Here is a 230,686-nt window from a genome sequence, read left to right on the forward strand (position 1 = left end):
TTTATTTTTTCTAATTGATAAAGCGGAGTTCTTTCTTCATATCTGTCTGGATACTTAGAAGGAGTTCCCCCGATCACTCGTTTCATCATCCTACGTAAATCTTTCCGTTCTTCGTATGTTAAGAACATATCGCTTACACCGCCCCATGTAACAATTGATTTTACAGGGCAGTATATACCTACAAATAGAGCCATTACCCCTCCTCTTGAAAACCCAAATACATGAACATCCTGCACATTCGATAAATTCTTAAGGAGTGTAAATGCTGCTATAGCATCATTTCTATCTTCTCCTGCAAAATCTTCATTTCCATCACCACCCTGATTGCCTCTATAAAAGGGAGCAAACACTACAAAGCCTTCGGAAGCAAATTGAATAATTCTTCCAGGACGGACTTTGCCTACATTTTTTATGCCTCCTCTTAGATAAAGAAAGCCATCATACGTTTTCCCATCATTTGGAGAAGCGAGCATTCCTTTTACTCTTAGACCATCGACATAATAAGTAACTAAAAATAAATCTATGGAAGGATTAGGAGATGGAAATCGAATTTTCTCTATCATATCGCCATTTTGCATACTATTTGCTCCTTTCCTTTTTTCTCCTATATTACCCCTTCTATTTGCTTAATAATTCATTTTCAATATAAGCTATACAAAATTGGATGACCTCATCCTTCATAATAAAACTAAAGGATTCATTCCATCGCTTTGTTATTATATTGCCGGTAATCAAAACAGGTCCATCTGTCTCAAGATAATCCTCTTTGGAGGTTAAGTGACTGATTCTTGCAAAAAATACATCCTTCAAAAAAGGAACCTCCCCAAAAACCTGATAGGTCGCAATCCATTTCATACTTTTTATAATGCCACCTGTTTCCTCCATCACTTCTCTGTGTGCTGCTTGAATTGTAGTTTCGCCCATTTCTCTCTTTCCACCTGGAAACTCCAATCCACGTTCCTTATGTTTTGTTAATAACCATTGATCTTTATACTGGCAGATAACTAATACATGTCTTGATTCTTCATTCCATTCATTTTTTACGAATGAAAGTTTCACTAAATTGTTATTTTGATCATAAAATATTTCCATACCTACTCCATTATTATGTATTATTAATATAAGTAGCTTGCATACTAAAGCAAACAGCTGTCATTAACCTGATTTACTGTCTATTATTATCATAGCAAATACTACCATTGAAACTGGAGTTTTTTCCACTAAAATAGGGTATATTTTTTATAGAAGACAGTTTTCTTAATGATATTTATTTTTCAGGATGAATTTTCACGTAATGTAATTAGAAAGGCTTATGAATTTTTGTATCATTCTTTAACATAATGTTCACATAATAACTAGTAATAATAGGATGTTATCATATATAATACGGTTAAATAAAACGGTTACATTTAAAACTGGCTGAAAACTAGGAGGAAACAATAATGAAAATTGTAGATGAACTATATAACTTATATAAAAATAAATTAACTGGTGATGAAGAAGATATCGATATGCTTGCCTTTGCTTTTTTAGAGGAAATGAGTAGAGAAGATTTATTACATATCATCCAAGAATTAAATGAACAAGAATTATATGATTTAATGGGTCTTTATTTAATTGAAAGTTTAAAGGGTAAATTCGCAAGTGAAGATTATCGAAAACCGAATAACCCAATCTTTACCCATCGAAATCTCCATTAATTTTCTATAAAAAGGCTGTTTGACATCCCAAACACAAAAGTTTAGGATAGCAAACAGCCTTTTTTATTATGGATTTGTTATATAATCAAATATGTTTTTCCCAATCAAAGTAGCTGAGACCAAGACAAATAATATTTTTACATATTTAGACCCTTTTGCAATAGCTACTTTAGAGCCAATGTATGCTCCAAAAATCATAGCAATCCCCATCACTATTCCATATAAATAATACACAGAATCATAACATAAAAAAACAATAAGTGCTGTAAGATTACTTCCAAAGTTAAGAACTTTAGCATTTCCCGCAGATTCGACAAAATCAAATCCCATCAGGAGAAAGGAAAATAAAAAGAACGAACCAGTTCCTCCTCCTAAAAAACCATCATAGAATCCTATTAATGGTACAATAAATAGAGCAAACAAGAGTTTCTTTTTCGTCATCCCGTTATATGTAGAATGTAATCCCCATTCTTTTTTCGTAAGAGTATAAATGGTCACCATAATTAAAACAGCAAGAATCAGCGGCTTTAGTGATTCTGATGGGATTTTTTGTACTACATAAACTCCAATTGCAGAACCAATAATGGAAAGAGGTAAGAGTTTTGATAGTAACTTTTTATCTGTTTTTCCATTCCTTATAAAAGAGAGCGAGCTTGTTAATGAGCCCATAGTGGAAGCAAGTTTATTTGTTCCTAACGCAATCTGTGGCGGAAGTCCTGTGAATAATAGTGCAGGCAATGAGATTAGTCCACCGCCGCCAACTACGGAATCAATAAATGCTGCAATAAATCCAGCACCAATTAAAAAGAGTAGCATACCAAGATGTAATTCTTCCATAAAAGCTCCTTACTTTAATTCGTTTTCCATTCCAACATAAAGCATAAATCTTTGGTGAAATTTAAATCAGCAGTCTTGAGGTAAAAATAATATATCTTGCACAAACAACTTTGTTAATTATTTATTAAGTAAATACTTCTTGTTTTATCTTTACATTATCACATTAAAGAAAAAAGGGAAATTCTTCTTATTTAAAATAAATACAAAATAGTACAAAGTTTTACCCTTTTACCCTATAATTATACAGGATATTAGTTTTAGAGCAGTCATATACACATTCTATCTTATTTTATCGCACATATTATTGCTTTTTTTGTGAGAAAGGACAAAATTCGATGCACATCTATTCAATTGTTTTAAGTGTAATTATTATACTTAATATCATTTTTGCTTTTCTTGTTATCTTCTTCGAAAGAAAAGACCCTATTGCAACATGGGCATGGCTAATGGTGCTGACCTTTATCCCTATTCTTGGGTTTATCTTATATTTACTTTTCGGACAAAATCTAAGAAATAGAAAACTATTTCAATGGGATGGACGAAAAAAACTTGGCATAGAGCCAATATTAGCTTCTCAACTGTTGCAAATAAGTTCAAATCAATTGCGGACAACAAATGAAGTCATTAGAAAAAACCAAGATCTTATTTATATGAATTTATTTAATAATGATGCCGTACTTACGGAGAATAATGCTGTTCAGATATTTACAGATGGTCATAAAAAATTCGATCAATTATTTGAAGATATCAGAAATGCTAAAAAATCTATTCATTTACAATACTATATTCTGAAGAATGATGGGATCGGCTCAGATCTTATTAGCTTACTTGTTGAAAAGGCAAAAGAAGGAGTAGAAGTACGCTTATTATATGATGAGCTAGGCTCAAGAACGTTACGTAAAAAAGTTTTTAAAGAGCTGCGGGCAGCTGGTGGTTTTGTTGAGGTTTTTTTCCCAAGTAAATTTCATCTCATCAATTTACGACTAAATTATCGCAATCATAGAAAGTTAGGAATTATTGACGGGAAAATCGGCTATATCGGCGGCTTTAATGTTGGCGATGAATACTTAGGACTCCACCCGAAATTTGGATATTGGAGAGATACCCACTTACGGATTGTTGGTACAGCTGTCTATGCCATTCAAACACGATTTATTCTTGATTGGAATCAAGCTTCTCATCTCCACGAAATTCAATATTCTCCTGAATATTTTCCTGGTAAGATCGAAGAAATTATTGGTAATATCGGCATGCAAATCGTTTCAAGCGGACCTGATTCAGAGTGGGAACAAATTAAAAATGGTTATATAAAAATGATCACATCGGCAAAAGAAAGTGTTTATATCCAAACACCTTATTTTATTCCTGATGCCAGTTTGCTGGATACCTTGAGAATTGCAGCTCTTTCAGGGATAGACGTTAAAATTATGATTCCTAATAAACCGGATCATATGTTTGTTTATTGGGCCACTTATTCTTATATTGGAGAAATGTTAAAAGCAGGGGCAAAGATTTATATATATGAAAATGGATTCATCCATGCAAAAACTATTTTAGTCGATCGGAAAATCGCTTCAGTCGGAACGGCTAATATCGATATGAGAAGCTTTCGACTTAACTTTGAAGTAAATGCCTTTATTTATAGTGAACAGATTGCTAATGAACTAACAGAGGATTTCTTAAAGGACATGGACTTATCCACAAATTTAACTGCCGACCAATATTCAAAAAGGTCCTTATGGATTCGTTTCAAAGAATCATTTTCAAGGCTTCTTAGTCCACTTTTATAGAGCTTAAAATTTGGTTATGATGTTTTAAAGATAAATTTATTTTATGAATAAAAAACCCAAACAATATACGGAATTTTTCATTAACGTTTCCGTACAATTGTTTGGGTTTCTATTTGGTTGGAATATTTATTTCTTTATTATTAAGCAAAAACCTGTTTTAATTCTTCTTTATCTTTGCTTAACCAGAAATTCATCAGCTTTTTTGCACCTTCTAAATCATGAAGTTTTGCTTGACCGCATTGTGTTTCATTAGCTGCTGGAATTTCAGTAATTTCAATTGCTGTTTTCATCGTTGCCTCTAATAAATCGATAATTTCTTCAACGGTTGGTTCCCCACTTACAACTAAATAGTAGCCAGTCTGGCAGCCCATTGGTGAAATATCAATAATATCAAAATGATTGTACTTCTCTACATGTGCGCGTAAATTAAAGGCAAGTAGATGCTCTAACGTATGAATAACATCTGGCTTCATTGCCTGCTTATTTGGCTGGCAGAAACGAATATCGTATTTATTAACTACTCCATCACTACCAACTTTGTGTACACCACAATGTCTTACATATGGGGCTTTTACGGCAGTATGATCTAATTCAAAACTTTCAACTGAAGGCATAAAGTCATCTCCCTTTCTTCTTCTATCTCTATTATATCTAAAAAACCGAGTAATTTCATCAACTTAATATATATAATATTTTCCCAGTGGGAATTTTGTGTTAGATAGTGACTACTTTTACTCCTCTCTCCACCCATGTTATACTACATGCAAAGAAGGAGAGGACATAGCATAATGAAACACATCTTTTTATTTATTATCCAATTTTACCGCAAAGTAATTTCTCCTATAAAGCCGCCAACTTGCCGTTTTTATCCAACTTGCTCTAGTTATGGCTTAGAAGCGATTCAAAGATTTGGCGCTTTTAAAGGAGGATACTTAACCATTAAACGAATTCTTAAATGTCATCCCTTTCATCCAGGTGGTCTGGATCCAGTACCAGAAGATTGGCACTGTAGAAATCATCATCATTCATCAAAAGAAAAACATTAATAACCGTCTATTACCAAGTCTAATTTTCCAGTCTTTGGATCAATCACTAACCCATGAACTGGAACACCACTTGGCAATAGCGGATGCCTTTTAATCATTTCTACACTATGGGTAACACTATCTGATACAGAATCAAAACCTGTTAACCATTTTTCTAGATTAATACCAGAATGTTGTAAAGTTGCAAATGTTTCGTCTGAAATGCCTCTTTCTTTCATTTTTTCCACCATGCTATCTGAATGCAAAGCACTCATTCCACAGTCATGATGACCTATTACCATTACTTCATCAGCTTGCAGCTCATACACTGCAACCAAAATACTTCGCATAATACTTCCAAATGGATGCACAACTACAGCACCTGCATTTTTTATAATTTTCACATCTCCGTTAGAAAGATTCAATGCTTGTGGCAAAAGTTCTAACAATCTTGTATCCATACAAGTTAGAATCACCATTTTTTTATTGGGAAATTTACCTGTAATAAATTTTTCATATTTTTGTTCCCTTACAAATTCCTCATTATAGACTAACATATCTTGTAATAGGCTCATTTTTGCACTCCTTAAAAAATTCAATTCATAAAATACAAATAATTTCTGTTTTAAAGAAAGAGTCTCCTTATTAATAGTAATGAAAATTTGCATAATATACAAATTTGAAATACATGATACTTTCCAACATTGGTACTTCTTTTCATTCGCCCTGTGTATGTAATTCCTCCAACCTTCTAATACTAAGGTACAATGGGACTGTTATCAGTTTCATTGCATCCTATGTGCAAATCGAAGACATCTTCTAAAAAGACTTTTGATAAATAACTTAAGAAAAGGAGTGGTATTCTATGGCAAAAGACGTTCTTTGTGAAGTAAGGAATTGTACTTTTTGGGAAAAAGGAAACCGTTGCGGAGCCGACCAAATTTATGTTGTAAGTAATGTGGGAAAACATGCGGATACGAGTTATGAAACAGATTGTAAAACATTTGAACCTGAAAATAGCTTAAGCTAAAATTTATGGAAATGAAAAAGGAATCCCACTCAAAACTACTAGGGATTCCCTTCCTTTTTTATCTATCCAATTGTACCAAATCAGCATCAGGGTGCTTCCCCTTTATTATTAAATCCTTTAGTATGTTCGAACCGAAAGCACTGTAAACAGTACCATTTCCTCCAAATCCTAAACAATAATATAAATTCTTATGTTGCGGATGTTCACCAATAAAAGGAATTCCATCTTTTGATTCCCCAAATGTTGCGCCATATACATAGTCAGCTTTTAGTTGCAAATGGGGAAAATGCTCTTTAATACGAACTAATAATCTATCCGCATATAGTTGCAAAATCTGTTCATCTCTTGGCGCTTCCCTTGCTTCTTCGTCTAAACCACCCGCTATTATCCTTCCATTCGGAGTTGTTCGCATATAGAAATACGGACGCTTTGTTTCCCAAATTAAACATCGATCCTCCCAATGTGGAAAAGAGGAGACCGGATTCGTTACGATTGCAAACGTTCTATTTATTTTTGTAGGTATGTCTATTGCAAAGTTATCCAAATCGTACCCAGTTGCATACACGACATGCTTGGCCTGTATACTTGAATCGCCGTTGTTAAACAACCAGCAGCCATCTTTATTCTGAGGCTTTGAAACTTCTGTGTTTTCAAAAACTTGAACATTGCTCTTTTGTGCAGCCTCTTTTATTAAGGAAATTACAAACCTTTCTGGGTTCACTTCTGCGTCCCCACTTGTTTTTATTGCAGCATGTTTATTAAATCCATATACTTTATAAATCATATCCTTTTCTAAAAATTCTACTGGGAATTTATACTTTTGAAGCATCTCATATTCTTTTCTTAGAGAAAGTACGTCAGCATCTGTACTTGCGTAATATAAGCTTTGTCTATTTACAAATTGGACATCTTCGTGTAAGGAACTTGCGATACTTTTCAATTCCTCCATCCCATTAAAACATAATTTGTAAAATCGAACTGCGTCTTCTTCCCCAATACTTTCTGCAAAGGAATGCAGCATTTTATCATTAGAATACTGCAATAGCCCTGTGTTGGCAGCAGAGCTTCCATTGCCAACACTACCTTTATCCACAAGAATCACCTGAAGCGATTCCTTTGCAAGCATATAGGTTAATAAGGCCCCTGACATTCCAGCTCCTATTATAAGCACATCACAAGTAACATGATTATTCAACTTTGGATAAACGGGTCTTTCCTGAACCGTTGTTGGCCAATATAATGATCCATGATATAAGCTCATACGTACACTTCTTTCATTGAATTTTTTCACTAGTAGCCACAACATCATGAACTAGCTAAAATTACAAAGAAAAGTCCGATTTTTCCTCTATCCATTTTCTTAATTCTCTTCTGACTATTTTTCCTGAGGCATTGCGTGGGATTTCTGATATAAAAAATACTCTTTTGGGGATTTTATATTTCGCTAGAACATTTGTGCATTTTTCGATAATTGTATTCTCTTGTATTCTTTCATCTGTTACGATAAACGCAATCGGTACTTGCCCCCATTTTTCATCTGGAACTCCAATCACTGCCGCTTCTTTTATCCCGTTCATTTCAGTCAGTACAGCTTCGATTTCTGCTGGATAAACATTTTCACCACCCGAAATAATTAAGTCAGACCGTCTATCTAACACATAGAGAAATCCTTCAGAATCTATATACCCTATATCTCCTGTAAAAAACCAGCCATCTTGTAAATGATTCTCTTTATTTAAATAGCCTTTTGATACATTTGGCCCACACACTTTAATTTCGCCTACCTCATTTGATCCTAAACAATGTCCTGCTTGATTAACAATTTGTAATTGGGCGGGAAACAGTGGCTTTCCGGCTGAACCTATTTTTCTAATACTGTCCTCTGGCGAGAGGGTGACAATTTGTGAGGCAGTTTCCGTCATTCCATATGAATAATAAACAGAAATCCCTTTATTCATACATCGAGTCAGCAGTTCTACTGAGGCTGGTCCCCCACCTAAAAGCATATACCGGAAATAGGGTGGAAACTTATCATGAGCTGCCTTTTCAATTCGCTCTAGCATCGTGGTGACAACCGATATAATCGTTACTTTTTCTTTCCATAAATCCTCTAATACCCTCTTTACATCAAAGGAATCATGTAAAACGACTTTCATCCCATAAATGATACTTCTCATTAAAATCGAATATCCGCTGATATGAAATAATGGGACTGTACATAACCAGGTATCCTTTTCATATAGGCCTGCATTCAACGTATTTCCCACGGCACTCCACCAGTGATTACCGTAAGATTGAATAACTCCCTTGGGAAGTCCGGTTGTTCCTGATGTATACATTATCGTACAAGTGTCCTCTAATGACACTTGATCCTTTTCTATTGGCTCTATGTAGGTACTTTCTGTTATATTTTCTTTATAAAATACAGTCAATTCTTTCTCTTCTTCAAGCACAGCTACCTTCTCTTTAAACGCTTCTTCTGAGATTAAATAGGAAACTTTCGCATCGTTTATTTGATAAGCCATTTCTTTCGCTGTTAAGCGATTATTAAGAAGGACTGCCTTTGCTCCAATAATTTGCATAGCAAATAAGTGCAGTACAGTTTCTAAATCACTTTTAACAAGAAACCCCACATAATCTGTGTCCTTTACTCCAATGGCCGACCAAATCCCTGCACGGTAATAAGCCTTTTCATATAATTCTTTAAATGTTAGTCTTTCTTCTTTAAATACAATTGCCTCTCTATCTGGTGTTAAATGCGCTCTATTTTTAATAAAATTCGGAAGTATTTCTGTCATAATTTATTATCCCTCTTTTCTATACAAACAAAGGTGACACTATTATTAGCATGTCCATTAAAACACCATTGCTAAAAACGAGTGTCACCCTTGTATCTATTAATTAATATGAATGAATTGCGATTCCATCTCTTGGATAGCTAACTTTTCATTCATCCTTTTCCATTAAGGAAAACGCGGGAATTGTCCAAAATCAGGTTTGCGTTTTTCCTTAAAGGAATCTCTTCCTTCTTTTGCTTCATCTGTTGTATAGTAAAGCAAAGTTGCATCACCAGCAAATTGCTGTATACCAGCTAAACCATCTGTATCTGCATTAAAGGCAGCTTTTAGGAAACGAAGAGCAGTTGGACTTTTCTCTAAAATCTCCTCACACCATTTAATCGTCTCTTCTTCTACCTTTTCTAACGGTACTACCGTATTTACTAATCCCATATCTAGTGCTTCTTGGGCATTATATTGACGGCATAAGAACCAAATTTCCCTAGCTTTTTTATGGCCAACGATTCTTGCTAAATAACCAGAACCGTAACCAGCATCAAAGCTACCTACCTTTGGACCAGTTTGTCCAAAAATAGCATTATCTGCAGCAATCGTTAAATCACAGACAATATGCAGCACATGTCCTCCACCAATGGCATATCCTTTTACCATCGCAATGACAGGCTTAGGAATAACTCTGATTAAACGTTGTAAATCAAGGACATTTAGGCGGGGAATTTGATCTTCTCCTACATATCCACCATGACCTCTAACTTTTTGATCTCCACCAGAACAGAATGCTTTATCGCCTGCACCAGTTAAAATGATAACTCCTACATTACTGTCATCTCTTGCCATTGCAAACGCATCAATTAATTCACTAACGGTTCTTGGCGTGAATGCATTATGTACATGAGGTCTATTAATTGTAATCTTGGCAATACCATTATATGTTTCATAAATGATTTCTTCATATTGTCTGCCAGCTACCCATTCCACTGTCATTCTTTTTCCTCCTTATTAATAGGGCTGAACATCTATGTTCAGCTCCTTAAAAACTCCAATACTATTGTACCAAAAATTTCTGGTTTCTCCACATGAATTGCATGACCAGCATCATTTATAGTTAAATGCTTTATTTTTTTATTACAGTCAACCATTTCTTCAGCGATTTGACAAAACTTTTGATCAAGTTCTCCTGTAATTAACAATGTTTCTATTGATAAGCGAGAAAGAGAGGACCAATACGAATTTTGTGCACCTGTCCCCATCCCTCTTAAACTATTTGCCAATCCAACTGGGTTATTAGCCAGCCGTTGCTTCCTTATTGCTTGCTTTGCATCTTCACTCAGTATCTTTTGGCTTTTAAACAATGGGATTTCCTCCCATTTGTTCACGAAGTTTATTATTCCTTGTTCAAGGATAGAGTCTCCCAATTTCTCATCTTGTATTCGTCTTTGTTTTCTCTCTATATCCGTTCTCAAGCCGGGAGAGGAACTTTCCAAAATAAGTTTTTTCACTGTCTCAGGATAATTCATACAGTATGCTAACGCTAACCTACCACCCATCGAATAACCTAATAAATGAACAGTAGCCAATTGAAGATGATCAATGAGCGCTTTTAAATGAGTGACACTTTCTTGCATAGTATACTTTTCTATTTCTTCCGGCGAATCTGTCTTTCCATGACCGATAATATCGACCGTAATAACCGTATACTTCTTCTTCCATAAAGGAATAAATGGAATCCAAGTACCACTATCCCCAGTAAAACCATGTAATAATAAAAGAGGTTCTCCTTCTCCTTCAACCGTTACATGATAGCTTATATCCTTTAGTTTGATAAACATAGGCTTCACCTTTTTAATCTAATTGATCTAACACCTTTAGAATCCGATTCGTCATTTGCCGATGTTCTAATAGATTATTTTCCCGATTGGTTTGTATTTCCCATACTCGTAAGCCTTTCGTGAAATCACTATCTTGGAATAATGTTTGTAAATTGTCCCAGCTGTTAACAAGCTTATATTGTCCCTTGTACATTTCCACTGCATGCTTAAAGTCAATATTTAGAGGCGTTCCAAATAATAATTCAAAATGTCTCGGCAGTTCTACTTGAGGAAGAAATGAAAAGATTCCGCCCCCATTATTATTTATTAATATGACAGTGATTGGAAGCTGATATAGCTCAGAAAGAATTAAACCATTTAAATCATGGAAAAAGGTTAAATCCCCTACAATTAAAAAGAGCGGCTGCTTAATAACCCCTACTCCGAGAGCAGTAGATATCGTCCCATCAATGCCATTTGCTCCTCTATTTGCAATAATAGTTACCTTTTTATTTTGTTTATGAAAAAAAGTATCCAAATCGCGAATGGGCATACTATTACCTACAAATAAAACGGCATCATTCGGAATCATTTCACCCAAGCAATGAAAAAGCTTCGCTTCACTCATTTCTTGAATTTCTGCTGTTTTTGTTAATTCCTTTTTGGTTATCTCATTGATTTCTATCCATTTATTTAAATAGTGATTTATTGAGCAAGGAGAAACAAACGATGTAAGCTTCTCACAAAAATAACCTTCTTCACAATAAACCATTTCTGTTGTCAGCTGATTAGGATCACGGTAGCCGCTTCCCCCGTCTATTACAATCTGTTTTGCTCTTTCATTTTCTCGTAAGAAAATAGTTAATGGTTTAGAAATCGGCATACTGCCAAACCGAATAACAATATCCGGTTTTAATAGTGATTTAATCCTTTCATTTCGCAAAAACGTATCATATGTGTCGATGACAACTTCCATGTCCGCACTCTTACTTCGTAGTTGGGAAAGTGGATCAGCTATAATCGGAAAACCTGTTTTTTCTGCCAATTGCAGTATTTTCAAAGAAAAGTTCTCTTTATCCATCTCTCCGCAGATGATAATTCCCTTTCTTTCCCCTTTAGCTTCCAAACTTGCTGCTAAATCATGAAAATAGGAATCATCAATCGTAAACTCCCCATTTTTAATCTGAATAGACCTTGATTCTTGATCCTCTCGACGATAGTGTTCTAAATTATCTAAATCAGGGATTAATGGCTCTCTCAATGGAATATTCACATGCACTGGACCGCTAGGATGCTGTTTTGCCATCGCCACCGCTCTAGCCCCCACCGTTTTAGCATATCTTATCATACCTGAACTATTATCAGGTGTAGACATTTCCATAAACCATTTAACATGCTTTCCATAAAGATCTAATTGATCAATCGCCTGCGGTGCTCCCACATCTCGAAGTTCATGGGGCCGATCTGCCGTCAGTACGATTAATGGTATGCGAGAAATCTTCGCCTCTACAATTGCCGGAAAATAGTTTGCAGCGGCAGTACCAGATGTACATACTAATACAGTTGGTTTTTTAGACGCCTTCGCTATTCCTAAAGCAAAAAAGGCAGCTGATCTTTCATCAATATGAACATGAAGCTTTATATCCTCTTCTTCTGCAAGCAATAAACTGATGGGGGTTGATCTTGATCCTGGACTGATAACAGCATGTTCAACCCCGTTTTTTACCAACTCGGATATTAGCGCATCCAAATAGGCAGTTAACTGTTGCTGATGACTCATTTTATTTTCCTCCTAACGCAGTTAGCATTGGCTTAAATTTAATTGCAGTTTCTATATACTCAGATTCTGGATCAGAGTCAGCAACAATACCGCATCCTGCAATAATTGTTGCAACATTGCCATCTATTAAGCCAGAACGGATGCTTACTGCAAATTCTCCATTGCCCTGGTAATCAAGCCAACCGATAGGAGCACCATACATCCCTCTATCTAATCCTTCTACCTCTCTAATAACCTTTAAGGCTTCCTCTCGAGGAAATCCACCAAGAGCTGGAGTTGGATGCAATAAGCGTATGAAGGAAATTAGGGATTCTGTTTCTTTTACCTTCCCGCTAACTGGAGTATAAAGATGTTGAATATCTCTCATCTTCAAGATTTGTGGGTTTAATGGCATTTCTACCGTACTACAGACTTCCTCCATAGCATTCTTTATCATTTTAACAACATAATTATGTTCTTCTCTATTTTTGGAATCCGAAAGCAAGGCTTGCGCAAGCGCATCGTCTTCTTCTTTGTTTTTTCCTCTCGCAATTGACCCGGCCAGACAGGTAGAAAAAACAGTTGGACCTTCTTTTTTTACCAATCTTTCTGGAGATGCTCCGATGAAACATTTATTCTTTGCTTCCAAGGCAAATATATAACCATTGCTTTGTTGTTGTATTAAATTTTTTAGCACAAACTCTGTCTCGACGTCATTAGAAAAATGCACTTGACTAGCACGTGCTAACACTACTTTTTTTAAATCTTCATTTAACTCATTTATTACTTTATTAACTTTATTCTTCCATGTTTCTTGATCGATCTCAGTAATCATTTCAATTAAAGGTAAAGAAGGAGGAGATGCTTCTGCTCTTCGATACACAATAGAATGCTTTTTTAACTCCGCTTTTGCATGATCCTGTTTATCTGATGGAATCATTATATTTGTAGTAATAAATTGACTTCCATTTATTTCACTTAACATAAATTGAGGTACGTAAAAATGGGCTTCCCCGAAGCCATCCCAGACATGCGTTTTCTCTTTTAATGGATCAAAGGAGAAACCACCTAAAAGGACTGGTCCGATCCCTATTTCATTGTATTTGTTAAATACTATTGCATCATCTAACAGCTGCCTCCATTTTTTTTCTACAAATGAATAAGAGTTTTCCCCTAATGAATACTCAATCCCTTCACAAATGCCTATTCCTACAAGCATGTTTTTTTCAGAAGGATCCTTCCAAAAAAAACGTTTTCCTTTATAGGAGCTGTAATTGGAAAAGAACTCTAGAATATCTATTTTCTTTTCTAGCTTCTTCACTTCACTAACTAAGACAGTAGGAGAATCACTTTCCTTTATTATTGTTTGTACCATTATTCCTTTGCTATCATTCATCCCTTTGTAAATCCCCCTAAAACTAATCAAGAATATAAGCCTTGATTATATTGGTTCAAAGATATACGCCACTTATTATTTTAGCATATTTTACGATACACCTGTCTTTAATATTATGTCAATCATAGTGAATTCTTAATGCACTTTTCAACTATTTATTTTTCTTAAGAAAAGGCTGCACAAATGGAAAACTAGGTTTGATAACCATAAAACAGGGAAATTTATGAACAGGTTGTCTATATATACTAATAGTAGGAACAGATAAGGATGTGTTTACCTTGTTATCAACAGAACAAATAAATCATTTAAAAAAAGAATTAGAAGACAGAAAAGCAACTTTACTAGATAGAACAAACGGATACGCAAGTGAAGAAAATGCCTTGGAATCAGTTGGAGAATTATCCAGTTATGATAACCATCCAGCAGATCTAGGAACAGAATTATATGAAAGAGAAAAAGATTCTGCCTTAGAACAACATGACCAATCTGAATTACAAAAAATTAATAGCGCCTTAAAGGCAATAGAAGACGGTTCTTATGGAATTTGTAAGGTTTCAGGTAAAGAAATTCCTTACGAAAGATTAGAAGCAATTCCGACAGCTCTTACGCTAAAAGAATATAGTGATGAACAAACTATTCCAAATGATCAACCTATAGAGGAAGATATTCTAGAATTAGCTCATGGCAATGAATTTCGTCATTATGATACTGGCGATGTTAGAGACTACGATGATAGTTTTCAAGAGGTAGCTCGCTATGGAACTTCGGAAACGCCCTCAGATTTACGAGGTGATTTCGAAGATTATGACAGTCTCTACGATAGAGAGAACGACGATGATACTTTCCCGGAAGATTATGAAAACTTTACAGCTACAAATATTGATGGAACAGAAAGAGCAGTATATCCATCTAAAGATCAAGAAAAATATGAACAAGCATTAGATGAGGAAGGAATTGAAGCTCCCTTTGGTGATGTTCCATACCATAAATCAGATGGATATATAGAGGAGGATACAGAAGACGAGGAGGAATAAGAGACTTTTAGATAAAACTAAAGGTTCAATAAGTGAAGGTGAATATTTTTGGTTTAATTTTCGTTGGGAACTTTATTGGATAATAAAGGAGTCGGAAAATAAACCAGCCTGTATGCTCGAAGAATTCTATGGGAATGGCGTGAGAACGGTGTGGTCTAACAGGAGAACTCACCGCTCGCCCCATAGAAAACAAGGTGTCTCAGACATGGATGAAACCACAAACCTTCTTTATTTAAATGAATTAAAAAACCAAACAATTATACGAAACTTATTAGCATCTCCGTAAAATTGCTCGGTTTTATATCGGTTGGATTCCTTTCCTCCGACCTGCTCCTAAACAATTAACTATAAGGTTTTATACGCCAAATATCCTCTGCATATTCCTTTATTGTTCGATCGCTTGAAAAATGTCCCGACATCGCAATATTTACAATGCTTTTTCGCAGCCAGCCTCGTTTATTCTTAAATGTCTGGTTCACCTTTTCGTGAATGCTTGCATAAGAATTAAAATCTTTTAATACAAAGAACTGATCATTCTCTATTAGTAAAGAATCAAAAATAGGATCAAATTCACCCACTGGATGATCATAAAAACCATTTTTTAATTGATTCACTACTTCATGAATTCTATCATCATGATAAAAATACTCTCGAGAACTATAGCCACCATTTTGATAAAGCTCTAATACTTGATCTGCGTTCATCCCAAAGATGAAAATATTATCATCTCCCACTAATTCATGCATTTCAATGTTTGCTCCATCCATTGTTCCAAGTGTCAATGCACCGTTCATCATAAATTTCATATTACCAGTGCCTGACGCTTCTTTACTTGCGGTAGATATTTGCTCACTTACATCAGCAGCTGGAAAAATATGTTCCGCTAAGGAAACTCGATAATTTTCTATAAAAACAACCTTTAATTTATTTTGTATTCTTTTATCATTGTTAAGTTTATGGGCAACTGTATTAATTAATTTAATTATCTTTTTTGCATAATAATATCCCGGTGATGCCTTTGCTCCGAAAATAAACGTTCTAGGCTCCATATCAATGGATGGATCTTCTCTTAATTTATTATAAAGAGACATAATGTGCAAAATATTTAATAATTGTCTTTTATATGCATGCAGTCTCTTTACTTGAACATCAAAAATAGAGGAAGGGTCTACAAGAATTCCATTCTTCTCCTTAATTATCTTTGCAAGTCTTTCCTTATTACTTTGCTTAATTACTGCGAGATTTTCTTGTAAATTAGCATCTTCTTGATAATTTAATAATTCCCTTAATAATTCTGGCTGATCGACCCATTTATCACCAATTGTATTAGAAATTAAGTTTGTAAGCTTAGGATTAGCCTTTATTAGCCACCTTCTATGTGTAATTCCATTCGTTTTATTATTAAACTTTTCTGGATAGAAGGTAAAAAAATCAGCCATTTCTCTTTTCTTCAAAATCTCAGTATGGATTTCCGCTACTCCATTTACACTATAGCTACCAACTAATGCTAAATGAGCCATCTTAATCATGCCGTGGGCAATTATCGCCATTTTTTCAATTTTCAAAAAATCTCCAGGGTACTTTTTCCATAATTCCATACAGAAACGTTCATTTATTTCATCGATTATCATATAAATTCGGGGTAACAGGGGTTGGAAGATATAGATTGGCCATTGTTCTAATGCTTCAGATAACGTGGTATGATTGGTGTAAGAAATAGTATTTGTAGTAATTTTCCAGGCTTCATCCCAGCCTAATCCTTCCTCATCCATTAATATTCTCATTAGCTCCGGGATTGCCAAAACGGGATGTGTATCATTTACATGGATGCTTATATAGTGATGCATTTCACTAATATTTTTATATTGTTGCTTATAATTTCGAATAATGGATTGCAAGCTTGCAGAAACTAAAAAGTATTGTTGTTTTAACCGTAAGATCTTTCCCTCATCATTGGAATCATCTGGATATAAAAAGCCAGATATCGATTCTGTTTCTCTTTTGTAACGCATTATATCCTTTACATCTTTTGCGACTAAGGACGATGGTTCAGCATTCCATAGCCTTAATGTATTAACAGTCGTTGTATGATAGCCGATGACCGGTACATCATGGGGAACTGCTGTTACAGTTTCGGCATTTAGATGCCGAAACTGTAACTTTCCATTCTTCTCATACATATCAATATTTCCCCAGAAATAAATATCAACAGCTAAGTCTTCCTTTCGAACTTCCCAAACCTGGCCTTGCTTTAGCCATTGTTCTGGCAATTCAAGTTGGTATCCATCAACAATTCGTTGTTCAAATAAACCATGTTTATAACGAATCCCCATACCATGCCCTGGTAAGTCTAATGTAGCTAAAGAATCCAAAAAGCATGCTGCTAACCTTCCTAATCCACCATTGCCTAATCCCGCATCGTGTTCCATATCTTCCACTTCAAAAAAGTTAATTCCAATATCTCCCAGACCTTCGATAACAACTTGATCAATACCTAAGTTAATTAAATTATTATGAAGCAATCTTCCTAATAAAAATTCAATAGAAAGATAATATACCTGTTTCCCATTATTGTTACGACTTTGTTCATTCGTCTGAATCCAATTTGAGCTTACATATTCTCTAATCATATGCCCTAACGTTTGAAAATGATCACTACTTGTTGTATCTTCAAAGGTCTTTCCATAAGTCATTTCAAGCCTTTGTAAAAAATATCTTTTAAAGCGTTCTTTATTAGAAAACATGGGATTCACTCCTCGAAATAAGCTCTGCATATAACTGATTATATTTAAATGCAGATTGAGCCCAGCTATTATCCATCGACATGGCATTCTTCATTAACTTATGCCATACCTCTTTTTCCTCTTTATAAAAGTGAATGCCTCTCCTAATCGTGTATAGCATATCATGGGCATTGAAATTGGTGAAACTGAATCCATTTCCTTCCTCTGTCCATTCGTTATAAGAGAAAACAGTGTCATTCAGCCCTCCTGTCTCTCTCACAATAGGGATATTCCCGTATCGTAAAGCAATTAGCTGCCCTAATCCACAAGGCTCAAATTTGGAAGGCATTAAAAACAAGTCTGCACCTGCGTACAGCTGATGGGCTAAATTTTCATCAAAGCCAATATAAGCTTTACATTTGTCAGAATACGTATATTCCATCTCACGGAAAAAGTTCTCAAATTCAGGATCTCCTGTTCCTAATACGAGAAACTGTACATCTTCTTCCATTATTTCATGAAATATATGTCTAACTAATTCTAATCCCTTTTGACTAGTTAATCTAGTAATCATACAAATGATTGGAATTTCTAGATCTTCCTTCAATCCAAATTTTTGTTGGATGAATCGCTTATTTTCTTGCTTTTTATCTAAAGAAGTAACTGTATAATTTGCTGCAATTACCGGATCTGTTTCTGGATTATATGTTTCTTCATCAATCCCATTTATAATTCCATATAAATCCGGCTCTCTCTGCTTTAATACATTATTCAGCTTCTCACCATAATATTCTGTTTGAATTTCGTTTTTATAGGTAGGACTTACTGTCGTTATCTTGTCAGCAGCGATAAGTCCCCCTTTCATCAAATTAACATTTCCGTAGAATTCAAGATTATTTGTTGTGAAGTAATAATCGTTTAGATTGAATAAATCACCAAGAACCTCTCTTGGCAATATTCCTTGAAACTGAAGATTATGTATGGTGAATACAGTCTTAATATTGCTATATTCTTTTTTCCACTTATAGTCTACATCCAATAAGAAAGGAATCATAGCTGTATGCCAATCATGGCAATGAATAATATCAGGATAGTCAGCTAAATAGGGTAAACTCTCTAGTACGGCTCGATTAAAGAATGCAAAGCGTTCTCCATCATCACCATAACCATATAAACCACTTCTCTTAAAATACCATTCATTATCAATGAAATAAAAAGTAATTCCATCTACTTCTAATTCTTCAATTCCACAGTATTGATTTCGCCAACCTACTTGCACAAAGAAATAGCATCTTTTCTTAACATTAGCAAGTAAATGGGCTGGAATATCTTGATACTTTGGCATAATTACTGCTACATCCGTACCTTGCTTCTTTAACTCTTTAGGAAGAGAACCAGCTACATCTGCCAGTCCCCCTGATTTTATAAATGGTACACATTCTGAAACTGCAAATAATACTCTCACGAATTCATCAACGCTCCTTGCACTGTTCCTTTTCTAACTACAAAGGGAGAACTAGCAGTACCAATCATCACAGTACCACTTTCTACAACCACATCTTTATCTAAAATAACCGAGTCTAGGTCACAATTTTCCCCAATTGTACACTTTTGCATAATAATACAATTTTTCAAGCTTGAACCTTTTCCAACCTTAACCGCTCGAGAAATAACACTATTTGTAATATCGCCTTCAATAAAACATCCATTTGCTATCATGGAGTTTTTCACTTCACCTGTACTTGTATATCGTGTAGGTGGTTCATCTTTAACTTTTGTAAATATTGGTCTTTCTTTTATAAAAAGCTGATTCCAGACTTTGGCTTTTAATATATCTTTACTTACATGAAAATAACTAGATATTGAATCTATTTTTTCGGCATAGCCGTTATATTCATATTCACATATTTTTAGCTGATTATTCATATCTAACACAACATCATTCATACATGTATAACCTGTAACTGCTCTTGTTTCTATTAAATCAATTAGCTTTGATTTCTTAATTAGATATATTTCTAATGAACTTCCATTATTCGTAATCTCCGTTATATCACAGCCAGAAGAGAGATGCCGCTCTAATACAGGATTAAAATTCATATTAAACACAGTAAAACAATTTGCAACTAGAGCATATTCTTGCTTGCTTCTCTGAAAATAATCCATATTTGCCGCAAAATGATTAAAAGAACCTATTCCATCTGTATTTGTTTCGGTCAAAGATGCCGGGAAAAAGAACAATCCATCTCTCTTTCTATCTAAATCCCAGTTTTTTCCCGATCCTAAATGATCCATTAACGAGCGATACTGATACTTTGGAAAAATTGCAACACTACCTATTCCAGAGTTCACCATATTGGAAAGGACAAAATCTATTAAACGGTACCGTCCGCCTATCGGAAGTGCAGCAAGTGTGCGATGTGAAGTTAATTCTTCTAAATCTTCCTTATGTGTTGTTGCATCAATAATGCCCAGCATAGATCTTATCATCTTAATCCCTCCTATCTAGTTTGTTAGGAAATCACTTCATTAACCATTTCTTCTGTTACAAGGACTACTTCATTTGAGTCTTTTCTTGGTTTAATGACCATTCCATCTGGTATGGTTATGTCAGAAGGGACAATAGCCTTTTCAATATAAACATTATTACCAATCTTCGCATCTGGCATGATAACTGAACTCCGAATAATCGTCCCTTCTCCTACAGTAACACCTTGAAAAACAATTGTTTTCTCTAAATTGCCACTAATAATACACCCTTCATTCACCATCGACTCTTTCACATGTGCATCACTAGAAATATACTGTGGTGGATGATTGGGATTTACTGTATAAATTCTCCAATTATAATCAGATATATTTAATTCACAATTATCATCCAATAAATCCATATTTGCTTCCCATAGACTTTGAACAGTTCCAACATCTTTCCAATACCCTTTAAATGGATAAGCAACCACCTTTTTCTGTTTTTCTATGAGTAAAGGAATAATATCCTTTCCAAAATCATGGGAAGAATTTTTATTTAAATTATCTTCTACAAGTAATTCCTTCAAAACACGCCATTTAAAAATATAGATTCCCATCGAAGCTAAATTATTTTTTGGATGTTTAGGCTTCTCTTCGAATTCTACAATGTTCATCTCTTTATTTGTATTCATAATTCCAAATCTACTCGCTTCTTCCCATGGTACTTGAATCACAGAGATAGAAGCGTCTGCTTTTTTATCTATATGATATTCAAGCATCTCTTCATAATTCATTTTATAAATATGGTCTCCTGACAAAATAAGAACATATTCAGGATCATATTGAGACAAGTAGTTCTGATTTTGATAAATAGCACTTGCTGTTCCTGTATACCATTTCACTTCTGATGACTCACTATATGGAGGTAATACGGTTACTCCTCCATTAACACGGTCTAAATCCCATGCACTTCCTATTCCAATGTATGAGTTTAAAACAAGCGGCTGATATTGCGTTAAGACGCCAACAGTTTCTATTCCCGAATTGGAACAATTACTTAAAGTGAAATCGATAATTCGATATTTACCTCCAAAAGGGATTGCTGGCTTTGCTAGACTTTTTGTTAAGGAATAAAGTCTACTCCCCTTTCCTCCTGCTAATAGCATTGCGACGCACCGTTTCTTTCCCATTTCCCTTTCTCCCCTTCCGGTGTTGAACTGGACGTAAAATGATTATACTGAAAGCTGGTATCGTTAGTTGAACAGAATAAGGTTTTCCATGAAACTCTACTTTTTCTGCTTTTATTACCTTTTTATTTATATAATTAGCTCCACCAAATCTATCAGTGTCACTATTTAATATTTCTCGGAAAGAGTTATTTAAAGGAACGCCGACTCTGTAATTTTCATATGTATGATAAGTGAAATTACAAATGACGACTAAATAATCTTCTTCTTTTTCTGCCTTGCGTATAAACGAGAAGATAGACTGTTCTCTATTATTTACATCAATCCAATCAAAGCCATCATTGATATGATCCAACTGATACAAAGGTTTGGACCTTTTATAGATTTTTAGTAATTCCTTCATATACTCATTTGCTTTTTGATGCATCTCATAATCTAGCAGCATCCAATCTAACTGTTCTTTATCCTTCCATTCAGCAAAATGTGCGAATTCATTTCCCATAAATAATAATTTTTTTCCTGGATGTGCCATCATATATCCTAAGAGGAGTCGGAATTGAGCAAACTTTTGCCAATAATCTCCTGGCATCTTATCTACTAACGATTTCTTTCCATGAACAACTTCATCATGTGAAAATGGTAAAACAAAATTTTCGGAAAAGGCATAATGTAGGGAAAAGGAGACTTTATCATGTACTTGCTTTCGATTAACTGAATCAGTTTCCATATAGGTTAAAATATCATTCATCCAGCCCATATTCCATTTGTAGTGAAATCCAATGCCACCATAATGAACTGGTGCAGTTACTTGAGGCCAATCAGTAGAATCCTCTGCAAACATTAGAACCGTTGGATCGTATTGACAAACTGTTTGATTCAGTTTTTGGAGGAAATCGATTCCAAATTGGTTCACGCTATTTTCATTTGAATTTGGCCAATAAATAATATTAGAAACAGCATCAACTCTAAATCCATCTACATGGAAATATTCCATCCAAAAAATTGCATTTGAAATTAAAAAGCTTTGGACTTCATTTTTTCCTAAATCAAAATTGGCTGTTCCCCAAACATAATTTTCTCTATCCACAGGATTCTTATAATCATATTGACTAGTTCCATCAAATTGATAAAGACCATGCTCATCTTTACAAAAATGTCCAGGTACCCAATCTAATATCACGCCGAGCCCATGTTGATGACATTGATCAATGAAATACATCAAATCCTTTGGCTCTCCAAATCTACTTGTTGCAGAATAGTATCCTGTACCTTGATATCCCCAGGAGATATCGAGTGGATGTTCTACTAAGGGCAGCACTTCCAAGTGAGTAAATCCTTGTTCCACAACATATGGAATTAATTCATCAGCAAGTTCTCTATAGGTATAAAGATCTCCATCCTCATGGATTTTCCATGATCCTAAATGGACTTCATATATAGCAAGGGGTTCATTTAAATAGTTCTTTTTTGTCTTTTTTTGTTTCCATTTTGTATCGTTCCACTTATAACCTTCCAAGGAATAAACAATGGAAGCTGTATTAGGTCTTACCTCGGAAAGAAAAGCATAAGGATCAGCCTTAAGAAATACTCTTCCATCAGGTGCAGTTATTTTATATTTATACATAACACCCGTTAAATCCCTCTCTACATTTAGAAGCCACACACCTTCCTTATTAATTTTTTCAAGGGAATAACCTTCACCATTCCAATTATTAAAATCCCCAACCAATTGAATACTTAGAGCATTTGGAGCCCAAACACAAAAACTGGTATAAATCTCTCCATTTTTATGATGAATATGAGATCCAAATAATCTATAGCTCTCAAATAAGTTTCCTTCGTGAAATAAATGTAGTTGAAATTCTGTTGGATATACTGTCTCCACTGTCATCCTACTTTCTATTACAAATAATATTAAGTGTGTAAATTTTACACTTTGTACATTGCAATTCCCTTTTTTTTTGCTTCTAAAACAATTTACGGTATTCCTTGCTAAAAAATTAGTCATTTAATTTAATTTGATTAATTTTAATATTCTATCAATAGAAGGGAAATCCTTTTTTGTTTTTAAAATTTTATGATACTATAAATCTTTTTATGTTTAATTGACTCATTTAGATTGTGAACTTTTAACATAGTTTTTTTATGAAGAGAATTCTAAAATAAATGGCTAACATAAGGAAGGATAAGGATAATAAGTAAAAGGGAAGAAGAATATTTAAAAGAACAAATAGGGAAAGAAATCAACCTTTTTTTTGAAGCACCAGATAAAAAAATCTAGCAACTGATCTGTTTAGAGGTCCCGATACTGGATTTCTTTCTGACTTTGATTTAAAGAATCCAGGGAATAGATTATTTACAAGTGAGGATAAATGGGAAGAAAATCTAAGGAGCGGAAAATTTTAATTGATACAAACTTATAAGGTCTCCTTAACTATAGAGAATTTATCAAAAAGAACCTTATCTTATAAGAAATAAAAAAACTGATAGCAAATGCTATCAGTTTTTTATGACCCGTACGGGATTCGAACCCGTGTTACCGCCGTGAAAGGGCGGTGTCTTAACCACTTGACCAACGGGCCAATGGCGGAGAAGGAGGGATTTGAACCCTCGCGCCGCTTACGCGACCTACACCCTTAGCAGGGGCGCCTCTTCAGCCTCTTGAGTACTTCCCCAAAAAAAATGGCTCCGCAGGTAGGACTCGAACCTACGACCGTTCGGTTAACAGCCGAATGCTCTACCACTGAGCTACTGCGGAATATTTTTATGGTGGGCCTAAATGGACTCGAACCATCGACCTCACGCTTATCAGGCGTGCGCTCTAACCAGCTGAGCTATAGGCCCATATATGGAGCGGGTGATGGGAATCGAACCCACGACATCAGCTTGGAAGGCTGAGGTTTTACCATTAAACTACACCCGCATATTTTATTTTAATGGGGCGACTAGTGGGAATCGAACCCACGAGTGTCGGAGCCACAATCCGATGCGTTAACCACTTCGCCATAGCCGCCATTATACATATTATTTATTTTAGATTGCACTAAAATGGTGGCTCAGGACGGAATCGAACCGCCGACACAAGGATTTTCAGTCCTTTGCTCTACCGACTGAGCTACTGAGCCAATTTATATGGCGGTCCGGACGGGACTCGAACCCGCGACCTCCTGCGTGACAGGCAGGCATTCTAACCAACTGAACTACCGGACCAGATTGCGGGGACAGGATTTGAACCTGCGACCTTCGGGTTATGAGCCCGACGAGCTACCAGACTGCTCCACCCCGCGATAATATTATAATTTAATTTTTATGGAGGAGGAAGGGGGATTCGAACCCCCGCGCGGTTTGACCCGCCTGTCGGTTTTCAAGACCGATCCCTTCAGCCGGACTTGGGTATTCCTCCTCAATAATATGGTGGACCTTGTAGGACTCGAACCTACGACCGGACGGTTATGAGCCGTCTGCTCTAACCAACTGAGCTAAAGGTCCATGGTAATATGTATGGTAGCGGCAGAGGGGATCGAACCCCCGACCTCACGGGTATGAACCGTACGCTCTAGCCAGCTGAGCTACGCCGCCATCATATTAAGAATTATAAAATTGGTGGAGCCTAGCGGGATCGAACCGCTGACCTCCTGCGTGCAAGGCAGGCGCTCTCCCAGCTGAGCTAAGGCCCCATGTAATGAGAATAGTGGTCGGGAAGACAGGATTCGAACCTGCGACCCCTTGGTCCCAAACCAAGTGCTCTACCAAGCTGAGCTACTTCCCGAAATATAATGGCGCGCCCGAAAGGAGTCGAACCCATAACCTTCTGATCCGTAGTCAGACGCTCTATCCAATTGAGCTACGGGCGCATTAATATAAAAACAATGGTGCCGAGGACCGGAATCGAACCGGTACGGTAGTCACCTACCGCAGGATTTTAAGTCCTGTGCGTCTGCCAGTTCCGCCACCCCGGCATTGTTTTATGGAGCGGAAGACGGGATTCGAACCCGCGACCCCCACCTTGGCAAGGTGGTGTTCTACCACTGAACTACTTCCGCATGTATTTAACTGATAATAAATTGGTGCGGGTGAAGGGAGTCGAACCCCCACGCCTTGCGGCGCTAGATCCTAAGTCTAGTGCGTCTGCCAATTCCGCCACACCCGCTTAATACTATTTTAAGTTTACTAATGGTGAGCCATGGAGGATTCGAACCTCCGACCCTCTGATTAAAAGTCAGATGCTCTACCGACTGAGCTAATGGCTCATTAGATGGTGCCGGCTAGAGGACTTGAACCCCCAACCTACTGATTACAAGTCAGTTGCTCTACCAATTGAGCTAAACCGGCATATAATAATCGTCAAAATAATGGTGGAGGATGACGGGATCGAACCGCCGACCCTCTGCTTGTAAGGCAGATGCTCTCCCAGCTGAGCTAATCCTCCATATATAACGCCTGGCGACGTCCTACTCTCACAGGGGGAGAACCCCCAACTACCATTGGCGCTGAGAAGCTTAACTTCCGTGTTCGGTATGGGAACGGGTGTGACCTTCTCGCTATCGCCACCAGACTTTTCTCAAGACACATTTTATTATACATGTTTTTGAGACTTTTTCAAGTATAATTTTAGAAAATTATTCCCTGAAAACTAGATTATGGTAAGAAGAAAGAAACAAGTAATCATTTTGTTCAGCTCTAATGCCCATAAACAGGCATTTCCGCTTTTCATTTTAGTTAAGTCCTCGATCTATTAGTATCAGTCAGCTCCACATGTCGCCACGCTTCCACCTCTGACCTATCAACCTGATCATCTTTCAGGGATCTTACTAGCTTGCGCTATGGGAAATCTCATCTTGAGGGGGGCTTCATGCTTAGATGCTTTCAGCACTTATCCCTTCCGCACATAGCTACCCAGCGATGCCTTTGGCAAGACAACTGGTACACCAGCGGTGCGTCCATCCCGGTCCTCTCGTACTAAGGACAGCTCCTCTCAAATTTCCTACGCCCACGACGGATAGGGACCGAACTGTCTCACGACGTTCTGAACCCAGCTCGCGTACCGCTTTAATGGGCGAACAGCCCAACCCTTGGGACCGACTACAGCCCCAGGATGCGATGAGCCGACATCGAGGTGCCAAACCTCCCCGTCGATGTGGACTCTTGGGGGAGATAAGCCTGTTATCCCCGGGGTAGCTTTTATCCGTTGAGCGATGGCCCTTCCATGCGGAACCACCGGATCACTAAGCCCGACTTTCGTCCCTGCTCGACTTGTAGGTCTCGCAGTCAAGCTCCCTTGTGCCTTTACACTCTACGAATGATTTCCAACCATTCTGAGGGAACCTTTGGGCGCCTCCGTTACTTTTTAGGAGGCGACCGCCCCAGTCAAACTGCCCACCTGACACTGTCTCCCACCCCGATCAGGGGTGCGGGTTAGAATGTCAATACAGCCAGGGTAGTATCCCACCAATGCCTCCACCGAAGCTAGCGCTCCGGCTTCCAAGGCTCCTACCTATCCTGTACAAGCTGTACCAAAATTCAATATCAGGCTGCAGTAAAGCTCCACGGGGTCTTTCCGTCCTGTCGCGGGTAACCTGCATCTTCACAGGTACTATAATTTCACCGAGTCTCTCGTTGAGACAGTGCCCAGATCGTTACACCTTTCGTGCGGGTCGGAACTTACCCGACAAGGAATTTCGCTACCTTAGGACCGTTATAGTTACGGCCGCCGTTTACTGGGGCTTCAATTCAGAGCTTCGCACTAACGTGCTAACCCCTCCTCTTAACCTTCCAGCACCGGGCAGGTGTCAGCCCCTATACTTCGCCTTGCGGCTTCGCAGAGACCTGTGTTTTTGCTAAACAGTCGCCTGGGCCTATTCACTGCGGCTCTCGCAGGCTTGCACCCGCAAGAGCACCCCTTCTCCCGAAGTTACGGGGTCATTTTGCCGAGTTCCTTAACGAGAGTTCTCTCGCTCACCTTAGGATTCTCTCCTCGCCTACCTGTGTCGGTTTGCGGTACGGGCACCCTAAATCTCGCTAGAGGCTTTTCTTGGCAGTGTGGAATCAGGAACTTCGGTACTATATTTCCCTCGCCGTCACAGCTCCGCTTATGTGGTAATGGGATTTGCCTCATTACCAGCCTAACTGCTTGGACGTGCTAATCCAACAGCACGCTTACCCTATCCTCCTGCGTCCCCCCATTGCTCAAACGATTTAAAGGTGGTACAGGAATATCAACCTGTTGTCCATCGCCTACGCTTTTCAGCCTCGGCTTAGGTCCCGACTAACCCTGAGCGGACGAGCCTTCCTCAGGAAACCTTAGGCATTCGGTGGATGAGATTCTCACTCATCTTTCGCTACTCATACCGGCATTCTCACTTCTAAGCGCTCCACCAGTCCTTACGGTCTAGCTTCAACGCCCTTAGAACGCTCTCCTACCACTGACATCAAAGATGTCAATCCACAGCTTCGGTGATACGTTTAGCCCCGGTACATTTTCGGCGCAGAGTCACTCGACCAGTGAGCTATTACGCACTCTTTAAATGGTGGCTGCTTCTAAGCCAACATCCTGGTTGTCTAAGCAACTCCACATCCTTTTCCACTTAACGTATACTTTGGGACCTTAGCTGGTGGTCTGGGCTGTTTCCCTCTTGACCACGGATCTTATCACTCGTAGTCTGACTCCCAAGAATAAGTATTTGGCATTCGGAGTTTGTCTGAATTCGGTAACCCGATGGGGGCCCCTAGTCCAAACAGTGCTCTACCTCCAATACTCTAAATCTTGAGGCTAGCCCTAAAGCTATTTCGGAGAGAACCAGCTATCTCCAAGTTCGATTGGAATTTCTCCGCTACCCACACCTCATCCCCGCACTTTTCAACGTGCGTGGGTTCGGGCCTCCATCCAGTGTTACCTGGACTTCACCCTGGACATGGGTAGATCACCTGGTTTCGGGTCTACAACCACATACTATTTCGCCCTATTCAGACTCGCTTTCGCTGCGGCTCCGTCTCTTCAACTTAACCTCGCATGTAATCGTAACTCGCCGGTTCATTCTACAAAAGGCACGCTATCACCCATAAAAGGGCTCTAACTACTTGTAGGCACACGGTTTCAGGATCTATTTCACTCCCCTTCCGGGGTGCTTTTCACCTTTCCCTCACGGTACTGGTTCACTATCGGTCACTAGGGAGTATTTAGCCTTGGGAGATGGTCCTCCCTGCTTCCGACGGGATTTCTCGTGTCCCGCCGTACTCAGGATACACTCAAGAGGGAACGAAGTTTCGACTACAGGGTTTTTACCTTCTACGACTGACCTTTCCAGATCGATTCGTCTACCCCGTTCCTTTGTAACTCCATATAGAGTGTCCTACAACCCCAAGAGGCAAGCCTCTTGGTTTGGGCTAATCCCGTTTCGCTCGCCGCTACTCAGGGAATCGCGTTTGCTTTCTCTTCCTCCGGGTACTTAGATGTTTCAGTTCCCCGGGTCTGCCTTCAGTACCCTATGTATTCAGGTAAAGATTCTATCCCATTACGGATAGAGGGTTTCCCCATTCGGAAATCTCTGGATCAAAGCTTACTTACAGCTCCCCAAAGCATATCGGTGTTAATCCCGTCCTTCATCGGCTCCTAGTGCCAAGGCATCCACCGTGCGCCCTTTCTAACTTAACTTAGTTTCGACCAAAGATAAGCGGCGTATCTCTTCGTCAGCTTCTTCACTCTGCTCCTCACGTACTGTCGTACGCTCTGGTGCTCGTTCGGTCGCTTCCTTGACCTACTTGCTTCTCTTTGCTCTCCAATCTTTGAAGGAGTATTCGTTTAATACGACTACTTTCCAAAGAAGTAATTCTCTAAAATAGAGAATCTAAGATGGCGATTACTCGGTTTCTTTCTTGGTTCTTACATAATCTAGTTTTCAAGGAACAATCAGGCTTATTAAGCCTTTCATTTTGAGGAATTGCTCCCTCAAAACTGAACAATCAAATCGTCAACAATCTTTGATGGAATGTAAATTCCATTTTCCTTAGAAAGGAGGTGATCCAGCCGCACCTTCCGATACGGCTACCTTGTTACGACTTCACCCCAATCATCTATCCCACCTTAGGCGGCTGGCTCCAAAAGGTTACCCCACCGACTTCGGGTGTTACAAACTCTCGTGGTGTGACGGGCGGTGTGTACAAGGCCCGGGAACGTATTCACCGCGGCATGCTGATCCGCGATTACTAGCGATTCCAGCTTCATGTAGGCGAGTTGCAGCCTACAATCCGAACTGAGAATGGTTTTATGGGATTTGCTCGACCTCGCGGTTTTGCTGCCCTTTGTACCATCCATTGTAGCACGTGTGTAGCCCAGGTCATAAGGGGCATGATGATTTGACGTCATCCCCACCTTCCTCCGGTTTGTCACCGGCAGTCACCTTAGAGTGCCCAACTGAATGCTGGCAACTAAGATCAAGGGTTGCGCTCGTTGCGGGACTTAACCCAACATCTCACGACACGAGCTGACGACAACCATGCACCACCTGTCACTCTGTCCCCCGAAGGGGAACGTCCTATCTCTAGGAGTGTCAGAGGATGTCAAGACCTGGTAAGGTTCTTCGCGTTGCTTCGAATTAAACCACATGCTCCACCGCTTGTGCGGGCCCCCGTCAATTCCTTTGAGTTTCAGCCTTGCGGCCGTACTCCCCAGGCGGAGTGCTTAATGCGTTTGCTGCAGCACTAAAGGGCGGAAACCCTCTAACACTTAGCACTCATCGTTTACGGCGTGGACTACCAGGGTATCTAATCCTGTTTGCTCCCCACGCTTTCGCGCCTCAGCGTCAGTTACAGACCAAAGAGTCGCCTTCGCCACTGGTGTTCCTCCACATCTCTACGCATTTCACCGCTACACGTGGAATTCCACTCTTCTCTTCTGCACTCAAGTCCCCCAGTTTCCAATGACCCTCCACGGTTGAGCCGTGGGCTTTCACATCAGACTTAAAGGACCGCCTGCGCGCGCTTTACGCCCAATAATTCCGGACAACGCTTGCCACCTACGTATTACCGCGGCTGCTGGCACGTAGTTAGCCGTGGCTTTCTGGTTAGGTACCGTCAAGGTACAAGCAGTTACTCTTGTACTTGTTCTTCCCTAACAACAGAGTTTTACGATCCGAAAACCTTCATCACTCACGCGGCGTTGCTCCGTCAGACTTTCGTCCATTGCGGAAGATTCCCTACTGCTGCCTCCCGTAGGAGTCTGGGCCGTGTCTCAGTCCCAGTGTGGCCGATCACCCTCTCAGGTCGGCTACGCATCGTCGCCTTGGTGAGCCGTTACCTCACCAACTAGCTAATGCGCCGCGGGCCCATCTGTAAGTGACAGCGTAAACCGTCTTTCAGCTTTTCCTCATGAGAGGAAAAGGATTATCCGGTATTAGCTCCGGTTTCCCGAAGTTATCCCAGTCTTACAGGCAGGTTGCCCACGTGTTACTCACCCGTCCGCCGCTAACTTTAAAAGCAAGCTTTTAAAGTCCGCTCGACTTGCATGTATTAGGCACGCCGCCAGCGTTCGTCCTGAGCCAGGATCAAACTCTCCAATAAAGAGTTGATTAGCTCATTGCTAAACTCTAGCTTTTTGTTACTTGTTGTCATTCTATAACGTTAGTTATAAAACGATTATTATCGACGTTTGTTTGTTCAGTTTTCAAAGAGCAATTTAGTTAGTCACTCAAGAAGCGACTTTTCTAATATAACATCTATCAACTTTCATTGTCAATAGTTTTTCAAAAATCTTTTTCGTCATTTACTTTAACATTTCATGTTGTTTCAGCGACGGATATTAATATAACATTGTTTAAAGTTAACCGTCAATACTTTTTTTAAAAATATTTCATTATTAAAAAGAAGTATCATTTCTATAAGAAGAATGTTTTTCTTCAAATAACATACACTTAATTAATATTTAGTGTTTACAATAAACCATTATAGGATATTATACTTTAGGTTTTTAAAAATCGTAAGATTGTATTTCGATTATTTTCCCTTGCACATTGTAGCCTTGTTTAATTTCCTGTTCTTTATATAGTGAGAATTAATAATCAACCACGACACTAGACTACAATAAATAAATACAGGAGAGGAAACATAGATGGATATCAATATAGATTTTTTATTAAAAATAGGTATTTCAGCTGGTCTCGGATTGATCATAGGATTAGAGCGAGAAATTAAACGTAAACCTGTTGGTCTAAAAACCAGTCTTGTAATAAGTATTGTTAGCTGCTTATTAACTATTATTTCAATTGAAGCAGCCTATAAATTCCCTGGTAGTGATCAAGTTAACATCCAAATGGATCCCTTGCGTTTACCGGCTCAAATTGTTTCTGGGATCGGTTTTTTAGGTGCTGGAGTTATACTTAGAAGAGGAAATGATAGTATTTCTGGATTAACTACAGCAGCTTTAATATGGGGAGCAGGAGGCATAGGTATTGCCGTTGGAGCTGGTTATTATGTAGAAGCTTTAATTGGTGTTGCCCTTCTATTAATTAGTGTTAAATTCATACCAATTTTTATGAGTATGATTGGTCCTCGTCAGCTGAGAGAAAAAGAAATTAAAGTAAAACTAAAAGCTGATCAAAAAGAAAACGTCTCAACTATTATTAAAGCGATACGTAATTTAAGAACAGGAATAAAACATATACGAATTAAAGACTTAGAAACGGGAGAACATTCAATTTACCTTATTATCATAGTTGATCAAAAAAGAGAAATAACTGATGTTTATAGAGATATTTCTGAAATTCATGGTGTGAAGGAAATTGAAATAGAGAGTTTAAATTGATTTCAATCATTAAAAAGAAGAAGGTTCATTTACTCCTCATTTGAACCATCTTCTTTTATACTTCCTATATAGTAGGTAATAGACATACCCTTACATATATTCCTTCATTATATTGAAATTTTTCAGCTCTATAATTCTAAATACATCTAAGCTAATCGATTAGATTAATATAGTGTTCTATTCATTCCAATTCAATAATTCATTCAACCACTTGAAGTTTTTATTAAATTTTGTATAATGTATATAGATATTATTATGGGGGCTTAGCTCAGCTGGGAGAGCGCTTGCATGGCATGCAAGAGGTCGTCGGTTCGATCCCGATAGTCTCCACCATATTTTTCATAATCTAACGACGATAATAGTCGTTTTTTTATTTTCTTTTCACAAAAAGGAAAAAGTATCCTCTTGTTCCCACAATAAATCATTTGCTACAGCCCTTCTATTCTCTCCTAATTTTACAACTGGATTTCCAGTCTATAAATTTTCATTAAATTTTTTTTATATTTTACTGGATTATATAGATTATTTGACGCACATTATGTATAATCAGCCTTATTGAAATTTTTTAGGTAGTATTAAAGGAGGTTATTCATGTTGGGAAAAGCATTAATTATTGGTGCTGGCGGAGTGGCAAGTGTTGTCGCACATAAATGCTGTCAAGTACCGGATGTATTCGAAGAAATTTGCATTGCAAGCAGAACACTTTCAAAGTGTGAAGCAATTAAAGATAAAATTGATGGTGGCAAAACAAAGGTTTCTGTTGCCCAAGTAGATGCCGATAAAACGGAAGAAGTAATTGAGTTAATCAATAGCTTTAAACCAGAAATCGTAATCAACGTTGCCTTACCATACCAAGATTTAACTATAATGGATGCGTGTCTAGCTACAGGGGTACATTACTTAGATACTGCAAACTATGAACCACCTGAAACAGCTAAATTTGAATATAAATGGCAATGGGAATATAAGCAAAAATTTGAAGAAGCTGGCTTAACTGCTCTTCTTGGAAGTGGGTTTGATCCAGGAGTAACAGGTGTTTTCACGGCTTATGCACAAAAACATCATTTTGATGAAATTAATTATATTGATATTGTTGATGCTAATGGTGGAGACCATGGCTATCCATTTGCTACAAACTTTAATCCAGAAATCAACATTCGTGAAATTACAGCGAACGGAAGATATTGGGAAAACGGCAAATGGATTGAAACACCACCGCTTTCTGAAAAAAGAGAATATGATTTAGATCAAATTGGTCCTAAAAATATTTATCTTTTATACCATGAGGAACTAGAATCATTAGCAGTAAATATTAAAGGACTTAAGAGAATCCGTTTTTGGATGACTTTCTCTGATAATTATCTAAACCACTTAAAGGTTCTTGAAAATGTTGGAATGACATCTATTGAACCAATCAATTATGAAGGAAAAGAGATTATCCCATTACAGTTTTTAAAAGAAATTCTTCCTGATCCTGCATCACTTGGACCAAGAACAAAAGGGAAAACTAATATTGGCTGTATCATTCAAGGTACAAAAGATGGAAAGCCTAAAACTTATTATGTATATAATATTTGTGATCACCAAGAGTGTTATCGCGAGGTAGGATCTCAAGCAATTTCATATACAACTGGTGTTCCAGCGATGATTGGTGCCATGCTTATCATGAAAGGTCAATGGAAGCGTCCAGGCGTTTACAATGTAGAGGAATTTGATCCAGATCCATTCATGGATGCTTTAAATAAATATGGATTACCATGGCAGGAGAACTTCTCTCCAACTCTTATAGATTGAGAGGAATGAAATGAAAAAGATTGATTTTACACAAGCTCCATCACCAAGTTACGTAGTGGACGAGCGTCTTTTAACAAGAAACTTAGAAATTTTACAGTCTGTACAGGAACGTACAGGAGCAAAAATTCTACTTGCATTAAAGGGTTTTTCCATGCATTCTGTATTTCCTCTAGTAGGTAAATACTTAGCAGGAGTAACATCCAGTTCGTTATTCGAAGCTAGACTTGGCTATGAGAAAATGGGAAAAGAAGTACATGCGTATGCACCTGCATATGCCGAAAGCGAGTTTGATGAATTACTTCAATATACTGACCATATCGTCTTTAATTCGCATAGTCAGTGGAATCGGTTTAAAGATAAGGTGCAAAATGCTGATAAGAAAATTGATGTAGGTCTTCGAATCAATCCTGAATACTCAGAAATTGAGACACAGCTTTATAACCCATGTGCTCCATACTCTCGATTCGGTATTACCTTGGATAACTTTAATCCAGAAGAATTAGACGGAATAGATGGACTTCATTTTCATACAATGTGTGAGCAAAATTCGGATACTTTAAAACGCACGATAAAAGTAGTCGATGAGAAGTTCGGCGAATATATAAAAAAAATGAAGTGGATTAATTTTGGTGGAGGACATCATATTACTCGTCCAGATTATGATATTGAAACTTTAGTTGAATCCATATTATTTATAAAAGAAAAATATAATGTAGATGTTTATTTAGAACCAGGTGAAGCTATTGCTTTGAATACAGGTTACTTAGTATCCACTGTCCTTGATATTGTTCATAATGGAATGGATATTGCTATACTTGATACATCAGCAACCTGTCATATGCCAGATGTACTTGAAATGCCATATCGACCTAATATTATTGATGCTGGAGAGCCTGGCGAAAATGAATATACCTATAGACTTGGCGGCATGACCTGCTTAGCCGGAGATGTTATTGGGGATTACTCTTTCAAAGAGCCACTAAAGCCTGGCGATAAAATTGTCTTCTGTGACATGGCCCACTATACAATGGTTAAAAACCATATGTTTAACGGTGTTAATTTACCTTCTATTGCTTCTTATAATGAAGAAGAAGGCTTAAAAGTTGTTCGCCAGTTTGTCTTCGAAGATTACAGTAATCGCTTATCTTAATTGAAACGATTCTAAAAGCGGATGTTTAAAAGAGGTTTTCTCCTTAAACATCCGCTTTTTATTTGTTACTGCAACTCTCTATACCACTTTAAAGAAAACAAGGTAAGACAATGGTAACTGCAGTTCCCCATCCTTCTTTACTTTTCACTACCATATCTCCCTTATTTTGCTTGAGAAGCTTTAGACATATCGTTAAGCCTATTCCAGTTCCTTTTTCTTTGCTTGTATAATATGGTTCTCCAATCCTAGCTAGCCTTTCTTTACTTATTCCGTCTCCATTATCAATTATTCTAATTCTACAAAAATCATCTTTTTGGTCGAGTATCGCTTTCACTTTCCCTGTTTGAGGTGCAACTGCCTCTATACTATTTTTCAATATATTTAATAAAACTTGTTTAAATTGAGAATTATCAATAGAAGCTATTAATTCTTTATTCTCCCTATTTTCTAAGATGATCTCTTTATTTTGTTCATTAGCCAGAGCATGAAATAGGACTTTTAGATTTTTTAATTCTAAAAATACTTTTGTACTCGGAAGAGCATTATTATCATTTGCTTTCGCCTCAGGCTTACTAAGTATAAGCAACTCTTTTAAGACTTCATTAATCCGATCAATTTCATCTAGTAATATCGTTTCATAACCCGATGCATCGTTTTTTTCCTTCAAAAGCTGGATAAACCCTCTAATAGTTGTCAACGGATTTCGAATTTCATGGGCAACACTAGCAGCCATCTCTCCTACCACTTTTAATTTTTCAGAAGAAATCATTAGTTGTTCATTATGCTTCTGATCCGTAATATCATGTCCAAAATAAATATGATATTCTTCTCCAGTACTATGTATAAGTTCTTTTTTCCCCCAAGTAATAAAATAGTTCTTCCCGCTGCTATCGACAAATCGATGTGGTTCGTCTGTCTCCATATTAATACGTTTTTCTATATAAGAAAATGGACGCCCTAACCAATTATTGTTTTCAAGCGATAATAGTTCTAAGAAGGACGGATTCATTTTTACTATTTGTTCCTTCTTATTTTTAACTAATAAATAATTCGGGTTTATATCCATAATAGCTTCGAGTAACTCACTTTGCCTCGATAACTCTGCATTCATATTATTCAAGTGTGTCGATTGCATTTGAAAAAAGCTTAAAAATAAAATAACGGCCGCGATCAAAGAGTTAAAACTAGAGAAAAATAATGGAATAAAAATAAAACCACTAAATACACCATTAATATAGATGATTAAAACAGCGATTACAAATTTGATATAAAAGCTTTTATAAATGGGATCCCTAATTTTAAAGGAAATCACCAATAAAATGATAGTGTTCAAATATAATAAAACAATATTTAAGATGAATAATACATTCCACTTTCCGTAAATCGGGAGAATATACTTAGATGAAAGTAAATTTCCATCCATTATAATAAAATCCTTCACACCAAGGCTAGTAAAATTAATAAAATAGGCAAATAAACTATATAAAATTAAAACGTATAAAAATGGTTTATTAAACAATACTCTAAATCGTTTAAACTCTTTATGTTCACTTACTAAATAATATGAAAAATAATACATAACTGGCATTATACAAATGGTTCCTAGCCGGAATATTTTAAATAAGAGTTCGATTGTCCCCTGACTTAAGAAATCTCCTGCATATAAAACTGCGATATCCATTTGCCAGAAGGAGAGCATACATAAGAAAAGAGATAAGGCTTTTGTTAATTGAGACTGTGAATAAAAAATAATAGTCACAGAAATAATGAGTGGAACTAACGAAACCATCAATAATAATATAGCTTCCACTTTATGCTCCTCCTTTTGTTATCATCGCGCACCCATTATTTCCTCCATATCCATGTGCTGTTACTAAAACGCGATCAACATCTTCTGTAATTAGCTGTGTCACTATTGGATAATCTCGATAATAATCATTTATTTCCTGACTTATGGTTGCAGGAATAAAGCTTTTTTTGATACTTATTAAAGAAGCTATTATTTGAAAAAGCGGCGAAACTCCCATAGCATGCCCGACCGTTCCCTTAATGGATGTAATAGGAATCTTAGATCCTTCAAAAAACCTCTTATATACACCGATTTCAATATGATCATTTTCCATTATTCCTAAAGCCTGACTATTTATGTAGGTTGGCATATTCTCCTGTAAACATTCAGCAACTGCTTTTTCCATAAGCAAACCTGTTGAGTCTGACTGAAAAGGAGAGATAGCGTCCTGTGTTACACTTGTAGCTTCTACTTTTCCTAATATGGATGCATGACGCTGAATGGCGACTTGCTCATTTTCAACAATTAAAACACCTGCTCCTTCCGAAATCGAAAATCCTTTCCCACCTGAAAATGGCCCAAAAGAGGGTTGAGGTTTATTTCCAGCTTGTAAAACACGATGTGGAAGGAACCCTTTTATTATAGGATCACAAATTGATTCATCACTAGCACCAACTATGCAAACATCAATTTGGTTTGACTCAATTAATATTCTCGCTAAATTTAATGCATCTATACCCGATGTACAACTATTTGCCAATGATAATGCTATACCATTTAACTGCAAATAAGCACTAATACTAGAAGATAGAGAATTAGCATTCATATTTCCAATAGTATAAGGAGAAAGCCTCTTGCCTTTTTCCAAAGAAAAAGTAGCTTTACTGATTTCTGCTAAGCCACCAGCCGAAGAACCGACAATGACTGCTGTTCGATAGTCTCTAACGCTTATATTGGCCTGTTCTATTGCTTCTTTACATGCATGGAGAATCATTCGAACAGGTTTAGACATTTTTTCTTGCCTTTTATGTACCTTGTTTATTTGCTCTTCCTTCACTCTACCTGTGTATATGTATTTCCCTTCATATTTCTCCTGTTTCAACATACTTTTATTACTTTGAAGCACTGTCATAAACTCTACTATATTGGAAAATCCTGCTCCTATTATTCCCATTCCAGTAATAACTGCTTTCATCTTAATTCTCCTATAAAAGTATTCATATATATATTACTATGAAAATCGTTTTACAGCAGTAAATTCCGAGAAATTTCTAAATTGCCACAAAACAAATAAAAAACTGCACGAAAGCATTTCCACCTTATAAGATAAATTGGCTAATTTCTTCAAGTACAAAATAATTAGCTTTATTCTATCTTATAAAGTTAAAATCTAACGTGCAGCCTATTCTAATCCTTTTTACTTACTGATACCCATTTTCTCTATCAGATGCTTCATCTTGGATTTCTTCTCTAAACGACTGAACTGCAGCTTCTCTTCTTTTATTCTTTTGTTGAATCATTTCTTTTTCATCAGAACTAGCATTTACCAGCGTTTCTTCCGCTTTATCAATATTTTCTAACGTGTTTTGTACCATGTCCTGTAATTTTTCTACATTATCAGAACGATTATCAGGGTTGGGCTTTTGATAACTCATGATGATTCCTCCTTCCTAATACACTACGTATGTATTTTGGTTATCTACGGAATTTTTTATACAAAGCTTCTCAACAAATGTAGCCTACCATTTATTTACAAGCACTACTTTTCCGACAGCATTGCCTGATTCTAGATATTCATGCGCTTTACTTATTTCCTCGAAAGAAAATGTTTTTTTATCAAGGAAGGGCTTTAACTTATTTTCTTCTACTATCTTCGTAATATTGCGTAAAATATTCCCATGCTCTATTCGCGAATCCTCATTAAGCATCTTGAGAAGCATAAATGTTACATGTAACGAAAGCCCTTTCGAATGTAAAGGAGTTAAATCATGTGTGGATCTAGCAGCAATTGTTAGAACACTTCCATTTAAAGCAGCTGCTTCAAATGAATGGTCTAGATTTCTACCGCCGACAGTATCAAAGATCAGCGGATAGCCTTTTCCAGCTGTATATTTATCAACATATTCTTTCACTGATACTTCTCGATAATTAATAATATGGTCTGCACCTATTTTTTTAACAATCGCTTGTTTTTCCATGGTTGAAACGGTTGTAGAGACAACGGCTCCAACCCATTTAGCGAGCTGAATGGCGATATGACCTACTCCGCCTGCTCCACCGTGAACAAGGATTTTATCTCCTTTCTTTAAACAACCTTTAGTAAATAAAGATTCCCATGCTGTTATCCCAACAAGGGGGATTGCAGCTGCTTCTTCCATGGTGATATTTCTTGGTTTATGTGCTATGAGTCGATAATCAGCAATCATATATTCAGCCAATGCACCTTGCATTCCCTTAAAACCGCCAGCACATCCATATACTTCATCGCCAATTTGAAAGGATGGTACTGCCTCTCCTACTTCTTCAATAACACCCGCTACATCTCCGTGTAAAATAGCGGGAAAAGCCGGAGAAACTCCCGGTACTGCTCCACCTCTCACTTTAAGATCAATAGGATTGACACTGGTAGCTTTTACCTTTATACGTACTTGATCTGGCAATAAATCAAGTGTTTCTATTTCCTTCAGCTTAAATACCGTAGAATCACCAAATGCTTCAATTATCATCGCTTTCAATGAAAATCATCTCCTTTCTCTCCATATTACCGAACCCAATCAATTTTTTCGAAAATTTAGTATTAAAATTTTTATTATTTACTTACCAACTCATAAAACGTTTCTATTTCATTAAAAATGGATATTAGTATCTTATATCTATCATAATAACAATATCATTAGCGATATTGATCGAGGAGGATACTAAAATGAATGACCTTGAAAATAAAGTAGCAATAATTACCGGCGCAGCTTCGGGGATTGGAAAAGCAGCAGCCATCTCACTTGCAAATAAAGGAATGAAAGTAGCGCTAGTGGACTTAAATGCTGATAATCTAGAAGAAGTGAAAGCAACAATTAATAAAAAAGGTCAAGAAGCGATCTCCTTAGAAGCGAATGTCGCAGAGCCTCCTTCCATTCAACAAGCTATTGAGGAAACCGTAAAAAAGTGGAATAGAATAGATACGGTTTTTATTAATGCGGGAATTAACGGAGCTGTGTCTTCTATCGAAGATCTTACACCCTCTGAATGGGATACAACCATTGAAACAAATTTGAAAAGTACTTTTTTAACTGTTAAATATAGCATTCCCCATATGAAAACCCATGGGGGCAGTATTATTATAACAAGCAGTATTAATGGAAATCGCATTTTTAAAAACTTCGGAATGTCTGCTTATAGTACATCGAAAGCTGGTCAAGTCGCATTTGGAAAAATGGCAGCATTAGAATTAGCTCAATACAAAATAAGAGTAAATATGATATGCCCTGGAGCAATTGATACAAATATAGAAAAGAATACTTTTAAAGATGAAGAACACTTAAAGGAAATAACCATCCCTGTTGAATATCCAGACGGGAACCAACCATTGGCCCAGCAATCCGGAAGCGCTCAGCAAGTAGCTGATCTAGTTTATTTCTTAAGTTCTGATTTATCTAATCATATTACTGGAACAGAAGTATATATAGATGGAGCTGAATCTCTCTTATAAAATTCCTAAAACCTACCTATTATCTGGTAGGTTTTTTTATAGGTTAAAAGCTATTTATCCATCTCATATGTATATATCATGACTCTACCGAACTCAAAGAGACATTTTTTCTTTATGCTATGCTAGAATAAAGAAAATGCAAAAAAAGGGAGAATTAATAGATGAATGAAATCATACAACATTTAAAAAAACATCGATCTTATCGTAAATATCAGGATAAAGAAATAAGTATAGAAACACTGCATTCAATTATAGAAGCAGTACAAAGTGCCCCTTCTTGGACTAATGGACAGCATGTTACAGCTATCTTGGTTCGTGATGAGGATAGAAAGAGACATTTAGCTGAATTATGTGGGAATCAAAAGCATGTTGAAAATGCTCCAGTCTTTCTTATATTTTGTGCTGATTTCTATCGAGCAAAGCTAGCTAGTGAAATGGAAGGAAAAGCATTTAAAGCAATCGAAGATGTTGATACACTCTTAATTGGGGCGACAGATGTTGGCCTGGCTATGCAAAATGCCATTACTGCTGCCGAATCACTCGGGCTAGGAACAGTTCCCATAGGTGGTATTCGACGAAACTCTTTGCAGGTAATTGACTTCTTGCAATTACCTAGCTATGTCATTCCAATTGCCGGACTTTGCCTTGGATACCCTGATGGAGATCCAGGATTAAAACCTCGATTACCTTTGGAAGCTGTTCTTCATGAAGAAAAGTATGATAGAAATCAACAGGAACTGCTTGAAAAATATAATGAAACATATAGCGAGTATTTAAAGAACAGAGGGGAAACTCCAGCGGGATGGACCAATCGCATTGCAAACTTCTATGATAAATCCTACTACCCAAGTAATGCTAAAATGATTAAACAACAAGGATTCCTAGCGAAAGATATGCAAGATAACAATTAAAATGAAAGTAGCTATTATTAAAATGACCTCATATACCCGTTTTGTAATAGCTATTTTCTTTATTTTATTTAGGAAAACTTATTTCAAAAGTAGCCCTTTTTCTAACATACGCACCATCCATTTCGCGATATAGAGTCAAAAACTTCTTAATTTATCCTTGAGATACTATCCTTTCTTCCATCTAAAAAAAGCAGTTATTCCTCTCCCTCCCTAAAGGAAGAGGAATAACTGCTTCTCTTTTTTTGTATCAGCTTAGATTACTTCTGGAAGAATAAAATAATTCGCTAGTTTAGCATTTACATGTGTCTGCCAATGATGTAACGGCACTGCATTCTTCTCTAATATTTTATAGGCATGAACCCATGCACTCATCTCTGCATTTACACGATAAGACCAATCATGCAACCACTTATCATGATCGAGGTCGCCATTCACATAATCAATAACATGGCCAATTTCATGTGCAAGTGCATAGATATTTTCCAATGTAAATTGATAAGGAACCGTTATATACATATTTGTATTAAAACTAATTTTTTTTGTCGAATCATATACAACCTTGCACCCTAATTCTTCCGCAGCCTTTACTACGTTCATAAATTTTTCTCTCGTAACTTTCATTCACATTTATCCCCTTTACCAAAATTTTCTACACTAAAAAATATATATTTATGTTTATTATGTTCAAATTCGGCTATATAACCAATGTAACGTTAATTAAAAATCTTTAATAGGAGTGATAGAAATGGCAGACAACAAAATGAGCAGAGAAGAAGCAGGTAGAAAAGGCGGAGAAGCTACTTCTAAAAATCACGATAAGGATTTTTATCAAGAAATCGGACAAAAAGGTGGACAAGCTACTTCTGAAAACCACGACAAAGAATTCTACCAAGAAATCGGTAAAAAAGGTGGAGAAACCACTGCTGAAAACCACGACAAGGAATTCTACCAAGAAATTGGTAAAAAGGGTGGAGAAACCACTGCTGAAAACCACGACAAGGAATTCTACCAAGAAATTGGTAAAAAGGGTGGAGAAGCTACTTCTGAAAACCACGATAAAGAATTCTACCAAGAAATTGGTCGAAAAGGTGGAAATTCACGTAACGACAATAACTAATGGATACAGTAATATCCACTCACCCATAGTAGGATATGGGTAACAATCAAATAGAAACTCCACCAAAACTAGTTAATTAACTAAAGTAATGAAGGATAAAAACTGAGAAACAACCATTTAAGGGGCTGACCTGTACAAGATTAAATCTTTGTATTAGGTCAGTCCTTTTACATTATTATATTATATCATATTTTATTCAGAAAAGTTATTCAAAAGATTTGATTTTGATATTTGTTAGCACTTAATACATATCAAAATCCACTTTTCCCATCCTTTTCTTTTCCATATTATATCTTTGTTCGGGAAATTTGTAATTTAATGCTATTATTTCCATACAACATTTGATAAAATATTTTTGTTAAGTTTTACAAAATTCGTTGATCACTCTCTTTAACACGATAAATATAATATAATATAATATACCTATTAAAATAACATAATTTATGATTTAAAATAACTATAATTGAGATTTTTTATAGATTATATTAATCTATTTTTATTGTAAATAGAGAGAGGGAGTAAAATCGTGGGCATCATTAATGCAGGTGAGTTTATAGAAACCGTTTATTTTAAAGGCCTCCAAATTTCGTTAATGGCTGCTGGAGATGGGACCGAAGTAATCTATCATAGATTACAACCTGGTTCTAGTTGGGCAATGACTCCTGAAGATAACTGGGATGGTTTTGAGTATTTTTATATACTTTCTGGTAAACTATCCCATCGGACTGATGAAAATATTATGGAAATGAAAGCAGGTCAAGCATTTTTTGAGAGCCCAATTCAAAAATATAGTATTTTTACCGCTGAGGAAATTACTGAATTTATATATATAACAAGTCAACCAGTTTTTCATTATTATAGTCAATGTTCCAAAGATTTAATGGAACTTGCTATTTCCATAGAAGAAAAAGATGGTTATACAGTAGATCATTGTGAAAGAATTAAACGCTATTCAATGTTAGTAGGAGAGGCATTAAACCTTAATCGAAAACAGATAACAAGATTAAACTTAGCATCTTTTTTTCATGATGTAGGTAAAGTTAGAGTTCCTTTAGAGATTTTACAAAAACCTACTAAACTAACAGAAGAAGAATGGGAAATTATGAAGAAACATACCATATTTGGTAGAGATTTATTAGAAGAAACAAAGATACCTGTTCTTTGTGAGGTTGGATTAATTGTGGAACAACACCACGAAAGATATGATGGAAAAGGTTATCCGAAAGGTCTGAAAGAAGATGAGATTACCATCGAATCTGCAATTATATCGGTTGTTGATTCCTTTGATGCAATGACTACAGACAGAGTATATAAAAAAGGTAAATCTGCCGAAGAAGCTTTTCAAGAAATTTTAAATAACCGGGGTACTATGTATCACCCCAAAGTGGTCGATACTTTTATAGCATTAAAAGAAAAGATATTAAACGAAAAGGGAGAGAGTTTATGAAAAAATTAGTATGGAGTTTATTAGCTGTTGTATTAATTGTATCCTTTCAAGTAAAGCCTGCTCAAGCTGCTTACTTACCTGAGTATGACAAATACATCGAAGTCTCTTATGATCAAGCAAGACAAATTGCAGATGCACTTGGACTTAAAAATGTACCACTAGGTGAACAGACTGCCCAGATTTCTTTTGACGTTCAAGAAAAAGTAATCGCAAAAATCGAAAAAATCCTTGGTAAAGAAATTGACCGTTACTATATATGGTTAACTGTTGACGGTGAAAAAGTGCTAGGAATTGACCCTCCACTTCCACAAGCTTAATACAAAAAAGCATCGAAAGCATAATTGGTTTTCGATGCTTTTTTATTCATTTCTTATCCTTATATCCTAATAGCCTTTACCTAGACTTCCATATTTACGTAAAATTAATAAGTAACTTTAGCCATCCAAAAAATGAAACCCATAATGGGATACTAATAATGACTCCCCATTTAAGTCCATTAAAAAAGTTTGTTTGTTCTTCCATCGTTATCCACTCCTTATTAGTAAGTAGATCTATACATTTATTATATCAGAAAACGCTTTCATTATTACTGATTTTCTTATAAGTTCCTTGCTTATATTATTAATTTGTATACCTTTATAAAATTATTCTCTTTTTTTAGCAATTTTAAACATGCAATTTATAATTACTCATGGAAAGTATCGTAATTTTTACCCCGAGTTAAATTTAAGTATGAAAAAAACCCGAAATCTCTTTCGGGTAAAATATATTTTAAGAGGGGAAACTCTTAACCTGTTTATAGAATACCGAATAATTATGAACAAATAATGAACAAAAGATTAAAAAATAAAAAAACTATTATAGATTAAGAGATACATCTTTATAGGAAAATGATTGAAAGTCAAATAATCCTTTATCCGTTAATTTCAAGGCAGGAATTACAGTTAATGATAAAAAGGATAAGGTCAAGAATGGATTGAAAGTAGCATACCCTTGCAGAATTTGGACCTTATGATTTAATATTTTTAGTTGTTCGTACACGGTTAAATAATCTTGATCAGAAATCAATCCAGCTATTGGTAAGGGAAGTGCCGCAACTACTTTACCTTCTGATACTACAACTATTCCTCCCTTTATTTCTTGTAACTCATGAATAGCAGAAAGTAAATCCTGATCATTTGTGCCAACTGCAACAATATTATGGGAATCGTGAGAAATGGTCGTGGCAATTGCACCTCTTTTAAAGCCAAACCCTTTCACAATCGCTTTTCCAATATTCCCCGTTTGATGATGTCTCTCTACTACTACAAGTTTTAGTTGATCCTTTTCCAATGATGGCTGAAAATAGCCATCTACCATTTGTACCTTTTCGATTACTTCCTTCGTTACAATACTATTAGGAATAATTTCAATTATATGGCAGCTTTCAGAAGTTAATGGCAGCTTTAAGTCAGCTGATGACAATTTTGCACAATTTATCGTCGGTAAATTCGTATCCAAATAGGATGACTTAAAGTGTTGAACTTTTCTTCTTAATTTTCCCTTTTCCACTACACATTGACCGTTTCTATATACACTATGAATGGAAAACTCCTCAAGATTATCTAAAAGTAGAAAATCTGCGCGGTAACCTGGAGAAACTGCCCCAATTGAATCTAACTGAAAACATTCGGCAGCGTTAATGGTGGCCATTTGAATAGCAATAATCGGATCTAATCCTTCTTCTATCGCTAATCTTACGCTATAATTCACACTCCCCTCTTCTACTAAATCATCTACCAATTTATCATCTGTTACAAACAAACATCTTCGTGAATTTCTAAGGGTTATCGCAGGTAATAAAGCCTTCAAATCTTTCGCAACCGTTCCCTCTCTTATCATTAGGTACATCCCTAAATCTAGCCGATCTTTTGCTTCTTGTAGTGTCGTTGCTTCATGATCATTTCGAATTTCAGCTGCGCTATATACATTTAATTTCTCTCGCTCAATTCCAGCAGCATGACCATCCATTAAACGATTATGTTTTTTTGTCAGAATAAATTTATCTATCATATCTGACTGCGTTTCATATACAGAGGGAAAATCCATTATTTCTGCTAATCCAAGTACTCTATCATGTGAATAAAATGGTGCTAAATCCTTTGCATATAACGTCGCTCCATTTGAGTCCTCTGGAACTGCAGGAACACAAGATGGTAACATGACGCGAATATCTATTGGAAGATCTTCCGAGGCATCCAACATATATTGAATCCCAGCTGCCCCTGCCACATTTGCAATTTCATGTGGATCTGTTATAACAGTCGTTACACCATGCAATAATAATATTTTGGTAAATTCCTGCGGTGTAAGCATACTACTTTCTATATGTACATGGCCATCAATGAGGCCCGGAACGATATATTTACCTTCGGCATCAATTATTTGTTTCCCTTGATAGCTCCCAATTCCTGCTATTCTGTCATCTGCAATTGCTACATCCCCGTCCATTAGTTCACCTGTAAAAACATTAACAATTTTACCATTCGTAATTACTATATCAGCTGGCTCTTTTTTGGCAGCAATTCTAATTCTTTTTTCCAATTTAGCTCTCAAGTCTGAATCCCCCCTCATTTTTATTCTGAATATTCAAATTTTTAATATTAATACATTACTTCTTAAAAAGAGATGAAACTATTTTATATTTTCTTAAAAACTCTTTCACAAAATTACTTTAAAAGAACTTTAATTCCTGAAGTAAATCAAAGAATAACCAAAATAGAAAGGGTATAATGAAGAATTATTTACGAAAGCTAGATGATAATAACTTAAATATATTTTTATTATTTTAATATATGTTGGTTTAATTTTCAATGAGTAAGAGTAATAAAACATATACATGCTTTCTATATTCCTTAAACAAAATATAAAATTAGTGGTAAGATAATTACGTGTCGTTACTATCGCTAGAGTTGTTAAGAAAGGAGATATATCTTTATGTATAAAGATTTAATTCTAGGCATGCTTCGGGCTGGCATTTTCGGCTTTGGTGGTGGTCCTTCTGTTATTCCTCTGTTTCGTCACGAAGCAGTAACAAAATATAAGTGGATGGCTAATGATGAATTTGGGGATGCTTTAGCAATTGCGAATACACTTCCTGGACCTATTGCCACAAAATTAGCTGCCTACATAGGTTATCATCAAAAAGGGATAATTGGAGCAATTGTAAGCGTAATTGCCCATATACTACCGACTTGTTTAGCAATGGTATTCTTATTTTCCTTTATATCTATCCTCAGTCATTCACCAATAATAACAAGTATGATTGGAGCAGTCGTTCCAGTTATTGCTGTTATGCTTGGCTTAATGGCATATGAGTTTGGGGAAAAAGCGGTCAAAGGCTTAGGAATCTATGCTGGAATTGGATTAACACTTGTCTGTCTTCTTTTGCTACAAGTATTTGCCATACATCCAGGTATTGTTGTACTTATTTTTCTTATCTATGGAGCATTTCATTTTAAATTAAAAGATAAACTTCTACATAAAAAAGAAAGAGGCATATAAGATGATTTTTGTAAGTATTTTCCTCAGTTTTCTTGTGGCAAATTTATTAGGTTATGGCGGTGGTCCAGCTTCCATTCCTTTAATGTATGAGGAGATAGTTAATCGATATAATTGGTTATCCAACATTGAATTTTCCAATATGCTCGCTTTTGCTAATGCTCTGCCTGGACCAATTGCTACCAAAATAGCTGCATATGTAGGCTTTGGAGTTGGAGGATGGGCTGGGTTTATTGTTGCTTTATTGGCCACTATTCTCCCTTCGGCAGTTGCTCTTATTTTCTTATTAAAATTAATGAAAAAACATCAAAATTCGAAGATTGTCAAAGGCATGACGCTTCTTGTACAGCCTGTAATAACAGCATTAATGCTAGTTTTAACCTATGAAATGTTTCAAGATTCCTATCATTCCATCGGTATCATTCAATCTGTTTGCATTGCTGTCATTGCCTTTTTATTACTGCAGAAGTGGAAGGTGCATCCTGCCCTAGTTATAATAATAGCCTTTCTATACGGAGGATTTATTGCTCCTCACATAAGCTAAAGGGTAGGGAATTTACCAAAATTACCAAAAGCAAAAAACTCTTTAAAAGAACCATATGATAGAATAAATAAGCTATGAAAGATAAATTAATATACGAAATAGCCTGAATGAGGCACTCAGGCTATTTCTTTCCTATTTACTTTCATACAAAGCTCGTAACTGTTTCCAGTCCTTTATTCTATTCAACTCTAAATGTTGATTATAGGGATGATCCTTCACATAAAGCCGTGTGGTAGACCCTTGAAGAGTTTCTAGAACAGCGGGTTTGTCATCAAAATAGTAGTCTAATTGAAGCTCCTGGATGATACAAATTTTCTCGTGATCTTCCATTCCACAAAAAAAATGACTATCAATCACCGGAAACCCTGCTTGCTTCATCCAATCTTTCGTCTTTTCGGCAAATTGTTTTTTTCGTGCTGTAATATAATAAACCTCATGACCATTACTAACAAGTTCATTTAGCGCTTCAATGGCATCTGGAAAAGGAGGACAATTTGTAAAATAAATTTCTTCCCTTAGAGTGTTCCAAAGCTGCTTTCCTTCAGTAGCATTTAATCCAAATGGTTCGTGAATTTCAACCGTTTTTAATGCATGGAAGTTTTCTAATGCAATATTTTTCTGTAACTTATGATTATAAAGTTCAAAAGCATGTTGTCTTAAATTGATAAGTGTATCGTCTATATCAAAACCAAACTTCATTATTTCCTCCACAGAAATACTAATTAATTATATCGGGATAAGCTGTTATTTTCATATCCTTGCCCACCCATTCCGTCTTTTCAAATCTTAAGGGAACTGCTTCATCTACTGTATCAATATCTTCTCCTTTAAATGGTGTATAGGAATTGGCACCGCCTACTATTTTAGGAGCAATATATACTAAATACTTCTGAATAAGCCGTTGACGCATAAAGCTTGCATTTACTTCACTTCCGCCTTCCAGAAGAATATCTGTAATTCCACGTTTATATATTTCCTTTAAAACTATCTCCAAGTCTAATTTTCCCTGAATAGAAGGAACTGTGAATAATTCTACACCCTTTTCTTTTAAAGCAACTGCTTTCTCTGATTGAAGGGTAGCACTTGTAGCAATGATTGTTTTTGCTTCCCTACAATCAGTAATATTAGCCTCTAGAGGTGTTTTTAAATTGGCGTCCAAAATAATCCGAATTGGATTCTTTGCTGGTCCCTCTAATCGAGTTGTCAATTTAGGATTATCAGCGAGCACAGTACCAACACCAACTAAGATTGCATCTACTTCATTTCTTAAAAAGTGCACTTCTTTTCTTGCTTCTTCTCCTGTAATCCATTGACTATGTCCTGTATGGGTAGCAATTTTGCCGTCTAATGTCATTGCTACCTTAGATATAACAAAAGGTTTTTCATGTATCATATTATGAATAAAACGTTCGTTTAATTGCTGGGCTTCTTTTTTTAGAACACCAACTTCAACTTCAATTCCTGCTTCCCTCAAGATGTTAATACCTCGTCCTGCAACTTGCGGATTGGGATCTTCTGTCGCTACTACCACTCTTTTGACTCCAGAGTCTTTCACTAAAAGTGCACAAGGTGGTGTTTTCCCATAGTGTGAGCATGGTTCTAGCGTCACATAAAGAGTTGCATCTTTTGCGTGGTCTCCAGCCATTTTAAAAGCATGGACCTCAGCGTGTGGCTCTCCTGCTTTGCGATGGAGACCAGTTCCGACAATTACGCCGTCCTTTACAATGACAGCTCCGACAACTGGATTGGGATTTGTCTTACCAAGTGCAGATGCTGCAAGGTCTAATGCGAGTCTCATGTAATCTTGATCATGTTTCATACCTTATTCTCCTTAAATGGTCACTGTATTTTTCAAGGGAATATGACCAGATTTATTCACTTTCGTGTTTAAATAATTCTCATTATAGGATGAGACATCCCCCCATAAGGGAATATTTTCTTCTGCTGTAAGACCAAGTTTTTTTAGTGCATCAAGCTTCTTTGGATTGTTAGTTATTAATTTAACTGGTTTTTGTCGTAGTGCTTGAAGAACTTTAATTGGTGCTTCATAACTTCTTAAATCATCTGGGAAATCTAATGCGAGATTTGCCTCCACAGTATCTAGACCATTTTCTTGTAAAAGGTAAGCAAGGGATTTAGTAAATAGCCCAATACCTCTTCCTTCATGATTAGCTAAATAAAAGAGAGCTCCATTTCCATTCTCTACAATCATACGCATCGATTCTTTTAATTGATATCCGCAATCACAACGTTTACTACCAAAAATGTCGCCAGTATGACATATACTATGCATACGTATTAATGCATTTTCTGCATTTTTGAAGTCACCGTATACTAAAACAGAGGATTGTTGATAATCTGCTAAATGTAAATTCGGTAAAGAGCGAAGCACTTCCTCTTTCGTTTCATCCTTCTTTATCGGTAACCATGTGTACCATTGGAATGTCACAACTTGATCGTCCAATTGAACTGGCAATTTTACTGGTCCGACTAAACTTAAATTCTGTTCTTCATTAAATGCGATTATTTCCATCTTATTTTGAAGAAGATCGATAACATTTTGATCCATTACAAAATCTCCTTTATCTTCTGTTATATTCTTAATTATATTTCTTATTGGTATAAAATTTTAGATTATAAAACGATAGACAAACCTCTAGATATAAGAAATAGCTGTTTATTTATGATCTATTTATTTAATCTCTTCGAATCTAATATTGCTTTCCGTGGGGCTCACGGTAATCCCACAGGAGTCTCCCCCTTTTCACTTCAAGCAACGCATAAAAATGTACCTTTCCTTTTTAAATATCTTTTTGACAATAAACTGATACTTACGATACGTAAGTAAGTTTATTATCATAAGATACGCTCGTCAAGAAATCAGCTCGATTTAATTAACATAAACCAATTGGATTACTCAACTTTTAACCTTCATCTTTTTATGATTATAATCATATAGCAAATCCCTTTTTCGCACAATTCGCAACTACTCTCTTCAGTCAAGAAGAAGCAAGCTCTATACATTGATTTTTCCCTTCATTTACTATATAATTTGACTGATTAGTCATATATATTAGAAAAAGATGACCAATAAGTCAAGGTGTACTCCCTATACGTCCAGGAGGAAATTACGTGAAAGAAAAAGAAAAAATAATTATAGATTCTGCCATAAAATTTTTTGCTCAAAAGGGATTTTCTTATACCTCAGTGCAAGAAATTGCCAGTGATTGCGGTATATCAAAAGGAGCCTTTTATTTATACTTTAAATCGAAAGACTCTCTTCTTTATACAATTATGCAATATTACTACGATGAATTGATTACAGCTATGGAAGAAATAAGTCAAAAGCGAATCCCTGCTCGAGAAAAATACATGGATCAGCTTACCTTCATGTTTAATCATGCTTTAAAACACAAAGAATTTATTATTATGCAATCAAAAGAACAAGCTATTCCCTTAAATAATTCTATCAAAGATCTGTTAGTAAAAATGCAGTCAGAGCTTCAAAGTTATAATCTCAAAGGACTCCATTCTATTTACGGGGAAGAGAAAAAGCAATACCTTTTAGATTTGCTTATGATCCAAGATGGTCTTATTCATTCTTTTTTAAAACTTGTGATTTTAGAGCCTATAAATGTCTCAACAAGGGATATTTCCATCTACTTATTAAAAAGATTAGATTCCATCATAACGGATATGGACAAAAATAATGAGAATCCACTCTTTTCTACTTCTTTTCTAAAATATATCATTAAAAAGCCTAAAATTAACTTTATGGAACATGGTCATCAAGATATACTAGATGCTATCGCCTCTATCCAACGTAAGAGTGAGCATGTAGCGAATAAACATGAGATAGAAATAACACTAGAAGTATTAATGACAGAGATTCATGCTGATGAACCAAGATTACCCATAATTAAAGGCATGCTCTCTAACTTGAACGACTATAAAAACTTTGAAGAAGAACAAAAAACAATTGCTTCTTTTTATCATATCCAACTTTAAAAATATCCTGTTAAAAAACTTTCATTGATTATGAAAGTTTTTTTATTGGTCAATAATGCAAAGGATAACAACTAATAGGAGGTGTTTACTTTGCCTAATTCTATCCTTTCAAGATTTTTAAGATTACCATTAAGTATTCGTGTTTTATCGATTTCCCTAACTATTATTATCCTATTCGGTTGCTTTATCACATTAGTTGAACCAGAAACATTTCCCACTTTATTTGAAGGAATTTGGTGGGCTATTATTACTACCTCTACCGTTGGATACGGGGATTATGCTCCTATTACCGTTATTGGGAGAATAACCGGCATGCTATTAATCTTAACAGGAGTAGGATTTCTCTCTACTTATTTAGTAACATTGGCAACAGCAGCAGTAGCTAAACAAAACGCATATTTGGAAGGGAAAACCACTTATAGAGGACTAAACCACTTGATAATTGTCGGCTGGAATGAACGGTCCAAACTAATCATTCATTCCATCATTAAAGATCGCGAAAAGATTCCGATCACTTTAATCGATGAGTCCTTAGCAACAAATCCAGTTCCAGAAACTATTCATTTCGTAAAAGGAAATTCTAATTTAGATCATGTCCTGTTGAAAGCGAATATCATGACTGCTAGTAAGGTCATCTTAACAGCTGATCAAACCAAAGAAGAATTACAAGCAGATATGCACTCTATTTTGACTTTACTTGCTATTAAAGGACTAAACGCAAAAGTACCGTGCATCGTTGAAATACTTACTGCTGAACAAATACAAAATGCTAAAAGAGCTGGTGCCGATGAGATAATTGAAACAAACAGCCTTACGAGCTTTGTTATGCACAACAGCTTAAATTCACAAGATACGATGATTGCATTTTTAGAACTTTTGCATCAATTGAAGGATAAAAAGCTTCAGTTTATTCCTTTGAAAAATATTCAGGAAGAATTAGTTGATTATCTGGCTTTAAACAATTTTTTATTAGCAGAGGGTAAATTACTATTAGGAGTCAAACGTGGGGGCACTAGTTATCTAAATCCAAAGCCTTCATTTAAGTTTGAAGAAAAGGATGAGTTAATAATTATTACTTAGAAACCTAGTTAGCTAATGAGTACAGAAAGTAGTCATGAAAGCGGAGAAGAAAAATTCTTCTTTTAAAATTATGGTTTTTCGAGGCGGTCGCTCGCATAAGTTTATTTCGAGCTGCCCCCTCGAAAAACCAATTTTTTCTCTCTTCAAACAAGCCTTTATAACAACCTACTATGATTCTAAAAATGTTTTACATGCTTCTATACATTCCTTACAAATTTCTGCACAATAATGACAATGACGATGGTCGTGTTTCTTACATTCATTTGCGCAATCCTCACAAACAGAAAGGCAAATTTCTGCAAATTCCTTTGCATATGGAGATTTTCTAATGATTGCCTGCTCTAAGTAACTACAAAATTGAATACATTCCCTATTCATATGAATACAATCAAGCATTGGTGCTACCCGCTCTTCCGCTAAGCATTCATTTAAGCAATGATTACAAACAATCATGCATTCCTGTAATGATTTAATCAATAATTGTTCTTTTTCAACAAGCATTCCTATTTCCTCCTTCTATTACCCCTTTCTCTTTATTTAACCTCTCTCAAAACCTTTAAACATCTTGGATTAAAAATGAATAGAGTTGTATATTTTCCTAAAATTCAAAGAAAAATAAAAAAGCTGTCGAATACTCAAATACGAGTATATCGACAGCTCAATCTATTCTAACTTATAGACGACTTTCTAACTCTGCTTTTTTCTCTTCAAAGCCAGGTTTACCTAGTAAAGCAAACATATTTACTTTATATGCTTCAACCCCTGGTTGATCAAATGGATTTACGCCTAATAAATATCCACTTATCGCACAAGCTTTTTCGAAGAAATACACAAGATATCCAAATGTATATTCATTCATTTCTGGTATTGTTACAACTAGATTTGGCACACCGCCATCTGTATGTGCAAGTAACGTACCTTCAAATGCTTTATTATTAACAAAATCAACAGTTTGTCCAGCTAAGTAATTTAGCCCGTCTAAGTCATTTTCTTCTGCTTCGATAACTAATTCATGACGCGGTTTGTCAACTTTAACAATTGTTTCAAAAATATCGCGACGGCCTTCCTGCACATATTGTCCTAAGGAGTGAAGGTCTGTTGAGAAGTTAGCTGAAGAAGGATAAATACCTTTTTGGTCTTTTCCTTCACTTTCGCCAAACAATTGCTTCCACCACTCAGAGAAGTATTGCAATCCTGGCTCATAGTTAATTAACATTTCAATTGTTTTTCCTTTGTTATAAAGAACGTTACGAACTGCAGCATATTGATAGGCAATGTTATTTTTTAATTCAGATGTACCGAAATCTGTTCTAGCTGCTGCTGCCCCTTCCATCATTGCTGTAATATCAGCGCCGCTGACAGCGATTGGTAATAAACCAACTGGTGTTAAAACAGAATAGCGTCCACCAACATCATCTGGGATAATAAATGATTCATAGCCCTCTTCTGTAGCTAGAGTTTTTAAAGCTCCTCTTGCTTTATCAGTAGTAGCATAAATTCTCTTTCTCGCTTCTTCTACTCCGTACTTTTGTTCCAGTAATTTACGGAAAATACGGAAAGCAATCGCCGGCTCTGTAGTTGTTCCAGACTTAGAAATAACATTAATAGAGAAATCTTTATCTCCAAGGAAGTCAATTACATCACTCATATAAGTGGAACTAATATCTTTTCCAATAAAGATAATTTGTGGTGTTTGTCTCTTTTCTTTTGATAAAGAATTATAGAAGCTATGATTTAACATTTCAATTGCAGCACGTGCTCCTAGGTAAGAACCACCAATACCGATTACAAGTAAAACCTCTGAGTCGCTTTTAATTTTTTCTGCTGCTTTTTGAATTCGCGCAAATTCTTCTTTATCATAATCTACAGGTAGATCAATCCATCCTAAAAAATCACTTCCTTGTCCAGTTTTTTCATGCAAGGAATGATGGGCAACTTTAACTGCATCTTCTAAATATGTAATTTCGTGCTCTCCAAAGAAACTTAATGCCTTTGAGTAATCAAAACGAACGTGTGTCATAAATGATCCTCCAATATATTTAATTTATACTCATCTTCCACTTTATCGGAAGTAGAAAAAGTAATCAAGAAAGAACTTGGTATGAAAACGGATACAAACTATTTTTTTTAAATTTATTCACCAATTATTCCATTTCTTCTCTATTGCAGAAAGACGAACAAACAATTCATACGAACTGTTTGCTCGTCTTTCTGCATTTTTATAATGATGCTTTATAAATTGCTAAAACATCCTCTGCATCTAACATTTTAAATTGGCCAAATCCACCATTCGTCATTGCTTTTTCAACCATTAACTCCAGTTTACTATCATCAATGTCGTAATCAGCTAAACGAGAAGGTGCACCTAGCTCATTCCAGAATGCACGTAATTTCTCAATTCCTTCTAGACCAGCTTCTTCCGCTGTTTTTCCTTCTGGATCTACTCCAAATACGCGAACAGCTAATTGCTTAAAGCGTTCTGGTTTTACAGCTAAATTATGCTTCATCCAATTAGGGAAAAGAATAGCAAGTCCTCCACCATGGGGAATATCATATACTGCAGAAACTGCATGTTCAATGTTGTGGGTAGCCCAATCACCACGATATCCCATATTGAGCATACCATTAAGAGCCATCGTTCCACAATATAATATCGCAGCACGATATTCATAATTTTCTAAGTCATTTACAAGTTTAGGACCAAACTCTATGACCGTTTTCAATACAGATTCACACATATAATCTTGTAATTCTGTGTGTTCTTCTAAATGGAAATAATGTTCAAACACATGTGACATCATATCCACGATTCCATATATTGTTTGATCTTTAGGAACTGTATATGTATTTTCGGGATCTAAAATAGAAAATACCGGAAATGTAAATGGACTACCCCAGCCAACTTTCTCTTGTGTTTCCCAATTAGTAATAACAGAGCCAGAGTTCATTTCAGAACCAGTTGCCGCAAGTGTTAAAACTGTTCCAAACGGTAACGCTGCTTTAGGCGCTGCTTTTTTCGTGATGAATTCCCAAGGGTTCCCATCAAATTTAGCTCCTGCGGCAATGGCCTTGGTACAGTCAATAACACTTCCTCCACCAACTGCTAAAATGAAATCAATTCCTTCTGTCTTGCATATATCAACTCCACGTTGTACAGTAGTTAATCGAGGATTTGGCTCTACACCAGATAGTTCAAATACTTCTTTTCCATTTTCCTTTAAGATGGTCATTACATTATCATATAGACCGTTTCTTTTAATACTTCCTCCTCCGTACACTAAGAGGATTTTTTTGCCATAGGAAGCTAATTGATCTTTTAATTGTGCCAATTGCCCTTTACCAAAAATAAGTTTTGTCGGGTTATAAAAAATAAAGTTTTCCAAATGAATGCCTCCCATTCTGTTTTTACATTAGTAAAAAAAATACTAATTGTACGATTATTATTAATCAAACTTACAAGAAAATCAAAGGATTGAGCTTAGTGCTGGCAAATAGTATATGTTTTCTCCATCATTCATTATTCGTTTATTTTTCTAAATGTATACTTTCGTGAATTCTACTAAAAATAAGAAAGATTTCCACTATATTTTTAAGGAGGACATAAAATGAGCGTAATCCAAAGAATTGCATTAATATTAACGATTATAGGAGCAATAAATTGGGGATTAATAGGCTTCTTTCAATTTGATTTAGTGGCAACACTATTTGGCGGCCAAGGATCCGTTATTTCTCGTATTATTTACGGTTTAGTCGGAATTGCAGGTTTAATAAACCTTGGTTTATTATTTAAACCCTTTTCCGCTGCTGAAAGGGAGTCTATGCCAAAGACAGCTAGATAGATAAAAATGGATAAACAAAAATAAAGCCGAACAATTCCACTTGCTGATTGTTTGGCTTTTTTGTAAGGAATGATTTTTTTTAGAGTTATTTATTTAGTTTAGCCCTGGGCTATCCTCATTTAATACTTGCTTTATACGCTCTATCGCCCAATCTAACTCTTCCTTCGTAATCGTTAATGGTGGAGCAAAGCGAATGACAGAATCATGGGTTTCTTTGCATAACAATCCTACTTCTTTTAATTTTTCACAATAAGCTCTAGCCTCAACCTTTAATTCAACCCCTATAAACAATCCTCTTCCCCGTATTTCTTTTATAATTGGATTTGTTATTTCCGATAACTTTTGAAGAAAGTATTCGCCTAATTGCGCCGAACGATTGGTCAAATCCTCTTCTATGATTACATCTATAGCTGCAATTGATACAGCGCACGCCATTGGATTTCCTCCAAAGGTTGATCCATGAGAGCCTGGATTAAAAACACCTAATACATCTTTATCTGCCACAACACCTGAAATAGGAAAGACTCCTCCTCCAAGCGCTTTTCCTAAAATATACATATCTGGCACAATACCGTACCACTCACTCGCAAATAATTTACCTGTTCTTGACAGTCCTGTTTGAATTTCATCGGCAATAAACAAAACATTATTAGCCTTACATAGTTGATAGGCTTCTTCCATAAAACCTTGAGGTGGAATGATAATACCAGCCTCCCCCTGAATTGGTTCTACAATAAATGCCGCTGTATTTACTGTAATTGCTTCTTGTAATTGATCAATATCTCCATAGGGAATCGTTTTAACCCCCGGTAACAATGGTCCAAATCCGCGTTTATATTCTTCATCAGAGGAAAGAGAAACGGCTCCCAATGTTCTTCCATGAAAATTCCCCTCACACACAATGAGTTCTGCTTTGTCCTTTTCTATTCCTTTACGGTCATATCCCCATCTTCTTGCTGCTTTGATAGCAGTTTCTACGGCTTCAGCACCTGTATTCATCGGGAGGATCATCTCTTTTTTGGTTAGGGAGCTAATCTTTTCATACCAGGGACCTAATTGATCATGATGAAAAGCTCGAGAAGTCAAGGTTACACGATCCGCTTGTCTCTTCAATGCTTGAATTATTTTAGGATGGCGATGACCTTGGTTTAATGCTGAATAAGCACTTAGCATATCCATATATTTATTTCCTTCAGGATCAGTAATCCAGACACCTTCTGCTTCTGAAATGACAATTGGCAGTGGATTATAGTTTTTTGCTCCATATTTCTCCGACTGCTCCATTAGTGAGATAGATTTATTAACTTCATGTACCATTCAATCATCCTTTCCAATTTAATGTATAATGTAAGTAAATATCTATACTATTCACTTTAGCTGATTTTTCTACGGATGGATAGAATTTTATTTGTATTTTCTAAAAATTCATTCTTGGCATAATAAACCCTAACTTAGCCAAATTAGTTCTCCCTATGAAAACGCAAAAAAGGCTGCCCTATGTGTAATTCACATCGGACAGCCCTTTATAAAAAATTATTTTTTAATTAAATCGTCGCGGTTAGATTGATCAATCCACTCTTGTAATTTATCTTTTAACGTATTAAATCCTTGTACGTTTTCTGTTTCAACTACAGCAGCTGTTTGACGTTTAGGACGAGGTTTTTTTGCTTTAGCAGCTTCTGGTTGTGCTGGTGCTTCTTCTGTTGCACGGATAGAAAGACCAATTTTACCAGCATTTTCGTCAATGGAAAGAACTTTAACGTTCACTTCATCGCCAACTTTTAAAAACTCATTAATATCTTTTACATAACCATGGGTTACTTCTGAAATATGAACTAAACCTTGTGTATTTTCGTCTAAAGAAACAAACGCACCGTAAGGTTGAATACCTGTTACCTTTCCTTTAATAACACTTCCAACTTCAATTTTATCTGACATGAGAACACTCCTAATTGTTTATATTAATTTTCCTTTTATATGCATTATAAGATTATATCACAATATCGCCATATTTACAAAAGGATTTATTTCACTGTTATAATTCCCGTTAATCTTTTGCTTAAACTATGACTTTTACGAACCTGCTTAAATAAGAAAGAGGCATTTGAAAGGATGGGATTCCCATCTATTCGAAACACCTCTTTTAGCCTCTATTTAGAATATTTTTCGACAAAACGCTTCATTCGTTTCATAGCTTCTTGTAATTGTTGCAATGATGTAGCATAGGAACAACGAACGTGTCCTTCGCCACTTTCACCAAATACACTTCCTGGAACAACTGCTACTTTTTCTTCCATCAGCAGTCTTTCTGCGAATGTCTCAGCATTCATTTTTGTTGCTGTTATATTAGGAAACGCATAAAAAGCTCCACCAGGAATATGACAAGTTAACCCCATATCATTTAAAGATTGAACGATAAAATTCCTTCTGCGCCGGTAGCTTTTCTTCATTTCTTCCACATCGTTTTCACCACTTCTCAATGCTTCTAGTCCCGCATATTGAGCCATCGTTGGTGCACACATTAAACTATATTGATGAATCTTGAGCATTGCTTGAATTAATTCCTCTGGTCCACAAACAAACCCTAGTCTCCAGCCAGTCATGGCAAATCCTTTTGAAAAACCAGAAAGGAGAATAGTACGTTTCCACGCTCCCTCTATTGCTGCTGTACTTGTATATTCATCATCATAGCAAAGCTCTGCGTATATTTCATCGGAAAGAATAAGCAAGTCATGCTTTTCTGCTACTGCCACAATTGCTGCAAGCTCTTCTTGAGAAAGTGTGGATCCCGTAGGATTATTCGGCGAACAAATCATAATGGCTTTTGTTCGTTCCGTAATTACTTCTTCTAATTGAAAAGGCTTGATTTTAAAATCATTCTCCTTTAAGCTTTGAACCGCAATTGGAACCCCTCCTGCAAGCGTTACTAACGGTGCATAAGAAACGAAGCATGGTTCAACAACAATAACCTCTTCTCCTTGGTTCAGAATGGCTCGTAAAGCGATATCGATTGCCTGACTAGCTCCAACAGTTACAATGATTTCTGAAGATGGCTTATAGGATACCGCAAATCTTTTTTGCATATAATGACTAATTTCCTCTCGAAGCTCGATTAAGCCTGGATTCGCCGTATAAGAGGTATACCCTTGCTCTAGTGATAAAATCGCTGCCTCTCTTGTTGACCAAGAGGTAACAAAATCTGGCTCTCCTACCCCAAGGGAAATAACTCCTTCCATACCGGATGCTAAATCAAAAAATCTGCGTATTCCAGATGGTTTCATTTCCTCAACCTTTTGTGCAATATAACTTTTTGTTTGTTTCATTACGGTGACACCACAATTCTTTTGTCTTCATCCGATGGTTCAAATATTGTTCCATCATGCTTATATTGTTTTAAAATAAAATGAGTCGTTGTTGAGATAACTGAATCCAATGTAGAAAGTTTTTCCGAAACAAATCTCGCTACTTCATTCATCGATTTGCCTTCAATAATAACTGATAAATCATATGCTCCGGACATTAAATATAATGATTTAACTTCTTTAAAGCGATAAATTCTTTGAGCAACCTCGTCAAAGCCTACCCCTCTTTTAGGTGTTACTTTAACGTCAATCATTGCAGTTACGCCTTCATGACCTTCCACTTTTGACCAATCTACTATAGATGTATAACGTACCACTACATTTACTTCTTCTAATTTGGCAATCAATTCTTTTGTCTTTTCTAAATCTTCCCCAATCATCTTAGCTATATCTTCATCAGAAATCCTTGCATCTTTTTCTAGAATTTCTGCAATTTCAATTTCTTTATTTGTTAATTTCATGTCCATCCTCCTGCTCGCCTTTTAAATATTCTCATTATATCAAATTATCACTAAATTTAATGTACTAATTTCATTTTTCAACAGCAAATTTGTATGCAATTTATTTGCTGTATTTTCTATATAAAGAAAAAATTTATTTGACTCTCTAAAAAGAGCAAGAACTGTTTCGTTTTAGCGATAAAAGTTTACGCGAGATTGCCATGCAATCCTCTAAAGGGAGTTTTTCTTCAAAAGAAAATTCAAAGATAGCTTGGATAGAAGCTGCCAGATCATCTTCCAAATCAACATCATGCATCGCTTGAAGAATATCCGCAATTTCAGTATCGTAATTGCCCTCTCCTATTGAAAATGGGTCCCATTCATTTAATAAACGCACACATTCAAAATTAATTTCCTGACTATTCATCCGTTGTCACCTTTCGTTCCATTTGTTCAAAAACCATTCTATCATATTTCCTTCTGAAGAAGATAACAGAAATAAAGAGCACCCCCTCCATTCTCACCATTTAAAAAGGTAAATTTTTATTGACAATTCAGTATTTTAGCTTTATTATTCATTTAGTGAAAATTCCATAATTACTTATCAAGAGAGATTGAGGGAACAGGCCCGATGACATCCAGCAACCTCCTTTCCTAAAGGAAGGTGCTAACTCCTGCAGAATGACTTATTCTGAAAGATAAGATCGGTATAATTAATACGATACTTCTTTCAAAATGAAAGAAGTTTTTTTTATTTCCCAGACTTAACGAAAGGAATTTTCGCCAATCTTAACTGATAAAGGTTTTAAAATAATGTTACAAAATATTGCGTTTTTAGCAAAGGGGGATAGTATTTTCTAATGATACAAGTAAATGATTTGGTCAAAATATATAAAACAAAAAAAGAACAAGTTATTGGTGTTGACCATGTTTCTTTATCAATTAAAAAAGGCGAAATATTTGGAATTGTCGGCTATAGCGGAGCTGGTAAAAGCTCTCTGCTTCGCTGTCTAAATTTATTAGAAAAGCCCACCAGTGGAGAAATTATCATCGATAATATTTCTTTAACAAAGTTAAATCAAAAGCAATTAAGAGCCGCTCGCTTAAAAATCGGCATGATTTTTCAACATTTTTACCTTGTTAGTAGTAAAACGGTATATGAAAATATTGCTTTTGCTCTTAAAGCAGCTAATTTACCTTCTAAGAAAATACATAAACGGGTATTAGAGTTGCTTGATATGGTGGGGCTGGCAGATAAGAAAGATGTCTTTCCTGCCCAATTAAGTGGAGGACAAAAGCAAAGAGTGGGAATCGCTAGAGCCCTTGCAAATAATCCAACCGTGCTTCTTTGTGATGAAGCAACGTCTGCACTTGATCCAACTACAACAAAATCCATTCTTGCGTTATTAAAAAAAATTAATAAGGAACTTGGTTTAACCATCGTTCTAATCACCCATGAAATGGAGGTTGTAAAAGATATTTGTGATCGAATGGCTGTCATGGAAGCAGGGAAGGTAGTGGAAGAAGGTTCAGTTTACGATATGTTTGCAAACCCAAAACAGGAGCTTACTAAAAACTTTGTAAATAGCATTCTTCAATTTGAATTACCTAACCACCTATTAGAAGAAAGAAAAGGGAAAATCATTAAGGTTACCTTTCAAGGTGCCATCGCGGAAGAGGGAATTATCTCGGACGCCTTTCAGCACTATCAGGTGAAGGGAAATATACTTCATGGAAAAATCGAATATATTCAAAATAATCCCCTTGGTATTTTTATCATGGAATTAACAGGGGAAGAAAATGAAATTGTAAAAGCGATACAGTATATTAAAGATCGCACCCAAAATGTGGAGGTGATATATCATGCCTCTTAGTCTGGATTGGAATTATTTGATCGAGTTACTTCCTGACTTAAATTCAGCGTTTTTTGAAACCTTATATATGGTTGGCATTTCTATTGTTGTGGCTATTATTGTGGGTTTACCGATCGGAATCCTCTTATTTGTAACAGATAAAGGATTGTTTCTCGAAAACACACTATTAAAAAACACGGTAGGCTTTGTTGTAAACATGGTGCGGTCTATCCCTTTCATTATCTTACTAATCGCCCTTTTACCATTGGCAAAATGGATTACTAACACAACGATTGGTCCTACTGCTGCTTCTGTTTCCCTATCTGTTGCTGCGATTCCTTTTTTTGCGAGAATAGTGGAACAAGCATTTCGCGAAATTGATAAAGGAGTTATTGAAGCTTCTGTCGCTATCGGTGCATCCCCATGGATGATTATCTGGCAAGTCTTGATACCAGAAGCAAGACCTGGAATTATTCAAGGAATCACTATTACCATTATCAATTTAATTGCCTATTCTGCTATGGCTGGAATAGTCGGCGGCGGCGGTGTAGGTGATCTTGCCATTCAATATGGCTATTATCGCTATGATAATACTGTCATGATTACGACTGTCGTTGTTCTCATTTGCTTGGTTCAAATCATTCAATTCTTTGGGGATAAAATATCCAAGACATTGGATAAGCGTTAATAATCACTTTAAGTTAATAGGAGGAAAAGACAATGAAAAAAATACTTATAGGAATTCTATTATTATTATCATTTACTGTACTTAGTGCTTGCGGACAAGACAAAAACAATGCAGATACAGGAGAGAAAAAGGAAATTAATATTGGTGCAACTTCTGGTCCCTATGCAGACATGGTTAAAAAGGCTATTAAACCTATTTTGGAAGAGAAAGGCTATAAAGTAGAAGTTACAGAGTTTACAGATTATGTGCAGCCAAATAAAGCACTAGCCGACGGTAGTATTGATGCGAATCTATTCCAACATAAAATTTATATGGAATCTTTTGCTCAACAAAATAACATAAAGTTATCTGAACTAATTTCTGTTCCAACTGCACCAATGGGTATTTATTCCAATAAATTTAAAAGTTTAGAAGAAATTGCAGATGGATCAACAATTGCTATCCCTAACGATCCGACCAATGCGGCGCGTGCTTTCTTAATTTTAGAAGAAGCAGGTTTAATTGAAATTGATCAAGCTGCTGATCCACTTACTGTATCTGAAAAAAATGTGACAAAGAATATAAAAAATCTAAAATTTGAAACAATTGAAGCGGCTCAATTACCTCGTGCAGTTGACAGTGTAGATTTATCCGCTGTACCAGGCAACTTCGCCCTAGCAGCAAAAATGAACTTATTAGACGCACTAAAACTAGAAAATATGCTTGATCAATATCGTAACCGTGTTGTTGTTAATACGAAAGATATCGACGCTCCTTTCGCTAAAGATATAAAAGCTGCTGTTGAGTCAGCAGAATTCGAAAAAGTAATTGATAAGGAATTCAAAGGCTTCGGTAAACCAGAGTGGATGAATTAAGAAACTGATTTGCAGTTAGCGAGGTTTGTTGGGAATTTCCCCCCAACAAACCTCGCTCTTTTTTTATGCAAAACGAGTAACTAATGGAAGAAAAGGTCCTTTGTTAATTTTCTGATTATTAAAATAAAGTCACATATTCACCATATTTCTTTCACAAATTAGTCACACCTCTCCCCTCTACAACAGTGAACTGTGTGTTAATATAATGTTGTATTGTGAATCCATTCACAATACAACATAAAGAAGATTATAGGGGGAACTGATCATGAAAATTACACCAAAAGTTTTACTAGCTTCCATCTTAGCAGGAGCACTTTTAACTGCTTGTGGAAATACAGACACAGAACCAAAGAAAGAAGAGAAAAAAGCAGAGCAATCAGCTGATGTAGTAACAACAGCTTCCATCGTAAATGAAGCAGATCCACTAGTGAAAGCATTAAGTGCTGATGGAACTTGGATTGTTGCAACACTTCAAGATTTAAAAGTAGACAGTGATATCTTAGTAGCTGGTGAATTCCACGATAAAAATGATGCTGCTAATCCAATCTATCGTAAACTTGCTCTTTATACACAAGATGAAGACCATAATATTATTGATTCCTTCACTTTAACAGCTCCTAAAATGACTGTCCAAAGTGAAAATTTCAAAATCCAAGGTGGTACATTTGTTGGTGATGTTTATGTAGAAGCTAATGGGTTTACTGTTGATGCTACTGCAAAAGTTGACGGTAATGTTTATTACAAAAGTGATGCATTTAAATCTTCTGCTGTAATAGATGGCGAAGTAACTGGTGCACAAGAAGTAAAATAATAGCTTATAATACCTAGCTGGTGACTCAGCTAGGTATTTTTATATACTTTCTTCTACACTCCCATTCTTCCTCAACTAATGCTCTAATCAAATTGACAAAATTCCCTATAAATTAATTAACACAAATAGATTGACAATTTTCTAATTTAGGAATATCTTTTATATAAAAGTTGCATTAACGAAACTTTTTAAACCAAAGCAAAATTAGGTGAGAAAAATGGACAGAAATCGATCTTTAGAAAAAAATCATTCTAAATCAGCAAAAAGTGTGTTTAGCGAGGAAGTTAAAGGCTGGAAAAGAATCCTTCCTTTTTTAGGACCAGCATTCATTGCGGCAATTGCCTACATTGATCCAGGAAACTTCGCAACAAATATTGCTGCTGGATCAAAATATGGGTACTTATTATTATGGGTTATTCTTTTTTCAAATATAATGGCGTTAATTATTCAATCCTTATCAGCAAAATTAGGTATTGCTACTGGTAAAAATTTAGCAGAGGTAGCTCGAGAGGAATTTCCCAAGCCTGTGTCTATCGGTTTGTGGATACAAGGTGAGCTTGTCATTATGGCAACAGATTTAGCAGAGTTTATTGGTGCAGCACTTGGTATTTATCTTCTTTTTGGTATTCCTTTACTGGAAGCTAGTCTGATTGCTGCTGTTGGATCTTTTGCCATTCTTGAATTACAAAGACGGGGATACCGTTCTCTAGAAGCAGGAATTACTGGGATGCTTTTTATTGTTGTCCTTTCTTTTATTGTACAAATGTTCTTTGCGAAGCCAGATGTTCCATCTTTATTACACGGGTTATTCACTCCACAATTTGATGGATTAGATAGCGTAATTTTAGCTGCTGGTATCCTTGGAGCTACAGTAATGCCACATGCAATTTACTTACACTCTGCATTAACACAAAATAGAATTGTTGGGGAAACGGATAAAGAAAAAAAGCAAATTTTTCGCTTTGAATTTATCGATATCCTTATTGCCATGTTGATTGCAGGATTTATTAATGGAGCAATGCTTATCGTCTCTAGTGCATTATTCCATAAAAATGGATTATTTGTGGAAGATTTAGATGTAGCTTTTAACTATTTCGGACAGTTAGTAAATCCGATTTCAGCTACTTTATTTGGCCTAGGTTTATTAATTGCTGGATTATCCAGTTCATCTGTTGGAACGATGTCTGGAGATGTGATTATGCAGGGATTTATTCATTTTCGCATTCCATTATACGTAAGAAGATTTATTACAATGGTGCCCCCTATTGCTGTCATTGCATTAGGTATTAATCCAACAACTGCACTAGTAATAAGTCAAGTAATCTTATCATTTGGAATTGGTTTTGCTCTTATTCCATTAATAATGTTTACTAGTTCAAAACGTATTATGGGAAACCTGGTCAATACAAAATGGATTACAGTTATTTCTTGGGTTATGGCTATTTTAATTGTCGCTTTGAATATTTTTATTCTCGTACAAACATTTCAGTAAGACAAGGCGACTAAGATTCTTTTTCGTAAAAAAATAAACATTCAATCTCAAAAAGCCCAGAACAATTTTTCGTTTTTTTCCAGCACCTGAAAAATGAATCAATGAAAAAAAACAGGAGACTCCAAAAGTCGCCTGTTTTTTTCTAGTATTATTTCTTTTTAATCGGTCCACATGCGATTCTTTCGCCTGAATCCCCTGCAGGTTGAGTCATTCCGTCATCTTGTTGTTCGGTAATAACGATTGAAGTCCCTTTTTTGCTGAATAATGAATTTTTTCCATCTCTAAGGGTTACTTGTGGTGCCATTAGCTCAGCTTTTGCAGTTCCATCTTCCTTTACCAAGATATTAGGTAAATCACCCGCATGGGCACCTTCTGGGTGAAGTAAACCATGTTCTTTATTATCTGGATTAAAGTGATTGCCTGCCGATTGAAAATCTGGAGCATCACATTTATTTGTTTCATGTATATGAATACCATGGATTCCTGGAGTTAGACCTTTTAAGTTTAAAGATAATTTTACTCCGTCAGCCTGCTCCTGCAATTTAATTGTTCCTAAAGAGTCTCCCACATCATTAAACATTTCTACCTCTGCTTTTGTCACTTCCCCCTCCGCACAGCCGGTTAGGAAAATGGTTATCAGCACTAATAAACTCAGTTTTTTCATCTTTTTTCCTCCATGGACGGTTTGGTATTAATATTTGAAAAAAGACTCCTTATTATGCAGTTATTCTCGTTTATCAAACTATAGCCTTTATGATACTATAAAAGGAAAGAAAATCTGGAGGGATTAGATTGTCAGAACTAGCTATCGGTTCCATCGTCACCGCCTTTTATAAAACTGGAAAATACATCGGGGAAATTACAGAGATTCGTCCTCAAAGTTATTTAGTACGGGTTCTTGCGGTCTTAAAGCATCCGATGCAAGGAGATTTGCATCAGCCAAAAGAGGCCATAGTTGATATTTTCCATGAAAGAAAAGCCCTTTCTTACCGAGAACAGATGAATGCTCCAAAGAAAATGGTCAAGCTATATAAAGAAGACTCCATTCCTTCTTATAATGATTCTCTAAAAACTGCTATCGAAAAAATGCGTAAAGAGCTTCAAGAAGATGATTCTGCTTTCGCTATTCAAAGTTTAAAAAACTTGGAAATACTTAATGCAGAATACTATAAAATCGTTTAGATGAAAATAACAAAAAAGACGAGGAATGTATTCTTCGTCTTTTTTATGCAAACTTATTAAATAATTTAGACATATCAATTAAGTCTCCAATGGTTGGTTGATTAGATTTCCCCAAGTACTTCTTATCTTGCTCAACGAGTTTAAAAATATGATAAGTGGTTAAGGCATCATCTAAAGCACGATGATGTTTCCCAGTTCCCTCTCTGCCATATTCCCTAACTGCTTTCCATAAGCCTGTTTGGTTTTTATCACCAAAAAACCGCTTATATTCCATCGATAAATCAACTTCTTTACAAGATAGTATAAAGGGAAGTTGTGCTTTATGACAATTATCCTTTAGCACTTTCATATCCATGTTTCCCCATGTAACAATAATATTTTGGTATCCGTTACAAATTGCCTCAAGCTTTTTCATTAGATCGTATAAAGATATCCCGTTATTTACTTGTTCTTGTGAAATATGTAGAAAAGATTTGCATCTCCTTGAAAGGGTTGAAAACTTACGGGGTACTACATATGAAGAAAACTGTTCCCTTATGGTATCACCAACAACGGCTACTATACCAACCTCAATAATTTCTGGATAAAACCCCTTAAACTTACTACTTTTCTCTGGCATGGTGAATTCAAAGTCAATAAATAAATACTGTTGCTTTTCCATTCTTTCACCTTCTTTTTTATCGATATTTCACATGAATCATCCTGTCTAAACCGTTCTTCCTTCTATTCATCTCGATAAGCTAGCTGTTTTATATATATCTATATTATAACAGAATATCACTTAACCTTTTTAATTTTCTGTATTTTATCTTTATTTTTTTTCATTAATTTATCAGATCCATTTATTGATTCTATGCAGAAATGCAACGTAAAAAACTACAGGATGGCTCTCCTTTTTAAATATAGTTTGGGAATACGAAAGACTGCTTCCATTTGGATATTTACGAAATAAACAAGTTTTCCCCTTACACATATTTTTCCTTCTACTGCAGAACATAAAAAAAGAACAACCATTAATAAACGGCTGTCCCTTTTCGCTGCATTATTCTTCTGCGATTATCCTGATATATTCTCTTGGTTGAAAAGGAATCATCGTTTCATCAAAAAAAGGAGAGTTTGCCTCTTCTATGAAAAGAAGTTCCTCCAGTGAATAAAACTCTCTTTTTTGGAAGTTGTCCAATAAAATTCCAACAAAAAGACCTAGAGAAAATAGACATATGGAAATATAGACCTTTGTTTTTAAATGCATGTATATACCACCTCACCATTAGTTTGAGCAAAAAGGTGGGTGTTTTACACAAAAAAATAAAAAAATTTTTCCTATTTTAGACCATGTTTCTACCTATTTAATAGAAAGGTTGATCCTTAACTTAATTTCTTGTTTCCTGTATGCAGAGCGTTTTTTTTTGCGTTATACTTTAACATGTTCAGTCATTTTCAAGCGTTTATTTAGAAAAGATTAAGGAGGGGTTAAATTGTCTATACTTCACTGGGTTGTACTTGCACCATTTTTATACACCCTATTAATACCTATCACATTTAAATTTATGAAAAAAATACATACTGGATGGTTTGTTCTTCCACTTCCTTTGCTATTGTTTATTTATTTTTGCCGAAACATTGGGACAACCTCAAATTTACATACAAAAGTAGAATCAATCCCATGGATTCCATCACTAGGAATTGATTTTGCCGTAAAATTAGACGGTCTCGGCATGCTATTTGCATTATTAATAACTGGAATCGGTTCTCTTGTTATTCTCTATTCCATTTATTATTTGGATAAAAACAAAGAGAAGGTCAATCATTTCTATGTATATCTTCTATTATTCATGGGAGCAATGCTCGGTGTTGTCTTATCTGATAATCTCATTGTGCTTTATATGTTCTGGGAAATTACCAGTATTTCTTCGTTTCTTTTAATAGGTTTTTGGAATAATCGAAGTAACTCGCGATATGGCGCAATCAAATCAATGGTTGTTACCGTATTTGGTGGTCTTTCCTTATTAGCAGGAATTGTTCTACTTTACCTAATGACCGGATCCTTTACTATTTCAGAAATAATTACTTCTGTTCAACAAGATTCTATTATGTCTCATCCATTATTTATTTTAGGGATGATTTGTATCTTACTTGGTGCATTTACAAAATCTGCCCAATTTCCATTCCATATTTGGCTGCCTGATGCAATGGAAGCTCCAACACCTGTCAGCAGTTATTTGCATTCCGCTACAATGGTTAAAGCTGGTATATATCTTGTGGCCCGTTTAAGTCCTGTCTTTGCAGTGTCTGGTTATTGGCTGTGGATTGTATCACTTGTCGGGATTGTTACTCTAATATATGGATCTTTTATGGCAATAAAACAAGTAGACTTAAAAGGTCTTCTAGCATACTCAACAATCAGTCAGCTCGGAATGATTATGTCTTTACTAGGGATTGGAGCTGCTGGTGTCCACTATGACAATGAAAGTGTTTATTACATTGCCACAGCTGCTGCAATCTTCCATCTTGTCAACCATGCAACCTTTAAAGGAAGTTTGTTTATGATGGTTGGAATTGTTGATCATGAAACTGGGACAAGAGATATTCGTCGTTTAGGCGGCCTGATGAAGATTATGCCAATCACATTTGCTATCGCATTAATTGGCTCGCTGTCTATGGCTGGTATCCCGCCATTTAATGGATTTCTGAGCAAAGAGATGTTCTTTGCAAGTATGTTAAATATTCTTGACTTCCAAATGTTTAACCTAAATACGTGGGGAGTTCTATTACCTGTCATTGCATGGGTCGGCAGTATCTTTACATTTGTTTATTGCATGATTCTTGTATTTAAGACTTTCACTGGAAAATACCAACCAGAAAAATTATCGGCTAAACCACATGAAGCACCAATGGGTATGCTTATTTCACCCATTATCTTAGTATCCCTTGTTGTCATATTTGGATTATTTCCTGGGCTTCTAACCAATACCATTCTTTCTCCTGCTATTACATCTATTTATGGCGGAGGCGTTTATGATCTGCATATCTATCACTGGCATGGATTTGAACCTGAGTTATTTATGACGATTGGGGTCATTGTGTTTGGAATAATTCTCTATTTAACTGTAGGAAAATGGTCTGTTATCTATCAAGCCATTCCTGTTATTTGGAATCGAATATATGATTGGTTATTTGGCGAAACAGAAAATGGATTTAACAAGCTGACAAACAGATATATGACAGGTTCCTTGCGTACCTATCTGATTTATATCTTTTCTTTCTTTATTCTAATCCTTTCTTACACTCTATTTATAAAGGATGGCTTTACAATAAACACTTCCCGACTAGCACCAATTGGTGGATATGAAGTCGTGCTGTCGCTTGTTCTGGTGATTTCCACCATCGCTATATTATTCGCTAAATCTCGTTTGACTTCTATTATTCTTTTAGGAGCAGTCGGATATACCGTATCATTATTTTACGTAGTATTTCGCGCACCTGATCTTGCTTTAACACAATTAGTTATTGAAACAGTTTCCGTTGCTTTATTCTTATTGTGTTTTTACCATTTACCTAGAAATGCTAGAAAAAAGGAAAGTATTCCTTTCAAATTATCCAATGCAATCATTTCTGTACTAGTTGGACTCGTAGTGATGATCATTGCGATTGCCTCCTATAGCACGAAACTATTCGATTCCATTTCTCAATTTTATGTGGAGAATACGTATACAAAAGCGGCAGGAGAAAACATGGTAAATGTTATCTTAGTGGATTTCAGGGGTTTTGATACACTTTTTGAAATTACAGTACTAGCTATTGCTGCTATTGGTATTTATTCGATGATCACTTTGAGAATGGGAGGAAAGAAAAATGAAAATAAATAATTTAGTTTTACAAACCATTACAAAAGTCATTGTTTTTTTAATACTCCTCTATGCAGTTGATCTCTTTTTTGCTGGTCACTATACGCCAGGCGGAGGCTTTATCGGTGGATTAATGGCAAGTGGAGCAATAGTTCTATTGCTGATAGCTTATGATTTAAAATTAGTAAAGAAAATCTTTCCGGTTAATTTTATCTATGTTACTGCAATAGGATTGCTGATAAGCACTTTAACAGGAATGATTGGCGTATTAAATGACAAACCATTTTTAACGCACTTTTTTAATAAACATGCTCACTTGCCTTTATTAGGAGAAACGTCCCTTCACACTGCTGCACTGTTTGATCTTGGGGTTTTCTTAGTAGTAGTGGGAGTTACAATGACCATTATTCAAACGATTGGAGAGGATGACTAATGGAATTCTTAATGGCATTCATTATCGGCATTTTATTTATGTGTGCGACGTATTTAATTCTTTCTAAGAGTCTATTGCGCATTATTATCGGAACTGGCCTTCTTAGCCATGGGGTTCATTTACTAATATTAACGATGGGTGGCTTAAAGAAAGGTGCTGCGCCACTCTTAGGGCAGCATGCTGACAGTTATTCTGACCCGTTACCCCAAGCATTAATATTAACTGCGATTGTTATTAGCTTTGGTGTCACTTCCTTCTTATTAGTACTTGCCTACAGAACTTATCAAGAATTAGGGACTGATAATCTGGAGAAATTGAGAGGGAAAAAGCATGAGTAACTTAATTCTATTTCCAATTTTAATTCCTTTACTCACTGGAATCATTTTGATTTTCTTTTATAAGAAGACCATCTTACAACGGATTATTTCCTTATTGAGCACTAGTGTTTCGATTATAATTGTGCTATTTATGATAGATAAAATCAAAAATGAGGGAATTCAAACAGTAAATTTAAGTAATTGGGATGCTCCGTTTGGGATAACGATTGTAGCAGATATGGTATCAGCACTTCTTGTGTTAACAACAAATATAATCGCCTTTTGTTGTATCCTCTACTCCTTTAAGGGAATCGATAGAGAAAGAGAAAATTACTTTTATTACGCTATGATTCAATTTCTCTTAGTTGGTGTTATTGGTGCGTTTTCAACTGGCGATATCTTTAACTTGTTTGTATTTTTTGAAGTAATGTTAATGGCTTCCTATGTACTACTTGTTCTTGGAAATACAAAAATTCAATTAAGAGAAACAGTAAAATATATTATTGTAAATGTTGTCGCTTCCGCACTCTTCGTTATTGCCGTTGCCTATTTTTATTCTGTTGTTGGAACTTTAAACATGGCGTCTATTTCAGAGCGAATCAGTGAAGTGGGTGGATCAGGCATATTAACGGTCATAGCTGTCCTGTTCTTAATCGTCTTTGGATTAAAAGGGGCTCTCTTCCCGTTATTTTTCTGGCTTCCAGGATCTTATTATGCCGCTCCCATACCGATACTTGCATTATTTGGAGCGTTATTAACAAAAGTTGGAGTTTATTCGATTGCCCGGACGTACTCCCTCTTCTTCTATGAGGATTCTTATGTCTTTACATTATTAGGCATCCTGTCTCTTCTAACCATTATTTTAGGAGCAATTGGAGCAATTGCCTATAATGATGTCAAAAAAATTATTATTTATAATATCGTTACGGCAATTGGTGTTATCTTGTATGGATTCTCTATTTTTAATAGCACTTCCTTAAATGGAGCGATTTTCTACCTTTTACATGACATGATTATTAAAGGAGCGCTGTTTCTATTAATTGGAATCATGATTTATATTACTGGAACTAGCAATTTAAAATATATGAGTGGCTTGATGAAGAAATACCCTTTACTGACTTGGACCTTCTTTCTTGCCGCACTTAGCCTTGCAGGTATTCCGCCATTAAGTGGATTTATTGGTAAATTACTCATTATTCAAGGAGCCTTTGAAGAAAGGAATTATATGGGAAGTTTTATTGTTGTGCTATCGAGTCTCCTCGTATTACTATCTGTTATCAAGATATTTGTTAAAGGTTTTTGGGGAGAGGAATCAGATAATATTACTATAAAGTCTATAAAAACACTTTTACTACCCGGGTGTATACTAGTCCTTCTTTCCTGTCTAATCGGAATTGGCACAGAGATGATCTCACCATATATTTCACTCGCTGTTGAAAGTTTATTGCAACCGGAAAACTATATCCATGCCGTATTAAAGGAGTGATGACAATGGCATTTCAATTATTATTAAATTTTGTAATCAGTTTTATTTGGATGTTTCTGAAAGGCTCCTTCGCTCCAGATACGTTTCTAATCGGGTTTATTATCGGATTGATTCTTATATTTATTACAAGAAGATTTTTCTCCGATAAGTTTTATTTATATCGAGTTGTTTCTATATTAAAACTTTTAGGTATTTTTCTAAGAGAATTAGTACTTTCCAATATCGCTGTGTTAAAAATCATTCTTCGACCAAGGTTAAAAGTAACGCCGGGTATTTTTGCCCTAGAAACCGATTTAAGGAAAGACTGGGAAATAACGATACTTTGTAATCTTATCACGCTCACACCTGGAACGCTTGTAGTGGATATTTCAGAAGATAATAAAATCCTATATATTCATGCAATGGATATTAGCGATAAAGAGGCCGCTATCAGCAGTATTAAAAATAGCTTTGAAAAAGCTATACAAGAGGTGAGTATTTGATGTTCCAGACCATTATGCATATATCTTTATTTATTGTTTCTATCTCGACGATTTTATTTATTTATCGAGTCGTAAAGGGACCTTCTACTCCCGATAGAGTAGTCGCTCTAGATGCTATCGGAATCAACCTTGTTGCGATTACTGCTATTTTATCAATAGTGTTAAAAACTTCGGCCTTTTTGGAAGTTATTCTTCTCATTGGTATTTTAGCCTTTATTGGTACGGTAGCTTTTTCTAAGTATCTGGAGAAAGGAGTAATAATCGAAAATGACCGAGACAATCATTAGCATTATTATAGCCATTCTTATTCTCTTAGGATCCTTATTAAGTCTAGTTGCAAGCATTGGCGTATTAAGATTACCAGATGTGTATACAAGAAGTCACGCAGCGTCTAAATCCGCAACGCTAGGAGTCATGTTTATCCTTCTTGGTGCTTGTCTCTATTTTTTTCAGTCGGAACAAATTTTTAATTCTCGTTTAATTCTTGCAATCGCCTTTATTTTCTTAACATCTCCAGTTGCGGGACAACTTATTATTCGCTCTGCTTATAACAGAAAAATACCAATGGCAGATGAAACGATAAGAGATGATTTAAAAGAAGCGAGAGACGCTGCTGCGAAAAGCAAATAAAACCATCATTTCCCTGCAGACCCAATGTAATGCAGGATAAGCTTTCAAACAAAAGCAAATAATATTCCTGTCCTGTCATTGGACTAATACAGAACAGGAGTACAATAAAATGAAAAATATACGTGAAGGATTAATCCCTACTGTTCTTGGAACAGCCGTTACAACTGCCGGCATTGCCATGAAGAAAAATCGTAAAGTCGATTCCATGATTTCCAATACAGTCTTTGGATTTGGACTAGCACATGTCGTCTTAGGAACAATTGATCTAATCGAACACCGTAATAAGTTTTAGTATTAAACAAAACATCTTAAAGTTCTGCACACTTTAAAGACTTGATATCCAAACAGGATCTTTTTTCCTTTTGTGATTTCAAGTCTTTTTCTTATTCATAAATTCCCTTGATAAGGAATAGTATATAAGAAATAAGATTATGCATGAAAGGAATGGCTACTATGTACCACGCTCGATATTATCATCGTAAAATCCCTACTTTAGCAGCATTCCACCCATATCTTCATTATCCTCTCTATTTTCGAGAACTCCCAGAAGCGAATCCTTCTAAACTCATCGACTCTGCTAAGGATACCCTATCTTTATTGCCTGATGTAGAAACCTGTTTAAAAAAGTTAGCTAACTCTCCTGACTTTTCCAAAAATCTCATGAATGCCGCTCAATTATCTAAAACGGAAACAGTAGAGCAATTAATTAAGTCAATTGGTGTAAAAGAAACCCCTACAGTAGCCTATACTCCTGATGGGATCACATTAAATTTCGACCATAAAAATAAACCACCCTATTGCTGCTTCTTATCTGTTCAATTGAGATGGCGTTAGCATTTTTAAATTGTTCATAAAAGATTATTTCAGGCGGTATATCATACTGCCTGAAATAATCCGATAAAGAATAAGTGAATTTTATTTTTCTTAAATGCTTTGTGTCAAGATTATAATCCTTGCAAGCATTGCTATATAATGAATTGTACCTTTTGCCAAAAACAGCTATTCTTTCATCCAGCTGATGAATTTTTTAGTAATAAGGATACGGTCCATATGGTCCCGGAACAAACGGAGCTGGACCATATGGAACAGGGCCGTATGGGACAGGACCATAAAATGGTCTTGGTCTAACTAAAGCTCCTCCTATTACTCCTCCTAATAAACCACCCACAAAGGGTGCTGCAAACCAGGCTCTTGAATCTTGTTGTGGATATTGATACTGATAAGGGTATCCATACATTCTTCAACATTACCTCCACTCTCATTTTAGACTTATTTCTCTTCTCTATTTTCTATGCGAATGTCCCTCTTTTGGACTGGGCTATCGCCTTATATAGCTAAATTTTTAGAAATAATAGAATAAATGCTTTTTTGTTGATAAAAAAAGCAGGATAGGCATAGGTAATTCCATTAATTTATTCACGCTTAGGTCATTGCTTGTCTATACTATATGGAATAGATGTCGCAGGAGGAATGGTAAAGAAAATGAATTCACTTTTTGATTTCACGAATAAGACGGCAATTATCTCAGGGGGAAGTCGAGGGTTAGGAGAACAAATGGCTAAAACACTAGGTGAAGCTGGAGCTAATATTGTCATTTGTTCCAGAAACTTAGAACAGTGTACAAAAACTGCTGCTAAATTACAAGATAAAGGGATAAAGGTATTAGCCCTTCCATGCGATGTATCCAAAAAAGAGGATATAGACCATGTTATTAGTCAAACAATCGCCAAATTCCAAACAATAGATATCTTAATTAATAACAGCGGAACTTCCTGGATGGCACCTTTTCTTGATTATCCCGAAGAGAAATGGGATAAAGTACTGGATGTTAATCTCAAAGGCTCATTTTTATTTTCACAGGCAGCTGCAAAAAAAATGGTAGAACAAAAAAAGGGAAAAATAATTAATATTTCTTCTGTTACTGCATTTAACGGAACTCCGCCACACTTATTAGATGCAATCGCGTATAACACTAGTAAAGGGGCACTCATTACATTAACCAAAGAATTAGCTATTAAGTTAGCTCGATATAATATCCAAGTAAATGCGATTGCGCCAGGATTTTTCCCTACAAGTATTACGACTAGCTTAGAAGATTATAAAAAACAAATTACTGCTGGAATTCCAGCAAGGCGCTTAGGGGAATTAAGTGATTTAGATGGAATTATTCTGCTCTTGGCTGGAGAATCTTCCAATTATATCACTGGACAGACAATTGCCATTGATGGTGGACTTTCCTCCAGTTTATAAAAAAGTGAGTCTTTAAATAGACTTTAGGATGTTCACTAAAAAAGAAAAGAAAGAGGGATAGGAAAATGGCACACGTTACAATCGATTTTTATGAGTTATTAAAGAAAGGTGGAACATTATTACAATATCAGTTAAATAACCGTATTAAAAAAAGCTTAAATCAAATGTCCATCATTGATTTCACGACTTCAAAAACAAATCCATTAACAAACAAAATAGATCGAATTCAAACCTATACAGAGCAATTAAGTAATTATATGAATCTACCTACTAAAACAGACCTTGCAAATGCAACCCAATTAATTCTTCAATCAGAAGAAAAAATCGATAATCTTGATGATCAGTTATTTGAATTAACGACAATGATGAAAGAAGTCAAACAATTAATAGAACAACTAAACATGAATCCTTCTGATGATTACTCTAATCAATTAACAACTATTATTACTGAACAAGAACAACGTATTTCCACACTTCAAAATGAATTGACACAAGCAAAACAACAATTGGATTCACAAAAAGACGAACTCAGCTTTTCTACTTTTTCCAATCAGGCGATATAATATGGCAAAAAAAAGTATAGCTAAATTTATTCATACCTTATCGTACGATCCTGCCGTTGGACAGTCAGAAAAATATGCCATCTGGAAAAAAAACAAAGCAACTTTATGGTATTACCCTTCTAAAGAAAGAAAATATAAAGAGTCGATTTTCCTTATTTATTCGATCGTAAATAAACCATATATTCTTGATTTAGGTCCCTCCATGAGTTTAATTGAGGCATTTAATAACGCAGGGTATGATACGTATTTAATTGATTTTGGAATCCCTGCATATGAAGATCGTCATTTAACCATTGATGATTATATAACAAAGTATATTCAACCAGGTTTTAAACGAGCGATGCGACATGCTAATTCCGATTCCTTTACTGTCATTGGTTTTTGTTTAGGAGGAACACTTGCCAGCATATTTGCCGCATTAGATAATCGTTATATTAAAAACTTAATTCTTGCCGTGTCTCCAATTAATTTTTCCGATTTTCCGGACTATGATAAGTGGCTGAATGCCCTTCGCGAAAATGAACTGCACCTTGAGGAATTAATCGATAAAATGGGAATTGTTCCTCCTGAATCGGTTAAATATGGCACTAGGTTACTTGTTGCTCCCCTGTCATTCAGTCATTATTTAGCACTTTTGAATCGTTCTGGCGAAGATAAATACTCGGAAAAATGGGCAAGAATGAACAAATGGACACTTGATCATATCCCTGTAGCTGGTGCAACATTTAAACAACTTATGAATGACTATGTCAGGGACAATAAGATGATTGAGGGTGGATTAACAATCAACGGGGAAGAGGTTGATTTGGCGAACATTCACTCTAATTTACTCGTATTTTCCACCAAGAATGATCCACTTGTTCCAAGTTCTCTCTGCGAACCAATTATGGATCTTGTTTCAAGTCAAGATAAATCCTTTGTTTTATTTGAGGGCGGGCATGCTGGTCTCGTTGCGAGTTCCCATATGCCAGAACCAATGGAAAAGTGGCTGCAAGCTCACAGCACCCCCTTATAAAAAATTACAGACCCCATCAAATTAATAAAATGGGGTCTGTAATTTTTTATATTATATTTTAATAAAACTTTCTACTTTGTACTTTCAAATCTTTCCACAAACAATGCTAAAGTTCTAGTCATAGCACCTGTTCCACCTGGCTGACCTAAATCAGTAGGATTACTTTGTGTAGATGTTCCAGCAATATCTAAATGTACCCACGGCGTTTCCTCTGCAAATTCGCCGATAAAGGCACCACCCATAATTGCATGACCAGCGGCACCTGGTGAATTATTTAAATCTGCAATCGGACTATTGCGCACTAATTTCTTATGACTCTCGAAAATAGGTAGTCTCCACATTTGTTCCCCTGCTTCATAGGAAGCTTCTAACACCTGTTCAAATAAAGATTCATTATTTGTCATTGCACCAGTCGTTTCCATTCCTAAAGCGGTAATTACTCCACCTGTAAGGGTTGCGACATCTACAAGGTAGTCAGCGCCATGATGTTTTGCGTAAGTTATTGCATCTGCTAAAACTAAGCGACCTTCTGCATCTGTATTTAATACCTCAATTGTTTTTCCACTCATCGATGTGATAACATCATCTGGTTTAAACGCATTACCACTTATCATATTATCAGTAGATGGAATAACAGCAACGACATTTTGTTCTGGTCTCAATTCTCCAATAATCTCCATTGCTCCAAGAACTGCTGCCGCACCGCCCATATCCGTTTTCATACCGACAATACCTGTTTTTGGCTTAATAGAATAGCCACCTGTATCAAACGTAATCCCTTTTCCGACTAAGCCGATGACATCTTCCCAGTTATCTTTTCCTTGGTATTTCAGCACAATCATTTTAGGAGGCTCTGTAGAACCTTGGTTCACAGCAAGCAATGCACCCATACCAAGCTTTAACATATCTTCTCTCTCTAATATTTCTGCCTCAAAGCCATATTTTTCTGCTAATTCTAGTGCATAATTAGCTAGATCTGCCGCTTTTAACATATTTCCTGGCAGATTAACTAGCGTACGTGCAGAATTTGTCGCCTGACCGTATACATACCCTACTGTTAACGATGACATAACTTCCTCTTCCTCTGTATGGCTATAAACCGTAATTTCTGTAATCTTTTTTTCTGGTTCATTTGATTTTTGTTTATAACCGGGAAACTCATAGGTAGCAAGACCAAACGCTTCACTGCATGCATGGGCAACATCTTGTGCATCATTTTCCTCTGATATAAAGGAATCTAAGTATACAGCTGTTTCCACCCACTTTTCACTAGTAATACGTTTGAAAGTTGCTCCAAAGATTGCTTTTAACTCATCAAAGGAAAGTTCTTTCTTTTTTCCTAATCCAACAAAAATAATTCTTTTTGCTCCAATTTTTCCAAAAGTATGTATCACCGTAACTGACTTTTTCTTTGCTGAAATATCTCCATCTTTTACTAAACTGGTTAATTCTCCTTCAAACTGTTCGTCTAGTAATTGCAGCTGACCTTCTAATTTAATAGACTTATCAAATAATCCAATAATAATACTTTCATGATTATTTTGAAAATCCCATTCTTTCTGATATGAAAACATAATCAATTCCTCCATTCTATTTCTTCTTCTATTATAACGAATTTATTTATCATTTCGTATATCTAATTAAATTTACATCATTCAATTCTAAATGATAAAGCTGCATTCCTAAAGATGAGCTATAATTTATTTTGAAAAACAACTTTCTTATAATAGATACCAAAATATAAAAAGTTTTTTCGAATTTAAGTAGAAAGCTCGATATTTGGTTATGTTATAATAAGATAAGTGGAAAAGCAAAGTGAGCATTGAAAATTGCTCTCGCCCATTTAAAAATGAATCGCATTTTGTTTTTCCATGGCTTTGAAAGCAAATAACACAGAATAAAATTCATTTTTACCCTATATCTAACTCCACTGTCTACCTCCTTATTTCCATTAATTCTCCTTATATGAAAGATTAATAATGCGTTAAATAAGGTATACATACTAAAAGTACATATTTTTCACAGAATGATGAGGTGTTTTTATGGAACTACTAGCTAACTTTCCTTTACTTGCAAGTTTGGCTGCAATCTTTTTTGCGCAATTTGTCAAAGTGCCAATCACTTATTTTGTTACGAAAAAAATTGACTGGTCTTTGTTAACAAGTACAGGAGGAATGCCAAGTTCTCACTCAGCAGCTGTAACTGCTCTGTCTACTGGTGTGGCTCTGCAAACAGGCTTTGATTCACCGATCTTTGCGGTTGCTGCTATTTTTGCGATAATCACAATGTTTGATGCTACAGGTGTTAGAAGACAGGCAGGAGAACAAGCAATTGTTTTAAATCGCTTAGTAAACGATTTTAATAAGTTTTTAAATGATGCAAAAGGGTGGCAAAACAAACCAGAACAGGAAAAAAGAAAAGAATTAAAGGAATTGTTAGGACATAAACCGATAGAAGTATTTTTTGGTGGACTAACCGGAATTGTATTGACGCTTGTTTTACATATGCTAATTTATTAACCTTCCCTTTATGAATAAATCCAAATAAAAACTGCTTAAGCTATTCAAAAGCAGTTATATTTATTCTAAAAAAAGAAGGATATCCTAAAAATCAACTAACAGTTTTTTGTTAGGACTTTGATTTTAGGATATCCTTTTTACTTGTTAATTAAGTATGTAATTATTTGTTTTCTGCTTTTGTATACTGTTGACGGAATACTTGCATAGATTCTTCTTCATTTAATGCACTTAACGTTTCTTCTGTTAGTTTGCCTTTACCCATTTCCACTATGTATACATCTATTGTTTTCTTGCCCCATTGACTATATACATCTTGTACGGTTTCATAGTATAAATCTAATCTATTGCCATTAATGGCTGAACCAGTATCGGCGACAACCCCAAATCCATAATCAGGGATAAAAAGAATAGTTCCAATTGGAAATACACTAGTATCAGCAGCAATGGTACTATATAAATCTCTTTTTACTTTTACGCCTGAATAGGTAATACCGAATTGTGGATGGCCTGGGTTCTTGCCAGTTGACTCATATCCAGCTGTATAGCCTGTTGCGATCACTCGTTTTGTCGGATATTGTGACCAATCTTTCATATTTTCTAGTGAAGGTGGTTTACCTGCAACCTCTTTACTGGATGAAATTTGTGTTTTTTCCACCAATGCCTTTTTAAAGCTTTTTAATGCTACACTCATTTGCTTTATTGTATGATCAATATGATCTGGATTCTTACTTACCTGAGCATGTTCGTTAGTACCTAAATTTATCGAACTCGCCTTAACACCTGAAATCGATTGGAACGTGGTTAGTAGTGCTGCCATAAAAAGTAGAACCATTCCTACTCTTCTAAAAAACTTTTTATAAAAATTCATATTTTTCACTCCTCCCAAAACTATTCATTTCCCATATTCAAAGAATTTATTCATAAAAAGGTAAAAACCAGAACTTTCCCCCTAGTAAAATACCAAAAAAATGCAAAAAAACATCGATTAAAAGCTTCTAATCGATAATTTTTACATTATTTTCCGAATTATACTATTACCAATAAAAGTTAAAAATTGAAAATTTTATATTTTTTAAAATTTATGAGTAGGATGGTGGCCTAGATATCTTTCAAAATTGGAAGATTTAAAAAGTGAGAAATCATAATCATTATGATATGATAGCTTGTAGAATTGATCTTTATTAGGAGGGTTTAGGAAAATTGGAAGAAAATCAAACCATTTATGATATTACTGTTATCGGTGGTGGACCTGTAGGCATGTTCACTGCTTTTTATGGAGGGATGAGACAAGCAACCGTTAAAATTATTGAGAGTCTCCCTACCCTTGGCGGTCAGCTTACAGCACTTTATCCCGAAAAATATATATATGACATTGCTGGATTTCCAAAAATTCGTGCTCAAGAGTTAGTCGATAATTTAGAAGAGCAAATGAAAAAATTTGAACAGTCTATCGTACTAGAACAAGCTGTTCAAACAGTGGAGAAACAAGGTGATGGTATATTCAAAATTACTACTGATAAAGAAGTCCATTACTCCAAAACTATTATTATTACAGCTGGAAACGGAGCTTTCCAACCTCGTCAATTAGAGTTGGAGCAAGCGAAAGAATATGAAGGAAAAAATCTTCATTACTTTATCAATGACTTAAATCAGTTTGCAGGGAAAAGGGTAATGGTATTTGGTGGTGGAGATTCTGCTGTTGACTGGGCATTAATGCTAGAGCCTATTGCGGATACTGTTTATTTAGCACATAGACGTGATAAATTCCGTGCCCATGAGCATAGTGTAGAAAACCTTAAAAATTCAAAAGTAAACATCAAAACTCCTTATATTCCTTCAGAGTTAGTAGGAGATGAGGAAATCAAACAAGTGATTCTTGAAAATGTAACAACACAAGAAAAAGAAATTATTGATGTAGATGCAGTTATTGTAAACTATGGATTTGTTTCTTCTTTAGGCCCAATTAAAGAATGGGGCTTTGAGATTCAAAAGAACTCTATTGTTGTTAACAGCAAAATGGAGACAAATATTCCAGGTATCTATGCAGCTGGAGACATATGCACATATGATGGAAAAGTGAAATTAATAGCGACAGGATTCGGAGAAGCCCCTACAGCTGTCAATAATGCTAAAACATATATGGATCCAAAAGCTCGCGTACAGCCTCTTCACAGTACTTCTTTGTTTAAATAGACGTTTCTAAAGACTAATGATAATCTTTTGTTTTCTTTAAATGTTTTGAAAAACAACTGATTACATTCAGTCTTTTTTTAATGAAACAAAAACACCGCTGCGTCAGGAAGACCAATAAGGTGTTCATGACGCAGCGGTATTCAAATTTTAAACCTTGTTCTTAACACTCTTCTGGTGTTCCAGCCACTTTCGCTGTACGGAAAGAAGACCCGCAGCCACATGAGGCAATCGCATTAGGATTGTCGATGGTGAATCCGCCGCCCATTAGGGATTGCTTGTAATCAATTTTTGTTCCTTTTAAAATAGGACCATCGTTTTGATCAACTAACACACGAATGCCATATTGCTCAAAAAGTTGATCGTTTTCTTCTTTATCTGGTGAGAAGCCCATTCCATAAGATAAACCACTGCAGCCTCCACCTTTTACGGCAACTCTTAAATAGGAACCTTCTTCATCGTTCGCCTTCATCATTTCTTTTATTTGAAGAGCAGCGGCTTCTGTTATGTGTACAATTTCTTCTGTCACTGTTCATTCTCCTTTCGTCCTATTATTACTTCTTATTATATTATATACCGCTAATCAAAACTACTCAACTAAAGGGATCTGTGTAAAAGATGGGAACAAAACAGGTCTATTTGACAATCTGTACTAACATTCTTCAAGTATTTTTCGATTAGAACATTACTATCGTTTGCTGTTCCCACTTTAAAGAGATTTCTTAACATAATATAGACTTTTCACCTATCTGTAAAATTTTTATAGGGAATATTACTCACAATAAGGTATAATAAAATATATAAACATCTAGCCTTTTTACCTAACAACAAAGGGAGTGAGAAATTTGAACAAAATCGAACCGTTATTTGATAAGCAATGTACCTGTTTGCTTTGTCAAACTAAATTTACAACAAAAAAATTACGTTCAAGATTTGTCAAATTGAAACATTTAGATACAGATTTCTTTCCTGTCTATGCTGAGCATAATCCACTCCTTTATTATATAAATGTCTGCCCTGCTTGCGGGTTTTCTTTTAGTGATGATACGGTTTCTTATTTTTCTCCAGAAAGTAAAAAGATACTAATCGAAAAAGTATGTTCCCACTGGATTCCACATTCCTTTGGAGAAGAACGTAACATAGAGGATAGTATTAAAACGTATAAATTAGCTGCTTATTGCGCTTCTTTACGGAAGGATAAGCATATTATCCTTGCAGGACTCCACCTACGGATTGCATGGCATTATCGTATGTTAAATAATCAAGAACAAGAGAAGCGTTTTATATCCCTTGCATTAGCAGAATATGAAACTTCCTATTCTGTTGGTGACTATCAGGGAACTCCTGTTTCAGAATTAAGAACCATTTATTTAATAGCAGATCTTTCCAAGCGGACTGATAATCTTGAAAAAGCTACAAAATTTTATTCAAAAGTAATTGAGCAGCAGAGTAGAACAGTGGAAACACAAATTGTAAAGCTAGCTAAAGAAAGCTGGCAGGAATTAAGAGACAGTCAAAAAACCTTCATCTAAAAACCGCTTATATCAGTGAATAAAATTTTTTATCACACTGATATAAGCGGTTTTATGATGGATTCTCCTTCAAATGCTGATAGATATTTTCAACAAGCTCTTTTGTATCTTTCCCTTTTACTACTTCACCATCTATCAACGCAAATAACGAATCCCCGCATTGCCCACAATAACTCAAACAACCATAGTCAATCACATCTAAAGAATCATCCTGTTCAAGGCATTCTTTCGCTTCATATGCGCCTGATGCTAGGTTACTCGCACAAAATTCAATTAGCGGTTTAAACAAACACCTCACCTCCCTCTGAATTATACAGGTTTTTCTTGGTGGTGAACGCAAAAATTGTCTAATCTCATACTTCCTTTCTTATCTGTAAAGGGGAAAGTCATTTTCCTTCTATAATGAAGAATAAACAATCCTAACCTTTTAATATACTCTAAAAGGAGAAGATCCAAATTTACGAACTAATTTTTAAAGAATAGATATTCTCATGAGTACACTAAGGGGGAAAAAATGAAAAAATTAATAATATTAGGCGGCGGTTATGGTGGTATGCGTGTTTTATCCTCTATCATACCTCATTTACCATATAACTTTATGGTCATATTAATAGATAAGGTCCCATTTCATTTTCTAAAAACCGAATATTATGCTCTTGCAGCTGGCACTGTACTGGATAAAAGCCTACAAATCCCTTTTCCTAAACACCCTCAAGTAAGCATGATACAAGCAGAAGTGGAAAAAATTGATTTGGAAAACAATAAAGTTTGGTTGGCGGGGAGAAATCCGATCGATTATGATGATTTGATTATTGGACTTGGCTGTGAGGATAATTATCACCAAGTCGAGGGAGCTAAAGAAAACACTCATAGTATTCAAACCATCAATAAATCTAAACGAACACATAAGCATCTCCATAGCTTGCCTCAAGGGGCAAAGGTAGCGATTATTGGCGGCGGCTTAAGCGGTGTTGAATTAGCAGCAGAATTAGCTGAAAGTAGCAGCCTGCAAATAACACTATTGGATCGTGGAAATACCATATTATCTTCTTATCCTAAAAAAGTAAGAAACTATGTAGAACGATGGTTTACAGATAAAAAGGTTAATCTTATCAAAAATAGCAACATTATTTGTATAAAAAAAAATACAGTTTATAATCATGGAAGCCCCCACCATTATGACTGTATTATTTGGACAGCTGGCATTCAACCAAATAAAATTGTGCGAGAACTTGACGTGGAAAAAGATAAAAAAGGACGCATTATCTTATCCAAGCATCACCATCTTCCTGATAATGAGCATGTTTTCGTAGTTGGTGATTGCGCAAGCCTTTCTCATCCCCCCAGTGCACAGCTTGCAGAAGGACAGGCAGAACAAATTGCTTTTGTTTTAATATCTCGATGGCAAGGAAAAGTACTACCCAATTATATGCCGCCAATCAAGCTGAAAGGAGTCTTAGGATCATTAGGGAAAAAAGCCGGTTTCGGCCTTATTGCCAAGACTGCTTTAACAGGAAGAATTCCACGCTTAATTAAACATGGAGTGTTATGGAAAGATAAAAATAATAAAAATAAAATTAATCACTAGTAAAAGAAAATGAGCATGTCATAAATATTCCAGCTTTAGATAACGCCGGACAACAGAAAACTACCAATAACATTTCCTATTGATTTTGTATGGATAACAAGAGTTATAGTTATCCTTCTAGACTGAATATACTTCCTATTCGATCGATAGTGATGTGTATTCAGTCTACTCCCTTATTACTTAAGGAATGAATACACTTTAACCATTAAGCACTAGTATAGCCGTATTTCTCAAATTCCGCATAAATTTTCTTCAACTTCGGATTACCTTCGCCTACAATCTCTCCCTCAATTACTACTACTGGATAGAATAAATCTTCCTCTATAATTTTCTGACAGAATTTATTTTTATCTTCCGTATACTTTGCTTGAAAAATATCATAATATTTAATCTGAAAAGTCTGCTCTGGAAATTTTCTACTTAATGCAGCTTGGAGCCATTCATATGTGTCCTTAGAAGATGGCAGGTTAACACAGCTTGCACAAATTTGTTCTGCACCATAAATACTAACTTCAATTTCCTTTTTCAAATAAACTCTCCTCCATTGGATAGACAAGCTTGCCTATCCTTTATTTTTCCATAATTATAGGGTTTTTATTATATATCCATTTTTTGTTTATTTAATTCGTGTTTCTTGATTATAGATTTTTCATCCTAATGTGATTATAATAAATAATAGGAAAGGAGTCGATATGTATGCAAGAAGTGGAAATGAAAGAACAAGTACAAGAAGTACTAGATAAATTACGTCCATTCCTTTTAAGAGATGGTGGAGACTGTGAATTAGTGGATGTAGAGGATGGCATTGTAAAACTACGCTTGTTAGGTGCTTGCGGAAGCTGCCCAAGTTCTACTATTACTTTAAAAGCTGGTATTGAACGTGCGTTATTAGAGGAAGTACCAGGCGTTTATGAAGTGGAACAAGTATTTTAATTTTTTATGAGAAAATACAGAAAGAGGATGCAATCGCATCCTCTTTCTTTTTTATTTAACTTCTGTTGCAAGTGCTCCGGAGCAAGTACTCCCTTTCTTGTCTATTTCCAAGGGGAGGAAACGCATATCAGGTAATTTCACTGCTAATCCATCTATTAACGTATTCATTTTTCCAGGTTCTACAAAACATAACACTGTCGGTCCCGCTCCACTTAAAGCCACTCCATAAGCACCTAGATCGCAAGCATGTTCTTCCATGAGCTCTAAGTGCGGTACTAACTCTTTCCGATATGGCTGATGATACTTGTCTTTTTTCATCATTTTTCCTGCAAGTTTCCTATTGCCTGTAAGCAGTGCTGCAACTAATAGATTAGATACTGCACCTGCTGAAACAGCTTCAGCAAAAGAAAGAGAGTTCGGTAAAACTCCTCGTGAAGACTTTGTTAATAGCTCTTCTTCTGGAATCACTGCTAGTACTTCCAAGTCTATCGAATGAATAATTTCTGCATCTACTTCTTCTCCTAATTGACAACCAACAACTAATCCTCCAAAAATACTCGCCCCAACATTATCTGGATGCCCCTCCATTTTGGAGGCAATTGCAAATTTCTGTTGTTTAGTCAGTTGTAAATTACCGACTTGATCTGCTAGTTCAATTCCTGCCACAATAGCGGAGGCACTAGATCCTAGTCCTCTTGCTAAAGGAATATTACTATCCACTTTTATTTGACATGGAGGAAGAATAGTATGAAATGATTCCGCCACCTCGATCGCTGTTTTAATAATGAAATTACTTTCATCACTAGGAAATTCCTTCAATTCCTCTGTTAACGGAATAACCTCCCAACAGTCACTTTGAACAACTTCCAATGATAAATATAAATTTAATGCTAGTCCTATACTATCAAAGCCTGGCCCGAGATTAGCAGTACTCGCTGGGACTTTAATTAGCAGCATCTCTCCTTCGTTCATATATGAACGACTCCCTTAATGTGATTAGCTACTGCTTTTTCATCATTAGGCAGTACTACTGGCTTAATTGGACTTACATCGATCGCTGTATTCGGATCTTTCAAGCCATTTCCTGTAAGAATCGCTACTATTCTACTTCCTTTAGGAATTTTTCCATTTTGAATATGCTTATAAACACCGGCAATCGATGCACAAGAGCCTGGCTCAGCAAATACCCCTTCTTTTGCAGCAATTGTACGATATGCAGCAATAATCTCTTCATCTGTTACTTCATCAATAATTCCCTTGGACTCTTCTTGTGCTTGAACAGCCAGCTTCCAGCTAGCAGGGTTACCAATTCGAATGGCAGTAGCAATTGTTTCTGGATTCTCAAATACGCGATTATGAACAATCGCTGCTGCTCCAGCTGCCTCAAAGCCGTGGATTTTTGGTAGTCCAGTCTGCTTTTTTTCGTGATATTCTTTAAAGCCTTTCCAATATGCACTAATATTTCCGGCATTACCAACAGGAATTGCCAATATATCTGGCGCTTCTCCTAATTGGTCACAGACTTCAAAAGCAGCTGTTTTTTGTCCTTCTAAACGATACGGATTCACTGAATTAACCAGTGCAACGGGTTCTGTTTCACTAATTTTTCGTACCATTTGTAATGCTTGATCGAAATTCCCTTCAATCGCAATAATCTCAGCACCATACATAACGGCTTGTGCCAATTTTCCCATCGCAATTTTTCCTTCTGGTATAACGACAATACAGCGCATCCCTGCACGTGTAGCATAGGCAGCAGCTGCAGCTGACGTATTTCCTGTAGAGGCACAAATAACGGTTGAGTTTCCCTCTTCCTTTGCTTTAGCTACAGCCATGACCATTCCTCTATCTTTAAAGGAGCCAGTTGGATTAGTTCCTTCCGTTTTGACAAATAGCTCGACGCCCCATTCCTCAGACAACTTTTCCAGCTTAATTAAAGGAGTGTTTCCTTCATTTAGTGTTAACATTGGTGTCGATTCATTTATTGGTAAATATTCTTTATATTCTTCTAAAAGACCCTTCCATCTCATTACTTTGTTCCTCCTTCAACTCGATAAGAACTTTTAACTGTTCGAACAGATGATAAGTCCCTTAATTCTAATAAAATATTCTCATAGTTTAATAAAGACGCATGGTGTGTTACTAAAACTATTTCTGCCAATCCTTTTTCCTTTACTGGTAACTGGAGGATTTTCTCAAAGCTGACTCCATGCTGGGAGAAGATGGATGTAATTTCTGCAAATACTCCAACCTCATCCACTACTTGCAGACGTAAGAAATATTTAGAAAACATTTCGTCTGGCTCTTTTAGCTTCTTTTTAAATTGTGGAGCAATTGCACCTTTTCCATTAACGCCCAAGCGCATATTTTTCAGAACATTAACTAGATCCGATACAACGGCTGTTGCAGTTGGTAAGCTTCCGGCACCAGGACCATAAAACATCGTTTCTCCTACCGCTTCTCCATATACATACACAGCATTATACTCATTATTAACAGCTGCCAATGGATGGCTGTCGACAATAAAAGTAGGCTGGACACTAACTTCTACTTTTTCTTCCTGCCTTTGAGCAATGCCAATGAGTTTCATTGTATATCCTAACTGCTTTCCATACTGTATATCGTCATCTGTTACATTCGTTATGCCTTGTACCTTTACATCTTCCAAGCCAATATTCATTGAAAAGCCTAATGTTGCCAAAATAGTCATTTTTCTTGCTGCATCCAGCCCTTCGACATCAGAAGTGGGATCACTTTCCGCAAAACCTAATGCTTGCGCTTCTAATAGAACATCCTCATACGTTCTTTGCTGTTGACTCATCTTTGTTAAAATAAAATTAGTTGTCCCGTTCACAATTCCCATTAATTTAATGATACGGTCAGAAGCTAACCCGTCTACTAAACCTCTTAGAATAGGAATTCCTCCAGCAACACTTGCCTCATAAAATAAATCACAATTATTTTGGGAAGCAGCTTGCAATAGCTCTGCTCCATGTACTGCCATTAAATCCTTGTTTGCCGTTACTACTTGTTTTTTATTTTTTAAGGCTTTTAGCAGGATGTTCCTTGTCTCTTCAATCCCACCCATTACTTCTATTACCACATCTATTTCAGGATCATCTAATATATCATTAGCCTCAACTGTTAAATGAATATCATCTGTAATCTCTACTTCTCGTTCTTTCTTTACATTCTTGACGAGAATTTTTTTTACCTTCACTGGACAGCCGACTTGATGCATAATTTTATCTTGATGATTGTCAATAATTTTTACAACGCCCGATCCAACAGTTCCTAATCCGAGTAGTCCAATTGAGATTGCCTCCATCTGTTTACCTCCCGCTGATGTTCTTTTTACGAGAACAACTGTCTTTATATAGTAGACATTATAGTGTTTGATTCCTTTTTTTACAAGGGGTGTTTAAACATTCTTTTAAAATTTTTATGAATAAGAATGCTTCTCCCTTTTAAAAAGAATAACTGTGCTCGTTTACTTAATGAATCCATTATATAGGAAGAAGCTATAATTCCAAAAGGAAAATTATAAATTTTATGTATATTTAGATTTTTCAAGAAGTGAATCAACAAAGCGCTCGTCGCTCACTCCATGGAAAACATACTGTATTCAATAAAAAAACCTAACAATATACGAAATTCCCATGAATATCTCCATATAATTGTTAGGATTTTTCTTTGTTTTGAACACTTATATCCTGACTATTTATGCTTTCCGCTCTAAACCAATTATTCACAACCAGGAAACAATTGGGATTTTCAATGTTTTAACTGCCACTTCTGTGTTGTCAAAAAATTCTTTCAAAAATATTTCTAAATCTCTCGATTGACTAAGCATTTTCTTTAACCGTTCTTCTAGAAATAGACGGTCTGCCTCCTGTATAGCAGAATAATAATTTTCGATACATTCCACATAATGAATGGGAAATAACAGCCTTGCATATATTAATCTCCATGCAAAAGAACTTAGAGGCATAACGCTTTGATACTCCTCATAAAACGTCTTCACTTCTCGATGATATGTTTTGATATTTCGAAAATATCGATCTCTTGTCCATTCAGCAAGATCTCTTCCACAATGATCAAATACCCAATCAAATGGATTTTTAATATAATATTCCCCTGCCCATGTGTCTTTTGTAAAACGGTTATAACAAATCGTTCCGCTATCTACAGCAGTTGGATCATCATCTAGCTCTGTATCGACAAGATACTGAATGGCATTTTCAGCAATTCCCATATAATATGGAAAAGATTCTAAAAATAATTGATCGAATTCACTTTCTGGCTGTTTATATAACATACTGTTCCAAAAACCCTCCAATTGTCCCAACCTTTGTTCCCACATGCTCTTCCACTGCCCCATTCTACTTATTTTTTGGACACCAAATGGTACAGTTCTGCCTCTAAAATGAAACTTCCCCAGTTTCCTCCCTAATTTCCGAGACTGAAAGGGACGTAGTCGATCATTCAAAAGCACACAATAAAGTTGCTCATTCATTTCAGTATGTTTGTTTCCTTCTTTTGACTCTAATAACATGCTGACATGTTTATCTCCAATCTGATAGATATGTGCAGCAATTTGATCTCTTTCTGTTAGCTCTTCTTCCTCTATATTACCAACTGGAACAATGGTATAAAGTTTTCCTTTGCTTATACAAGCTTCATAATGACCGACTCTTGTTTCTTCTTCTACATCAATTCCATACTTTGTCGATAAAATTTTCTTAATCAATGACTTTTTCCTCCTCGTTTTTCTCTCTGTTAGAAGTATATGAGAAGGAATGTTAAAACTTGTTAAGAGGATTCAATTAATGAATTGCCCCAATTATGGAAACAATAGCTGTTAGGAACATTTAGCAGCCATCATGCATATAATAATAAACACTGTGAATACATAGTGAATAATTAAAGAAAAGGTGAAGTTCATGTCATTAAAGGACCTAACAGAAAAAACAGCCAGAAAGTGGTTACATGAACGTGGAGTCGATATAGAAGACATAGCGAAGCTTGTTTATCTCTTACAAGAGAAATATCATAAAGATTTACAAATGGAGGACTGTATTCATAATGTTGAACGTGTTCTTTCGAAAAGAGAGGTTCAAAATGCCGTTATCACAGGGATACAATTAGATGTACTCGCCGAAAAAAAACTACTGGAATCTCCCCTTCAAGAAATTGTCGAAACAGATGAAGGGCTTTATGGGGTAGATGAAGTGCTTGCTTTTTCGATTGTAAACGTGTATGGTTCCATCGGATTTACTAATTATGGCTATGTAGATAAATTGAAACCAGGCATTTTACAAAGGTTAAATGATAAGAGTACTGGTGAATGTCATACCTTTTTAGATGATATTGTCGGTGCTATTGCAGCAGCAGCTTCAAGTAGACTAGCTCACCGTGCTAAAGGGGAAGAATAAGTCACCATGTAAAAAAGGACCTTTCCCACGCTTTAAACAGTGGTGAATCGTCCTCTTTTTATGTCCTTATTTTTTATTTTTTTATATCCCAGTCACTTAAGCTGTCGACCGTATAGGTTGGCTTGACAGAATAGCCGCTTAGTTGCTCTTTCGTTGTAACTCCTGTATGCACGAGAAGCGTATCCATCTTTGCATTAATGCCTGCCATAATATCCGTTTGATAATTATCGCCAACCATCAAAACATCCTCCTTCGGCAAGTCCAATAATTTGATTGCTTGATTCACAATAATTGATTCTGGTTTACCAACAACAACAGGCTGCTGCTGAGTACTTACCGAAATGACAGAAGTTAAGGCACCATTTCCAGGTAATAATCCTCGCTCACTTGGCAAAGCCGTATCTCCATTTGTAATGACAAATTGTGAGCCATTTCGGACTGCTAAGCATGCTACTGTAAGTTTTTCATAGGTAATCTGTTGATCAAGTCCAGCGACTACATAATCAACATTTTCTGAATCCTCAGCTAACTTCAAGTCTTTTTCTTCTAGTGCTTGCTGAAGTCCTTTTTCCCCAATCATAAACACATTTGCTCCAGGGGATTTTTCAGCAATATAATTGGCAGAAGCCATAGCGGAAGTAAATACTTCACTCGCTTTTGCCGGTATTTGAAACTCCCGTAGCTTTTGTGCCACTTGTTCTGGTGTTTTTGTTGAATTATTGGTCACATATAAATAGGGAATTTGTGCAGCAATCAATCGCTTAACAAATTCAGCTGCCTCTTCAATTACCTCTGTTCCCCGATACATGGTTCCATCTAAATCTATTAAATATCCTTTATACGCTTTCATTTAGAAAAATCCTTTCCATGCTATGTATTAATTCAGGAACTATTTTAAAAAGCACGTTGTTTTTTCTAAGTATGAAACTTATTCATTATTTGATCAAAAACAATTCCTTTAAAAATCATCTAATTTCTAAATGCAGAAACAGGTCCTAACTCATGAATTAAATATTCTTTTACAGATGGGGCAAAGGCTTTTATAGAGAGCAGCTTCGCTTCAAATACTGCAATCAATCCCTTATGATCAATATTGGTATACTGATGTACAAGCTGTTTGCGCCAAAGAATGAGTTCCTTTATGTCATTTCCTATTTCCATAGTAATCACTTTTTCATCAATAAGTATATCAACAATATCGTCATAACTGCCCGGATCTCTCATAATAAAACCATCAATCATACTATTTCCAACATCCAAGATGACTTCAATCATCATATGTGTCAATCTTTCAAGTGCCACTTTCTCAAGAAATGTATTCCACGTTTCTTGCGTTTCAAACTGATTAATGAGCTCGTGGTAATAGTTTAACTGTTCTTCTATTTTTTCTCGGTCCACAAAATACATATTCCCTAACTCCTTCCGCATACTATGAGATTTGTAAATGATTACTAAGACTAGTAGGCTTGGCGTAAAAATATCCTTGAGCTAAATCCACTTTATTTTTTGATAAAATAGAGGCTTCCTCTGCATTTTCAATCCCTTCTGCCACCACAACGGATCCCACTTCTTTTGCAATAAGAAGAAGTCCTTGTAGCATCGATTCCTTTACGGAATTTTTATCAATATTCTGGATTACAGAACGGTCAATCTTAATAATATCTGGCATGATTTCACTGATGGAATTCAGACTAGCATAACCCGCGCCAGTATCATCAACTGCAATTAAAAAACCAAGCATTCTTAATACTTTTAGATTATTAGCAAAATGCTCTAACCCTTCAAATGAATCTCTTTCGGTAATTTCAATTGTTATTTTTTTCGGGGAAATTTCTTTATACCTACGAATTACGCTCTTTATATCTTTAATAAATCTTTGGTTGCCGATTGTGACAGGTGTAAAGTTAATAAAGATATTGTGCCTCCATTTTGTTTGCTGAATTTGTTCAAAGGCCTTTTCAAGAACAATCATTTCAAGATCATACAAAAACTTCGTTTGCCTTGCTAAAGAGAAAAGTTGAAGCGGGTTTTCTAACGGTGTTCCTTCAGGTCCTCTTGTCAGCATTTCACAAGCGTGAATTTTATTTGTCTCTACATCCATAATTGGTTGTGCCAGTAATCGGATGCTTTTGTTTGCCACTATATTCCCCAAAGTATAGACTAATTTATTGAATTCCGGATCAGATCTTTTATGTGCCATTGCAAGGGCTAATTCATATGCAGTTTGAATAGCATCAGAAAGATAGGTATATTTATTCTCAATAAACATGTATCCTGTGCTGAATACAGGCGGAATGCTCCCAATTTTACGAAAGTCATTTTCTACATTATGTATAATATCTTTAATTAATCCATCTAGCACTGGTAAACATTCGGATCCTTGTTCCCATTTCATAAACATAGTTAAACCGTTCGGATTATAATCATGAATCGCAATGATTTCATTAGAAGCTTTTAATTGTATCGTTTTGCCAAATGATTTTTTTAGCAATCGAATATATTGCAAAAAATCATTTGCTTCTAATTGCTGCTTTATTCTATGTAAATTCGATATATCCAATACAATAACAGCTACCTCATATCCTCTTATCATCGCTTTTTGGACTTGATGAATAATAGGGTCTCGTATTACAAATGATGGAGGAAAATACTTAATAAGTTCTGTCGGAAGAAGTAACTTTCCCCAATTAAATAACCTTGAACAGATATTCTCTTGATATTTCATAGCCCCATTCCTCTCAAAATGCCAACTTTTTCTGTCATTAAAGCAAATTAATTCTCTATAGATGGCCTTTTCCTTACTTCTATTGCTACAAGACTTACAATTAGATGCAAAAAGCGCATTGGGAATTCAAATGGTAAAGAAAAACATTCATGGCTTTGCTTAAGAAACTGAGTTAAATGGCTTACTTATACATATTAAAGACAAGTAAATTAACAAAACAGTTTCTCCATTCGCCAAGCCAGTCCATTTCTTGTTTTCTTTCTGAATGGAAGCTCCTTCTTCAAGATCAAACTAAAGGATAACCTTATTATTTTGTTTTTTTTACGACAAAATAGGCACAGCCAAAATTACAATATTCATATAAATATTCCGTTAATGTGCTTATTTTCGTATCAAAACTTGATTTTTGATTATGATCATCAAAAAAGCCACGTAATCTTAATTGTCCATAACCCCAATCTCCGACAATATAATCGTATTTCGTTAATATGTCACTATATCTATTTTTAAATGCTTCTTCATTAAAACCTGATTTTCTTTCTTCAATCAGTTCATAACAATGGTTATTAATACAAACCAATCGTATCACCTCAAAACCTGTATATATTTCCTTAATGTAAAACTTCCATCCGTGCAGCTTGCATTTTAACTTCACTGATGATTAGTTGAATTATTTGGATCTTAGATAAATAGTCCAATTATAACATTACTCACTATCATTATAACCTTAGCAAAGATATTTACATAGCACTAACAATAAAATCTTCCTATAAAATACAGAATTTTTATTTTATACTGTTAAATCCCTTTTGAATACGGGCTAATATTCTTAATTAATTCTGCATGAATAAAAAAACTCAAACCATTATACGAAATATTTTTAGTATTTCCGTATAATAGTCTGAGCTTACCTTCAGTGGAAAACTTATCCCTTTAGCCTTATTCTTATTTATGCTTCTTTTGCATGTTCAGCCATTTGCTGATTTTTTTTCGCTTCGTTTACTTGCTCATCTGCGTGATATGAAGAACGAACTAATGGACCTGCTTCACAATGGCTAAATCCTTTACTTAAAGCGATCTCCTTTAGCTCTTTAAATTCATCTGGATGATAATATTTTTGTACTTTTAAATGTTTGACAGTTGGTTGTAAATATTGGCCAATAGTCATAATATCCACATTATTTGCTCTAAGATCATCCATTGTGGCGATAATTTCTTCTTTCGTTTCGCCTAAGCCAACCATAATACTAGACTTAGTAGGAATATTAGGCTGCATCTCTTTTGCTCTTCGTAAAAACTCAAGAGAACGATGATATTTTGCTCTTGCACGGACTCTAGGGGTCAATCTTTCTACAGTTTCAATATTATGGTTCAAGATATCTGGTTTAGCATCCATTAATAATCGTAGGTTTTCTTCTACTCCTCCCATATCGGATGGTAATACTTCAATGCTGGTAAATGGATTTTTTCTGCGAATAGCACGAACAGTTTCTGCAAATACAGCTGCTCCGCCGTCTTTTAAGTCATCTCTTGCAACAGCAGTAATAACCACATGCTTTAAGTTCATTGCAAACACAGAATCAGCAACTCTTTCTGGCTCTTGCCAATCTAATTCAGTCGGTAATCCTGTTTTAACTGCACAAAAACGACAGGCTCTTGTACAAATAGCTCCTAAAATCATAAATGTAGCTGTTCTTCTAACTGCCCAACATTCATGAATATTTGGACATTTTGCTTCCTCACAGACTGTATGGAGCTGCTTTTCCTTCATCATTTTTTTCAAACCTGTATAATTTTCATTCGTATTCAATTTAATTTTTAACCATTCAGGTTTGCGCAAATATTCTTGTTTTTTTTCTGACACCACATTCATCTCCTAGTAAAATAATTTTCATCATTTTTACTTAAAAAACAGTATTGTATAACAGCTATTCCTCAAATTTTTTTGTATGTTATACACAGTAAAAGGATTGTCTCTTCTTCATTTGTCACTTTAACATAATGGAAATGCCTCTACAAGTTATTCATTTAAAATGATTACCATTAATTGATAATTATTTTTTTTGATATAAGTCACAAAATATAACGACAGAATAAGAAGGGAGGGACTAATCTTTTGCACAGGTTAATATTTATAATCATTATTCTTATGTTTTTACTACCTAACACTGTCACATTTGCTAATGAAAAAATGACTGACCCATACACAAAAAGGATGGAACTTTATAAAAAAATAGAAGCATTATATCAAATTCCTTGGTATTATATAGCTGCTGTCGATCAATATGAGCGTAACATTCGCTCCTCAAGAAAAGATATCCCTAAGGCAAAGGGATACACTGGGATTTATTTTACGAAGGAAGAATGGGCTGGTATTATTAATCCCAATCCAGAGGATAATAACCCTTTAACCATTCCTTTATTTGGAGGCCTTGGTGCTGACGGTGATGGAGATGGAAAAGCAGATAGATTTAATGATGAAGATATCCTTTCCGCATTCTCCAATTATATAAGTCAATATGGCATTGATGAGGATAACTTTAAAATCGGATTATGGAACTACTATAAAAGGGATAAAACTGTTAGTATCATAATGGGAAAAGCAGCCATTTACAACCACTTTGGTAGATTAAATTTAGATGATCATGCCTTTCCTCTGCCCTTAAGAAGTGATCATAGCTATCGCAGTACTTGGGGGGACGCCCGTGGCTGGGGAGGAAAAAGAATTCATGAAGGCACAGATATTTTTGCGGACTATGGAGTCCCTGTAAAAGCGACTTCCTATGGGATTGTAGAAATGAAAGGCTGGAATAATTACGGCGGATGGCGAATCGGAATAAGAGATATTAATAATAATTATCATTATTTTGCTCATTTAAATGGATTCTCAAAAGAGATTCAGGCTGGAATGGTCGTAGAGCCAGGGATGATTATTGGTGGAGTTGGAAGTTCAGGGTATGGACCACCAGGAACTTCTGGAAAATTCCCTCCTCATCTACATTATGGTATCTATAAAGATAACGGCTATACAGAATGGTCCTATGATCCGTACGCACACTTACGATTATGGGAAAGACAAGAAAAGATAAAATCAAGAAAGAAAAAATAAATTACTTACTTGGCGATAAGGATATATAGCTCCATTCTTATCGCCTATATGTTCACAAAGGATTTTGGAGGGAATCACATTGCGTTATGACAATTGAGAGATCTTCCTTTAAATTCAAGTCATATGGAGGAATTTCTTTCCCCTCTCTTTCCACAATTCGTACAATTGGTCTTTCATTCATTCCCTTATTTTGTTTACATACAATCCCTTTTTCTCCATTGCTTAGCATAACACTTAATCCATTAGGATAAAGGACTATCGCTCTTCTAAATGCTTCGACAATTTTCGCATCATATAGATAGCCTGAACCCGTATATAAAATCTCTAATGCTTCATGTGGTAATAATGCATCATGGTAGACGCGATTGGATGTAATGGCATCAAAAACATCTGCTACAGCAATAATTTTTCCAAACAAATGAATATCTTTTGCTTCTATGCCTCTCGGATAACCAGACCCATTTAAGCGCTCATGATGCTGGTAGGCACAATGACTAACAAGTAAAGGCAGTGTCTCCACTTTTCTTAGCATCTCAAAGCCTGCTTCTGCATGACTTTTTATAATTTCAAATTCTTCTGCCGTTAACGATCCTGGTTTGAGGAGAATTTCTAACGGAACCTTCATTTTACCAATATCATGTAAAATAGCCCCAAGCCCTAGGATTTCCATCTGCTTCGGCGGAAGTTTTAACTCTAAACCTAATGCTAACGTATAAATAGTCACATTTAAGCTATGCGAAAAAATATAATTATCATATAGATAAACATCCGACATAACGGAAGAAAGATGTTCATGATTTTTTAATTCCAATAGTACTTTTTCAACCAATTTCTTAAAAATAGGTGTATTCTTCTCCATCACCATCGAAATATCATCAGCATCTGCACTTTTTATCATATCAAAACTTTTCTCAATAGTTTGCATCGCTTCCATCTTAACTTGCTCAGATATGGCATCATTCACTTTAATATCCTTTGTATGTTTATCTTCTAAATAAACATAGCTAATACCAAAGTCAAGCAGCCTTTTAATCATCTTTTTCTCTAATCTTATCCCACTATTTATTAACACTCTTCCGCGATCATTTAATATAGGCTTAGCTAAGATTGCACCTTCTTTTATATTCTTTGTCCCAACTAGTCTCATGCTTTAATAGCTCCTAATAATTTATATAGTATCTATTATATCGTACTTTTGCTTTTGTTTCTTTATACCTATAAAAGAAAAGTTAAATTTTAAAAAATAGTCCAAATGCAGGGATATTTATTTCCTTCACTTCCAAAAAAGAAGGTTTAACGAAAAGGGGCAATACCCCTCTAATTCGTTAAACCTTCTTTATCTCTTTATCCTTTATACCATTTTCAATAATGCTTCTCTTCCAATCATCCCTTTATGAATTCCATATGCTTCTGCTTCCATTGTCACAGACTCTAATGGTGCATTTAGCAGTTGTTCAATCGTTTTCACACCAACAGCTCTGCCTGCGATGATTTTCCGGTCTTTCAGCTTATCATTTAACAATGCCACATCTAAGGCACCGCACATGATATAGCCTTTATCATTTTTCACAGCAAGCAAAGTAGTTTTAGGCAATAATACCGAGACCGCAATAAAAGTATGTCCATTGATATCAACAGGATACACATCAATCATAATACTCTGTGCTCACTCCTCTCTGTCCCTTCCTAATAAGTATATTCAAGAGAGGAGAAATCGGTGTTTTCTTCTTTATTTAAGAAATGAAAAAATTGCCTCTTACGCTTTTATCCTATTTTGTAAAGTGTCAGCAAGAATATTACGCATAAATTCAGGAAGAAAATAGTCTTTCTTTGTTGCACGATAAATAGCTGGAAAAAAATTACCGAATGTAAACATATCAGGTACTGTGACAACATAATTCTGATCTGCCTGTATTTCCTTTGCATTTATATAGTACTGCTCTCTTTCTCCGATTATCTCATGCGTAATTCCTGCTGCAATCATTTTCCCCATTAAAGTTCCCCGGAATCCAAGGCCCTTGACAGGCATTGTCTCCCACTTGTCGGATCTCATTTCAAGTATTATTTCTTTCAATTCCGCTCCAGTTAATGTCACATTACATGGATTAATCGGATGTGGACAAATCGATAATAAATCAAAGAAAGTGATATCCCCTGCTTGCAATCCATCTAAAATTAAGCCCTCATTTACTATTGCGCAATCCGATTGACACCACGAAATTAATTTTTCGCAGAGCATTTCTGCTAGCGCTTCTCTAGATAAATACTCATCAATCATCGCTGCCTTTTCTGATAAAGCTAATTTCCCTTGCTGGTAATAATTTTCCACAATGGCTTCTTCTTTATTTGCAATCGGCAACTTACTTGTTTCATATAATATGGCTTTTTTATCAATTATTTTTTTGGAAGCATTGACCTTTAATTCAATATGACCTAGATAATAACCATACTTACCAGCAGCACCTTGAAGATTATTATTAATTATTTTTCCTTGATGGAAAATATGATGGGTATGTGCACCAAGAATCACATCTATTTCTGGATAATTAGCTGCAATCATCTCATCGTCATTTATCCCTAAATGGGAAAGCAATACAATAATATCAACTTTTCCTCTGACTTTTTCTAATTGCTTAGATAATTCTTCTATTGGATCTGTCAATTTCCATCCTAAAAGCTCATATAACTTTTCAAAATAGGCCGTAATACCGATAACACCAATTTTTGTTCCTTTAGCTGTCTTAAATATTTGAAGAGGAATTGCCCAATCAGGACGTTCCCCATTATGTTTGTAGAGATTAGCAACAATTACATCGAATTTTGCTTCATCATATAAATGATCTAATCCTTCATAAGACAATGTAATTCCTTCATTATTCCCAATTGTCACTGCATCATAGTGTTCTTCATTTAACAGCTGTGTGTTAATTCTACCTTTAGTTGCTTCCGTATAAGGATGAGACAAATCTAAATGGTCACCTATATCAAATAAATAAACAGCTTCGCCAGCCTCTTTATGCCATTTTTTTCTTTCACGCAGCAATTCATAAATTCTTGGCCAATTTTCAAAATGGCTATGTAAATCATTAGTATGATATATATGGATGACTTCCATCTTCTCGCCTTCCTTATTTGTATTTTCTCTTTTTTAGACAATTATCTATTCTATAGCAGAAATATTCTTCTTCACTCTTCTGCCAGTTAAAATAAATCCAATTGTCTTGGAGCTAAATCCGTATATTCTATTTTTAATAAATCAATCATTTCTCTTGCGTTGTCAGCCGCATCTCCACCAGAATTATTATTAAAGAGCACATAAATATTTTTACATTGCTTTTCAAGCAGGCGAATATTTTCAGCCCACTCACTTAATTCTGCTGTATTATACCGATATAAATAGCGAACTTCTCGCCAATTTGGATTATTATTTTGCTGCCACCCGTAATAATTTCTTCCATGAAGCCGAATGAGCACTTTATCTTCGCCAACCGCTTCTAGAACTGTAGGAATTGAAACCGGCATTACTTGAGGCTCATCACAAATACTATGTATCCAATTCTCTTCCTTCATAAACTGAAGGGTACTTGCTCGATATTTGGAATCAAACCATGATTGATGTCTAAATTCAAGTGCACAAGGAATATCTTCCATCCTTTTTCTACATGCTCTTAAGTATTGGACATTATCCTTTGTACAATCAAACCAAGGAGGAAATTGGAATAAAACCATCGCTAATTTGCCACTTTTTCTATACGGAACTAAGGAATCGATAAATGCAGCAAACATTTCACCATTCGAGGAAAAAGGAATATCTCCACGGTTATGTCCTGTCATTCCTTGAAATGCCTTTACGATAAATTGAAAAGAGTCAGGTGTTTTCTTTACCCAAGACTCCGCGTTCCGGACTGGCTGCACAGCATAAAAAGAAGCATCCACTTCCACAGTAGGAAAATAACCGGCATATTCCATTAACTTATTTTGTGATGAAGTATTTTTTCCATAAAGACTCGGATGGTCTCCCCAGCCTGTTAATCCAATATGAATCAATAAAATCACCTCTATTACATTGTTTTTCTCAAAGCAATACTTACATAGAGAAAAACACTAACTTCATTTCCAAGAATATAACTGTTTTTTTATTTCTTATATTAAATATCATATCATAATCACCATAAATAACTAAGTTAAAAGAAAAAGAGGTTCCACTAAATCAGTCACCCGATTTAGTGGAACCTCTAAGATAAATTTAAAACATGTACAGATACTTTCAGCTATTGAACTAGTAAAAATATCATTTCTTTATTGATTGAAATAGCACGATTGCTTATCCTTCTTAAGGCTGTTTACCAATATATGCCAGTATACCACCATCTACATAGAGAATATGACCATTCACGAAGTTCGATGCTTCAGATGCTAAAAATACAGCTGAACCAGCTAGGTCTTCAGGATTTCCCCAACGGGCTGCAGGCGTTTTCCCTATAATAAACTGATCAAATGGATGACGGGATCCGTCTGCTTGCTTTTCGCGTAATGGGGCAGTTTGTGGTGTAGCGATATAACCTGGCCCGATTCCATTACATTGAATATTGTACTCTCCATATTCAGAAGCGATATTTTTTGTCAGCATCTTTAGCCCACCTTTAGCAGCAGCATATGCACTGACTGTTTCCCTGCCTAATTCACTCATCATGGAGCAGATATTGATGATCTTACCGCCGCCATTCTGAATCATACCAGGTATAACTGCTTTGGAAACAATAAATGGTCCATTCAAATCTACATCTACTACCTGACGGAAATCTTCTGCAGACATTTCTACCATTGGTACACGCTTGATAATCCCAGCATTGTTAACTAAAATATCAATGGGACCAACCTCTTCTTTAATTTGTACAACCGCAGCTTGCACGGCCTGTTCGTCTGTAACATCAAATACATAGCCTTTTGCTTCGATTCCTGCTTCTTGATAGGTTTGAAGTGCTTGGTCGACAGATTCTTGGTTTAAGGAATTAAACACGATTTTCGCACCTGCTTTTGATAAAGCGCTTGCGATTTCAAAACCAATTCCATATATTGCACCTGTAACTAAGGCTACTTTTCCATCAATGCGGAATTTATCCATCGTGAATGCCATTGCTTTCTCTCCTCTTATTTCAATTTATCCATTGGAATCATATCCATATCGGTATAAGTGATATTTTCGCCACACATTGCCCAGATAAAAGAATAATTGCTGGTACCAACCCCAGAATGAATAGACCAGCTCGGTGAAATAGCAGCTTGTTCGCTGCTCATAACTAGATGCTTTGTTTCATCAGGTTTCCCCATCATATGGAAAATACGTGTATCTTCTTCCATATCAAAGTAAACATATGCTTCCATGCGTCTTTCATGTGTATGAGAAGGCATTGTATTCCATGCACTTCCAGGCTCTAAGATAGTATAGCCCATTTGCAATTGGCAGCTTTCACATACATTTGGATGTATGTATTGATAAATTTTACGCTGATTTAATGTTAAGGCTTCTCCAGTTTCCATTGGTTTAATGTGATCAATACTAATTTTTACATTTGGATATTTATGATGTGCTGGTACGGAGCTAATATAAAATTTAGCCGGATTGTTTGGATCCTCGGAAGAAAAAACAACATGACGTGTTTCTTTGCCAATATAGTATCCATCTTGTTTTTTCATTTCTTCTTTTTCTCCGTCGATTTCGATATAACCCGGACCACCGATATTAATAACTCCCAGCTCACGGCGTTCCAAGAAATATTCCACACCCAATTGCTTATCCAAAATGATTTCTAAGGATTTATCGGTCGGCGTAACTCCGCCAAAAATCATACGGTCGTTATGTGTATACGTTAAACTAATTTCCCCTGGCACAAACACCTTTTCTACTAAAAATTCTTTTCTCAATTGTTCTGTAGAGTAATGACGAATATCCTCTGGGCTATGTGTATAACGAGTTTCCATGTTTTGCATTTTTCTACACTCCTATCGATTTATTTTTCCAGAGCCAGCTAGTAAAAAGCTGTTGACTTCTGGTTCGCTAAATTGATTACAATCACCATGAATTGTATGTTTCAAAGCGGATGCAGCTGTCGCAAAGTCAATCATTTTCTGTGGACTTTTTTGGGCTAGTATTCCATGCAGAACTCCACCGGAAAAAGCATCACCTGCTCCTACCCTATCAACGATTGGATTAATTACATGATTTTGAGATTCATAGTAGTGATCATCCATCCATAATGTTCCTATTAATTCATTGCAACTAGCAGATACCACCGTTCTTTTTGTGGAATATAAAACAGAGATAGCAGGAAATTTCTTCTGTATTTCTTGATAGTAGTAAACTAATTCATTCTCCTGTTCAGTTGCCTCCGGAATTCCTAACAAATAGAGAGCATCAAGCTTGCCAGCTGAACAGTAATCTACCAGTGGCAATATTTCAGAAATTGTCTCACCTGCTTCTTTCTGAGACCATAATTTTCCTCGATAATTAATATCAAAACTGATTTTACAGCCAGCCTCTTTTGCGGCTTCTATGAGTGAAATGGTTGTTTTTTTCCAACTTGAGGATAACGCAGGTGTAATTCCTGAAATATGAAAGATATCTACGTTATTAAACAGTTCTTCTTTTTGCCATTCACTTTCTGTCATTTCGGCAAAGCTTGAACCTGCACGATCATAAATGACATTGGCTGCTCGTTCACCAATTCCAGCCTCCACATAATAAGTGCCTAACCTAGATCCTCCCTTTAAGAGAAAGTTAGTATGAACACCATAACGATTTAAATGCTTTACTACACCTTCTCCTAAGCCATTGTCTGGAATTTTACTAGCAAAGTAGACATCGTGACCAAAATTGGCAAGTGAAATAGCGACATTGGCTTCACCCCCGCCATAATGTGCACAAAAATTATCAGCCTGGGCAATTCGTACACCAGAATCAGTGGATAGACGAAGCATGATTTCACCTAAAGTAACTACCCTTCCCATATTTATGCTCCTTTTATTTGATGAAATTTCTCCATATATTGACTAGCAATCTCTGTAACTTTCGTAAAATCTCCCTTTGCTACAGGCGCTAATAGATTTCCTCCTACGCCAACTGCTACTACTCCTGCTTTAAACCAGTCTTCCATATTTTCTAAGCTTACTCCACCTGTCGGCATAATATTAACTTGAGGCATTGGCGCTTTAAAAGCGGATACAATACTTGGCCCATAGGCGCTGCCTGGGAACAGTTTGATAATATCTACTCCTGCCTTTAATGCCTCTTTCATTTCTGTTATCGTTAAGCATCCTGGAAGATAGGGAGTTTGATAAAGATTACATAGTTCTGCTGTCTCTCTATCAAAGTTTGGGCTGACAATATACTCTGCCCCAGCCATGATAGCTAAACGAGCAGTTACTACATCTAACACCGTACCTGCACCTATTACAATATTAGAATCATTCTGATACAACTCTACTAATTCACTAATGGCTTTATCAGCATTAGGAACCGTAAAAGTTAATTCGATTCCCTTCATGCCACCTTGAACCACTGCATTACTAGCCTTTACTGCCTCTTCCTTGCTGTTCCCGCGGACTACTGCAATCACGCCAGCACTCTTTAAGCGCCGTAACGTTTCAACTCGTTTCATCTCTACCACTCTTTTCTTATTTAGAAATACAATTTTATTATTAAGAAACTTATCTTGATTATACATACTTTTTCGAAAAATGTAAACGCTAATCATTAAATAAAAAAAATCGCCGAAACGATTTAATGAGTCACAACTTGCATTATCTCATTTTTCGTTTCGACGATAGCCTTTATTATTTGTTTTTTAAATTCTTCTGTAAGCCGATATTTCGGCATGCTTACACTAAATGCTCCAATGATTTTTCCATCTTTTTTTAAAGATGCTCCAATACAGAAGATATCCTTCTCCATTTCTTCGTCATCAAAAGCAATACCAGTCTCTCCCACTTTCTGTAATTCTGATGCAAGCTTTAAAGAGTTGGTTATTGTATGCTCTGTAAATGGAACTAAAGGAGTTGTTTTTAGGTAATTTAAATATTCTTCTTCTTCCAGCTCTGCAAGAACCGCCTTCCCCATTGCTGAACTGTACAAGGGCCTTGTTATCCCAACCCTTGAAGACATTCTTATTGTCTGATGTTTAGCCTCTAGCTTGTTTACATATAAAATTTCATTATCAACAAGTACACCTAAATGAATGGTTTCATCAATTAACTTTTGCAGTTTTTCTAAATAAGGCAATGTCAGCTCTACTAAGTCCAGCTGATCCACACCTTGATTGGCATATCGAATAAGTTTAGATCCTAATCGATAATTTTTATTTTTATCTCTACTAACAAAGCCAATTAACAATAAAGTGTCCAATATTTTCAAAGTAGTTGAAGTTGTCATCTCTGTGTTTTGAGCAATGTTCTGCAATGTTTGATTAGGATTTTCTGAGAGATAATCCATAATTTTTGCAGCTCTTAATAGAACAGTCCCATAAGGTTTTGTTTTCTCCATTATACACCCTCTTTTCCAATAAAGAAATTATATACGAAAAGAGGAGAAATGAAAAGTCTTCTCTTCCTAAAATCATATTTAGAATTCACTTCTTGTCATTTTTTATCAAAACAGATTGGTTCTATCTCCCATCTATAAAAGAGATAACAGTTGAATGATTGTTCTCATTACACCATCTTCTTCATTTGAGCGAGTGATGAAATTAGCTGTCTCTTTTAATTCCTTTACGGCATTCCGAACAGCAAAACTATATATACTGCGACTCATAAGTTCTATGTCATTATAGCTATCGCCAAATGCCATTGTTTCTTCAGGGGTAACATTTAATAATTGTTGCAAATGCTCGACTGTTGTCCCTTTATGAACATTTACATTGGCTATATCAATCCAAGCTGCCTCAGATGCTACAATATAAGCAGATTCGAAAAAGGATGATAATTTTTCTCTTGTTTCAAAACATTTAAGCTCTGAATCATGAATTGTTATCTTCACGAAATCTTCTGTTATTTCTTTAAAGTCTGATACTTTTCTCACTTGTGTATAAGATTTTCTTACAATAGCAACTTCTTCTGGGATAACGCTATCCTTTATAACTGCACCACTTCTCGTACAAGCAATAATAGTATGATTTAGACTGATTTCCTCTAGCAACTGAATAATCGCTTGACCCAATTCATTGCTTATCAGCGATTCATAAACAAATTTACCATTATGCTTGATGCGGGTGGCGCTATCCCCTAGAATCCACATATCTTTCGCATCTTCACCAAATAATTCTTCAACCCGTTCACATTGCTTACCAGTAACAGGTGCAAAAGCTACACCCTTTTCTTTCATTAGATTCTTTACTTCTTTGAACAATTCTCGGTCAAAATCCCCATTATTATTTAAAAATGTTCCATCCATGTCTGTCAGCACTAATTTAATCATTCGCTTTCCTCCAACTCTCCTATTCTACTCAACTATTTTTTTTAAAATTCTTGCTGGATTTCCACCAATAACAACATTATCTGGTACGTCCTTTGTTACAACTGCACCAGATGCAACCACCACATTATTTCCAATGCTTACCCCTGGATTGATAACTGCTCTTCCTCCCATCCAGACATTATTTCCGATATTCACCGGTTTTCCGTACTCAATTCCTGCTATTCTTTCTTGAGCATTTAAAGGATGTGTCGCTGTATAAATATGTACTCCCGGGGCGATGAAGCAATTATCCCCAATTCTAATCTCACAAACATCCAAAAACACACAATCAAAATTAGCAAAGAAGTTTTCCCCTACATGGATGTTATATCCATAGTCACAACGAAAGGTTGGTTCTATGAATATATTAGTTCCTGTGGAACCAAATAATTGTTTTAATAGGACGGACCGTATATTGTCTTCTGTTTCAATGGATTCGTTAAATATTCTTGTTAGCTTTCGCGCATTATTTCGATCCTTCATTAATTCTGGATCTGCTGGATTATAGAAGTCTCCATTTACCATTTTTTCTTTTTCTGTTTTCACTTTTTTGTTCCCTTCTATCCGCATTAGACCGTCAACTCTATAAGATTTCCTTCTGGATCTTCTATCACACTTTCATAATAGCCGTCCCCTGTTAGACGAGGCCCATTAACTAGCAGAAAGCCATCCTTTTGTAATCGTTCCGTCAGTTGATTAACTGCTTCTTTGCTTCCTAATGAAATAGCAATATGCGCCCAGCCAACTCTATCATCTGAATCAGACTTATCTATCCCCGCTTTCCGCATAAGTTCTAAGCGAGCTCCCTCCTTGAACGATATAAAATAGGATTCAAATTTCTTTTCTATATTTTGATACTTCGAATTTGCTGTCCCTTCAAAATAGGTCGTATAAAATGTCTTCATTCCTTCTAAATCTTTCACCCAGATTGCAACATGTTCTATTTTCATGTTCCTGTCACTCCTTCTTTAATTAACTTAACTCACACTCGCGGTATCCTTTTTTATCTCTCTTATATGCAATACTCCATTTAACCTTTCCGATCCCCATAGCATCATGGCAATAAAACCTGCAATAACAAAAGGGAAAATTCCTATTGTTGATTTTGCTGCAGCATATCCGAGAATGGGAGGAAGAAAGGTACTGCCTGTATAGGCAATAGCCATTTGATACCCCATTATGGTTTGGGAATGCTTCTGTCCAAAACGTAGTGGTGTTTCATGCAGCATACATGGAAATATCGGTGCTAAACCTAAACCAATCATAATAAAGCCTGCCAGTGAAAAAAGAACAGGGAATGGCAAAAATAATAGAATGGCCCCAACTAACGCAATTATTTGTCCCCATCTTATCAATCTTTGATTACTCATTTTTAATGTAATAAAGCCTGTAATAAATCTTCCAATGGTTATTCCTGCATAAAACACGGAAACCCATTTGGCTGCTACATCTATCGATAAATTTTTAACATTTACGAGGAAGCTGCTTCCCCAAAGCCCAACTGCTGCTTCCGCCCCGCAGTAAAATAAAAATGCAAGTAAAGCTAGCTTAACCCCTCTTATTTGCCAAGGTTTTTGATTTTCCAAATATGCTTCATCCAATGTACTAGTGGACTCTTCTATTTTATTTTCGTGCACCTGTTTAGGGACTTTTTCTATCTTTTTCCATAAGGGAAGTGTGAAAAGCAAAATGACAACTAGAATAAATTGAATGCTTGCGATGGCAAAATAACCACTTCGCCAAGAATTATCTCTAGATATAAACTGAGCCACAATAATTGGTCCAAGCGTAGCTCCAACTCCCCAAAAACAATGAAGCCAACTCATATGATGCGCCTTGTAATGGCTTGCTACATAGTTGTTTAAACCTGTATCTACAGCACCTGCACCTAAGCCCAGCGGGATGGCAAAAATGAACAGCCATACAATCGATGGTGCGAAATGAAACCCTAATAGAGCTCCCGCTGTCATAAAGCAGCTTACAAATGTAACCATTCCAGTTCCAAATTTTTTCAGCACCGTACCGCTAATAAAGCTGGATATGATCGTCCCCCCTGCAATTGTCATAAAAAGTACTCCTGCAGTTTCAAGGGGTGCCTTAAATTCCACTTGCATTAAAGACCATGACACTCCCAATAAAGAATCTGGCAAACCTAAACTGATAAAAGCCAAATAGATGATTACTAAAAAAAATGTCGCCAATAGTTAACCCCCACTCTGTAAGCATTTTGCAAACTATTCATTTGTTTTACTACTTATTCCTGTAATGATTAAATCGAGTCCAAGTCGTTGTAATCCATATAAATAATCTTGCTTCCAGTCACTCATTCTAAATTCAGGAAGATGTTCTGCCGGAATATAGGTGGAGCTTTGTTGTTTGATATGGTTGATTGTGGTTTGAGTGACTTCATCATCACAGAAAATAACCGCATGCGGGTTAATAATTGCCACAAAGGAAGCAATTAGTCTACTTATGGCATCAACTTCATCTTCCTTTGAAAAGAATACTTTTCCATTTGTAAAGGTCTGTCCAAAGTTTCGGTTATTATATTGCGGAACAAAGGATACTTCCCCTGCAAAATTAGTACTCCCTCGTACAATCTTTCCATTTACGATAATTCCAGCTCCTGGACCATTTTGGCCAGAATAGAGATAAACAAGTGATTTATCGTTCTTTTTCTCCTGCTGATCTTGATAACCTAATACTGCTGCATTCATATCATTTTCAATGACCACGGGGATCGAAAAATAATTTTCTAAGTATCCCTTTAAATCAAAATCATGAAGATATTCATAATCAGGACTGTAAATGATTCGTCCATTATCAACCGAACCAGGCACACCAATAGAAATAGAGCTAATCTTTGGATATTGCATTTGTAACGCTTCCACATACTCGATCAGTAATTTTACATTGTCATCCTTTAACGCACTGGAAATTTTACCAGTCTCCTTCTCTTCTCCCAGGCAGTTAAACACAATATAATTGGTTTCGGTCTTCTCTAAAAAAATGGCTAACCCTAACATATATTCAGGATTATATGTATACCGCTTTGCTCGTCTGCCGCCACTCGAATCATCTAAACCCGCTGACAGTAATTCTCCATCCTCTTCCATCTGTGCCGTAAATTTGCTAATAGTAGGAAAACTAATTCCTAATTTATCACTCAGCTCCACCTTCGTAGCACTTCCATTGGCTAAAAGAAATTGACGAATATTTTGCTGGATAATAATTTTCATAGATTTGGGAGTTGCATCCACTTTACTCCCCTCCTTTCGATCCAACTTATTAAAGATATTTAATAAGTGAACAAAATAAAACTTATTAAACTACTTTAATAAGTGCTTGAGGCTAATATAACACACTACTTTTGGGAATGCAATATAGTTTTTATGCAGCTAAAAACGTTTTCTTCCTGACAAAAATAAAAAAAGACGAACCTCAATGGTTCGCCTTCTTAACTGGATATATTAACCGATAGAGCCTTCCATTTCGAACTTGATCAAACGGTTCATCTCTACTGCATATTCCATTGGTAATTCTTTTGTAAATGGCTCGATAAAGCCCATTACGATCATTTCTGTTGCTTCTTCTTCTGAAATACCTCTACTCATTAAGTAGAATAATTGTTCTTCTGATACTTTTGAAACTTTTGCTTCGTGCTCTAATGAAATATTATCATTTAAAATTTCATTATAAGGAATTGTATCAGAAGTAGATTTATTATCCATAATTAATGTATCGCATTCGATATTAGAACGAGCACCGTCTGCTTTACGTCCAAAGTGAACGATACCGCGGTATGTTACTTTTCCGCCTTGTTTCGAAATAGACTTAGAAACAATTGTAGAAGATGTATTTGGAGCTAAGTGAAGCATTTTTGCTCCTGCATCTTGGTGTTGTCCCTTACCAGCAAGAGCGATAGATAACGTCATTCCTCTTGCTCCCTCACCTCTTAAGATGACAGCAGGGTATTTCATTGTTAATTTAGAACCAATATTTCCATCGATCCATTCCATGGTAGCATTCGCATCACAAACTGCACGCTTTGTTACTAGATTGTATACATTGTTTGCCCAGTTTTGAATCGTTGTATAACGGCAATATGCATCTTTTTTTATAATGATTTCAACAACCGCACTATGAAGAGAGTTCGTAGTATAAACTGGTGCTGTACAACCTTCTACATAATGTACACTTGCGCCCTCATCCACGATGATTAACGTTCTTTCAAATTGTCCCATATTTTCAGAGTTAATACGGAAATATGCTTGTAATGGTGTGTCTACTTTAATTCCTTTTGGAACATAAATGAAAGATCCACCAGACCATACAGCTGAGTTTAAAGCAGCAAACTTATTATCCGTAGGTGGAATAACAGTTGCCCAATGCTCACGGAAAATATCTTCATTTTCTCTTAATGCAGAGTCTGTATCTTTGAAGACAATTCCCATTTTCTCAAGATCTTCCTGCATATTATGATAAACAACCTCAGATTCATACTGAGCAGATACACCTGCTAAGTATTTTTGCTCAGCTTCTGGAATACCAAGCTTATCAAATGTTTGTTTGATTTCATCTGGAACTTCATCCCAAGATCTTTCAGTTTTCTCTGATGGCTTTACATAATACGTAATTTCATCAAAGTTTAAAGCAGACAGATCGCCGCCCCATTGTGGCATTGGCATTTTATAAAAATGCTCTAACGCTTTCAAACGGAAGTCTAGCATCCATTGTGGTTCAGCCTTCATTTTTGAAATTTCTTCAACGATTTCTTTCGTTAATCCACGTTTAGAACGAAAGATAGAAACGTCTTTATCTGAAAATCCATATTTATAATCCCCAATTTCGGGCATCTTTTTTGCCATTTCATTTTCCTCCATTCTACATGCAACCTTGGTAGTAAATTATGAATCTAATCCTTCATTTACGCCTTTTTCCATAGCCTTCCAAGCTAATGTTGCACATTTAATTCTTGCTGGGAATTTACTAACACCTTGAAGTGCCTCAATATCCCCCAAGTCCATATCATCTGGGTAGTCTTTGCCTTGAATCATTTCAGAGAATGACTCAGACATTTTTAACGCTTGTTCGACTGTTTTCCCTTTAATCGCTTGTGTCATCATGGATGCAGAAGACATGCTTATGGAACAACCTTCTCCATCGAATTTTGTGTCTGCGACAATTCCATCTTCAATTTTCATTGTAAGAAGGATGCGGTCCCCGCAAGTAGGGTTATTCATGTTGACAGTCAAACTGCCTTCAAGAACTCCTTTGTTCCGAGGGTTTTTATAGTGATCCATAATTACACTTCTATAAAGTGAATCTAAGTTATTAAAAGACATCGCTAAAATACTCCTTTGTCTTGCCAATCCCTTCCACAAGCTTATCTACATCTTCTTCTGAATTATAAAGATAAAAGCTTGCTCGAGCGGTTGCAGAAACATTTAGCCATTTCATTAATGGTTGTGCACAGTGATGTCCTGCACGTACGGCAATTCCTTCAGCATCTAATACTGTTGCAACATCATGTGGATGAACATCTTCAATATTAAAGGTGATCACGCCAGCGCGGTTATTTGCGTTTTGCGGTCCATAAATAGTTAAACCATTAATAGAAGACATTTTCTTCATCGCATATGCTGCCAATTTATGCTCATGTTCGGTTATATTCTCCAAGCCAATTTCTTCGAGAAAATCAATGGCTGCACCTAAACCGATGGCCCCTGCAATGATTGGTGTTCCAGCTTCAAACTTCCATGGGAGTTCTTTCCAAGTTGACTCATATAATCCGACGAAATCAATCATTTCTCCACCAAATTCAATTGGCTCCATATTTTCTAAAAGTTGTTTCTTTCCATAAAGTACCCCAATTCCTGTTGGACCACACATTTTATGTCCAGAGAATCCAAGGAAATCACAATCCAAATCTTGCACATCGATTTTTACATGTGGAGCTCCTTGTGCAGCATCTACAACGAGCACAGCTCCATTTTTATGAGCAATAGCTGCTATTTCCTTTATTGGATTGATAACCCCTAGAACATTTGAAACATAGGCAATGGAAACTACTTTTGTAGCTGGGGTGATTGTATTTTCAACATCACCAAGGGCAATTGTTCCATCTGCTTGCAGTGGCAAATATTTAAGTGTTGCTCCTGTTTTTTTGGCAACTTGCTGCCAAGGAATAATATTACTATGATGCTCCATCGGGGTAATGACTATTTCATCCCCCTCTTTTACATTTTCCATCGCATAGCTTTGTGCAACTGTATTCAGCGCCGTTGTCGTACCACGAGTAAAAATAATTTCCTCGATGGAAGAAGCAGAGATAAACTTTCTCACCTTTTCCCTTGCTCCTTCATAAGCATCTGTCGCTCTAGTGCCTAAGGTATGAACACCACGATGAACATTGGAATTATATTCTCGATAGTAGTTCTCGATTGTTTCAATTACCTGAACTGGCTTTTGAGAGGTAGCTGCACTATCAAGATAAACCAATGGATGTCCGTTGACTTCTTGGTTTAAAATTGGGAAGTAAGAACGAATATGTTTGCTATCCATTATCTTACTTTCCTTTCAATTACCTCAACTAATTGCTTTTTCACACCTTCAATTGGCAATTGTTCTACCACAGGAGCTAAGAAACCATGAATAACTAATCTTTCTGCTTCATGTTGTGGAATACCACGGCTCATTAAGTAATACAATTGTAAAGGATCTACTCTACCAACTGATGCTGCATGTCCTGCCGTTACATCATCTTCATCAATTAATAGAATTGGGTTCGCATCGCCTCTAGCCTTTTCGCTTAACATTAGAACACGAGATTCTTGCTCCGCGTTTGCTTTCGTTGCACCATGCTCAATTTTACCAATTCCGTTAAAGATGGAAGAAGCTTTATCCTTCATTACACCATGCTTTAAGATATAACCTTCAGAGCTCTTACCATAATGAACTACTTTCGTAGTGAAGTTTTGTTTTTGATCGCCTCGTCCAACTACTACAGACTTCGTATCGCCATATGAGCCATCACCCATCAAGTATGTTGTATTATCAGAAATCGTATTACCGTCATTCATGAAGCCTAATGCCCATTCAATTTTAGCATCACGACCTGCAACACCACGGCGATTTACATACGTAGTAACACCATGCGCTAGATTATCAACAGCACCATATTGAACTTTTGCATTGGCATTGGCAATTACTTCTGTCACAATATTGAATACTGCTTCTTCAGGATCCACAGTAGAAACATAGTTTTCTACATAAACAACAGAGCTATTATCTTCAGCCACTACAATAACATGGTTAAAAAGGTTCGCTTCTTTGTCATCATGTAAGAAAATGGATTGAATTGGTTCTTCCACTACTACGTTCTTAGGAACATATAAGAATACTCCACCATTTAAAAGAGCCGCATGTAAAGCCGTTAATTTATGCTCATCTATCTTTACAGCATCTTTCATAAAGTATTTTTGCAGTAAGTCACTATATTCTCTTGCAGCTGTAAAAATATCAGTGAAAATAACGCCGCTTTCTTTTAATTCATTAGAAACAGCTAAGAAAGTTGGACGGTTATTTCTTTGGATATAAAGTGTTTTATTTTTTTCTAAATCGATTAGTGCTTTTACTTGTTCCGGTAAATCACTTACATCTGAAAAATCTTCACTGCTTACAATATGCTTTTCAAATTGGGTAAAGTTCCAGTTTTTAATATTGGTTTTGTCCGGTCTTGGCATTGGAAGAGCGTCTGCTTGTTGTAAAGCATTTACACGCAGCTCTGTCAGCCAAGAAGGTTCATTCATATCTTTCGAAAAAGAGGAAAGATACTCTTGGTCAAATGGTAATTTAATATCCGTTGTCATTGGTCAATCCTCCTAACAATTACGCTTCTTGTTCAACAGTTTCGTCTTCAATACCTAGTTCTTTTTTAATCCAGTCATATCCTTCTGCTTCTAAGCGTTGAGCAAGCTCAGGACCACCAGATTTAACAATACGACCTTGCATCATTACATGAACGTAGTCAGGAGTGATGTAGTTTAATAAACGTTGGTAGTGAGTGATAATTAAGCATCCGAACTCTTCTTTACGCTCTTCACGCATTTTGTTAATTCCTTTAGAAACAACTTTCAATGCATCGATATCCAAACCAGAATCGATTTCATCTAAAATCGCAATTTTTGGATTCAACATCATTAATTGAAGAATTTCATTACGTTTTTTCTCCCCGCCAGAGAACCCTTCATTTAGGTAACGTTGTGCCATATCTGGATCCATTTCTAGGTACTCCATGTTATCATCCATTTTACGGATAAATTTCATTAAGGAAATTTCATTCCCTTCACCTAGACGGCTGTTTAAAGCAGAACGTAAGAAGTCAGCATTTGTTACACCGCTAATTTCGCTCGGGTATTGCATAGCTAAAAATAGACCTGCACGAGCGCGCTCATCTACTTCCATTTCTAATACATCTTCGTCATCAAGACTTACATCACCGCTTGTTACTTCATACTTTGGGTGACCCATGATTGCAGAAGATAATGTTGATTTACCAGTTCCGTTTGGCCCCATGATTGCGTGAATTTCTCCACCCTTTATTTCTAAGTTAAGACCTTTAATAATTTCTTTTTCTTCGATTGAAACATGTAAATCATTAATGACTAATTTAGGTTGACTCATATTATATACCTCCATAGTAAAAAGAAGTTTTGTTCACAAAATTGTCGAAACTTCATTATCAATTTATTATCATTCTAATCTTATAACAAATAAAATCTGATAGCAACCTATTGCTTCCCGTTCCATAAGGAAAATTCGCATGAAACAAATAAATACGCTTGATTCCTCATAAATTCGCATGAGTTTGCTTTCTTTAAAATAATTTTTCTCCTTATTACGGTAGCGAACAATTCACTGGCAAAAACGATACCGATAGCTCTAAAGTATATCACTTGAACAGTTTCGTTTTAGTATTTATACACGAAATAAATTTAGCCCTAGTACTTATTGGAAGAGGCTTCCGTTAAATACTATTTGATTATACAAAGATAAAAAATGTTCCTATAAAGACATCTACACACGCTATATCCATTATTAATAGAATCAATTTAATTCTCAATTGGATATATACTGTATGTTTGATCTTTTATAGGAACATCTTCTTACTTATTATTTACTAACCGGTACAACTGCACCTTTATACTCTTTATTAATGAAATCTTGAATTTCTTTAGAATGCAGTACTTCTACTAAAGTTTTAATATCTTCACGCTTTTCGTCTCCTTTACGAACAGTAATGATATTCGCATATGGAGATTCGCTTCCTTCGATTTCAATAGAATCTTTCACAGGGTTTAAGCCAGCATCTAATGCATAGTTGGCATTAATAACAACTGCATCCCCTTCATTATTATTAAAAATTTGTGGAAGTAACGCTGGCTCATAATCTGCTTTTAATTTAACATTTTTCGGATTTTCCGCAATATCTTTAATCTTTGCATTTACTTTATCAATTCCATCTTTAAGCTTAATTAATCCACCTTTTTCTAAAAGAGACAGTACACGGCCATGTTCAGCAACAGAGTTACTAAAAATAATGGTTGCTCCATCCGGAAGCTCATCTAAACTCTTATATTTCTTAGAGAAAACAGCCATCGGCTCAATATGAATTCCACCAGCATTTACAAAATCATAACCATTTTCTTTAATTTGTTGGTTCAAGTATGGAATATGCTGAAAATAGTTTGCGTCAATTTCTTTTGATTCTAAAGCTTTATTTGGCAATACATAATCTTGGAACGTTTTGATCTCTAAATCAATTCCCTTTTCTTTCAAAATTGGTTTTGCTTTTTCCAAAATTTCAGCATGTGGTACATTGGAAGCACCTACTACTAATTTAGTTGATCCTTTGTCAGTGTTAGAACCGCCGTTTTCCTTGCTATCATCATTAGAGCTGCCGCATGCCGCAAGAACAAATATAAATGTTAATGCAATCAGTAAAGACCATAATTTTTTCATGTGTTTTTCTCCTTATCTTTTGTCTATTTTTTTTGTTATAAAATCACCAATAAATTGGATAATAAAAACAATGATTAAAATAAAAACAGTTGAAATAAGCGTCACATCACCATTACCCCGTTGAAATCCTTGTAAATAAGCTAAATTCCCAAGCCCTCCGGCACCAATTATTCCAGCCATTGCGGTTGATCCTACTAGTGCAATGGTAGTTACCGTAATTCCTGAAACAAGTGCTGGCATAGATTCAGGCAAAAGAACTTTAAAGATAATAGTGGTTGGTTTTGCTCCCATTGACTTTGCCGCTTCAATAACACCTTTATCCACTTCTCGAAGACCAATTTCCACAAGTCTTGCATAAAACGGAGCAGCACCTATGATTAAGGAAGGCAACGCCGCTTTCGGTCCAATCATTGTCCCGATTAGCAAAGTCGTTAGCGGGATTAATAGAACTAATAAAATAATAAAAGGAATGGATCGGAAAATATTCACGACTGCACTGATGATTCTATTAAAAAATACATTATTCCACATATTCCCTTTATCTGTTAAAAACAGCGTAATTCCAAGTATAATTCCAAGTATAAAAGTAAAAATAATCGAGAATCCAGTCATAAATAAGGTCTCTTTCGTGGCATTCCACATTATTTCCCAATCTACATTTGGCAATAATCTTTCCATCATCCTTCAATCACCTCCACACTAATCTCTTGCGCATGAAGATATTGAATAGCTTTTTCTATTTCTTGTTTCTCTCCATCTAAATGAATATATAATGTTCCATAGGATCCATGCTGTGTCGGCGAAATTTTCCCTTGAATGATATTCACCGAAACCGCAAAAGTCCGAATGAGATTAGTGATTACAGGCTGCTCAGCACTTTCGCCGACAAATCCCAGCATGACAATGCTGCCTGTTTTATATTGCGCTATTAAGTGTTCAATCGTATCTTTCGCCTCTTCTGGTTCAATTACTTGTTGAACAAACCGTTTCGTAATTTCTTTCTTTGGCTGCTTAAAGACATCAATCACCGGTCCTGTTTCTACTACTTTCCCGTCTTCCATCACTGCCACTCGATGACAAATCTTGCGAATAACGTGCATTTCATGGGTAATCAATACAATTGTTAGACCAAGACGTTTATTAATGTCTACTAATAAATCTAAGATGGCATCTGTTGTTTGTGGATCCAATGCTGAGGTTGCTTCATCACAGAGAAGTACTTTCGGATCACTAGCAAGTGCTCTTGCTATCCCAACCCGCTGTTTCTGCCCACCACTTAATTGAGAAGGATAAGCATCTTCTCGTCCTTCTAATCCAACCAGCTTGATGAGCTCTAATACCTTCTTATCTCTTGCTGATTTTTTTACGCCTGCTATTTCTAAAGGAAAAGCAATATTTTCTTTTACGGTTCTTGACCATAGCAGATTAAAATGTTGAAATATCATACTGATTTCTTGTCTCGCCTTACGAAGTTTACTTCCTTTTATTGTAGAAACTTCATGACCTGCAACCGACACACTTCCAGCAGTAGGAATCTCCAATCCGTTCAACATTCTGATTAATGTACTTTTACCTGCACCACTATATCCGATTATCCCAAATATCTCTCCTGAATCGATGGTTAAATCCACGTGATCAACCGCAGTGACCTTCCCACTTCTTGAGGAGTATATCTTTTTTACTGAGTTTACATTAATCAATGTGTTCACCTACTTCTTTTTTAAAATCACTCTATCGTTCACTATATTAAAATAGCTTTTAACAAAGCATATCATATCATTCCAGATAACAAAAAAACCTTTCTGCAAGAAGAGCAGAAAGGTTTTTATTATGAATAATATCCCTTTCTCTCATCTATCAAAGCCTAACGCTTTGTGTGAATTGGCACCGTTTCAGTATACTGACGGTTGCCGGGTTTCATAGGGCACATCCCTCCACCTCTCTTGATAAGAGTTCATTATTTATATGAAATGTAAAAATCGTTAATATGATAGATGTAATTTACCACTTCCCGAAATGACTGTCAACACCTTTTTTAACATAATTTCTTTTCTGAATTTTCAATTAAAAAAGGAAGATTTTCTGACATAATTAATTAAATGAGAAAACTTGGATTTAAATCGAATTTGGGGCAAATCCCTTCAAAAAAATAACCCGAAATACACTTCACTTTTTGTTAGCAAAGGCGGATTCCAGGTAAACAACAAAACTATTCCCTTCCTTTTATCCAGTGTGGGGAACTGAACGTGAATGGCTTAAGAAAAACACAGATTCAAGTAAGAGGATTTTCCTTAAGGAGCCTTCTAATTGAATAGATCCATTCTTTTTCGCTTCTCTAAGAAGAACCTCGCCTTCCATAACGAGGCTAATACTAGTCATATCCCCCGTTAACCATATATCTGGATTATCCTCACCCTTCATCCTTCTCCATGAAAAGCGATTGTTCTTAAGCTCCATATAATAGGACTCATTTTGACATGTTAACACTAAGGAAAGCGAAGCGTTTCGTAATAATGGTTTTAACGATTCTTTCCGATTCAGCTTTTCTACAAAACATTTCATCCAATCCTGCAAAAGCATCTCCTACTTTCTGCCGAACAATCTTATATTACTTATTCTTGCAGCAGCAGAAAAAAACCTTTTTTAAAAGTAATCTTTATAAAAAAGGCGATTGATGCTTTTAACCATGCTAGCTTTTTAAGGGCAGCATCCGTTTATGGAATTGGCACACTAATATAGCCCTTTCATGAAAATGGTCCTGCCTATTTTATATAGTTTTGGATAACTTCTACTAAATGAGGGACTGATTCAAAGCGATATACTTTTTCTTTTAACTCCCCCTTTTCCATAATAACTAGACAGGGAACACTTTCTACCTCATATTTTGCTGCTAAACCGGGGGCATAATTTAAATCCATTTTTCCTAAATTCAACTCTGGCTTCATTGTATGCAATACTGTCAACATTTTTGATGCAACCATACACGTACCGCAAAGAGGAGTATACAAGTAAAGAAAGGCAGCGTCTGTATCCTTTACTTGCTTCTCCCATTGATCGAGGTTCCAATCTATCATAATCCATTCATCCTTGTATCTAAATATTTTGCTTCAATCTCAATATCAGCTTGTAATAATAGGGTTGCTAAGTGACATTCAGGAGAGGCAGCAACTTCTTTATATTTGCGATCTATATAAAGGAATTCTGCTTCCGGAAGTTCTCGTTTAAACTGTTTTCTTATCTTATCTCCTGACTTATCAGCATCCACTAAGATATACACATCTTTATCCATTAGCTCGTCTAGTAATTCATCCAGCTTTGAAACTCCAATTGTTCCATTCGTGCAAATAATATCGACTGGTTCACGCACAATCTTCTCTACTTTTTGTTTGTCTGATTTACCTTCCACAATGATTACTTTTTTCATATTGATCACCTAAAGGAGTTATTTCATTTACTTTAACATATTCAAACAGGAAGAGAAAGAAGTAGGTTTTCTGGTATATATCGGTGATAGGAAAGACATATTGCCCTATATATTCTCCTAACAATAAAAAAACCAAACAAGTATACGGAAATTTTTTTTAACATCTCCATATACCTGTTTGGATTTATAAATGGTTGGAATATCTATATCCCATCCTATACTATTCAATTAGCCTTCATTTGTCATTTCTTCATATTGCTCTGCTGACATAAGCTCCTCAATATCTGCTTTATCACTTGGCTCAATAACAACCATCCATGCTTTTCCGTAAGGAGATTCGTTCACAAATTCCGGATTGTCACTAAGCTCTTCGTTAACTTCAACAACTTTTCCGCTGATAGGAGCATATAATTCAGAAACTGTCTTAACAGATTCCACACTTCCAAAAGGTTCATTTGCTGTTACTTCATCGCCTACTTCTGGTAGTTCAACAAATACGATATCGCCTAATTCAGATTGTGCAAAATATGTAATACCTACACGTGCGTTATCTCCTTCAACTTTTACCCATTCATGTTCTTTTGAATATCGCAAATCCTTTGGTACTGCCATTATAACCCCTCCGTATTTATCATTTTTACTCTGTTAAACAGAGTTACTATTAAAAAAAGCAGGTCGCTTAAGCCCAACTTTCTTTAAACATCTCTTCTTTAAAGCCTAATGTTACTTTATTTCCATCTGTAGTTAAAGGGCGTTTAATTAACATGCCATCAGAAGCAAGCAAATCTAATAATTCCTCATCCGACGCTTCCTTTATTTTATCCTTTAATCCAAGATCTCTGTATTTCTGACCTGAAGTATTGAAGAATTTCTTTATTTCAAGGCCACTTTTTTTATACAAATCCTCTAATAACGCACGAGAAGGAGGATTGTCCACAATATGTACTTCTTCATATGACACATGATTTTCATCCAGCCACTTTTTCGCCTTGCGACAAGTTGAGCATTTTGGATACCAATAAAAAGTAACTTTCATTCCATCACCCATAATCTATGTATTTTGAAACATTCAACTAAATATTATCACAATTTGATATAAAGTAAAACTTCAATCAGTGCCCACTTGTGCCAACTGTTATTTCCTTTCTTGCATTTTTCAGCAATTTCTTTAAGTAGGATAGATTACGACAGAATCAAACTAGGTGAATCCCTCATTCGATTGACTAAAAAGAAGGTTCTTCTGATTCGTTTATTTCAGAAGAACCTGTTTGACTATTTATGATTACGCCTTACCCAAGATACTCTCCAGCTGTTAATAAATGTTTGGCAGCCTCTCTTTTCCTTGCAATGATTGGCTTTGGTGTGTATCTAGTATATTTCTTTAATACAGATAGTGCTAATCTTAGTTCATCACCGCTTAGCATATAGGCTAACGTATCTATCGCCTCTGTGATTACTTGCTGAAAAGCCTCTTGGCAATATATTTCAGTATATAATATTTTTTGTTTTTCTTCTTGCTCATTTTTCCCCATTGCCTTTTCCGTTCTTAGAATACAAGAATCCATCGCAAATACCGCATTAAAAATATTTGCTAGATTAACCATTATCTCTTGCTGCTCTTCCAATTTTTCTTTATATTTTTTCAGCATCATTCCAAATAGTAAGTAACTGATTTTTCTAGTATTGGAAAGAAGCAGCTTTTCTTGGGATAATAACTTATCATCTGGCTCTTCCGGTAGAAAGGAGAGCATTTCCTTTTCCGTCATTTTTGCTAGTGCCAATAACGGGATTTCTCCTTTGACACTCTTTTTAGCCAAGGTAGGAGGGATTAATAAGCGATTAATCTCATTTGTTCCTTCAAAAATGCGGTTGATACGTGAATCACGATACATTCTAGCGATATCAAAATCTTCCATAAATCCATTGCCACCATGTAGCTGCACACATTCATCTACTACCATATCTAATACTTCCGATGCAAAAATTTTATTTAAGCTACACTCTATAACATATTCATTTATGATTTTCGCCATTATCGTCCATTCTATATCTGCATCTACTTCATCCATTGCTGTAGACAGTAATCCTGCTGTACGATAGACAGTGCTTTCTGCCGCATAAATATAGGAGGCCATTGTTGCATACTTTTCAAGCGTAAGCGGAAAATGAGATAATGGAACAGAAAACTGCACTCGCTTATCCGTGTAAGCAATCGTCTTTTTTAATGCTTCTTTACTAGCACCAATTGCTCCCAGACCAAGCTTATAGCGACCAATATTTAAAATATTTAATGCGATTAAATGACCTTTTCCAATCTCTCCTAACACATTTTCCACTGGTACTTCTACTTGATCAAAACGAACGGCGCAGGTGGAAGAACTCTTGATTCCTAATTTATTTTCTTCTTTCCCTATTGAAATACCTGGAAAGTCTTTTTCTACAATAAATGCAGTAAAATGTTCTGTGTTTACTTTTGCATAGACGATAAAGATATCGGCAATTCCTGAATTGGTAATCCACTGTTTTTCGCCAGTAAGTGAATAGTGTGTCCCTTCCTTATTTAAAACTGCTGTTGTTTTTATACTAAGAGCATCGGATCCCGCTGAAGGCTCCGTTAACGCATAGGAGGCGATTTTTTTACCAACGGCTAAATCCGGTAAATATTTTTCCTTCTGCTTCTTATTACCAAATAAAACAATTGGTAATGAACCAATCCCTATATGAGCCCCATGGGTTACAGAAAATCCGCCTGCAACAGCCATTTTTTCTGAAATAATGGCTGTACTGATTTTATCTAAACCCAAACCACCATATGGTTCTGGGATATCTGAACTTAACAGACCCAGTTCCCCTGCCTCTTCCATCAGCTGTTTTGTTATTGTAAATTGATGATTTTCCATCTCTGCCAAATGAGGTAGTACTTTTTTCTGAACAAACTCACTTGTCATTTCTGCAATCATCTCATGCTCTTCTGTAAAATCCTCTGGGGTAAAAATTGCGTCTGCGGTGACCTGTTCCGTTAAAAAACTCCCACCCTTTTGCATAGTAATCCTATCCTTCCTTTCTCCACCACTTAATTTTTATGATAAAAATGTTATTCCTTTTTCGTCGTTAATGGTTTTCCTGTTTGCAATAGATAGAGCATTCTTTTTTGCGTCTCCTGCTGTTGTATTAATTGGATAAACGCTTCTCTCTCTAAATTTAATAAATAGTCCTCTTCCACTAATGCACCAAATTCTACACTGCCACCAGTAAGAACTATAGCAAGATTGCTGGCAATCTCGGCATCATATTCGGAGATAAAACCTATTTTTTTGAGCTTATCAACTTCTTGCATTAAGAAGTCATAACCCATTTTACCTGTAACCATAATCTTTTCTTTTTTAGCCGCTTGAAACTTTTCATCCGCTAATTGTAGAACCGCTTTTTTAGCATCTCTTAATAAAAATCGATCATTATTAGTTATCCCATCTCTCTCTGTTAAGAAGCCTAGTTCTTTCGCTTGAACGGCAGAGGTAGCTACCTTAGCAGTCAAAATGGTCTGAAATACTTCTGCAGTAAGCTGCAGCATTTCTTCTGGTAAAAGTTGTTGATTTTCCTTCCATTTATTGCAATATAAGGCTGTTGTTCCTCCACCGCCAGGGATAAGGCCTACCCCTGTTTCTACTAGTCCAAGATACGTTTCTAACGATGCTTGCACCTTATTTGCCGCCAGACAAATTTCTGCTCCTCCTCCTAATGTTCTTTGATAAGGGGCAGCTACAACTGGCTTCTGGCAATATTTTATGCGCTTCATTGCTTGCTGAAAACGGCGGACGGCTATCTGCAGCTCTACATTATCCTCATTTTGAGCTTCTAATAGCATTAAAGCTAAATTAGCCCCAAGACTAAAGTTCTTTTTTTCACTGCCAATAACCAGTCCTTTATATGCTTCTAACTCTACTTTTTCGATCGCCTTATCAATCATCACAAGAATGTCCATTCCAATGCTCATATTGGAGCTGTGTAATTCCAGTAATAATACTCCGTCTCCAATATCCATTAAACTTGCTCCATCATTGGAAAGAAGCACGCCTCTTTGCTTCTTCCATTCTTGTATGCATATTTGGTCCACGCTTTTTGGAATTGGCAGATATTTTCCTTGATGGTAATAATGTTCTACTCCATTAATCACTTTATAAAAAGATTCAAATCCTTGATCCAACATTTCTTTAATCCATCCAGGTATCTCCCGTGAATCTTTTTCCATTCGTTCTACTGTAGCTTTTAGTGCTAGTTCATCCCATAAACGAAACGGCCCATTCCTCCAATTAAATCCAGACTGAACAGCTTGATCTATCTCATAAATAGAATCGGAAATCTCCCCAACCATTTTGGCTGAATATAGTAAAAATGGGGCTATTCCTTTCCAGAGAAATTGTGCTTTTGGATTTTTTTCTTCTAAGAATAGAGGAAGCGATCGATGATCTGCTTTCTTTTTTGTTCCAGTCAAATTTTTGTATGTCCACGTATGATAATCAAGAACTTGCAGCCCTTCTTCCGTTTTTCGGTAAAATCCCTTTTGCACCTTTCTGCCCAACATTTTTTTCTTGAGCATTTCTTCTAATAAAGCAGGAATTTGATACATCTCTATTTCTTCTGTATCATTCATTTTCCCTTGCATATTATGAATTACTTGATAAAAAGTATCTAAACCAACCATATCTAATGTATGAAAGGTGGCACTTTTCGGACGACCAATTAGTGGACCTGTTAATTGATCAACTTCTTCGATTGTTAAATCTTCCTTTATCATTTCTTTCACAATATTTAAAAAAGCAAAGGAGCCAATCCTATTTGCAATGAAGTTAGGAGTATCATTCGCTTTTACTACTACCTTTCCTAATTCTTCTTCCGCAAATTGACTGATGGTTTTTACAACATTTGGGGCGGTAACTTTAGTAGGAATGATTTCAAGTAATTTAATATAACGGGGTGGATTAAAAAAGTGTGTACCTAAAAAATGTGCTTGAAAATCTGGAGAAAGATTTTCTTTCATCTGGTTAATCGATATACCAGAAGTATTGCTACTGATAATAGATCCTTTTTTACGGTATTGATCTATCTTTTTAAAGAGCTCCTTCTTTATTTGCATATCTTCAATAATTGCTTCTACAATCCAATCCGATTCTCTTAATAAGTCAAAATCATCTTCTAGATTCCCAATTGTTAGTTGCGCTAAATTATTTAAAGATGTAAGCGGGCTTGGGGATTCTAACTTCATTCTTTCAATAGCAAGCCTACCAAATCGATTCCTCACAACCTCATCTTTTAATGTCAGTCCTGCTTCTATTTCTTCGGATAGTAACTTAGTTGGTACAATATCCAGCAGAACCGTAGAAATTCCTGCATTAAGAAATTGTGCTGCAATCGCTGCCCCCATAACTCCAGAACCAATAACCGCAGCTGATTTTATCTCTTTCACCATGCATCCTCCTTGAAAAAATGTATTAAAATTTGATGGAATTCAAATGGCTCTAAAACACACCATTACTCTTTGTACGTCCAAGTGACGTAATTTTTAACAAAAATTGTGGCAAATTATTCGTTTTTTCTCCATGCTGTGTACTCATTAAATAAAAAAAATAGGAAATGCTAGTAAGGAATGAGTAAAGGGAGGTGTATAAATAAATGGCTCGTCTTAAGAAGAACCCTTCTAAAGCAGGAGTTAGTGCGGCAAGTGTAAAAGGCAACGGTGGTCCAACAGTTGAAACAGATGGTGGCGGAAAAGTTAACAGTCAAAATAATCAATATAAAAAGCAATAGTTTAACAGGAGGTAGATTTTGATGCAGCAACAACAAAATAATATGACTCAACCTAACGGGATGATGATGAAACCACCTGTTATGGTAACAGTCAAAGATTCCCTTTACTTAACAGATATGCTTTCTTGGAATTTACTAGCAATGAAAAAAGCGCATTTTTTTGCTCAACATGCCCAAGATCCAACGATTAAATCACAGCTTGAAAAATGTGGACAAATGCATCAGCATCACTATGAAAGAATACTTAGTCACTTAGATGCTAACAGTCAGCCAATGGCACAGCAACAGCAATAGATTGTAACGAAAAAATTAGTGATTGTTTATTCAATTTGCTCATTCTGCTAAAGAGATTGCCAAACCTTTTTAAGTTGACTCTGCCTTTTGTAGAATGAGCACCTATTCTTCTTAAAGGACTTTGAATAAGCAATCATCTTACTAAAACAATGATTTTATGAGGGAGGAAAAAGAAAATGGATCAACAAAAACCAATTCAAAATCCTGAGTCACAGGTTCCAAAAACACCGCAAATGAATGATCGCGATTTTACCAACGACATGCTTTCAACAGAAAAATACATGACGGATGCTTATTCAACAGCTTTAAATGAAGCCAGTAATGAAACATTTTATCAAGATTTATTATCCATTTTTACCGAAACACAAAATATGCAAAGAGAATTGTATGATTTAATGTTTCAAAAAGGATGGTATAAGCTTGAAGCTGCTGAGCAACAAAAAATCCAGCAATCTTATCAACAATTCAAAGGATACAGTAACCAATTTCCATATGGAAACACCACTATTCAGTAAAACCCTCATTTTATCCACCCAAAACGACATCGTTATGGGTGGTATTTTTACGCTTTGTCCAGCTTTCTTTATAGCATATGTTTTATTTTTGATTTTGTTTTCTTATCTCATTCATTTTTTTAATTTCTGATACAATTTGAACAATTGTTTGTTTCCCATCAGGGAATTTAGCATTCCAATGCTTTACTAAGCCTGGCATATTTTTGGACATATAAGTATAGAGCATCCATACTTGCACTTTTTCCTTTAATTCCTCATTTTCTTCTCCAAGAAGTAATTCCGTATAATTACTCAACAAGGAGTCAAATTCCTCTTGAAATTTCTCGTCCAATTTTCTTCTCTCCCTTCTATTTTCATTGACAACATGATGGAATTGTTTTATTATAAGAGTACACCTAATGATAATGATTATCAATATCATTAACTTCCCATAATTAATATTCTTTCCTTTTCTTTCCCCCTCATTTAAAGAATCGAGAAAGAATACACAAAAAGAGGCTGCTCCCCTGTCAGCCTCTTTTTGTCGTTACATAAAAACCGTTATTCATCACTAGAAAACATATATTTTTTATAATGATATCGAATGGAAAAAATCAATCCCATCGAAAGCATATTTCCCATCAAAGAACTACCTCCATAGCTTATAAAAGGAAGTGGTATCCCGGTAATAGGAAGAATCCCTACCGTCATCCCAATATTTTGGAAAACATGGAAACAAAGCATACTAATAATCCCTACACTCATACATGTATAAAAAGTATTTTTTGTTTCTAAGGCCACTTTTGTTATGTGATAAATAAGCAAGAAAAATAAACTAATGATAATACTTGCTCCAATGAAGCCAAATTCCTCGCCGACTACACTAAAAATAAAATCAGTGTGATTTTCTGGAAGCACTACTTCACTTGTGCCAACACCCTTTCCTGTTGTCTGGCCCGAACCAATTGCAAGCAAAGACTGGGTTAAGTGGTAACCCGTTGTACTTTGGTATGTATAGGGATCTAACCAGGAATAAATTCTTCCCATCTGATACTCCTTCACTCCAAAATACATGGTGATCCAATCTGGATGCCAAATAACAAGGTATAGGACAGCTGTTGCAATCACAGCAAAACTAGAAAAAATCGGCGTCAAGATCTTCCACGAAATACCAGATATAAAAATCATCCCCAGCATAATAGCAAGAAAAACTAAGGAGGTTCCCAAATCAGGCTGCTTCATGACAAGAAGAAGCGGAAGTGCTGTTACAGCTCCAATTTTAAATAAGAGAAAAAAGTCACTTTGTATCGTCTTTACTATATACTTTTCCTGATGATCTACAATGATTCTCGATAGTGCCAGTACTAAAAATACCTTTACAAACTCAGAAGGCTGCAGAGAAAAACCAGGTAAAGTGAACCAACTTTTTGCACCATTAATTTCTCGGGCAATACTGGGCGGTGCTAATATAAGCAATACCAATAAGAAAAGACCAAAAGCATACAGATACCAGGTCAGTTTCTTCAACTGATCCGAATCTAAACGAATTACTCCAATAATAATACCTATACCAACTACATAATACATAACTTGCTTTAACACATAGGATGAGTTTGCTCCATATATAGCAATAAGGCTAGTTAAACATAGAAGCATTAATATTAGAACAAGTGTATAATCTATTTTCGATGAATTTTTTGGGGACATATTGTCATTGCTCCTTGTTCAGTAAAACTTTTAACAGGTTATCATTCTTCAATTCATAAATAATCATTTTTTACCATTTTATATTTACCCCCAAATGAATAGGGTCACACACACACATTTACAATTCTCCATTATATTTGTATTTGCATGAAATAACAACTTTCGACAATCATTTTTATAAAATTATTTATTTTGATTTCTAACTTTAACCAAATTAATAAAAAACTGTTTAAAATGTCATATAACTTACTCTTTTTATTTTTCCCCAAAAAAAGAGAATGATCAAAATAGCTCCACTCCTAGAAAAATATTCTGGGATGTTAACTACTACTTTGACCACTCTCTTATTTAAGCTTCTACATGTATCGTTTTCGTCAACTCCACTAAATCGTCTGCGATTTTAGCTAATGATTTAGTAGAAGAAGTAATTTCTTCCATTGCAGCCAATTGTTCCTGAGAGGCTTCTGACACGTTCATTGAATTTTGACTGTTTTCCTTAGCAATGCCACTAACTTGATCCACCGAACCTGCAACCTCAACTATATTCGTAGAAATATTATGTGCAGCCTCTAAAATACTTTCCATTTGCTGACTCATGGATAACATTGATTCCGAAATTATCGTAAACTTTTCTTTAGTATCATTGGTAATATTAATGCCGTCTTTTACTTCCTCTGTCACTCGTTTCATTGTTTTAACAGAAGATAGAGTATCTTTTTGAATTTCATTCACTAGAACTGCGATTTGCTTAGCGGACTGATTGGACTGTTCTGCCAATTTCCTTACTTCTTCTGCTACTACTGCAAAGCCTTTTCCTGCTTCACCAGCCCTAGCAGCTTCGATGGCTGCATTTAATGCCAATAAATTTGTCTGATCAGCAATTTCTGTTATAACATTTAAGAATTGACCAATCTCCTGGGAACGCTCTTGCAATAATACAATAGAGTCATTCGATTCTTGCACTGAATTTTGAATTAAACTCATTTGCGTTACAGTATTATCAACAACTGCTTGTCCTTCTTTAGCTTTCAATACAGTATTATGGGTGCTTTTCACCATATCTTCTGTATTCTTCGCAATATCTTTAATTTCATTATTCACAACAGCAACCGAATCAACAATGAAATCCATTCCTTTTGTCTGCTCTTCAGAACCAGCAGCAACACTTTGAATGGCAGCTGAAATCTGCTCTGATACATGGTTTGTTTCTACTGTATTAGCAGTCAGCTTTTCGGCAGAAGCATTTATGTGTTCAGATGTTTCATTCACTTTTTGTACTAAGTTGCGAATAAACTCTTTCATCAAAATAAACGCATCTGTTAGTTGGCCAATTTCATCATTAGAAGTTTTATGAATTTCAATCTCTAATTCGCCTTCTGTAATTTTCTTTATTGAATACAATAATTTCTTAAGAGGAGAAATTATGATTCTTCGTGTAAATAATGCAACAATCACTGTTACAAAAATTAAATTAATGATAGTATTAACAAAAATACTGAATTCTTGTGGGAAGACGCCGGCTTCCAGAATCATCTCATTAAGCTTAAAGGATATCATGGTGCTAAATAATGTAGCAAAAAAGATAATGACAATCATTTTTGTACGTAAACTGCGAAAAATACTTCGTTTCTTCATATGAGTTCCCCTTCTAATTTAATAGTTATATATACCTGTTCTTATATCGCGTAAAACCCTATAAATTATGTAATAAGATCTATATACATAGATATCACAAACAAAAAATAGTTGTTTATACCCATTTTACAAAAAATAGTGTATTTAAGCAATTTTTATCCTTTTCTAAAAAAAAAGGAGTATAGCCAAACGTACGGCTATACCCAAAGTGAGAGGAGGTTATGGGGTTACGGTATAAAGAATATGCTGTGCATTCAGCTTCTAAGAAGGTGATACAAGCTATTCTTTATACTTATTAGATATGCTTTTTTATAAAATCAGTGAGGGCTTATCCCCTTTATCGATAAAAAAGGGCAATCATCCTTTTGCGTTTTTAGCGGTAGTATATTTCATCATTCGGACATATACTACATTATAAAGATTAGCGGAAAGAAGGTTCTAAATGAAAAACACCTTATATGTAAACTCCATCATCCATTGTTGTTTGTTGACTGTCTTTGCGACGACTCTTTTTTATATACTGACTGGTTTATCCGTTTTTACTATTGCCTCCTTGATTTCAGGGGTGTTAGTAGCCTTCATTAGTTTATTAGAAGAAGAGGTCATCCATAAGAAAATCCATGATGAACATTGACTTTATTTTTTTAAAAATAATTTACTCTTTTATGTATAAAAAAAGAAAAAGGGGTCCACAATGATACTACAAAGTGTAATTCCCCCTTTTGTTTAGAGCTGTTTCAGATTAATTCTCGCTTTTGAGATATTCCTGATCAGCTCTTTTTTTTATTGAATTAATTGAAGAAATTGTCGCGTCCTTGCTTCTTTTGGCTCAGAAAAGATTTCATGCGGGCTACCTTTCTCTACAATATAGCCACCATCCATGAAAATCACTTCGTCCGCAACTTCTTTCGCAAATTTCATTTCATGTGTAACGATAATCATCGTCATGCCTTCATTTGCAAGTTGTTTTATTACTTTTAAAACTTCTCCAACAAGCTCTGGATCCAACGCAGATGTTGGTTCATCGAATAACATTACTTTTGGTTCCATCGCAAGCGCTCTGGCAATGCCAACTCGCTGCTGCTGCCCGCCTGACAGTTGAAATGGGTAAAAGTCGATTTTATCCCCCAGTCCTACTTTATTTAGTAAATCTGCCGCTTTCATTCTTGTCTTTTCTTTTGATTGCTTTTTCACCGTGATGGGACCTTCCATCACATTCTCAATGGCAGTTTTATGGGGAAAAAGATTGTAGCTTTGAAAAACCATACCTGTTAATTTCCGAAAATCTGTTATAGCCTTTTTCGTTACTTTCGTCGAGAAATCCAATTGCTTATTCTCTATTGTAATATGACCACTAGTTGGTATTTCTAATATGTTTAAACATCGAAGCATCGTCGTTTTTCCTGATCCTGAAGGACCAATAACAACAATGACTTTCCCTTTTTCCACTTCTAAATTTATGTCCTTTAATACTTGTAAATCGCCAAAGTGCTTGGACAACCCTTTAATTGAAATCATGATGCTCGCTCCTTCTTCTATCGATTATTTTAGTCTTCCTGCCTAATAGAAGCTTTTTTATTTACTCAAGTGACGGCCGAATCGATTTTCCAGTCCTTGCTGGATAATAGAAAGAGGGAAACAAATAAGCCAATACAATAGGGCTACCTCTGAATATAGCAATAAGAACTCATAATTCGTACTTGCGATTTCCTGTGCCTTTCGAAACATTTCTGTTACTAGAATTAAGGCTGCTAGAGACGAATCTTTAATTAAACTGATAAATGTATTAGATAATGGTGGAATCGAAACACGTGCAGCCTGTGGCAAAATAATTCTTTTTAAATTTTGAACATAGCTCATCCCAATGGAATAGCCAGCTTCCCATTGCCCATTAGGGATACTCAAAATGGATCCTCTCACAATTTCCGATCCATACGCTCCAACACTTAATGAAAAACCTATAATAGCTGCTACAAAAGGTTCGAGCGTAATACCAACATTGGGCAACCCATAAAAAATAATGAAAAGCTGTACGAGTAATGGTGTTCCGCGAATGATGGAAACATAGATTCCAGCAATCACTTTAAAAATTTTTATACTGGATAATCTAGCTAAAGCGGTTAATACAGCTAAAATTATCCCAATAATAAAGGATATAATGGATAGTGGTATCGTATATAAAATAGCCCCCTTCACCAAAGGGAGAAGGGAACTAACTGCTATATCATAATATCGTTGGAATGCTTCTGGGTCAGTAAAAATGCTATTTAAGTACATCTTCTCCGAACCATTTCTCAGATATTGATTTATACGTACCATCATCAACCATTTCTTTAAGTGCTTTATTTACCGCTTCAACTAACGTATCATTTCCTTGTCTAAACATTAAACCACTATGCGCTACATCATCAGCAGTATCGACAATTTTAACTTTTACATCAGGTTTTTGCTTTTTAAAATCTAAGAAAGATAATTTATCATTAACGGTAACATCTACTCGTTTGGCATTAAGAAGTTCAATCGCTTGATTAAACCCATCCACTCCAACTAGCTCTGCGCCATTCGTTTTGGCGATTTCCGCATAATTACTTGTTAATGATTGTGCTGACTTTAATCCCTTCATATCTTTAAAACTTTTCACATCTGAATCTTCTCTTGTGATAAGAACAGCAGCAGAAGAAATATAAGGATCAGAAAATGCATACTTTGCTTTTCTTTCATCATTAATCCCTACTTGGTTCGCAATCATATCAAAACGCTTTGCATCAAGGCCTGCAAACATAGCATCCCATTGTGTTTCCTTAAATTCTGCTTTCACGCCTAAACGTTTTGCCACTTCTTGTGAAATTTCCACATCAAATCCAGTTAACTTCCCAGAATTATCATGAAAAGTAAAGGGAGGGTATGTACCTTCCGTACCAACTATTAATGTGCCCTTATCTTTAATTTGTGCCAATAAATCAGTGTTGTTATCAGCTTTTTTATCTGCAGAATCTTTTGATCCCTTATCTGAATTGCTACCACAAGCAGCTAATACAATGGTAAGACTTACTAATAAACTTAACAATATACTAAATTTTCTCATATTATTCCTCCTTATTCCGATAAGACTTGTCAGCAATAGCTATCATAGTATAGGGGATTACCATTTGTCAAAGCATTGATTCTCCTTTTTATTTTCACCAAAAGTTCTGACATTAACCATGTGGATTATATCCATTTGATACCAAAAAAAGTGACCTTTTAAACGGTCACTTTTTTCCAATTATATAAAAATAAATAAATGCATTATGCTGCCGGCTTTCTAAAAACAAGTGGATGATATCGATGTAATTTCCCTTCATAGACTTTTTGCATTTTGTATTCATCTAATAAATCATAAGGGGTCATTAAACATGGAGGCTTATTAAAAAATAGGACACCACTGTCATGCAAAATCGATGCAACAAATTGCGAACAAAAATAAGCATTTTTACGATTATATGGGATTTTTAGTAAAATAAATAAAAGCCCAAGTAAATTGTAGCGATAATTTCTTTGTTCATTCTCCATCTGCTCAATTTTATTCTTCATTTTTTCATATTGTGTTTGCGTCACAGAAATGGAATAAATAATACACCTACTGTTTCGAAAAAAACTATGCTGCACATTTTCCTTCACAAATCCCCCGATAAATGGATTGCTTGGCTTTCTTCTTCCAAAACTATAAACTTCATTTAATTGCGGATCAAAAGAAATAGATGCATGATTATGGGGCTTTCTTGTAAAAAATTTAATACAACGTGTAAATAAAGTGCCTGTATCCGTTAAAATAATATATACATTTCTTTCAGTCACACAAACACCCCTCCTTCACATTATAATTTTCTTATCGAAATAGCTGCTTCCCTTGTAAACACTTTTAAGCAAAAGTTATAATCTTTAAGACTCCTCTTTGTTATCATATAGAGTTAATCGCCGACTGGAAACAAACTCTTGTATTATTTTTATCTACGTCTTTAGACTTAAAAAAGTTACATAAAAAGCATACTTACTTAGAAATATAATAATTCTCTATAAGTAAGTGTGCTTTATTTAAAAAATCATGCTTTCTTTGCCAGTTTTCAACTCTGGCACAGTATCTGTGTAACCACAATTTCCCTATACTTCGTTCTCATTGAGTAATGGTGATTCAGCTCTTCCCATAATCATTTGGTAATCTGGAAGAATCGGTAAGGAACCAACCTTTGTTGCTACTATTGCCCCCAACCTATTGGCTTGATCTATATAAGACTCCATCTCTTTTTTACAAGCTGGAAATCCCTTTTCATAAATACAAGCAAGAATCGTTGCCATAAACGCATCGCCTGAACCATTCGTATCTATTGCCTTTATCACCTTTCCAGCCATTTGGACTTTTTCCTCGTATAATTGTCCAATTGCCCCTTTCTCACCTAAAGTAATTAACTTGAAAGGTATTTGGAACTTCTCCAAATTTTCTAAGCCTTTCTCTACCGATTGAATCTCTAATAAAAAGAGAAGTTCTTCTTTTGACATTTTTAGGATATCTACAAAAGACAAAAATTCCATGATCACTTGTCTACATTCCTCTTCATTATTCCATCTTTTAATCCGAATATTTGCATCAAAAGCAATGATTAAGCCTTTTTTCTTTGCGATTTCAATCGCCTTCTTTGTTGCTACTCTTGCACTTGGATGAAAGAGTGTCCCAGAACCAAAATAAAAGATCGATTTATTTTCAAAAGATGATTCCTTAAGATCTGATTCTAATACCACTTCATTCGGCGTTTCATTTTCATATTTATGAAAATTTCTCTCTCCAGATGCATCTAAATGAACATATACTTTCGATATTTGCTTGGTTGGTGTACGAACGCTGTCTTTAAGATTTATTTTTTCTTTTAACATTTCCTTTTCGACAAATTGGCTATCTTCTCCACTTCCTAGTTTCGTAAGATAAAAACTAGGAATAGCAAATCTACTGATATGTACTGCAACATTCACAGAAGCTCCCCCTAAACTTCTTTCAAAACAATTATTATCACTCGATTGTGAAACATAATCGATAAACGCATCGCCAAGAGACAGGATTCCTTTTCGTTCCATTTCGTGATTCTTCCTCTCTATCTTTTTCTATCTTTCTAGTATATCTTCTTTTATTTCTTTCGCTAATATTAATTAATGAAACTTCTGTATTTCTTTCTACGTTATACTTTATGTATTTTTCCATCAAAAAAATGGAATTTACAACTAAGTCTAATTTTATATTCAATATATCATTCAGCTTTTGCTAAAATTTTGATATGATAGATAGGCGTATGTTTTCGAGTAAGAATATAATTTGGGAATGAATGGATAAAATAGGAGTGAAAAAATGTTGGATAATTTATGGGATTTAATAGTTGCCTTTATTTTGGGCATAGTAGAAGGTTTGACGGAATTTGCACCTGTATCATCAACTGGACATATGATACTAGTCGATGATTTATGGTTAAAGTCAGGGGAAATTTTTTCACCTGAAGTAGCTAATACCTTTAAAGTTGTTATTCAATTAGGATCGATTTTGGCAGTAGTAATCATCTTTAAAGATCGTTTCTTAAATATTCTTGGTTTGAAAAAAACAATTAATGGTGAAAAAGTAGTCGGACATAAATTAAGCTTAGTACAAGTTATTATTGGGTTAATTCCAGCTGCTGTTTTAGGACTTCTTTTTAATGATTACATAGATGAACATCTATTTAATTTTAAAACGGTTATATATGCTTTAATTGTGGGTGCAATCCTAATGATTATCGCAGACTTTACGCAAAAGAAGAAGAAACCAACCACGACTTCGTTGGATCAAATTACAAATAAGCAAGCATTTTTTATTGGTTTATTTCAATGTATCGCCCTATGGCCAGGCTTTTCAAGATCTGGATCAACGATATCTGGCGGTGTACTGATGGGGCTAAGCCACCGGGTAGCAGCTGACTTTACCTTTATCATGGCAGTACCGATTATGGCTGGTGCAAGCTTTATCTCTTTACTAAAAAATTGGGAATACATCACATCTGCTGCTCTCCCATTCTTTATCGTTGGATTTATCAGTGCGTTTATTTTCGCATTAATTTCTATACGATTCTTCTTAAAGCTAATCGATCGAATTAAATTAACACCATTTGCGATTTATCGTATTGTGCTTGCTATCATTATCATTGTTGTGTTTATTTAATAATATTTATAAACAAAAAGTCATCTCCTCTGAGATGACTTTTTGTTTATGTCCACCTATTTTTCTTTATGGATTCTTTTCGTTGTTTTTCACTCTTCACTTCTAATATATCTAACAAGAATATAAAAATCGGAATGCCTACAATTAATCCCCATACTCCAAAGAAGTGTTCGGAAAATATTAAAACAATAAATGTGAAAAAAACTGGTAAATCGGTCTTAGAAGACATTAATTTAGGATTTAATATATATGCTTCAAGCGCATGAATTACCACAATTAAGATAACAATTGAAATGACATGTGATATTCCTCCGACCGTGTAACCGATAATACATAATGGGATAAAGGAAATAATAACCCCGGCAACTGGTATTAGACCTAGTAAGAAAATCATAATACCTAATCCAAATAATTGAGGAAAGCCTAAGAAATACAAAGCAGTGGTCGTTAACACACAATTAATAAGAGCGATTATAAATTGTGCTTCTATTACTTTTCCAAAGGTTGCCACAAATTTCTTACAGAAATATTTACATTCAAAATAAATGGATGCTATTTTACTTGTATGAAAACGAGTAGCAAACACCCGTAATCTTTCTTTTTCTAACAAAAAGAATAGGCTTAATACTATCGCCATAAACACTTGAAGCAGATTTCCCCATATATTTGTAAAATACTTAAATATAAAGGTAAAGCCCTGATGTAAATAGGTCGTTACACTAAGATTATTTATTGTATTAACTATAAAATTCAAGACTGCATTGTCATGTGGCTGCATATAAAAGTCTGTGATTTGGATAACCAAAATCGAGATTTGCTGGATGACAACAGGTAAATAGGTGGAAATCCCATATATGAGCAAAAATAACACAGTAAAATATAGCAAAATAACTGCAATCGTTCGTTTTATCGCAAATTTGCTTGTAAAAAACTGAACAAGTCGATCCATTAAGTAAGAAAATATAAAAGTAAATAAAATGAGATTTACCATACTACGTACAAAGTAAAGGATCAAACCAATTAAAAACAAAATTAAAAATCTTTTTACTGCTTTTTTTTGAAAAAAATGAAGCAACATCTCCATGCATAAGACTCCTGACGATTTAAAATACCTAACTACAATAAAATTTCCTTTCTTTATCCTTTATTATTAATCCAAAAATGAAAAATAACAAGAAAAAATGTTTGTTTTTTCACAGATTAATTTCAATTCCATTATCTAAAGAAAAATTTCCATTTAATCCATTCTGCTTTATCCAATTTCCAATTGCAACAAAATCACAGTCCATATGAAAAGAAAGGCTTTAAGGTTATCCCCTAAATGCCTTCCTCTTGCTTATTAATCCTTTACTCGTTTAAATGGCCACCAGTTTGCTTCTCCAAAATTCTTTACAAGAACAGGTATAAGCAATGGCAAGATGATAAATGCATATAGGAATAATCCAACTAATACAATGCTCGCTATCTGTAATAAAGATAACATTCCTGATGGCATCATCGCTGCAAATGTTCCCCCTAAGATGATAGCCGCAGAAATGATGACCGTTCCCATCTTCTTCATTGCTTCTAACATCGCATCTTTTATCGTTAAATTCTTATATTCATTAAATCGATCCATAAGGAAAATACTATAATCCACACCTAAAGCTACTAAAATAACAAATCCAAAGAATGGTACTGCCCAACTGATCCCAGAATAACCAAGCAGATTCACGTAGATTGCCTCATTTATTCCAAGTGTTGTATAGAATGTTAAAATTAACGATCCAATAATATAAGCTGGCATAATGATAGACCGGAATAAAAAGATTAAAACAATCGAAATCCCAATCATCATCCAAATAACAGTATTTGTATAATCAGCATTGGACATAGTGCGAAGATCTGCATTGGTACTAGTAATCCCGGAAACAGCAATTTCCGCATTTTCAAGCTTGGTTCCTTTTGTTATTTGATCAACTCTATCTTTTATCCTATCAATTTGATCAATTGCTTCATTTGAATATGGATTGTCTGAGAATACAACGTCAAATGTCATGATTTTGCGATTTGGAGATAGGTACGTATCTAATGCCCCTTTAAATTCATCACTCGCTAATACTTCATCTGGAATATAGAAACTGTTTGTTTCGTTTTTAGATAATCCAGATAAATAATCCGTAGCAGAACCTAAACCATCTGATACTTGATCTAATCCTTCAGCACTTTGTGTTAATCCGTCCGTTAATTGGCCAAGCTGACCACCTATATCACTAAACCCATCTAGTAATTGCTTCTGTCCCTCATTAATACTACTTAATCCATTCGTTAATTTAGGCATATTGTTCACAATCTGCCCTTGGCCATCTGCTAATTGGTCTAATCCTTTTTGCTGTTGATCGATACCAGCAATTAATTGTTGCAGTCCAGCCGAAATATTTGCTTGATTTTTTAATATTTCTGCATAGCCTGCATTCGCTTTACTCATTCCTGTTTGTAATTTAGCTAACCCTGTATTTAATTGATCGATACCAGCACTAATTACGGGTAATTGTTGTTGTGCTCCTAAAAATCCTGCTTTAATTCCTTTATATGCTGGGTTATCAGCTATTCCAGCATAAGTTCCTTCTAAGGAACTAAATGATTCTTTTGGGACTTTATTTAGGCCTTGTGCTAATTGCTCTAAACCTGAACTGATTTTTTGATATTCCCCTAGAATAGCGGATAGACCCTTCTCTGCCTCTTTATATCCAGCTTGTAATTTATTATGCTCATTCAACAGTGCTTCTGCCCCTGTTTTTGCCTGTTGTAATCCTGACTTTATTTGATCAGAACCAGCAGACCCTTGGCGAATGCCTTGTTCAATTTTTTCTAAATTAGTTTGAATTTCTCCCAAACCAGATTTCACATCATTTGTGCCTTTAATGAGCCCATTAATCCCATCTGCTGCATCATTCAACTGTGGTCCTGACTTTTGCAGTTCATCTCCGGCACTGTGAAGCCCCTTACTTATTTGATCAATTCCTTCTTTTCCTTGGCCCAAACCTTCTTCCAAGGATTTCGCTTGATTAGAAATATAAAGATCTTCAATGGAGTCTCCCATTGGTCTCGTTACAGACCGAACTTTATCGACTAAATCTACTTTAGCTAATTCATTTGTAATCGTATCTGCTAAAGATAAATACTCTATTGTATCTAATTCGTCATCATTTTTTAAAATAACCGTTGTTGTCATGGACTCTCCTGGTCCAAAGCTGTCCGCAATTGCATTAAATGCTTTTATCGAAGAATAATCATCCCCAATTTCTTCTAAAGAATTAAAAGAAATATCACCATCATAAGTAACAAGGAATGGAATACAAATACATGCTACAACCAATAAGGATAGCAGCGGTCTTTTTATAGAGAAATTACCTGCTATTTCCCAAATTTTGCTATCTCCATGCTCTGCCGACCCTTTAGATGGCCAAAATAATTTCTTCCCTAATAACAGCATAAAAATTGGTACAACCGTAAATAAGGCGATGAGTAAAATAGCTACCCCTACTGCTACGGCTGAGGCAGATTGGTAAAGCACAAATTTAGAAAATCCTATCGCGGCAAAACCAATCATTACTGCAACACCGCTAAAAAAGACCGTTCTTCCTGCATTTTTGTATGTTTCTACTATCGATTCCCAAATACTTTCCCGACGCATCATTTCCTCTTTAAACCTACTTAATAGTAGAATACAATAATCCGTCCCTATTCCAAAGAGAACAGCAACCAAGAAAATTTGAGTATACGTAGAAAGTGGGAAATTAAATTTATCTACTAGAATAGATACAATAGATTGGGACGCTAAGTATGTAAGTCCTACTGTAATTAAAGGAATAAATGGCGCAACTACCGATCTAAAAACAATTAACAATACAGCCAGAATGAAGACAACCGTGATTCCTTCTGTCTTCTTTAATCCCTCTTGAGAACTATTTACTAAATCCTGATCAATCATCCAGTTGCTGGTATAATAGTGATCCACATCATATTTTTCAATTGTTTTATATAATGCGTCGCTAACCTCTTCCGCTTCTCTATCATTCCAACTAATAGTCAATGATGTGAGGATGGTTTTTCCATCATCTGAAACCAATTGGTCCTTTAATTCCTCCTTTTCAAACGAGGAAAGTATATCTGTAATTCCTAACTTTTTCTTATTGGCTTCTAATGCATCCACTGCTTTTTTCGCTTCCGCAATATCTTTTTCCGTCAACTTCTTATCATTATGAAAAACTAATGCCACTGTTGACTGTTCTCCTGCATTTTTCTGATTCTGAATCTCATCAAGAATTTTTCCAGCTTCAGAAGAAGAATACTCATCAGGAATGGTAATCTGCCCTTTTTCCTTCACTAAATCTCCCATATTTGGAGCTATTATAAATAAGCCGACTATAGCGATAATCCACGCTCCAAGGATAAACCATTTTCCTTTTAAAATAGCATTCAACTTTATTCCCCTCCAGCTTCTATTCTTTATTTCTCTTCAATTAATCTATCTAGCTTGGCATACGTGTCTATAAAGTTTTGAATTTCAGCTTGATCAAATTGTGAAATAACAGACACAATCACACTTTGAATTTTTTTCTCCATCTCGCCAAATATCACTTTTCCTGCTGGAGTTAAAGTTAAATAAATCACACGCCTATCCTTTTCATCTCTTGTTCTCTCAACCCATCCCTTTTCAACTAAGCGGTTAATGATCGGAGTAATGGCACTTTTTTTCACCCCAAATACAATCGCAAGCTCTGTAGATGTACATACTTCCACATTGTTGATATGGCGCATTGTAAAATGCTGTTCTGTTGTTAGAACATCTCCTATTTCTTGTCTAATTAACTGATCAAATTTACGATTAACAGAAAAATTTATACTTACATATCGATCAATAATCTGATTTATCTCTGCTCGATTAATAATATTCACCCCACATCTATTTAGTTAAAGGGTTTAACTATTAAACATTTTAACTTTATTTTTATTTTTATGTCAATACAAAATTTTCATGCCAAAAAAGAAATAACAATAGCACTAAGAATGCAATACTTCCTCCATTAATTGATTATGCTATAATAAGTAAAAAATTAATGGAGAATAAGAATATGTTTACAAATATCTCAATGAAAAATACACTTATGGAAAGTCTAGGAATCAATATTGTTGAAGTAAAAAATGGGGTATGCATTGCGACGATGCCAGTAGATGAACGAACAAAACAACCTTTCGGCTATCTACACGGCGGAGCTTCCGTAGCTTTAGCAGAAACTGCTGCAAGCATTGGGGCAGCTAGTCTAATTGATCCCAAAAAACAAGCGGTGTTTGGCCAAGAAATAAACGCAAACCATATTCGCTCGGTAAAAGAAGGTCTTGTAACCGCAACTGCTACAGTTATTCATCAAGGAAAATCCAGTATGGTTTACGAAATTAAATTAGCGAATGATAAAAAGGAATTAATATGCATCTCACGGTGTACGCTGGCAGTAATTTCTTTAGAGAAATAGGAGGAATTGGGAGGTGAAATTTCATTTTAGTTGATATTTGTGGGCGGTTGGCTGATTTCTCCTTGCCTTTGGCTGATATTTCGGCTCTTTGGCTGATTCCTCCCTCTCTTTGGCTGATATTTCGGGAGTTTGGCTGATTCCTCCCTCCTTTTGACTGATATTTCGGGAGTTTGGCTGATTCTCTCTTCCTTTTGGCTGATATTTCGGCTCTTTGGCTGATTCTCTCTTCCTTTTGGCTGATATTTCGGCTCTTTGGCTGATTCCTCCCTCCTTTTGACTGATATTTCGGGAGTTTGGCTGATTCTCTCTTCCTTTTGGCTGATATTTCGGGAGTTTAGCTGATTCCTCCCTCCTTTTGGCTGATATTTCGGGCGGTTGGCTGATTCTCTCTTCCTTTTGGCTGATATTTCGGCTCTTTGGCTGATTCCTCCCTCCTTTTGGCTGATATTTCGGCTCTTTGGCTGATTCCCCACTCCCTTTGGCTGATATTTCAGGAGTTTGGCTGATTCCTCCCTCCTTTTGGCTGATATTTCGGCTCTTTGGCTGATTCTCTCTTCCTTTTGGCTGATATTTCGGCTCTTTGGCTGATTCTCTCTTCCTTTTGGCTGATATTTCGAGAGCGTCTATAATTTTGTGTAAATGGTTATACTTACCAATTAAGGAGATGATCATTTATGCAAGATCTACGGAATATGACAATTAGAGAGTTGGCCAGTCAATGTGAAACAGTGGATGATATCCACATGATGTTAAAAGAACTTTTTAAGGAAACTCTTCAACAAGTATTTGAAGCTGAAATCGAGGAACACTTAGGTTACTCTAAACACAATGTTAATGGTATTAACTCGGGAAATAGTCGAAACGGATATAGTAAAAAAACCATTAAATCTAAGTTGGGTGAAACTAAATTAAATATCCCTAGGGATCGTAAAGGAGAATATGAGCCTCAGATTATTAAAAAGTATGAGACCTCCATCAATGGCTTAGAGGATCAAATTATCGCCCTTTATTCCAAGGGAATGTCTACTAGAGACATAGAAAGTCATATGAGAGACATATATGGAATTAGCGTTTCTCCGACTTTAGTTAGTAAGGTAACGGATAAGGTTTTGCCGCTTGTTTATGAATGGCAATCCCGTCTACTAGAACCTGTTTATCCCATTGTATTTTTAGATGCTATTCATTTTAAGGTAAAGCATGAAAATAGGATTGTGAGTAAAGCTGCTTATACCGTTCTTGGTATTAATACTGATGGGATAAAAGATATTTTAGGTATTTGGATTGGCGAAGAAGAAAGTGCTAGTTTTTGGTTAAATGTATGTCAAGATTTAAAAAGTCGCGGGGTCGAAGACATCCTAATAGCCTGTAAAGATGGGCTTTCTGGTTTTACTGAAGCCATTAACGCTACTTTTCCTAAGACTGATGTTCAATCTTGTATTATTCATCAACTACGGAATAATTCCAAGACTGTTCCCAATAAAAATCGTAAAGAATTTATGAACGATTTAAAGAATGTCTATAAGGCTTTTACCATTGAACAGGCGGAAATGGCCTTTGAAGAATTTAAAGCAAAATGGGAAAAGAAGCATCCATCTGTTATTAAGTCATGGGAAAATAATTGGTTAGAACTTACCACTTATTTCTCTTATCCAGTGGAAATTAGAAAATTAATTTATACAACAAATACTATTGAAGCCTTTCACCGACAACTAAGAAAAGTCACCAAAACGAAAACGGCTTATCCTACGGATAATGCTTTAAGAAAAATTGTTTATCTAGCGACTATAGGTGTAACGGATAAATGGACTATTCCTGTGCCTGGATGGTTAGAATGTAAACAACAGTTTGAAATAATGTTTGAGGGGCGATTTGGGAAATAATCATTTTTTATTATTTTCTTACGCTTTAGGGCTATGCCCTAAGGGTTTATCGCTTTGGTTCTCCCAAAAGAAAAAGAGAGGATAACTCCTCTCCACTTTTGTACAGAACCCTACTAGGTGCTCGGGGTGCTCCCCAGCATTGCCCTATCCCCCTAGTAGGTAAGAATCTTATAGTTATAGTATTAACCATTTATTGTAATTCAATCATTTACACAAAATATTTTACATTCCCGATATTTCGGCTCTTTGGCTGATTCTCTCTTCCTTTTGGCTGATTCCCCACTCACTTTGGCTGATTCCTCCCTCTCTTTGGCTGATTTCTTCAATTTTCTCCCCCCATTCAGCGCTTATTTTTCCAATCAACACAAAAAGTGCACGTAAAAATCAGCAAATTGATTTTTACGTGCACTTTTCTCTTATCTATATCTTATTTACAAGTATACAATCTTGCTTCATACGGTTTCAATGAAATAGAAGTAGTTGGCTCATGTTCTTCAACTGGGTAATTTGCTAACAGTAGATTTTCATGCTCCAATTCGACGACACGATTTTCAAACACTGCCTCTTCTGCTGATAAATTAGAAATGATCACCATCTTCTTATCATCTAGGGTCCGAGTATAAGCAAAAACCTGTTTATTCTCTTCATCCACTAAATCAAAAGTTCCATATGTTAAAATTGGACCTGATTTTTTCAACTCTATCATCTTCTTATAAAAATGATAGATAGAATCTGGATCTTGCTTTTGACTTTCCACATTGATATCTAAATAGTTTGGATTCATTCCCATCCAAGGTGTATGATCAGAAAAACCAGCATATTCATCACTTGACCATTGCATTGGAGTTCTGGAATTATCACGGCTAGTAGACCAAATAATCTCCATTACTTCCTTATGACTAAATCCTTCTTCCCGTTTCAATTTATACAGGTTTTTCGTTGCCACGTCATCATATTCCTCTATCGTAGGAAATTGAACATTTGTCATTCCTATTTCTTGACCTTGATAAATGAATGGAGTTCCTTGCATAAAGAAATACATCATTCCTAACGCCTTGGCGCTTTCTTTCCAATATTCCTTATCATTTCCCCATGTAGAAACAGATCTTGCTTTGTCATGGTTTTCAATAAACAAAGCATTCCATCCCTTGTTTTCTAAACCCTTTTGCCATTTATTTAAAACCTGTTTCAATTCCATAACATCGACGCCATAATTTTTTTCGTTATCCCATAAATCTAAATGTTCAAATTGGAAAACCATATTAAATTTCCCCTTTGTTTCTCCAACCCATAGCTCTGCTTCTTCCACCTTTACACCATTGGCTTCTCCGACCGTCATAATATCATATTTAGCAAATGTCTCATTCTTTAACTCTTCTAAAAATGGTTGAATTCCTTCTACATTCATATGCTTATCAAAAGATGGGACATAGTCTAAGCCTAGTGGATTATCCATATCTTTTAATCCTTCTTCTTTTTTAATATGACTGATGGCGTCAATTCGGAAACCGTCTATACCTTTGTCAAGCCACCAATTAATCATATTGTATAGAGCTTTTCTTACTTCTTCATTTTCCCAATTTAAATCTGGCTGTCTTGTTGAAAAAATATGCATAAAATATTGTCCAGTTGCCTCATCCAGTTTCCAAGCAGAGCCTCCAAATATACTTTCCCAGTTGTTCGGCTCCTTCCCATCTACTCCATCTCTCCAAATATACCAGTCTCTTTTCGGATTATTTAAGGAAGACCGAGATTCTACAAACCATTCATGCTCATCACTTGTATGATTAATTACTAAATCAATAATTAACTTCATGCCACGTTGATGTACTTCATATAGAAGCAAGTCAAAATCATCCATTGTTCCAAACTCATCCATAATATCTTGATAATCACTAATATCATAGCCATTATCATCATTTGGCGATTTATACATTGGACAAATCCAAATACAATCAATCCCAAGTTCTTTTAAATAATCTAATTTAGTTATAATTCCCTTTAAATCCCCTATTCCATCTCCATTTGAATCCATGAAACTTCTAGGATAAATCTGATAAGCTACTGCCTCTTTCCACCACTTTTGAGTCACTATAATTTCTCCCTTTCTACATCTAATTTCTGTTTTATTACCACATTAAAGGTTGTTTTATTCCGCTACTCGACAACAAGAGTTTCTTTCCACCATTTTCGCAGGTACGGTAATTCGCTTAGTTACAGCATTAGGATATTTAATATCATCTAGTAAGCATTTGGTTGCTTCAACACCAAGCTGAAAAATATTAATATCGACACTTGTTAAGGAAGGCTTCATATACTTACCAGTTGAAATATTATTAAATGCGACAATGGATAAATCTTCTGGAATAGATATGGAAAGTTCCTCTGCATAGCTAATTAATTCAATGGCAATAAAATCATCTGAGACAACAAACGCTGTCGGTCGACTCTCCAAATTCAAAATCTCCATAAGCTTCTCTTTTGTTCGACCCACTAATTCCTTATCATAAATAATTAATTCTTTTTGATAAGCAATTCCATTTTCCTTTAATGCTTGTTTAAAACCTTTCAAACGATCAATCGTAAAAACCATTTCCATATTGGCTCCAATAAAGGCAATTTTCTGGTGACCTAATTGAATTAAGTACTCGGTAATTTGTTTCGTAATAAACACATTATCATTATCCACAAATGTAATTCTTTCAGCATTTTGATAAGGTCTCCCAATAACAGTAAACGGAAATTTATTTAGTAAAAGATAATCCATAATTTTGTCATTCGTTTTACTATATAATAGAATAATGCCATCTACCCTTTTTCCCTGTACCATCTCGATTACTTCCTGCAATATTTCCTCTTCTGATGCCCCAGTTGTTAAATAAATGCCAAACTGACTTTTTCTTGCTTCCAAGCTGATACCTCTTAAAACTTCTGGAAAAAATGGATTTTCTAGCACTCTCTCTGTCGAGTGTGGCATGACAATTCCGATTGTTTTCGTACTCTTAACTACTAAGCTTCTTGCTTGAAGGTTCGGATGATATCCTAATTCCTCCATTGCTTCCCGGACTTTGCGCTTCGTTTCATCACTTATTTTCGGATGATTCGCCAGTACCCTTGAAACAGTGGATGGAGAAACATTTGCTAATTTACCAACATCTTTAATGGTTACTGCCATACTTTCCCCTCCGTTATTTTCAGCACTACAATGGTAAACGCTATCATTTTATATTAAAAAAATTGTTTTATCATTCACCTTTTTGTGCAAACGATTGCACTAACATATGTAGAATATACCATAGGAAGAGCTTTATATCAATAAAAAATATTTAGATGACAGGATTTATATTCCCTTTTTTACAGTATAGGCACAGAGAATCACTCTCTGTGCCTATGTTGTCACATATATTCTCATTCATTATTGACTCTCTAGAAAAAAATCAGTCAATTTATTATCCTAACATTATTTGTCTATCGATTCTAATTCCTTTATCATCGGAGGATTTTCAAGTACCGTATCCATATAATTTCGTCCCCAGCTATACATAGCATCTAAAATGGGCATAAGCGATTTCCCTTCATCTGTTAAGGAATATTCTACTTTTGGAGGGACAACTGGATAGACAACTCGTTTTACTATATAGTCATTTTCTAACTCACGCAATTGGTTGACAAGCATACGCTGTGTAATTCCGGGAATTAAAGCTTTTAGTTCGCCAAATCGCTTTGTTCCTTCTTTACCCAAATGCCAAAGGATTAGCATTTTCCATTTTCCGCCTATTATGCTTAAGGTTAGTTCTTTCTCACAATTAAATTCTTTGCCTGCCATTCGTTCCATCATCATTCCTCTTTCCTTAAATGATACTTAGTATACTTTTAGACACTATATAAAAAAAAAGTGCGTACTTACTTAAATGGATTATAAAACGTATAATAACGGTTGTACAGAAATTAGACATATTTCAGTCTTCTTTGTGCAAGATAAAACGAAAAAAAGAAAAGGAGCTAATCAAAATGAAATTACAATTAGCATTAGATTTAGTTAATATACCACAAGCAATCGAGGTTGTTTCTCAGGTTGAACAATATGTTGATATCGTTGAGATTGGTACACCTGTAGTAATAAATGAAGGTCTTCACGCTGTTAAGCAATTAAAAGAAGCTTTTCCTAATTTGTCTGTATTAGCGGACTTGAAAATTATGGATGCAGCTGGTTATGAAGTAAGCCAAGCGGTTAATGCTGGTGCTGACCTTGTCACTATTTTAGCTGTTGCTGAAGACGAATCCATTAAAGGTGCTGTTGCTGAAGCGAAAAAGCTTGGTAAAGAAATTCTTGTCGATATGATCGCTGTTAAAGATATTAAAACACGCGCACAACAACTTGATGAGTTTGGTGTTGATTACATTTGTGTTCATACTGGATATGACTTACAAGCAGTTGGTAAAAACTCTTTTGAAGATTTAAAAGCAATTAAGAGTGTTGTCAAAAATGCTAAAACTGCAGTTGCAGGTGGCATTAAACTAGAAACATTGCCAGAAGTGATTGCTGCTCAACCAGATTTAGTTATAGTTGGCGGAGGAATTACTAGCCAAGAGAACTTAAGTGAAGCTGCATCTAAATTTAAAGAACTAATTGCTCAAGGATAAGTAAATGAAAACAAGCGATTATCTTGACCAAGTCATTCAAGAATTAACGGAGGCAGGAGCACTTATTGCAAATGAGGACTTAGAAAAGCTTGTCGAACGTATTCTTCAATCAAAAAAAGTTTTCGTTTATGGAGCTGGCCGTTCTGGGTTTATGCTTAAATCATTTGCGATGCGAATGATGCACATGGGAATTGATGCTTACGTTGTTGGAGAAACGGTTACTGCTACTTATGAAAAGGATGATCTTCTCATTGTAGGAACCGGTTCTGGTGAAACAAAAAGTATTATAACCATCGTAGAAAAAGCAAAAAGTATTGGTGGAAATATTACAGCCCTAACTATTTCTCCTGATTCTACTATTGGGAAGCTGGTTGATCAAGTTATTAAAATGCCTGGTTCACCAAAAGATCGAGGAAATAATGAAGCGAAAAGTATTCAGCCAATGGGTTCCTTATTCGAACAGTTACTCCTTATCGTCTTGGATAGTGTAATTTTAAAATACATGGAAATAAAAGAATTAGATTCCAGTAAAATGTATGGGAAGCATGCTAATTTAGAATAGATTTTTCCTAAAAAAGAAAAGGATAGATAAAGCATCCTTCATATGCTAAATCTATCCTTTTTCTTTTACTAATCAGAACCTCCACCACAGCTTGAACAGGAGCTATCAGAGGAGCAAGAGCTGTCTGATGAACAGAATACCGATCCAGTTCCACAGCTTGTGCAGCTTGCGGAACTATCACTACTCATTTTCATATAACTGGAAAATTCTGCGTAATGAAAATAAGATACAGATAAATAAGGAACAAGCATGGAATTGAATTTTTGTTCCCTTTTACTTTTTTTCATTTTGTCATAGATGGTACTTTTTTGATAATCTCTAACCTTCTTTACCGATTTTTTCATAGCGGTAATCAGCGCATAAATAGTAGTATGATATTTCGTATCCGTTTTAAAATATCGATTAAATAATTCGTCTTCAGATAAGTTTTTAAAGTCTTCGATAATAGTTGGATGAACAGGATATCGAAAAAATCCCTTATATAAATAGATATTCTCTTTTCTTATAAGAAAAAGTTCTGCATAAACCCAATCAAAAAATCCTCGTAAATCAGGATTAGATTTCCCTTTTACATTAGGACTGTGATGGAGAGTTGAGCCTAAGTATTTATGGGAGAAATCCTTATATTCTCGGGTAAACATGAGCATCTGATGCCATAATTCATCAACTTTCACACTAAACATAGGAGATTCTTTTAAAAGAGAGGTTAAAACAAAATATCGTTTTAAATCAAGTAAGCGCCATTCATACTCATTTTCTCTTAACTTGTTCTCTCTCCTTACTCGTTCTTCTACATTTTCCATATAACTTCTAGTAAGAGATTGTTCTAGGTCATCACTTAGTTTTTTTAATCCTTTAATTGGCTGAATCTCTAATACTTTAGGAGATGCGCCAAATTTAAAGGTGAGTCTTGTGCGCAAAAATAGAATAATCCAAATCATAATAACGGTAAGTAGAAGCAGCCATGCCATCTCATCTCTCCCCTTCCAATTAACGGCATTATCTAATTTATAAAGATTAAATTAGAGATTAATAATACGAACTTTATTATGTAAAGTTCCGCCTTTACATTTTTTTAATATTTTATTAATATTAAAACATTTAACTAGAAGCTTATAAAAAATACACCACTAATGGCTAAGTGGTGTACGCATAAAATAATATGTGTAAATTCTTAATTCCCTTGTTATGGGAATTAAGAATTGGTATAATCACTCTATTCTTTTAGCATAAATAATATAACGCTGCGGTGCATTGCCAACAAAGCGAAATGGATAGCATGTTGTCAGGATAAGTTCTTCTTGTGTATCATCTAGTGTAATAATTGATTGATCATCGGCCTCGACTATTTTAGTGGCAGTGATTTGATAAGAGAATTCTCCATATGGTAAAACAATTTTAAGCTCGTCGCCTATTTCTAATTCTCCTGCTCTCCTAAAGACCGTATCACGATGGCCCGATAAGACGATTTGTCCATTTTCATCTGGATAGAAGCTGCCTTTATAATGTCCAACCCCTTTTTCCAAATCATCTGGATCTGTTCCTTCTACAATTGGTAATTCCCCATCAATTTTGTCGATCTTTAATAGTCCAACAGCATCTCCAATAGATGGGACAAAACGTTTACTTTCTTTATCCACCCACTTTTCATTCCCTTTGTTAATGGCTGCCTTAGCTTCGGATAAAGAATTCTTAGTTTGCGCTTTCGTATCCATAATATTCCAAACGCCATATCCAATAAAAAGTACTCCACCTAATATAAGCAGGAGGGATAACCATCTAGTCCACTTCATATCATCCTATGCCTTTCTTTTATAGTTTATTAAAACAACTATTTCTTATTACGAACAATACTATTGCTACTTTGATTAAATTGTAAGCTATTGTTACAGTATCTGGCAATAGCTTTCCTTCTCTACTATTGTATAAATGGTAATTACTTATACTAAAGATAACTTAATCATGTGAAATTTATATTAGTCAATTGTAAATTTATCAATTGAAATAGAGAATTTCGTAATCTATTAATGTCTATTAAAAAAAGGACCACATGTAAATGAACGATGTGATCCAATACTATCTTTATTTAGAAACAGCTATCGCTTCTGCTATATTTGCAGCGTGATCTCCTACTCTTTCTAGATTGCTAATGATATCGACAAAAACAATTCCTGCATCCCCACTACATTTTCGTTCATTCAAGCGACTGATATGCTTTTTTCGATATCTTTTCTCCATTTTATCAATCTCTTCTTCATTCGTAATAGCTTTTTTAGCAAGCTCCTTATCATTTGCAAAAAAGCTTTCATATGAAGTTTTTAGCGTTTCCACTGTAAAATCATACATTTCTTCTAATTCTACTTTTGCATCTGCTGAAAATTCTACTTTTTTATTGATTTTATACTCTACAAGCTCTACGATATTTTCCATATGATCCCCGATTCTTTCAATATCTCTAATAGAATCAACTAAAATAGAAAATTCTTCACTTTCATGAGGTGTAAGAGCTTTAGATGAAAGTTCGACTAAATATTTGGTAATTTCTTTATCTAAATTATTTATCCCTTGTTCGTATTGCAGTGCTTTTTCTTTATATTTCTTTTCTCCAGTCTGCAAATATTTAAATGTTTCTTCTAAACCTTTTATCGAGAATTCCTTCATTCTCTCTAGCTCTTCCTTTGCTTGTCCTAAAGCAATCGAAGGAGAATGCTCAATAAATGTTGTATTTAAGTGCTGAGGCTTCGTAATAATTGCTCCATCGTCTCCAGGAATTAACTTTGTCACAAGCCAAGCTAGTGCAAAGATAAAAGGAAATTGAATAATTGTATTGGATACATTGAATATCCCATGCGCAAAGGCAATTGTCATTGGTTCATTTAATCCAAGAACACCCTGTAAATACGAAATAAAATGCGTAAATGGCACCAAAATTATTACAAATATCACTGTTCCAATAATGTTAAAGAGTACATGCACCATCGCAGCTCTTTTTGCAGCTACAGAAGCACCAATGGCAGCAAGAATTGCTGTAATTGTTGTTCCGATATTATCTCCAAATAATACTGGTAAAGAGGCTTTCAGCGATATAGCATCGGTTGCAAATAACTCTTGTAAAATTCCAATAGTGGCACTAGAACTTTGAACAATTAATGTTAATACTGTTCCAACTACTACTCCTAAAATTGGATTGTTACTCATATTTACTGTTAATTCATGAAATGCTTCTAAAGAACGTAACGGCTTCATGCCTGTACTCATTAATTCTAATCCATAAAACAATGCTCCAAAACCAAATACAACTTGTCCTAATGAAGTAATTTTTGTATTTTTAAAGAAGAATAAAAGAACAGCACCCGCTGCAATAATTGGTAAGGCATATGCTCCAATATCAATTCCAATAATAAAAGCCGTAACCGTCGTACCTATATTTGCCCCCATAATAACCCCAATGGCTTGGCGTAAGGTCATGAAGCCAGCACTTACTAATCCTACCGTTATGGCTGTTGTTCCTGAGCTGGACTGAATTAAGACCGTTACAAAAATCCCAGCCAATACTCCCATAAACGGGTTTGTCGTAAACCGGTCTAAAATTTCTTGAAGACGATCACCTGCAGCATTCTGCAAACCATCTCCCATATATTTAATACCAAAAAGAAATACCCCTAACCCTCCAAGAAACTGGAAGATCATCTCTTGATAATTTATTTCCAAATGTTTGTCCCCCCTAAATCCTTATACTGTTAAGACAGATACCAAGTTATCATAACAACACTCGACAAGAATTTACACTATCCTTGAATATTATTTACATGAAATTAATATCGTTTACGAAAAATTTACATTTTATTTTTAAAAGAATAATTGACATTTTTTACTTTGTTTAAAACACAGAGAAAGCGTTTAATATATAAATCCATAAAAAATTCGGTTTTTATCCAATTCCTCTTGAAATGTTTTATGTTAAGATAGTAATGTTTTTCCTTATAGATTTCAGGAAAGAATTATCTTGCAAGGAGCGTAATACCATGATTGATAAATTAAAACCAATTCCCTCTTTATCTTCTAATTCCGTATTCTTAGCCGCTTTATTGGGAATGGTTGGCGGCTTTTTAGATGCGTATACTTTTATTAGCAGGGACGGCGTATTCGCCAATGCGCAAACAGGGAATATTGTTTTGTTTGCAGTGAACGCAGCAACTGGCGAATGGAGAGAATCCCTTCATTATATTCCCCCATTAATAGCTTTTGTTTTAGGAGTGCTAGTCTCAGAAATTGTGAAGATTCCTTCTTTAAGAGAGATCTTATACAGCTATAGACGGTCGATTCTAATATTGGAATGTATTGTTTTAATTATCGTCGGCTTCTTGCCGGCATCTGTACCAAACATTATTGTGACAACAAGTATTTCCTTTGTATCATCCTTACAAATATCTACTTTTAATAAACTCGATAAATGGGCCTATAATTCTACAATGACTACAGGTAATTTACGAACTGCGACGCAAGCGGCTTATGCTGCTTTTATCAAGCAAAGTCAAGAGGCAAGAACCCAATTTAAAGAGTTTTCCCTTATAATCGGCTCTTTTATTTTCGGAGCGTTACTAGGAACGTTTACAACCTCTCAATTTGGCACTAAAGCTATCTGGATATCTGCCATCATTTTAATTATTGCATTAGTTCTCTATCATAAAGATAAAGGATATATTCGTAAGCGTTGTGCAAAATAATTAATGTGAAATAAAAGGAGAAAGGCTGATTATTGGCAGCCTTTCTCCTTTTTATTTGCTATTCATAAGGCTATATAGTTCTTCCCATCTTCTTTCCAGCCCTTCCTTTTCCGATAAAAATTGTGCTAAGCTCTCCCATTCCGTCTCTGTTTCTATTCTTCTCTCTACTTCTGATATCTCCTTCTCCAATTCTTCCAGTTCATTTGCCAAATCCACTAGATTAACGGCTGATTCGGTTCTTTGGCTTTTCTTAATCGGCTGCATCTTTTTTTTCGATGTTATTGTTTCGTCTATATGCACTTGTGTCCTTTTCCTTTCCTGTGACTTTTCTCGTGCATACGTATAATTTCCTTCATAGCATTGAATCTCTTGTGACTCAATCCAATAAATCTTCTGAAAAAGCTTATTTAAAAAATAGCGATCATGGGAAACAGCCAGTATAGTACCATCAAAATTCTCAAGAGCGTCTTCCAATACTTCACGAGAATCAATATCTAAATGATTCGTTGGTTCATCTAAAACAAGCAGATTAATTTCTTGATGCATCAGCTGGGCTAATCGTAGCCTCATTCTTTCTCCGCCACTTAAATTGGCAGTCTTTCGAAAAACAGAATATCCATAAAAGAGAAATTGCGCTAAAATATGTCGTGCCTCCCCTTCTGTCACAGATACTGCATTTCGAAAAGCCTCGATAACTGTTTCTCCTTCCATTTCTGTTAAGGTATGCTGAGAAAGATAACCGATTTTAACATTACTTCCAATCTTGATTTCTCCTTCATCTGCCTTGATTTGCTGAAGAATCATTTTTAATAAAGTTGATTTCCCTGTACCATTCTCTCCAATAATAGCTGCCCTATCCTTGTAGTTAATCTTTATCTGTACATCTTTAAATAGGATTTGCCCTCCAAAACTTTTTGAAACATTGCGAAGTTGAATTACGTCCTTCCCACTTCGATCACTTGATTCCATTTCAAAATTCATTTTCTTTCTATTAATAATTGGACGGGCTAATTTTTCCATCCTCTCTAAAGCCCGTTCCATGTTTCGCGCACGCTTATGAAGTCCTTCATTAGGCGGGTTGGCACGATTGGCCCATTCGCGCAAGCGTTTAATCGCTTCCCTCATTTTCTTGATTTTCTTTTGCTGTTCCTCGTATGCTTGAAATTCTCTTAAAAGCCTTTCTTCCTTTTCCTTCGTAAAATTAGTGAAATTAGTATGATAGGTCGTTACTTCTCCATCCTCTAAATCGATAACTTTTTGAATTACTTCATCTAAAAAGTAGCGATCATGTGAAATAAGTAAAATGGTTCCACTATAATCTTGAAGAAACCTTCCTAGCCACTCCACTGCCATTAAATCTAAATGGTTTGTCGGCTCATCTAATAAAAGGAAATCTGGTTCTTCCAGAAGAATCATGGCTAAACCAATTTTAGTTCGTTCTCCTCCACTTAAATCTCCATATTTTTTGTTTACTAAATGCTGAATATTTAACCCGTTTACAATCTTTTCAATCTTGGCATCCATCTCATACCCGCCAGCATTTGTAAAAAATTCTTGCAGTTTTCCATACTCCTCGATTAAAAGCTGTAATTGGCTTGGAGAGTTGTCCTTCGCCATTTCCTGCTCCATCTGTTTCATCTTCTCTTCGATGATAACTAGATTTGAAAATGCTTGCTTTAAAACATCTTTTGCCATCCATTCTGGTTTAAATTCTGGTATTTGTTCTAAATACCCAATTTTCATGCCTTTTTTCCAATGTATTTGCCCAGCATCTGGTGTTTCCTTCCCAGCTAGAAGCCTAAACAAGGTTGTCTTGCCACTTCCGTTTCTGCCAACAAGACCTACTTTTTCCTTATCCTTGATCTCTATAGAAATATCTTCAAATATCGTGTTTCCTCCATACATTTTCGCTATCTTATTTACGCTGCAAATAATCATTTTACCGCTCTCCTTTGTTATGATTATCTCTTTTCCCAACCTCTAAACGGACGATTCCAGTCCATTTAAAGCAACACAAAAAGCCATGGAAAAACAATTTCTCCATGACTTATCTGCTATAGAAAAGACCTATCCTCTTTTCTATCCATATAACCTGCTACATCTATGGCTATAAAAAATTTCCATGTACTTTTCTAAAGACTTCTGATTTTCGAAAATCCATGCAAAAAGGAGCGCATGAAAATGCACTCCTTTTACCGTCCATATAGATGTGGGTAAGAGATGTTTTCACCGTTTTAATTTGCTATTTAGTTGTTTAAAAAAGGGCACACTTATCCCGTTAACAACTACAATCGCAAATTTCGCACGGTTAATATAGAGACTTTCCATCATATAACCTTGCACTAAAACGGTTGAACTTAACATCCTTTCCCACCTCTTTTCTTTGTATGATAAATTTATTATACCTTTATCAGACATACTTCACAAGAAAAATCAGTAAACTTCGAATCAAAATAATATTCACTAATTTATCAAGTATCTTTCTATCGAAGATGCCTTCTTGTTAAAAGGCAAGGCAGTCGATATAATAATATGAAAACAACGTTGTTATTTTTATTTATGAATGAATCGGAGGGGTGAAGATGAGTGTCACCATTAAAGATATAGCTAAAAGCGCGGGAGTAAGCTATTCCACTGTTTCAAAGGCACTTCGCGATAGTCCATTAGTAAAAAAACCTACGAAGGATCTCATTATGGCAGTTGCTAAGGAATTAGGTTACCAACCCAATATTGCAGCAAGAAGCCTCGTTTCCAAAAAATCTTTTACTATTGGTGTTGTTTGGCCTACCATTGAACAAACCGTTCTCTCAAAGCTTATTACAACTATTAACAAGGAATTGGAGGAGCTTTCTTATACAACATTGATATCTATAAATGAAGTAGAGTCTGCTTTAAAAATCTTCAGCCGCTATCAAGTAGATGCCATACTAGCATTTGATACTAGTCAATCCATTGTTTCTTCTCATTCAGCTGTTCCTATTGTTATGCATGGACTAGCAAATAAGCAAACGCCTTATCCTGTTATTGATGTAAATCGCCAAAAAGCAACTTATCATGCGGTACAATATCTTCATAAGATTGGTCATCATTATATTAGCTATATTGGAGATGTAGAAAGTGATGAACTGCAAAAAGAAAAGGTCAAGGGTTTTGAAGAGGCGATTTTAGAGTTAGAATTACCGACTTTTTCTTTTCAAAAAATACGAGTGAATAATTTTGATCAATATGACGGTTATGAGGCTGCTAAGCAATTACTTACTTTACCTAAACGGCCAACTGCCATTCTTACAGGAAGTTATGATCTTGCGCGCGGTGCTCTTCAAGCTATTTCTGAATCTAAACTATCCATACCAAATGATATTTCTATTATTAGTTATGATAACTTTCCAGCACTAGAGCATTTTGATATGCCCTTATCGACAGTCGGAGTTCCATTAGACAAAATTAGTAAAAAAACGATTGAAATATTGATGAAAGTGATTAATGACGAAGAAGTAGAAACTAAAATTTTTATGGAACCAGAATTAAAAATTACAAATTCCTGCACAAATTATCCTAGATAAAAAGAGGAGACTTCTATGAAATTAGAAATTTCCTCTTACAAACTATCACTTTATCTAAAATCTCACCAATGAATCTAGTTTTACCGGCATGCCAGTTTTTATAGAAATATTTCCGGCAATTCCTGTTAAGATAGATTTCACGCCGTCAATATGGGTGGCGGCACGATGAAACCGATCCTCGATTGGTTCCCCAAAAATGTCTCGAAGTAAAACAGGATCTCCACCGCCATGCCCCCCTTCCCCCTCATTAATCTCTACCTCATAAGGCTTTCCTAGCATTGGATGAACAGTTATACTCATGGAGGATAGCGCCCCTTCCTCCTCTTTATTCCCACCAGAATTAACATACGATTTTTCGATTACTTTCATTTCAATTCTTCCTTTTGTTCCATTAAAGGCAACATTAAACCCTTCCCACGGTGCATAAGCATGTAAAGAGTACGTAAGAATTGCTTTGTTTTTAAACTTAGCTATTAATCCTAATGTGTCTTCGGTGCTAATGCCATCTCCAAACACACTTTGATCTCGCTGATACCCATCTTCTTTTTCGGCATTCAGATACATTTCCTTTAAGTGTTCATTTTTTTCTAAGTGTAAGGCAAAATGATCCGATATTGCATATTTACTGCCATAAGCTCTTTGATAAAACTTAGTTTCCCCACGTTTCTCCGCATTTTCTCTTCCATAAAACATCAAGTCCCCCATTGCTAAAACAGTATCTGGATAGGACTGCAGCCAGAAATTAACAAGATCAAAATGATGGGTTGATTTATGAACAAGCAAGCCGCCACTATTCCGTTTATCTCGATGCCATCTTCTAAAATAATCTGCTCCATGCTCTGTATTCAGTAGCCATTCAAAATGTACAGCATGCACATCTCCAATTACTCCATCTTCAATTAATTCTCTAATTTTGGTATTATGGGGAGCATAGCGATAGTTAAAAGTTACTCGTAGTTTTCTATTTGTACGTTTCACTGCATCTAAAATAGACTGTGCCTTTTCTTCATCAATCGTCAATGGCTTTTCTGTAATAACGTCACATCCCAATTCCATCGCCTTTATAATATATGTATGATGGGTGCGATCCATTGTTGTAACAATGCAGTAATCTGGGGTTTGGTCTTTCAGCATTTGTTCAAATTGATCTGCTGTATATGTTGGTACCTTTTTATAATTATACTTTGATTCTAATAGATGGTTGGCATAAGCCATTCTCGTTTGATTTAAATCACAAAAACCTACTAAATCGGCCGTATCTCGAAAATCCCGCGCTATTGCTCCATAAAAAAATTCTGCCCGTCCACCTGTACCAACTAATGCATATGTTTTCTTCTTCATGATTTTTCCTCCTTATTGTTTAACCATTTTGCTTATTGCCTAACATAAACTAAATGAACTCTTTTTTGTTTTTAGCCACATCAATAATCATCAGAAACTTTGCATATACGGAACACACACAAAGAAAACGATTACATTTTATAGATAAATAATGAAGCTATCTGATGTGCACCATCTACAATTGAGGATATCAAAAAATAGAGAGAATAACCAAAATAACAACGTTGTTATTTTGATTATAAAGGAACTATCCCTAAATATCAATCTTCTAAAAGTATCCTTTTGTCATATCCTTAAAAAAAAATACAACATAGTTAAATTGCTAGCTCCTAATACTACTTGGTTATTAGGAGCTATAATCATCATATTTAGGACTTTATTATTTTGTAGCTATATGCCGGAATTTTATATGTTCCCTCCTCTAACTTTTTCTTACTTTCCCATTCCCAACTATTTTCTGGTACGGTTATTTCACCAGTTCCTCCATCCATATTTATCGCAAACCAGTAGGTGGCATTCCCTCCAACTCTCGGGATAAGAACCGTTCCAGGAGTGGCTTTTATTTCCCTTTTAATAGCTGCTGTTTCTGCATAATGTTGAATTAATGCCTCAAGCATTTCTTCTCCTGATTTGCCAAGTGGCAAACTGCCAAGCATGACTATTTTCCCTTTGCCCCTTTTAGTCTCTTTGATAAATGCCCTTCCAGCACCAAGTCCTTCTTTGATTAAGCCAATATTTCCTCCTTTATCAGTATTAAAAATTGAGCTCCATAAGCCTAACTCTGCCGTGATTCCAAACGCTTCCCCTATTGTATTCGTTCCATCTAATGGATTTGTAAATAAAGCCTCCGTCCCTGCTGCCTTTTCGAGCTCGCCAAGTGCACAATTCGTATGGATAGTATGTTCACCCGTACGTCCTCCGGTAAGGGGGCCGACAATCCATATTCCTCCTTTTTCAACAAATGTTTCAGCTCTTTTTATATATTCTGTTGAAAGATAAGGAATAAATGGGGTAAACAATATTTTATAATCGTCTAAGTCTGTTTTTTCCATAATCAAGTCACGTTGAATCCCTAAAGAAAGGAAGCGTTCATAAAAACTCGTTAACATCTGTTTATATTGAACTCCATTAAATGGCTCTGTTTGAAAATAGGCTTTAGCCCGGTCCGAATAGCAAATCGCCACCTCTGCTTGCTTTGGCTTCGTCCGAAGCAGAAGCGGTTCTAATTCTTTTCGAATTCGTTCTACTTCTAATACATTTTTATAACCAATTGTTGGTTTTCCCCAAGCACTAATAACAGAACTATGAGAAATCTCACAACCGCTTCGCTGTTGCCTCCAAAGCCAGTAGCAAAAACCTTCAGCTCCTGCAGCATAAGCATATGCTGCTTCTGCCTGCAAATAACCATCTAAATGTGGGTTTGCATATCTTTCCAGTGAGGCACTAAAAGAAGTACTTGTTTCCATCAGCCAAAATGGTCTATCTTTCTTTATATTTCTATACAAATCACACAGCATCATAAAGGAACTAGCATTTTCCTGGACCGCATATGTATCAAAAGAGGCAAAATCTAGAGTTTCAAACAACAATGCTTGATCCAGATCAAAAAAGACTGTTGCATTATGTGTAATAGGCGCATTTGAATGTTGACGAATAATAGCTGCTTGCTCTGTTGCAAACTCTGCTATTTTCTCATGTGTGAATAATTTATACATTGTTGATAAAGATGCGTTATGCAAGAAAGGTGTTTGTTTAGGCTGTGGAATTTGTTCAAATGTTTGATAGTATTGGCTCCATATTTGTGTGCCCCATGCTACATTTAAATTTTCAATCGTTTCATACTTTTGTTTTAGCCAACGATGCCATTCAGATTTACAAGTATCACAAAAGCACTCTCCAACATGACATTTAAATTCGTTATCTAACTGCCAGGCAATGATACCAGGCAACTCTCCTAACTCCTTTGCCAGTGTCTCCGTAATAATGGCTGCCTTTTCACGAAAATAGCCATTATTTGTACAAACGTGCTGCCTTGCTCCATGGCTCATAATAGTACCATTTTTATCTACATGCATACGTTCTGGATGTTGATAGGACATCCAAATTGGTGGTGTTGCAGTCGGTGTGCAGAGGATAGTATCAATACCATTATCTTTCAATTTCTTAATCACTTCTTTCAAAAAAGATACATTCATATTTCCTTCTTCTTTCTCGATAAAGGACCAAATAAATTCACCTATACGCACCACATTAATTCCTACTTCTTTCATTAGTTGGATGTCTTCTTCTATAATTTTTTGATCCCATAGCTCAGGATAGAAAGCCGCACCATGATATAGCTTTTGCAAATTTATTTCCTCCTCTTTATAACTGTCTGCTAACAATAAGTGTATAAAAATTCGGATAGACATAAAATAGCTAATGACTGTCCATATGGCATCGTAGTCATCGGAATTTGGCGATAAAATTCCAGTGTTTCTCCCATTCCAGTTCCTACTGATACTTTTTGTAAAGCACCTTGTTCATTTATTTCTTGGATAATTGCCTGTACTGCCTTTAAAGCAATCTCTTTATATTCCGAGCCAATGTACCTTTTGTGAACTGCTTTCAATATTCCGTACGCAAAGCCAGCCGTGGCGGATGCCTCTAAATAGGAGGATCGGTCGGTAATCAAGGTATGCCATATACCTGTTTCATGTTGATATTCTTTTAATGTCTCTATCTGCCTAGTTAGTGTCTCTAATAAATATTCACGAAAGAAATCTCCCTTTGGCAGTTCAAGCAAATCGATTATTTCAGGAATAGCAATGGTAATCCAGCAATTACCTCGTGCCCATAGAGCCTCTGCAAAATGGTGATCCCCCTCAAACGTCCAGCCATGGAACCATAATCCTGTTTTTCGATCACAAAGATATTTTGTATGAATAAGAAACTGCTTTTTCGCTTCTTCTATATACATTTGGTTACGAAGCAATTTTCCAATTTTTGCAAGAGGTAAAACAGTCATCATTAGTGTATCATCCCATAGCTGATTTTTATTTTCAGGTCCATAGGTCATGTGCTGAAGTCCATCTTCTTTTGTCCTTGGCATTTCATATAGCACCCAGTCAGCCCACTTCTCTAAATAAGGTAAATACGTTTGATCCCTTGTATCTTCATAGAGGTATGCCAAGGTAAGCAGAGGCGCCATCGTATTGACATTTTTTGGTGGAACTCCCTCTTTTAATCTTCGGTAATACCATTCTGTGATTATTTGCTTTGCCTTTTGATCATTCGATATTTTCCAATAATTATAGATTCCATATAAGCCTACACCCTGTGGCCAATTCCATACTTCCCAGCTTTTATCATCCACCACAACTCCATCAAAATGTAGTAAGTACTCACCTGTTTGATCTTTAATACTCGCTAAATTCTCCATCAACTTTTCTATCGAACCAACCACTTTTTGTTTTTCTAACAAAAGTCCTGTATCAACCATCTCTTTCCCTCCATGTAAAGAATAAAGAAAATGTTCAGTTATAAAGATTTCTTTTCCCAGTGCTATTTCAAGCCACTTGTACTGATACCTTCCACAATATACTTTTGGAATAAGAAAAATATCAAAATAACTGGTAATAATGAGACAACAGACATGGCAAACATTGCTCCCCAATTTGATGCTGATTCTGTATCTAAAAATAATTTTAAAGCTAGGGAAACTGGATATAATTCTGCTTTATTTAAATATAAAACCGGATTGATTAAATCTTCCCATTTCCAATAAAACGAAAAAATAGCAGAGGTAGCTAACGCCGGTGTTATCAAAGGTAATATGATGCGAAAGAAGATACTAAAGCGGCCGCATCCATCTATTCTAGCTGCTTCATCTAACTCTACAGGGATGGTACGAATAAACTGGACAATTAAAAAGATGAAAAAGGCATGCCCAAAAAACTGTGGAACAACGATTGGTTTAAAACTATTTATCCAGCCTATTTTGGCAAAGATGATATATTGAGGAATCATTAATACTTCATGTGGAAGCATCATCGTCACCATCATGCATGCAAACCAAAAGCTTTTGCCTTTAAACTGAATTCTCGCGAATCCATAAGCGATTAGCGCAGACGAAACTACCGCGCCAATGGTGGAAAGTCCAACAATAATCAAAGAGTTTTTAATAAAAGTACCAAAGGACTGTCCAGCAATTCCCTGCCATCCATCTGCATAGTTGGTCCAAATAAATTTTTCCGGAATAAGCGAATGAGCAGTAACAAAGATAGAAGAACTTTCTTTAAAGGAGCTCACAATTAACCATATGACAGGATAGAGCATGATAATAGCAATGATGCTAGTAATCAGATGAAAAAGTATTTTTTTCGGTCTGATTTTTTTCCTTTTCTTTTCTATTGTTGGCCTGATGTCTGGTTCGATAACATTATTTGTTGCTTGTTTAATTGTCTCCACCTTTATTAATCCTCCTTTGACTCGTAATAAACCCATAAGGATGATGTTTTAAATAGAATGAGTGTGGTGAGACCTACGATAATCAACATTACCCAGGCCATGGCAGATGCATATCCCATTTGGAAAAAGTTAAATGCTTTTTGGAATAAATAAAGCGGGTATAGTAAAGTACCATCTAAAGGACCACCCTCCCCTTTTGAAATAATATAAGCTGGTGTAAAAGTCATAAAGGCAGATATTGTTTGCATGACTAAATTAAAGAAAATAATGGGGCTTAAGAGTGGTAATGTGATTTTGAAAAATTTGCGAATGGCATTTGCGCCATCTACACTTGCCGCTTCATAGTATGTTGGCGGAATATTTTTTAGCCCTGCCAGGAAGATAAGCATGGAAGAACCAAACTGCCATACAGCAAGTAGAATCAATGTCCATAACGCGCTTGTAGGATCTTGATACCACAGAATTTTCTTATCAATCCCCATAAAGAACAATAACGCATTGATTACTCCTTCGTTTCCAAAAATATTACGCCACATAATCGCAACTGCCACACTACCTCCGATAATCGATGGAAGATAAAAAAGTACGCGGTAAATCCCTATTCCTTTCATGTTTTGGTTTAAAAGCATCGCTACAAATAAAGCAAACATTAAACGAAGAGGAACGCCTGCAAGTACATAATAAAAAGTAACACTTAATGATTTCCAAAACTTTTCATCTCCAAAGAACATTTCTTTATAATTACCAAGCCCTATCCATGTCGGGGTTGTAAATAAATCATAATTAGTAAAGGATAAGTATAAGGAAATAAGCATCGGCACAACGGTAAATGTCGTAAATCCAATAATAAATGGTGATATAAAAGCGTATCCGGATAAATTATCTTTTAATGCACGTGATTTCATTTCGAATCCAACTCCTTTCTAATCAGAAATAAAGCACGAATCATTCAAAATAGAACTTTTCGTGCATATGTTTTTTGCCTAGTTCAAGTTTTACATATTATGATTTAACGAAATTATGTGCTTCAATAGTGTGGTTAAGCAGCTCCCTATTTATTTCTTCCTAGAATTTCATTTGCTTGTTCTCTAAATTTCTTTGCCCCTTCTGCTGGCTTAATTTGTTTAAATAATATTTGATCAGAAACATCTTTCAGTGATTTAATTACTTCTGCGCTTCCAATTGGATCTGGCGGATCTGCCTCGGTTGCATGCTGTGCCGCAGCTTCCACATATTCGACAATTTTTGTTTCTGACTCGCTTAACTCTGGCTTGATTGCCTCAGATACTTCAGTAGAAACTGGTACCCCTCTTTCTCCTTTAATCAATTTATTTGCTTCCACATTATTCACAAAGTAATCAATAAATTTTGCTGCCTCTTCTTTTACCTTCGAACTTTTCGGAATAGAGAATAACATACTTGGTTTTAAGAATAAGGCACTTTCTTGTGCTGGAGGGAAGTTAATAGTAAGTGAATCATCGGTTAATTGAGAAAATGCTAAGTATTGATTAGAGTAATTCCATGTAAATCCAGTAGCACCTTTTACAATAAAGTCATCTTCCATCCCTTTTATTTGTGCTTGTTCATCTGGAGTTGGCGATGCATCTGCCTCGATTAAGCGCAATTGTCTTTCAAAGTAATCAATAAATAATTGATCATCCTTGTAAGCTAACCCTGTACCATCTTCCTTATAAAAACGCTCCCCTTGTGTTCTTAAATAATATGGGAAGAATACATCTGGGGGATGCATCCCATTCGAACCATAGATTCCTAGTTTTTCTTGTAGCTGCAAGGCTGTTTTTTCGTAGTCATCCCATGACCAAGTTTGGCTGTCAAACTCAATTCCAGCCTCTTTTAATAAGCGATCATTTGAAATAACAGATAATACGTTCACACCTGCAGGTAACCCATAAAGGCTATCATCAATTTTTCCTCCTGAAATATTATTTTCAGGAATATTTGCTGTATCTATTGTTCCATTTTCAAGATAAGGTGTTAAATCTTCCAATTGTCCTTTTTCTCCATACTGAGATAAATAGGCCATATCCATTTGAATTACATCAGGTAATTGGTTTGCTGCAGCCTGCGGAGCTAGCTTTTTCCAATAATCATCCCAGTTAGCAAACTCTGGCTCGATGTTCACGTTAGGATTTTCCTTCTCATACATCTCAATAACTTTTGTTGTGTAATCATGACGAGGCTGTCCACCCCACCACGCAAACCGGATGGTAATCTTGTCGCTGCCATTTTTTCCATCTGATTCGTTACTGCTAGATGCACTACAACCGCTAAATGCTGTTACCACAAACAGACTTAAGGCTAAAATGAGAATCTTCCTCACCAAATCCCCCTCTTCCTTCTTTATTGTAAGTGCTTTCATTATGATTCTAATTGTTATTATCACATGATGGAATATAAAAAATAGAGAAATCCTGTTTAAAAAACAGAGGTATTCATTTTAGAAAATCCATCAGTAAAAAAGCTCCTCATCTCTTCTTTCTCAAAGAGATGAGGAGCTTTTCTACCGTGCGTTCTTATATTCAGAAGGAGTATAGCCAGTATGTTTTTTAAATACCTGGCTAAAGTATTGCGGATTATCGCCGAATCCAATCATTTCTGCCAGTGTTAGTATTTTTACATCATCCGTCTTCTGAATTTCTTCCATTGCCTTATTCACTCTCATTTTCGTCACATATGTCGAAAACTTTTCCCCTGTTTCTTGCTTAAATAATTTGCCTAAATAATCTGCATTCATATAAACCTGTTTGGCAACCCACTTTAAGGAAAGGGCTGGATTGCTTAATTCACTATTAATTATTTCTTTCATTTGCTCGATTATATGCGACTGAGAAGATTTATGTTTTTCATAATAGATAAAGGTGATTTCCTTTGTATGATGGAGTAGAAACTCCTTCATGGCCTGAATACTATCCACTTCTAGTAAATAGGTGATTTTCCCCATATAGTCAGACAGGCTTTTTGCACAGCATGCTTGGATCATGGTGAGAAAAAGTTGAATAACATAGGTTCTTGTCAAATGAATTGGATCTCTTTTAACCGCAATTTGCTGGAATATATCGTCCATCTCTTGCTTTACTTTGTTCCAATTTCCTGATTTTATTTCTAAAAACAATGGTAAATCCCCAAATTCCAAGTTATTTATTTCCTGTTCCTGCTGAATATCTTTTTTTGTTATTATGCTTCCCTCTCCTAAATAAAAACGATGACTTAGACATTCAAGCGCTTCTTGATAAAGTTTTCGCGTTAATGTAATAGGACCTGCTCCACTCACGGCAACCGTCATATCCATTTCGTAGACAGCATAGAAATTTTTACGGATCTCTTCAATTCTCTCTTGTAATTCTTCCTGTCCATTATTTTCATCTACTAGAAACAATATATATTCTCCGATATTAGACGAAAAAATGGGTGATCCAAAAATGTCGCTTCCAACATTCTCTAACATAAATAAATGTTCATAGTTAAAATCTCCTTCGAGATGAAACAGCACAACACAAACTTTCTTATCTTCTAATCTAGTATGAAAAATTCTCTGATAATAGGCTAAAACGTTTTTTTCTGATTTTTTACTAGTAACAAGCTCTGTCAGCAATTGCTTTTTTACAAAAGGCTGCACAGTATCCATTTTCTTTTTCATTTCTAGCAAGTAACGCTTTCTTTTTTCTTTAATCCGAATTTCACTAATCGTCTGTTGGATCGCTTCCATAATTTTCTTTTCGTTACAAGGCTTTAATAAATAATGTTTAACTCCATACTCCATTGCTTTTTTCGCAAAATGAAATTCGGAAAATCCAGATAGAAGGATAAAATGGATAGAAGGATATTCCTTTTTAATTTTAGAAACTAACTCAATGCCATTTAATCCCGGCATCTTTATATCACTAATAACAATATGAGGCTGTAAATTTTTAATTAATTGATAGGCTTCTATCCCATTGGCAGCCTTACCCACGAGCCTTGTATGTAACATATCCCAGTCAATAATACTAGAAATGCCATCTAAAATGATTTTTTCATCATCTACTAGAATTACCCTATACATGTTCTCACCGCCATTTATTTGGAATAATTAGATGTACTTGTGTTCCTGTTCCTCGTTTACTTTTAATTATTAAACCAAATTCCTCACCGTATAGAAGCTTTATCCGTGAATCAATATTATAGAGGCCGATTCCAGTTCCTCTTGTTCTTACTTCCTGCTTTCTAACTTTTGCTAATAATTCCTCCTCCATTCCTGGTCCATTATCCTCTACTGTAATATGCAAATTATTTTCTCTAAGAACAGCATGGACCGTTATTTTGCAAGGCTCTATCATCTGTTCGAGTGCATAATGAATAGCATTTTCTACGAGCGGCTGAATCATCAATTTAGGTATATAGCAATTCTTCGTCTCTGGAGGTATCATTTTATGAAAAATTAAGCGGTCACCATATCGATATTTTTGTATTCTTATATAATGATCTACAATAAATATCTCCTCTTCTAACAGAACTGCATCATTTTTTGCACTAATGGCATTCCGCAATAAGTAACCCAATGACTCCACCATACTGGAAATATCAGTTTGCCGATTCATCTTTGCCTGCCAATTAATCGATTCCAATGTGTTGTATAAAAAATGGGGGTTTATTTGTGCCTGTAATGCTTTAAATTCTGTATCCTTAATTAATAATTGTTTCTCATAGTTTTCTTTGATTAATGTATTAATACGTTCAATCATCAAGATAAAATGATCAGTAAGAATGCCGATCTCATCTTTCGCTTGCATAGGCTGCAATGTATTTTTTATGGATAAATCTCCTTTTTGGACATTTTTCATCGCAGACACTAACTGTTCTATCGGCTTTGTCAGTTTACTAGAAAAAACGATTGCCATAAATAAAACAACTAAGTTCAGCAAAAAGAAAATCGCCAGCATAGTGTATTTTGTTGTTTGCACTTTTGCAATAATCGAATCAAATGACACAATATTCCAATAAACCCAGTTAACATAGGAGGAAGAAGTATGGGTAATAAAGTATTTCTGACCGCCTATTGACTGAATTTCATAGCCGACCTTCTGATTCGGCAAATAGGGGATATTTTCTATTTCTTTGAATATTCCTTTATAAAAGAATTGATTATCTTCTCCGCTAATCATCATATTACTTGTCACTTTATTATTTTCTGATACACTGTCTTCTACAATTTTATCTACATTGACTTGAATAAGGAGTGTGCCTAAATTATCTAAACTCAAGTTCTGATGGGTTCTGATTTTGCGAATAGCAAAGATCTTATTGCTGTCTGTCTCTGTTACCCACTGATTAGCTCCTTTTTTTCTTTCTCCTATCTCGATCCATTTCTCCTTTTTGTTCGAAATAATGGATGATGTATACCCGCCAGCTCGATATTCCCTCCCATTAGCATCAAATATATGAATCGAATGTATATATTTTGAAGATCCTACATACTCTGTCAGCAGATCCCAAAGCTGATTATCCAGCTGATATCGCTGATATGGATTGGAATCCAGCTTTATTTCCGATAATATGGTTTGAATTTTATTATCTGTCATAAGGGAAAAGGAAACTTCCTCAATACTTTTTAATTCCTTTTCTAGTTGCTTGGATGACATATGCAATGCTTCTGTTGTCTTTTGATAATATAATTGATCATATACATGAAAGGCATATTGAAATCCAATTAATAAAAAGGATAGAGAACCAACCATTATGAATAAAATGGTTAACGTCAGCTTTTTCTTTATTTTTAACTGTCGGTATTTATTTAAAATAGATAAAATGAAATGTTTCATCGTTAACCCCTTTTCCTTTTAACCAATCCTTTGTTGGGTCACTTTCTTTAAACGATGATCAATACTGCCAAAAGCTTTGCACGCCAGCCAGGTAATAACAAATGCAAGGGTACTAATACTAAAGAATAGAAGAAGCGTTATATGAAGTGATGCCAGAAAAGCTATACTAAATACAGCCATAAAGATTCCTACTGTATGGGCAGGCCGTAGAAATCCGATAACAAATGCATATTTTATGCACTGTAACAACTTGAGATCGTAGTATGTATAAACTGGTAGAAGATATAAAAAAGTCGTACTAAAAAAAAGAAATAATCCAAAAATAAAAAAAAGAAGAAGTGTTGTGGGGCCATCCAATATACCAATAATCCGAAAATCCAAATAAAGCAACAAAAAAATAAGCATGAAAATCATCCCAAGAATATTACCTTTCCACCAATCTTGTTTATAGCTGGCCCAAAATAGAGGAAAAATGCGGATATCATTTTCCCCATTCACCCATTTTTTTGTAATGGAAAACAGAGCAATACTTGCTGGCATCCATCCAAAAAATCCCAATCCTAAAACTGTAAAGAAGATCCATAGTAAATTTACATAAGCTAGTCGCGTTACCCATTCACAAAACTTATAGACACCATTTGTTAAACTGTGTACCAATCTCCCATCTCCCTTATTATATTTTTAACTATTGTACACTAATTTTGTAAGCCTTTACATATACTAGTGTAAAGATAAGGAAAATCAATCGAAAAATTTCTATAATATCCCAATTCTAGAAATAATTAACCGGCTCATTTCACTCCTATCGGATACGCAATTGGTTTAAATCTATCCAATTGCGGCTATATCAAGTACAGAAAAGACAAGTCCAACAGGAGGAGAAAGAGGAAACATGGCTTCTACTAAATTAGCAATACATGAAACGTTAGAATTACATGAAGTACTGACGTTAAAACAGAGTTGTCTAGTAAAATCCTATGCATTACAATCCCTGGTTGAAGATGATACTTTAAAAGCAATTCTAGATAATGATGTATCCAGTTCAGAGAAAGCAATCAAAGAACTGCAGCAAATTCTAAAACAATAAAGGGAAGGTGATTAGAATGAGTTTCATGGATAAATTAAAGGCCACTGGAAAAATGAGTGATGAGTTAATTGCTACGGAGCTACTGGTTTCTGCTAAAGCAACGGTAAGAACGTACGCCGTTGCCTTAACAGAGACAGCTTCTCCACAAGTAAGAGAAATCCTTAAGAAACAACTCAATGAAGCGATTGACAATCATGCTAAAATCGCCAACTATATGATTAAAAATAATATGTACTATGCCTATGATGTGGATAAACAATTAGAGCATGATAAAGAAAAATTAGACCAATCATTAGAATTAGTAAAATAAATAAAAAAAGGAGATAAGTGATATAGTCAGCTTATCTCCTTCTTTTTTAAACTTTAAATCAATATTTTAATATTTGAGGTTTAAATATGTTTATAATAGGGTAAAGATGTTTTATTAAAGACTATTATTTGTGTAGTTTAGTATTTTTCATACTTAAATTGAATCCATGGGAGTAACGAAAATGAACACAATAATGTACATAAAGGACGAATTAAAAAATTTCATTAATGAGAATGGGAACACCTTCAATCAAAAATTACTGACAGAAGCAACAAACGTATCGATAAAAATTACTGATATATTAAATAAAGGCAATATTGATTTATTAAAAAACGCCAAAAAATTGATATTTTACACAGTAGATCAACAAGAGGCAGATTTAATTTCTTTTGCCAAAGTAGAAGGAATTGCATGGGCTAAACACTCTTTGACCTTAGAGTTAAAGCTAGAATGGGTTCAAGCCATCAGAAGAACATTATGGCATTTTATCAGAATGATTGATGAGGATAAGGATATCATTCATAATCGCGAGGATTATTATGGCATGGAAAAATTATTTAATGAAAAGATAGATCAATTTTTAAATAATTTTTTCCTTAGCTATACGCATTATAAAGATGAGATGCTGAATAAACAAAGAAAAATGGTTGAACATTTATCTGTTCCCATTATTCCTATTAAACAATCTATTTCCGTCTTACCATTAATCGGTACCATTGACTCGTATAGAATTAAAGTAATTGAGGAGAAAGTTTTAAACGATATATCAGATTCAAAAATCCAAACATTAGTAATAGATCTTTCAGGTACAGCAAAAATGGAAATGGATGTAATTGATTATTTTGAAAAAGTATTAGCTGGTATATCTATGATGGGTTGTAATGCCATCCTTACTGGACTAAGACCAGAGTTAGTAAAAAAAATGGTGCATGCCGGTATTCATTTTGAAAAAAATGCTGAAACTAGAGGCACCCTCCAAGAAACCTTAAAGAATATTCTTTAAGGTTTCTATTGAAAATACTGTAGATAGTAATCATCTGTAAATAGTGATCTGAATATAAGTTGAAATTCAACTCTTCAACCTGAATACACCTTGCTTCCTAAGAGGCGAAGGCTCGTTCGCTTCATACTGAAAGGATTCGGACATTCTAACAGCTTCTATGGAGGGCGACCGTGTATTTAGGTTTCTTTATTTTTGAATGGTATTTCCCCATGCAAATTTTTTAATTCTACTCCTATACTGCTAGGTTATATTTATCTCACCTGGCTGAATAGGATATAATACTCCATCCAATGTAAACGATATTCTCCCAGTTTCCTCTGATACAACAATCACTAATGCATCTGATATTTCACTTAACCCAATGGCTGCTCTATGTCTTGTTCCTAATTTATCCTTGCCGTTAAATTTACTTGCAGTTGGAAATATATTGCCTGCAGAAATAATCGAATCCTCTTCGATTAACACTCCCCCATCGTGCAATGGGTTTCCAGGATAAAAAATTGCTTCTAGTAAAGAAGCAGATAATTTTGCGTGTAAGGGGATTCCAGAATGAATCAATCTGTCTAAAGAATCCTTACGCTTAATAGCTATTAACGCTCCATGTCGTTTATCAGAAAGAGCTTGGGCGCTAGCAGTAAGGATTTCTAAATTCTTAGTATATGGCTTTAAATATAATTGTAAATAAAATGTAGCTGCACGATGATGAATACTTTTAAATAACTTATTTACTTCCTCAAAATCGTTTAAAATACAGCAATCTTTTTCATCCAGCGTATTTTTTAGTTCGCTAAGTTCCGCCTCTAAATCCTCCAATAATTGATGCATCTCCTGATTAAACTCATTAGGTAAATGGTTGTCTCCTTCCATACCAACACTCCCTTTTTTTGTTACCTTGTCCAGCTTTAATGAATTTATACAAGCAAGATAATCATTCAAAGGGTTTTGCATGATTGTATTCCCTTTTCGCAAATGATAGACTGATAGTTGAATATTACTTAGGGAGGCAAAATTTTACATATGAAATTTTGGACTTGGACTATTATAATTTTACTATCTGTTACCGCAATAGGAGTTTCTTCCTATTTTATTTTCCAATCATTATTTGACAGCAAATCCCCCATGCAGAAAGAAAACGACCGTCCAGTTGTAAAACAAGCTTCATCGGAGACAGAAGAAAGCTTTGATAAAGAACAGGTCAATACACCAGTCAATGAGGAAGTGGTTGTTCTGGCAGATGGCACAAGTGGACACACCTTTATTTCTAAATGGCATAATTTTTATAATGAAACATTAGGTTGGGGCAGACTGGAAACAACAAACTATGATAAACAAAAAGAAGCAGCTTTATCCATCCTTGAGGCTATAAAGAATATAAAGGTTAACAATGAGCAAATTAAGCAGGATATTAGTGATATTAGCACAAATGCTCAAATAGTGGCAGAGAAAGATGATCGTGTCGCCATGCGGAATCTGCATCGCTACTTCCACGATTTAGATATTTATTTTAATGGCTATAATTATGAGCAGACTTTTGGAATTACTGAATTTAGAGGGAACTAATCTTTAAGAAGTTCCACTCTCTTTCAGTTTTTTATATACATGTCATTGGGGTTCTTCACTTCATTATTATTTAAGTACTTTGCGAATTACCTTCTCTTTCCTTTTCGTGTATGGTGGAAAAAGAAACGGAATATCTACTTTAGTACTTTTCCTAAGGATACTTTTTTGATGAGAGAATGTTTTAAAACTGTATTTACCGTGATAAGCTCCCATTCCCGAGGCGCCTACACCGCCAAAAGGCAGACTAGGCGGGACAATGTGGGTTAACACATCATTAATACAAACACCTCCTGATGATAGGCAACGAATCACTTTTGCTTCTGTTTCCTTATTGTTTGTAAAAAGGTAGAGTGCTAACGGTTTATCCAGCTTCCTAATCGACTTCATTGCTTCATCTAGATTTGTATAAGTTAAAATAGGCAAAAGCGGTCCAAAGATTTCTTCTTGCATTGTTGCGGAATCCCACGTAGCATCCAGTAGCGTGGGTTCAATAAAACGTGTATCTCGATTGTTCTTCCCGCCAAAAAGGATGGTCTTCCGATCAGCTTCTAGCATTGCTATTAAACGCTGAAAATGTCGATCACTCACAATTCGGCCAAAGTCTTCTTTATCTTCAATCTCTTCTCCAAAATAGTTCCCTAGTGTCTTTTTCATTTCAGCAATCAAGGGTTCTTTAACTGACTCATGTACCATAATATAATCTGGTGCTACACATGTTTGTCCGGCATTTAACGTTTTTCCCCAAATAATACGTTTGGCCGCTATATTTAAATTTGCAGTCTCATCGATGATTACTGGACTTTTCCCACCTAATTCAAGCGTTACAGGTGTTAAGTGCTGAGACGCTGCTTCCATCACAATTTTCCCTACCTTCGTACTGCCTGTAAAGAAAATATAATCAAAATTAGCCTGTATCAATGCTTGATTCGTTTCTATCCCCCCTTCTACCGCACTAATATAGGCAGGCTCAAAGATATTATTTATCATGTCTGTTACAACAGCTGAAACTGTTGGTACAAGCTCTGAAGGCTTTAAGATCGCACAATTTCCTGCGGCGATGGCCCCAATTAAAGGCTCGATTAATAATTGAAAAGGATAGTTAAATGGACCGATAATAAGCACCGTTCCATATGGCTCATATACAGTTTTCCCCCTTGAAGGAAATAGACTCCATGTACTTTTTGCTTTTTGGGGCTTCATCCATCTCTTTAAGTGTCTCTTTGTATGACGAATACTCTGAAGTACAAAGCCAATTTCAGAGGCATAGGATTCAAAAGGATGCTTTCCCAAGTCTTTCTGCAATGCCTTTATAAGAAGAGGTTCTTTTTCTAAAATAGCATTTTTTAATTTTTCCAGCTGTTCTATTCGAAAAGCAAGGGGCAATGTTGCTTGCGTCGAAAAGAATGAATTTGTTTGTTCTAATCTTTGATTTACTTCCATTTTCTATTTACGCTCCCTTAATGGGTATTATTTTAATGATGAGTGTATCAAGTAATTCTTCCTATAAGCAAGTTTAAAAAAACACAGTTAAAAAATAACAACAAGGATTTCGTATAAGAATGATGTTTCTTACACGAAATCCTTGTTATAAGCTTTTATGTAGAACATTTAAAATAGTTCTCAACTCTTCTAATGGAATTTGTCCTGGTGCAGATGCCTTATTTGCTGCAGCAAATGTAATTGCAGACCCAAATACTTCTCCTGCCATCCTGCTCACAGCTCCTTTTCCTCCCATTGACATCGTGACAATCGGTTGATTGGGGGCTTCTTCCTTCATCGTAACAGTCGCATCTAATAATGCTATAACATCCTTAACTGATTTTGGCATGACCGCAATTTTGGGAATATCAGCACCTAGCTGGCGCGCCATTTGTAGGCGTGAAACAATTTCTTCCTTAGATGGTGTTTTGTCAAAATCATGATTAGATACGACAACGGCAATTTGTTTAGAATGGGCCATATTTACAACTTCTTTAATGGCTTCCGCCTCCATGAATAACTCTATGTCTAGTAAATCAATCAGTCCTGTTTCTAGCACACTTTTGTATAACGAGAAATATTCTTGCTCCTCTATTTGTCTTTCGCCCCCCTCTTTTGCTGTACGAAATGTAAATAGTAAAGGAATATTGCCAATTATTTCTCTTACTTGCTGCAGCATTTCTATTACCCTTTTTTTATTATTTATTTCTGTGAAATAATCTGCACGCCATTCAAGGATATCTATCCTCAGCTCCTTTAAGGCTGCTGCTTCTTCCCTTAGCTCTTCTTTTGTTCTACCAATAAGAGAAACACAAATTTTGGGGATTCCTTCTCCAATAATAACCTCTCTTACCTTTATGCTTTTACTCACCATTTTCCCCTCCAACAGCTTTCTTCTAAGTAATATCCAAAGAATCTATAATAGTATCAACAGTTTCCTCTACCTTGTTTCCATCGGTTGTGACTTTCAGATGGTGGTTCCTATAAATTTCTTTTCTCGCATTAAACAATACCTTTATTTCATCTTCAGTCTTTCCTTGCAGTACAGGTCTACTATCAATAATAAATGGGATTCTTTTTTTCCATGCCTCAAAGGACATATCGATATATATAACAATCCCCTTTTCTAGACAAACATTGCGAATATCTTCTTGTAGAAAAGCTCCTCCTCCAAGCGAAATCACTTTCCCCTTCTGTTCCGATAACGCCTTAATTAGTTCTTTTTCTTTTTTTCGAAAAAAAGCTTCTCCATAATGGCTAAAAATTTCTGGAATGGTCATGTTATACTTTTCTTCTATCTGATGATCAACATCCGCAAATTCGCGCTGAAGCTTTTTCGCTAATTCTTTTCCGATCGTCGTTTTTCCGACTCCCATAAACCCTATTAAAAAAATACTTTTCTCTTTCATTGATTCATTCTGCAGCATGAAATGAAGCCCCCTATAACTATATCCGGCAAAATCTTTCTTTTCATTATAAGGGAAATCGAGTCTATATCCTAGCAGATTATCGGAATAAATCTGTTTCATCTCACATATAATGCAGTGGATAAAGGCTAGCTTCTTTCGAAAAATCCGTTCTTCTTCTAACCTATATTCTCATTCATACACCTCTTTTCTCTATTAGCTATTTTTTCAATTTTCTAATCCTATCAAGTATTACATAGTTTTAATGGTTAAACGCAATTTGTAAATTACTATTTTAGAACTTATTTATAATTATTATAAAATTATATTGATTTTTTAATTATAGATGATATTATAATATACATATGCTAAAGAACTAAATTATGAGGTGATTTTTTATATGTCAAATAATCGATTAACGACTAGCTGGGGAGCACCAGTTGGGGACAACCAAAATTCTATTACTGCTGGCCATCGTGGACCAACATTAATCCAAGATGTACATTTACTTGAAAAATTAGCTCATTTTAATAGAGAACGTGTACCTGAGCGAGTTGTTCATGCTAAAGGGGCTGGAGCTCATGGATACTTCGAAGTGACAAATGACTTAACGAAATACACAAAAGCTAACTTCTTATCTGAAGTAGGAAAAAGAACTCCAATGTTTATCCGTTTTTCAACAGTTGCAGGGGAGCTAGGTTCTGCGGATACTGTTCGTGATCCACGTGGATTTGCGGTGAAGTTTTATACAGAAGAGGGAAATTATGATATCGTTGGTAATAATACACCTGTATTCTTTATTCGTGATGCCATTAAATTCCCTGATTTCATCCATACACAAAAAAGAGATCCAAAAACACATTTAAAAAACCCAACAGCTGTATGGGATTTCTGGTCTCATTCACCTGAATCTTTACATCAAGTAACTATCCTGATGTCAGATCGTGGTATTCCAGCAACATTACGTCATATGCATGGTTTCGGAAGCCATACTTTTAAATGGGTAAATGAAGAGGGAGAAGGCGTTTGGGTTAAATATCATTTTAAAACAGAACAAGGGGTTAAAAACCTGGATGTTAATTTAGCTGCTAAACTTGCTGGAGAGAATCCTGATTATCATACAGAAGATTTATTTAATGCAATAGAAAAAGGAGATTTTCCTGCTTGGACACTTTATGTGCAAATTATGCCATTAGAGGATGCCGATACGTATCGTTTTGATCCATTCGATGTAACAAAAGTATGGTCACAAAAAGATTATCCGTTAATCGAAGTTGGTCGTATGGTACTTGATCGCAACCCAGAAAACTATTTTGCAGAAGTGGAGCAAGCTACATTCTCTCCTGGAACATTAGTACCTGGTGTAGAAGTGTCACCAGACAAAATGCTACAAGGCCGTTTATTTGCTTACAGTGACGCACATCGCTACCGTGTAGGTGCAAACCATAATGCCCTTCCAATTAACCGTCCTCGCAACGAAGTAAATAACTATCAGCGTGATGGTCAAATGCGCTTTGATGGCAATGGCGGCGGTTCTGTTTATTATGAGCCAAATAGCTTTAGTGGTCCAAAAGAAACACCTGAAAACAAAACAACGCCATTTGCAGTATCTGGAGTAGCCGAAAGTGCAGCATATGATCATAATGATCACTACACACAAGCAGGAGATTTATATCGTCTAATGACTACAGAAGAACGCGAAAGATTAGTCGCAAACATTGTTGGTGCAATGAAGCCTGTAGCATTAGAAGAAATCAAGCTTCGTCAAATCGGTCACTTCTACAAAGCAGATCCTGAATACGGCACAAAAGTTGCTGAAGGCTTGGGTCTAAGTGTTCCCGAAACAGTAAAATAATAATAATTGGCGAAAAACCCTCTTTTTTGAGGGTTTTTCTTTTCTATTTGGAGGAGGTTGTAACACTAAAAAGATTACAACCTGTTGTTTGTTGATACAGTACCCCTTTTGAATTAGACACAAACGTATTTTTATGATAAATCTGTAGCAGTTATTTTGTCGGAATTATTTTCATTGCGGCATTTGCCTTAATGCTTGCTGCTTTTGGCATATAATTGCGAGTTTCGGCATTTTGCTTGTGATTCCGAACTCTTGCTTGCGACTTTCCGCTTTTTACTTGCGATTCCGAACTTCTTGCTTGCGACTTTCCGCTTTTTGCTTGCGACTCCGAACCTTTTGCTTGCGACTTTCCGCTTTTTGCTTGCGACTTCCCATCGTACAATCGATCCATTTCATCTCAATTATTTGATAATCCTTCAAGAAAGCGCTACTCTTAAAATAGAAAAACTATATTCTAACGAGGTGAAAAGATGGAATTATCAATCAATTCAACAAAGAAACTAAGCAATGGCGTAGAAATTCCGTATTTAGGTTTTGGCGTTTTCTTAGTAAAAGATCCAAAAGAATGTGAAGAAAGTGTCCTTACTGCCATAAAAAATGGTTATCGTTCCATTGATACCGCTACAAGATATGAAAACGAAGAATTTGTAGGCAATGCGATAAAAGCTGCTGGTGTCTCTCGTGAGGAATTGTTTATCACCACAAAAGTGTGGGTAACAGATTTTGGTTATGAAGAAACTAAGAAGGCATTTCATGAATCTTTAAAGAAGCTTCAGTTAGATTATTTAGATCTTTATCTTATTCACTGGGCTGCACCAGGATTTGAAGAAACATGGAGAGCAATGGAAGATCTTTATGAAGAAGGGTTAGTTCGCGCAATTGGTGTATGCAACTTCCAAATCCATCATTTAGAAAAATTAGCTGAAACAGCAAGAATTACCCCTATGCTAAATCAAGTTGAGACACATCCTCTTTTCCAACAGGTGGAACTAAGAAATTACTTAGCACAACACAATATTGCACATGAAGCTTGGGCTCCGCTTGGACAAGGTAAGAATGGATTATTCAATTTACCAGCTTTAACGGAGATTGCTAAAAAACACAATAAAACAGTTGCTCAAGTAATTCTAAGATGGCATTTAGAACGTGATACCATCATTATTCCTAAATCTGTTCATGAGCATCGTATTATAGAAAATGCTGATTTATTTGGTTTTGCACTTGATTCAGAAGATATAAAAACCATTACTTCCCTCGATACAAACGAACGGAGCTTTGGGAATCCTGATGATATCGAACGGTTTAAAGCAATGCAGGAAGCTGCTTCAAAATAATGTCCCTATATTTAGTCTATTATAGAATGGTAGGAGGCGTATAACCTCCTACCACTCTACCAAACACAATATAGTTCTGTGCATTTATCAGCAGAAGATTTTACAGGAGCTTAAGATATATTAAAACAAACAATCAAATTATTAACCCCATATACTTATCCCTTCATGCCTGTTATGGATATTCCTTCAATAATATGACGCTGTGCAATAATATACACAATTAATACTGGAATAATAGATATGACTGTACCTGCCATCATTAACGACCAGTCAGCTGTATATAACCCTTTGAAAGAATTTAATAATAAAGGCACAGTAAAGTTCTCAGGAGAATTCAGATATATCAAAGGATCAAGAAAGTTATTCCAAGATTGCATAAAAGTAAAAATACCAATGGCAGCTAAAGCAGGTCGAAGTAATGGCAATATGATATTCCAATATATTCGAACATATCCTGCACCGTCCATAATAGCTGCCTCTTCTAACTCTTTTGGAATCCCCATAACAAATTGTCTTAATAAAAATACTGCAAAAGCATTAAATAGTGCTCCTGGTACAATTAATGTTAAATGAGTATCTAACCAACCTAATTTATCCATTACCAAATATAAAGGAATCATTGTAACCTGCTTTGGTATCATCATCGTAGCCAGAAATAAAATAAAAAGAAGATTGGCACCTTTAAAATTAATTTTTGCAAAGGCATAAGCTGCCATTGAAGCAGTGAATAATGTAAAGCCCACGATAATAACAGTAATATAAAAGCTATTAAAATACGCTAAATTAAAGGGCATTGCCTGTAAAGAATTAAGAAAATTACTCCAAACAAAAGGGTCAGGAATCCATTTTGGCGGAATAACAAATATTTGGGACATATCCTTTAAGGAACTAAGGATCGTCCAAATAAACGGGAATATCATCACTAGTGCACCAAATCCTAATACAAAATGCAGAACTAATTTTGGCATAAATGTTCGTCTCTTACGTGCTTTTGGGATGTCAAAGTTAGTACCAGTATTTAATTCATATTTATTCTCCATAAAACACCCACCTTTTTTGAAATTTAAATTGGATAAGTGTAAAGATTAAAATAATATCGAATAATATCATGGAAGCAGCGGCACTCTTTCCCATCGTAAAATCAACAAATGCCTGATCATAAATGTGGAAGACAATGGTATAACTTGCCTTTGCAGGTCCACCATTTGTCATAACAAATGCTTGGTCAAATACTTGGAAGGAAGAAATGATGGTCATGATTGTTACAAAAAAGGTAGTTGGTGTTAGTAATGGTAACGTTATGTGCCTAAATTTCTGAATAGCATTTGCCCCATCCATTTCTGCAGCTTCATAATAGCTCCTTGATATGCCTTGTAGTCCTGCCAAGAAAATTACCATGTTATATCCAAGTCCCCACCATATACTTAATAATGCAATGGAAGGTATTACCCACTTAGTATCAGTTAACCAATGAGGTCCAGTTATCCCAATATAGGATAACAATTCGTTTAAAATACCGAAATCCCCATTTAGAATCCACATAAATATTATCCCTACAGAAACTGAACTTGTTACTACAGGCATAAAGAAAAAGACACGGTAGATTGCTTTACCTTTTACTTTATTAAGGGCAACAGCTAAAATTAGCGCTAACGCAATTCCAATAGGTACAACTAAAAACATATAATAGATTGTATTAACCATTGCCTTCCAAAAATCAGGGTTATTTATTTGATTAATATAATTAGATATTCCAATAAAGCTGCTACTCCCAAATCCACTCCAGTCTGTAAAGCTTAAATAAAAGGCATAGATTAATGGAACTAACGAAAAAAACAGCAACCCTAATAACTGAGGACTAATAAAAAGAAAACCCCATAAATTCGCATTTTTTCTAGCCAACTGCCCCACACCCCTTTAGGAAAATATACCAAGAAGGTTTATCTTCTTGGTATATTCTCTCTTTTTAGAAAGATAGAATTATTTATCCACATACTGATTAATTATCTTAATTACCTTATCAATAGTAGTATCAGCGTCTTCTTTACCAAGGAACATTAAGTCAATTGTCTCCGATATTTCAGTCGTTAATCCTGCAAATTGGGCATCACGTGCAAAGTTTGAACCATGTGTAAAACCATTATTCCGCCCATCAAATAAATACTCCATATGTTTTTCACTATTACCTTCTAATGCATTTTCATCTGCGGCAGGAAGAGATGGGAGTGCATTTCCGCCTTTACCAGTTCTTGCTTCTTGCCCTTCTTTACCAACATAATAAGATACAAATTTCATCGCTTCTTCCAAATGTTCACTTTTCTTATTTACTGACATATATGCCACTGGTACACTTACCATTTCTTGTTTTTCTTTGGTGTTACTCGGAAAATAGATATAATCGTAATCTAAACTAGGATTTTGATCGAATTGGGGAGTAAACCAGCGACCACCTGCTACCATACCTACTTGATTAGACATAAACATGGCATCAACCCCTTGACCTTGTGGTAGCGAACCTGCATATACTGCATTTCCATTGGAAACTAAATCATGTAAAAAATGAAAGGTTTCCTTCGCTTTCTCATTTTCTGGTAATACAAAATTACCTTTTTGATCAAAGATTCTTCCTCCATTTGACCAAATCCAGCTATACCAATGCCCCTGCCAGTTTTCCATAATCAATCCTTCTTTTCCGGATTCCTTAATCTTACTAGTAACTTCAATAAATGTATCCCAGTTCCAATTGCCCTCCTCATAATATTCTTGTGGCGTTTTTAGACCAGCCTCTTTAAAAATGGTCTTATTATAATAGATAACCATCGGGTTTGCATCTGGAGCAACTCCATAGGTAATTCCGTCTTGTCTTGCTGGACCAAATAATCCTTCAGGAAACTCCTTTAAGTTCACATAACTTGCTTCACTATTAAAAAAATCATCCAATGGTTGTACCACATCTGCCTCTATCATTTGCGGCATAGTTGGCTCATGTGCATAAAACACATCTGGCCCCTTACTCCCTTGTAAAGAAGTCATTAGCTTTTGATCATACTGATCACTTGAAACTGGAACTAGTTTCACCTTAATATTAGGGTTTTTATCCATAAACCCATCAATTGCTTTCTGATAAACTTTTAATTCTGCAGGATTTCCCCATGCTTGCATCGTTAATTGAATTGATTTTCCATTTCCTGAACTGGTTTTACCACTGGAAGTACTATTATTGCTGCAACCGATTACAATAAACATAACTAAAAGTATCCAAATCCCACTTTTAATTGGATTACTAATTTTCATCTAGTTACCTCCCAACTTATAGTTACCGTTAACTAAACTATAACTCCTTTATCTGCTTACTTACGGGGCGTTCTTTTGCTTTATCTGCTTCCCCTGCATTTTTATTTGCAGCTTCCCTATCCTTCTCCATTTCTTCAATTGTTTTTACTTTTAATCTTGCGGCTCCTCGATATTCTTTTGTTGGTAAAAGATTACCAGATTTTAATCTAATTTTCGCTTCTGCAATTGCTTCTGAATATTGAGAAAGCCATTCTTCTTGCGCAACTAATAATTCATCAACCATCTGCCATATTTCTTTCGGATTACAAACCGCGCCAATAAGTGGATCCATCATCATCGCTTGACGTAATAATTGATCATCCCCACTCACTGCAGCTTCCACTGCCAATCGTTGTACCGAAATACTCACATTACATACTGCTGCACATCCGAGTGGTAATTCTCCAACTAGAGGCATATTAATACCATTTCTATCTACATAGCCTGGTGCTTCGATAATTGCGTCATCTGGAAGGTTTGAAATAACTCCATTGTTAACCATATTAAAGTGGCCCCGATACACTCTCCCTGTTTCAAGTCCTTCTAAAATATAGGAACCATGCTCTTCACTTCTATTCTCTTGTTTATATTCAAGAGCAGGATCCTTTAACCAATTAGGAAAATCAGTTTTAAACCAAGTGCGCCCTTCTGTACAAACCCTTAAATACCCTCCAGTTTCTCCGTTAATCCATGACCCTAAATCAATCCATTCCCTTATTTCTTCTGGTCTTTTTCGATACCATGGAACATACTCACTGAGATGCCCATTGGACTCTGTACTGTAATAACCGAATCTGCGTAGCATATCAATCCTTACTTTTTCTGTTTGGCTGTATTCTGGATGATTTTCAAAAGCAGTCAATAGTTTACTAGTTTGATCCTGTCCCTTATAGCTCACCTTGATATACCAAGTTTGATGATTAATACCAGCACAAATAATATCAAGGTCATTTTTGTCTATTCCCAATACATTGGCGATTTGTCTATGCCCGCCTTGTACACCATGACATAAGCCAATAGTTCGGATACCACCATATTTATTACAAGCCCATGTTATCATCGCCATCGGATTTGCATAGTTTAATAGAAGACAATCCTCTTCTGCCACCTCTTTAATATCTTTGCAAATTTCTAACATTTCAGCTATTCCTCGTTGACCATACATAATTCCGCCAGCACTTAATGTATCACCAACGCATTGATCTATTCCGTATTTCAATGGTATCTCAATATCTTTTTGAAATGCAGACAGTCCTCCAATACGAACCACATTAAAAATATACTTTGCACCCAACAACGCTTCTCTGCGATTAGTGGTAGAATGAATAGTGATTTTCAAACCATTTTCATTAATGTCACGTTGGCATAGTTGCGTTACCATAGCCAAATTATCTTGATTTATGTCAGTAAAAGATACTTCCATGTTTCTAAACTCTGGTACAGAGAGTAAATCTCTTAATAGACCTCTAGTAAAACCAATGCTTCCAGCGCCTATAAATGTAACTTTAAATGCCATTTTAACCCTCCTTTTCGTTATATTTATGTTAACATCGGCAAAATGTAAACGCTTTAAAAAATCTCATCTCTTCTTTAGATTTTTGTGTACTATTCTAACCTGTTAAAATTTAGTCTATGATCCCCTTCTTTCTTAGCGCTGAAGGAGTTATACCAATATGCTTTTTAAATACCTTGCTAAAATATTGACTACTATTCATCCCAATAAAACTAGCAACTTTCGTGATCGGTATATCCGTTTGTGTAATAAGCATTTTTGCTTTCTCTATTCTAATCTTGGTTAAGTAATCAATGATGGTACATCCCATTGCCTTCTTAAAAATTCGATGGATATAGTTAGGGTGAAGGTGAGTAATAGCAGACAGCTGCTCTATTCTTATATCATAATCATAATTCTCATGAAGATATTCAATTACCTTTTTTAAATATGGATTCGATAGCTGTGTGGATTCATTTTTAGCTTGTACTACATTTCTTGCAATAAGTAATAATAACTGGGTAAAAAGTATATGAACCATTAAATAATTGTCGCTTGTATCATTCATCTGACTGTCTAACTCCAACACTAGATTTCTTAATGAGTGAAAAACACCGTTTCTATCTTTCAAAAAATGATAGGCCTCTTTCATTACTAGTAATTCTTGTAATTCTTTGCTTTCTTCTGCAAGCTCATTAATAGGAGGAAATGTACGATTCATTTCAGTTAATGCGAATTCCAAATTCAACATTCTACAAGGCTTATTTTTTTCAACAATCAAACGGTGGGGTACATCACTATCAATAAATATAAATTGGTGCTTTTTCATTTGAAAATCTTGCCTTTCTACCTCCACCCGGCATTCACCAGATATAACATACATAATTTCCATAGAAGAATGCGTATGATAGGCCATATAAAATCCATCCCACTCTTTGAAGTAATAAGCAGTAACCTTAGGATGGTAACCTTTACTGCTACTAATTTGATATAAACTACCTGAGTTTATCATTATGTATTCCTCCCTCATTATTTTTTAAATAAAGAAGACAGACAGTTACCTTTTGAAGCTGTTTTTCTATGCTTATTAATTCTTTTAAATTTAAATCGCTAATTATTTCTAGAAAATTTTAAATTTTCCCTTTATCCTTATTTTTATCCTAACTTAAAAAAGAAAAGGGAATCATAAGCTAATAGTGAATAAAAAATGGGAAGAACAAAAAGAATATACTAAACGGATAGGTTCCAGAAGTAGCTACAAAGTATTTGAATAATTATCTTTATCAAGCTATTTTTCTCGTTATTTCCTAAACGTCTAAAGACGGAATTTACCTGAATATGAACGAAATTCGTCTTAATCAAAAAAATAAATGGTAAATAGAATCAATGACTGGAAGATAGTTAGTTATTTTACATTGGAATCTATGAATCAATTTATAAGACAAAATATATCTTTAAAGCAGATGTGAAAGTCATAAAAAGACTCCAATTGTATAGGAAGCACATATGCCCTTCTTAACAATTGGAGTTCTATTTATTTCTTACGGAAATATCCCCCAAAAAAACTACCTGTTCTTTAGATAAAATGATATTTCTATTTATTCACTCATAATCTCTACGTACAATAGAATCTCTCTAATCGTTTTATCAATGTATTACTCCATTTTATAGTTACTTTTTATCCTTTAAATGCCCTCCACTAAATTTAATAACTATTAATAATGCTGAGAAAGCAAAAGCTATGAATATAAGGATAATTGAAAAAACATTATCCCTTGGTAATAATTTCAAAAACCATATTGAAAGAATTAATGTAGCCCAAATTAAACGATCTTCTAATGTTTCTTTATCTAACTTTTTTAAATTTAAATATATAAAAGTGGTGGAAATATCAAGCCAAAAAATATGGACCAACCACTTCTTAAATACCAAGGTAGTTGTCGATCAATTTCTTTTAATTTTTGTTTTTTTTCTTCATCTGGGTTTAACATCATTAAAACTATACCTCTCCTTTACCTAAAAGTGCATTTAAAAACAATTTTTTCTATAAATTCACCACTAAAAATCTTAATCATGTAAATTTTTTATTATTTCAAAAAAATTTATATCTAAGATATGGAAAAATAGGAAGTTTTAAGATTAGATAAATTATTTAATGAGACGAATCTAAAAAATTTTCTTCGCTTGATCTATATCCATTCTTCATAGGATCATTCTTCAATATTATACCAGATAAGAGTTTATTCTCTCTTTACTTAATGCAATTACTTGTTTACGAAAAGATATTAAAAATAAAACTGATCTAACCTTTAATAGCTGCGTGCTATTCATTAAGAGGTAATATTTTGCAAAAAATTCTTAGAGTAAGTAAAAAAAGTGAAATCACACCCGGCGACTTCACTTTTTTTACTTAAAGAGACTTGTTCCAACCTCTTTATTTTCATCAAATTTTATTGCTTTTTATTAGTTGAAGCCCACTGGTTATCTGTTGCTGTTTTATGCTGCTTTTTATTTGTAACTTCTGTATTAGCAGTTGCCCATTGGTTATTTACTTCAGACTTTTTTTGCTTCGCCATTATTCATTACCTCCCGCTAGAAATAATTACGTACTATTCTAGTATGAGATAAAGTGGCAAAGATTATGAAGCAAATAGAAAATTGTTTTACTCTTACAGTTTTAAACGCTGCAAGCGAAGAGCATTTAGCACAACAGATACGGAACTAAAAGCCATTGCAGCACCAGCCAGCCATGGCGCAAGCAAACCAATTGCCGCAATTGGTATGCCAAGCGTATTGTAGCCAAAAGCCCAGAATAAATTTTGTTTAATATTTGTTATCGTTTTTCTACTGATTAAGATACTGTCTGCAATAGCTTGTAAATCTCCACGGATAAGTGTAATATCAGCTGCCTCCATGGCAATATCAGTTCCTGTTCCAATTGCCATCCCGATATCCGCTAATGCTAGTGCAGGAGCATCATTGATTCCATCTCCAACCATTGCCACTTTTTTTCCTTGTTGCTGTAGTTTTTTCACAGCTTCTGCTTTTCCATCTGGCAATACCTCTGCAATAATATCGTCAATTCCTGCCTGTCGTCCGATGGCTTCCGCTGTTTGCTGGTTATCTCCTGTAATCATCATGACATCAATGTTCATCTGTTTTAATCGTTTAATGGCATTTTTAGAAGTTTGTTTAATCGTATCGGCTACAGCCAGAAGTCCAGCATATTTGCCATTAACACTTACAAGCATCGCTGTTTTCCCTTGGGATTCCAGGTCTTTCATCATCGGAAGAATTTTCCCGACATTTATCCGGTAACGATCCATTAATCGGCGTGTTCCGATTAATAGTTCACGGCCATCCACATTTGCACGGATTCCGTAGCCTGGGATTGCTTCAAAGTCTGCAGTTTCTCGCAGAACAATCCCTCGCTCTGTAATTCCTTTGACTATCGCCTCTGCAAGGGGATGTTCGGATTTGCTTTCCGCCGCTCCCACTAACGAAAGTAATTCTTCTTCTTGCCATTCCGTTACTATATCTGTTAAGATTGGCTTTCCATTTGTTACAGTTCCTGTCTTATCTAATAAAATCGTATCAATTTTATGGGTCATTTCTAGGTGTTCCCCACCTTTAAATAATATCCCATATTCTGCCGCTCTTCCTGATCCAGCCATAATAGATGTTGGAGTCGCAAGCCCTAATGCACAAGGGCAAGCAATAACTAAAACGGCGATTAGCTTTTCGAGACTTTCCGCAAAATCACCAGGTGTAATGATAAAATACCAGAAAAGAAAAGTAATCAGCGCAAGACTCACAACAATAGGCACAAAAATACCAGAAATATGATCGGCCAAACGCTGAATGGGCGCTTTAGAACCTTGTGCTTCTTCAACCACTTTAATGATTTGTGCAAGCGCGGTTTCTTTGCCAACCTTTGTTGCTTTTATTTTAAAAAAGCCATTTTTATTTATGGTGGCACCAATAACGTTGTCCCCCGCCTGTTTATCAACTGGAATGCTCTCTCCCGTTAACATGGATTCATCAATGGCTGACTGCCCTTCAATAATTTCTCCATCAACAGGGATTTTTTCACCTGGTTTTACAAGTAGCATCTCACCAGCCACGACTTCTTCAAGCGGTATTTCCATTTGTTCCCCATTGCGAATAACAACCGCTGTTTTCGCTTGAAGCCCCATTAGTTTTTTTATTGCCTCAGAAGATCTTCCTTTTGCTTTGGTTTCAAATAATTTACCTAATAGAATTAAGGTAATCAAAATCGCACTTGTTTCAAAATAAAGCCCTACAGGGTGACCAGAATGTCCAAGTGTCTCAAAGGATAAATAAACGCTATAAAAATAGGCTGCGGAAGTTCCTAGTGCAACTAGAACATCCATATTAGCACTCTTATTTTTCAATGCTTTATATGCCCCTACATAAAACTGCTTCCCGACAAAAAATTGAATAGGAGTTGCCAGCGCCATTTGGACCCATGGATTCATTAATAAATCTGGAACATACAGAAACGAAGTAAAGGAAAAGTGGCCCACCATTGTCCATAAAAGAGGCAGTGATAAAATCATCGAGAAGATAAATTTTCGTTTTTGTCTCTTAAATTCTGCTTCTTTTTGATTGATGGATGCTTGTTTGGATTCTTTCTTCGTTGCCCCATAACCAAGCTTTGTTACTTTACCAATTAGTTCATCAGGTACAACAGTTGCTGGGTTATATTCTATCGTGGCATTTTCTAAAGCCAGATTAACGGTTGCTTTATTCACCCCGGCCATTTTATTAAGTCCTTTTTCAATTCTTGTTGCACATGCTGCGCAGGTCATTCCTGAAATGTCTAATTCAATTTTTTCCGTAACAATTCCATAACCTAACCCTTCCACTTTTTCTTTAATTTCACTTGGGGAGAGTTCATCCTCCCTATATTTAACTGTCGCTTTTTCCAGCGCCAAATTTACAGTAGCATTCTCTACACCTTGCATTTTATTTAATCCTTTTTCAATACGAGTTGCACAAGCAGCACAAGTCATTCCCGTAATTTCAAAGGTTTGTTCCTTTACTTGCTCTTTACTTTTCATGACACTTTGTTCCGCCATATCACAAAACTCCTTATACCTATATAGGGTATATTTTATTGAAAATAAAAATGTGCAAAAAACAGCACATTTCCTCTTTAAATTACTTTACATCATAACCTTGCTCATCAATTGTTTCTTTAATCGTGTCGAGAGTTACTTCATTTTCATTGTATGAAACATCAACTAGACCTTCTTTTAAATGAACTTTGACAGCAGAAACTCCACTAAGCTCTCCTACGCTTCCTTCTACCGCTTTAACACAATGATTACAAGACATGCCCTCTACTGTTAATGTTACATTTTCCATTTAAAACACTCCTTATTTTTTCATTAATTTCTGAATAGTTGTTAACACCTCGTCGACTACTTCCATGTCGCCTTCTTGGATACGTTCCACAACACAGTTTTTTAAATGTCCTTCTAATAAAATCTTTGCTACACTATTTAAAGCAGATTGAGTCGCAGAAATTTGCGTAATAACATCATCACAATACGTATCTTTTTCAATTAACCCTTTTATGCCTCTGATCTGGCCTTCAATCCTGTTTAGCCTAGTGACTAAATTTTGCTTGACTTTATCTGAATGATGACTTTTTCGGTCACTCGTAATATGGCAATTGTCCATTCCTTGTTCATTCTTCTCCAATAAGTCTACCCCCTTCCTCCATATTTCATCCTATATTTATATCATACCCCCGTATAGTATAAATGTAAACGAAAAAGTATGACAAATTAGTGAAAAATACTCTTTTTCTCTAATATAACCAAATTATGATATATTATTGCTATGAAAAGTATTAGGCAAATCCCACGTCAATCATTAAGAGATCAAGTATACGAACAGTTAAAATCAGCAATCATTCATCTTGAATTAACACCAGGGGAAAAAATTAACGATAAGGCACTGGCTGAACAATTTGGTGTAAGCAGGACCCCTGTACGAGAAGCAATCAAAAAATTGGAGGATGAAGGATTAATTGTAACTTCTCCAGGATCAGAAACCATTGTCAGCCTAATAGAAGTAGACCAAGCAATGCATGCCTTAACAGTCGTTGCCGCCCTCCATGCATTAGCAGCTAAATTAGCTTCTATTACTTTGTCTTCTACCGAGGTCGAAAAAATGAAGGCCATTAATAACGAATTTAGTGAGGCACTCAAATCTGAGGATAAGTATAAAGCTATCCAAAAAGACGACCAATTTCATGCCGTTATTTTAGAGGCATCTCAAAATCCAGAAATAGTTATCGCTCTAGAACGACTTCTTCCTAAAATTCGGCGATTAGAATTATTAAAGTTTAATACTATTGATGGGAAAAAATCGATCGAACAGCATCAAGAGATTATTGCATGTATAGAAAAGGGAAATACCTCCCTGCTTCCAACCTTAATCGAGAATAATTGGCTAAGCTTGGTCGAATATTTAGCAGAACAATGAAAGTAGCTGGGGAATTTTTTATTCCCCCTCTTTTTCCACATTTTTTTCTTTCTTCGTCGTCACCAAATTACTCATTAATTCTGGGTAAATCTTCATTAATAAGGAAAGTAATTGCTGTTCCTCTTCTTCCGTTAAATTTTTCGTCATCTCTTTATTTAATCTTTCCAACACTTTTTGTATCTCGGGAAAAATGTTCATTGCTTTTGTAGTTGGATATAAATTGTTGAATCGTCGATCGTTATCATCTGTATGTCTTTCAATATATCCCACGCTTTCTAGATGTTTTACCGCTCTAGCTGTTGTTGCTTTATCAAATTTTAAAAGAGAGGAAAGTTCGTCTTGATTAATTCCTGGTTTCGCAATAATCGTTTTCAAAAAGGCTTGCTGCCCACCATTTCCTAATTCATAAGGTTTTAATTCCTTTGAAAGGAATTTCTGATTCTGCCTGTGAATCATCGATACAATCCTTCCAATTGGTATATCGCTCATTATGGTCGTCCCTCCTTCGGATAGTTTCGCTTCGGAAAGCAAACACTAAATTCACTGATTGTAGCATACAAAATAATAGTTGCCTATGCAACTAACTTATTTTAAAATAGAGCAATAATAGTTGCTTATGCAACTAAATAAATGAGGTGATTATTTGCATGCTTTTGTAACTGAAAATAAAAACGAAGGTCATCAGCGCCGATGGCTCATTTTTATTGTTTTAAATATATTTACATTTATGGGGACGCTCGATGCGAGTATTGTCAATATTGCGCTTCCGACTATATCTAAAGAATTAGGTCTTGCTTTTGCTAACTCTCAATGGATTGTGATTAGTTATTTACTAACCATTTGTACCGTTATCCTTTTTTTCGGAAAAATGGGAGACATCTTTGGGAAAATCAAAGTTTTTAAATGGGGATCTGTTCTGTTTATCATTGGTTCTTTTCTTTGTGGCCTGAGTGGGTCCCTTGCTTTTTTAGTCTTTTCTCGAATTATCCAAGCAATTGGTTCAGCTATGACGATGGCAAATAGCCAAGGGATTGTGACGGAAATTTTTCCAGTTAAAGAAAGGGGAAAAGCCCTAGGTCTTATTGGTACCTTTGTCTCTCTAGGAAGTATTACCGGACCAAGCTTAGGGGGAATTATTATTTCGAGTTTAGGATGGGAATACATATTCTGGATTAACATCCCAATTGGCGTAATTGCTATATCGCTAGCATGGAGGACCTTGCCTAAGGATATAACACTAACTAAGACAAAAATCGATGTAGCGGGAAGTTTATTATTCAGCCTAGCTATTATTCTTCTTATCGGCGGCTTACTACTTGGTCAGCAATATGGCTACAACAACTGGATGATTATTGCTTCTATCATGATCGGGGTGATTGCATTCATCAGTTTTGTCATGGTGGAATATCGAAGAGAAAGCCCAATGCTAGAGCTCTCGATCTTTAAAAACCCACTTTTTTCTATTAGTATTTTTTGTGCCTTTATTGTTTTTATTGCTAACTTCTGTTTTAATATCCTATCACCATTTTACACACAGGACATTCTTGAGATGTCTGCATTACATTCAGGATATATTCTGATGCTCTTTCCGATTACAATGGCCATTGTGGCTCCAATCAGCGGCTCGTTATCGGACAAAATTAGTGGGCAGGCCATTACTTTTGCTGGATTATTAGTAATGATTGTTGCACAAATTGGCCTAACATTCCTTCATGAAGGAAGTTCTATAACTAACCTTGCCTTGTGGATCATTATGCTTGGAGCAAGTTCGGGTCTCTTCCAATCCCCTAACAATTCGCTAATTATGTCAACCGTAGAGCGAAAGCAGTTAGGAATAGCTGGAAGCATTAATTCACTTGTTCGAAACTTAGGAATGGTTGTCGGTATCTCTCTTGCCACAAGCATATTATTCTCAGTTATGAGCATGAAAGCAGGATACCGAGTAACCGCCCTGATTCCTGGTAGACCTGATATTTTTCTTAGCGGTATGCATGTCGTATTTCTTGTATCCAGCAGCCTTTGCTTCATTGGTTTGCTTCTCACCGGCTGGAGATATACTGCATCGCGCAAAGCGGATGAAAAAAAAGTTCGAAACGCTTCTTAATCGATAACTTGGTAAAAAAGCTCCTTGATTTTTTCAAGGAGCTTTTTTCATTAACTAGCTATTAATCAAAAGCCATACCGGTATAAATTAAAATAGCTTCACGTAAAAACGCTGTCGCACCTACTTGCACTTTATCGTAATATGCCGTAAATCGTTCATCAGCAATATACATATCAGCAAGTCCCGCATGTGCCTCTTTCTTGTATTCTGGCCAATTGAAGGTTAGCCATTGGCGATGTAAATCAGCAGCATTCTGAGCATTTTTCCCAGCAGGATTTCCTTCTTTTAGCGCTTCTTTAAGAGTGGAAAAAAGCTTATTTTCTATCTCTATCATATGGCGGTAATCTTCCTCAGTCATATTCATGAGTTTCGCATTAGATTGGTCGATAATTTCATCGCCATACTTTTCTCGTATTTCTGTCCCATACTTTGCTTCATTATCAGAAACCAGCTTACTCTTAAAGCCCTCGAACTTTTCTTTATCAGACATTGTCATTCTCCCTTCCAGTGTTTTCATCGTTTTCTCGACATTTCCAATCAATTGTATTAACTGTTTTTGCTTTGCCAGAAGTTTTTCGTGATGCTCCTTTAACGCTTCTTTGACGTCAAAAGAAGGGGAAGCCATCATTTTTTTTATTGTTTCTAATGGAACATCTAATTCGCGATAAAAAAGAATTTGCTGTAATCTATCTACTTCTTTTTGCCCATAAATTCGATATCCTGATGAATTGATTCTCGCCGGCTTGAGAAGATCAATTTCATCATAATATCGTAATGTTCTTGTGCTTACTCCCGCTAACTTTCCTAATGCCTGTACGGTATATTCCATCTTTTCATCTCCTGACGATTCCATCATAAAAGATTAACGTAACGTTAATGCAAATAGTTTTTTTCATACTTAAACAAAAAAGTAGTTATCACATAGAAGGATAACTACTTTTTTTGATTAAAGACAATCAATCTTTCATTTAATTAGTTAGAGAAAAGGATTTCGTCATTCCCCTTGTTTGTATCCAATGATATTAAAACGGATTAAATAAATTTCCCCCTATAGTGTTAGCCATCAATTTATCTTTTTAAATTTACAGTTGTTACTTCAAATTTATCATAACGGTGACGGGAAAAGGAATACTCAAATGGTACACCATTGTTTAAATAACCTACATGCTCTACTTCCAGAATTGGATCATTTAATTCACATTCCAGATGTTCATGATCTAATTCTATTGATTTACATGCTCTTATTTTGCGATGTGACCCTGCTATTGTTAACCCTAATCTTTTAGTAATATGCTCATAAACCGATCCATATAACACATCATCATTTAATCCCGTAATAACTGTCGTTGGCATATAAGTAATTTCTAAAACATATGGTTCATTATTTACAGATCTTAATCTGATTATATAATATACAGGTGTTTTAATATCTATCGCTAAATGGGCTGCAACCTCCTCTGAAGGAAAATGGACTTCAAATTTAATAATTTTACTATCGATCTTTTCGCCATCCAATAGCTTGGAGAGGCCAGTTATTTCATTTGTTAACACATTTACTCTGCTAGTATGCAAAGCCGATTGCACAATAAAGGTTCCATGCCCTCTTTTTCGATAGAGCAGCCCTTCCATCACTAGTTTATCCAATGCCCTTTTCATTGTCATTCTACTGCAAGAAAACTCTTTAGATAATGATATTTCATCCGGTATTGGATGATCTAATGGGTAATAATTTTCTTTAATTCGACGTTTTACTTCGACTGCAATTGCTTCATACTTGTTCATACACGAGCCACCTTAATTAAGAAGAAATAATTCTAAATATGTTATTCGCCATTTTAATTATAAACATTTATATTTAAAAGTCTATACTTTTAAAACTAACCCTTAGTATATCTATTTATAGTATAGTACATTTTTTATAAAACGTATACTTATTTTCAAAATGCCTTCAAAAACAGCAAAAAGAGATAGCCGTCTCTTATACGACTATCCCTTGCTCTTCTCTATTTTTATTCTTATCGAATATCGGTTATTTCTTCGGAATTTCGCAACCGTCATCTGTACAAATAGCACCTTCAGCATCTGTTCCTGAAAGCTCTTGAAATTTAGGGACTGGATGGTCTTCCTGCCACACTTGTTCAAGCACTCGTTCGAAAGTCTCTGTAGGCTGCGCACCAGAAACAGAGTATTTTTGATTGATTACAAAGAACGGGACCCCGGATACTCCGATTTGGCTAGCAAGCGCTTCGTCTATTCTAACATCATTAGCAAAGCTTGTGGAATCAGCCAATACTTGTCTTTGAGCTTCCTCTTCCAATCCTACTGATTTCCCTATTTCCACCAATGTATCTGGATCACTAATTAGTTTTCCTTCTGTAAAGTAGGCATGCAATAACTGCTCGGTTAGCTCTTTATCTTTTCCAAGCGTTTTCGCATACTTTGTTAGTCGATGGGCATCAAATGTATTGGTTGGTTTCATATTATCAAAGTCATATTTCAAGCCTGTGCTTGCAGCTTGACTTCCAACATTGTTATTAGCATTTTTGGCTTCTTCGATACTCATTCTGTATTTACCAGCAAGTGCTTCATGAATACTTTTACCAGTGTAGACTTCAGCATTTGGATCTAATTCAAAGCTCTTAAATTCAACTTCTACTTGATCTTTATAAGGAAATTGCTCTAAAGCAATCTCTAAACGGCGTTTTCCTATATAACAAAATGGACACACAAAGTCTGACCATACTTCGATTTTCATCTTTTCACCTTCTTCATAATGATCCTATAATCCTATCACACCAATAGAAATATTACTTCTATTTTGCTTTAGGTCACACAGCCCATCTCTTACCAATAGAAAAACTCCTGTTACAGGAGTCCTTCAGGCTTATTTATATATTTTCACACGATCCTCTAATGGCTTGAATTCTTTTTCTCCTGGTTCTGCTAATGGCTTGCCAAATGGCATTTGGGCGACAAGCTTCCAAGAAGGCGGTATCGACCATTCCCCTTGTACTGCCTCATCAATAAGTGGATTGTAGTGCTGTAAAGAAGCTCCGAATCCCACTTCCTCCAGAGCTGTCCAAATGACTAATTGGTGCATGGCATTTGTTTGATTAGCCCAAACGGGAAAATTCTCAGCATATAGGGCAAATTGTTTTTGTAGTCCTTCTATCACTTCCTGATCTTCGAAGAACAAAATCGTTCCATATCCTGCTTTAAAAGAATTTATTTTTTCTTTTGTAGAAGAGAAATTCTCGGCAGGAACAATTTTTTCTAACTCACTTGCTGTCATATCCCATAGTTTATCATGCTGTTCCTGTAATAAAATCACCACTCTTGAACTTTGAGAATTAAAGGAAGAAGGCGTATGTAGCACAGCTTCATTTACTATTTCTTGGATTTTTTCATCCGACACAACAGCTTCTTTGCTTATACCATAATAGGAACGACGATTTTTTATTGCTTCTAAAAATGCACTCATTTTTTCCTCCAGTAAAAAATTTTTTTCTTCTATATATTACCCATTTGTCTTATTCTTAAAATGACTTCTAAAAAATTTTACAAGGCTTTACCTCTTCGATATTTCTCGAAAAAGAGAGTAGTCTTTAAAAGGCTTACTCTCTGTACTGCATTATCCACGAATGGTTTTTAATGCAGTGCTCCAAGCGACTACTTGGTCAAGCATCGCATTCATATTTTCTAAATGTAGAGGTGCTGGTTTAAAGGTTGTAAAGTTCTCAAAATCTGTAAATAGTGAAAGGGTAGGATGAACGCGAACATCTGCAATATGTAATTCGCCCAGAATTCCTCTTAAATGTTCTGCTGCACGTGCACCACCTGTGGATCCATAACTTACGATTCCTGCTGCTTTATTATTCCAAGCTTCTCTTGCAGAATCTAATGCATTTTTTAATGCGCCAGAAATACTGTGATTATATTCCGCTACAACAAATACGAAACCATCAAGGCTTGCTAATTTTTCATTCCATGCTGCAACATTCTCTTGTCCTTCAGCTGCACCTAAAAACGGTAAGTTAAATTCGGCAATATCAACGATTTCATATTCGGCATCGCCACGCTTGTCAGCAATTTCCTTTACCCATGCCCCAACTTGTGGACTTACTCTTCCTTGACGAGTGCTGCCTAAGATAATTCCAATTTTCATCATCCAACCTCCAAATTTTTAAAATATTATTACATTTTTTATCCTAATACTGAGATTATTTAATTGCAAGCAAAAACACTTACTATTATTCAAAAAGTTATTAAAAGTAACTAACTTGTACCTTATGTTAATTAAAAGTTCTAGCAAATGCCCCTGACTATTTCCCCCAAATTTGTAATTCCCTTTATAATCTTTTCTTCTGACATATAAGAATAATTTATTCGGCAATGATTTTTCTCTTGCTTATTAGGGAAAAAGCTCTCTCCAGGAACATAGGCCACTTTAGCGATTGGTAAACTGTGTTCCTGCATGAGTATTTTTGTATCGATATGCTCTGGAAAAGTAAGCCATGTAAACAATCCTCCTTGTGGATTCGTATAGATGATACTAGGAGGAAAAGTTTCATGTAATGTTTGGAACATTACTTCTTTTTTCTGTTTATACGTTTCACGAATATGGGCAATATGTTCATCTAAATCATACATATCCATAAATCGGTTCACTGCATACATATTTAAGGTTGAATTTTGTGTATCGGAAGCCATTTTCAATAGGCTTAGTTTTTCCGCTAAATCACGATTAGCAATTAACCAACCAAGACGGAGACCTGGACTAAGAATTTTTGAGAAGCTGCCAATATGAATCACTCTTCCTTCTGTATCAAAACTTTTAATCGCTGGCAAATCCTTCCCTTCATAACGTAATTCCCGATATGGACTATCCTCTACGATAACCACATTATATTTATTTGCTAAGCTTACTAGGGCCTTTCTTCTCTCTAAGCTCATTGTCACACCTGTAGGATTCTGAAATTCAGGAACCGTATAAATAAGCTTTGCATTGGGATGCTTCTGTAATGCTGCTTCAAGCTCATCCATGCGCATCCCATTTTCATCCATCGAAACACCTACATATTCCGGTTCATATGGATTAAACGCAGCAAGTGCTCCTAGAAAAGTCGGATTCTCTGTAATTATGATATCTCCTCTATCGATAAATGCTTTAGCTGCAAGATCTAAACCTTGCTGACCTCCTTGAATAATAAAAAGATTATCAACACTACAGCTTATCCCAATCTTTTTTACTCGACTTACGAGCTTTTCTCTTAATGACGTCAGCCCCTCTGTTTCTGTGTATTGAAGCGCTAATTTTCCATCTTCTTGCAAAACCTGATCATATACCTTTCTTAATTTTTCAATAGGAAAAATTTCTGGGTCCGGATATCCGCCCCCAAATGAAATAATTGCTGGATCTCCCCCTAATCTCAATAATTCGCGAATAGCTGATGGCTTTACTCTTTCTATTCGATTAGCAAATTTATAATTCATTTTATCCTCCTTATGTCTATTCCCCTCTTCCTATTAGGCGGAATTTTCAGTATATTCATTTATTATAGAGTAATGTTCTACTCTTGAATATATTGTTTTTTAAGATAATAGTGATTAATGGCAAAATAAAAGCCATTCTCTTCTATAGAGAATAGCCTTATAAAGAAAATTATATTTTGGATGCAGTGATCTTTGTTATCCTTTTTTCCATCGTTACCGCTTTGACTGACAGCCCATTAGGATTAGGAGCTGTCTCTTCTTTTGTTATAACAAATCCTATTTTTTCGTATAATTGGATATTTTTCAGGACATTCGCTCTTACTTTGCATACTACTTTCTGCTTGCCATTTTGGATGGCATATTCTTCTATCCAAGCTAGCAGTTTTTTAGCTATTCCTTTCCCTCTTGCTGACGGAATGACAGAAAGTCTGGAAAAATAGAGAGAATCATCTTGAAGCTGCAGACGAGAAGAACCAAGGGGAACATCATCTATCCAACATATGATTGCTTGCTCTGTTCCATTTTTAAGAGCATAAAGAAATTTGTCAGCTGGTTCCGTTAGTGCACTAGAAGGTACCTCGCTATAACGATAATCTTCAAATGCTTCTAGCATTAGTCTATGAACAATCGGAGCATCTTCTTCTGTCACAAGCCTTATCCGCTCTTTTCGCTTCCTATCTATTAAGATACCCTTTAAGGAAGAAATACTTCCTGCAATAAATGTTGCCTGTACTTTGTTCAGCTCGTCATAGGACCCATAGCCGTAAGTAACACCGATTGAATCTATTCCTGCATTGTTCGCTCCAATAATATCATGTTCCCGATCTCCTATCATCACAAACTCTTCAGGCTTATACGCAGGATACAAATCTAATATGTATTGAATTATTTCTGTTTTCGAAGATCTAGTACCATCCAGATTACTTCCGATTATGTGGGTAAAGTACGTTTCTATTTGAAAATACTTCAAAATCTTTTCTGCGAATATAGTTGGTTTTGAAGTTGCCACAATCATAATACAGCCTTTTGCTCTTAAGCTTTCAAGTAATGGAATAATTTCAGGATATAGATCATTTTCATACATTCCTAACTGCGTAAACCTCTCTCTATAATAGGAAATGGCTTGATCCGTTATCGTTTGAGTATAACCATAATATTCCATAAATGATTCTTGTAGAGGTGGTCCAATAAATCTTTCTAGTTTACGTAAATCAGATTCTTCTTTTCCAAGCTTTTGTAGGGCATATTGAATAGATTTTGTTATTCCTTCTTTAGGATCTGAAATCGTACCATCTAAGTCAAATAATATTATTTGATAATCCCCCATTAAGACACCTCTTTTTCTATACTGAAAAAACTCAAAATTCTCAATCTTCTCATCCTTTTGTCCTATTATAACGAATGGTTCCACTCGCCTCAATAGAAATTTTGCCATACAAAAAAATACGATTGTTTATTTTAATTCCTTCTTAACCACTATGAATAGTCGATTATTTGTTATATAATAAAAGAAAGTTTCGGCAAACTTAATAATTATTATTCTAGTGCACTCAAATTCACTTATTAATAGGAGGATGTAAAATGGTTTACTATGATAAATCGAAAACCGTTAAAAATATATTGATCCAAAAGATTGTTTGCAGTAGCGGTCTCTCCTCTGAAATGCTACAAAATCTCTCTATTCCTGAATTAAAAGAAACATTAAACAAAGTTTATCCCAGCACACATCCTCATAATGGCTGCGGTTCTCTTAAGTGGAAAAAAGTACGATAATTTTGTCAAACTGTGAGATGTTCATCTTATCCATTTATTTAACTATTTTTCCTATTTAATCAGTATCTTTCCATGAAAATCCTCTATAATGGAATTATTCTTTAATAAAGAGGTGCATAATTGGAAAATAAAAAGAAGCAATTTCTTGAAGGGAAGGAAAGATTACATGTTTTATTCCTTTATACAAGCATGCGAAACTATATGGAAGAAGTCCTTCCCTTTATTTATGCTGGTATCGAAGCAAGAGAATATGTAATCCTTATCGATAATGATCGAAATTTCAAAAGGATATTCGAACAATTAAAAACCAAACTTACATCCACGCAATTAAAACAGGTTCATTATGTAAATAGCTTAGATTTTTACTTTTCAAGTGGAAGTTATCATCCATCAGCTATTACAGATTATTTTAATAAAATGGTTCAGCCTTATCTGGATCAAAGTATTCCCTTTCGCTCATGGGCACATGTAGAATGGGCAACGATGGAAGAGCCTTTTCATTTAATCGGAAATTTTGAGAAAATAGTTGATAACGCTTTCAATCATATTTCCTTTCCATTAATTTGTGCGTATGAAGAATGGAAAATTCCAAATGCCTTAGAAACTATCTTACATGAGACTCATCCTTATATTTTAAAAGGTGATAAGCTTATGTCATCAAAAAAATACATAACAGATACACCCTTTTATAAAAAACCGACAATTGAACTTGATTGATACGTAATCAATCGTTTAGCGGAGTAGGAGCCATTACAGTCTTTATTAATTGCTCCTACTCCTTCATATTCTCCATTCCTCTTCCTGCAATCTTTTACTTCTATTAAACTTTAAATCTGATCTCTATAATTCCCATTAGACTCCAAAAGCTCGTACGAACTTTTTACATATTTCACCACGAAATCCTTTACTCTACTAATATGTTAAATTATTTTATTGACAACCTCTTTTTTGGTATGGTAAATTTTATACATTAGTTTATCACTCTAATATATTATCGAACTAAAGAATTTTTTTAGTTTTATAGATTTATTGTACTGAAAACATAATTTATAAAGGTGGCTTTCGCAAGATGAAACGTTTAGCAATTAATTTAGTTATTTTGGCATCTGTATTTTTCGTTTTTACAGCATGTTCCAACAATTCTAAAGATAAAAAGGAAGATACATTAGTTATTGGTATTGATGATAAATTTGCTCCAATGGGGTATAGAGATGACAATAATGAAATTGTCGGCTTTGATATTGATTATGCAAAAGCTGCAGCAAAAAAAATGAATATGTCAGTTGAATTTCAACCAATTGATTGGAAAACAAAGGAGTCAGAATTAAGCAGCGGTCGGATTGACTTAATTTGGAATGGCTATACTATTACTGATGAACGGAAAGAAAAAGTTCTTTTCACAAAGCCCTATTTAAAAAATACACAAGTTGTTGTAACATTAGCGGACTCAAAAATAACCAAATTAGATGATTTAAAAGGAAAAGTTGTTGGTCTCCAATCTCTTTCTTCTGCATCCGATGCATTAAATAGTAGTCCTATTAAATCAAAAATTAAGGAAGTTACCGAGTTTTCCGATAACGTATTAGCATTAAATGATCTGAAGTCAGGTCGTTTAGATGCAGTTGTCATTGATGAAGTTGTTATTGATTACTATATGACAAAAGAACAAGATTCCTTTAAAATCCTTGATGAATCACTTGCTCCAGAAGAGTACGGAATTGGGGTTAAAAAAGGAAACGAAGCATTATTAGAGAAGCTTCAAAAAGCACTTGATGAGATGAATGAAGATGGCACAGCCGCTGAAGTTTCCGAAAAATGGTTTGGTGAAAATAAAGTATTAAATTAAGATCGCAAATGAATCGTAAACAAAACAGGATTTCTTTCCGAAACCCTGTTTTGTTTTGTTGGAGGAATAGAAATGTCAGTTGATTATATTATATCCATACTAAAACCAATGTTAGAAGGAGCCCAAGCCACCGTTCTATTATTTCTTATTGCTATTGTAGTGTCCATTCCACTAGGTTTCCTGTTAACACTCGCCATCCGATCTAGCATCAAGCCAATCGCATGGCTGGCAAGCTGTTATATTTACATCATGCGCGGTACCCCGCTATTGCTGCAATTATTGTTTATATGCTTTGGGTTACCAATGATTCCAGGAATTGGAGAATATTTAGTCCTAGATCGTTTTGTCGCTGCCTCTTTAGGATTTATTTTGAATTATGCAGCCTATTTTGCCGAAATTTTCCGTGGAGGTTTACTTGCAATTGATAAAGGTCAGTATGAAGCATCTCAAGTGCTTGGTTTAAGTAAATGGCAAACCACCACACGCGTTGTTTTACCACAAATGTTTCGAATTGCCCTTCCTGCTGTAGCAAATGAATCTGTCACACTAGTGAAGGATACAGCCTTGCTTTATGCTGTTGCTGTACCTGAGTTACTGCACTTTGCCCAAACGGCAGTAAACCGTGATTTTACGATTATGCCCTTTTTCATTGCTGGAATTATTTATCTCATCATGACCCTGCTATTAACAGCATTATTTAAATGGCTGGAGCGCAGATCTAAATTTGAATAAGAAGGACGGATACTTATGGCAATCATTGAAATAGAGAATATAAAAAAATCATACGATAAGGTCGAAGTGTTGAAGGAGATTACCTTTAATGTCAATAACAATGATGTTGTGGCTGTTATTGGTCCCTCTGGTTCTGGAAAAAGCACAATGCTCCGATGTCTTGTCGATTTAGAGAAAATCGATGGAGGAACGATTCGTGTTTCTGGAGACGAATTAGTGAAAGATGGAATATATGCTCCGCAGCAAAAAGTCAAACAAATTACAGCAAGAATGGGAATGGTTTTTCAGCATTTTAATCTATTCCCACATCTTACTGTAAAAGACAATATTCAGCTTGCACCAAAATTAGTGAAGAAAGAAGCTGCTTCTTCCCTTCAAGAAAGAAGTATGACGATCCTCGAAAAAATTGGTCTATCTAATTTTGCTAATGTCTATCCTGCTAAACTATCTGGAGGACAAAAGCAACGTGTGGCAATTGCTCGAGCATTAATGATGGAACCAGAAATTTTACTGTTTGACGAGCCGACATCTGCATTAGATCCTGAACTAACTGGAGAAGTATTGGAGGTTATGAAAGACTTAGCCAAAGAAAAAATGACGATGGTTGTTGTTACCCACGAAATGGGGTTTGCCAAAGAAGTAGCAAATAAAGTCATCTTTATGGACAACGGTGTCATTGAAGAGTCTGGTCCGCCAATCAACCTATTTACAAACCCACAATCGCCTCGAACAAAAGCTTTTTTGAGTCGAAATTTGAAGTAATAATAACATCGCTCTCCCTTGGAAAGCGATGTTTCTTCTGTCTAAGGCTGATTACCACAACTTTATTTTTTAAAAATTCTAAATTTCCTGCCTTTTTTACTACTTCCTTCCCAACCGAATAACATTCCAAGACATTTTTGGCAGAATGAGTATTAAATTGCCATTTTCCATATAAGATTCTTGAAAAGCAACAGGTTTAACTGCTTCCTGGTGAAGTGTATTAATTGCTTTAGGATCATCGTTTGCAAGAACTATATGCTCCACAATGGAATATCCTTCAAACGACCTAATATCTACCTCTACATTTAATTGATTATCTAAGCTTCTATTAACAGCAAAGATGACAAGCTCCTCTTTCTCCTCATTATAGACAATAGACTGATCTAAATATGGTACATCTGTAAAATCTGTCGAATCATATTTTGGTGAGTCTACAATCGCTTGGATTGCTGTTCCACGCCCATAAACAGATGTGTAATAGTATGGATAGAAAATAGTCTGCTTCCAAGACCCTCCACCTGTTTCCGTCATTATTGGCGCAATAACATTAACTAATTGGGCAAGGCAAGCAATTTTAACTCTATCTGAGTGGTTAATTAAAGAATTCAATAAACTGCCTACAAGCAATGCATCTTCAAAATTATAAACATCTTCTAAAAGTGGTGGCGCTACACTCCAAGGTTCTATTTGCTTATCTTGATCATTTGAGTGAAACCATACATTCCATTCATCAAAGCTTAAATGAAGTTTTTTCTTACTTCTCTTCTTCGCTTTAATATAATCACAGGTTGCAATAACTGTTTTAATAAAATCATCCATATCTAATGATTTTGCGAGGAAATTCGCTGTATCATTGTCTCTATTACCATAATACGTATGCAGTGATACATACTCAACGTAATCATATGTCTGATCCAATGAGGTGGCTTCCCATTCAGGGAATGTTGGCATCGCTGTATTGGAGCTTCCGCAACTTACAAGTTCAATGCTTGGATCTACAATTTTCATTGCTTTTGCTGTTTCGGCAGCTAGTCTTCCATATTCATAGGCAGTTTTATGACCAATTTGCCATGGACCATCCATTTCGTTACCTAAACACCAAACTTTAATATTATGCGGGTCTTTATAGCCATGTTCTTTTCTCAAATCGCTCCAATAGGTCCCTCCTGGTAGATTGCAATATTCTAAAAGGTTACGGGCTGCATCAATGCCGCGCGTTCCAAGATTTACAGCCATCATTACTTCCGAATTCACTTGTTTTGCCCATTCAAAAAATTCATTTGTACCTACTTCATTGGTTTCGATAGAATTCCACGCTAGTTCCAATTTTCGCGGGCGTTTTTCCTTTGGTCCTACTCCATCTTCCCAATTATAAGCAGATACCATATTCCCTCCCGGATATCGCACAATAGGAACTTGTAATTGCTTAACTAACTCGATTACATCTTGACGAAAACCATTCTTATCCGCAGAAGGGTGTCCAGGCTCATAAATACCTCCATAAACCGCCCGTCCTAAATGCTCTATAAACGAACCATAAATACGGGAATCTATTTCCGATATTTTAAAAGATTTATCGATTACCATTTTTGCAGTTTTGATATTTTCAGTCATACTTCTCTCATTCCTTTTCCGATGTATTTTGATTTACATAAATGAATTTTTTCAGAAATAAACAAGTGCTATTGATATCATCAAAAATTATCTTCATCAATAACTAAATTATTATCAATTTTTCTCCAATAAATATGGCTGTTGATAAACACGATTAGGGAAACTCCGATTAAGGCTAATGGAATCAACATTTGGCAAAAATAAATGATTAAGCAGGCTACTACTACCATCAAGATGCTCATTGGTAAATTTTTAATTGCTATAAAAAATGCGGTTCGTAATAGCTCTAAAACCGTCCCATCAAATGTTAATAAAACTGGAAAGACAGTAACAAAGAACAAACCAAAAAGAAAAACTAAGAGAATATAAAAGTAGTAAATGGTTAGTGATGTATTTGCTGCCATTTCAAAATAAAAATTACGTACAGATAGTAACAGCATTCCAAAACCAACAACAATCAATCCAGCCATCATATTTCTAACAAAATTCGTCTTAAATGATTGGTAAAATTCTGTAAAAACATTCGTTTCTTTTCCAGTAATTAGAGAAAACATACACCGATGGAGTGCGACAGTGGATGGACCAATTGTAATTAATGGAAGACTAAACAATATCCAGAAGAAGTTTAAAGCAATAATAGAATAGAGCTTTCCCATCCGTTCCCAAAAAGGTGAATCATATTTAATTTTCATCGCTCTCGCCTCCTTATCTCCGCTCCTTTATCCTTTTACTGCGCCTGCTGTCATACCTTCTACAAAGTACTTATTAAATATCAAGTACAAAATAAATAAAGGCAGAATAGAGAAAATAGATCCAGCCACTAGGACATCATAATTATTTCCATAAGGAGTTAATAATGTATTTAACCCGATAGGTAATGTAAATTTTTCTGCTGACCGTAAAACAATTAATGGCCATAACATACTATTCCATGCCCCCATAGAACTCAGAATTGCCATTGCTGAAAAAGCAGGTTTTGAAATTGGCATAACAATGCGCACACAAATTCCATACTCGCTACTGCCATCGATTCTTCCTGCATCTAATAATTCTTTTGGGATGCCTGAAAGATATTGTCTAAAGAAAAAAATGGTTGAAGCATGTACTAATCCAGGAAGGATAACGCCAGCATAGGTGTCTATTAGTCCAAAACTGATCATTTGCTTATATAATGGCAGCATCAATATTTCAAAGGGAACCATCATTGTTGCTATAACGAGGAAAAACAATAAGTTTTTAAACTTAAAATGGTACATCGCAAAGCCATAGGCAACAAAATAACAGATAATTAATGTTAAAACTACCGAAACAATGGTAATAATCAAACTGTTCTTATACCAGTCCAAGTACCCAGTACTTCCATCAAACAGATAGCTATAGTTGATAAATGACCAATTTTCAAAATCTAAGTTTAGATTTAAGCCGTTTCTAATTAACATTTGGCCTGGGCGAAAGGATGCAAACAGTCCTGAGATAAAGGGGATGGCAACACTAGCACACATAATAATAAAAAAGCCGTTAATTAAAACTTTTACTAGAGGATTTTTGCCTTCTTTCTTCCCTTTTTTAATTTCTAATGAGGAGCTTGCTAAATGATTATTCTTACCCATACTTATTTGGCCTCCTTTTTAAACATGCCGCTTGAAAGCAAGTACACCATGCTAATGGATAAAGCAACAATTAATAATACTAAGCCAACAGCAGAGGCATATCCTAAATCATTCTTTTCAATTCCCCTTCTATACAAATAACCAACAATCGTTAACCCAATATTTTTGGGAGAATTATTGCTTCCATATATCATAAAGCTTTCAAGAAACATGGCTAATCCGGCATATATACTGATGGTTGTCACATAAATTCTTGTCGGCTTAAGTAACGGCAGAGTGATATGCCAAAATCTTTGCCAAGCATTTGCGCCATCTACTTTTGCCGATTCATAAAGAACCTCATCAATTGAGCTTAGTCCCGCCTCAAAATATAGAGTATTTACTCCCATCCATCTCCATGTTGCTAATAAAAGGAGTGCAAACATGCCCGTACCCCAATTTTTCAGCCATTGTTTTGACTCCAGTCCAAAAAAATGAAGGATTTGGTTCATGAGACCAGAATCCATTTCACTAAACATATAGCGAAATAAAATACCTGCTACTACGACTGAAACTAATGCTGGCAAATAGATAATCGATTTATAGACTCTTTTCCCTACTACACTTTTTGAATTTAATAAAAATGCGCAGAGCATAGGGATCGGAATTAAAATGATTAACGTTAATATTGTATAGATAACACTATTTCTAACAGCGATATGAAATACCTTATCGCCTAACAACTTTTCATAATTTGCAAGTCCAACAAATTCGCTATATCCGTTCCCAATATTATGAAAACTCATCTCTATAGTCGAATACATTGGATATATCCAGAAGAATGACAAGCTAACAATAAACGGCAATATAAACACATAGGGTGCTATTTTCTGAGAGAATAAAAAAGCCTGGATCTTCTTCAAATTCATTCCTCTCCTTTTCGTCAGTGTCTTTAAGACTACCTCGTAAAGGTAATCTTAAAGACGTCACTTATTCTTGCTCAAAGTCGACCTCCGCTTGTGCATCTTCAAGAGCTTGCTTTACATTTGCACCATTCTCTAGAACCTCATTTAAAGTGGTTAAATTAAATACTTCATTGATAGTAGTCGTAATTGGCACCGTTTTAATCAAATTTACTTCATCTTGAATTTCCAATAATGTATCAAATGGATTATTAACAAAGTACTTTACATACTCATTGTCTGGATTATGAGTGATATCTTTATTAGTCCAAACCTTTGTATTAACCGGATCAAAACCAAGAATATTCCAGATTTGTTCCCCGCCTTCTTCCGTTAACTTTGCCCAAGTCATAAATTCAGCTGCTAGCTCAGCATTTTCAGAGTCTTTATATACGACTGTACCTGTACCACCTGCACCATTTGAACGTTTTTGACCTTCCTCAAACACAGGTGCTGGGGCAATAGCAAATTTGCCAGACATCTCTGGCATATAATCTGTAAAACGAGACATATACCAAATAGCTTTAGGGAAGGCAGCCACTTCACCTTTTGCCACTGTCGCATAGCCTTGTTCTGTATCAATTTGTCCCCCTGGAGTTACTTCGGCAATCCCGCTTTCTAACCAGCCTTGCTGCATTGTTAGCATATTGTTTAATGAATCCAGCTTCACATTTGCATTGGATGGATCTTTTACCCAAGATTCTCCGTGTTCCGACATTGCTAATGTCAGCCAATCCGCACCGCCAGTATCAACAGAGGTCATATAAACTTCTCCATTAGTAGCCTCTTTTAACTTCTCACCAGCTGCTGCAAAGTCATCCCATGTTTTAATTTTGGTATAATCAATTCCATGTTTTTCGAGAATCTCTGTATTGTAGTACATGACAGTAGCCCCAACATGTGTCGGTACTCCATAATAGTTGCCATCTTTTTCATAAGCATCTAATCGAGATGTCACCAAATCAGCCTTATACGGTTCTACATAACTGTTTAATGCCAGCCATGGAACTTCTCCATCTAAATAGTTAGGAAATTGGCCAATTTCTACATCTGCTAAATCAGGAATCCCTTCTCCTGATTGGACGGATAAAGTTAGTTTCGTATGCATATCTGCATATGGATAGACAGTAAATTTAATTTGAATTTGCTTATCTGGATTCGTTTCATTCCATTTATTCAACATTTCCGTGTAAAATTTTTGGTGTAAATCCACGAATAACCACATATCCAACTTCGCACCATCTTCTGGTCCAACTGTCGTAACCTCTGCTTCTACCTCTTTCTTGTCACTTCCCTTTCCCCCAGAGGAATTCGAACAACCAACAACTAAAACAGCCATCAGAAGAATTACAAAATAGGAAAAGCCTTTTTTGGGTAACCCCATAATCTCTGCCCCCATTCGATTTTTTGTATTTTTGAATTTACGTATTTCAAAGATCACCTCCTGATAGTTAAAACGCTTTCACAAATAGGTATATTACCATCCTCAAATTTTTATGTGTAATTCTTATACGCACTTTTTTATTTTTTCCAAAAAAATGTACGGATGTAATAAGCGTTTTTTTTCAACCCATCAGAAGTGATGAATTTGGATGTGTGTATATTAGTTCACAAAAATTAATCACTAAAAAAAATGTTTATCCCTGTCTCTTCTAGGCTTATCTAACAAATATTTGACCATACATCTTTTGGAACTACTAAGTCAAATCGAAAAGTTCCAAAATTGTATGAGTAATTTTGGTCAATATAGAAGAAAATACATCTGTAGGAGCTATTTACAAAAAAGGAGGATTTCTGTTGAATAAAAAGAATAATGATCAAACTACAAAAGTTGCAGGACGCATGTTTGATCCAAGTGATTATGAAAAAAAAGACCAACTTTCTTCTGGCTTGGCAACTACTCATGAACAAGCTACTGATACTTATACAGAAGGAGAAATTGGTGCTGTAATTGATGATGTGGATGGCGAGGATATAGAGATAGGGAAGAAAAGAACTAAATAACAAATAGAAAAAGGATGCATTCTTTTGAGAGAAAGCATCCTTTTTCTATTTTTCATGCCTATGCTATGCTTGCTAAGAAATTGTTACTCTGGAATATATGGTAATTCAAGTGTTTTCGGGATATTAATTACATGGGTCTCCACATAAGATTTTAATCCTTCTTCTCCATACTCTCTTCCAACTCCAGATTGTTTCACCCCGCCAAATGGGAATCGCACATCCAAGCCTTGAACAGCTGCAGTATTAATCATTGTTGTGCCTGCCTCAATGCGACGGGCAACTTTAATTGCATGTTCTTCTTCGCCCCAAACAGAACTTGTTAGACCATAAATGCTCTCATTGTGTAACTCAATTACTTGCTCTTCATCATCAAAAGGCAAAATTGGCACAGTCGGTCCAAATTGCTCTTCTACAACAATTGGATCATGAAAATCAGCGCCTAATACTAATGTAGGCTGCAGAAAATATCCATTATCCATTAATTCGGGATTGAGAATTTCCCCTAATGGAATCACTTTAGCCCCTTTACTTTTTGCATCTTCTACAAGACTTTTAACATATTTCACCTGATTTTTATTATTTACTGGGCCTACCGTCACATCAGGATGAAAAGGATCGCCAACGCGAATCCACTTATTCGCCGCTTCGATATATTTCTCTACGAAAGCATCATAGATTGATCGATGAACATAAATGCGTTTCGCTATCATACAAATTTGTCCTGCGGTAAGGAAGTTTGAAATAACCATTCTTCGCATCGCTTTTTCATCATTTACATCAAAGTCTTCTAGCACAATTGCGGCATCATTTCCTCCTAACTCAAGCGTCATCTTTTTAATCGTTTCAGAAGCAGCCTTCATAATACTCTTAGCTGTCTTCGTTCCACCCGTGAAGGCAATCTTTGCAACTTTTGGATTCGATGTAAGCTCTACCCCTACCTCTGCATCCCCATGGACAAGATTGAGCACACCTGGAGGAAATTCTTCTGCGATAATTTCTACTACTTTACTGACAGCTAAAGGAGCAAATGGACTTGGTTTTACAACCATTGTATTTCCAGTTAATAAGGCTGGTGCTATTTTAATAGTGGATAAAGAAATAGGATAATTCCATGGAGAAATAGCGGAAACCACACCTACTGGATCAAATGTAATGATTGTTCTCCCATTTTCATGCTCTTTTTCTTGGGGAGCAACAACTTTCTTTACATTCTTGCATGCAAATTCCATCCACATGATAGAGATTGCTATTTCACCTTTGGAATCATATAAAGCTTTCCCATGTTCCCGAGATAACAAAGTAGCTATTTCAGGTGTTGCATCCTTTAATTTTTGAATAGCTCGTTCCATTCTTTCGATCCGCTCATCTACATCCGTCCAAGCCCAGCCTTTTAACGCATCATAAGCTGCATCAATCGCTAGTACCGTTTCTTCTTGCGTATTAAGAGGTGCATATCCTACAATCTCATCCGGATGTGTTGGATTTTCACGTGGAGCTTGCTTTTCAGTTGGTACTTTCTCTCCATTGATAATGGCATGTATAGTAATTGGTCCTGTTTGCATATTCCGACTCCTCCTTGTAGGAATTATTTACTTCATTAGTATGAATTAGGTTGTTAAGGTATATACAGTGAGAACGATAAAAACAATTAGATTTTCTTGAGCGACTTATTAACCACCATAACTTACCGTTACACTATATTAACTTATACACTTTTTAATAGGAGTTTAATCTAGAAAAGCTACTTTTTTTGTGAAAAGAGGATGGAACTGGACAACGGAATTTTCTATAACGGAAAATATCTCCTCTTTCAACTATTTCTCTAATTAATTTTGAAAACTAGTTCGCACGAATATTTGGAGAGGGAGTTTCGACACTCACACTATGAAAAAAGGTATATTCAGTTTGTAGGAGTACTAAATGCACAAACATTTTTATACTTAATAAAAGGGTGGGACAAAACAAAATATATATTGGATAAAGACGAACAATCTCTAATTCAGTGGTGAAACCAATTCGTTCCATTGCACTACAGACACACGATGCGCCGGGGAGCAACCTAAGTCTCCTCGGCTAAAGCCAGTGGGGTCTTAGGCTTTGCTCTGCTTCCCGCAGGAGTCGAGTATCCTCCGTTCCATTTCACTCCTTTTTTAAAGCTTATTTAGTTTTTAAGCAAATTAAAATTACTAGGAAAAAACAGAGCAGACTGAATACACGTAGACTCCTATGGGAGCTGCGAGAAAGTCCAAGACCCCGCAGTTCAAGATGAACGAGGAGGCTTGGCGCTCGCCCCATGGAAAGCGAAGTGTATTCAGTCTGCGGGTGATTACCACAAACCTTTTTTCTTAAAATAAATAAAAACCCCCAAACAATTATACGAATATTCTCTAATATGTACGTATAATTGTTCGGAATTATATTGGGTTGAAATACTTATGTCTCACCCCCATATCCTCGAATAGAAGCTTTTCTCTTTATAAGTTAATTTTGACCATAGTAAGCATATGCTCCGTGTTTTCTAAGATAGTGCTTATCTAATAAATGCTGATCCATAGAAGAAATAGTCGGATTTAGATTAAGTGTATGATAAGCCATTTTGCATACTTCCTCTAAAATAACGGCATGATGAAGTGCCTCTTTTGCATTCTTTCCCCAAGCAAACGGACCATGACTAGATACTAAAACTGATGGAATTTCATTGGGATTTATTCCGTTTTTATAAAATGTTTCTACAATGACATTTCCTGTCTCTCGCTCATAGTCCCCTTTGATTTCTTCTTCTGTTAAACTTCTAGTACATGGAACAGAACCATAAAATGTATCTGCTTGTGTAGTACCTAAAGCAGGCAATTCCTTAGTTGCTTGAGACCAGATAGTGGCCCATGGGGAATGTGTATGAACAATTCCGCCGATATCTTTAAAGTTTTTATACAACACTATGTGAGTACTAGTGTCCGATGAAGGTTTTAAATGACCCTCAACTACTTTCCCTTCAAGGTCAACTACAACTAAGTCACCTACCTTCAAGTCCTCATATTCTACTCCACTTGGTTTAATAACAACTAGTCCCGAATCACGATCAATACCACTTACATTTCCCCAAGTGAATGTCACTAAATGATGTTGAGGTAAACCTAGATTTGCTTCTAAGACTTGTTCTTTTAATTTTTCAAGCATAGTTTTTTTCACCTCTCCTTAATGATTCCCTATTTTTTATACTTTGCGAAAATTTATCTATCAACTACTAGTTATCACCAAAAGATACTAAAACCTTATTGTATTTCAATGTTCGATCTGCCATTTTTTTTAAATAGGCACCAACTTCATCAACAGTAATCTTATGAGAAATCATTGGTTTAAATTTCAGAGTGCCTTTTGTCATGAAATCTAAAGTTGCTTTCCAAGCAATCCCCGGATAGGGGGCTGTATATGAATTCCATGTACCTTGAATTTTTATCTCACCTCGAAGAACATGCTCTATTGCCTCTTCTTCTAATGGAAGATTTGAATGTGCAATACCCAAAAAAACTACACGTCCTTTTTTCTTGGCTGCTAATATGGATTGTTGCTGAGTAATTTTACTTCCGGCTGTTTCAGCAACAACATCTGCTCCTCCATCAGTAAACTTGCGGATTTGTTGAATAACATCAGATACTTTAGCATTTATTACAATATCTGCTCCTAAATCCCTAGCTAGTTCAAGTTTTTCTTCAAATATATCTACCGCAATAACAGTAGATGCCCCAAAGATTTTTGCCCATTGTATTGTTAACTGTCCAATGGGTCCACACCCCATTACGACTACCGTTTCACCTGGTTGAATTTGTGCTTTTTGTAAGCCATGGTAACCAATTGTAGCAGGTTCAACTCCTGCAGCCGTTTCATAATTTAGTCGATCATCAATTTGCAGAACATGCCTTTGGGGTACTTTTACATATTCAGCAAACGCTCCATTACTTCCCGTTCCAATAATGTTATAATTTTCACATAGTGCATAATCACTTGCCTGACAAAATTTACATTCCCCACACGGTACAAGTGGCGCAACTACCACTCTATCTCCCTGTTTTACATTCGTTACATTTCTCCCAATTTCAGCGACTTTTCCAGTAAACTCGTGTCCTAAAATAAGTGGATATGTCCGAGCTCCACTTATCATAGAACGCGGTACATCAGAACCGCAAATACCACAATAAACTACCTTGATTAAAACTTCATCTTCATTGATTTGCGGTATGTCTATTAACTCTGTTTGAATATTTCCCAATGAGTATAAAACTGCTGCTTGCATTTTTTGTTGCATTTTCAAACTCCTTTCTCTATTTTTATGGACACTTTCTGCAATTATATAAAATTGTAATTTCCACCCATTTATCCGGTATCCTAGCCAACTCGAAATCATTTGAGAACTTTCATGTCCTCTTATTCTTCCGTGCTGACTAGCCACCAATACAGTGCAGAACTCTCTATCTATGCTGCGGAAGAGGTTTCTTTGTCTTGAGAATTTTTCTCAGCTTGACGATCTAAATAATCGTAAATTGCCATTTTATTTTTTCTAAAAAAGAACCATAGAATGAAATAAGCGACAATCGTTAATCCAATAAATATAGGATTCTGACTTAAAAATGCTAAAAAAATTAATCCCATTAATGGCTTTCCCAGTATATTAAAACTTGTTATTAACAATGCTCCAGCTGGTAAAGCAATGCCGACGTCTTTGGCAATTTCGGTAAATAAGGGTGCTGTATACGTACACATGTATAATCCAAGACCAAACCAGATAGCTCCATTGACCATAATCTTAGCGATATTACCATTTGAAATAGCCACCAGGCCTTGGACCATAAAGGGAATAGCTAATAAGTCAACAACTGGTAGCACTTTATTTCCTGGAAGAACCATCGCTAGAAATACCATCACTGGAATTAATAATACTCCTGTCATTAATGTTGCTTGTTCTCCAAAACCTGCTGCATCATTGACAGCCAAATACCATTCTCGATTAGATCCTTTTTCTTTTTTGACCGTATTTTTTCTAGCTGCCTCTGTAATTGGACTAAATGCTTGAGCAAAAAGCCCCGCAACGCGCGGGAAAATTGCCATTACCGCACTTGTTGCAATTCCAACTAAAGCAATGGATCCCCATGCATCCAAACTATTTAATGTTGTTAAATTACCTAATACTCCAATGAATATTCCTAGAAACAACCCCAAAGTAATAGGTTCACCTAAAAATCCTAACCGCTTTTGCAAGGTTGCTGGATTTAATTTGATTTTATGGAATCCCAGTTTATTTAAAAGGGGATCCATTAAAACTCCAAATATAGTAGGTTCAATATTATGCATCGCAATAATTGTTGCATTTGGATAATTGTAATATTTTGACCATCTTCTTGCCATCAGCTCTGCATTCAATAAGCTATAAAGGTTAAGAACAATCATACATCCAATCGATAAAATCATATTATCTGTGACCAGATAAACCATTGATCCCCAAATCACATAGGAATAATTATTCCATAAGTCTGATGGCTGGAAAACATCTGTCCACTTCACAAGGAATAGTACCGTTTGCAAAATTAGTCCAACAGCTAGGAATATCATCCCCGGTTCGGTAGAAAAGCCTACTATTGCTGTGGCTTGCCATCCCACATCAAAACCTGTTAATTCCATTCCAGTAATATCAACCATGTTTTGAATTACAGGTGAAATAATTGGTGTAAAGGCGCCTAGAACCATTGTAAATCCTTGTAATCCAATACCGGCATAGAGAGCGGAAATAAATGCTTTCTTCATCGATACTTTAAGTAATAATGCAATAATAAAAATAATGATTGGAACTATAATTGGAGCGCCAAACGTATCAAAAACTTCTTTCAACGTTTCTAAAAACATTCCCATTCCCCCAGTCTATTATTTATTTAGCGCTTTAAGCACTTTTTCCACTTCCTCATAAAACTCATCTTCACCTATTCCAGTTAAACAGCTGCTAGCACTAATGGTTGGGATACCATAATCCGCAACTGGCAATGGACTAGTGTGTGTAATTAAGTCATAATTTCCACTTTGAGCATAATTTAGAGCTTCTGTTGGTTTTGCTTCTGTAGTTCTAACATGGAAGCCTCTAGTCTCCATTTCCTCTTTCAGCTTCTCAGCTACCATCGATGACGTAACCGTTCCTGAACCACATACGGACAATATGTTGTAACTTTTCATTAAAAGTCCCCCAATTCAAATTTATTTAAGCTAAAGCACTACTTAAAATATCAGAGATAACTCGACTATCTTCAGCCTTTTCCATTCTATTTAAAAGCTCTTCGTTCTGAAATATAGCCATTAGCTGCTTTAATAATTTCACTTGCTTTTTTGGTTCTTTAACTGCTAGTAAGAAGACTAATTTCACATCAACTTTCTGGGCAGGATCAGCCATTAATTGGAAATTGACAGGTTCTTCTAAGGTTGCTAAAGCAATGGTTGATTCCTTTACATGTGTGGAGTCTGTATGTGGAATAGCTACATTAATACGGCCAATTTGCAGACCAGTAGGTAAAGACATCTCTCGTTGAAGCACTGCATCAATGTAAGTGTCCGTAACATAACCAGATTCTAATAACATCTCTCCCAAAATCTTAATTACTTCCTCAGAGCTATTTACTTTTAATTTTACTTTTACTAAGTCTAAAACCATGATTGTCTCCTCACATTCACATTTCTAATAAAATAATAAACACTTGTGTTAATCCAATTATTAATTAGTGTGCAGCACCTCCATAAATGATTGAAAATCTTTTGTTTGAATTAACTCTTGAACTTTATCTTTAGATTTAACCAATTGATAAAGTTGTTTAAAAACCTTATAGTGATTTTCTCGATCTACTTCACTTGGTAAAATCAAAAAGACAAGTTGCACATTTGTTTTTCCCCATGGGATAGGTTTATGATTGATAGCTATATAAATCATCGTTTCTTCATTTTCCGTTCTTGCAATAGGATGTGGCATAGCTACGTAATTCCCAACTTCTGTTGACGACATCTCTTCTCTTGTTAAAATACCATCTAACAAATATTCCATTTTCACTTTTTCTGTTAATCTTAATAAGAAGTCATGTTTGTTGTTTTCATCTAAAAGAATGAATCGGTTTTCACTTAAAGTCCGATCAAGAAAGCCCTGATTAATTGCTACTGCTATTTTCTTTAAATCTTGTTCATCCAGAAACTCATTAACATGAATAATGGGAATACCATTCTTCTTCACATCCATTGTTGAAATAATTAATGAAATATTTTCTTCTATTTGATCTAACATTTGTAAGGTATATTCTCCTGCAATTTCAATATCTAGAAAATGTCTTTGAATTTTCTGCTTCAATATCATTGAAGCACCAATCCCACTTCCAGATACGATTGCTACTCTTACTTTTTTTCTTTTTGTTCGTTCAATATGTGCAGCAATATGAAGAGCAATGTATCCGATTTCACTTTCTGGCACAACAAAGGTTAAATGTTTCTCCAAACGATGTGCTAAGAGAACTGCAATATGATAAGCTAATAAGTACTCCATCTTAATATGAGAAATATAAGGATTTTCTACATAAAGCTGATATTGAAGAGGATATTGGGCTTTTGCTAAGTGAAAAAGTAATCCAGACACAAGTAGGCGATCTTCATTAAAGCGAAAATCGTATTGCTTCCCAAGATCAACTAAGCTTTTTTCTAACTCTTGTTTCAGTTCCTGAGGAATATTGGTTTCATTATTATAAAAACTAACTATTATACGCTGGCTTATTAGGTGTAGGCTAAAGTACATTTTCTCTTGATTTCCAATATCTATTTGGAATATCTCCTGAACATCCTCTAAAATCTTAGATGCCAATTCAAATTCTTCATAATCTAAAGATTGCTCTACTTCCTTTACTTCGCGGATCTCATATCCATGTCGGATACGGTATATCGCAATAATTAAATGCACTAACAAACTACTTAATTTCCCTGTGGGAATATCGTGAATATACTTATTTAGATTCTCAATCACCACTGTTGACAGTAAATTTAATTCTTCTTCTAAAACCCAGCCACCGAAACGAACTAATAATTCTTTATACAGCTCTTTAATTGTCATAAAGTTTTTTTCTACTAAACTCTCAAGTAATAATCTTTTGTCAAATTCATCCCCCTCTAATCGAATCCCTTGAAAAACTAATGCTTCCACGGATAAATTTCTTTTTTGGGAGGTAATCATTTGAGAAATTCGTTGAATATCTGACCGAATCGTTTGTGGAGAGAAATAAATCATTTGGGATAATTGTTCGTATGTTGTCCATTCCTTGGTATCTAGAAGTGCCTTTACAATATAAAATGCACGCTCCTCAAATTCAATATGATGTCTCTGTTTAAAACCAACTAACTCACCTTCAAGTTGATAACCTTGGCGTTTATTTGAAATGATGCGTGCCCCAATGAGATAGTTATCATTCAAATCTTTAATGTCATTTCTCACTGTTCTGGAACTAATATTTAGCTGTTCACTAATATCATTTCCCGTTACAAACCCATCTGAGTTTTGAAGTATGTGAAGAAGCTTGGTATATCTATCTCTCATAGTGAATACCTCCTGTATCTACATCATAAAAAAGAAAGCACTTTCACGCTATTTTGTTCTTTTTCCTATTAGTAAGGAAAGGAAAGAGTACAACAAAACTCTTCCTAATGATAATGGCAAACTTTAATGATAGATACAACGAAACTTCGTGTAGAGGTAAGTGCAAATGTATTGGCTGCTAGTAGTGAATTGAATTGGAATGCTTTGATGGAAAAGATTAAAAGAGGAGTACGAAGAAAGGAATGATAACACGCAAGACTCTCATAATTAATAAACGACAAGGAAACATGTTATAGAAACCATAGTTCCACTCAATTTAAATTTCTTTCTGCTTAACCAAAAATAAAAAGACAGAAATTCCCATAATACGGAAATCACTATCTTTTTAGACCAAAAATAAAAGTGAAATGAAAAATACATTCCATTGTATGTAGTATTAATAAAAAATAAAAAACCACCAAATATGTATTTGGTGGAGACGGAGGGAGTCGAACCCTCGTCCAGAAATATCGGCACTTAAGCTTCTACGAGTGTAGTCAACATATTCGCATTTCGCTTATTCTTCTGCCTGTTGACAGGCGTCCGATAAGCTAGTCTGGTTGTTCTCTTCCTTCTTCCTCAGACGGTGGAATCCGGCGTAGCCCACTTAAAGTGAGTCCCTGACCCTACCACATGGGCGATGGAGGGAGGAACCGCTAAGCGCTATTAAGCAGCTAAAGCGAAGTTGTTTTGTTGTTTGCCAGTTATAGGCTTTGACGTTTTAACGAGGCCGATCCCCTCGACTCGCAACCTAAGCTCGAACTATCCCTGTCGAATCCGTAGCGTCCCCATTATAAGGATAAAATCAAGTAATTGTTACATTACAAGATTCTTAGCATTTAAGCTTAACGTTTCGGAAGCTCTGAAATAGGAGCTTAAAGTTATGTTGTCTTATCGACATAAATTATTATAACATAACTGGAGCGTATTTCAATTGTAAAGTTTTGGATTACATTTTTTGCCTTTCACGTAAAGCACGTTCAATACTGCGATTTGCTTCTTTACGTTTTAAAGTTTCCCGCTTGTCATAGTTCTTTTTACCCTTACCTAGACCAATCAAAACCTTTGCATAGCCATTTTTAAAATAAAGTTTCAGTGGAACTAAAGCATAGCCCGCTTCTTTTGTATCCCCGATTAACTTATTAATTTGTTTGCGATGTAATAAAAGCTTTCTTGTTCTTAATGGATCATGATTATAGCGATTTCCTTGTTCATATGGACTGATATGCATCCCTAATAGAAATACCTCGCCATTAATAATCCGCGCATATGATTCCTTCAAATTTACTCTTCCTGCACGAATCGCTTTAATTTCTGTTCCTTGGAGAACAATCCCTGCCTCATAAGTCTCTTCAATAAAATAGTCATGGTTTGCTTTTTTATTCTGTGCTACTAATTTCCCTTCACCTTTTGGCATGTCTCTTCCCCCTACTCTGCCAATAATTTTATCAAAAGAACACCTAATATACAAACATCCTCTGCATGTGGCTTCCTTATCCCAAAGAAACCACATGCCAAAATGCATCTATTTATCTGTTAGCGTCTCTTTTTCTTTCTCTTTGCTTTTGGAGCATTCTCAAAATGTTTTCTATCATTCTTTCCTTTACGTCTTGATTCACCTGGTTTTCCTTTACGATCCGTATCTCTATCTGATTTGCCTTTACGCGGGGCACGAGAGACACTGCCAGTAGAAAATACCTTACCTTCCTTCTTAGGATCTCTGCGGCGAGTTCCCTTCATCCCTACTATTTCAAAGTCAATGGCACGTTCCTCTTTATTAACATTCACAACGCGAACAGTAATTTCGTCTCCAATACGGAAAACCTTCCCTGTTCTCTCGCCAATCATAGCAAAATGACGTTCATCATAACGATAGTAATCATCCGTCATATAGCTTACATGGACAAGTCCTTCAATCGTATTCGTAAGTTCCACAAACATACCAAAATTCGTAACAGAACTAATAATACCATCATATTCTTCGCCAATTTTATCAAGCATGTACTCTGATTTTTTCAGTTCATCTGTTTCGCGTTCTGCTTCTACTGATCTTCTTTCCATACTAGAGGAATGTTCAGCAATTTCTGTTAAGCGGCTGTTCCACTTTTCTTGTGTAGAAGAACTAATATCCCCTTCAATTAAATACGTTCGAATTAAACGATGTACGATTAAATCCGGGTAACGTCTTATCGGCGATGTAAAATGCGTATAAAATTCTGTTGATAAACCAAAATGTCCTAGGCTTTCTGGATAGTATTTCGCTTGCTGCATGGAGCGCAGCATGACAGTCGAAATGACCATCTCTTCAGGAGTTCCCTGTACTGACTCAATAATTTCTTGTAATGCTCTTGGATGAACGGAATTTGCTGTACCTTTCACGATATAACCAAAGTTTGTAATAAACTCGAAAAATCTTCTTAGCTTTTCCTCTTTTGGATCTTCGTGAATACGATAAATAAATGGAACCTGCATCCAATGAAAATGTTCTGCAACTGTTTCATTGGCTACAAGCATAAACTCTTCAATTAATTTCTCTGCGACTGAACGTTCTCTTAGAATAACATCCTGTGGCTTTCCATCTTCATCTACGATTACTTTAGATTCTTTAAAGTCAAAGTCAATGGCACCACGAGTCATCCGTTTTTTGCGCAGAATAGCTGCTAAATCCTCCATTCGTTCAAACATCGGGACAAGCCCTTCATACTTGGCTCTTAGTTCTTCATCTTTATCATGTAAAATCGAATTCACATCAGCATATGTCATTCGTTCCGTTGTTTTAATGACACTTTGAAAAATTTCATGGGAAACTACTTCACCATCAGACGTAATTTCCATCTCACAAGAAAGAGTTAAGCGATCAACCTTTGGATTTAAAGAACAAATTCCATTAGATAAACGGTGCGGAATCATTGGAATAACTCGGTCAACTAAATAAACGCTTGTTCCTCTCTCCTCGGCTTCTACATCTATTGGAGAGTTTTCCGTTACATAGTAAGAAACATCTGCGATATGCACCCCTAATTTATAATTACCGTTCTCTAACATCGTTACTGTAACGGCATCATCCAAATCCTTCGCATCTGCCCCATCAATTGTGACAATAGTTTCATTGCGCAAATCACGTCTATTGGCAATTTCCTCTTCATCAATCGTATCTGGTGCATTATTCGCTTGTTCTAACACGTTATCTGGAAAGGCAAGTGGTAATCCATGCTTATGTATTACCGATAAAATATCAACACCTGGGTCATTTTTGTGTCCAAGTATTTTAACAACCTCTCCCTCCGCATTCTTTCTGCCTTCAGGATAAGAAGTTAATTTCACGACAACCTTATGCCCTTCTATTGCCCCTTTTGTGCTGCCTTTTGGGATAAAAATATCTGTCGCGATTTTTTTATCATCAGGGATAACAAAGCCAAAATGCTTGCTCTCTGAATATGTACCAACAATTTGCTGGACTCCTCTTTCGATAATTCGTACGATTGTTCCTTCTCTTCTTTGGCCAGAGCTTTCCGAAGTGACACGTGCTAATACAATATCACCATTTAACGCCGTTTTAACTTCATTAGGCGGTATAAAAATATCATCCATGCCTTGTTCTTCAGGGATAACAAACGCAAATCCTTTCGCATGACCAGCTAATTTCCCCCGAATAAGGTTCATCTTCTCTGGTAATCCATAACGATTGCTCCTTGTCCGAACAACTAGCCCCTTCTCTTCCATCTGTACAAGTGCCTTGACAAAATCTTTAAAGTGAGAAGAATCCTCTATTCCGAAAGCCTCTTCTAGCTCTTGCACGGTTAGTGGTTTATAGGCTTCATCTTTCATATAAGTTAATAGCTTCTCAACATTTTCTTTAATTATATCTTCCAAACAAAAAACCTCCTTTGCATCTTATTGATTCCAATCTAGTTTTTCTAAAAACTGATAGAAATCTTCAAAAACTTGTTCTTTTTCTTTATCATGTGTAATAACATGTCCAGAGTTTTCATACCATTTAATATCTTTTTGAATCGATTCCACTTCTTCATAAATGATATTTGCACTATTTGTATCAATCATTTGATCATGTCGTGCCTGAATAACAAAAACTGGTGAATAAATAAGATCAACCGATTCTCTTACTTCTTTGATTAAATTTTGTAATTCTTTTAATGTATTCATTGGCTTAAATTGAGCCATTTCCTGCTCAATAACTTCTTCTGATTTCTTCTCGCGCTGCTTATAGTTACGAGCGTATTCAAGTACGCCTTCATACATGACTTCTTCACTTTTAATGTACATTGGAGCACACATGGTTACGATACCCTTTACAGGTACAGTGTAACCTAATTTAAGGGAAAATACCCCTCCTAAAGAAAGACCTCCGACAGCAATTTCTTCAAATCCCATCTCCTTTAAATGCTGGTATGCTTCCGTTACATCCTTCCACCAATCCTTTGGCCCGTATTCCACTAATTCCTCTGGTGGTACTCCATGTCCTTTATATAAAGGTACATAGCAGGTGTAGCCCTTTGTATTTAAATATCTACCAAGCAAGCGTACATCTGATGTATTCCCCGTAAAGCCGTGCAATAAAAGCACTGCACGTTTATTATCTCCTTTAAAGGTTAATGGTTTCTGTTCTACTATTTTCATTAGATAAACGCTCCTTTGTCTTATTATTTTCTCCTTCGTCCTATTCTATAATATAAAGTGACCAATTTATTTGAAAAAGAACTATCCTTCTATTTTAGTAAAAAAGAAAAGAAAGAATCCAGTCATATGATTACATCATACTATAGGTCTTTTATAAATCTTATGTACAACTCCATTTGTTTTCCGAAAAAAAACCTGACCTTTCTTGGCCAGGTTTTTTCATCTATACCGAATCTCGTTATTATAGATCAAAATAACTAACTGCAATCGTTAAGACAAAGAATAAAATTGCTAAAACGATTGTTGCATTGTGAAGGATTAATTCTAAACCACGTGCTTTTTGTTTACCAAATAACTGCTCTGCACCACCAGAAATTGCTCCAGATAGTCCAGCACTCTTACCATTTTGAAGAAGTACTACTACGATTAATGCAATCGCAACGATAATCAATAAAGTAATCAAAACTGTGTGTATCATATCAAACACCTCCATTAAAACCAACCTACATTAGTTTAAATGTATCATATTTTATGTTTTGTCACAATAGTATGTCGCGTCTTTGTCATAATAATTAGTAGAATACACTTTGGGATAGTTAATAATGATTGAAAGGTCTCTTAAACAAGATATATGTTGTTTGTTATGTTTACGAGTAGAGACAATGGCTCTCTGTTCCCTTCTTCAGCTTTTCTTCTTGTTTGCGGGCACAGAGAACGGCTCTCTGTTCCCTTTTTCAGCTTTTCTTCTTGTTTGCGGGCACAGAGAACGGCTCTCTGTTCCCTTTTTCAGCTTTTCTTCTTGTTTGCGGGCACAGAGAACGGCTCTCTGTTCCCTTTTTCAGCTTTTCTTCTTGTTTGTGGGCACAGACAATGGCTCTCTGTTCCCTTCTTCAGCTTTTCTTCTTGTTTGCGGGCACAGAGAACGGCTCTCTGTTCTCTTCTTCAGCTTTTCTTCTTGTTTGCGGGCACAGAGAACGGCTCTCTGTTCCCTTCTTCAGCTTTTCTTCTTGTTTGTGGGCACAGACAATGGCTCTCTGTTCCCTTTTTCAGCTTTTCTTCTTGTTTGTGGGCACAGACAATGGCTCTCTGTTCCCTTTTTCAGGTATCCCAGCCAGCTTATGTCACTGATGGATCCTCCCTCTCTTCTAATAAAAACACATTCCCAACTATAAAAAAAACCCTAGCTTAAAGGAAAACTCCTAAAGCTAGAGTGTTTATCAAGTTAAGTCAAACTTAACTTCAATTATTTTTTAAGGTTGTAGAAAGATTTAAGACCATCGTATACTGCTAACTCGCCAAGCTCGTCTTCGATGCGAAGAAGTTGGTTGTATTTAGCGATACGGTCTGTACGAGATAATGAACCAGTTTTGATTTGACCAGCGTTAGTAGCAACAGCGATGTCAGCGATTGTAGCATCTTCTGTTTCACCAGAACGGTGAGAAACTACTGCTGTGTAACCAGCACGTTTAGCCATTTCGATAGCATCGAAAGTTTCAGTTAAAGTACCAATTTGGTTAACTTTGATAAGGATTGAGTTTGCAATTCCTTTTTCGATACCTTCAGCTAATTTTTTAGTGTTTGTAACGAATAAATCGTCACCTACTAATTGTACTTTAGAACCGATGCGGTCAGTTAATAATTTGTGACCTTCCCAGTCGTTTTCATCTAAACCATCTTCAATAGAGATGATTGGGAATTCGTTAACTAATTCTTCATAGAAGCTTACTAATTCTTCAGAAGTTAAACCAGTACGGCCTTCTCCTGCAAGATCGTATTTACCAGTTTCTTTGTTGTAGAATTCAGAAGAAGCAACGTCCATACCTAAGAATACATCTTTACCAGGCTCGTATCCAGCTTTTTTGATTGCTTCGATGATTACTTCTAATGCTTCACGGTTAGAACCAAGGTTTGGAGCGAATCCACCTTCGTCACCTACAGCAGTGTTTAAACCTTTTGCATGTAAAACTGCTTTTAATGCATGGAATACTTCAGCACCAGTACGTAGAGCTTCTTTGAAAGTTGGAGCTCCTACTGGTAAGATCATGAATTCTTGGAAATCAACATTGTTATCAGCATGAGAACCACCGTTGATGATGTTCATCATTGGAGTTGGTAATTGTTTCGCGTTGAATCCACCAAGGTAACGGTATAATGGAAGACCTACTACTTCAGCAGCAGCATGTGCAACAGCCATAGATACACCTAGGATTGCGTTAGCACCTAATTTACCTTTGTTTTCTGTACCATCAAGTTCGATCATTGTTCTGTCGATTCCAACTTGATCTGTAACGTCCATACCGATGATTGCTTCAGCAATTACTTCGTTTACGTTTTCTACTGCTTTAAGAACACCTTTACCAAGGTAACGAGATTTGTCACCATCACGCAATTCAACTGCTTCGTATTCACCAGTTGAAGCACCAGATGGAACTAGTGCACGACCAAAGAATCCTGATTCAGTTAATACTTCTACTTCTACTGTTGGGTTACCACGTGAATCTAATACTTCACGAGCATATACTTGTTGAATATAAGGCATAATATTTCTCTCCTTTTAAAATAACTTATTTTTTAATAATAGATGTCCCAGTCATTTCTGCTGGCTTTTCAACACCTAATAAATCTAACATAGTAGGAGCTAAATCTCCTAAAATACCATCTGTACGCAATTCAGCATTTTTATCTGTTACGATAACAGGTACTGGATTTGTTGTATGTGCTGTCATTGGTTTTCCTTCAAGTGTTACCACTTCATCAGAGTTACCATGGTCAGCAGTGATAATAGCTTTACCACCTTTTTGTTCAATTAAAGTGATAATTTTTCCTAAACATTCATCCACTGTTTCAATCGCTTTGATTGTTGGTTCAAGCATTCCGGAGTGCCCAACCATATCAGGGTTTGCGAAGTTTAGAATAATTGCATCAAAATTATCTGCCTCAATTTCCTTCAATAGCGCATCTGTTACTTCATATGCACTCATTTCAGGTTTTAAATCATAAGTTGCCACTTTTGGTGAATTGATCAAAATACGTTTTTCACCAGGGAACTCTGCTTCACGTCCACCGCTCATAAAGAATGTAACATGTGGATATTTTTCCGTTTCCGCAATACGAAGCTGAGTCAAGCCATTTTGTGCAAGAACTTCCCCTAAAGTGTTATCAAGGTTTGTTGGCTTGAATGCAACATACCCATTTACTGTTTCACTAAAATGAGTTAAACATACAAAGTAAAGATTTTTTGGATGTTTTTCTCCACGATCAAAGGAACGGAAGTCCTCATTTGTGAATGTATTCGAAATTTGAATAGCACGGTCAGGACGGAAGTTATAAAAAATTACAGCATCTTCATCTTCAATCGTTGCAACTGGTTCGCCGTTCTCCTTTGTGATAACAGATGGAAGCACGAACTCATCAAAGATTCCATTATTGTAGTTATCTTCCACTACTTGTAATGGATCAGAATATGCTGGTCCTTCTCCATATACCATTGCGCGGTATGATTTTTCTACTCGGTCCCAACGCTTATCTCTATCCATAGAATAGTAGCGTCCAGAAATAGTAGCAAATTCACCTACACCGTATTCAGCGATTTTTTCTTGTGTAGCTTTAATATATTTTTCAGCAGTCTTTTGACCGACGTCTCGGCCATCTAAGATACCGTGAATATATACATTTTCTACTCCTTCTTCTTTAGCTAAACGAAGAAGTGCAAACATATGCTCAATGTGGCTATGAACTCCACCATCGGATAATAATCCGAATAAATGAAGATTTTTGCCTTTTTCTTTTACATGCTTAATTGCATTAACAAAAGTTTCGTTTTTATAAAATTCGCCTTCTCTTATAGACAGATTTACTCTTGTTAAACTTTGATATACGATCCGGCCGGCACCGATATTCAAATGTCCAACTTCAGAGTTACCCATTTGTCCTTCTGGAAGACCAACAGCTTCCCCGCTAGCTACTAAAGTAGCATGAGGATAAGAATTCCAATATTTATCGAAATTAGGCTTATTTGCTTGTGCTACCGCATTACCCATGCGTTCACTTCTTAAAGCAAAACCATCTAAAATGATTAAAGCTACTGGAGATTTACTCATTCTTACCTGCCTCCAATAAAGCTAAAAAGCTTTGAGCTTCTAGGCTAGCTCCGCCTACTAATGCTCCGTCTATATCTGGCTGTGCCATATATTCTTTAATGTTTTCAGGCTTAACGCTGCCACCGTATTGGATACGGATTTCTTCTGCAACTTCTGGTGAAAATTGTTCACTTACTACTTTACGAATATGTGCACATACTTCGTTTGCATCTGCAGAAGTAGAAGATTTACCTGTTCCAATTGCCCAGATTGGCTCATATGCAACAACTGTTGCTTTTGCTTGTTCTGGAGTTAAACCATTAAGTGCTTTTGTTACTTGAGTTGCAACAAAGTCATTTGTTTCACCATTTTCTCTTTGCTCTAGTGTTTCACCACAGCAAACAATTGGAGTTAAACCATTTTCAAATGCAGCGATTGTCTTTTTGTTAACAGACTCATCTGTTTCATTAAAGAACTCACGACGCTCTGAATGTCCAAGTACTACATATTTTGCACCGATATTTTCTAATGCAACTGGGCTGATTTCGCCAGTGAATGCACCATTTTTTTCGAAATGCATATTTTGTGCACCGATTTTTACATCTGTGCCATCAGTTAATTCTACTAATTGCCCTAAAAATAACGCAGGAGCACAAACAACTGTATCCACTTTTTCACTTGATGGAACAGATGCTTTTACTTCTTGGATAAACTCAACAGCTTCAGGAAGTGTTTTGTTCATTTTCCAGTTACCTGCAATAATTGGTTTGCGCATGTTAAACATCCTTTCATGCATATCTATAAAGATATTATTTGTCGTTTAAAGCCACTACACCTGGAAGTTCTTTACCTTCCATAAACTCTAATGAAGCACCGCCGCCAGTAGAAATATGACTCATCTTATCTGCTAAATCAAATTTCTCAACTGCTGCTGCAGAATCTCCACCACCGATTACTGAATATGTATCTTGAGATTCAGCAAGTGCTTCAGCTACTGCTTTTGTACCATTTGCGAATGCATCTAATTCGAATACACCCATTGGTCCATTCCAAATTACTAATTTAGAATTTTTAATAACATCTGCATAGATTTCACGTGTTTTAGGTCCGATATCTAATGCTTCCCAATCAGCTGGGATTTCTTCGATAGAAACAGCTTTGATGTTTGCATCATTTGAGAAATCATCTGCAACGATCACATCAACTGGCATATAGAATTTAACACCTTTTTCTTTTGCTTTTTCCATATAAGATTTAGCAAGATCGATTTTATCTTCTTCTAATAAAGATTTACCAATTTCATGGCCAAGAGATTTAACAAAAGTATACGCTAATCCTCCACCGATAATTAAGTTATCTACTTTATCAAGAAGATTTTCAATTACACCAATTTTATCCTTAACTTTCGCTCCACCAATGATAGCTGTGAACGGACGATCAGGATTAGATAAAGCTTTGCCAAGAACATCTAGTTCTTTTTGCATTAATAATCCAGATACTGCTGGAATATGATGAGCAATTCCTTCTGTTGAAGCATGAGCACGGTGTGCAGCACCAAATGCATCATTTACAAATACATCTGCAAGTTCTGCATATTGTTTTGCTAACTCTGCATCATTTTTTTCTTCACCAGCATTGAAACGTACGTTTTCAAGAAGGATAACATCTCCTTCTGCTAACTTGCTGATTTGTGCTTTAACAGCTTCGCCATATGACTCATCTGCTTTAGCAACTTCTTTCCCTAGTAATTCAGAAAGGCGTTTTGCAACAGGAGTTAAACGTAGCTCTTCTACAACTTCACCTTTTGGACGTCCTAAGTGACTTGCTAGAATAACAATTGCACCACTCTCAACTAATTCTTTAATTGTTGGAAGTGCAGCTTGAATTCTTGTTTCGTCCGTAATTTGTTGATCTTTCATCGGTACGTTGAAGTCAACACGAACAAATACTTTTTTCCCTTTTAAATCAATATCACGAATTGTTTTCTTGTTCATTATAGGTACCCTCCACTGCATATTTTTAAAATAGCGGAAACAAAGTTGTTTCCGCTGTTAGATTAAAGGGGGTGCTTATTAACTCGCACATAATTCCATTTATAAAGGGAAATTATTTTGTTGCAAGTTGTGCAAAGTGCTTAACAGTTCTTACTAATTGGTTAGTATAAGACATTTCGTTGTCATACCAAGCAACTGTTTTAACAAGTTGTTGATCACCAACAGTGATAACTTTTGTTTGAGTTGCATCGAATAATGAACCATAGCTAATTCCGATAATATCAGAAGAAACAAGCTCTTCTTCAGTGTAACCGAAAGATTCGTTAGCAGCTTCTTTCATTGCAGCGTTGATTTCTTCAACTGTAACTTTTTTATCAAGAACAGTTACAAGCTCTGTTAATGAACCAGTTTTAACTGGAACACGTTGAGCAGCACCGTCTAATTTACCTTGTAATTCAGGTAATA

The 230,686-nt window shown here is 35.7% G+C and carries 222 protein-coding genes, 22 tRNA genes, 3 rRNA genes, 1 other RNA gene and 2 riboswitches (2 of these 250 cut by a window edge); of the genes, 69 read left to right on the forward strand and 179 right to left on the reverse strand.

Going from position 1 to position 230,686, the window contains the following annotated elements; translation table 11 throughout:
• On the reverse strand, positions 1 to 578 hold the 5' portion of the coding sequence (locus NX902_RS18115; RefSeq protein ID WP_095332506.1) for an alpha/beta hydrolase family protein. Its footprint begins 214 nt before the window's first position; 578 of the gene's 792 nt are visible here — the first part of the coding sequence; the start codon lies at positions 576 to 578; the stop codon falls past the left edge of the window.
• Between the two features lie 40 nt (positions 579 to 618).
• The gene (gene ytkD / locus NX902_RS18120) at positions 619 to 1,092 is read right to left on the reverse strand and encodes an RNA deprotection pyrophosphohydrolase (protein ID WP_095332508.1); all 474 of its coding nucleotides are present in this window, start codon (positions 1,090 to 1,092) and stop codon (positions 619 to 621) included.
• 350 nt (positions 1,093 to 1,442) lie between these two features.
• Between ytkD and NX902_RS18125 the strand changes: the two genes are divergently transcribed.
• A complete protein-coding gene (locus NX902_RS18125) occupies positions 1,443 to 1,700 on the forward strand; it encodes a DUF6154 family protein (protein WP_047944536.1) in 258 nt (85 codons plus the stop codon).
• A gap of 66 nt (positions 1,701 to 1,766) precedes the next feature.
• On the opposite strand, the gene NX902_RS18130 is transcribed toward NX902_RS18125, so the two are convergent.
• Positions 1,767 to 2,537: a sulfite exporter TauE/SafE family protein gene (locus NX902_RS18130; protein ID WP_095332510.1), complete on the reverse strand. Its 771-nt coding sequence runs from the start codon at positions 2,535 to 2,537 to the stop codon at positions 1,767 to 1,769.
• Between the two features lie 335 nt (positions 2,538 to 2,872).
• On the opposite strand from NX902_RS18130, the gene cls reads away from it, so the two are divergent.
• Complete coding sequence (gene cls, locus NX902_RS18135) at positions 2,873 to 4,327, forward strand: cardiolipin synthase (RefSeq protein ID WP_095332512.1); 1,455 nt, start codon at positions 2,873 to 2,875, stop codon at positions 4,325 to 4,327.
• A gap of 140 nt (positions 4,328 to 4,467) precedes the next feature.
• Here the strand turns inward: cls and NX902_RS18140 are convergent, their stop codons facing one another.
• On the reverse strand, positions 4,468 to 4,941 hold the full coding sequence (locus NX902_RS18140) for an S-ribosylhomocysteine lyase (protein ID WP_047944539.1): 474 nt from the start codon (positions 4,939 to 4,941) through the stop codon (positions 4,468 to 4,470).
• Between the two features lie 174 nt (positions 4,942 to 5,115).
• Here NX902_RS18140 and yidD point away from each other — a divergent pair, with 174 nt between their 5' ends.
• Positions 5,116 to 5,373, forward strand: coding sequence for a membrane protein insertion efficiency factor YidD (yidD, locus tag NX902_RS18145; protein WP_204259848.1), 258 nt, complete (start codon positions 5,116 to 5,118; stop codon positions 5,371 to 5,373).
• On the opposite strand, the gene NX902_RS18150 is transcribed toward yidD, so the two are convergent.
• Positions 5,370 to 5,927 carry a beta-class carbonic anhydrase gene (locus NX902_RS18150; protein ID WP_047944541.1) on the reverse strand — a complete coding sequence of 186 codons (558 nt, stop codon included), beginning with the start codon at positions 5,925 to 5,927 and terminating at the stop codon, positions 5,370 to 5,372. The two genes, yidD and NX902_RS18150, sit on opposite strands and share 4 nt — an antisense overlap.
• 290 nt (positions 5,928 to 6,217) lie before the next feature.
• Between NX902_RS18150 and NX902_RS18155 the strand changes: the two genes are divergently transcribed.
• Positions 6,218 to 6,382 (forward strand): DUF1540 domain-containing protein, encoded by a 165-nt coding sequence (locus NX902_RS18155; RefSeq protein ID WP_082138439.1) that lies wholly within the window; start codon positions 6,218 to 6,220, stop codon positions 6,380 to 6,382.
• Positions 6,383 to 6,440: 58 nt separating this feature from the next.
• Here the strand turns inward: NX902_RS18155 and NX902_RS18160 are convergent, their stop codons facing one another.
• The 6 genes from NX902_RS18160 to NX902_RS18185 all read right to left on the reverse strand — a co-directional run bounded on the left by NX902_RS18160 (position 6,441) and on the right by NX902_RS18185 (position 14,143).
• Positions 6,441 to 7,688, reverse strand: a complete 1,248-nt coding sequence (locus tag NX902_RS18160) for an NAD(P)/FAD-dependent oxidoreductase (protein WP_341160885.1) — start codon at positions 7,686 to 7,688, stop codon at positions 6,441 to 6,443.
• 16 nt (positions 7,689 to 7,704) lie between these two features.
• Positions 7,705 to 9,180: an o-succinylbenzoate--CoA ligase gene (locus tag NX902_RS18165; RefSeq protein ID WP_341160886.1), complete on the reverse strand. Its 1,476-nt coding sequence runs from the start codon at positions 9,178 to 9,180 to the stop codon at positions 7,705 to 7,707.
• Positions 9,181 to 9,345: 165 nt separating this feature from the next.
• Positions 9,346 to 10,164: a 1,4-dihydroxy-2-naphthoyl-CoA synthase gene (menB, locus tag NX902_RS18170; protein ID WP_095332522.1), complete on the reverse strand. Its 819-nt coding sequence runs from the start codon at positions 10,162 to 10,164 to the stop codon at positions 9,346 to 9,348.
• A 38-nt stretch (positions 10,165 to 10,202) separates the two neighbouring features.
• The gene (gene menH / locus NX902_RS18175; RefSeq protein ID WP_095332524.1) at positions 10,203 to 11,009 is read right to left on the reverse strand and encodes a 2-succinyl-6-hydroxy-2,4-cyclohexadiene-1-carboxylate synthase; all 807 of its coding nucleotides are present in this window, start codon (positions 11,007 to 11,009) and stop codon (positions 10,203 to 10,205) included.
• A 13-nt stretch (positions 11,010 to 11,022) separates the two neighbouring features.
• Positions 11,023 to 12,768: a 2-succinyl-5-enolpyruvyl-6-hydroxy-3-cyclohexene-1-carboxylic-acid synthase gene (gene menD / locus NX902_RS18180; protein WP_341160887.1), complete on the reverse strand. Its 1,746-nt coding sequence runs from the start codon at positions 12,766 to 12,768 to the stop codon at positions 11,023 to 11,025.
• 1 nt (position 12,769) lies between these two features.
• Complete coding sequence (locus tag NX902_RS18185; RefSeq protein ID WP_095332528.1) at positions 12,770 to 14,143, reverse strand: isochorismate synthase; 1,374 nt, start codon at positions 14,141 to 14,143, stop codon at positions 12,770 to 12,772.
• Positions 14,144 to 14,412: 269 nt separating this feature from the next.
• Here NX902_RS18185 and NX902_RS18190 point away from each other — a divergent pair, with 269 nt between their 5' ends.
• Positions 14,413 to 15,177 carry a TraR/DksA C4-type zinc finger protein gene (locus NX902_RS18190; protein WP_341123127.1) on the forward strand — a complete coding sequence of 255 codons (765 nt, stop codon included), beginning with the start codon at positions 14,413 to 14,415 and terminating at the stop codon, positions 15,175 to 15,177.
• Between the two features lie 341 nt (positions 15,178 to 15,518).
• Here NX902_RS18190 and NX902_RS18195 read toward each other — a convergent pair whose 3' ends face one another.
• From NX902_RS18195 to NX902_RS18335, 29 genes are all read right to left on the reverse strand, one after another.
• Positions 15,519 to 17,921 carry a glycogen/starch/alpha-glucan phosphorylase gene (locus NX902_RS18195; protein ID WP_341160888.1) on the reverse strand — a complete coding sequence of 801 codons (2,403 nt, stop codon included), beginning with the start codon at positions 17,919 to 17,921 and terminating at the stop codon, positions 15,519 to 15,521.
• On the reverse strand, positions 17,911 to 19,365 hold the full coding sequence (gene glgA / locus NX902_RS18200) for a glycogen synthase GlgA (protein WP_123258105.1): 1,455 nt from the start codon (positions 19,363 to 19,365) through the stop codon (positions 17,911 to 17,913). The genes NX902_RS18195 and glgA overlap by 11 nt, the downstream gene beginning before the upstream one ends.
• A complete protein-coding gene (locus tag NX902_RS18205) occupies positions 19,362 to 20,390 on the reverse strand; it encodes a sugar phosphate nucleotidyltransferase (protein ID WP_095332536.1) in 1,029 nt (342 codons plus the stop codon). Before NX902_RS18205 ends, glgA begins: the two co-directional genes overlap by 4 nt.
• A gap of 23 nt (positions 20,391 to 20,413) precedes the next feature.
• Positions 20,414 to 21,559: a glucose-1-phosphate adenylyltransferase gene (locus NX902_RS18210; RefSeq protein ID WP_123260658.1), complete on the reverse strand. Its 1,146-nt coding sequence runs from the start codon at positions 21,557 to 21,559 to the stop codon at positions 20,414 to 20,416.
• Positions 21,507 to 23,447: a 1,4-alpha-glucan branching protein GlgB gene (gene glgB, locus NX902_RS18215; RefSeq protein ID WP_095332540.1), complete on the reverse strand. Its 1,941-nt coding sequence runs from the start codon at positions 23,445 to 23,447 to the stop codon at positions 21,507 to 21,509. The genes NX902_RS18210 and glgB overlap by 53 nt, the downstream gene beginning before the upstream one ends.
• A gap of 619 nt (positions 23,448 to 24,066) precedes the next feature.
• A tRNA-Glu gene (locus NX902_RS18220) sits at positions 24,067 to 24,138 on the reverse strand.
• Positions 24,139 to 24,140: 2 nt separating this feature from the next.
• A tRNA-Ser gene (locus NX902_RS18225) sits at positions 24,141 to 24,231 on the reverse strand.
• An 8-nt stretch (positions 24,232 to 24,239) separates the two neighbouring features.
• Positions 24,240 to 24,314: transfer RNA gene (locus NX902_RS18230), tRNA-Asn, on the reverse strand.
• A gap of 9 nt (positions 24,315 to 24,323) precedes the next feature.
• Positions 24,324 to 24,400 (reverse strand) — tRNA-Ile (locus NX902_RS18235).
• Between the two features lie 5 nt (positions 24,401 to 24,405).
• Positions 24,406 to 24,479, reverse strand: a tRNA-Gly gene (locus tag NX902_RS18240).
• Between the two features lie 14 nt (positions 24,480 to 24,493).
• A tRNA-His gene (locus tag NX902_RS18245) sits at positions 24,494 to 24,569 on the reverse strand.
• A 36-nt stretch (positions 24,570 to 24,605) separates the two neighbouring features.
• Positions 24,606 to 24,681: transfer RNA gene (locus NX902_RS18250), tRNA-Phe, on the reverse strand.
• Positions 24,682 to 24,689: 8 nt separating this feature from the next.
• Positions 24,690 to 24,766, reverse strand: a tRNA-Asp gene (locus tag NX902_RS18255).
• A 3-nt stretch (positions 24,767 to 24,769) separates the two neighbouring features.
• Positions 24,770 to 24,843: transfer RNA gene (locus tag NX902_RS18260), tRNA-Met, on the reverse strand.
• Between the two features lie 23 nt (positions 24,844 to 24,866).
• Positions 24,867 to 24,959 (reverse strand) — tRNA-Ser (locus NX902_RS18265).
• A 9-nt stretch (positions 24,960 to 24,968) separates the two neighbouring features.
• Positions 24,969 to 25,045: transfer RNA gene (locus NX902_RS18270), tRNA-Ile, on the reverse strand.
• 13 nt (positions 25,046 to 25,058) lie between these two features.
• A tRNA-Met gene (locus NX902_RS18275) sits at positions 25,059 to 25,135 on the reverse strand.
• A gap of 22 nt (positions 25,136 to 25,157) precedes the next feature.
• Positions 25,158 to 25,233 (reverse strand) — tRNA-Ala (locus NX902_RS18280).
• Between the two features lie 15 nt (positions 25,234 to 25,248).
• Positions 25,249 to 25,325 (reverse strand) — tRNA-Pro (locus tag NX902_RS18285).
• Between the two features lie 8 nt (positions 25,326 to 25,333).
• A tRNA-Arg gene (locus tag NX902_RS18290) sits at positions 25,334 to 25,410 on the reverse strand.
• Positions 25,411 to 25,426: 16 nt separating this feature from the next.
• Positions 25,427 to 25,515 (reverse strand) — tRNA-Leu (locus NX902_RS18295).
• A 9-nt stretch (positions 25,516 to 25,524) separates the two neighbouring features.
• A tRNA-Gly gene (locus NX902_RS18300) sits at positions 25,525 to 25,599 on the reverse strand.
• Positions 25,600 to 25,621: 22 nt separating this feature from the next.
• A tRNA-Leu gene (locus NX902_RS18305) sits at positions 25,622 to 25,706 on the reverse strand.
• A gap of 24 nt (positions 25,707 to 25,730) precedes the next feature.
• A tRNA-Lys gene (locus NX902_RS18310) sits at positions 25,731 to 25,806 on the reverse strand.
• 6 nt (positions 25,807 to 25,812) lie between these two features.
• A tRNA-Thr gene (locus tag NX902_RS18315) sits at positions 25,813 to 25,888 on the reverse strand.
• Between the two features lie 21 nt (positions 25,889 to 25,909).
• Positions 25,910 to 25,985: transfer RNA gene (locus NX902_RS18320), tRNA-Val, on the reverse strand.
• Between the two features lie 9 nt (positions 25,986 to 25,994).
• Positions 25,995 to 26,111: ribosomal RNA gene (gene rrf / locus NX902_RS18325) — 5S ribosomal RNA — on the reverse strand.
• Positions 26,112 to 26,271: 160 nt separating this feature from the next.
• Positions 26,272 to 29,207 (reverse strand): 23S ribosomal RNA (locus tag NX902_RS18330).
• A gap of 356 nt (positions 29,208 to 29,563) precedes the next feature.
• Positions 29,564 to 31,111: ribosomal RNA gene (locus NX902_RS18335) — 16S ribosomal RNA — on the reverse strand.
• The 16S, 23S and 5S rRNA genes sit together here with 21 tRNA genes alongside, the layout of an rRNA operon.
• Before the next feature lie 547 nt (positions 31,112 to 31,658).
• On the opposite strand from NX902_RS18335, the gene NX902_RS18340 reads away from it, so the two are divergent.
• The 4 genes from NX902_RS18340 (at position 31,659) to nspC (ending at position 35,295) form a co-directional block, all read left to right on the forward strand.
• On the forward strand, positions 31,659 to 32,351 hold the full coding sequence (locus NX902_RS18340) for an MgtC/SapB family protein (protein WP_095330622.1): 693 nt from the start codon (positions 31,659 to 31,661) through the stop codon (positions 32,349 to 32,351).
• A 257-nt stretch (positions 32,352 to 32,608) separates the two neighbouring features.
• Positions 32,609 to 32,684, forward strand: a tRNA-Ala gene (locus tag NX902_RS18345).
• 261 nt (positions 32,685 to 32,945) lie between these two features.
• Positions 32,946 to 34,145: a saccharopine dehydrogenase family protein gene (locus NX902_RS18350; protein WP_123260965.1), complete on the forward strand. Its 1,200-nt coding sequence runs from the start codon at positions 32,946 to 32,948 to the stop codon at positions 34,143 to 34,145.
• A gap of 10 nt (positions 34,146 to 34,155) precedes the next feature.
• Positions 34,156 to 35,295 (forward strand): carboxynorspermidine decarboxylase, encoded by a 1,140-nt coding sequence (gene nspC, locus NX902_RS18355; protein WP_163187768.1) that lies wholly within the window; start codon positions 34,156 to 34,158, stop codon positions 35,293 to 35,295.
• 88 nt (positions 35,296 to 35,383) lie between these two features.
• On the opposite strand, the gene NX902_RS18360 is transcribed toward nspC, so the two are convergent.
• The 4 genes from NX902_RS18360 to NX902_RS18375 all read right to left on the reverse strand — a co-directional run bounded on the left by NX902_RS18360 (position 35,384) and on the right by NX902_RS18375 (position 39,819).
• The gene (locus NX902_RS18360) at positions 35,384 to 37,105 is read right to left on the reverse strand and encodes an ATP-binding protein (protein ID WP_095330618.1); all 1,722 of its coding nucleotides are present in this window, start codon (positions 37,103 to 37,105) and stop codon (positions 35,384 to 35,386) included.
• A 1-nt stretch (position 37,106) separates the two neighbouring features.
• On the reverse strand, positions 37,107 to 38,279 hold the full coding sequence (locus NX902_RS18365) for a beta-ketoacyl synthase N-terminal-like domain-containing protein (protein ID WP_095330616.1): 1,173 nt from the start codon (positions 38,277 to 38,279) through the stop codon (positions 37,107 to 37,109).
• A 226-nt stretch (positions 38,280 to 38,505) separates the two neighbouring features.
• Positions 38,506 to 38,739: a small acid-soluble spore protein Tlp gene (tlp, locus tag NX902_RS18370; RefSeq protein ID WP_047942182.1), complete on the reverse strand. Its 234-nt coding sequence runs from the start codon at positions 38,737 to 38,739 to the stop codon at positions 38,506 to 38,508.
• Positions 38,740 to 38,823: 84 nt separating this feature from the next.
• Positions 38,824 to 39,819: a zinc-dependent alcohol dehydrogenase family protein gene (locus NX902_RS18375; protein ID WP_095330615.1), complete on the reverse strand. Its 996-nt coding sequence runs from the start codon at positions 39,817 to 39,819 to the stop codon at positions 38,824 to 38,826.
• 188 nt (positions 39,820 to 40,007) lie between these two features.
• Between NX902_RS18375 and NX902_RS18380 the strand changes: the two genes are divergently transcribed.
• Together NX902_RS18380 and NX902_RS18385 are read left to right on the forward strand one after the other, a co-directional pair.
• Entirely contained in the window at positions 40,008 to 40,790 is a 783-nt protein-coding gene (locus tag NX902_RS18380; protein WP_171509867.1) for an SDR family oxidoreductase, read from the forward strand.
• 161 nt (positions 40,791 to 40,951) lie between these two features.
• On the forward strand, positions 40,952 to 41,701 hold the full coding sequence (locus NX902_RS18385) for an NADPH-dependent oxidoreductase (RefSeq protein WP_171509868.1): 750 nt from the start codon (positions 40,952 to 40,954) through the stop codon (positions 41,699 to 41,701).
• A gap of 252 nt (positions 41,702 to 41,953) precedes the next feature.
• Here the strand turns inward: NX902_RS18385 and NX902_RS18390 are convergent, their stop codons facing one another.
• A complete protein-coding gene (locus tag NX902_RS18390) occupies positions 41,954 to 42,322 on the reverse strand; it encodes a hypothetical protein (protein ID WP_171509869.1) in 369 nt (122 codons plus the stop codon).
• 124 nt (positions 42,323 to 42,446) lie between these two features.
• On the opposite strand from NX902_RS18390, the gene gsiB reads away from it, so the two are divergent.
• From gsiB to NX902_RS18405, 3 genes are all read left to right on the forward strand, one after another.
• A complete protein-coding gene (gene gsiB, locus NX902_RS18395; protein WP_163187772.1) occupies positions 42,447 to 42,818 on the forward strand; it encodes a glucose starvation-inducible protein GsiB in 372 nt (123 codons plus the stop codon).
• A 526-nt stretch (positions 42,819 to 43,344) separates the two neighbouring features.
• On the forward strand, positions 43,345 to 44,265 hold the full coding sequence (locus NX902_RS18400; RefSeq protein ID WP_171509870.1) for an HD-GYP domain-containing protein: 921 nt from the start codon (positions 43,345 to 43,347) through the stop codon (positions 44,263 to 44,265).
• A complete protein-coding gene (locus NX902_RS18405) occupies positions 44,262 to 44,582 on the forward strand; it encodes an 8-amino-7-oxononanoate synthase (RefSeq protein WP_123260655.1) in 321 nt (106 codons plus the stop codon). The genes NX902_RS18400 and NX902_RS18405 overlap by 4 nt, the downstream gene beginning before the upstream one ends.
• A 541-nt stretch (positions 44,583 to 45,123) precedes the next feature.
• Here NX902_RS18405 and ade read toward each other — a convergent pair.
• Complete coding sequence (gene ade, locus NX902_RS18410) at positions 45,124 to 46,878, reverse strand: adenine deaminase (RefSeq protein ID WP_171509871.1); 1,755 nt, start codon at positions 46,876 to 46,878, stop codon at positions 45,124 to 45,126.
• Positions 46,879 to 47,241: 363 nt separating this feature from the next.
• Between ade and NX902_RS18415 the strand changes: the two genes are divergently transcribed.
• Together NX902_RS18415 and NX902_RS18420 are read left to right on the forward strand one after the other, a co-directional pair.
• Positions 47,242 to 47,808 carry a chromate transporter gene (locus tag NX902_RS18415; protein WP_095330602.1) on the forward strand — a complete coding sequence of 189 codons (567 nt, stop codon included), beginning with the start codon at positions 47,242 to 47,244 and terminating at the stop codon, positions 47,806 to 47,808.
• A gap of 1 nt (position 47,809) precedes the next feature.
• Positions 47,810 to 48,349, forward strand: coding sequence for a chromate transporter (locus NX902_RS18420; RefSeq protein WP_095330600.1), 540 nt, complete (start codon positions 47,810 to 47,812; stop codon positions 48,347 to 48,349).
• A gap of 132 nt (positions 48,350 to 48,481) precedes the next feature.
• Here the strand turns inward: NX902_RS18420 and NX902_RS18425 are convergent, their stop codons facing one another.
• The 3 genes from NX902_RS18425 to NX902_RS18435 are packed head-to-tail and all read right to left on the reverse strand — an operon-like array spanning position 48,482 to position 50,918.
• Positions 48,482 to 49,048 carry a 5' nucleotidase, NT5C type gene (locus NX902_RS18425; RefSeq protein ID WP_341160889.1) on the reverse strand — a complete coding sequence of 189 codons (567 nt, stop codon included), beginning with the start codon at positions 49,046 to 49,048 and terminating at the stop codon, positions 48,482 to 48,484.
• A gap of 19 nt (positions 49,049 to 49,067) precedes the next feature.
• Positions 49,068 to 50,168 carry a bifunctional diaminohydroxyphosphoribosylaminopyrimidine deaminase/5-amino-6-(5-phosphoribosylamino)uracil reductase RibD gene (gene ribD / locus NX902_RS18430; RefSeq protein ID WP_171509872.1) on the reverse strand — a complete coding sequence of 367 codons (1,101 nt, stop codon included), beginning with the start codon at positions 50,166 to 50,168 and terminating at the stop codon, positions 49,068 to 49,070.
• Between the two features lie 12 nt (positions 50,169 to 50,180).
• Complete coding sequence (locus NX902_RS18435; RefSeq protein ID WP_095330594.1) at positions 50,181 to 50,918, reverse strand: GTP cyclohydrolase II; 738 nt, start codon at positions 50,916 to 50,918, stop codon at positions 50,181 to 50,183.
• Positions 50,919 to 51,481: 563 nt separating this feature from the next.
• Here NX902_RS18435 and NX902_RS18440 point away from each other — a divergent pair.
• Together NX902_RS18440 and NX902_RS18445 are read left to right on the forward strand one after the other, a co-directional pair.
• Entirely contained in the window at positions 51,482 to 52,357 is an 876-nt protein-coding gene (locus NX902_RS18440; RefSeq protein ID WP_341160890.1) for a TetR/AcrR family transcriptional regulator, read from the forward strand.
• 90 nt (positions 52,358 to 52,447) lie between these two features.
• On the forward strand, positions 52,448 to 53,437 hold the full coding sequence (locus NX902_RS18445; protein WP_172859496.1) for an ion channel: 990 nt from the start codon (positions 52,448 to 52,450) through the stop codon (positions 53,435 to 53,437).
• Positions 53,438 to 53,605: 168 nt separating this feature from the next.
• Here NX902_RS18445 and NX902_RS18450 read toward each other — a convergent pair whose 3' ends face one another.
• From NX902_RS18450 to NX902_RS18460, 3 genes are all read right to left on the reverse strand, one after another.
• Positions 53,606 to 53,938, reverse strand: coding sequence for a four-helix bundle copper-binding protein (locus NX902_RS18450; protein WP_123258117.1), 333 nt, complete (start codon positions 53,936 to 53,938; stop codon positions 53,606 to 53,608).
• A gap of 172 nt (positions 53,939 to 54,110) precedes the next feature.
• Entirely contained in the window at positions 54,111 to 55,457 is a 1,347-nt protein-coding gene (locus NX902_RS18455; RefSeq protein ID WP_095330586.1) for a glucose-6-phosphate isomerase, read from the reverse strand.
• A 199-nt stretch (positions 55,458 to 55,656) separates the two neighbouring features.
• Entirely contained in the window at positions 55,657 to 56,820 is a 1,164-nt protein-coding gene (locus NX902_RS18460; RefSeq protein ID WP_095330584.1) for an iron-containing alcohol dehydrogenase, read from the reverse strand.
• A gap of 222 nt (positions 56,821 to 57,042) precedes the next feature.
• Between NX902_RS18460 and NX902_RS18465 the strand changes: the two genes are divergently transcribed.
• Positions 57,043 to 57,276 (forward strand): DUF378 domain-containing protein, encoded by a 234-nt coding sequence (locus tag NX902_RS18465; protein WP_095330582.1) that lies wholly within the window; start codon positions 57,043 to 57,045, stop codon positions 57,274 to 57,276.
• Positions 57,277 to 57,369: 93 nt separating this feature from the next.
• Here the strand turns inward: NX902_RS18465 and NX902_RS18470 are convergent, their stop codons facing one another.
• The 5 genes from NX902_RS18470 to NX902_RS18490 form a co-directional block, all read right to left on the reverse strand.
• Positions 57,370 to 58,593 (reverse strand): ornithine--oxo-acid transaminase, encoded by a 1,224-nt coding sequence (locus NX902_RS18470; RefSeq protein ID WP_095330580.1) that lies wholly within the window; start codon positions 58,591 to 58,593, stop codon positions 57,370 to 57,372.
• 216 nt (positions 58,594 to 58,809) lie between these two features.
• Positions 58,810 to 59,214: a S1 domain-containing post-transcriptional regulator GSP13 gene (gene yugI, locus NX902_RS18475; RefSeq protein WP_095330578.1), complete on the reverse strand. Its 405-nt coding sequence runs from the start codon at positions 59,212 to 59,214 to the stop codon at positions 58,810 to 58,812.
• A gap of 212 nt (positions 59,215 to 59,426) precedes the next feature.
• On the reverse strand, positions 59,427 to 60,599 hold the full coding sequence (locus NX902_RS18480; protein WP_095330576.1) for an aminotransferase: 1,173 nt from the start codon (positions 60,597 to 60,599) through the stop codon (positions 59,427 to 59,429).
• On the reverse strand, positions 60,599 to 61,099 hold the full coding sequence (locus NX902_RS18485; protein ID WP_095330574.1) for an Lrp/AsnC family transcriptional regulator: 501 nt from the start codon (positions 61,097 to 61,099) through the stop codon (positions 60,599 to 60,601). The genes NX902_RS18480 and NX902_RS18485 overlap by 1 nt, the downstream gene beginning before the upstream one ends.
• Positions 61,100 to 61,244: 145 nt before the next feature.
• A complete protein-coding gene (locus NX902_RS18490; RefSeq protein ID WP_095330572.1) occupies positions 61,245 to 61,505 on the reverse strand; it encodes a DUF1871 family protein in 261 nt (86 codons plus the stop codon).
• A gap of 171 nt (positions 61,506 to 61,676) precedes the next feature.
• Positions 61,677 to 61,783: riboswitch (SAM riboswitch) on the forward strand.
• Positions 61,784 to 61,938: 155 nt separating this feature from the next.
• Here NX902_RS18490 and NX902_RS18495 point away from each other — a divergent pair.
• From NX902_RS18495 to NX902_RS18515, 5 genes are all read left to right on the forward strand, one after another.
• Positions 61,939 to 62,952, forward strand: coding sequence for a methionine ABC transporter ATP-binding protein (locus NX902_RS18495; protein ID WP_095330570.1), 1,014 nt, complete (start codon positions 61,939 to 61,941; stop codon positions 62,950 to 62,952).
• Entirely contained in the window at positions 62,942 to 63,619 is a 678-nt protein-coding gene (locus tag NX902_RS18500) for a methionine ABC transporter permease (protein WP_061799039.1), read from the forward strand. The genes NX902_RS18495 and NX902_RS18500 overlap by 11 nt, the downstream gene beginning before the upstream one ends.
• A gap of 32 nt (positions 63,620 to 63,651) precedes the next feature.
• On the forward strand, positions 63,652 to 64,473 hold the full coding sequence (locus NX902_RS18505) for a MetQ/NlpA family ABC transporter substrate-binding protein (RefSeq protein ID WP_095330568.1): 822 nt from the start codon (positions 63,652 to 63,654) through the stop codon (positions 64,471 to 64,473).
• 265 nt (positions 64,474 to 64,738) lie between these two features.
• Entirely contained in the window at positions 64,739 to 65,284 is a 546-nt protein-coding gene (locus tag NX902_RS18510; protein WP_095330566.1) for a polymer-forming cytoskeletal protein, read from the forward strand.
• 217 nt (positions 65,285 to 65,501) lie between these two features.
• The gene (locus NX902_RS18515) at positions 65,502 to 66,776 is read left to right on the forward strand and encodes an Nramp family divalent metal transporter (protein WP_095330565.1); all 1,275 of its coding nucleotides are present in this window, start codon (positions 65,502 to 65,504) and stop codon (positions 66,774 to 66,776) included.
• Between the two features lie 148 nt (positions 66,777 to 66,924).
• Here the strand turns inward: NX902_RS18515 and NX902_RS18520 are convergent, their stop codons facing one another.
• Positions 66,925 to 67,440: a superoxide dismutase family protein gene (locus NX902_RS18520; RefSeq protein WP_095330563.1), complete on the reverse strand. Its 516-nt coding sequence runs from the start codon at positions 67,438 to 67,440 to the stop codon at positions 66,925 to 66,927.
• A 128-nt stretch (positions 67,441 to 67,568) separates the two neighbouring features.
• Between NX902_RS18520 and NX902_RS18525 the strand changes: the two genes are divergently transcribed.
• Positions 67,569 to 67,958 carry a kinase-associated lipoprotein B gene (locus NX902_RS18525; protein WP_341160891.1) on the forward strand — a complete coding sequence of 130 codons (390 nt, stop codon included), beginning with the start codon at positions 67,569 to 67,571 and terminating at the stop codon, positions 67,956 to 67,958.
• Between the two features lie 43 nt (positions 67,959 to 68,001).
• Here NX902_RS18525 and kapD read toward each other — a convergent pair whose 3' ends face one another.
• Both kapD and NX902_RS18535 read right to left on the reverse strand, forming a co-directional pair.
• Positions 68,002 to 68,619: a 3'-5' exonuclease KapD gene (gene kapD / locus NX902_RS18530; protein WP_047942214.1), complete on the reverse strand. Its 618-nt coding sequence runs from the start codon at positions 68,617 to 68,619 to the stop codon at positions 68,002 to 68,004.
• 381 nt (positions 68,620 to 69,000) lie between these two features.
• Positions 69,001 to 69,207, reverse strand: coding sequence for a hypothetical protein (locus tag NX902_RS18535; RefSeq protein WP_095330561.1), 207 nt, complete (start codon positions 69,205 to 69,207; stop codon positions 69,001 to 69,003).
• Positions 69,208 to 69,433: 226 nt separating this feature from the next.
• Here NX902_RS18535 and NX902_RS18540 point away from each other — a divergent pair, with 226 nt between their 5' ends.
• From NX902_RS18540 to NX902_RS18580, 9 genes are all read left to right on the forward strand, one after another.
• Positions 69,434 to 71,824: a Na+/H+ antiporter subunit A gene (locus NX902_RS18540; RefSeq protein WP_341160892.1), complete on the forward strand. Its 2,391-nt coding sequence runs from the start codon at positions 69,434 to 69,436 to the stop codon at positions 71,822 to 71,824.
• Entirely contained in the window at positions 71,811 to 72,236 is a 426-nt protein-coding gene (locus NX902_RS18545; protein WP_095330557.1) for a Na(+)/H(+) antiporter subunit B, read from the forward strand. Before NX902_RS18540 ends, NX902_RS18545 begins: the two co-directional genes overlap by 14 nt.
• Positions 72,236 to 72,574 carry a Na(+)/H(+) antiporter subunit C gene (locus tag NX902_RS18550; RefSeq protein WP_047942219.1) on the forward strand — a complete coding sequence of 113 codons (339 nt, stop codon included), beginning with the start codon at positions 72,236 to 72,238 and terminating at the stop codon, positions 72,572 to 72,574. Before NX902_RS18545 ends, NX902_RS18550 begins: the two co-directional genes overlap by 1 nt.
• On the forward strand, positions 72,567 to 74,039 hold the full coding sequence (locus NX902_RS18555) for a Na+/H+ antiporter subunit D (protein ID WP_095330555.1): 1,473 nt from the start codon (positions 72,567 to 72,569) through the stop codon (positions 74,037 to 74,039). Before NX902_RS18550 ends, NX902_RS18555 begins: the two co-directional genes overlap by 8 nt.
• 5 nt (positions 74,040 to 74,044) lie before the next feature.
• The gene (locus NX902_RS18560) at positions 74,045 to 74,521 is read left to right on the forward strand and encodes a Na+/H+ antiporter subunit E (protein WP_095330553.1); all 477 of its coding nucleotides are present in this window, start codon (positions 74,045 to 74,047) and stop codon (positions 74,519 to 74,521) included.
• Positions 74,521 to 74,808, forward strand: a complete 288-nt coding sequence (locus NX902_RS18565) for a Na(+)/H(+) antiporter subunit F1 (RefSeq protein ID WP_095330551.1) — start codon at positions 74,521 to 74,523, stop codon at positions 74,806 to 74,808. The genes NX902_RS18560 and NX902_RS18565 overlap by 1 nt, the downstream gene beginning before the upstream one ends.
• Positions 74,789 to 75,151 (forward strand): monovalent cation/H(+) antiporter subunit G, encoded by a 363-nt coding sequence (mnhG, locus tag NX902_RS18570; RefSeq protein WP_095330550.1) that lies wholly within the window; start codon positions 74,789 to 74,791, stop codon positions 75,149 to 75,151. The genes NX902_RS18565 and mnhG overlap by 20 nt, the downstream gene beginning before the upstream one ends.
• Before the next feature lie 109 nt (positions 75,152 to 75,260).
• Positions 75,261 to 75,443, forward strand: a complete 183-nt coding sequence (locus tag NX902_RS18575) for an asparagine synthase (protein WP_095330548.1) — start codon at positions 75,261 to 75,263, stop codon at positions 75,441 to 75,443.
• Positions 75,444 to 75,595: 152 nt separating this feature from the next.
• Positions 75,596 to 75,985 (forward strand): hypothetical protein, encoded by a 390-nt coding sequence (locus tag NX902_RS18580; RefSeq protein WP_164464112.1) that lies wholly within the window; start codon positions 75,596 to 75,598, stop codon positions 75,983 to 75,985.
• A 193-nt stretch (positions 75,986 to 76,178) separates the two neighbouring features.
• On the opposite strand, the gene NX902_RS18585 is transcribed toward NX902_RS18580, so the two are convergent.
• Positions 76,179 to 76,388 carry a hypothetical protein gene (locus NX902_RS18585; RefSeq protein ID WP_341160893.1) on the reverse strand — a complete coding sequence of 70 codons (210 nt, stop codon included), beginning with the start codon at positions 76,386 to 76,388 and terminating at the stop codon, positions 76,179 to 76,181.
• 245 nt (positions 76,389 to 76,633) lie between these two features.
• Between NX902_RS18585 and NX902_RS18590 the strand changes: the two genes are divergently transcribed.
• The 3 genes from NX902_RS18590 (at position 76,634) to NX902_RS18600 (ending at position 78,979) form a co-directional block, all read left to right on the forward strand.
• Positions 76,634 to 77,401, forward strand: a complete 768-nt coding sequence (locus NX902_RS18590) for a glucose 1-dehydrogenase (protein WP_095330531.1) — start codon at positions 76,634 to 76,636, stop codon at positions 77,399 to 77,401.
• Between the two features lie 65 nt (positions 77,402 to 77,466).
• Entirely contained in the window at positions 77,467 to 77,964 is a 498-nt protein-coding gene (locus tag NX902_RS18595; protein WP_095330529.1) for a hypothetical protein, read from the forward strand.
• A 1-nt stretch (position 77,965) separates the two neighbouring features.
• Positions 77,966 to 78,979: an alpha/beta fold hydrolase gene (locus NX902_RS18600; protein ID WP_095330527.1), complete on the forward strand. Its 1,014-nt coding sequence runs from the start codon at positions 77,966 to 77,968 to the stop codon at positions 78,977 to 78,979.
• A 71-nt stretch (positions 78,980 to 79,050) separates the two neighbouring features.
• Here NX902_RS18600 and NX902_RS18605 read toward each other — a convergent pair whose 3' ends face one another.
• A complete protein-coding gene (locus tag NX902_RS18605; RefSeq protein ID WP_341160894.1) occupies positions 79,051 to 80,553 on the reverse strand; it encodes a leucyl aminopeptidase in 1,503 nt (500 codons plus the stop codon).
• 468 nt (positions 80,554 to 81,021) lie between these two features.
• On the opposite strand from NX902_RS18605, the gene NX902_RS18610 reads away from it, so the two are divergent.
• Positions 81,022 to 81,498, forward strand: coding sequence for a divergent PAP2 family protein (locus tag NX902_RS18610; RefSeq protein WP_123258127.1), 477 nt, complete (start codon positions 81,022 to 81,024; stop codon positions 81,496 to 81,498).
• Positions 81,499 to 81,658: 160 nt separating this feature from the next.
• Here the strand turns inward: NX902_RS18610 and NX902_RS18615 are convergent, their stop codons facing one another.
• On the reverse strand, positions 81,659 to 82,366 hold the full coding sequence (locus NX902_RS18615; protein ID WP_172860236.1) for a 3D domain-containing protein: 708 nt from the start codon (positions 82,364 to 82,366) through the stop codon (positions 81,659 to 81,661).
• A gap of 332 nt (positions 82,367 to 82,698) precedes the next feature.
• Between NX902_RS18615 and NX902_RS18620 the strand changes: the two genes are divergently transcribed.
• Positions 82,699 to 83,691, forward strand: coding sequence for an NAD(P)/FAD-dependent oxidoreductase (locus NX902_RS18620; protein WP_341160895.1), 993 nt, complete (start codon positions 82,699 to 82,701; stop codon positions 83,689 to 83,691).
• A 160-nt stretch (positions 83,692 to 83,851) separates the two neighbouring features.
• Here the strand turns inward: NX902_RS18620 and NX902_RS18625 are convergent, their stop codons facing one another.
• Positions 83,852 to 84,217 (reverse strand): HesB/IscA family protein, encoded by a 366-nt coding sequence (locus NX902_RS18625; RefSeq protein ID WP_082138323.1) that lies wholly within the window; start codon positions 84,215 to 84,217, stop codon positions 83,852 to 83,854.
• A gap of 307 nt (positions 84,218 to 84,524) precedes the next feature.
• On the opposite strand from NX902_RS18625, the gene NX902_RS18630 reads away from it, so the two are divergent.
• Positions 84,525 to 85,220: a DUF2225 domain-containing protein gene (locus tag NX902_RS18630; RefSeq protein WP_338134284.1), complete on the forward strand. Its 696-nt coding sequence runs from the start codon at positions 84,525 to 84,527 to the stop codon at positions 85,218 to 85,220.
• 52 nt (positions 85,221 to 85,272) lie between these two features.
• Here NX902_RS18630 and NX902_RS18635 read toward each other — a convergent pair whose 3' ends face one another.
• Complete coding sequence (locus tag NX902_RS18635; protein WP_095330512.1) at positions 85,273 to 85,509, reverse strand: DUF1450 domain-containing protein; 237 nt, start codon at positions 85,507 to 85,509, stop codon at positions 85,273 to 85,275.
• A gap of 225 nt (positions 85,510 to 85,734) precedes the next feature.
• On the opposite strand from NX902_RS18635, the gene NX902_RS18640 reads away from it, so the two are divergent.
• Positions 85,735 to 86,808, forward strand: coding sequence for an NAD(P)/FAD-dependent oxidoreductase (locus NX902_RS18640; RefSeq protein ID WP_341160896.1), 1,074 nt, complete (start codon positions 85,735 to 85,737; stop codon positions 86,806 to 86,808).
• A gap of 205 nt (positions 86,809 to 87,013) precedes the next feature.
• Here the strand turns inward: NX902_RS18640 and NX902_RS18645 are convergent, their stop codons facing one another.
• Entirely contained in the window at positions 87,014 to 87,337 is a 324-nt protein-coding gene (locus NX902_RS18645) for a YuzD family protein (protein WP_163187791.1), read from the reverse strand.
• A gap of 167 nt (positions 87,338 to 87,504) precedes the next feature.
• Between NX902_RS18645 and NX902_RS18650 the strand changes: the two genes are divergently transcribed.
• Complete coding sequence (locus NX902_RS18650) at positions 87,505 to 87,741, forward strand: NifU family protein (RefSeq protein WP_047942238.1); 237 nt, start codon at positions 87,505 to 87,507, stop codon at positions 87,739 to 87,741.
• A gap of 51 nt (positions 87,742 to 87,792) precedes the next feature.
• On the opposite strand, the gene thrB is transcribed toward NX902_RS18650, so the two are convergent.
• The 4 genes from thrB to yutH all read right to left on the reverse strand — a co-directional run bounded on the left by thrB (position 87,793) and on the right by yutH (position 92,491).
• Complete coding sequence (thrB, locus tag NX902_RS18655) at positions 87,793 to 88,713, reverse strand: homoserine kinase (RefSeq protein ID WP_341160897.1); 921 nt, start codon at positions 88,711 to 88,713, stop codon at positions 87,793 to 87,795.
• The gene (gene thrC / locus NX902_RS18660; RefSeq protein ID WP_123260648.1) at positions 88,710 to 89,771 is read right to left on the reverse strand and encodes a threonine synthase; all 1,062 of its coding nucleotides are present in this window, start codon (positions 89,769 to 89,771) and stop codon (positions 88,710 to 88,712) included. Before thrC ends, thrB begins: the two co-directional genes overlap by 4 nt.
• Positions 89,771 to 91,069: a homoserine dehydrogenase gene (locus NX902_RS18665; RefSeq protein ID WP_341160898.1), complete on the reverse strand. Its 1,299-nt coding sequence runs from the start codon at positions 91,067 to 91,069 to the stop codon at positions 89,771 to 89,773. The genes thrC and NX902_RS18665 overlap by 1 nt, the downstream gene beginning before the upstream one ends.
• A 420-nt stretch (positions 91,070 to 91,489) precedes the next feature.
• Entirely contained in the window at positions 91,490 to 92,491 is a 1,002-nt protein-coding gene (yutH, locus tag NX902_RS18670) for a spore coat putative kinase YutH (protein WP_123260647.1), read from the reverse strand.
• Positions 92,492 to 92,684: 193 nt separating this feature from the next.
• On the opposite strand from yutH, the gene NX902_RS18675 reads away from it, so the two are divergent.
• Complete coding sequence (locus NX902_RS18675) at positions 92,685 to 93,176, forward strand: phosphatidylglycerophosphatase A family protein (protein WP_095330506.1); 492 nt, start codon at positions 92,685 to 92,687, stop codon at positions 93,174 to 93,176.
• Between the two features lie 73 nt (positions 93,177 to 93,249).
• Here NX902_RS18675 and NX902_RS18680 read toward each other — a convergent pair whose 3' ends face one another.
• The 5 genes from NX902_RS18680 to lipA form a co-directional block, all read right to left on the reverse strand.
• Positions 93,250 to 94,026, reverse strand: coding sequence for a TIGR01457 family HAD-type hydrolase (locus NX902_RS18680; RefSeq protein WP_341160899.1), 777 nt, complete (start codon positions 94,024 to 94,026; stop codon positions 93,250 to 93,252).
• Between the two features lie 119 nt (positions 94,027 to 94,145).
• Positions 94,146 to 94,583 (reverse strand): DUF86 domain-containing protein, encoded by a 438-nt coding sequence (locus NX902_RS18685; protein ID WP_095330504.1) that lies wholly within the window; start codon positions 94,581 to 94,583, stop codon positions 94,146 to 94,148.
• A 22-nt stretch (positions 94,584 to 94,605) separates the two neighbouring features.
• Positions 94,606 to 95,901, reverse strand: a complete 1,296-nt coding sequence (locus NX902_RS18690) for an EAL domain-containing protein (RefSeq protein ID WP_095330503.1) — start codon at positions 95,899 to 95,901, stop codon at positions 94,606 to 94,608.
• A gap of 307 nt (positions 95,902 to 96,208) precedes the next feature.
• Complete coding sequence (locus tag NX902_RS18695) at positions 96,209 to 96,481, reverse strand: YutD family protein (RefSeq protein WP_047942248.1); 273 nt, start codon at positions 96,479 to 96,481, stop codon at positions 96,209 to 96,211.
• A 369-nt stretch (positions 96,482 to 96,850) separates the two neighbouring features.
• Positions 96,851 to 97,765 carry a lipoyl synthase gene (lipA, locus tag NX902_RS18700; RefSeq protein WP_235844501.1) on the reverse strand — a complete coding sequence of 305 codons (915 nt, stop codon included), beginning with the start codon at positions 97,763 to 97,765 and terminating at the stop codon, positions 96,851 to 96,853.
• Between the two features lie 285 nt (positions 97,766 to 98,050).
• On the opposite strand from lipA, the gene NX902_RS18705 reads away from it, so the two are divergent.
• The gene (locus tag NX902_RS18705; protein ID WP_164464147.1) at positions 98,051 to 99,010 is read left to right on the forward strand and encodes a M23 family metallopeptidase; all 960 of its coding nucleotides are present in this window, start codon (positions 98,051 to 98,053) and stop codon (positions 99,008 to 99,010) included.
• A gap of 52 nt (positions 99,011 to 99,062) precedes the next feature.
• Here NX902_RS18705 and NX902_RS18710 read toward each other — a convergent pair whose 3' ends face one another.
• The 29 genes from NX902_RS18710 to NX902_RS18850 form a co-directional block, all read right to left on the reverse strand.
• A complete protein-coding gene (locus NX902_RS18710) occupies positions 99,063 to 100,157 on the reverse strand; it encodes an HD-GYP domain-containing protein (protein WP_095330502.1) in 1,095 nt (364 codons plus the stop codon).
• A 204-nt stretch (positions 100,158 to 100,361) separates the two neighbouring features.
• The gene (locus NX902_RS18715; RefSeq protein ID WP_095330501.1) at positions 100,362 to 100,664 is read right to left on the reverse strand and encodes a YunC family protein; all 303 of its coding nucleotides are present in this window, start codon (positions 100,662 to 100,664) and stop codon (positions 100,362 to 100,364) included.
• Between the two features lie 102 nt (positions 100,665 to 100,766).
• Complete coding sequence (locus NX902_RS18720; RefSeq protein ID WP_341160900.1) at positions 100,767 to 102,125, reverse strand: bifunctional metallophosphatase/5'-nucleotidase; 1,359 nt, start codon at positions 102,123 to 102,125, stop codon at positions 100,767 to 100,769.
• A gap of 86 nt (positions 102,126 to 102,211) precedes the next feature.
• On the reverse strand, positions 102,212 to 103,057 hold the full coding sequence (locus NX902_RS18725; protein WP_095330499.1) for a DUF72 domain-containing protein: 846 nt from the start codon (positions 103,055 to 103,057) through the stop codon (positions 102,212 to 102,214).
• A gap of 286 nt (positions 103,058 to 103,343) precedes the next feature.
• Positions 103,344 to 104,147 carry a gluconate 5-dehydrogenase gene (locus tag NX902_RS18730; protein ID WP_163187795.1) on the reverse strand — a complete coding sequence of 268 codons (804 nt, stop codon included), beginning with the start codon at positions 104,145 to 104,147 and terminating at the stop codon, positions 103,344 to 103,346.
• Positions 104,148 to 104,161: 14 nt separating this feature from the next.
• Positions 104,162 to 104,992, reverse strand: coding sequence for a 5-dehydro-4-deoxy-D-glucuronate isomerase (kduI, locus tag NX902_RS18735; RefSeq protein ID WP_123259151.1), 831 nt, complete (start codon positions 104,990 to 104,992; stop codon positions 104,162 to 104,164).
• 21 nt (positions 104,993 to 105,013) lie between these two features.
• Positions 105,014 to 106,018, reverse strand: coding sequence for a sugar kinase (locus NX902_RS18740; RefSeq protein ID WP_123260644.1), 1,005 nt, complete (start codon positions 106,016 to 106,018; stop codon positions 105,014 to 105,016).
• Positions 106,019 to 106,020: 2 nt separating this feature from the next.
• The gene (locus NX902_RS18745) at positions 106,021 to 106,668 is read right to left on the reverse strand and encodes a bifunctional 4-hydroxy-2-oxoglutarate aldolase/2-dehydro-3-deoxy-phosphogluconate aldolase (protein WP_095330496.1); all 648 of its coding nucleotides are present in this window, start codon (positions 106,666 to 106,668) and stop codon (positions 106,021 to 106,023) included.
• A 122-nt stretch (positions 106,669 to 106,790) separates the two neighbouring features.
• Positions 106,791 to 107,549 (reverse strand): IclR family transcriptional regulator, encoded by a 759-nt coding sequence (locus NX902_RS18750; RefSeq protein WP_123258148.1) that lies wholly within the window; start codon positions 107,547 to 107,549, stop codon positions 106,791 to 106,793.
• A gap of 132 nt (positions 107,550 to 107,681) precedes the next feature.
• On the reverse strand, positions 107,682 to 108,479 hold the full coding sequence (locus NX902_RS18755; RefSeq protein WP_163187799.1) for an HAD family hydrolase: 798 nt from the start codon (positions 108,477 to 108,479) through the stop codon (positions 107,682 to 107,684).
• A 24-nt stretch (positions 108,480 to 108,503) separates the two neighbouring features.
• On the reverse strand, positions 108,504 to 109,064 hold the full coding sequence (locus NX902_RS18760) for a maltose acetyltransferase domain-containing protein (RefSeq protein ID WP_095330517.1): 561 nt from the start codon (positions 109,062 to 109,064) through the stop codon (positions 108,504 to 108,506).
• A gap of 23 nt (positions 109,065 to 109,087) precedes the next feature.
• Positions 109,088 to 109,468: a VOC family protein gene (locus tag NX902_RS18765; RefSeq protein ID WP_095330493.1), complete on the reverse strand. Its 381-nt coding sequence runs from the start codon at positions 109,466 to 109,468 to the stop codon at positions 109,088 to 109,090.
• Between the two features lie 27 nt (positions 109,469 to 109,495).
• Complete coding sequence (locus NX902_RS18770; RefSeq protein WP_095330492.1) at positions 109,496 to 110,719, reverse strand: MFS transporter; 1,224 nt, start codon at positions 110,717 to 110,719, stop codon at positions 109,496 to 109,498.
• A 33-nt stretch (positions 110,720 to 110,752) separates the two neighbouring features.
• The gene (locus NX902_RS18775; RefSeq protein ID WP_095330516.1) at positions 110,753 to 111,757 is read right to left on the reverse strand and encodes an ROK family transcriptional regulator; all 1,005 of its coding nucleotides are present in this window, start codon (positions 111,755 to 111,757) and stop codon (positions 110,753 to 110,755) included.
• A gap of 231 nt (positions 111,758 to 111,988) precedes the next feature.
• The gene (gene sufB, locus NX902_RS18780; RefSeq protein WP_095330491.1) at positions 111,989 to 113,386 is read right to left on the reverse strand and encodes a Fe-S cluster assembly protein SufB; all 1,398 of its coding nucleotides are present in this window, start codon (positions 113,384 to 113,386) and stop codon (positions 111,989 to 111,991) included.
• A 39-nt stretch (positions 113,387 to 113,425) separates the two neighbouring features.
• The gene (gene sufU, locus NX902_RS18785; protein WP_095330490.1) at positions 113,426 to 113,863 is read right to left on the reverse strand and encodes a Fe-S cluster assembly sulfur transfer protein SufU; all 438 of its coding nucleotides are present in this window, start codon (positions 113,861 to 113,863) and stop codon (positions 113,426 to 113,428) included.
• Positions 113,853 to 115,082 (reverse strand): cysteine desulfurase, encoded by a 1,230-nt coding sequence (locus NX902_RS18790; RefSeq protein WP_341160901.1) that lies wholly within the window; start codon positions 115,080 to 115,082, stop codon positions 113,853 to 113,855. The genes sufU and NX902_RS18790 overlap by 11 nt, the downstream gene beginning before the upstream one ends.
• A complete protein-coding gene (sufD, locus tag NX902_RS18795; protein ID WP_095330488.1) occupies positions 115,082 to 116,389 on the reverse strand; it encodes a Fe-S cluster assembly protein SufD in 1,308 nt (435 codons plus the stop codon). The genes NX902_RS18790 and sufD overlap by 1 nt, the downstream gene beginning before the upstream one ends.
• 19 nt (positions 116,390 to 116,408) lie before the next feature.
• On the reverse strand, positions 116,409 to 117,203 hold the full coding sequence (gene sufC, locus NX902_RS18800) for a Fe-S cluster assembly ATPase SufC (protein WP_047942270.1): 795 nt from the start codon (positions 117,201 to 117,203) through the stop codon (positions 116,409 to 116,411).
• A gap of 489 nt (positions 117,204 to 117,692) precedes the next feature.
• Positions 117,693 to 118,541 (reverse strand): MetQ/NlpA family ABC transporter substrate-binding protein, encoded by an 849-nt coding sequence (locus NX902_RS18805; RefSeq protein ID WP_341160902.1) that lies wholly within the window; start codon positions 118,539 to 118,541, stop codon positions 117,693 to 117,695.
• A 12-nt stretch (positions 118,542 to 118,553) separates the two neighbouring features.
• Complete coding sequence (locus tag NX902_RS18810) at positions 118,554 to 119,222, reverse strand: methionine ABC transporter permease (RefSeq protein ID WP_341160903.1); 669 nt, start codon at positions 119,220 to 119,222, stop codon at positions 118,554 to 118,556.
• Complete coding sequence (locus NX902_RS18815; protein ID WP_095330485.1) at positions 119,219 to 120,241, reverse strand: methionine ABC transporter ATP-binding protein; 1,023 nt, start codon at positions 120,239 to 120,241, stop codon at positions 119,219 to 119,221. Before NX902_RS18815 ends, NX902_RS18810 begins: the two co-directional genes overlap by 4 nt.
• A 147-nt stretch (positions 120,242 to 120,388) precedes the next feature.
• Positions 120,389 to 120,494: riboswitch (SAM riboswitch) on the reverse strand.
• Between the two features lie 270 nt (positions 120,495 to 120,764).
• The gene (locus NX902_RS18820; RefSeq protein ID WP_164464111.1) at positions 120,765 to 121,103 is read right to left on the reverse strand and encodes an SCP2 sterol-binding domain-containing protein; all 339 of its coding nucleotides are present in this window, start codon (positions 121,101 to 121,103) and stop codon (positions 120,765 to 120,767) included.
• Positions 121,104 to 121,303: 200 nt separating this feature from the next.
• Positions 121,304 to 121,615, reverse strand: a complete 312-nt coding sequence (locus NX902_RS18825; RefSeq protein ID WP_095330483.1) for a thioredoxin family protein — start codon at positions 121,613 to 121,615, stop codon at positions 121,304 to 121,306.
• On the reverse strand, positions 121,612 to 121,965 hold the full coding sequence (locus tag NX902_RS18830; RefSeq protein ID WP_082138325.1) for a toprim domain-containing protein: 354 nt from the start codon (positions 121,963 to 121,965) through the stop codon (positions 121,612 to 121,614). The genes NX902_RS18825 and NX902_RS18830 overlap by 4 nt, the downstream gene beginning before the upstream one ends.
• 228 nt (positions 121,966 to 122,193) lie before the next feature.
• Positions 122,194 to 122,577, reverse strand: a complete 384-nt coding sequence (gene gcvH / locus NX902_RS18835) for a glycine cleavage system protein GcvH (protein ID WP_341160904.1) — start codon at positions 122,575 to 122,577, stop codon at positions 122,194 to 122,196.
• Positions 122,578 to 122,644: 67 nt separating this feature from the next.
• Positions 122,645 to 123,001: an arsenate reductase family protein gene (locus NX902_RS18840; protein ID WP_095330481.1), complete on the reverse strand. Its 357-nt coding sequence runs from the start codon at positions 122,999 to 123,001 to the stop codon at positions 122,645 to 122,647.
• Between the two features lie 253 nt (positions 123,002 to 123,254).
• A complete protein-coding gene (locus tag NX902_RS18845) occupies positions 123,255 to 125,009 on the reverse strand; it encodes an acyl-CoA dehydrogenase family protein (RefSeq protein WP_341160905.1) in 1,755 nt (584 codons plus the stop codon).
• 50 nt (positions 125,010 to 125,059) lie between these two features.
• A complete protein-coding gene (locus NX902_RS18850; RefSeq protein WP_341160906.1) occupies positions 125,060 to 127,432 on the reverse strand; it encodes a 3-hydroxyacyl-CoA dehydrogenase/enoyl-CoA hydratase family protein in 2,373 nt (790 codons plus the stop codon).
• 203 nt (positions 127,433 to 127,635) lie between these two features.
• Here NX902_RS18850 and NX902_RS18855 point away from each other — a divergent pair, with 203 nt between their 5' ends.
• The 3 genes from NX902_RS18855 (at position 127,636) to NX902_RS18865 (ending at position 128,579) form a co-directional block, all read left to right on the forward strand.
• On the forward strand, positions 127,636 to 127,770 hold the full coding sequence (locus NX902_RS18855) for a YuzL family protein (protein ID WP_163187807.1): 135 nt from the start codon (positions 127,636 to 127,638) through the stop codon (positions 127,768 to 127,770).
• Between the two features lie 21 nt (positions 127,771 to 127,791).
• On the forward strand, positions 127,792 to 128,064 hold the full coding sequence (locus tag NX902_RS18860; protein WP_095330478.1) for a hypothetical protein: 273 nt from the start codon (positions 127,792 to 127,794) through the stop codon (positions 128,062 to 128,064).
• A gap of 176 nt (positions 128,065 to 128,240) precedes the next feature.
• The gene (locus NX902_RS18865) at positions 128,241 to 128,579 is read left to right on the forward strand and encodes a spore coat protein (RefSeq protein ID WP_095330477.1); all 339 of its coding nucleotides are present in this window, start codon (positions 128,241 to 128,243) and stop codon (positions 128,577 to 128,579) included.
• Positions 128,580 to 128,661: 82 nt separating this feature from the next.
• On the opposite strand, the gene NX902_RS18870 is transcribed toward NX902_RS18865, so the two are convergent.
• The 3 genes from NX902_RS18870 to NX902_RS18880 form a co-directional block, all read right to left on the reverse strand.
• Complete coding sequence (locus NX902_RS18870) at positions 128,662 to 128,910, reverse strand: DUF2573 family protein (RefSeq protein ID WP_095330476.1); 249 nt, start codon at positions 128,908 to 128,910, stop codon at positions 128,662 to 128,664.
• 209 nt (positions 128,911 to 129,119) lie between these two features.
• Positions 129,120 to 130,265, reverse strand: a complete 1,146-nt coding sequence (gene rodA / locus NX902_RS18875; protein WP_171509897.1) for a rod shape-determining protein RodA — start codon at positions 130,263 to 130,265, stop codon at positions 129,120 to 129,122.
• A 348-nt stretch (positions 130,266 to 130,613) separates the two neighbouring features.
• Positions 130,614 to 131,900, reverse strand: a complete 1,287-nt coding sequence (locus tag NX902_RS18880) for a methyl-accepting chemotaxis protein (protein WP_341160907.1) — start codon at positions 131,898 to 131,900, stop codon at positions 130,614 to 130,616.
• Between the two features lie 442 nt (positions 131,901 to 132,342).
• On the opposite strand from NX902_RS18880, the gene NX902_RS18885 reads away from it, so the two are divergent.
• Positions 132,343 to 132,534, forward strand: coding sequence for a hypothetical protein (locus NX902_RS18885; protein WP_123260638.1), 192 nt, complete (start codon positions 132,343 to 132,345; stop codon positions 132,532 to 132,534).
• A 149-nt stretch (positions 132,535 to 132,683) separates the two neighbouring features.
• Here the strand turns inward: NX902_RS18885 and NX902_RS18890 are convergent, their stop codons facing one another.
• The 5 genes from NX902_RS18890 to NX902_RS18910 form a co-directional block, all read right to left on the reverse strand.
• The gene (locus NX902_RS18890; protein ID WP_341160908.1) at positions 132,684 to 133,418 is read right to left on the reverse strand and encodes an amino acid ABC transporter ATP-binding protein; all 735 of its coding nucleotides are present in this window, start codon (positions 133,416 to 133,418) and stop codon (positions 132,684 to 132,686) included.
• Positions 133,419 to 133,475: 57 nt separating this feature from the next.
• Positions 133,476 to 134,177, reverse strand: coding sequence for an amino acid ABC transporter permease (locus NX902_RS18895; RefSeq protein WP_095330472.1), 702 nt, complete (start codon positions 134,175 to 134,177; stop codon positions 133,476 to 133,478).
• Positions 134,164 to 134,985: an amino acid ABC transporter substrate-binding protein gene (locus tag NX902_RS18900; RefSeq protein ID WP_095330471.1), complete on the reverse strand. Its 822-nt coding sequence runs from the start codon at positions 134,983 to 134,985 to the stop codon at positions 134,164 to 134,166. The genes NX902_RS18895 and NX902_RS18900 overlap by 14 nt, the downstream gene beginning before the upstream one ends.
• 203 nt (positions 134,986 to 135,188) lie before the next feature.
• Positions 135,189 to 135,737 (reverse strand): hypothetical protein, encoded by a 549-nt coding sequence (locus tag NX902_RS18905; protein ID WP_171509898.1) that lies wholly within the window; start codon positions 135,735 to 135,737, stop codon positions 135,189 to 135,191.
• Positions 135,738 to 136,040: 303 nt separating this feature from the next.
• A complete protein-coding gene (locus NX902_RS18910; RefSeq protein ID WP_171509899.1) occupies positions 136,041 to 137,006 on the reverse strand; it encodes a PfkB family carbohydrate kinase in 966 nt (321 codons plus the stop codon).
• A gap of 268 nt (positions 137,007 to 137,274) precedes the next feature.
• Here NX902_RS18910 and NX902_RS18915 point away from each other — a divergent pair, with 268 nt between their 5' ends.
• Complete coding sequence (locus NX902_RS18915) at positions 137,275 to 138,114, forward strand: undecaprenyl-diphosphate phosphatase (protein WP_171509900.1); 840 nt, start codon at positions 137,275 to 137,277, stop codon at positions 138,112 to 138,114.
• A gap of 46 nt (positions 138,115 to 138,160) precedes the next feature.
• Here the strand turns inward: NX902_RS18915 and NX902_RS18920 are convergent, their stop codons facing one another.
• The 3 genes from NX902_RS18920 to NX902_RS18930 form a co-directional block, all read right to left on the reverse strand.
• Positions 138,161 to 139,198, reverse strand: a complete 1,038-nt coding sequence (locus tag NX902_RS18920; RefSeq protein ID WP_171509901.1) for an AI-2E family transporter — start codon at positions 139,196 to 139,198, stop codon at positions 138,161 to 138,163.
• A gap of 255 nt (positions 139,199 to 139,453) precedes the next feature.
• Positions 139,454 to 142,579 carry an MMPL family transporter gene (locus NX902_RS18925; RefSeq protein ID WP_171509902.1) on the reverse strand — a complete coding sequence of 1,042 codons (3,126 nt, stop codon included), beginning with the start codon at positions 142,577 to 142,579 and terminating at the stop codon, positions 139,454 to 139,456.
• Between the two features lie 26 nt (positions 142,580 to 142,605).
• Positions 142,606 to 143,055, reverse strand: coding sequence for a MarR family winged helix-turn-helix transcriptional regulator (locus tag NX902_RS18930; protein ID WP_123258165.1), 450 nt, complete (start codon positions 143,053 to 143,055; stop codon positions 142,606 to 142,608).
• A 188-nt stretch (positions 143,056 to 143,243) separates the two neighbouring features.
• Here NX902_RS18930 and NX902_RS18935 point away from each other — a divergent pair, with 188 nt between their 5' ends.
• The gene (locus NX902_RS18935) at positions 143,244 to 143,630 is read left to right on the forward strand and encodes a hotdog fold thioesterase (protein WP_095330462.1); all 387 of its coding nucleotides are present in this window, start codon (positions 143,244 to 143,246) and stop codon (positions 143,628 to 143,630) included.
• A 21-nt stretch (positions 143,631 to 143,651) separates the two neighbouring features.
• On the opposite strand, the gene NX902_RS18940 is transcribed toward NX902_RS18935, so the two are convergent.
• Entirely contained in the window at positions 143,652 to 144,302 is a 651-nt protein-coding gene (locus tag NX902_RS18940; RefSeq protein ID WP_341160909.1) for a hypothetical protein, read from the reverse strand.
• Between the two features lie 2 nt (positions 144,303 to 144,304).
• Between NX902_RS18940 and NX902_RS18945 the strand changes: the two genes are divergently transcribed.
• On the forward strand, positions 144,305 to 145,510 hold the full coding sequence (locus NX902_RS18945; protein ID WP_171509226.1) for an IS256 family transposase: 1,206 nt from the start codon (positions 144,305 to 144,307) through the stop codon (positions 145,508 to 145,510).
• 222 nt (positions 145,511 to 145,732) lie between these two features.
• Here the strand turns inward: NX902_RS18945 and NX902_RS18950 are convergent, their stop codons facing one another.
• The 4 genes from NX902_RS18950 to NX902_RS18965 form a co-directional block, all read right to left on the reverse strand.
• Positions 145,733 to 145,873 (reverse strand): hypothetical protein, encoded by a 141-nt coding sequence (locus NX902_RS18950; RefSeq protein WP_341160910.1) that lies wholly within the window; start codon positions 145,871 to 145,873, stop codon positions 145,733 to 145,735.
• Between the two features lie 64 nt (positions 145,874 to 145,937).
• Positions 145,938 to 147,602: a glycoside hydrolase family 13 protein gene (locus NX902_RS18955; protein ID WP_303984921.1), complete on the reverse strand. Its 1,665-nt coding sequence runs from the start codon at positions 147,600 to 147,602 to the stop codon at positions 145,938 to 145,940.
• Positions 147,603 to 147,659: 57 nt separating this feature from the next.
• Positions 147,660 to 148,685 (reverse strand): LacI family DNA-binding transcriptional regulator, encoded by a 1,026-nt coding sequence (locus tag NX902_RS18960; RefSeq protein ID WP_095330447.1) that lies wholly within the window; start codon positions 148,683 to 148,685, stop codon positions 147,660 to 147,662.
• A 285-nt stretch (positions 148,686 to 148,970) separates the two neighbouring features.
• Positions 148,971 to 149,345, reverse strand: coding sequence for a winged helix-turn-helix transcriptional regulator (locus NX902_RS18965; protein WP_095330446.1), 375 nt, complete (start codon positions 149,343 to 149,345; stop codon positions 148,971 to 148,973).
• Between the two features lie 176 nt (positions 149,346 to 149,521).
• Here NX902_RS18965 and hxlA point away from each other — a divergent pair, with 176 nt between their 5' ends.
• Both hxlA and hxlB read left to right on the forward strand, forming a co-directional pair.
• Positions 149,522 to 150,154 carry a 3-hexulose-6-phosphate synthase gene (hxlA, locus tag NX902_RS18970; protein ID WP_123258169.1) on the forward strand — a complete coding sequence of 211 codons (633 nt, stop codon included), beginning with the start codon at positions 149,522 to 149,524 and terminating at the stop codon, positions 150,152 to 150,154.
• Positions 150,155 to 150,158: 4 nt separating this feature from the next.
• Positions 150,159 to 150,716, forward strand: a complete 558-nt coding sequence (hxlB, locus tag NX902_RS18975; protein WP_163187823.1) for a 6-phospho-3-hexuloisomerase — start codon at positions 150,159 to 150,161, stop codon at positions 150,714 to 150,716.
• Positions 150,717 to 150,784: 68 nt separating this feature from the next.
• Here hxlB and NX902_RS18980 read toward each other — a convergent pair whose 3' ends face one another.
• The 3 genes from NX902_RS18980 to NX902_RS18990 all read right to left on the reverse strand — a co-directional run bounded on the left by NX902_RS18980 (position 150,785) and on the right by NX902_RS18990 (position 154,427).
• Entirely contained in the window at positions 150,785 to 151,687 is a 903-nt protein-coding gene (locus NX902_RS18980; protein ID WP_095330443.1) for a hypothetical protein, read from the reverse strand.
• A 240-nt stretch (positions 151,688 to 151,927) separates the two neighbouring features.
• Entirely contained in the window at positions 151,928 to 152,509 is a 582-nt protein-coding gene (locus NX902_RS18985; protein WP_095330442.1) for a class D sortase, read from the reverse strand.
• A 289-nt stretch (positions 152,510 to 152,798) separates the two neighbouring features.
• Entirely contained in the window at positions 152,799 to 154,427 is a 1,629-nt protein-coding gene (locus tag NX902_RS18990; protein WP_171509906.1) for a Na/Pi cotransporter family protein, read from the reverse strand.
• A gap of 314 nt (positions 154,428 to 154,741) precedes the next feature.
• Between NX902_RS18990 and NX902_RS18995 the strand changes: the two genes are divergently transcribed.
• Positions 154,742 to 155,443: a YoaK family protein gene (locus tag NX902_RS18995; RefSeq protein ID WP_095330441.1), complete on the forward strand. Its 702-nt coding sequence runs from the start codon at positions 154,742 to 154,744 to the stop codon at positions 155,441 to 155,443.
• A 51-nt stretch (positions 155,444 to 155,494) separates the two neighbouring features.
• Here NX902_RS18995 and abc-f read toward each other — a convergent pair whose 3' ends face one another.
• Together abc-f and NX902_RS19005 are read right to left on the reverse strand one after the other, a co-directional pair.
• Complete coding sequence (gene abc-f / locus NX902_RS19000) at positions 155,495 to 157,381, reverse strand: ribosomal protection-like ABC-F family protein (protein WP_163187827.1); 1,887 nt, start codon at positions 157,379 to 157,381, stop codon at positions 155,495 to 155,497.
• Between the two features lie 288 nt (positions 157,382 to 157,669).
• Entirely contained in the window at positions 157,670 to 157,807 is a 138-nt protein-coding gene (locus tag NX902_RS19005; RefSeq protein ID WP_164463690.1) for an RAxF-45 family protein, read from the reverse strand.
• Positions 157,808 to 158,025: 218 nt separating this feature from the next.
• On the opposite strand from NX902_RS19005, the gene NX902_RS19010 reads away from it, so the two are divergent.
• Positions 158,026 to 159,006: a LacI family DNA-binding transcriptional regulator gene (locus tag NX902_RS19010; protein ID WP_095330439.1), complete on the forward strand. Its 981-nt coding sequence runs from the start codon at positions 158,026 to 158,028 to the stop codon at positions 159,004 to 159,006.
• 54 nt (positions 159,007 to 159,060) lie between these two features.
• Here the strand turns inward: NX902_RS19010 and NX902_RS19015 are convergent, their stop codons facing one another.
• From NX902_RS19015 to NX902_RS19055, 9 genes are all read right to left on the reverse strand, one after another.
• Positions 159,061 to 160,347, reverse strand: coding sequence for a Gfo/Idh/MocA family oxidoreductase (locus NX902_RS19015; protein ID WP_123258172.1), 1,287 nt, complete (start codon positions 160,345 to 160,347; stop codon positions 159,061 to 159,063).
• 368 nt (positions 160,348 to 160,715) lie between these two features.
• A complete protein-coding gene (locus tag NX902_RS19020) occupies positions 160,716 to 162,695 on the reverse strand; it encodes a beta-galactosidase (RefSeq protein ID WP_341160911.1) in 1,980 nt (659 codons plus the stop codon).
• A 29-nt stretch (positions 162,696 to 162,724) separates the two neighbouring features.
• On the reverse strand, positions 162,725 to 163,828 hold the full coding sequence (gene bglB, locus NX902_RS19025) for a beta-galactosidase BglB (RefSeq protein ID WP_341160912.1): 1,104 nt from the start codon (positions 163,826 to 163,828) through the stop codon (positions 162,725 to 162,727).
• A gap of 62 nt (positions 163,829 to 163,890) precedes the next feature.
• Positions 163,891 to 164,763, reverse strand: coding sequence for a carbohydrate ABC transporter permease (locus NX902_RS19030; protein WP_235850283.1), 873 nt, complete (start codon positions 164,761 to 164,763; stop codon positions 163,891 to 163,893).
• Positions 164,764 to 164,801: 38 nt separating this feature from the next.
• The gene (locus tag NX902_RS19035; RefSeq protein ID WP_095330434.1) at positions 164,802 to 165,701 is read right to left on the reverse strand and encodes a carbohydrate ABC transporter permease; all 900 of its coding nucleotides are present in this window, start codon (positions 165,699 to 165,701) and stop codon (positions 164,802 to 164,804) included.
• Between the two features lie 146 nt (positions 165,702 to 165,847).
• Complete coding sequence (locus NX902_RS19040) at positions 165,848 to 167,137, reverse strand: ABC transporter substrate-binding protein (protein WP_095330433.1); 1,290 nt, start codon at positions 167,135 to 167,137, stop codon at positions 165,848 to 165,850.
• Between the two features lie 180 nt (positions 167,138 to 167,317).
• Entirely contained in the window at positions 167,318 to 168,859 is a 1,542-nt protein-coding gene (locus tag NX902_RS19045) for a response regulator transcription factor (protein ID WP_341123162.1), read from the reverse strand.
• A gap of 4 nt (positions 168,860 to 168,863) precedes the next feature.
• A complete protein-coding gene (locus NX902_RS19050) occupies positions 168,864 to 170,615 on the reverse strand; it encodes a sensor histidine kinase (RefSeq protein WP_123260627.1) in 1,752 nt (583 codons plus the stop codon).
• Between the two features lie 18 nt (positions 170,616 to 170,633).
• A complete protein-coding gene (locus NX902_RS19055; RefSeq protein WP_095330429.1) occupies positions 170,634 to 171,272 on the reverse strand; it encodes a YesL family protein in 639 nt (212 codons plus the stop codon).
• Between the two features lie 235 nt (positions 171,273 to 171,507).
• Here NX902_RS19055 and NX902_RS19060 point away from each other — a divergent pair, with 235 nt between their 5' ends.
• The 3 genes from NX902_RS19060 (at position 171,508) to NX902_RS19070 (ending at position 173,015) form a co-directional block, all read left to right on the forward strand.
• The gene (locus NX902_RS19060; protein ID WP_095330428.1) at positions 171,508 to 171,702 is read left to right on the forward strand and encodes a spore coat protein; all 195 of its coding nucleotides are present in this window, start codon (positions 171,508 to 171,510) and stop codon (positions 171,700 to 171,702) included.
• Between the two features lie 16 nt (positions 171,703 to 171,718).
• Entirely contained in the window at positions 171,719 to 172,012 is a 294-nt protein-coding gene (locus NX902_RS19065; RefSeq protein WP_235850282.1) for a spore coat protein, read from the forward strand.
• A 181-nt stretch (positions 172,013 to 172,193) separates the two neighbouring features.
• Positions 172,194 to 173,015, forward strand: coding sequence for an STAS domain-containing protein (locus NX902_RS19070; RefSeq protein WP_095330427.1), 822 nt, complete (start codon positions 172,194 to 172,196; stop codon positions 173,013 to 173,015).
• Positions 173,016 to 173,255: 240 nt separating this feature from the next.
• Here the strand turns inward: NX902_RS19070 and cdaS are convergent, their stop codons facing one another.
• Positions 173,256 to 173,882, reverse strand: a complete 627-nt coding sequence (cdaS, locus tag NX902_RS19075) for a sporulation-specific diadenylate cyclase CdaS (protein ID WP_095330451.1) — start codon at positions 173,880 to 173,882, stop codon at positions 173,256 to 173,258.
• A gap of 150 nt (positions 173,883 to 174,032) precedes the next feature.
• Here cdaS and NX902_RS19080 point away from each other — a divergent pair, with 150 nt between their 5' ends.
• Positions 174,033 to 174,575 carry a hypothetical protein gene (locus NX902_RS19080; protein ID WP_341160913.1) on the forward strand — a complete coding sequence of 181 codons (543 nt, stop codon included), beginning with the start codon at positions 174,033 to 174,035 and terminating at the stop codon, positions 174,573 to 174,575.
• A gap of 66 nt (positions 174,576 to 174,641) precedes the next feature.
• Here NX902_RS19080 and NX902_RS19085 read toward each other — a convergent pair whose 3' ends face one another.
• From NX902_RS19085 to NX902_RS19095, 3 genes are all read right to left on the reverse strand, one after another.
• Entirely contained in the window at positions 174,642 to 176,015 is a 1,374-nt protein-coding gene (locus NX902_RS19085; protein ID WP_095330425.1) for an aldehyde dehydrogenase, read from the reverse strand.
• Positions 176,016 to 176,160: 145 nt separating this feature from the next.
• Complete coding sequence (aroD, locus tag NX902_RS19090; RefSeq protein WP_095330450.1) at positions 176,161 to 176,925, reverse strand: type I 3-dehydroquinate dehydratase; 765 nt, start codon at positions 176,923 to 176,925, stop codon at positions 176,161 to 176,163.
• Between the two features lie 25 nt (positions 176,926 to 176,950).
• On the reverse strand, positions 176,951 to 177,481 hold the full coding sequence (locus tag NX902_RS19095; RefSeq protein ID WP_095330424.1) for a shikimate kinase: 531 nt from the start codon (positions 177,479 to 177,481) through the stop codon (positions 176,951 to 176,953).
• Positions 177,482 to 177,860: 379 nt separating this feature from the next.
• Between NX902_RS19095 and katA the strand changes: the two genes are divergently transcribed.
• Positions 177,861 to 179,315 (forward strand): catalase KatA, encoded by a 1,455-nt coding sequence (gene katA / locus NX902_RS19100; RefSeq protein ID WP_095330423.1) that lies wholly within the window; start codon positions 177,861 to 177,863, stop codon positions 179,313 to 179,315.
• Positions 179,316 to 179,466: 151 nt separating this feature from the next.
• On the opposite strand, the gene NX902_RS19105 is transcribed toward katA, so the two are convergent.
• Positions 179,467 to 179,706 (reverse strand): hypothetical protein, encoded by a 240-nt coding sequence (locus tag NX902_RS19105; RefSeq protein WP_163187837.1) that lies wholly within the window; start codon positions 179,704 to 179,706, stop codon positions 179,467 to 179,469.
• A 79-nt stretch (positions 179,707 to 179,785) separates the two neighbouring features.
• Between NX902_RS19105 and NX902_RS19110 the strand changes: the two genes are divergently transcribed.
• Positions 179,786 to 180,649 carry an aldo/keto reductase gene (locus NX902_RS19110; RefSeq protein WP_095330421.1) on the forward strand — a complete coding sequence of 288 codons (864 nt, stop codon included), beginning with the start codon at positions 179,786 to 179,788 and terminating at the stop codon, positions 180,647 to 180,649.
• A gap of 155 nt (positions 180,650 to 180,804) precedes the next feature.
• Here the strand turns inward: NX902_RS19110 and NX902_RS19115 are convergent, their stop codons facing one another.
• The 10 genes from NX902_RS19115 to NX902_RS19160 all read right to left on the reverse strand — a co-directional run bounded on the left by NX902_RS19115 (position 180,805) and on the right by NX902_RS19160 (position 191,183).
• Positions 180,805 to 181,617: a carbohydrate ABC transporter permease gene (locus NX902_RS19115; RefSeq protein WP_206426436.1), complete on the reverse strand. Its 813-nt coding sequence runs from the start codon at positions 181,615 to 181,617 to the stop codon at positions 180,805 to 180,807.
• A gap of 61 nt (positions 181,618 to 181,678) precedes the next feature.
• Complete coding sequence (locus NX902_RS19120; protein WP_341160914.1) at positions 181,679 to 182,551, reverse strand: carbohydrate ABC transporter permease; 873 nt, start codon at positions 182,549 to 182,551, stop codon at positions 181,679 to 181,681.
• A 78-nt stretch (positions 182,552 to 182,629) separates the two neighbouring features.
• Entirely contained in the window at positions 182,630 to 183,943 is a 1,314-nt protein-coding gene (locus tag NX902_RS19125) for an ABC transporter substrate-binding protein (protein ID WP_235850281.1), read from the reverse strand.
• A 37-nt stretch (positions 183,944 to 183,980) separates the two neighbouring features.
• The gene (locus NX902_RS19130; protein ID WP_123258181.1) at positions 183,981 to 185,498 is read right to left on the reverse strand and encodes an alpha-glucosidase/alpha-galactosidase; all 1,518 of its coding nucleotides are present in this window, start codon (positions 185,496 to 185,498) and stop codon (positions 183,981 to 183,983) included.
• 109 nt (positions 185,499 to 185,607) lie between these two features.
• The gene (locus tag NX902_RS19135) at positions 185,608 to 186,486 is read right to left on the reverse strand and encodes an AraC family transcriptional regulator (RefSeq protein ID WP_163187841.1); all 879 of its coding nucleotides are present in this window, start codon (positions 186,484 to 186,486) and stop codon (positions 185,608 to 185,610) included.
• A 659-nt stretch (positions 186,487 to 187,145) separates the two neighbouring features.
• Complete coding sequence (locus NX902_RS19140) at positions 187,146 to 187,406, reverse strand: hypothetical protein (protein WP_341123166.1); 261 nt, start codon at positions 187,404 to 187,406, stop codon at positions 187,146 to 187,148.
• A gap of 518 nt (positions 187,407 to 187,924) precedes the next feature.
• Positions 187,925 to 188,050 carry a hypothetical protein gene (locus NX902_RS19145; RefSeq protein ID WP_095330412.1) on the reverse strand — a complete coding sequence of 42 codons (126 nt, stop codon included), beginning with the start codon at positions 188,048 to 188,050 and terminating at the stop codon, positions 187,925 to 187,927.
• A 93-nt stretch (positions 188,051 to 188,143) separates the two neighbouring features.
• Positions 188,144 to 190,576, reverse strand: coding sequence for a heavy metal translocating P-type ATPase (locus tag NX902_RS19150; protein ID WP_341160915.1), 2,433 nt, complete (start codon positions 190,574 to 190,576; stop codon positions 188,144 to 188,146).
• 82 nt (positions 190,577 to 190,658) lie between these two features.
• Complete coding sequence (gene copZ / locus NX902_RS19155; RefSeq protein WP_095330411.1) at positions 190,659 to 190,865, reverse strand: copper chaperone CopZ; 207 nt, start codon at positions 190,863 to 190,865, stop codon at positions 190,659 to 190,661.
• A 12-nt stretch (positions 190,866 to 190,877) separates the two neighbouring features.
• Complete coding sequence (locus tag NX902_RS19160) at positions 190,878 to 191,183, reverse strand: metal-sensitive transcriptional regulator (RefSeq protein WP_095330414.1); 306 nt, start codon at positions 191,181 to 191,183, stop codon at positions 190,878 to 190,880.
• A gap of 162 nt (positions 191,184 to 191,345) precedes the next feature.
• On the opposite strand from NX902_RS19160, the gene NX902_RS19165 reads away from it, so the two are divergent.
• On the forward strand, positions 191,346 to 191,993 hold the full coding sequence (locus tag NX902_RS19165; RefSeq protein ID WP_123258183.1) for a GntR family transcriptional regulator: 648 nt from the start codon (positions 191,346 to 191,348) through the stop codon (positions 191,991 to 191,993).
• An 18-nt stretch (positions 191,994 to 192,011) separates the two neighbouring features.
• Here the strand turns inward: NX902_RS19165 and NX902_RS19170 are convergent, their stop codons facing one another.
• Entirely contained in the window at positions 192,012 to 192,482 is a 471-nt protein-coding gene (locus NX902_RS19170) for a MarR family winged helix-turn-helix transcriptional regulator (RefSeq protein WP_341160916.1), read from the reverse strand.
• A 154-nt stretch (positions 192,483 to 192,636) separates the two neighbouring features.
• Here NX902_RS19170 and NX902_RS19175 point away from each other — a divergent pair, with 154 nt between their 5' ends.
• A complete protein-coding gene (locus tag NX902_RS19175; protein ID WP_341160917.1) occupies positions 192,637 to 194,097 on the forward strand; it encodes an MFS transporter in 1,461 nt (486 codons plus the stop codon).
• 61 nt (positions 194,098 to 194,158) lie between these two features.
• On the opposite strand, the gene NX902_RS19180 is transcribed toward NX902_RS19175, so the two are convergent.
• The 7 genes from NX902_RS19180 to NX902_RS19210 form a co-directional block, all read right to left on the reverse strand.
• Complete coding sequence (locus NX902_RS19180; RefSeq protein WP_123258184.1) at positions 194,159 to 194,926, reverse strand: MerR family transcriptional regulator; 768 nt, start codon at positions 194,924 to 194,926, stop codon at positions 194,159 to 194,161.
• Between the two features lie 239 nt (positions 194,927 to 195,165).
• Positions 195,166 to 195,879, reverse strand: coding sequence for a GntR family transcriptional regulator (locus NX902_RS19185; RefSeq protein WP_123258185.1), 714 nt, complete (start codon positions 195,877 to 195,879; stop codon positions 195,166 to 195,168).
• A gap of 247 nt (positions 195,880 to 196,126) precedes the next feature.
• On the reverse strand, positions 196,127 to 196,852 hold the full coding sequence (locus NX902_RS19190; protein ID WP_341160918.1) for a DsbA family oxidoreductase: 726 nt from the start codon (positions 196,850 to 196,852) through the stop codon (positions 196,127 to 196,129).
• Positions 196,853 to 196,981: 129 nt separating this feature from the next.
• A complete protein-coding gene (locus NX902_RS19195; RefSeq protein WP_095330405.1) occupies positions 196,982 to 197,578 on the reverse strand; it encodes a nitroreductase family protein in 597 nt (198 codons plus the stop codon).
• 150 nt (positions 197,579 to 197,728) lie between these two features.
• Complete coding sequence (locus NX902_RS19200; RefSeq protein WP_095258633.1) at positions 197,729 to 198,262, reverse strand: NADPH-dependent FMN reductase; 534 nt, start codon at positions 198,260 to 198,262, stop codon at positions 197,729 to 197,731.
• A gap of 140 nt (positions 198,263 to 198,402) precedes the next feature.
• Positions 198,403 to 199,590 carry an aminotransferase-like domain-containing protein gene (locus NX902_RS19205; protein WP_123258186.1) on the reverse strand — a complete coding sequence of 396 codons (1,188 nt, stop codon included), beginning with the start codon at positions 199,588 to 199,590 and terminating at the stop codon, positions 198,403 to 198,405.
• A 169-nt stretch (positions 199,591 to 199,759) separates the two neighbouring features.
• The gene (locus NX902_RS19210; protein WP_341160919.1) at positions 199,760 to 200,917 is read right to left on the reverse strand and encodes a GNAT family N-acetyltransferase; all 1,158 of its coding nucleotides are present in this window, start codon (positions 200,915 to 200,917) and stop codon (positions 199,760 to 199,762) included.
• A gap of 254 nt (positions 200,918 to 201,171) precedes the next feature.
• On the opposite strand from NX902_RS19210, the gene NX902_RS19215 reads away from it, so the two are divergent.
• The 5 genes from NX902_RS19215 to NX902_RS19235 all read left to right on the forward strand — a co-directional run bounded on the left by NX902_RS19215 (position 201,172) and on the right by NX902_RS19235 (position 204,703).
• On the forward strand, positions 201,172 to 201,363 hold the full coding sequence (locus NX902_RS19215; protein ID WP_095330402.1) for a hypothetical protein: 192 nt from the start codon (positions 201,172 to 201,174) through the stop codon (positions 201,361 to 201,363).
• A 120-nt stretch (positions 201,364 to 201,483) separates the two neighbouring features.
• Positions 201,484 to 202,080, forward strand: a complete 597-nt coding sequence (locus tag NX902_RS19220) for an MEDS domain-containing protein (protein WP_123258188.1) — start codon at positions 201,484 to 201,486, stop codon at positions 202,078 to 202,080.
• Positions 202,081 to 202,432: 352 nt separating this feature from the next.
• Positions 202,433 to 203,209: an amino acid ABC transporter substrate-binding protein gene (locus NX902_RS19225; protein WP_341160920.1), complete on the forward strand. Its 777-nt coding sequence runs from the start codon at positions 202,433 to 202,435 to the stop codon at positions 203,207 to 203,209.
• A 72-nt stretch (positions 203,210 to 203,281) separates the two neighbouring features.
• The gene (locus NX902_RS19230; RefSeq protein ID WP_341160921.1) at positions 203,282 to 203,941 is read left to right on the forward strand and encodes an amino acid ABC transporter permease; all 660 of its coding nucleotides are present in this window, start codon (positions 203,282 to 203,284) and stop codon (positions 203,939 to 203,941) included.
• Between the two features lie 15 nt (positions 203,942 to 203,956).
• Positions 203,957 to 204,703, forward strand: coding sequence for an amino acid ABC transporter ATP-binding protein (locus NX902_RS19235; protein ID WP_095330398.1), 747 nt, complete (start codon positions 203,957 to 203,959; stop codon positions 204,701 to 204,703).
• A 99-nt stretch (positions 204,704 to 204,802) separates the two neighbouring features.
• On the opposite strand, the gene arfA is transcribed toward NX902_RS19235, so the two are convergent.
• The 5 genes from arfA to NX902_RS19260 all read right to left on the reverse strand — a co-directional run bounded on the left by arfA (position 204,803) and on the right by NX902_RS19260 (position 210,252).
• Positions 204,803 to 206,317, reverse strand: coding sequence for an arabinosylfuranosidase ArfA (gene arfA, locus NX902_RS19240; protein ID WP_095330397.1), 1,515 nt, complete (start codon positions 206,315 to 206,317; stop codon positions 204,803 to 204,805).
• Positions 206,318 to 206,397: 80 nt separating this feature from the next.
• The gene (locus NX902_RS19245) at positions 206,398 to 207,009 is read right to left on the reverse strand and encodes a YesL family protein (protein WP_095330396.1); all 612 of its coding nucleotides are present in this window, start codon (positions 207,007 to 207,009) and stop codon (positions 206,398 to 206,400) included.
• A 27-nt stretch (positions 207,010 to 207,036) separates the two neighbouring features.
• Complete coding sequence (locus NX902_RS19250) at positions 207,037 to 207,927, reverse strand: carbohydrate ABC transporter permease (protein WP_171509911.1); 891 nt, start codon at positions 207,925 to 207,927, stop codon at positions 207,037 to 207,039.
• Between the two features lie 2 nt (positions 207,928 to 207,929).
• A complete protein-coding gene (locus tag NX902_RS19255; RefSeq protein WP_095330395.1) occupies positions 207,930 to 208,835 on the reverse strand; it encodes a carbohydrate ABC transporter permease in 906 nt (301 codons plus the stop codon).
• Between the two features lie 61 nt (positions 208,836 to 208,896).
• Complete coding sequence (locus NX902_RS19260) at positions 208,897 to 210,252, reverse strand: ABC transporter substrate-binding protein (protein WP_164463697.1); 1,356 nt, start codon at positions 210,250 to 210,252, stop codon at positions 208,897 to 208,899.
• Positions 210,253 to 210,665: 413 nt separating this feature from the next.
• Between NX902_RS19260 and NX902_RS19265 the strand changes: the two genes are divergently transcribed.
• The gene (locus NX902_RS19265; protein WP_095330393.1) at positions 210,666 to 210,872 is read left to right on the forward strand and encodes a YozQ family protein; all 207 of its coding nucleotides are present in this window, start codon (positions 210,666 to 210,668) and stop codon (positions 210,870 to 210,872) included.
• A gap of 83 nt (positions 210,873 to 210,955) precedes the next feature.
• On the opposite strand, the gene NX902_RS19270 is transcribed toward NX902_RS19265, so the two are convergent.
• The 17 genes from NX902_RS19270 to gap all read right to left on the reverse strand — a co-directional run.
• Positions 210,956 to 212,434 carry an aldehyde dehydrogenase family protein gene (locus NX902_RS19270; protein ID WP_123260614.1) on the reverse strand — a complete coding sequence of 493 codons (1,479 nt, stop codon included), beginning with the start codon at positions 212,432 to 212,434 and terminating at the stop codon, positions 210,956 to 210,958.
• 919 nt (positions 212,435 to 213,353) lie between these two features.
• On the reverse strand, positions 213,354 to 214,049 hold the full coding sequence (araD, locus tag NX902_RS19275) for an L-ribulose-5-phosphate 4-epimerase (protein WP_095330391.1): 696 nt from the start codon (positions 214,047 to 214,049) through the stop codon (positions 213,354 to 213,356).
• 67 nt (positions 214,050 to 214,116) lie between these two features.
• Positions 214,117 to 215,175 carry a galactitol-1-phosphate 5-dehydrogenase gene (locus NX902_RS19280; RefSeq protein ID WP_171509913.1) on the reverse strand — a complete coding sequence of 353 codons (1,059 nt, stop codon included), beginning with the start codon at positions 215,173 to 215,175 and terminating at the stop codon, positions 214,117 to 214,119.
• Positions 215,176 to 215,342: 167 nt separating this feature from the next.
• Positions 215,343 to 216,767, reverse strand: coding sequence for a PTS galactitol transporter subunit IIC (locus NX902_RS19285; protein ID WP_123260613.1), 1,425 nt, complete (start codon positions 216,765 to 216,767; stop codon positions 215,343 to 215,345).
• Positions 216,768 to 216,785: 18 nt separating this feature from the next.
• The gene (locus tag NX902_RS19290) at positions 216,786 to 217,088 is read right to left on the reverse strand and encodes a PTS sugar transporter subunit IIB (RefSeq protein WP_095330388.1); all 303 of its coding nucleotides are present in this window, start codon (positions 217,086 to 217,088) and stop codon (positions 216,786 to 216,788) included.
• A gap of 25 nt (positions 217,089 to 217,113) precedes the next feature.
• Positions 217,114 to 217,560, reverse strand: coding sequence for a PTS sugar transporter subunit IIA (locus tag NX902_RS19295; RefSeq protein WP_123258194.1), 447 nt, complete (start codon positions 217,558 to 217,560; stop codon positions 217,114 to 217,116).
• A gap of 60 nt (positions 217,561 to 217,620) precedes the next feature.
• Positions 217,621 to 219,471, reverse strand: coding sequence for a BglG family transcription antiterminator (locus tag NX902_RS19300; protein ID WP_095330386.1), 1,851 nt, complete (start codon positions 219,469 to 219,471; stop codon positions 217,621 to 217,623).
• Between the two features lie 470 nt (positions 219,472 to 219,941).
• Positions 219,942 to 220,300: a transfer-messenger RNA gene (gene ssrA, locus NX902_RS19305) on the reverse strand.
• Between the two features lie 159 nt (positions 220,301 to 220,459).
• Complete coding sequence (gene smpB, locus NX902_RS19310) at positions 220,460 to 220,927, reverse strand: SsrA-binding protein SmpB (protein ID WP_016203855.1); 468 nt, start codon at positions 220,925 to 220,927, stop codon at positions 220,460 to 220,462.
• A gap of 119 nt (positions 220,928 to 221,046) precedes the next feature.
• On the reverse strand, positions 221,047 to 223,338 hold the full coding sequence (rnr, locus tag NX902_RS19315) for a ribonuclease R (RefSeq protein WP_413230959.1): 2,292 nt from the start codon (positions 223,336 to 223,338) through the stop codon (positions 221,047 to 221,049).
• A 66-nt stretch (positions 223,339 to 223,404) separates the two neighbouring features.
• Positions 223,405 to 224,148: an alpha/beta hydrolase gene (locus tag NX902_RS19320; RefSeq protein WP_171509916.1), complete on the reverse strand. Its 744-nt coding sequence runs from the start codon at positions 224,146 to 224,148 to the stop codon at positions 223,405 to 223,407.
• 241 nt (positions 224,149 to 224,389) lie between these two features.
• Complete coding sequence (gene secG / locus NX902_RS19325; RefSeq protein WP_031540682.1) at positions 224,390 to 224,623, reverse strand: preprotein translocase subunit SecG; 234 nt, start codon at positions 224,621 to 224,623, stop codon at positions 224,390 to 224,392.
• Between the two features lie 768 nt (positions 224,624 to 225,391).
• Positions 225,392 to 226,687, reverse strand: a complete 1,296-nt coding sequence (gene eno, locus NX902_RS19330) for a phosphopyruvate hydratase (RefSeq protein ID WP_095330376.1) — start codon at positions 226,685 to 226,687, stop codon at positions 225,392 to 225,394.
• A 25-nt stretch (positions 226,688 to 226,712) separates the two neighbouring features.
• Positions 226,713 to 228,248 (reverse strand): 2,3-bisphosphoglycerate-independent phosphoglycerate mutase, encoded by a 1,536-nt coding sequence (gene gpmI / locus NX902_RS19335; protein ID WP_047943787.1) that lies wholly within the window; start codon positions 228,246 to 228,248, stop codon positions 226,713 to 226,715.
• Complete coding sequence (gene tpiA, locus NX902_RS19340) at positions 228,241 to 229,002, reverse strand: triose-phosphate isomerase (protein WP_047943786.1); 762 nt, start codon at positions 229,000 to 229,002, stop codon at positions 228,241 to 228,243. Before tpiA ends, gpmI begins: the two co-directional genes overlap by 8 nt.
• A 34-nt stretch (positions 229,003 to 229,036) precedes the next feature.
• A complete protein-coding gene (locus NX902_RS19345; RefSeq protein ID WP_123258197.1) occupies positions 229,037 to 230,221 on the reverse strand; it encodes a phosphoglycerate kinase in 1,185 nt (394 codons plus the stop codon).
• 112 nt (positions 230,222 to 230,333) lie between these two features.
• Positions 230,334 to 230,686, reverse strand: the 3' end of a protein-coding gene (gap, locus tag NX902_RS19350) for a type I glyceraldehyde-3-phosphate dehydrogenase (RefSeq protein WP_047943784.1). Its footprint extends 658 nt past the window's final position; the window shows 353 of its 1,011 coding nt (coding positions 659-1,011); its start codon lies beyond the right edge, outside the window; its stop codon occupies positions 230,334 to 230,336.

The sequence above is a fragment of the Niallia sp. FSL W8-0954 genome, assembly GCF_038005605.1.
Lineage (GTDB): Bacteria > Bacillota > Bacilli > Bacillales > Cytobacillaceae > Niallia > Niallia circulans_A.

What these genes read in the sequence shown, in the direction of transcription:
- NX902_RS19250 (WP_171509911.1), bottom strand. Translation starts at nt 207,927, where the DNA reads ATGGGTAAGAATAATCATTTAGCAAGCTCCTCATTAGAAATTAAAAAA.
- NX902_RS19105 (WP_163187837.1), bottom strand. Translation starts at nt 179,706, where the DNA reads ATGGATCGATTGTACGATGGGAAGTCGCAAGCAAAAAGCGGAAAGTCG.
- NX902_RS19200 (WP_095258633.1), bottom strand. Translation starts at nt 198,262, where the DNA reads ATGAAAATTGGAATTATCTTAGGCAGCACTCGTCAAGGAAGAGTAAGT.
- NX902_RS18880 (WP_341160907.1), bottom strand. Translation starts at nt 131,900, where the DNA reads ATGAAGAAACGAAGTATTTTTCGCAGTTTACGTACAAAAATGATTGTC.
- NX902_RS18505 (WP_095330568.1), top strand. Translation starts at nt 63,652, where the DNA reads ATGAAAAAAATACTTATAGGAATTCTATTATTATTATCATTTACTGTA.
- NX902_RS19170 (WP_341160916.1), bottom strand. Translation starts at nt 192,482, where the DNA reads ATGAGCGATATACCAATTGGAAGGATTGTATCGATGATTCACAGGCAG.
- ribD (WP_171509872.1), bottom strand. Translation starts at nt 50,168, where the DNA reads ATGAAACATGATCAAGATTACATGAGACTCGCATTAGACCTTGCAGCA.
- NX902_RS18745 (WP_095330496.1), bottom strand. Translation starts at nt 106,668, where the DNA reads ATGAAACGAGTTGAAACGTTACGGCGCTTAAAGAGTGCTGGCGTGATT.
- NX902_RS19225 (WP_341160920.1), top strand. Translation starts at nt 202,433, where the DNA reads ATGAAACGTTTAGCAATTAATTTAGTTATTTTGGCATCTGTATTTTTC.
- NX902_RS18610 (WP_123258127.1), top strand. Translation starts at nt 81,022, where the DNA reads ATGGAACTACTAGCTAACTTTCCTTTACTTGCAAGTTTGGCTGCAATC.
- kduI (WP_123259151.1), bottom strand. Translation starts at nt 104,992, where the DNA reads ATGGAAACTCGTTATACACATAGCCCAGAGGATATTCGTCATTACTCT.
- NX902_RS18490 (WP_095330572.1), bottom strand. Translation starts at nt 61,505, where the DNA reads ATGAATAGTCAGGAAATTAATTTTGAATGTGTGCGTTTATTAAATGAA.
- NX902_RS18885 (WP_123260638.1), top strand. Translation starts at nt 132,343, where the DNA reads ATGAAAAACACCTTATATGTAAACTCCATCATCCATTGTTGTTTGTTG.
- NX902_RS19050 (WP_123260627.1), bottom strand. Translation starts at nt 170,615, where the DNA reads ATGAAACATTTCATTTTATCTATTTTAAATAAATACCGACAGTTAAAA.
- NX902_RS18545 (WP_095330557.1), top strand. Translation starts at nt 71,811, where the DNA reads ATGAAAATAAATAATTTAGTTTTACAAACCATTACAAAAGTCATTGTT.
- NX902_RS18720 (WP_341160900.1), bottom strand. Translation starts at nt 102,125, where the DNA reads ATGGAAGTCATCCATATATATCATACTAATGATTTACATAGCCATTTT.
- NX902_RS19195 (WP_095330405.1), bottom strand. Translation starts at nt 197,578, where the DNA reads ATGAGTGCATTTTTAGAAGCAATAAAAAATCGTCGTTCCTATTATGGT.
- NX902_RS19270 (WP_123260614.1), bottom strand. Translation starts at nt 212,434, where the DNA reads ATGCAAACAGGACCAATTACTATACATGCCATTATCAATGGAGAGAAA.
- NX902_RS18665 (WP_341160898.1), bottom strand. Translation starts at nt 91,069, where the DNA reads ATGGAGGCAATCTCAATTGGACTACTCGGATTAGGAACTGTTGGATCG.
- NX902_RS18685 (WP_095330504.1), bottom strand. Translation starts at nt 94,583, where the DNA reads ATGTATTTTGTGGACCGAGAAAAAATAGAAGAACAGTTAAACTATTAC.
- NX902_RS18480 (WP_095330576.1), bottom strand. Translation starts at nt 60,599, where the DNA reads ATGAAACAAACAAAAAGTTATATTGCACAAAAGGTTGAGGAAATGAAA.
- NX902_RS18365 (WP_095330616.1), bottom strand. Translation starts at nt 38,279, where the DNA reads ATGAAAGCAGTTATTACTGGAATGGGAATAATAGGAGCAGGATTTTCC.
- NX902_RS18615 (WP_172860236.1), bottom strand. Translation starts at nt 82,366, where the DNA reads ATGAATTTTTATAAAAAGTTTTTTAGAAGAGTAGGAATGGTTCTACTT.
- NX902_RS18985 (WP_095330442.1), bottom strand. Translation starts at nt 152,509, where the DNA reads ATGAAGTGGACTAGATGGTTATCCCTCCTGCTTATATTAGGTGGAGTA.
- NX902_RS18550 (WP_047942219.1), top strand. Translation starts at nt 72,236, where the DNA reads ATGGAATTCTTAATGGCATTCATTATCGGCATTTTATTTATGTGTGCG.
- NX902_RS18585 (WP_341160893.1), bottom strand. Translation starts at nt 76,388, where the DNA reads ATGTATGGATACCCTTATCAGTATCAATATCCACAACAAGATTCAAGA.
- NX902_RS18855 (WP_163187807.1), top strand. Translation starts at nt 127,636, where the DNA reads ATGGCTCGTCTTAAGAAGAACCCTTCTAAAGCAGGAGTTAGTGCGGCA.
- NX902_RS19345 (WP_123258197.1), bottom strand. Translation starts at nt 230,221, where the DNA reads ATGAACAAGAAAACAATTCGTGATATTGATTTAAAAGGGAAAAAAGTA.
- smpB (WP_016203855.1), bottom strand. Translation starts at nt 220,927, where the DNA reads ATGCCAAAAGGTGAAGGGAAATTAGTAGCACAGAATAAAAAAGCAAAC.
- NX902_RS19285 (WP_123260613.1), bottom strand. Translation starts at nt 216,767, where the DNA reads ATGTTTTTAGAAACGTTGAAAGAAGTTTTTGATACGTTTGGCGCTCCA.
- NX902_RS18510 (WP_095330566.1), top strand. Translation starts at nt 64,739, where the DNA reads ATGAAAATTACACCAAAAGTTTTACTAGCTTCCATCTTAGCAGGAGCA.
- NX902_RS18605 (WP_341160894.1), bottom strand. Translation starts at nt 80,553, where the DNA reads ATGTTTTCATATCAGAAAGAATGGGATTTTCAAAATAATCATGAAAGT.
- NX902_RS18470 (WP_095330580.1), bottom strand. Translation starts at nt 58,593, where the DNA reads ATGGTACATGAAGTTAATAAATCTATCTCACTAATGGAGCAGTCGGAG.
- NX902_RS18405 (WP_123260655.1), top strand. Translation starts at nt 44,262, where the DNA reads ATGAAAAAATTAGTATGGAGTTTATTAGCTGTTGTATTAATTGTATCC.
- NX902_RS18140 (WP_047944539.1), bottom strand. Translation starts at nt 4,941, where the DNA reads ATGCCTTCAGTTGAAAGTTTTGAATTAGATCATACTGCCGTAAAAGCC.
- NX902_RS19290 (WP_095330388.1), bottom strand. Translation starts at nt 217,088, where the DNA reads ATGAAAAGTTACAACATATTGTCCGTATGTGGTTCAGGAACGGTTACG.
- NX902_RS19295 (WP_123258194.1), bottom strand. Translation starts at nt 217,560, where the DNA reads ATGGTTTTAGACTTAGTAAAAGTAAAATTAAAAGTAAATAGCTCTGAG.
- NX902_RS19130 (WP_123258181.1), bottom strand. Translation starts at nt 185,498, where the DNA reads ATGGCATTTAAAGTTACATTTATAGGCGCTGGAAGCATTGGTTTTACT.
- NX902_RS18705 (WP_164464147.1), top strand. Translation starts at nt 98,051, where the DNA reads ATGTTTTTACTACCTAACACTGTCACATTTGCTAATGAAAAAATGACT.
- NX902_RS19145 (WP_095330412.1), bottom strand. Translation starts at nt 188,050, where the DNA reads ATGGCGAAGCAAAAAAAGTCTGAAGTAAATAACCAATGGGCAACTGCT.
- NX902_RS18415 (WP_095330602.1), top strand. Translation starts at nt 47,242, where the DNA reads ATGTATAAAGATTTAATTCTAGGCATGCTTCGGGCTGGCATTTTCGGC.
- NX902_RS19215 (WP_095330402.1), top strand. Translation starts at nt 201,172, where the DNA reads ATGGTTTACTATGATAAATCGAAAACCGTTAAAAATATATTGATCCAA.
- NX902_RS19160 (WP_095330414.1), bottom strand. Translation starts at nt 191,183, where the DNA reads ATGGACAATTGCCATATTACGAGTGACCGAAAAAGTCATCATTCAGAT.
- hxlA (WP_123258169.1), top strand. Translation starts at nt 149,522, where the DNA reads ATGAAATTACAATTAGCATTAGATTTAGTTAATATACCACAAGCAATC.
- NX902_RS19190 (WP_341160918.1), bottom strand. Translation starts at nt 196,852, where the DNA reads ATGAAAATCGAAGTATGGTCAGACTTTGTGTGTCCATTTTGTTATATA.
- sufU (WP_095330490.1), bottom strand. Translation starts at nt 113,863, where the DNA reads ATGTCTTTTAATAACTTAGATTCACTTTATAGAAGTGTAATTATGGAT.
- NX902_RS18915 (WP_171509900.1), top strand. Translation starts at nt 137,275, where the DNA reads ATGTTGGATAATTTATGGGATTTAATAGTTGCCTTTATTTTGGGCATA.
- NX902_RS18340 (WP_095330622.1), top strand. Translation starts at nt 31,659, where the DNA reads ATGGATATCAATATAGATTTTTTATTAAAAATAGGTATTTCAGCTGGT.
- ytkD (WP_095332508.1), bottom strand. Translation starts at nt 1,092, where the DNA reads ATGGAAATATTTTATGATCAAAATAACAATTTAGTGAAACTTTCATTC.
- NX902_RS18980 (WP_095330443.1), bottom strand. Translation starts at nt 151,687, where the DNA reads ATGGCATGGCTGCTTCTACTTACCGTTATTATGATTTGGATTATTCTA.
- NX902_RS18825 (WP_095330483.1), bottom strand. Translation starts at nt 121,615, where the DNA reads ATGATAGATTGGAACCTCGATCAATGGGAGAAGCAAGTAAAGGATACA.
- NX902_RS18995 (WP_095330441.1), top strand. Translation starts at nt 154,742, where the DNA reads ATGATTGATAAATTAAAACCAATTCCCTCTTTATCTTCTAATTCCGTA.
- menD (WP_341160887.1), bottom strand. Translation starts at nt 12,768, where the DNA reads ATGAGTCATCAGCAACAGTTAACTGCCTATTTGGATGCGCTAATATCC.
- NX902_RS18165 (WP_341160886.1), bottom strand. Translation starts at nt 9,180, where the DNA reads ATGACAGAAATACTTCCGAATTTTATTAAAAATAGAGCGCATTTAACA.
- NX902_RS18840 (WP_095330481.1), bottom strand. Translation starts at nt 123,001, where the DNA reads ATGAAAGTTACTTTTTATTGGTATCCAAAATGCTCAACTTGTCGCAAG.
- NX902_RS19235 (WP_095330398.1), top strand. Translation starts at nt 203,957, where the DNA reads ATGGCAATCATTGAAATAGAGAATATAAAAAAATCATACGATAAGGTC.
- NX902_RS18890 (WP_341160908.1), bottom strand. Translation starts at nt 133,418, where the DNA reads ATGATTTCAATTAAAGGGTTGTCCAAGCACTTTGGCGATTTACAAGTA.
- NX902_RS18590 (WP_095330531.1), top strand. Translation starts at nt 76,634, where the DNA reads ATGAATTCACTTTTTGATTTCACGAATAAGACGGCAATTATCTCAGGG.
- NX902_RS18710 (WP_095330502.1), bottom strand. Translation starts at nt 100,157, where the DNA reads ATGAGACTAGTTGGGACAAAGAATATAAAAGAAGGTGCAATCTTAGCT.
- NX902_RS18960 (WP_095330447.1), bottom strand. Translation starts at nt 148,685, where the DNA reads ATGGCAGTAACCATTAAAGATGTTGGTAAATTAGCAAATGTTTCTCCA.
- NX902_RS19065 (WP_235850282.1), top strand. Translation starts at nt 171,719, where the DNA reads ATGAGTTTCATGGATAAATTAAAGGCCACTGGAAAAATGAGTGATGAG.
- NX902_RS19300 (WP_095330386.1), bottom strand. Translation starts at nt 219,471, where the DNA reads ATGAGAGATAGATATACCAAGCTTCTTCACATACTTCAAAACTCAGAT.
- NX902_RS18600 (WP_095330527.1), top strand. Translation starts at nt 77,966, where the DNA reads ATGGCAAAAAAAAGTATAGCTAAATTTATTCATACCTTATCGTACGAT.
- NX902_RS19150 (WP_341160915.1), bottom strand. Translation starts at nt 190,576, where the DNA reads ATGGCGGAACAAAGTGTCATGAAAAGTAAAGAGCAAGTAAAGGAACAA.
- NX902_RS18650 (WP_047942238.1), top strand. Translation starts at nt 87,505, where the DNA reads ATGCAAGAAGTGGAAATGAAAGAACAAGTACAAGAAGTACTAGATAAA.
- NX902_RS18675 (WP_095330506.1), top strand. Translation starts at nt 92,685, where the DNA reads ATGTCATTAAAGGACCTAACAGAAAAAACAGCCAGAAAGTGGTTACAT.
- NX902_RS18205 (WP_095332536.1), bottom strand. Translation starts at nt 20,390, where the DNA reads ATGATAAGATCTATGCTGGGCATTATTGATGCAACAACACATAAGGAA.
- NX902_RS18520 (WP_095330563.1), bottom strand. Translation starts at nt 67,440, where the DNA reads ATGAAAAAACTGAGTTTATTAGTGCTGATAACCATTTTCCTAACCGGC.
- bglB (WP_341160912.1), bottom strand. Translation starts at nt 163,828, where the DNA reads ATGGTTGATACAGGACTTTTGTTAGAAAAACAAAAAGTGGTTGGTTCG.
- kapD (WP_047942214.1), bottom strand. Translation starts at nt 68,619, where the DNA reads ATGGAAAAGCAACAGTATTTATTTATTGACTTTGAATTCACCATGCCA.
- sufC (WP_047942270.1), bottom strand. Translation starts at nt 117,203, where the DNA reads ATGAGTCAACCTAAATTAGTCATTAATGATTTACATGTTTCAATCGAA.
- NX902_RS18455 (WP_095330586.1), bottom strand. Translation starts at nt 55,457, where the DNA reads ATGACACACGTTCGTTTTGATTACTCAAAGGCATTAAGTTTCTTTGGA.
- NX902_RS18495 (WP_095330570.1), top strand. Translation starts at nt 61,939, where the DNA reads ATGATACAAGTAAATGATTTGGTCAAAATATATAAAACAAAAAAAGAA.
- abc-f (WP_163187827.1), bottom strand. Translation starts at nt 157,381, where the DNA reads ATGATTATTTGCAGCGTAAATAAGATAGCGAAAATGTATGGAGGAAAC.
- NX902_RS19015 (WP_123258172.1), bottom strand. Translation starts at nt 160,347, where the DNA reads ATGAAGAAGAAAACATATGCATTAGTTGGTACAGGTGGACGGGCAGAA.
- NX902_RS18850 (WP_341160906.1), bottom strand. Translation starts at nt 127,432, where the DNA reads ATGGTGAAAGAGATAAAATCAGCTGCGGTTATTGGTTCTGGAGTTATG.
- NX902_RS18765 (WP_095330493.1), bottom strand. Translation starts at nt 109,468, where the DNA reads ATGAAAATAGAACATGTTGCAATCTGGGTGAAAGATTTAGAAGGAATG.
- NX902_RS19280 (WP_171509913.1), bottom strand. Translation starts at nt 215,175, where the DNA reads ATGCAACAAAAAATGCAAGCAGCAGTTTTATACTCATTGGGAAATATT.
- NX902_RS18125 (WP_047944536.1), top strand. Translation starts at nt 1,443, where the DNA reads ATGAAAATTGTAGATGAACTATATAACTTATATAAAAATAAATTAACT.
- NX902_RS18195 (WP_341160888.1), bottom strand. Translation starts at nt 17,921, where the DNA reads ATGTTTTCTAATAAAGAACGCTTTAAAAGATATTTTTTACAAAGGCTT.
- yidD (WP_204259848.1), top strand. Translation starts at nt 5,116, where the DNA reads ATGAAACACATCTTTTTATTTATTATCCAATTTTACCGCAAAGTAATT.
- NX902_RS19095 (WP_095330424.1), bottom strand. Translation starts at nt 177,481, where the DNA reads ATGCTGCAGAATGAATCAATGAAAGAGAAAAGTATTTTTTTAATAGGG.
- NX902_RS19005 (WP_164463690.1), bottom strand. Translation starts at nt 157,807, where the DNA reads ATGTTAAGTTCAACCGTTTTAGTGCAAGGTTATATGATGGAAAGTCTC.
- NX902_RS18865 (WP_095330477.1), top strand. Translation starts at nt 128,241, where the DNA reads ATGGATCAACAAAAACCAATTCAAAATCCTGAGTCACAGGTTCCAAAA.
- NX902_RS18680 (WP_341160899.1), bottom strand. Translation starts at nt 94,026, where the DNA reads ATGAAAGCGTATAAAGGATATTTAATAGATTTAGATGGAACCATGTAT.
- gsiB (WP_163187772.1), top strand. Translation starts at nt 42,447, where the DNA reads ATGGCAGACAACAAAATGAGCAGAGAAGAAGCAGGTAGAAAAGGCGGA.
- NX902_RS18210 (WP_123260658.1), bottom strand. Translation starts at nt 21,559, where the DNA reads ATGGGAAAGAAACGGTGCGTCGCAATGCTATTAGCAGGAGGAAAGGGG.
- NX902_RS18155 (WP_082138439.1), top strand. Translation starts at nt 6,218, where the DNA reads ATGGCAAAAGACGTTCTTTGTGAAGTAAGGAATTGTACTTTTTGGGAA.
- arfA (WP_095330397.1), bottom strand. Translation starts at nt 206,317, where the DNA reads ATGACTGAAAATATCAAAACTGCAAAAATGGTAATCGATAAATCTTTT.
- thrB (WP_341160897.1), bottom strand. Translation starts at nt 88,713, where the DNA reads ATGAACGAAGGAGAGATGCTGCTAATTAAAGTCCCAGCGAGTACTGCT.
- NX902_RS18150 (WP_047944541.1), bottom strand. Translation starts at nt 5,927, where the DNA reads ATGAGCCTATTACAAGATATGTTAGTCTATAATGAGGAATTTGTAAGG.
- NX902_RS19135 (WP_163187841.1), bottom strand. Translation starts at nt 186,486, where the DNA reads ATGATAAACTCAGGTAGTTTATATCAAATTAGTAGCAGTAAAGGTTAC.
- gpmI (WP_047943787.1), bottom strand. Translation starts at nt 228,248, where the DNA reads ATGAGTAAATCTCCAGTAGCTTTAATCATTTTAGATGGTTTTGCTTTA.
- NX902_RS18640 (WP_341160896.1), top strand. Translation starts at nt 85,735, where the DNA reads ATGAAAAAATTAATAATATTAGGCGGCGGTTATGGTGGTATGCGTGTT.
- NX902_RS18830 (WP_082138325.1), bottom strand. Translation starts at nt 121,965, where the DNA reads ATGAAAAAAGTAATCATTGTGGAAGGTAAATCAGACAAACAAAAAGTA.
- NX902_RS19115 (WP_206426436.1), bottom strand. Translation starts at nt 181,617, where the DNA reads ATGCCAAAATTAGTTCTGCATTTTGTATTAGGATTTGGTGCACTAGTG.
- NX902_RS18565 (WP_095330551.1), top strand. Translation starts at nt 74,521, where the DNA reads ATGTTCCAGACCATTATGCATATATCTTTATTTATTGTTTCTATCTCG.
- hxlB (WP_163187823.1), top strand. Translation starts at nt 150,159, where the DNA reads ATGAAAACAAGCGATTATCTTGACCAAGTCATTCAAGAATTAACGGAG.
- NX902_RS18595 (WP_095330529.1), top strand. Translation starts at nt 77,467, where the DNA reads ATGGCACACGTTACAATCGATTTTTATGAGTTATTAAAGAAAGGTGGA.
- NX902_RS18385 (WP_171509868.1), top strand. Translation starts at nt 40,952, where the DNA reads ATGAATGAAATCATACAACATTTAAAAAAACATCGATCTTATCGTAAA.
- NX902_RS18580 (WP_164464112.1), top strand. Translation starts at nt 75,596, where the DNA reads ATGGCTACTATGTACCACGCTCGATATTATCATCGTAAAATCCCTACT.
- NX902_RS19110 (WP_095330421.1), top strand. Translation starts at nt 179,786, where the DNA reads ATGGAATTATCAATCAATTCAACAAAGAAACTAAGCAATGGCGTAGAA.
- NX902_RS18820 (WP_164464111.1), bottom strand. Translation starts at nt 121,103, where the DNA reads ATGAAATGTTTTGTAGAAAAGCTGAATCGGAAAGAATCGTTAAAACCA.
- cls (WP_095332512.1), top strand. Translation starts at nt 2,873, where the DNA reads ATGCACATCTATTCAATTGTTTTAAGTGTAATTATTATACTTAATATC.
- NX902_RS19260 (WP_164463697.1), bottom strand. Translation starts at nt 210,252, where the DNA reads ATGGGGTTACCCAAAAAAGGCTTTTCCTATTTTGTAATTCTTCTGATG.
- NX902_RS18425 (WP_341160889.1), bottom strand. Translation starts at nt 49,048, where the DNA reads ATGAAGTTTGGTTTTGATATAGACGATACACTTATCAATTTAAGACAA.
- sufB (WP_095330491.1), bottom strand. Translation starts at nt 113,386, where the DNA reads ATGGCAAAAAAGATGCCCGAAATTGGGGATTATAAATATGGATTTTCA.
- NX902_RS18575 (WP_095330548.1), top strand. Translation starts at nt 75,261, where the DNA reads ATGAAAAATATACGTGAAGGATTAATCCCTACTGTTCTTGGAACAGCC.
- NX902_RS19165 (WP_123258183.1), top strand. Translation starts at nt 191,346, where the DNA reads ATGAAAAGTATTAGGCAAATCCCACGTCAATCATTAAGAGATCAAGTA.
- NX902_RS19070 (WP_095330427.1), top strand. Translation starts at nt 172,194, where the DNA reads ATGAACACAATAATGTACATAAAGGACGAATTAAAAAATTTCATTAAT.
- menH (WP_095332524.1), bottom strand. Translation starts at nt 11,009, where the DNA reads ATGTTTATCAAACTAAAGGATATAAGCTATCATGTAACGGTTGAAGGA.
- NX902_RS18465 (WP_095330582.1), top strand. Translation starts at nt 57,043, where the DNA reads ATGAGCGTAATCCAAAGAATTGCATTAATATTAACGATTATAGGAGCA.
- NX902_RS18750 (WP_123258148.1), bottom strand. Translation starts at nt 107,549, where the DNA reads ATGGAGAAAACAAAACCTTATGGGACTGTTCTATTAAGAGCTGCAAAA.
- thrC (WP_123260648.1), bottom strand. Translation starts at nt 89,771, where the DNA reads ATGAGATGGAAGGGTCTTTTAGAAGAATATAAAGAATATTTACCAATA.
- NX902_RS19255 (WP_095330395.1), bottom strand. Translation starts at nt 208,835, where the DNA reads ATGAATTTGAAGAAGATCCAGGCTTTTTTATTCTCTCAGAAAATAGCA.
- copZ (WP_095330411.1), bottom strand. Translation starts at nt 190,865, where the DNA reads ATGGAAAATGTAACATTAACAGTAGAGGGCATGTCTTGTAATCATTGT.
- NX902_RS19230 (WP_341160921.1), top strand. Translation starts at nt 203,282, where the DNA reads ATGTCAGTTGATTATATTATATCCATACTAAAACCAATGTTAGAAGGA.
- NX902_RS18535 (WP_095330561.1), bottom strand. Translation starts at nt 69,207, where the DNA reads ATGCATTTAAAAACAAAGGTCTATATTTCCATATGTCTATTTTCTCTA.
- NX902_RS18450 (WP_123258117.1), bottom strand. Translation starts at nt 53,938, where the DNA reads ATGCTTGTTGAAAAAGAACAATTATTGATTAAATCATTACAGGAATGC.
- NX902_RS18560 (WP_095330553.1), top strand. Translation starts at nt 74,045, where the DNA reads ATGGCATTTCAATTATTATTAAATTTTGTAATCAGTTTTATTTGGATG.
- NX902_RS19205 (WP_123258186.1), bottom strand. Translation starts at nt 199,590, where the DNA reads ATGAATTATAAATTTGCTAATCGAATAGAAAGAGTAAAGCCATCAGCT.
- NX902_RS18420 (WP_095330600.1), top strand. Translation starts at nt 47,810, where the DNA reads ATGATTTTTGTAAGTATTTTCCTCAGTTTTCTTGTGGCAAATTTATTA.
- NX902_RS18805 (WP_341160902.1), bottom strand. Translation starts at nt 118,541, where the DNA reads ATGAAAAAATTATGGTCTTTACTGATTGCATTAACATTTATATTTGTT.
- NX902_RS18910 (WP_171509899.1), bottom strand. Translation starts at nt 137,006, where the DNA reads ATGGAACGAAAAGGAATCCTGTCTCTTGGCGATGCGTTTATCGATTAT.
- NX902_RS18945 (WP_171509226.1), top strand. Translation starts at nt 144,305, where the DNA reads ATGCAAGATCTACGGAATATGACAATTAGAGAGTTGGCCAGTCAATGT.
- NX902_RS18965 (WP_095330446.1), bottom strand. Translation starts at nt 149,345, where the DNA reads ATGGAACGAATGGCAGGCAAAGAATTTAATTGTGAGAAAGAACTAACC.
- NX902_RS18515 (WP_095330565.1), top strand. Translation starts at nt 65,502, where the DNA reads ATGGACAGAAATCGATCTTTAGAAAAAAATCATTCTAAATCAGCAAAA.
- NX902_RS18860 (WP_095330478.1), top strand. Translation starts at nt 127,792, where the DNA reads ATGCAGCAACAACAAAATAATATGACTCAACCTAACGGGATGATGATG.
- NX902_RS18555 (WP_095330555.1), top strand. Translation starts at nt 72,567, where the DNA reads ATGAGTAACTTAATTCTATTTCCAATTTTAATTCCTTTACTCACTGGA.
- NX902_RS18900 (WP_095330471.1), bottom strand. Translation starts at nt 134,985, where the DNA reads ATGAGAAAATTTAGTATATTGTTAAGTTTATTAGTAAGTCTTACCATT.
- NX902_RS18500 (WP_061799039.1), top strand. Translation starts at nt 62,942, where the DNA reads ATGCCTCTTAGTCTGGATTGGAATTATTTGATCGAGTTACTTCCTGAC.
- NX902_RS19060 (WP_095330428.1), top strand. Translation starts at nt 171,508, where the DNA reads ATGGCTTCTACTAAATTAGCAATACATGAAACGTTAGAATTACATGAA.
- NX902_RS19320 (WP_171509916.1), bottom strand. Translation starts at nt 224,148, where the DNA reads ATGAAAATAGTAGAACAGAAACCATTAACCTTTAAAGGAGATAATAAA.
- NX902_RS19010 (WP_095330439.1), top strand. Translation starts at nt 158,026, where the DNA reads ATGAGTGTCACCATTAAAGATATAGCTAAAAGCGCGGGAGTAAGCTAT.
- NX902_RS18485 (WP_095330574.1), bottom strand. Translation starts at nt 61,099, where the DNA reads ATGAAATTAACAAATAAAGAAATTGAAATTGCAGAAATTCTAGAAAAA.
- NX902_RS19185 (WP_123258185.1), bottom strand. Translation starts at nt 195,879, where the DNA reads ATGAACAAGTATGAAGCAATTGCAGTCGAAGTAAAACGTCGAATTAAA.
- NX902_RS19045 (WP_341123162.1), bottom strand. Translation starts at nt 168,859, where the DNA reads ATGTATAGGGTAATTCTAGTAGATGATGAAAAAATCATTTTAGATGGC.
- NX902_RS18690 (WP_095330503.1), bottom strand. Translation starts at nt 95,901, where the DNA reads ATGAAATATCAAGAGAATATCTGTTCAAGGTTATTTAATTGGGGAAAG.
- NX902_RS18790 (WP_341160901.1), bottom strand. Translation starts at nt 115,082, where the DNA reads ATGGATAGCAAACATATTCGTTCTTACTTCCCAATTTTAAACCAAGAA.
- ade (WP_171509871.1), bottom strand. Translation starts at nt 46,878, where the DNA reads ATGAGGGGGGATTCAGACTTGAGAGCTAAATTGGAAAAAAGAATTAGA.
- NX902_RS19245 (WP_095330396.1), bottom strand. Translation starts at nt 207,009, where the DNA reads ATGAAAATTAAATATGATTCACCTTTTTGGGAACGGATGGGAAAGCTC.
- NX902_RS18940 (WP_341160909.1), bottom strand. Translation starts at nt 144,302, where the DNA reads ATGATCATCTCCTTAATTGGTAAGTATAACCATTTACACAAAATTATA.
- NX902_RS18775 (WP_095330516.1), bottom strand. Translation starts at nt 111,757, where the DNA reads ATGAAAATTATTATCCAGCAAAATATTCGTCAATTTCTTTTAGCCAAT.
- glgB (WP_095332540.1), bottom strand. Translation starts at nt 23,447, where the DNA reads ATGACAGTGGAGACAGTATATCCAACAGAATTTCAACTACATTTATTT.
- yugI (WP_095330578.1), bottom strand. Translation starts at nt 59,214, where the DNA reads ATGTCAGATAAAATTGAAGTTGGAAGTGTTATTAAAGGAAAGGTAACA.
- mnhG (WP_095330550.1), top strand. Translation starts at nt 74,789, where the DNA reads ATGACCGAGACAATCATTAGCATTATTATAGCCATTCTTATTCTCTTA.
- rnr (WP_413230959.1), bottom strand. Translation starts at nt 223,338, where the DNA reads ATGAAAGATGAAGCCTATAAACCACTAACCGTGCAAGAGCTAGAAGAG.
- eno (WP_095330376.1), bottom strand. Translation starts at nt 226,687, where the DNA reads ATGCCTTATATTCAACAAGTATATGCTCGTGAAGTATTAGATTCACGT.
- katA (WP_095330423.1), top strand. Translation starts at nt 177,861, where the DNA reads ATGTCAAATAATCGATTAACGACTAGCTGGGGAGCACCAGTTGGGGAC.
- NX902_RS19035 (WP_095330434.1), bottom strand. Translation starts at nt 165,701, where the DNA reads ATGAAATCACGTGCATTAAAAGATAATTTATCCGGATACGCTTTTATA.
- NX902_RS18130 (WP_095332510.1), bottom strand. Translation starts at nt 2,537, where the DNA reads ATGGAAGAATTACATCTTGGTATGCTACTCTTTTTAATTGGTGCTGGA.
- rodA (WP_171509897.1), bottom strand. Translation starts at nt 130,265, where the DNA reads ATGTCCCCAAAAAATTCATCGAAAATAGATTATACACTTGTTCTAATA.
- araD (WP_095330391.1), bottom strand. Translation starts at nt 214,049, where the DNA reads ATGCTTGAAAAATTAAAAGAACAAGTCTTAGAAGCAAATCTAGGTTTA.
- NX902_RS19080 (WP_341160913.1), top strand. Translation starts at nt 174,033, where the DNA reads ATGAAATTTTGGACTTGGACTATTATAATTTTACTATCTGTTACCGCA.
- menB (WP_095332522.1), bottom strand. Translation starts at nt 10,164, where the DNA reads ATGACAGTGGAATGGGTAGCTGGCAGACAATATGAAGAAATCATTTAT.
- NX902_RS18715 (WP_095330501.1), bottom strand. Translation starts at nt 100,664, where the DNA reads ATGATTGATGTGTATCCTGTTGATATCAATGGACATACTTTTATTGCG.
- NX902_RS18895 (WP_095330472.1), bottom strand. Translation starts at nt 134,177, where the DNA reads ATGTACTTAAATAGCATTTTTACTGACCCAGAAGCATTCCAACGATAT.
- NX902_RS18845 (WP_341160905.1), bottom strand. Translation starts at nt 125,009, where the DNA reads ATGCAAAAGGGTGGGAGTTTTTTAACGGAACAGGTCACCGCAGACGCA.
- NX902_RS18755 (WP_163187799.1), bottom strand. Translation starts at nt 108,479, where the DNA reads ATGATTAAATTAGTGCTGACAGACATGGATGGAACATTTTTAAATAAT.
- NX902_RS19085 (WP_095330425.1), bottom strand. Translation starts at nt 176,015, where the DNA reads ATGGAAGTAAATCAAAGATTAGAACAAACAAATTCATTCTTTTCGACG.
- NX902_RS18185 (WP_095332528.1), bottom strand. Translation starts at nt 14,143, where the DNA reads ATGAATGATAGCAAAGGAATAATGGTACAAACAATAATAAAGGAAAGT.
- NX902_RS18920 (WP_171509901.1), bottom strand. Translation starts at nt 139,198, where the DNA reads ATGGAGATGTTGCTTCATTTTTTTCAAAAAAAAGCAGTAAAAAGATTT.
- NX902_RS18390 (WP_171509869.1), bottom strand. Translation starts at nt 42,322, where the DNA reads ATGAAAGTTACGAGAGAAAAATTTATGAACGTAGTAAAGGCTGCGGAA.
- NX902_RS19210 (WP_341160919.1), bottom strand. Translation starts at nt 200,917, where the DNA reads ATGGGGGATTATCAAATAATATTATTTGACTTAGATGGTACGATTTCA.
- NX902_RS18740 (WP_123260644.1), bottom strand. Translation starts at nt 106,018, where the DNA reads ATGGGAAGGGTAGTTACTTTAGGTGAAATCATGCTTCGTCTATCCACT.
- NX902_RS18810 (WP_341160903.1), bottom strand. Translation starts at nt 119,222, where the DNA reads ATGATGGAAAGATTATTGCCAAATGTAGATTGGGAAATAATGTGGAAT.
- cdaS (WP_095330451.1), bottom strand. Translation starts at nt 173,882, where the DNA reads ATGGAAGGAGACAACCATTTACCTAATGAGTTTAATCAGGAGATGCAT.
- tpiA (WP_047943786.1), bottom strand. Translation starts at nt 229,002, where the DNA reads ATGCGCAAACCAATTATTGCAGGTAACTGGAAAATGAACAAAACACTT.
- NX902_RS19180 (WP_123258184.1), bottom strand. Translation starts at nt 194,926, where the DNA reads ATGGAATATACCGTACAGGCATTAGGAAAGTTAGCGGGAGTAAGCACA.
- nspC (WP_163187768.1), top strand. Translation starts at nt 34,156, where the DNA reads ATGAAAAAGATTGATTTTACACAAGCTCCATCACCAAGTTACGTAGTG.
- NX902_RS18435 (WP_095330594.1), bottom strand. Translation starts at nt 50,918, where the DNA reads ATGGATCAAAATGTTATCGATCTTCTTCAAAATAAGATGGAAATAATC.
- NX902_RS19125 (WP_235850281.1), bottom strand. Translation starts at nt 183,943, where the DNA reads ATGAAAATTAGTAATCCAATTAAAAGTGGGATTTGGATACTTTTAGTT.
- sufD (WP_095330488.1), bottom strand. Translation starts at nt 116,389, where the DNA reads ATGACAACGGATATTAAATTACCATTTGACCAAGAGTATCTTTCCTCT.
- NX902_RS18380 (WP_171509867.1), top strand. Translation starts at nt 40,008, where the DNA reads ATGAATGACCTTGAAAATAAAGTAGCAATAATTACCGGCGCAGCTTCG.
- gcvH (WP_341160904.1), bottom strand. Translation starts at nt 122,577, where the DNA reads ATGGCAGTACCAAAGGATTTGCGATATTCAAAAGAACATGAATGGGTA.
- tlp (WP_047942182.1), bottom strand. Translation starts at nt 38,739, where the DNA reads ATGAGTTATCAAAAGCCCAACCCTGATAATCGTTCTGATAATGTAGAA.
- NX902_RS18160 (WP_341160885.1), bottom strand. Translation starts at nt 7,688, where the DNA reads ATGTTGTGGCTACTAGTGAAAAAATTCAATGAAAGAAGTGTACGTATG.
- NX902_RS18730 (WP_163187795.1), bottom strand. Translation starts at nt 104,147, where the DNA reads ATGGCATTCACGATGGATAAATTCCGCATTGATGGAAAAGTAGCCTTA.